This is a genomic window from Microbaculum marinum (genome assembly GCF_037855135.1).
In the GTDB taxonomy this organism is placed as follows: domain Bacteria; phylum Pseudomonadota; class Alphaproteobacteria; order Rhizobiales; family Tepidamorphaceae; genus Microbaculum; species Microbaculum marinum.
Map to the genome: position 1 here is coordinate 56,071 of NZ_JAZHOF010000009.1, position 193,507 is coordinate 249,577.

174 protein-coding genes and 2 tRNA genes (1 of these 176 cut by a window edge) are annotated in these 193,507 nt (G+C 66.9%); 69 read left to right on the forward strand and 107 right to left on the reverse strand.

Features of this window, described 5'->3' with window-relative positions; all coding sequences use genetic code 11:
• On the reverse strand, positions 1–291 hold the 5' end (the start) of the coding sequence (gene galE / locus V3328_RS20345; protein ID WP_340331718.1) for a UDP-glucose 4-epimerase GalE. The gene continues 702 nt to the left of window position 1, outside the view; the window shows 291 of its 993 coding nt (coding positions 1–291); it begins with the start codon at positions 289–291; its stop codon lies beyond the left edge, outside the window.
• A 242-nt stretch (positions 292–533) separates the two neighbouring features.
• Between galE and galU the strand changes: the two genes are divergently transcribed.
• The gene (galU, locus tag V3328_RS20350) at positions 534–1,409 is read left to right on the forward strand and encodes a UTP--glucose-1-phosphate uridylyltransferase GalU (protein WP_340331550.1); all 876 of its coding nucleotides are present in this window, start codon (positions 534–536) and stop codon (positions 1,407–1,409) included.
• 18 nt (positions 1,410–1,427) lie between these two features.
• On the opposite strand, the gene V3328_RS20355 is transcribed toward galU, so the two are convergent.
• Positions 1,428–2,807, reverse strand: coding sequence for an outer membrane beta-barrel protein (locus tag V3328_RS20355; RefSeq protein WP_340331551.1), 1,380 nt, complete (start codon positions 2,805–2,807; stop codon positions 1,428–1,430).
• A 294-nt stretch (positions 2,808–3,101) separates the two neighbouring features.
• On the opposite strand from V3328_RS20355, the gene V3328_RS20360 reads away from it, so the two are divergent.
• A complete protein-coding gene (locus V3328_RS20360) occupies positions 3,102–4,109 on the forward strand; it encodes a KpsF/GutQ family sugar-phosphate isomerase (RefSeq protein ID WP_340331552.1) in 1,008 nt (335 codons plus the stop codon).
• Between the two features lie 35 nt (positions 4,110–4,144).
• Here V3328_RS20360 and V3328_RS20365 read toward each other — a convergent pair whose 3' ends face one another.
• From V3328_RS20365 to hemH, 4 genes are all read right to left on the reverse strand, one after another.
• Positions 4,145–4,804, reverse strand: a complete 660-nt coding sequence (locus tag V3328_RS20365; RefSeq protein WP_340331553.1) for a GAP family protein — start codon at positions 4,802–4,804, stop codon at positions 4,145–4,147.
• Between the two features lie 52 nt (positions 4,805–4,856).
• Positions 4,857–5,306: an NfeD family protein gene (locus V3328_RS20370; protein WP_340331554.1), complete on the reverse strand. Its 450-nt coding sequence runs from the start codon at positions 5,304–5,306 to the stop codon at positions 4,857–4,859.
• A gap of 12 nt (positions 5,307–5,318) precedes the next feature.
• On the reverse strand, positions 5,319–6,398 hold the full coding sequence (locus V3328_RS20375; RefSeq protein WP_340331555.1) for an SPFH domain-containing protein: 1,080 nt from the start codon (positions 6,396–6,398) through the stop codon (positions 5,319–5,321).
• Positions 6,399–6,472: 74 nt separating this feature from the next.
• Entirely contained in the window at positions 6,473–7,537 is a 1,065-nt protein-coding gene (gene hemH, locus V3328_RS20380; RefSeq protein WP_340331556.1) for a ferrochelatase, read from the reverse strand.
• Between the two features lie 166 nt (positions 7,538–7,703).
• On the opposite strand from hemH, the gene V3328_RS20385 reads away from it, so the two are divergent.
• Positions 7,704–9,218 carry a bifunctional metallophosphatase/5'-nucleotidase gene (locus V3328_RS20385; RefSeq protein ID WP_340331557.1) on the forward strand — a complete coding sequence of 505 codons (1,515 nt, stop codon included), beginning with the start codon at positions 7,704–7,706 and terminating at the stop codon, positions 9,216–9,218.
• Here the strand turns inward: V3328_RS20385 and V3328_RS20390 are convergent.
• The 12 genes from V3328_RS20390 to V3328_RS20445 all read right to left on the reverse strand — a co-directional run bounded on the left by V3328_RS20390 (position 9,205) and on the right by V3328_RS20445 (position 23,021).
• Positions 9,205–10,530 (reverse strand): hypothetical protein, encoded by a 1,326-nt coding sequence (locus V3328_RS20390; RefSeq protein ID WP_340331558.1) that lies wholly within the window; start codon positions 10,528–10,530, stop codon positions 9,205–9,207. The two genes, V3328_RS20385 and V3328_RS20390, sit on opposite strands and share 14 nt — an antisense overlap.
• A 287-nt stretch (positions 10,531–10,817) precedes the next feature.
• Entirely contained in the window at positions 10,818–11,105 is a 288-nt protein-coding gene (locus V3328_RS20395; protein WP_340331719.1) for a GIY-YIG nuclease family protein, read from the reverse strand.
• A 225-nt stretch (positions 11,106–11,330) separates the two neighbouring features.
• Positions 11,331–12,563 (reverse strand): phenylacetate--CoA ligase family protein, encoded by a 1,233-nt coding sequence (locus V3328_RS20400; protein ID WP_340331559.1) that lies wholly within the window; start codon positions 12,561–12,563, stop codon positions 11,331–11,333.
• Positions 12,564–12,568: 5 nt separating this feature from the next.
• The gene (locus V3328_RS20405; RefSeq protein ID WP_340331560.1) at positions 12,569–12,931 is read right to left on the reverse strand and encodes a cupin domain-containing protein; all 363 of its coding nucleotides are present in this window, start codon (positions 12,929–12,931) and stop codon (positions 12,569–12,571) included.
• Positions 12,932–12,988: 57 nt separating this feature from the next.
• Positions 12,989–13,840, reverse strand: a complete 852-nt coding sequence (locus V3328_RS20410; protein ID WP_340331561.1) for an ABC transporter ATP-binding protein — start codon at positions 13,838–13,840, stop codon at positions 12,989–12,991.
• A 71-nt stretch (positions 13,841–13,911) separates the two neighbouring features.
• Entirely contained in the window at positions 13,912–15,234 is a 1,323-nt protein-coding gene (locus V3328_RS20415; protein WP_340331562.1) for an ABC transporter substrate-binding protein, read from the reverse strand.
• Between the two features lie 126 nt (positions 15,235–15,360).
• On the reverse strand, positions 15,361–16,440 hold the full coding sequence (locus V3328_RS20420; RefSeq protein ID WP_340331563.1) for a branched-chain amino acid ABC transporter permease: 1,080 nt from the start codon (positions 16,438–16,440) through the stop codon (positions 15,361–15,363).
• Between the two features lie 13 nt (positions 16,441–16,453).
• Entirely contained in the window at positions 16,454–17,410 is a 957-nt protein-coding gene (locus V3328_RS20425) for a branched-chain amino acid ABC transporter permease (RefSeq protein ID WP_340331564.1), read from the reverse strand.
• Positions 17,411–17,733: 323 nt separating this feature from the next.
• Positions 17,734–18,531, reverse strand: a complete 798-nt coding sequence (locus tag V3328_RS20430; protein ID WP_340331565.1) for an ABC transporter ATP-binding protein — start codon at positions 18,529–18,531, stop codon at positions 17,734–17,736.
• Complete coding sequence (locus V3328_RS20435) at positions 18,528–20,501, reverse strand: AMP-dependent synthetase/ligase (RefSeq protein ID WP_340331566.1); 1,974 nt, start codon at positions 20,499–20,501, stop codon at positions 18,528–18,530. Before V3328_RS20435 ends, V3328_RS20430 begins: the two co-directional genes overlap by 4 nt.
• 281 nt (positions 20,502–20,782) lie before the next feature.
• Positions 20,783–22,204: a porin gene (locus tag V3328_RS20440; protein WP_340331567.1), complete on the reverse strand. Its 1,422-nt coding sequence runs from the start codon at positions 22,202–22,204 to the stop codon at positions 20,783–20,785.
• A gap of 142 nt (positions 22,205–22,346) precedes the next feature.
• Positions 22,347–23,021: a Crp/Fnr family transcriptional regulator gene (locus tag V3328_RS20445; protein WP_340331568.1), complete on the reverse strand. Its 675-nt coding sequence runs from the start codon at positions 23,019–23,021 to the stop codon at positions 22,347–22,349.
• A gap of 204 nt (positions 23,022–23,225) precedes the next feature.
• Between V3328_RS20445 and V3328_RS20450 the strand changes: the two genes are divergently transcribed.
• Positions 23,226–23,930: an SDR family oxidoreductase gene (locus V3328_RS20450; RefSeq protein WP_340331569.1), complete on the forward strand. Its 705-nt coding sequence runs from the start codon at positions 23,226–23,228 to the stop codon at positions 23,928–23,930.
• A gap of 490 nt (positions 23,931–24,420) precedes the next feature.
• On the opposite strand, the gene V3328_RS20455 is transcribed toward V3328_RS20450, so the two are convergent.
• The 10 genes from V3328_RS20455 to V3328_RS20500 form a co-directional block, all read right to left on the reverse strand.
• Positions 24,421–27,897: an indolepyruvate ferredoxin oxidoreductase family protein gene (locus tag V3328_RS20455; RefSeq protein WP_340331570.1), complete on the reverse strand. Its 3,477-nt coding sequence runs from the start codon at positions 27,895–27,897 to the stop codon at positions 24,421–24,423.
• 782 nt (positions 27,898–28,679) lie between these two features.
• Positions 28,680–29,552 carry an N-carbamoylputrescine amidase gene (aguB, locus tag V3328_RS20460; RefSeq protein ID WP_340331571.1) on the reverse strand — a complete coding sequence of 291 codons (873 nt, stop codon included), beginning with the start codon at positions 29,550–29,552 and terminating at the stop codon, positions 28,680–28,682.
• 34 nt (positions 29,553–29,586) lie between these two features.
• The gene (locus V3328_RS20465; RefSeq protein WP_340331572.1) at positions 29,587–30,762 is read right to left on the reverse strand and encodes a YbfB/YjiJ family MFS transporter; all 1,176 of its coding nucleotides are present in this window, start codon (positions 30,760–30,762) and stop codon (positions 29,587–29,589) included.
• Positions 30,759–31,802, reverse strand: a complete 1,044-nt coding sequence (locus tag V3328_RS20470; protein ID WP_340331573.1) for an agmatine deiminase family protein — start codon at positions 31,800–31,802, stop codon at positions 30,759–30,761. Before V3328_RS20470 ends, V3328_RS20465 begins: the two co-directional genes overlap by 4 nt.
• 40 nt (positions 31,803–31,842) lie before the next feature.
• Positions 31,843–33,051: an acyl-CoA dehydrogenase family protein gene (locus V3328_RS20475; RefSeq protein ID WP_340331574.1), complete on the reverse strand. Its 1,209-nt coding sequence runs from the start codon at positions 33,049–33,051 to the stop codon at positions 31,843–31,845.
• Between the two features lie 112 nt (positions 33,052–33,163).
• Positions 33,164–33,355 carry a DUF3008 family protein gene (locus tag V3328_RS20480; protein WP_340331575.1) on the reverse strand — a complete coding sequence of 64 codons (192 nt, stop codon included), beginning with the start codon at positions 33,353–33,355 and terminating at the stop codon, positions 33,164–33,166.
• 80 nt (positions 33,356–33,435) lie between these two features.
• Positions 33,436–34,206, reverse strand: a complete 771-nt coding sequence (locus V3328_RS20485; protein ID WP_340331576.1) for a glucose 1-dehydrogenase — start codon at positions 34,204–34,206, stop codon at positions 33,436–33,438.
• On the reverse strand, positions 34,203–35,792 hold the full coding sequence (locus V3328_RS20490; protein ID WP_340331577.1) for a TRAP transporter large permease: 1,590 nt from the start codon (positions 35,790–35,792) through the stop codon (positions 34,203–34,205). Before V3328_RS20490 ends, V3328_RS20485 begins: the two co-directional genes overlap by 4 nt.
• Positions 35,792–36,325, reverse strand: coding sequence for a TRAP transporter small permease subunit (locus V3328_RS20495; protein ID WP_340331578.1), 534 nt, complete (start codon positions 36,323–36,325; stop codon positions 35,792–35,794). Before V3328_RS20495 ends, V3328_RS20490 begins: the two co-directional genes overlap by 1 nt.
• A gap of 70 nt (positions 36,326–36,395) precedes the next feature.
• A complete protein-coding gene (locus V3328_RS20500) occupies positions 36,396–37,487 on the reverse strand; it encodes a TRAP transporter substrate-binding protein (RefSeq protein WP_340331579.1) in 1,092 nt (363 codons plus the stop codon).
• Positions 37,488–37,776: 289 nt separating this feature from the next.
• Between V3328_RS20500 and V3328_RS20505 the strand changes: the two genes are divergently transcribed.
• The gene (locus tag V3328_RS20505) at positions 37,777–38,568 is read left to right on the forward strand and encodes a gamma-glutamyl-gamma-aminobutyrate hydrolase family protein (RefSeq protein ID WP_340331580.1); all 792 of its coding nucleotides are present in this window, start codon (positions 37,777–37,779) and stop codon (positions 38,566–38,568) included.
• Between the two features lie 270 nt (positions 38,569–38,838).
• On the opposite strand, the gene V3328_RS20510 is transcribed toward V3328_RS20505, so the two are convergent.
• Positions 38,839–39,513 carry a haloacid dehalogenase type II gene (locus V3328_RS20510; protein WP_340331581.1) on the reverse strand — a complete coding sequence of 225 codons (675 nt, stop codon included), beginning with the start codon at positions 39,511–39,513 and terminating at the stop codon, positions 38,839–38,841.
• Between the two features lie 88 nt (positions 39,514–39,601).
• Here V3328_RS20510 and nthA point away from each other — a divergent pair, with 88 nt between their 5' ends.
• The 3 genes from nthA to V3328_RS20525 are packed head-to-tail and all read left to right on the forward strand — an operon-like array spanning position 39,602 to position 41,287.
• Positions 39,602–40,276 carry a nitrile hydratase subunit alpha gene (gene nthA, locus V3328_RS20515; protein WP_340331582.1) on the forward strand — a complete coding sequence of 225 codons (675 nt, stop codon included), beginning with the start codon at positions 39,602–39,604 and terminating at the stop codon, positions 40,274–40,276.
• Complete coding sequence (gene nthB, locus V3328_RS20520; RefSeq protein ID WP_340331583.1) at positions 40,273–40,932, forward strand: nitrile hydratase subunit beta; 660 nt, start codon at positions 40,273–40,275, stop codon at positions 40,930–40,932. The genes nthA and nthB overlap by 4 nt, the downstream gene beginning before the upstream one ends.
• Positions 40,919–41,287: a nitrile hydratase accessory protein gene (locus tag V3328_RS20525; protein ID WP_340331584.1), complete on the forward strand. Its 369-nt coding sequence runs from the start codon at positions 40,919–40,921 to the stop codon at positions 41,285–41,287. The genes nthB and V3328_RS20525 overlap by 14 nt, the downstream gene beginning before the upstream one ends.
• A 34-nt stretch (positions 41,288–41,321) precedes the next feature.
• On the opposite strand, the gene V3328_RS20530 is transcribed toward V3328_RS20525, so the two are convergent.
• From V3328_RS20530 to V3328_RS20545, 4 genes are all read right to left on the reverse strand, one after another.
• Positions 41,322–42,380 carry a nickel/cobalt transporter gene (locus V3328_RS20530; protein WP_340331585.1) on the reverse strand — a complete coding sequence of 353 codons (1,059 nt, stop codon included), beginning with the start codon at positions 42,378–42,380 and terminating at the stop codon, positions 41,322–41,324.
• Positions 42,377–43,051, reverse strand: coding sequence for a DUF1007 family protein (locus V3328_RS20535; RefSeq protein WP_340331586.1), 675 nt, complete (start codon positions 43,049–43,051; stop codon positions 42,377–42,379). Before V3328_RS20535 ends, V3328_RS20530 begins: the two co-directional genes overlap by 4 nt.
• Positions 43,042–43,698 (reverse strand): DUF1007 family protein, encoded by a 657-nt coding sequence (locus V3328_RS20540; protein ID WP_340331587.1) that lies wholly within the window; start codon positions 43,696–43,698, stop codon positions 43,042–43,044. The genes V3328_RS20535 and V3328_RS20540 overlap by 10 nt, the downstream gene beginning before the upstream one ends.
• 139 nt (positions 43,699–43,837) lie before the next feature.
• A complete protein-coding gene (locus tag V3328_RS20545; protein WP_340331588.1) occupies positions 43,838–44,365 on the reverse strand; it encodes a L,D-transpeptidase in 528 nt (175 codons plus the stop codon).
• 316 nt (positions 44,366–44,681) lie between these two features.
• On the opposite strand from V3328_RS20545, the gene V3328_RS20550 reads away from it, so the two are divergent.
• Positions 44,682–45,848, forward strand: a complete 1,167-nt coding sequence (locus tag V3328_RS20550; RefSeq protein WP_340331589.1) for a glycosyltransferase family 2 protein — start codon at positions 44,682–44,684, stop codon at positions 45,846–45,848.
• A 259-nt stretch (positions 45,849–46,107) separates the two neighbouring features.
• A complete protein-coding gene (locus tag V3328_RS20555; RefSeq protein ID WP_340331590.1) occupies positions 46,108–47,199 on the forward strand; it encodes a Glu/Leu/Phe/Val family dehydrogenase in 1,092 nt (363 codons plus the stop codon).
• 3 nt (positions 47,200–47,202) lie between these two features.
• Here the strand turns inward: V3328_RS20555 and V3328_RS20560 are convergent, their stop codons facing one another.
• Positions 47,203–47,859 (reverse strand): YoaK family protein, encoded by a 657-nt coding sequence (locus tag V3328_RS20560; RefSeq protein WP_340331591.1) that lies wholly within the window; start codon positions 47,857–47,859, stop codon positions 47,203–47,205.
• 38 nt (positions 47,860–47,897) lie between these two features.
• Positions 47,898–49,250, reverse strand: coding sequence for an aspartate aminotransferase family protein (locus tag V3328_RS20565; RefSeq protein ID WP_340331592.1), 1,353 nt, complete (start codon positions 49,248–49,250; stop codon positions 47,898–47,900).
• A 101-nt stretch (positions 49,251–49,351) separates the two neighbouring features.
• On the opposite strand from V3328_RS20565, the gene ggt reads away from it, so the two are divergent.
• Positions 49,352–51,100 carry a gamma-glutamyltransferase gene (gene ggt / locus V3328_RS20570; protein ID WP_340331593.1) on the forward strand — a complete coding sequence of 583 codons (1,749 nt, stop codon included), beginning with the start codon at positions 49,352–49,354 and terminating at the stop codon, positions 51,098–51,100.
• Between the two features lies 1 nt (position 51,101).
• Here the strand turns inward: ggt and V3328_RS20575 are convergent, their stop codons facing one another.
• Both V3328_RS20575 and V3328_RS20580 read right to left on the reverse strand, forming a co-directional pair.
• Entirely contained in the window at positions 51,102–52,307 is a 1,206-nt protein-coding gene (locus tag V3328_RS20575) for an amidase (protein ID WP_340331594.1), read from the reverse strand.
• Positions 52,308–52,381: 74 nt separating this feature from the next.
• Positions 52,382–53,947, reverse strand: coding sequence for an OpgD/OpgG family glucan biosynthesis protein (locus V3328_RS20580; RefSeq protein WP_340331595.1), 1,566 nt, complete (start codon positions 53,945–53,947; stop codon positions 52,382–52,384).
• A gap of 128 nt (positions 53,948–54,075) precedes the next feature.
• Between V3328_RS20580 and V3328_RS20585 the strand changes: the two genes are divergently transcribed.
• Entirely contained in the window at positions 54,076–54,771 is a 696-nt protein-coding gene (locus V3328_RS20585; protein WP_340331596.1) for a gamma-glutamylcyclotransferase, read from the forward strand.
• Positions 54,772–54,802: 31 nt separating this feature from the next.
• On the opposite strand, the gene V3328_RS20590 is transcribed toward V3328_RS20585, so the two are convergent.
• A complete protein-coding gene (locus V3328_RS20590; RefSeq protein WP_340331597.1) occupies positions 54,803–57,148 on the reverse strand; it encodes a heavy metal translocating P-type ATPase in 2,346 nt (781 codons plus the stop codon).
• A 91-nt stretch (positions 57,149–57,239) separates the two neighbouring features.
• Here V3328_RS20590 and V3328_RS20595 point away from each other — a divergent pair, with 91 nt between their 5' ends.
• The 4 genes from V3328_RS20595 to sigJ all read left to right on the forward strand — a co-directional run bounded on the left by V3328_RS20595 (position 57,240) and on the right by sigJ (position 60,205).
• Positions 57,240–57,515 (forward strand): metal-sensitive transcriptional regulator, encoded by a 276-nt coding sequence (locus tag V3328_RS20595; RefSeq protein WP_340331720.1) that lies wholly within the window; start codon positions 57,240–57,242, stop codon positions 57,513–57,515.
• A 127-nt stretch (positions 57,516–57,642) separates the two neighbouring features.
• Entirely contained in the window at positions 57,643–58,761 is a 1,119-nt protein-coding gene (locus V3328_RS20600) for a sensor histidine kinase (RefSeq protein ID WP_340331598.1), read from the forward strand.
• 125 nt (positions 58,762–58,886) lie between these two features.
• Entirely contained in the window at positions 58,887–59,318 is a 432-nt protein-coding gene (locus tag V3328_RS20605) for a carboxymuconolactone decarboxylase family protein (RefSeq protein ID WP_340331599.1), read from the forward strand.
• Positions 59,319–59,320: 2 nt separating this feature from the next.
• Positions 59,321–60,205, forward strand: coding sequence for an RNA polymerase sigma factor SigJ (gene sigJ / locus V3328_RS20610; protein WP_340331600.1), 885 nt, complete (start codon positions 59,321–59,323; stop codon positions 60,203–60,205).
• Between the two features lie 91 nt (positions 60,206–60,296).
• On the opposite strand, the gene V3328_RS20615 is transcribed toward sigJ, so the two are convergent.
• The 6 genes from V3328_RS20615 to V3328_RS20640 all read right to left on the reverse strand — a co-directional run bounded on the left by V3328_RS20615 (position 60,297) and on the right by V3328_RS20640 (position 68,204).
• Positions 60,297–61,481, reverse strand: coding sequence for a M20 aminoacylase family protein (locus V3328_RS20615; protein ID WP_340331601.1), 1,185 nt, complete (start codon positions 61,479–61,481; stop codon positions 60,297–60,299).
• A gap of 77 nt (positions 61,482–61,558) precedes the next feature.
• Positions 61,559–62,758 carry a M20 aminoacylase family protein gene (locus V3328_RS20620; protein WP_340331602.1) on the reverse strand — a complete coding sequence of 400 codons (1,200 nt, stop codon included), beginning with the start codon at positions 62,756–62,758 and terminating at the stop codon, positions 61,559–61,561.
• Positions 62,759–62,802: 44 nt separating this feature from the next.
• Positions 62,803–64,560 (reverse strand): dipeptide ABC transporter ATP-binding protein, encoded by a 1,758-nt coding sequence (locus V3328_RS20625; protein ID WP_340331721.1) that lies wholly within the window; start codon positions 64,558–64,560, stop codon positions 62,803–62,805.
• A gap of 5 nt (positions 64,561–64,565) precedes the next feature.
• On the reverse strand, positions 64,566–65,549 hold the full coding sequence (locus V3328_RS20630) for an ABC transporter permease (protein ID WP_340331603.1): 984 nt from the start codon (positions 65,547–65,549) through the stop codon (positions 64,566–64,568).
• 10 nt (positions 65,550–65,559) lie between these two features.
• A complete protein-coding gene (locus V3328_RS20635; protein ID WP_340331604.1) occupies positions 65,560–66,537 on the reverse strand; it encodes an ABC transporter permease in 978 nt (325 codons plus the stop codon).
• 80 nt (positions 66,538–66,617) lie between these two features.
• Positions 66,618–68,204, reverse strand: a complete 1,587-nt coding sequence (locus V3328_RS20640; protein WP_340331605.1) for an ABC transporter substrate-binding protein — start codon at positions 68,202–68,204, stop codon at positions 66,618–66,620.
• A 176-nt stretch (positions 68,205–68,380) separates the two neighbouring features.
• Between V3328_RS20640 and V3328_RS20645 the strand changes: the two genes are divergently transcribed.
• From V3328_RS20645 to V3328_RS20660, 4 genes are all read left to right on the forward strand, one after another.
• Positions 68,381–68,833, forward strand: a complete 453-nt coding sequence (locus tag V3328_RS20645; RefSeq protein WP_340331606.1) for a GNAT family N-acetyltransferase — start codon at positions 68,381–68,383, stop codon at positions 68,831–68,833.
• 164 nt (positions 68,834–68,997) lie between these two features.
• Positions 68,998–70,473: a RimK family protein gene (locus V3328_RS20650; protein ID WP_340331607.1), complete on the forward strand. Its 1,476-nt coding sequence runs from the start codon at positions 68,998–69,000 to the stop codon at positions 70,471–70,473.
• An 87-nt stretch (positions 70,474–70,560) separates the two neighbouring features.
• Entirely contained in the window at positions 70,561–70,941 is a 381-nt protein-coding gene (locus V3328_RS20655) for an antitoxin Xre/MbcA/ParS toxin-binding domain-containing protein (RefSeq protein WP_340331608.1), read from the forward strand.
• Positions 70,901–71,668, forward strand: a complete 768-nt coding sequence (locus V3328_RS20660; RefSeq protein WP_340331609.1) for an RES family NAD+ phosphorylase — start codon at positions 70,901–70,903, stop codon at positions 71,666–71,668. The genes V3328_RS20655 and V3328_RS20660 overlap by 41 nt, the downstream gene beginning before the upstream one ends.
• A 28-nt stretch (positions 71,669–71,696) precedes the next feature.
• On the opposite strand, the gene V3328_RS20665 is transcribed toward V3328_RS20660, so the two are convergent.
• From V3328_RS20665 to V3328_RS20710, 10 genes are all read right to left on the reverse strand, one after another.
• On the reverse strand, positions 71,697–73,001 hold the full coding sequence (locus tag V3328_RS20665; RefSeq protein ID WP_340331610.1) for a TRAP transporter large permease: 1,305 nt from the start codon (positions 72,999–73,001) through the stop codon (positions 71,697–71,699).
• Positions 72,998–73,552, reverse strand: a complete 555-nt coding sequence (locus V3328_RS20670) for a TRAP transporter small permease subunit (RefSeq protein ID WP_340331611.1) — start codon at positions 73,550–73,552, stop codon at positions 72,998–73,000. Before V3328_RS20670 ends, V3328_RS20665 begins: the two co-directional genes overlap by 4 nt.
• Before the next feature lie 246 nt (positions 73,553–73,798).
• Positions 73,799–74,788, reverse strand: coding sequence for a TRAP transporter substrate-binding protein (locus tag V3328_RS20675; RefSeq protein ID WP_340331612.1), 990 nt, complete (start codon positions 74,786–74,788; stop codon positions 73,799–73,801).
• 79 nt (positions 74,789–74,867) lie between these two features.
• Positions 74,868–75,554, reverse strand: a complete 687-nt coding sequence (locus V3328_RS20680; RefSeq protein WP_340331613.1) for an aspartate/glutamate racemase family protein — start codon at positions 75,552–75,554, stop codon at positions 74,868–74,870.
• Positions 75,555–75,983 carry a universal stress protein gene (locus V3328_RS20685; RefSeq protein ID WP_340331614.1) on the reverse strand — a complete coding sequence of 143 codons (429 nt, stop codon included), beginning with the start codon at positions 75,981–75,983 and terminating at the stop codon, positions 75,555–75,557. It lies immediately after the preceding gene.
• A 26-nt stretch (positions 75,984–76,009) separates the two neighbouring features.
• Positions 76,010–78,628, reverse strand: coding sequence for a TRAP transporter permease (locus V3328_RS20690; protein WP_340331615.1), 2,619 nt, complete (start codon positions 78,626–78,628; stop codon positions 76,010–76,012).
• A 136-nt stretch (positions 78,629–78,764) separates the two neighbouring features.
• The gene (locus V3328_RS20695; RefSeq protein WP_340331616.1) at positions 78,765–79,724 is read right to left on the reverse strand and encodes a TAXI family TRAP transporter solute-binding subunit; all 960 of its coding nucleotides are present in this window, start codon (positions 79,722–79,724) and stop codon (positions 78,765–78,767) included.
• A 194-nt stretch (positions 79,725–79,918) separates the two neighbouring features.
• Positions 79,919–80,731: a creatininase family protein gene (locus V3328_RS20700; RefSeq protein WP_340331617.1), complete on the reverse strand. Its 813-nt coding sequence runs from the start codon at positions 80,729–80,731 to the stop codon at positions 79,919–79,921.
• A gap of 9 nt (positions 80,732–80,740) precedes the next feature.
• A complete protein-coding gene (locus tag V3328_RS20705) occupies positions 80,741–81,349 on the reverse strand; it encodes a LysE family transporter (protein ID WP_340331618.1) in 609 nt (202 codons plus the stop codon).
• A gap of 1 nt (position 81,350) precedes the next feature.
• Positions 81,351–81,740 carry a RidA family protein gene (locus tag V3328_RS20710; RefSeq protein ID WP_340331619.1) on the reverse strand — a complete coding sequence of 130 codons (390 nt, stop codon included), beginning with the start codon at positions 81,738–81,740 and terminating at the stop codon, positions 81,351–81,353.
• A 55-nt stretch (positions 81,741–81,795) separates the two neighbouring features.
• On the opposite strand from V3328_RS20710, the gene V3328_RS20715 reads away from it, so the two are divergent.
• Both V3328_RS20715 and V3328_RS20720 read left to right on the forward strand, forming a co-directional pair.
• Positions 81,796–82,602 carry a creatininase family protein gene (locus V3328_RS20715; RefSeq protein WP_340331620.1) on the forward strand — a complete coding sequence of 269 codons (807 nt, stop codon included), beginning with the start codon at positions 81,796–81,798 and terminating at the stop codon, positions 82,600–82,602.
• Between the two features lie 75 nt (positions 82,603–82,677).
• Complete coding sequence (locus V3328_RS20720) at positions 82,678–83,616, forward strand: glycoside hydrolase 64/thaumatin family protein (RefSeq protein ID WP_340331621.1); 939 nt, start codon at positions 82,678–82,680, stop codon at positions 83,614–83,616.
• A 12-nt stretch (positions 83,617–83,628) separates the two neighbouring features.
• Here V3328_RS20720 and V3328_RS20725 read toward each other — a convergent pair whose 3' ends face one another.
• Positions 83,629–85,719 carry an ATP-dependent helicase gene (locus V3328_RS20725; protein WP_340331622.1) on the reverse strand — a complete coding sequence of 697 codons (2,091 nt, stop codon included), beginning with the start codon at positions 85,717–85,719 and terminating at the stop codon, positions 83,629–83,631.
• A 351-nt stretch (positions 85,720–86,070) separates the two neighbouring features.
• On the opposite strand from V3328_RS20725, the gene V3328_RS20730 reads away from it, so the two are divergent.
• From V3328_RS20730 to modC, 12 genes are all read left to right on the forward strand, one after another.
• Positions 86,071–87,084, forward strand: coding sequence for an ABC transporter substrate-binding protein (locus V3328_RS20730; RefSeq protein WP_340331623.1), 1,014 nt, complete (start codon positions 86,071–86,073; stop codon positions 87,082–87,084).
• Positions 87,085–87,214: 130 nt separating this feature from the next.
• Positions 87,215–88,048 carry an ABC transporter ATP-binding protein gene (locus V3328_RS20735; protein ID WP_378759101.1) on the forward strand — a complete coding sequence of 278 codons (834 nt, stop codon included), beginning with the start codon at positions 87,215–87,217 and terminating at the stop codon, positions 88,046–88,048.
• Positions 88,049–88,058: 10 nt separating this feature from the next.
• Positions 88,059–88,922, forward strand: coding sequence for an ABC transporter permease (locus V3328_RS20740; RefSeq protein ID WP_340331624.1), 864 nt, complete (start codon positions 88,059–88,061; stop codon positions 88,920–88,922).
• 41 nt (positions 88,923–88,963) lie between these two features.
• Positions 88,964–90,304 (forward strand): cytosine deaminase, encoded by a 1,341-nt coding sequence (locus tag V3328_RS20745; RefSeq protein WP_340331625.1) that lies wholly within the window; start codon positions 88,964–88,966, stop codon positions 90,302–90,304.
• Positions 90,304–91,701 (forward strand): FAD-binding oxidoreductase, encoded by a 1,398-nt coding sequence (locus V3328_RS20750; RefSeq protein WP_340331723.1) that lies wholly within the window; start codon positions 90,304–90,306, stop codon positions 91,699–91,701. The genes V3328_RS20745 and V3328_RS20750 overlap by 1 nt, the downstream gene beginning before the upstream one ends.
• A gap of 16 nt (positions 91,702–91,717) precedes the next feature.
• Complete coding sequence (locus V3328_RS20755) at positions 91,718–92,296, forward strand: NAD(P)H-dependent oxidoreductase (protein WP_340331626.1); 579 nt, start codon at positions 91,718–91,720, stop codon at positions 92,294–92,296.
• On the forward strand, positions 92,296–92,886 hold the full coding sequence (locus V3328_RS20760; RefSeq protein ID WP_340331627.1) for an NAD(P)H-dependent oxidoreductase: 591 nt from the start codon (positions 92,296–92,298) through the stop codon (positions 92,884–92,886). Before V3328_RS20755 ends, V3328_RS20760 begins: the two co-directional genes overlap by 1 nt.
• Before the next feature lie 160 nt (positions 92,887–93,046).
• Complete coding sequence (locus V3328_RS20765) at positions 93,047–93,463, forward strand: MarR family winged helix-turn-helix transcriptional regulator (RefSeq protein ID WP_340331628.1); 417 nt, start codon at positions 93,047–93,049, stop codon at positions 93,461–93,463.
• 90 nt (positions 93,464–93,553) lie between these two features.
• Positions 93,554–94,732, forward strand: coding sequence for a pyridoxal phosphate-dependent aminotransferase (locus V3328_RS20770; RefSeq protein ID WP_340331629.1), 1,179 nt, complete (start codon positions 93,554–93,556; stop codon positions 94,730–94,732).
• 125 nt (positions 94,733–94,857) lie between these two features.
• Positions 94,858–95,622 carry a molybdate ABC transporter substrate-binding protein gene (gene modA, locus V3328_RS20775; RefSeq protein ID WP_340331630.1) on the forward strand — a complete coding sequence of 255 codons (765 nt, stop codon included), beginning with the start codon at positions 94,858–94,860 and terminating at the stop codon, positions 95,620–95,622.
• Between the two features lie 19 nt (positions 95,623–95,641).
• Positions 95,642–96,334, forward strand: a complete 693-nt coding sequence (gene modB, locus V3328_RS20780) for a molybdate ABC transporter permease subunit (RefSeq protein ID WP_340331631.1) — start codon at positions 95,642–95,644, stop codon at positions 96,332–96,334.
• Positions 96,331–97,428 (forward strand): molybdenum ABC transporter ATP-binding protein, encoded by a 1,098-nt coding sequence (gene modC / locus V3328_RS20785; protein WP_340331632.1) that lies wholly within the window; start codon positions 96,331–96,333, stop codon positions 97,426–97,428. Before modB ends, modC begins: the two co-directional genes overlap by 4 nt.
• A gap of 15 nt (positions 97,429–97,443) precedes the next feature.
• Here the strand turns inward: modC and V3328_RS20790 are convergent, their stop codons facing one another.
• From V3328_RS20790 to ureC, 9 genes are all read right to left on the reverse strand, one after another.
• A complete protein-coding gene (locus V3328_RS20790; protein WP_340331633.1) occupies positions 97,444–97,806 on the reverse strand; it encodes a winged helix-turn-helix domain-containing protein in 363 nt (120 codons plus the stop codon).
• Positions 97,803–100,580, reverse strand: a complete 2,778-nt coding sequence (locus V3328_RS20795; protein ID WP_340331634.1) for an HAD-IC family P-type ATPase — start codon at positions 100,578–100,580, stop codon at positions 97,803–97,805. Before V3328_RS20795 ends, V3328_RS20790 begins: the two co-directional genes overlap by 4 nt.
• 60 nt (positions 100,581–100,640) lie before the next feature.
• Positions 100,641–101,549 (reverse strand): fatty acid desaturase, encoded by a 909-nt coding sequence (locus V3328_RS20800; RefSeq protein WP_340331635.1) that lies wholly within the window; start codon positions 101,547–101,549, stop codon positions 100,641–100,643.
• A gap of 78 nt (positions 101,550–101,627) precedes the next feature.
• Entirely contained in the window at positions 101,628–102,212 is a 585-nt protein-coding gene (locus V3328_RS20805) for a HupE/UreJ family protein (protein ID WP_340331636.1), read from the reverse strand.
• A gap of 23 nt (positions 102,213–102,235) precedes the next feature.
• Positions 102,236–102,892 carry an urease accessory protein UreG gene (gene ureG, locus V3328_RS20810; protein WP_340331637.1) on the reverse strand — a complete coding sequence of 219 codons (657 nt, stop codon included), beginning with the start codon at positions 102,890–102,892 and terminating at the stop codon, positions 102,236–102,238.
• A 55-nt stretch (positions 102,893–102,947) separates the two neighbouring features.
• Positions 102,948–103,721 (reverse strand): urease accessory protein UreF, encoded by a 774-nt coding sequence (locus V3328_RS20815; RefSeq protein WP_340331638.1) that lies wholly within the window; start codon positions 103,719–103,721, stop codon positions 102,948–102,950.
• Positions 103,627–104,139 (reverse strand): urease accessory protein UreE, encoded by a 513-nt coding sequence (locus tag V3328_RS20820; protein ID WP_340331639.1) that lies wholly within the window; start codon positions 104,137–104,139, stop codon positions 103,627–103,629. Before V3328_RS20820 ends, V3328_RS20815 begins: the two co-directional genes overlap by 95 nt.
• Positions 104,136–104,768, reverse strand: a complete 633-nt coding sequence (locus V3328_RS20825; RefSeq protein WP_340331640.1) for a hypothetical protein — start codon at positions 104,766–104,768, stop codon at positions 104,136–104,138. Before V3328_RS20825 ends, V3328_RS20820 begins: the two co-directional genes overlap by 4 nt.
• A gap of 55 nt (positions 104,769–104,823) precedes the next feature.
• Positions 104,824–106,530, reverse strand: a complete 1,707-nt coding sequence (ureC, locus tag V3328_RS20830; protein WP_340331641.1) for an urease subunit alpha — start codon at positions 106,528–106,530, stop codon at positions 104,824–104,826.
• Between the two features lie 226 nt (positions 106,531–106,756).
• On the opposite strand from ureC, the gene V3328_RS20835 reads away from it, so the two are divergent.
• Positions 106,757–107,611, forward strand: a complete 855-nt coding sequence (locus tag V3328_RS20835; protein ID WP_340331642.1) for a cytochrome C — start codon at positions 106,757–106,759, stop codon at positions 107,609–107,611.
• Positions 107,612–107,666: 55 nt separating this feature from the next.
• Here V3328_RS20835 and V3328_RS20840 read toward each other — a convergent pair whose 3' ends face one another.
• From V3328_RS20840 to urtA, 8 genes are all read right to left on the reverse strand, one after another.
• Positions 107,667–108,059, reverse strand: coding sequence for a lysozyme inhibitor LprI family protein (locus V3328_RS20840; protein ID WP_340331643.1), 393 nt, complete (start codon positions 108,057–108,059; stop codon positions 107,667–107,669).
• 40 nt (positions 108,060–108,099) lie between these two features.
• Positions 108,100–108,723 (reverse strand): urease subunit beta, encoded by a 624-nt coding sequence (locus tag V3328_RS20845; protein ID WP_340331644.1) that lies wholly within the window; start codon positions 108,721–108,723, stop codon positions 108,100–108,102.
• Between the two features lie 18 nt (positions 108,724–108,741).
• Entirely contained in the window at positions 108,742–109,569 is an 828-nt protein-coding gene (locus tag V3328_RS20850; protein ID WP_340331645.1) for an urease accessory protein UreD, read from the reverse strand.
• A gap of 16 nt (positions 109,570–109,585) precedes the next feature.
• Positions 109,586–110,284: an urea ABC transporter ATP-binding subunit UrtE gene (gene urtE, locus V3328_RS20855; protein ID WP_340331646.1), complete on the reverse strand. Its 699-nt coding sequence runs from the start codon at positions 110,282–110,284 to the stop codon at positions 109,586–109,588.
• A 197-nt stretch (positions 110,285–110,481) separates the two neighbouring features.
• Positions 110,482–111,234: an urea ABC transporter ATP-binding protein UrtD gene (gene urtD / locus V3328_RS20860; protein WP_340331647.1), complete on the reverse strand. Its 753-nt coding sequence runs from the start codon at positions 111,232–111,234 to the stop codon at positions 110,482–110,484.
• A 25-nt stretch (positions 111,235–111,259) separates the two neighbouring features.
• The gene (gene urtC / locus V3328_RS20865; RefSeq protein ID WP_340331724.1) at positions 111,260–112,450 is read right to left on the reverse strand and encodes an urea ABC transporter permease subunit UrtC; all 1,191 of its coding nucleotides are present in this window, start codon (positions 112,448–112,450) and stop codon (positions 111,260–111,262) included.
• Positions 112,451–112,619: 169 nt separating this feature from the next.
• Positions 112,620–114,248, reverse strand: a complete 1,629-nt coding sequence (urtB, locus tag V3328_RS20870; protein WP_340331648.1) for an urea ABC transporter permease subunit UrtB — start codon at positions 114,246–114,248, stop codon at positions 112,620–112,622.
• 142 nt (positions 114,249–114,390) lie between these two features.
• The gene (urtA, locus tag V3328_RS20875; protein ID WP_378759112.1) at positions 114,391–115,689 is read right to left on the reverse strand and encodes an urea ABC transporter substrate-binding protein; all 1,299 of its coding nucleotides are present in this window, start codon (positions 115,687–115,689) and stop codon (positions 114,391–114,393) included.
• 391 nt (positions 115,690–116,080) lie between these two features.
• Between urtA and V3328_RS20880 the strand changes: the two genes are divergently transcribed.
• Positions 116,081–119,464: a hybrid sensor histidine kinase/response regulator gene (locus V3328_RS20880; RefSeq protein ID WP_340331649.1), complete on the forward strand. Its 3,384-nt coding sequence runs from the start codon at positions 116,081–116,083 to the stop codon at positions 119,462–119,464.
• Entirely contained in the window at positions 119,454–120,374 is a 921-nt protein-coding gene (locus tag V3328_RS20885; RefSeq protein WP_340331650.1) for a response regulator, read from the forward strand. The genes V3328_RS20880 and V3328_RS20885 overlap by 11 nt, the downstream gene beginning before the upstream one ends.
• 16 nt (positions 120,375–120,390) lie before the next feature.
• Here the strand turns inward: V3328_RS20885 and V3328_RS20890 are convergent, their stop codons facing one another.
• The 7 genes from V3328_RS20890 to V3328_RS20920 form a co-directional block, all read right to left on the reverse strand.
• Complete coding sequence (locus V3328_RS20890) at positions 120,391–120,804, reverse strand: GFA family protein (protein WP_340331651.1); 414 nt, start codon at positions 120,802–120,804, stop codon at positions 120,391–120,393.
• A 43-nt stretch (positions 120,805–120,847) separates the two neighbouring features.
• Positions 120,848–121,312, reverse strand: a complete 465-nt coding sequence (locus V3328_RS20895; protein ID WP_340331652.1) for an SRPBCC family protein — start codon at positions 121,310–121,312, stop codon at positions 120,848–120,850.
• Entirely contained in the window at positions 121,309–121,629 is a 321-nt protein-coding gene (locus tag V3328_RS20900; protein WP_340331653.1) for an ArsR/SmtB family transcription factor, read from the reverse strand. Before V3328_RS20900 ends, V3328_RS20895 begins: the two co-directional genes overlap by 4 nt.
• A 125-nt stretch (positions 121,630–121,754) precedes the next feature.
• Positions 121,755–124,868 (reverse strand): efflux RND transporter permease subunit, encoded by a 3,114-nt coding sequence (locus V3328_RS20905; protein WP_340331654.1) that lies wholly within the window; start codon positions 124,866–124,868, stop codon positions 121,755–121,757.
• 18 nt (positions 124,869–124,886) lie between these two features.
• Positions 124,887–126,005, reverse strand: a complete 1,119-nt coding sequence (locus V3328_RS20910) for an efflux RND transporter periplasmic adaptor subunit (RefSeq protein WP_340331655.1) — start codon at positions 126,003–126,005, stop codon at positions 124,887–124,889.
• A 57-nt stretch (positions 126,006–126,062) separates the two neighbouring features.
• Positions 126,063–126,668: a TetR/AcrR family transcriptional regulator gene (locus V3328_RS20915; protein ID WP_340331656.1), complete on the reverse strand. Its 606-nt coding sequence runs from the start codon at positions 126,666–126,668 to the stop codon at positions 126,063–126,065.
• A gap of 95 nt (positions 126,669–126,763) precedes the next feature.
• The gene (locus V3328_RS20920) at positions 126,764–128,125 is read right to left on the reverse strand and encodes a malonyl-CoA decarboxylase (RefSeq protein ID WP_340331657.1); all 1,362 of its coding nucleotides are present in this window, start codon (positions 128,123–128,125) and stop codon (positions 126,764–126,766) included.
• 322 nt (positions 128,126–128,447) lie between these two features.
• Between V3328_RS20920 and V3328_RS20925 the strand changes: the two genes are divergently transcribed.
• Positions 128,448–129,284: an isocitrate lyase/PEP mutase family protein gene (locus V3328_RS20925; protein WP_340331658.1), complete on the forward strand. Its 837-nt coding sequence runs from the start codon at positions 128,448–128,450 to the stop codon at positions 129,282–129,284.
• 258 nt (positions 129,285–129,542) lie between these two features.
• Entirely contained in the window at positions 129,543–130,325 is a 783-nt protein-coding gene (locus V3328_RS20930; RefSeq protein WP_340331659.1) for a cyclase family protein, read from the forward strand.
• Between the two features lie 15 nt (positions 130,326–130,340).
• Here the strand turns inward: V3328_RS20930 and V3328_RS20935 are convergent, their stop codons facing one another.
• The gene (locus V3328_RS20935; RefSeq protein ID WP_340331660.1) at positions 130,341–130,661 is read right to left on the reverse strand and encodes a hypothetical protein; all 321 of its coding nucleotides are present in this window, start codon (positions 130,659–130,661) and stop codon (positions 130,341–130,343) included.
• A gap of 197 nt (positions 130,662–130,858) precedes the next feature.
• Between V3328_RS20935 and nanR the strand changes: the two genes are divergently transcribed.
• The 8 genes from nanR to V3328_RS20975 all read left to right on the forward strand — a co-directional run bounded on the left by nanR (position 130,859) and on the right by V3328_RS20975 (position 140,646).
• Positions 130,859–131,602 (forward strand): transcriptional regulator NanR, encoded by a 744-nt coding sequence (nanR, locus tag V3328_RS20940; protein WP_340331661.1) that lies wholly within the window; start codon positions 130,859–130,861, stop codon positions 131,600–131,602.
• A gap of 171 nt (positions 131,603–131,773) precedes the next feature.
• Positions 131,774–132,745: an HpcH/HpaI aldolase family protein gene (locus tag V3328_RS20945; RefSeq protein WP_340331662.1), complete on the forward strand. Its 972-nt coding sequence runs from the start codon at positions 131,774–131,776 to the stop codon at positions 132,743–132,745.
• A 10-nt stretch (positions 132,746–132,755) separates the two neighbouring features.
• Positions 132,756–133,802, forward strand: coding sequence for an NAD(P)-dependent oxidoreductase (locus V3328_RS20950; protein ID WP_340331663.1), 1,047 nt, complete (start codon positions 132,756–132,758; stop codon positions 133,800–133,802).
• A gap of 87 nt (positions 133,803–133,889) precedes the next feature.
• Positions 133,890–135,548, forward strand: a complete 1,659-nt coding sequence (locus V3328_RS20955; protein ID WP_340331664.1) for an extracellular solute-binding protein — start codon at positions 133,890–133,892, stop codon at positions 135,546–135,548.
• Between the two features lie 85 nt (positions 135,549–135,633).
• On the forward strand, positions 135,634–136,569 hold the full coding sequence (locus V3328_RS20960; protein WP_340331665.1) for a carbohydrate ABC transporter permease: 936 nt from the start codon (positions 135,634–135,636) through the stop codon (positions 136,567–136,569).
• The gene (locus V3328_RS20965; RefSeq protein ID WP_340331666.1) at positions 136,566–137,429 is read left to right on the forward strand and encodes a carbohydrate ABC transporter permease; all 864 of its coding nucleotides are present in this window, start codon (positions 136,566–136,568) and stop codon (positions 137,427–137,429) included. Before V3328_RS20960 ends, V3328_RS20965 begins: the two co-directional genes overlap by 4 nt.
• A 37-nt stretch (positions 137,430–137,466) precedes the next feature.
• Positions 137,467–138,579 (forward strand): ABC transporter ATP-binding protein, encoded by a 1,113-nt coding sequence (locus V3328_RS20970; RefSeq protein ID WP_340331667.1) that lies wholly within the window; start codon positions 137,467–137,469, stop codon positions 138,577–138,579.
• A gap of 99 nt (positions 138,580–138,678) precedes the next feature.
• Entirely contained in the window at positions 138,679–140,646 is a 1,968-nt protein-coding gene (locus tag V3328_RS20975) for a D-apionate lactonase family protein (RefSeq protein WP_340331668.1), read from the forward strand.
• 19 nt (positions 140,647–140,665) lie between these two features.
• On the opposite strand, the gene V3328_RS20980 is transcribed toward V3328_RS20975, so the two are convergent.
• Complete coding sequence (locus V3328_RS20980) at positions 140,666–141,424, reverse strand: DUF1194 domain-containing protein (protein ID WP_340331669.1); 759 nt, start codon at positions 141,422–141,424, stop codon at positions 140,666–140,668.
• Between the two features lie 129 nt (positions 141,425–141,553).
• Here V3328_RS20980 and V3328_RS20985 point away from each other — a divergent pair, with 129 nt between their 5' ends.
• The gene (locus V3328_RS20985) at positions 141,554–142,702 is read left to right on the forward strand and encodes a trans-sulfuration enzyme family protein (RefSeq protein ID WP_340331670.1); all 1,149 of its coding nucleotides are present in this window, start codon (positions 141,554–141,556) and stop codon (positions 142,700–142,702) included.
• Positions 142,703–142,735: 33 nt separating this feature from the next.
• Positions 142,736–143,077 (forward strand): TraR/DksA family transcriptional regulator, encoded by a 342-nt coding sequence (locus V3328_RS20990; RefSeq protein WP_340331671.1) that lies wholly within the window; start codon positions 142,736–142,738, stop codon positions 143,075–143,077.
• 58 nt (positions 143,078–143,135) lie between these two features.
• Here the strand turns inward: V3328_RS20990 and V3328_RS20995 are convergent, their stop codons facing one another.
• Together V3328_RS20995 and V3328_RS21000 are read right to left on the reverse strand one after the other, a co-directional pair.
• Entirely contained in the window at positions 143,136–143,795 is a 660-nt protein-coding gene (locus V3328_RS20995) for a peroxiredoxin (protein WP_340331672.1), read from the reverse strand.
• Positions 143,796–143,975: 180 nt separating this feature from the next.
• Positions 143,976–144,902: a dihydrodipicolinate synthase family protein gene (locus V3328_RS21000; protein ID WP_340331673.1), complete on the reverse strand. Its 927-nt coding sequence runs from the start codon at positions 144,900–144,902 to the stop codon at positions 143,976–143,978.
• Positions 144,903–145,108: 206 nt separating this feature from the next.
• Here V3328_RS21000 and V3328_RS21005 point away from each other — a divergent pair, with 206 nt between their 5' ends.
• Positions 145,109–145,720, forward strand: coding sequence for a pyridoxamine 5'-phosphate oxidase family protein (locus V3328_RS21005; protein WP_340331674.1), 612 nt, complete (start codon positions 145,109–145,111; stop codon positions 145,718–145,720).
• Positions 145,721–145,927: 207 nt separating this feature from the next.
• Here V3328_RS21005 and V3328_RS21010 read toward each other — a convergent pair whose 3' ends face one another.
• Complete coding sequence (locus tag V3328_RS21010) at positions 145,928–147,151, reverse strand: type III PLP-dependent enzyme domain-containing protein (protein WP_340331675.1); 1,224 nt, start codon at positions 147,149–147,151, stop codon at positions 145,928–145,930.
• A gap of 470 nt (positions 147,152–147,621) precedes the next feature.
• Between V3328_RS21010 and V3328_RS21015 the strand changes: the two genes are divergently transcribed.
• Entirely contained in the window at positions 147,622–148,299 is a 678-nt protein-coding gene (locus tag V3328_RS21015; RefSeq protein WP_340331676.1) for a TerC family protein, read from the forward strand.
• A gap of 535 nt (positions 148,300–148,834) precedes the next feature.
• Here the strand turns inward: V3328_RS21015 and V3328_RS21020 are convergent.
• Both V3328_RS21020 and V3328_RS21025 read right to left on the reverse strand, forming a co-directional pair.
• Entirely contained in the window at positions 148,835–149,614 is a 780-nt protein-coding gene (locus V3328_RS21020; RefSeq protein WP_340331677.1) for a glucose 1-dehydrogenase, read from the reverse strand.
• 184 nt (positions 149,615–149,798) lie between these two features.
• Positions 149,799–151,673, reverse strand: coding sequence for a hypothetical protein (locus V3328_RS21025; protein WP_340331678.1), 1,875 nt, complete (start codon positions 151,671–151,673; stop codon positions 149,799–149,801).
• Positions 151,674–151,957: 284 nt separating this feature from the next.
• On the opposite strand from V3328_RS21025, the gene V3328_RS21030 reads away from it, so the two are divergent.
• A complete protein-coding gene (locus tag V3328_RS21030; protein WP_340331679.1) occupies positions 151,958–153,892 on the forward strand; it encodes a multicopper oxidase family protein in 1,935 nt (644 codons plus the stop codon).
• Between the two features lie 31 nt (positions 153,893–153,923).
• Here the strand turns inward: V3328_RS21030 and V3328_RS21035 are convergent, their stop codons facing one another.
• Positions 153,924–154,457 (reverse strand): hypothetical protein, encoded by a 534-nt coding sequence (locus V3328_RS21035; RefSeq protein WP_340331680.1) that lies wholly within the window; start codon positions 154,455–154,457, stop codon positions 153,924–153,926.
• A complete protein-coding gene (locus tag V3328_RS21040; protein WP_340331681.1) occupies positions 154,454–155,212 on the reverse strand; it encodes an HAD family hydrolase in 759 nt (252 codons plus the stop codon). The genes V3328_RS21035 and V3328_RS21040 overlap by 4 nt, the downstream gene beginning before the upstream one ends.
• 251 nt (positions 155,213–155,463) lie before the next feature.
• Between V3328_RS21040 and V3328_RS21045 the strand changes: the two genes are divergently transcribed.
• From V3328_RS21045 to V3328_RS21105, 13 genes are all read left to right on the forward strand, one after another.
• The gene (locus tag V3328_RS21045; RefSeq protein WP_340331682.1) at positions 155,464–156,840 is read left to right on the forward strand and encodes a carbohydrate porin; all 1,377 of its coding nucleotides are present in this window, start codon (positions 155,464–155,466) and stop codon (positions 156,838–156,840) included.
• Between the two features lie 148 nt (positions 156,841–156,988).
• Entirely contained in the window at positions 156,989–157,681 is a 693-nt protein-coding gene (locus V3328_RS21050) for a cysteine hydrolase family protein (protein ID WP_340331683.1), read from the forward strand.
• Positions 157,682–157,754: 73 nt separating this feature from the next.
• Entirely contained in the window at positions 157,755–158,747 is a 993-nt protein-coding gene (locus V3328_RS21055) for an urea transporter (protein ID WP_340331684.1), read from the forward strand.
• A 3-nt stretch (positions 158,748–158,750) separates the two neighbouring features.
• Positions 158,751–159,122 (forward strand): cupin domain-containing protein, encoded by a 372-nt coding sequence (locus V3328_RS21060; protein ID WP_340331685.1) that lies wholly within the window; start codon positions 158,751–158,753, stop codon positions 159,120–159,122.
• Positions 159,123–159,260: 138 nt separating this feature from the next.
• Complete coding sequence (locus V3328_RS21065; RefSeq protein WP_340331686.1) at positions 159,261–161,981, forward strand: xanthine dehydrogenase family protein molybdopterin-binding subunit; 2,721 nt, start codon at positions 159,261–159,263, stop codon at positions 161,979–161,981.
• A complete protein-coding gene (locus V3328_RS21070; protein ID WP_340331687.1) occupies positions 161,981–162,502 on the forward strand; it encodes a (2Fe-2S)-binding protein in 522 nt (173 codons plus the stop codon). The genes V3328_RS21065 and V3328_RS21070 overlap by 1 nt, the downstream gene beginning before the upstream one ends.
• Positions 162,502–163,626, forward strand: coding sequence for a hypothetical protein (locus V3328_RS21075; RefSeq protein ID WP_340331688.1), 1,125 nt, complete (start codon positions 162,502–162,504; stop codon positions 163,624–163,626). The genes V3328_RS21070 and V3328_RS21075 overlap by 1 nt, the downstream gene beginning before the upstream one ends.
• A gap of 183 nt (positions 163,627–163,809) precedes the next feature.
• A complete protein-coding gene (locus V3328_RS21080; RefSeq protein WP_340331689.1) occupies positions 163,810–164,562 on the forward strand; it encodes an SDR family oxidoreductase in 753 nt (250 codons plus the stop codon).
• 230 nt (positions 164,563–164,792) lie between these two features.
• The gene (locus tag V3328_RS21085; RefSeq protein WP_340331690.1) at positions 164,793–165,791 is read left to right on the forward strand and encodes a Bug family tripartite tricarboxylate transporter substrate binding protein; all 999 of its coding nucleotides are present in this window, start codon (positions 164,793–164,795) and stop codon (positions 165,789–165,791) included.
• Positions 165,792–165,924: 133 nt separating this feature from the next.
• Positions 165,925–166,572 (forward strand): tripartite tricarboxylate transporter TctB family protein, encoded by a 648-nt coding sequence (locus V3328_RS21090; protein WP_340331691.1) that lies wholly within the window; start codon positions 165,925–165,927, stop codon positions 166,570–166,572.
• Positions 166,565–168,070 (forward strand): tripartite tricarboxylate transporter permease, encoded by a 1,506-nt coding sequence (locus tag V3328_RS21095; protein WP_340331692.1) that lies wholly within the window; start codon positions 166,565–166,567, stop codon positions 168,068–168,070. The genes V3328_RS21090 and V3328_RS21095 overlap by 8 nt, the downstream gene beginning before the upstream one ends.
• A 40-nt stretch (positions 168,071–168,110) precedes the next feature.
• A complete protein-coding gene (locus V3328_RS21100; RefSeq protein ID WP_340331693.1) occupies positions 168,111–169,265 on the forward strand; it encodes a sialidase family protein in 1,155 nt (384 codons plus the stop codon).
• A 270-nt stretch (positions 169,266–169,535) separates the two neighbouring features.
• A complete protein-coding gene (locus V3328_RS21105) occupies positions 169,536–172,028 on the forward strand; it encodes a mechanosensitive ion channel domain-containing protein (protein ID WP_340331694.1) in 2,493 nt (830 codons plus the stop codon).
• Between the two features lie 6 nt (positions 172,029–172,034).
• Here V3328_RS21105 and V3328_RS21110 read toward each other — a convergent pair whose 3' ends face one another.
• From V3328_RS21110 to V3328_RS21130, 5 genes are all read right to left on the reverse strand, one after another.
• Entirely contained in the window at positions 172,035–173,321 is a 1,287-nt protein-coding gene (locus V3328_RS21110; RefSeq protein WP_340331695.1) for a TRAP transporter large permease, read from the reverse strand.
• The gene (locus tag V3328_RS21115; protein ID WP_340331696.1) at positions 173,318–173,812 is read right to left on the reverse strand and encodes a TRAP transporter small permease; all 495 of its coding nucleotides are present in this window, start codon (positions 173,810–173,812) and stop codon (positions 173,318–173,320) included. The genes V3328_RS21110 and V3328_RS21115 overlap by 4 nt, the downstream gene beginning before the upstream one ends.
• A 93-nt stretch (positions 173,813–173,905) precedes the next feature.
• Entirely contained in the window at positions 173,906–174,874 is a 969-nt protein-coding gene (locus tag V3328_RS21120) for a TRAP transporter substrate-binding protein (protein WP_340331697.1), read from the reverse strand.
• A gap of 190 nt (positions 174,875–175,064) precedes the next feature.
• The gene (locus V3328_RS21125; protein WP_340331698.1) at positions 175,065–175,736 is read right to left on the reverse strand and encodes a TetR/AcrR family transcriptional regulator; all 672 of its coding nucleotides are present in this window, start codon (positions 175,734–175,736) and stop codon (positions 175,065–175,067) included.
• Positions 175,737–175,775: 39 nt separating this feature from the next.
• Entirely contained in the window at positions 175,776–176,648 is an 873-nt protein-coding gene (locus V3328_RS21130) for an amidohydrolase family protein (protein WP_340331699.1), read from the reverse strand.
• A gap of 241 nt (positions 176,649–176,889) precedes the next feature.
• On the opposite strand from V3328_RS21130, the gene V3328_RS21135 reads away from it, so the two are divergent.
• The gene (locus V3328_RS21135; RefSeq protein ID WP_340331700.1) at positions 176,890–177,540 is read left to right on the forward strand and encodes a hypothetical protein; all 651 of its coding nucleotides are present in this window, start codon (positions 176,890–176,892) and stop codon (positions 177,538–177,540) included.
• Between the two features lie 102 nt (positions 177,541–177,642).
• Here the strand turns inward: V3328_RS21135 and V3328_RS21140 are convergent, their stop codons facing one another.
• The 14 genes from V3328_RS21140 to V3328_RS21200 form a co-directional block, all read right to left on the reverse strand.
• Entirely contained in the window at positions 177,643–178,575 is a 933-nt protein-coding gene (locus tag V3328_RS21140) for an SMP-30/gluconolactonase/LRE family protein (RefSeq protein WP_340331701.1), read from the reverse strand.
• 176 nt (positions 178,576–178,751) lie between these two features.
• Positions 178,752–179,447: a response regulator gene (locus V3328_RS21145; RefSeq protein WP_340331702.1), complete on the reverse strand. Its 696-nt coding sequence runs from the start codon at positions 179,445–179,447 to the stop codon at positions 178,752–178,754.
• On the reverse strand, positions 179,444–182,143 hold the full coding sequence (locus V3328_RS21150; protein WP_340331703.1) for an ATP-binding protein: 2,700 nt from the start codon (positions 182,141–182,143) through the stop codon (positions 179,444–179,446). The genes V3328_RS21145 and V3328_RS21150 overlap by 4 nt, the downstream gene beginning before the upstream one ends.
• Positions 182,121–182,726: a potassium-transporting ATPase subunit KdpC gene (gene kdpC / locus V3328_RS21155; RefSeq protein WP_340331704.1), complete on the reverse strand. Its 606-nt coding sequence runs from the start codon at positions 182,724–182,726 to the stop codon at positions 182,121–182,123. Before kdpC ends, V3328_RS21150 begins: the two co-directional genes overlap by 23 nt.
• Positions 182,727–182,739: 13 nt before the next feature.
• Positions 182,740–184,791 carry a potassium-transporting ATPase subunit KdpB gene (gene kdpB / locus V3328_RS21160; RefSeq protein WP_340331705.1) on the reverse strand — a complete coding sequence of 684 codons (2,052 nt, stop codon included), beginning with the start codon at positions 184,789–184,791 and terminating at the stop codon, positions 182,740–182,742.
• Between the two features lie 9 nt (positions 184,792–184,800).
• Positions 184,801–186,507 (reverse strand): potassium-transporting ATPase subunit KdpA, encoded by a 1,707-nt coding sequence (kdpA, locus tag V3328_RS21165; RefSeq protein WP_340331706.1) that lies wholly within the window; start codon positions 186,505–186,507, stop codon positions 184,801–184,803.
• 11 nt (positions 186,508–186,518) lie between these two features.
• Positions 186,519–186,605, reverse strand: coding sequence for a K(+)-transporting ATPase subunit F (gene kdpF / locus V3328_RS26595; protein WP_378759152.1), 87 nt, complete (start codon positions 186,603–186,605; stop codon positions 186,519–186,521).
• A gap of 336 nt (positions 186,606–186,941) precedes the next feature.
• A tRNA-Phe gene (locus V3328_RS21170) sits at positions 186,942–187,017 on the reverse strand.
• A gap of 148 nt (positions 187,018–187,165) precedes the next feature.
• Positions 187,166–187,390 carry a DNA gyrase inhibitor YacG gene (gene yacG / locus V3328_RS21175; protein ID WP_340331707.1) on the reverse strand — a complete coding sequence of 75 codons (225 nt, stop codon included), beginning with the start codon at positions 187,388–187,390 and terminating at the stop codon, positions 187,166–187,168.
• A gap of 127 nt (positions 187,391–187,517) precedes the next feature.
• Positions 187,518–189,032, reverse strand: coding sequence for a class I adenylate-forming enzyme family protein (locus V3328_RS21180; RefSeq protein WP_340331708.1), 1,515 nt, complete (start codon positions 189,030–189,032; stop codon positions 187,518–187,520).
• A gap of 28 nt (positions 189,033–189,060) precedes the next feature.
• The gene (locus V3328_RS21185; RefSeq protein WP_340331709.1) at positions 189,061–189,687 is read right to left on the reverse strand and encodes a Maf-like protein; all 627 of its coding nucleotides are present in this window, start codon (positions 189,685–189,687) and stop codon (positions 189,061–189,063) included.
• A gap of 215 nt (positions 189,688–189,902) precedes the next feature.
• Positions 189,903–190,376, reverse strand: coding sequence for an arsenate-mycothiol transferase ArsC (locus V3328_RS21190; RefSeq protein ID WP_378759141.1), 474 nt, complete (start codon positions 190,374–190,376; stop codon positions 189,903–189,905).
• 3 nt (positions 190,377–190,379) lie between these two features.
• Complete coding sequence (locus tag V3328_RS21195) at positions 190,380–190,856, reverse strand: UPF0262 family protein (RefSeq protein WP_340331710.1); 477 nt, start codon at positions 190,854–190,856, stop codon at positions 190,380–190,382.
• A gap of 45 nt (positions 190,857–190,901) precedes the next feature.
• A complete protein-coding gene (locus tag V3328_RS21200) occupies positions 190,902–191,384 on the reverse strand; it encodes a DUF2948 family protein (protein WP_340331711.1) in 483 nt (160 codons plus the stop codon).
• A 728-nt stretch (positions 191,385–192,112) separates the two neighbouring features.
• Here V3328_RS21200 and V3328_RS21205 point away from each other — a divergent pair.
• The 3 genes from V3328_RS21205 to V3328_RS21215 form a co-directional block, all read left to right on the forward strand.
• The gene (locus V3328_RS21205) at positions 192,113–192,799 is read left to right on the forward strand and encodes a hypothetical protein (RefSeq protein ID WP_340331712.1); all 687 of its coding nucleotides are present in this window, start codon (positions 192,113–192,115) and stop codon (positions 192,797–192,799) included.
• A gap of 119 nt (positions 192,800–192,918) precedes the next feature.
• Positions 192,919–192,993 (forward strand) — tRNA-Thr (locus V3328_RS21210).
• Positions 192,994–193,168: 175 nt separating this feature from the next.
• Positions 193,169–193,507, forward strand: a 339-nt coding sequence (locus V3328_RS21215; RefSeq protein ID WP_340331713.1) for a hypothetical protein, incomplete at its 3' end; no start/stop codon positions are given.

Sequence of the window (193,507 nt, forward strand, 5' to 3'; positions counted from 1 at the left end):
GGATTTCACGGTGTTGTTGAGATAGTATCCGAGCGGGTCGGAAACCGAGTCCGGCACGACGATCGACCCTGCGAAGTGGATGATCGAATCGATCCGCTCCTCGGCGATGATGCTGCCCACCTTCTCGATGTCGCCGACATCACCTTCGATCAGCTTCGCCGACGGCGCGATCGCCCAGCGGAACCCGGTCGAGAGATTGTCGAGCACGACCACGTCCTCGCCCCGGTCGACCAGGGCCAGCACCATGTGGCTGCCGATGTAACCCGCTCCGCCTGTAACCAGGACCGCCATAATCATGTGCCTCGCATGTGAATTGGAACCGACGCTAGCGAACAGTGCTTTATGTCTGGTAACTAAGACTTCCGACAGGCAAGCTCCCATTCCGGGCCGCATCTCGCTCCTGGAGCCCGATCGGCGACGCGGACGGCGCTGCGCATGCGCGTTTTTTGCCTTTGTCGGTGCGTCTGGAGATGTAGGAACCTGATACGAAGTTTCGACTTATCGTTTCACGCAAGGCGAACTGACTGAGGACGATGCCAAAAATCCGCAAAGCCGTCTTTCCCGTGGCCGGTCTCGGCACACGGTTTCTTCCCGCCACCAAGGCGATGCCCAAGGAGATGCTGACTGTCGTCGACCGGCCGCTGATCCAGCACGTCGTAGACGAGGCCCGTGAAGCGGGAATCGAACACTTCGTTTTCGTCACGGGGCGCAACAAGGGCGTCATCGAGGACCATTTCGACAAGCAGATCGAACTCGAGGACACGCTTCAGGCGCGCGGCAAGACCCGCCAGCTCGCCGAACTTGAAAGGGCGCTGCCCGGCCCCGGCCGCACCAGTTTCACCCGTCAGCAGGCTCCGCTGGGTCTCGGCCACGCGGTCTGGTGTGCACGCGACCTGATCGGCGACGAACCCTTCGCCCTGCTGCTGCCGGACGTCCTGGTGCAGGCGCAACCCGGATGCATGAAGCAGATGGTGGAGGCCTGGGAAGAAGTCGGCGGCGGCAACCTGGTGGCGGTCGAGGAAATCGATCCGCAGAAGGTCAGCGACTACGGCGTCGTCGGCGTCGGCGCCGAGCACGGCCGGTCCTTCGAGATCACCGGCATGGTCGAAAAGCCGAAGGTGGAGGACGCCCCGTCCAACAGGATCATTACCGGGCGATACATTCTGGAGCCTCAGATCTTCGGCATCCTGGACAATCCCGAACGGGGTGCCGGAGGCGAGATCCAGATCACCGACGCAATGATCCGGCTGATGCAGAGCCGCCCCTTCTACGGCTTCAAGTTCGAAGGCAGGACCTTCGACTGCGGCTCGAAGGTCGGCTTCCTGGCAGCCAACATCGCATTCGCGCTCGAGCGTCCGGACATCGCCCCAGAGTTCCGCGAGACCATCCGCGACCTTCTCGACCGCTGAAACCCTCGGATCCGCCGGTCAGCGCTGCAGCCTGATGCCGGCCTCGACCCGCGCCTCGTCGTAATCCTCTCCGACGATGTTGGACTCGAACTTCGCGTAGGACGCGTCGATCTGGAACGAGAGCCGCCGGTTGACCAGGTACTCGAGCCCGGCGACGACGAGGTAGTCGCGCTCGACGCGTGGCGAGCCGACATAGTCGGACAGTTCGTAAAGGAAGCTCGCCGATCCGATCAGGTTGCGCCGGAAGGAATGCTCCACCCCGATCCCGGCCGAATAGACCAGCGCGCCGGACGCGTTCGGATCCAGCGTCGATTCCTCCGGGAATATCGAGCCGTCCAGGGTGAACGTCGTCAGCCCCGTCGGTTGCCAGACCAGCGAGCCCCGGAACGCGACGCTTTCGATGTCGGGGAGGTTCGGATCGTCGGGGTTCTGGGTCTGGTAGCCGACCGCGACCTCGCCCGACAGCGGCTCACCGCGGTCGAACGTCATGCCGACCAGCACGTCGTAGCCTTGCGACCCCCGCTCTACGCCGTTGTCGTCGAACCTGCGGCGGTACTTGCGGCGGTTGGCCCCCGCCTCCACGAATATCGAGCGGCGGTCGTCGTCGATGCCGATGCCGGCGCGGATGCCGCCGTTCAGTTCGCGATAGTCTCGATCCGAGTTGTCGACCACGGTGCCGTCGCTGAGCAGCGCATCGTCATAGGTGAAGTCCTCCGCCGCGCCACGCACCGAGACGGCGAAGCGCCCGAACCGGCGCGCATAGGTCGCTTCGGCGACGGCGACCTCGGAATCCGGCGGATTGACCACCGACTGCGGCACGTTCGGGTCCCCCCGGCTCTCCGGAATGATCGAATAGGCCAGGCGCAGGCCGGCGACATCGCGCGCCGAGATGTCGAGGCGCCCTTCCAGTTCCGCATCGAATGCCGTCGTCGTTTCGCCGGAATGGTCGAAGAACGACTCGTGATCCGCCGACACGAATCCGCGCAGCTCGTGACGGCTCCAGTCGGACAGCAGTTCGGCTTCCGGCTCTACGCGATAGTATCCGCCGCCTTCGGGATTCGTCGTGCTGTCGAAGACATTGTTCGAGTAGCCCAGGAACGCCTCGATCGCCGGGTAGAGGAGGAAGCTGCCGAGCCGGATGCCGAGCGGTTCATAGGGATCCTCCACCTCGACGGGCGGTCCTGCATCGTCGACGGGAAGTTCCGTCAGCTCGTCCGCCGCCTCGTCGACCGCGAAGTCCACGGCCGCCTCGTCTTCCGCCTGGGTCCCGTCGTCGGCGGCGCCGCGCAGGAGCGGCACCTCGAAACCCGGCGCGACCTGCGCCGTGGCGGGCGCCGTCCAGCAGGCGGCGATCGCCACGGTCACCGCGAGCAGAACCGTGGGCCGTCTCCCGGACACGGCCGCAGGTCCGCAATAGTGGGGCATAGTCGTCACAGACCGCGAACCCGTGTCCTGGTGTCGGGAAGGCGCGGCAGCTGGGGCCGTCGGCTCCGGACCACGTTAGGAAATTCATGGTTAATTTCACCTTAAGCCCCGTTGCGGCGGGGCGGCCGGCGCCCTAACTGGGGTGCCGTGTCAGCTGTGTCCGCGACGCCCTGCGCGGCGGGACGGAAATGTGCTATCTGATGCGCATGAAGACCATCCGCCTCCGTGTCCGCTGGCGGACAGGAAGCCAACAGGTACGCTAAGGCAATGGTAGCCTTGAAGAAACCGGGCGGCGATCAGGCATTCGATCCCAGCCTGATCGAATCGGCGCTCCGCACGATCACTCTGGAGTCGAACGGCCTCGACGCCCTGCGCGAGGCCCTGTCGGACGGTCTTGGCCACAGTTTTGCCGCCGCTGCGCGGCTGGTGCGCTCTGCGCGCGGGCGCGTGATCGTCACCGGGATGGGCAAGAGCGGCCATGTCGGGCAGAAACTCGCCGCCACCCTCGCATCGACGGGGACGCCTGCATTCTTCGTTCATCCCAGCGAGGCGAGCCATGGCGACCTCGGAATGATCACGGCCGACGACGTCGTCCTCGCCCTGTCCTGGTCCGGCGAGACAGCCGAGCTCAAGGCCGTCGTCGAACACACGAGCCGGTTCCGGGTTCCGCTGATCGCCCTGACCGCCAACGGCGAATCCTCGCTGGCCGCGGCCTCCGACATCGTGCTGATCCTGCCGAAGAGCCCGGAAGCCTGTCCGCACGGGCTCGCGCCGACGACATCGACGGTCATGCAGCTCGCCCTAGGCGACGCGCTCGCCATCGCCCTTCTCGAGAGCAAGGGCTTCACCGCCCGCGACTTCAAGGTCCTGCATCCCGGCGGACAGCTCGGCGCCCAGCTCGGGCTGGTCAGCGATCTGATGCATTCCGGCGACCGCCTGCCGCTGGCGGGGCCGGACACGACGATGGCCGAAGCCATCGTGATCATGACCGAGAAGAGCCTCGGCTGCCTGGGCATCGTGCGTGACGAGCGCCTCGTCGGGATCATCACCGACGGCGATCTGCGTCGCAACATGAGCGCCGACCTGCTCGGCCGCACCGCAGGCGACATCATGACGCCGTCGCCGAAGACGATCGAGCCGGACACGCTGGCCTCCGAGGCCCTCGCCATCATGAACCTGCGGGAACGTCCGTTCACCGCTCTGTTCGTCGTCGAGGACGAGCGTCCCGTGGGCGTCGTCCACGTCCACGATCTGCTGCGCGCCGGGGTCGCCTGAACCGCCGCGCCTGAATCTGAGCGGCCGTCCCGGGCTCAGGCGCCGGCCAGATGGATGATGCCGCTGATCGACAGCTTCAGCCCGAAGACCAGCATGAGCACCGTGAGGACGGCCCAGCTGTGGGTGCCGAGCCAGCCGTCGAGCCGGCGCAGCAGCGGGTCGACCCGCTGGCCGAGCAGCAGGTAGAGAAGGACCGGGCCTGCGATCGTCACGCTGCCGATTGCGATGAACAGGAGATACCCGCCGATTTCCTGGGCGGTCGTCGATGATTTCGCCAGCTCTGATGCCGCGGCGGCGGTGAGGATCAGGTTCTTCGGATAGACGGCGGCAAAGAACGCCCCGGCCGCCGCCGACTTCGCCACGCCGAACGTGTCCACCGACGACATCCAGCCGGGCCCACCGTTTGCCCCCTGTTCGCGACGCCAGACCCGCCACGCGAACCCCAGCAGCAACAGGCCGAAGCCGAGCTTCACCAGCCCTTCGAAAGGATGCGCGGCGCCACCCGCCGCGAACCCGCCTAACGCGAATATGACGGCGCCGAGCGCCGCCAGGCCGACGAGCCATCCGGTCAGGAACGCAAGTCCGTTTGGCCGCGCCCTGGACGACAGCAGGATCAGCACCAGCACGATGATGACGAGCGGGCTGATCGCGACGCCGAGCCCATGCGTTACCGCGTCCAGAAGTCCGGAAGTCATGTCATTGGGCGCCTGTTCCCCCGTCTTCAAGGCCCCTGCCGATCGGCAACGGTCAGCGCTCGGTTGCCTCGACCACCAGCCGCGTCCCCTCGGACCGGACCACCCTGACATTCGATCCCGCCGGCAGGTCGGGACCGGCGATGCGCCACACCGTGTCGTCGATCGACAGGCGGCCGCGGCCGTTCAGGATCGGCTCGCCGAGGAGAAAGACCCGCCCGACCAGCGCATCGGCCCGCCGGTTGAGAAACGGCGCGTCGCCTTCGGAAGGCTTCCGTCGCAACAGGACCCGCGACAGCGCCACGGCAACCATTGCGACAACGCCGAACGTGACGGCCTGCGCCTGCCAGCCCCACTCGAGGAACAGCGACAGGATGCCGACGGTCAGCGCCGCGACGCCGAACCACAGCATGAAGGTTCCTGGCGCGACCAACTCGATGCACAGCAGCAGGATGCCGGCGATCCACCAGTTCCAGGTGCCGAGCGATGCGAGGAAATCGACCACCGGCGGGCGCCCTCAGCCCGTGCCCCATGGTCCGCTGGGCGGACCCGGCCGCGCCGCGGCACCGGCGGACGGGGCGACCGGACCGGAGGCCGTCGAGGACGGCGACTGACCGGCCGGGGAAGACGGCTGCGCGGGCCGCGGGCCGTCCGCCGCGGCGCCACCGCCTCCATCGTCCCTGGGGCCGAAGGACTCCCGCGCGATCTCGCCAATGCCGCCGAGGGCGCCAAGCAGCGCGGTCGCCTCCATCGGCAACAGCATGACCTTCTGGTTGGGTGCCGCGGCAAGCTCCTTCAGGGCGCCGATATACTTGTCGGCGACGAAATAGTTGACGGCCTGGATGCTCCCCGCCTTCACGGCCTCGGACACCAGCTGGGTGGCCTTCGCCTCCGCTTCCGCCAGACGTTCGCGCGCCTCCGCGTCTCTAAACGCCGCCTCCCGCCGCCCTTCTGCGGCGAGCACCAGCGCCTGCTTCTCGCCTTCCGCCTGCAGGATTTCGGATTGCCGTTCGCCCTCGGCCTCCAGGATCGAGGCGCGCTTGTCCCGCTCGGCCTTCATCTGGCGCGCCATCGCATCCACGAGGTCGCGCGGCGGATTGATGTCCTTGATCTCGATGCGGGTGATCTTGACGCCCCAGGGCTCGGTCGCCGCATCGACGACCTTGAGCAGCCGGGTGTTGATCTCGTCGCGCTGCGACAGCAGTTGGTCGAGATCCATCGAGCCCATCACCGTGCGGATGTTGGTCATGGTGATGTTGAGGATGGCATTGTCGAGGTCGAAGATCTCGTAGCTCGCCCGCGGCGCGTCCAGCACCTGGTAGAAGGCGACGCCGTCGACGGTCACCGTGGCGTTGTCGCGGGTAATCACCTCCTGGCTCGGCACGTCGACGAACTGCTCCATCATGTTCATCCGGCGGCCGATCCGGTCGATCAGCGGCACGATGAAGGCGAGGCCGGGAGTGATGGTCTTCGAGTACCGGCCGAACCGCTCGACGGTGTGGTTGTAGCCCTGCGGCACCTGCTTGACCCCCAGGATGACGAGCAGGATCAGGAGCACGACGAACACGACGATGACGATATCGGCCCCGAACGTCATTTGCGTCTCCTTGGTCGCTGAGGGGCGCACATCTTCCTACGAGTGGGCGCCGCCCACAAGCAGCGGCGGTCGGTCTATATCCAGCCGCCCAGTTCGCGTCTGACCACGGCTTCGATCACCGCCATGCCCTCGGCGCTGTCGTTGAGACAGGGAATCGCGGCGAACTGCTCGCCCCCGTGTTCCAGGAAGATCTCCCGGTTCTGCTCGGCGATCTCTTCGAGCGTCTCGACGCAGTCGGCGACGAAGCCCGGCGTTACGACCGCCAGCCGCCGCACGCCTTCCCGGGCCAGTCGCTCCACCGTCTTGTCGGTGTAGGGCTGCAGCCATTCCGCCCGTCCGAACCGCGACTGGAAGGTCAGCAGCAGCCGGTCCTTGTCCCACCCGAGCGCATCGCGCAGCAGCCGCGCGGTCTTCGAGGCATGGCAATGATAGGGATCGCCCTTGTCCAGGTATTCCTTCGGCAGCCCGTGGAAGGAGGCGATCACGACCTCCGGTTCGAACGGCAGTTCGGCGACGTGCTTCTCCAGCGAACGGGCGAGCGCTTCGATATAGGCCGGGTCGTCGTGGTAGGCCGGGACAGTGCGCACGGCCGGCTGCCAGCGCATCTTCATCAGCGCCTCGAAGGCCTTGTCGTTGACGGTCGCCGTCGTCGCGGCGGCATACTGCGGATAGAGCGGGAACACCAGGATCCGCTCGCATCCTGCCGTCTGCAGTGCCTCGAGGCGCGAGGGAATAGACGGATTGCCGTAGCGCATCGCCCAGTCGACGAGGAGGTTCGGAGCGGCGGAGGCGAGACGCTCGCCCAATATCTCGGCCTGGCTCCGGGTGATGGTCCGCAGCGGCGATTCGTCCAGTTCCCGGTTCCAGATCAGGTCGTAGGCCTTGCCGCTTGATGTCGGTCGCCTGGTCAGCACGATCAGGTTGAGTATAGGCCACCAGATCAGTCGGGAGGTCTCGATCACGCGCCGGTCGGACAGGAACTCCTTCAGGTAGCGCCGCATCGACCAGTAGTCGGTGCCGTCGGGCGTTCCGAGGTTGACCAGCAGGACGCCGATCTTGCCGGAAGCGACGCTCGGGTGACCCGACGGCAGCTTCGTCGGGGTGCCCGCAAAGGTTCGTGAGGTATCTGGTTCCAGCATTGCCTTCATCCGGTTGGTCGGTCGAACATAAGGGCCTGCGTAGGGAAATCCAGCAGTCCCTGGCCCGGCGCGCACGCGGATGCCGCCTTCGGGAAGCATCACGCACCTGTTGTAAATGCGTCACAATGTTGTGTTGCGGTGCCCGGACATCGTAAAAGGAAAGATCATGACGTCGATGTTGTTCCGCCAGGTTTCGGGCGCGATTCTCGCGATCGCCGTCGGTCTCGGCGTGCCCCTTGCGGTCGCTGCCGAGCAGGTGAGCGTCACCTTTCTGCTGGCCAACGACCTCGACACCATCGACTCTGACGAGGAACGTGGCGGCTTCGCCAGGCTGGCGGCCCTCGTCGCGCACGAACGCGAAACCAGCGAAAACGTCATTCTCGTCAACGCCGGCGATGCGATCTCCCCCTCGCTGCTGTCGTCGTTCGACCGCGGCAGCCACATCATCGAACTGCTCAACGAGACGCCGCCGGACGTCTTCGTGCCCGGCAACCACGAATTCGATTTCGGACCCGAGGTCTTCCTGCAGCGCATGGGCGAGGCCAGGTTCCCGGTGCTCGCCGCCAACCTGCGGCAATCGGACGGTAAGCGGGTTCCGGGCATCGGATCGTCCAGGATGTTCGAGTTCGACGGCGTCAGGATCGGCATCGTCGGCATCACCGACGAGGACGTCTACGCAAAATCGAGCCCGGGGGATCTCGTGATCGGCGCACATGTCGACGCACTGAAGGGGGAAGCCGCGGCTTTGCGCGAGAAGGGCGCCGACGTCGTCGTCGCGGTCGCCCACGCCAAGCGCTCGGCGGACATGGAGATCGTGCGCAGCCGCGCCGCCGACCTCGTGCTGTCCGGCGACGATCACGACATGACCGTCTTCTTCGACGGAATCACCGCGCTCGCCGAATCCCACTCCCAGGCCGCACTGGTCGCGGTCGTCGATCTGCTGATCGACGTCGACGAGGGAGAGGGCGGCCGCAAGGTCAGCTGGTGGCCGCGGTTTCGTATCGTTGACACCGCCGATTTCGAGCCCGACCCGGATATCCAGCGGCGCCTGGACCGCTACAACCGCGAGCTGTCCGACATGCTCGACCTGGAGCTCGGCGTTACCGACATCGAGTTGGACAGCCGCCGCGCCACGGTGCGCAATGGCGAGGCGGCGATCGGCAATCTCATCGCCGACGCGCTACGCGTCGGCACCGGCGCCGATGTGGCGATCGTCAACGGCGGCGGCATCCGGGGCGACAGGGTCTATCCCGCCGGCACCCGGCTTGCCCGGCGCGACATCCTGACGGAACTGCCGTTCGGCAACCGGACCGTGGTCGTCGAACTCACCGGGGCGCAGTTGAGGCAGGCGCTCGAGAACGGCGTCTCCGACATCGAGAACGCCGCCGGACGGTTTCCGCAGGTCTCGGGAATGCGTTTCGAGGCCGACATCTCCCGGCCGCCCGGCCAGCGCATCGCCGCGGTAACCGTCGGCTCCCAACCGCTGAACGACGCGGAAGTCTACGTCGTGGCGGCCAACGACTACATGTTGAACGGCGGCGACGGCTATGACGTGCTCGCGGAGGGCCGCGTCATCGTGCCGCCGAACGAGGGCAAGCTGATGACCAGTGAAGTGATCGCCTACTTCCAGGCGCACGGCACGGGTCCCTCTAAGCCCGAGGGCCGTATCACGATCCGCTGACGAGGGCGGCGCGGCTGTCGTCGAACCAGCGGTCGATGGCGCCGTGGACGCTGTTTTCCAGACTGCCCTTCCAGGTCTCGATCGTCGAATCGACGGCCTCCTGGTTGGCGGCGACGAAATCGTCGCGGCCGACCGCCTCGCCCGCCTCGTTGATCAGATAGTCGGCCGCCAGCCCGAGCGCGCCGCCTGCCACCGCACCGATGACGGTGCCGCCGATCGGCTGCACGGCCGTGCCTGCGACTGCACCGGCTTCGGCAACGGCGGCCCGTCCGGCGAGCGAGGCTGCATATCGCCGCCCGAAGCCGGAAAAGGCCCGGACAAGAACGCGGTCCAGGACGGGACCGAGCGCCAGGGCTCCGATCGTGCCGCCCGCCCCGACGGCCGCAAACGACACCAGACCGTCATAGGACCGGTCGTCGGTCAGGTGGAGAGGCGCTCTGAACCGCTGGCTGTCCCAGTCCAGCGCCACGTCGGTCAGCGGCTGATCGGCCGGCAGGTCGTCCATCTCCCGGGTCTGCTCGGCGAGGAACAGCTGCAGCCGCAGGTCCTCCGCGACCACGGCTTGCCGCCAGCGTTCGTGGGCACGTCTGGCGACGTCCTCGAATCCGGCGGAAATCAGCGGATCGCGCTGGCCGGGCTTCAGCACGTGCTCGGCGTAGTGATCCATGAAGTAGGTCTGCAGGTCCCGCTCGATCGCAGTGGCGAGCGGCTCGTACTCGCCGGTTTCGGCGATATGGGCGAGCGTCGAGACGACAGCCTCCTTCAGCACCACGTAGGGGCGCCGCCACGCGAAGAACCAGTCGGCGTAGTCGTCGATCGCTCTCTGACGATCGACGAACGCCATCTTGAACACCTGGTCGATCTCTTCGCTGGCCAGGGCCTTTGCCCGGGCGCGCTCGCCATCGAGCCGCGCCAGCGCCTCGTTGACGTGCCGGTCGGCGGCGCTGCGCTCTGCGACGCGTCGCGTCAGTTCCCCGTCCGGCCCTCGTACCAGGATCGTCACGTCGTCGGTCAACCCCGCGCCGCCGGCGATGCGGGCGATCGATCCGTCGGGTTTCACCATTTGCGAGAACACGCCGTCGCGCTGGAAGCTCGTCCACCAGGTGGTGCCCAGCGACGCGGCGGCGATGGCCAGGATGGTGATGGCAAGCGCGCCCCCGATGGGAGCCACGAACGATGCGACCAGGCCACGCCTGACCTGCCGGATCCTCACCGGAGGCAGGCTCGGATCGATCGGAGCCTTGCGCCGCCGAAACAGGGCAAGCGACCTGCCCGCCCCGCCGCCGCGGTGGGAAACCGTATTGTCCGTCATTTCGAAGTCTCTCGGATGGCGGCCGCCCGGCTTCCGGACCGCTCTGATCATCTTGTTGGATCCGGAGGAACCGCCGGACCGCCCGGATATAGTGTGGGCCGCGGTTCACTTCATCCCGGACGGAAGCTCTGATCCGTAACGGACGATTGCGGCAGGATTGGCGCCGGCGTCCGCCGCCCCGCCTGGCCGCAAAGCGCCGCAGGCCGGAGAGCGGACTGCCGGCCCCAAGACGCGGATGGCCGGGAAAAGCCCGGCCATCCGCGTCTTCGGCCGAACGCTTTGCGAACCTACACAATGGTTTCGTAGAGGTCGTCCCAGTGGGGGTTCATCGCCAGTATTTTCCGGACCTTCCAGGTGCGCGACCAGTGCTTCATGGTGTGCTCGCGCTGGATTGCAGTCCGGATGTCCTCGTAGCGCTCGAACCAGACCAGCCGTCCGATGCCGTAGCGTTTCGTGAACCCTTGCGCGACGCCTTCCCGGTGTTCCCACACTCGGCGGACCAGATCGTTCGTGACGCCCAGGTAGAGCGTTCCATCGGGCCGGTTCGTGAGAATGTAGACGTATCCACCATGCATCACGGAAAGATTGCATCCGTGGGTGGCCGGGACAAGCCCGGCCATGACGTGGTGGATGGCTTGAGGCAATGTTCCGCGGACCGCTCCCGAGGACCGTGGATTCGGCAGTCGATGGTCGCCCTCCACACACTCCGCGTCATGGCCGGGCTTGTCCCGGCCATCCACGTCTGGGCGTCAGATATTCATGACGATGGAAGCCAGCGTGCCGAGCCGCCGGCCGGTCGCCTAATCCACCGGACGGGTGTCCTCGATGACCTTGCCGTCGTTGGGCAGGCTGTCCGGCTCGACCAGTTCCACCTCGCCCTTCATCTTGGTCACCGACTGCAGCGTCGCCTTCAGCGCCTCGGCCAGGCCCTCGCGGTCGCCGGCTTCCGCCCGCAGGGTCATGGCATCCTGCTCGCCGTCGCGGCTGACCACCAGGCGCAGCCGGCCGGCGTCCGGGTGGCGCCGGCCGATCTCGGCGATCTGCTCGGGATCGACGAACATGCCCTTGACCTTGGTGCGCTGGTCGGCACGGCCCATCCAGCCCTTGATGCGCACGTTGGTGCGTCCGCACGGCGAGATGCCAGGCAGGATGGCGGACAGGTCGCCGGTGCCGAAGCGGATCAGCGGATAGGCCGGGTTGAAGCTCGTGACGACGACTTCGCCGACCTCGCCGTCGGTGACCGGCTCGCCGGAGCCCGGCCGGACGATCTCGACGATCAGTTCCTCCGAGACGATCATGCCCTCGCAGGCGTCGCTCTCGTAGGCGATCAGGCCGAGATCGGCCGTCCCGTAGGCCTGCAGCACCTCGACGCCCCGCGACCTCAGCTCCTGGCGCAGCGAACCGGGCAGCGCCGCACCGGAGACCAGGCCCTTCGTCAGGCTCGAGACGTCCCTGCCCAGCTCGTCCGCCTTGTCGAGCAGCACCTTGAGAAAGTCCGGCGTGCCGCAATAGCCCTTCGGGTGGAGCTGCGCGATCGCCTCGACCTGCAGCTCGGTGTTGCCGACACCGCCGGGGATGACGGCGCAGCCCAGCGCCCGCGCGCCGGACTCGAACATGTGGCCGGCCGGCGTCATGTGATAGGCGAAGGCGTTGTGGACGATGTCGCCCGGCCTGAGACCGGCCGCGAACAGGGCGCGAGCGGCGCGCCAGTAGTCCTTGCCGGCGCCTTCCGGCTCGAAGATCGGGCCCGGCGACATGAACAGCCGCGCGAAGGCGCCCGGCGCCTTGGTCACCAGGCCGCCGAATGGCGGGCGTTCGCGCTGCAGGTCCATCAGCTGCGGCTTGCGCAGCACCGGCAGCTTCGCCAGCGCCTGCCGGTCGCTCACCTCCCGGACGTCGATCCCCTCGAGCCAGCGCGCCCAGCCGGGTGCCGCACGCACGGCCTCGCCGATGAAGCCCGGCAGGGCCGCAAACAGCGCGTCTTCCCTCTCCGTGGGATCGCGGCGTTCAAGTGAGTCGAAACTGTCCGTCATGTACTTCAGATCCTCTGCCCGTCGGGAGCCGTGAACCGCTCGTCGACCACGTTGCCGGTGTTGCGGGTGGCGGCAGACTCGAACAGGACGACCTCGGCCTCGCCGTCCGCCGCCGTGCGATGCTCGACGCCGCGCGGCACCAGCAGCCCGTCGCCGGGTCCCATTTCGACGATCCGGTCCCGGAATTCCACCCGGAAGCGACCCTTCCAGACGAGGAAGAACTCGTCCTCGTCGTCATGGTGGTGCCAGGGAAATGTCCCCTGCACCTTCACGACCTTGATTTCCTGCCCGTTCAAGGCGGCCACGACCTTCGGCCGCCAGTGCTCGCCGATCCGGCCGAACTTGTCGTCGAGGTTGATCGGTTCCATCGGCCGTCTCCCGCATCGTCTGGTGCCGGCTTTGCCGGCGCGCCGCCCGGCGACGCCTCAGGACAGCCAGCGCTTGCGCCGGCGATAGCTCTTCACGTCGCGGAAGCTGCGCCGGTCGCCGCTGCCGACACCCAGATAGAATTCCTTGACGTCCTCGTTCTCGCGCAGGCCGGCGGCTTCCCCGTCTAGCACGACCCGGCCGCTTTCGAGAATGTAGCCGTAGCTGGCATATTTCAGAGCCATGTTTGTGTTCTGCTCGGCCAGCAGGAAGCTCACGCCTTCGTTGACGTTCAGCTGCTTGACGATCTCGAATATTTCTTCGACCAGCTGCGGCGCCAGGCCCATCGACGGCTCGTCGAGCAGGATCATCTGCGGCTTCGACATCAGCGCCCGGCCGATCGCGCACATCTGCTGCTCGCCGCCGGAGGTGTAGCCGGCCTGGCTCTGGCGCCGCTCCTTCAGCCTGGGGAAATAGGTGTAGACAAGCTCGAGGTCCCTGCGGATCGCCGCGCCACCGTCGCGCCGGGTGAAGGCCCCGGTCAGCAGGTTCTCCTCGATGGTGAGATGGCCGAAGCAGTGCCGGCCTTCCATCACCTGGATGCAGCCGCGCCGCACCAGCTCGTTGGGCGAGCGTGATTCGACGCGCTCGCCCTTGAAAAGGATCGTCCCCTTGGTGACGTCTCCGCGCTCGGCCCCGAGCAGATTGGAGACCGCCTTCAGCGTCGTCGTCTTGCCGGCCCCGTTGGCGCCCAGCAGCGCCACGATGCCGCCCTCCGGGACATGCAGCGAGACGCCCTTCAGGACCAGGATCACGTGGTCGTAGATCACTTCGATGTTGTTGACCGAGAGGATCGGCGCCTTCGCGGCAACCGCTTCCTCGCCTGCCGGCGCGAACTCAACGGCGGTCATCGATGTTCCTTCCGGTGACGGCTGGTGTGACGGGACCGCGGCGATGCCGCGGCCCCGGTTGGTCTCTGCGCTCAGTTGCCGGCGCAGGGTTCGGTACGCTCCGGCCAGGGAGCGTTCTTCTCGACATACTCCTTGGCGGCCGCCTCGAGCAGCGGCGACACGACGTCCGTCATCGGCTCGAACCAGTCGGACTCCTGCGTCCACTTCTCGCCGTCCCACTGGGCCATGTAGACCCGGCTCTGGCCGCTGTGGTTGTCGCAGCTGATCGTCACCGGCGGTGCGAAGTTGCCGAGTCCGATCTCGTTCCAGCGCTCCTCGGAAATCTCCAGTGCCTCGAGGCCGGCGCGCATGTCGGCCGCGTCGATGACCTTCTTGCCGGTCAGTTCCTGCGCCTTGCGGATCGCCTCGGCCATGATCACGGAGTTGTAGACGCCGCGATTGTACAGATTCTCCCCGAGCTGGCTTTCCGGGGTCTGGCCCATCCCGGCGTCGATGACATGCGTCTTGATGTCCTGCAACGCGGGATAGTCTGCGCCGACGCCCTGCAGGTTGAGGGTCTTGTAGCCCTTGGCGCCCGCGCCGCCGGCGCGCGCGTCGTCGTCACCGCCGGACCACCAGATGCCGATGAACTTGTCCATCGGGAAGCGGATCTTGACGGCCTCCTTGACCGCCGTCGGGTTCATCGCGCCCCAGCCCCACATGACCATGTAGTCGGGCTGGTCGCGACGCACGTTCAGCCACTGCGAGGACTGGTTCTGCATCTCCTTGCCGGCGACCGGGTACTGCAGGAGTTCGAACCCGTACTTCTCGGCCAGGTCCTCGAGCAGCGGGATCGGCTCGCGGCCGTAGCCCGCGTCGAGGAAGATGTAGCCGATCTTCTTGCCCTTCAGGTTGTCCAGGCCGCCTTCCTGCTCGGAAATGTACTTGATGATCGCCGAGGCGCCGTCCCAGTAGGTGTCCGGCGGATTGAACACCCACGGGAACACGTCGCCCTCGGCCGCCGCCGACAGGCCGTAGGCCATCGACAGGACCGGGATCTTGTCGACCGACGCCTTCGGGATCAGCTGCAGGGTGATGCCCGTCGAGTACGGGTTGTAGACCAGCGGGTTCTTGCCCTTGGTGCCTTCGTAGCACTCGACGCCCTTCTGCGTGTCGTAACCGGTCTCGCATTCCTCGATGACGATCTTGACGCCGCCGATGCCGCCGTCGCGCGCGTTCAGCATGTCGAAGTAGTCGTGCATGCCGTTGGCGATCGGGATGCCGGAGCCGGCGTAGGGTCCGGTCCGGTAGGACAGGAGCGGAATGTACATGGTGTCCTGGGCGAACGCCTCGGCGGCGAATCCGCCGGCGAGCGCGAGCGTCGCGACACCGAGAGCGCATTTCTTGAAGATCATTGCGTACCTCCCGTTTAGCAGCCGTGGTCGGCCATTCTTGGACCGTGGACTTGCGGAAACCCCGGGCGCGGTCCGATGCCCGATGGTACCGACTTCGATCCGTCCCTCAAGGGACGGCCGTGTGCCTCACGCGTATGGAAACGGCCAGACACGAAGCTTTTCCTTCCCGATCTGCCACAACCGGGCGAGGCCGTGCGGCTCGACGACGAGGAAGAAGATGATCAGGGCGCCGATGATCATGCGGCTGACGTGCTCGACCGTCTCCGCACCGATCTCGATGCCGACCGAGGGCAGCAGCGTGCGCAGCAGCACCGGCAGCACCCAGATGAACGCCGATCCGAAGAAGCACCCCATCAGGCTGCCGAGCCCGCCGAGGATCGCCATGAACAGGATCTGGAACGACAGCGTGATCGAGAAGGACGACGGCTCCGCGGCGCCCAGCCAGAAGAACACCATCATCGCCCCGGCGACCCCGCAGATGTAGGAGGAGACCGCGAACGCCGACAGCTTGGCCTGCAGCGGCCGCACCCCGATCAGCTCGGCGGCAATGTCCATGTCGCGGATCATCATCCAGGTCCGTCCGATGTGGCCGCGGATGACGTTCTTCACCAGGAACGTCATCAGCACGACGATCGCCAGCACGACGTAGTACCGGGTGATCGGCGGCGAGGCGGGCCCGGCAAGCACCAGCCCGCCGAAGCCGCTGCGTTCCGGCACCTCGATGGCTGCGGAATTGTTGTAGTTGTAGAGCCACGGAATGCGGATGAAGCACCATTCCAGGAAGAACTGCGCGGCAAGCGTCGTCACCGCCAGGTACAGTCCCTTGATCCTCAGCGACGGCAGCCCGAAGACGATGCCGATCGCCGCCGAGAAGATGCCCGAGACCAGCACCAGGATGACGATGTTCACGTCCGGGAAATAGGTCGTCAGCTTGTAGCAGGCATAGGCGCCGACCCCCATGAAGGCGCCGGTGCCCAGCGACAGCTGGCCCGCGTACCCCGTCAGCACGTTGAGCCCGATCGTCGCCAGCGCGAAGATCAGGAACGGGATCATGATCGAGGCCAGCACGAAATCGCTGGCGATCAGCGGCACCAGCAGCGCGATCGCCATGATCGCGGCGATGCCGATCCGGTCCTGCAGGATCGGGAACATCGCCTGGTCGGCTTCGTAGGTCGTCTTGAACTGGCCGGCTTCGCGGTAAAGCATCGTCGTTGCGTCCTCAGATCCGCTCGATGATCCGCTCGCCGAACAGGCCCTGCGGCCGGAACAGCAGGAAGACCAGCGCGATGACGTAGGCAAGCCAGCTCTCGATGCCGCCGCCGACCAGCGGGCCCCAGTAGATCTCGCCGATCTTCTCGCCGATGCCGATGATCAGACCGCCGACGATGGCGCCGGGTATCGAGGTGAAGCCGCCGAGGATCAGCACCGGCAGCGCCTTGAAGGCGATGATCTCGAGCGCGAACGACACGTCCGACCGCGCCCCCCACATGATGCCGGTGGCCAGCGCCACGATGCCGGCGGCGAACCAGACGATGACCCAGATCTGGTCGAGCGATATGCCGACCGACAGCGCCGCCTGGTGGTCGTCTGCGACAGCCCTGAGCGCCCGTCCGATGCGGGTCTTGGAGAAGAAGACGCCGAGGATCGCGACCATGAGGATGGCGATGACCGCTGCGGCGATGTCGATGTGCTGCAGGATGACGAGCCCGCCGAGCACGTCGAAGGCCGTCGAGCCGGTCGGCAGGCCGAGCTCCTCGGTGATCATCACCTTGGGGTCGCCGCCGAACACGAACTCGCCGAAGCCGATGAGGAAATAGGTCAGCCCGATCGTCGCCATCAGGAGAATGATGTCCGGCTGGTTGACGAGATGGTGGAAGATCACCCGCTCCACCGCGAACGCCAGGATGCCCATGATGACGATGGTCGCGAACAGGGCGACGTAGGCCGGCAGTCCGAGCGCGTAGAGCCCCACCAGCGACAGGGCGGCGAACACCACCATGATGCCCTGCGCGAAGTTGAACACGCCCGAGGCCTTGAAGATCAGCACGAAGCCGAGCGCGATCAGCGCGTACAGCACGCCCGAAACGAAGCCCTCCCACAGCACCTGCAGGAAGAAGTCGGGCAGATCGACCATCTGCACGAAGGGATCGACGAAGACCTGGTAGAGGATGTCCATTCCGATCCTCCTAGATCCCGACAGTCGGGATTGCGGAGAGGCCGCGCCACACGCCGGCGCCGAAGCCCCTCACCCGGATCGCCGGGGCGATCCGACCTCTCCCAACGGGAGAGGTGGACCCCGACGCCTGCCGCCACCTCTCCCCGCCCGGGAGCGCTGGGCCATTCACAGGACCTGGGTTCCGACCTTCACCGTCGGACAAAGTCGCACTCCGCGCCCGCCGCCACCTCTCCCCGGCGGGGAGAGGTCGGCTGCGCAGCAGCCGGGTGAGGGGGTTCCCTGCTCGCATTCCTTCAGGACCCATGGCGACCATCCCCCTCCCCCTAGTGCGACACGCCGAGATAGGCGTCGATGACGTCCTGGTTCGCCTGCACCTCGGCGGGCACGCCGTCGGCGATCTTCTCGCCGTCATCGAGCACCACCACACGGTCGGAGAGATCCATGACGACGCCCATGTCGTGCTCGATCAGCGCGATCGTCGTGCCGAGCTGCTGGTTGACGTCGAGGATGAAGCGGCTCATGTCCTCCTTCTCCTCCAGGTTCATGCCGGCCATCGGCTCGTCGAGGAGCAGCAGGTCCGGCTCCATGGCGAGCGCCCGGGCAAGCTCGACGCGCTTCTGCAGCCCGTAGGGCAGCCGCCCGACCGGCGTCTTGCGGATCGCCTGGATCTCCAGGAAGTCGATGATCTCCTCGACCTTGCGGCGGTTCTCCACCTCCTCCCTCAGCGCCGGTCCCCAGTGCAGGCACTGCCAGAAGAAGCCGCGGCGCATGTTCAGCGTCCGTCCGGCCATGATGTTGTCGAGCGTCGTCATGCCGCGGAACAGGGCGACGTTCTGGAAGGTGCGGGCGATCCCCTGGTTTGCCGCCTCGTACGGCTTCATCCGGCGGCGCTCGCGGCCCAGGAAGGTGATCAGCCCCTCCTGCGGGTGGTAGAAGCCGTTGATGACGTTGAGCATCGACGTCTTGCCGGCGCCGTTCGGACCGATGATCGCCCGGATCTCGCCTCTCCGGATGTCGAACGAGACGTTGCGGATCGCCCGGACGCCGCCGAACGACAGGGTGATGCTGTCGACCGCCAGCAGCACCTCGCCGGCCTGCGCGCGATCGGCCGGGGCCCTCATTCGGCCGCCTCCCGATGTTCCTGCGTGCCGAACACCTGTACGTCGCGGATTTCGACGCGAGCGCGAATCCTGCCCTTGCGGCCGTCCTCGAACGTCACTTCGGTCTCGATGTCCTGTGCCTTGGACCCGTCGTAGAGCGCGTCGATCAGCGGCTGGTACTTGTCGGCGATGTAGCCGCGGCGGACCTTCTGGGTGCGGGTCAGCTCGCCGTCGTCGGCATCGAGTTCCTTGTGCAGGATCAGGAAGCGGTGGATCTGCGAGCCGGCCATGCGCGGCTCCTGCGACAGGTCCCGGTTCACCTCGACGACGTGCGCCTCGAGCATGTCGTAGATCTGCTCCATGCCGGCCAGTTCCTGGTAGCTGGCATAGGCGACGTTGTTGCGCTCCGCCCAGCTGCCGACCGCGCCGAGATCGATGTTCAGCATGGCCGTCACGAACTCGCGCTCGTGGCCGAGCGCCACGGCTTCCTTGATGTTGGGGAAGAATTTCAGCTTGTTCTCGACGTATTTCGGCGCAAACAGCGTGCCGTCCTTGAGGTGGCCGACATCCTTGGCCCGGTCGATGATCCGGAGATGGCCCTCGTTGTCGAAGAAGCCGGCGTCGCCGGTGTGCACCCAGCCGTCCGCCGTCTTGGTCGCCCGGGTCGCTTCCTCGTTCTTGTAGTAGCCGACGAAGACGCCGGGCGAGCGGTAGAGGACTTCGCCGGTGTCGTCGATGCGGATCTCCACCTGCGGCGCCGGCTTGCCGACCGTGTCGGCACGGATCTCGCCGTCCGGCTGGACGGTGACGTAGACGCTTGCCTCCGTCTGCCCGTACAACTGCTTCAGGTTCAGGCCGAGCGAGCGGTAGAAGCGGAAGATCTCCGGACCGATCGCCTCGCCGGCGGTGTATCCGACCCGCATGCGCGACATGCCGAGGACGTTCTTCAGCGGCTCGTAGACCAGGAACTTGCCGATCCCGTACAGGATCCGGTCTGAGACCGGGACGGGCTCGCCGTTGAGGATCTTCTCGCCGGCCCGCCGCGCCACGCCGAGGAAGTAGTGGAACATCCGCTTCTTCAGCGGACTGGCGTCCTCCATCCGGATCATCACGGTGGTCAGCAGGTTCTCGAAGATGCGCGGCGGCGAGAAGAAATAGGTCGGTCCGATCTCGCGCAGGTCCTGCAGCATCGTTTCCGGCGATTCCGGGCAGGCGACGCAGAAGCCGCTCCAGTAGGATTCCGCATAGGAAAAGATATGGTCGCCGACCCACGCCATCGGCAGGTAGGCCAGCACCTCGTCCTCCTTCGTCAGGTGGTCGAACTCGCAGGCGAGCTTCGCGCTGATCACCGTGTTGTCGTAGGACAGCATCACGCCCTTCGGCTGGCCCGTCGTCCCTGACGTGTAGAGGATGACGGCGATGTCGGAGCCCTTGCCCTGCTGGATCGAGGCATCGAGCCTCGCCGCCGCCCCCGCCGCCAGCTGCGCGCGGCCGCTCTCCTGGATGCTCGCAAAGGAATGCAGCCGGGTGTGGTCGTAGTCCTTTAGGCCGCGCTCCTCGTCGTAGATGACGTGCCGGAGATCGGGCAGGTCCTCGGACAGCGACAGCAGCTTGTCGACCTGTTCCTGGTCCTGGACGACGGCAAGCCGTGCCTCGGCATGCTGCAGCACGAACACCATCTCGGCGGCCACCGCGTCCTGATAGACCGGCACGGGTATGCCTCCGAGGCTCTGCACCGCGCAGATGGTCCAGTAGAGCCGCGGCCGGTTCGAGCCGACGATGGCGACCTTGTCGCCGCGCTCCAGGCCGAGTTCGGAGAGGCCGGCGGCAAGTGCCTGGACCTCCTCGCGCACCTCGGCCCAGGTCCAGGTCTGCCAGATCCCGAGGTCCTTCTCCCGGATGGCCGGACGATCCCCCCAGATCCGGGCATTGCGGATCAGCAGTTTCGGAAAGGTGTCTTCGCCACCCGCGGACGTCACGGACTGCGCCATCTGTTTCCCCACCAAGATCACGCCTTTGCGGCGCTTGTTGTGTGTCGACGTTAAGTCCGACCGCTGTCGGCGATCAAGCGCGGCAACGCCTTGCGGCTGCTTCGCGCTTCCCGGTCACGGTGGCTGCAGTTTGCAGATCGATACGCCGGGCGCCACTTCCCAGTTGACAGACAGACGGGTCTGTCTTCATCTATCATAGGGCCATTGCGGTTGATATGGATATCGACCACACGCAATCCGACGGTCCGCTTCCGCGGCCGCCTCGCGAGAGGGCTCGAGTGCTAGAATTCCCGGGTGAACTGTAGAATGGCGGTCCAGGCGCCTTGCGAGTCCTGGATGCCCGGTTGGACCGGATTCACGTCGAAGCCGTTGTAGTCGACATGGCCGTAGTGCACGTCGAGCAGCAACGTCGTGTTCGTCACCGGCTCCCACTGGATGTTCGCCACGCCCTCGAAGCTCGAGACGTTGAGCACGCCCGGCGCGCCGAGGACGCCGGCCGTGGCCGTTCCCGTCGCGCCATAGCCGGTCTTGCCGTAGCCCGCGCCGATCGTCGTCGACACGGTCTTCGTCCAGTAGTGCGTGTAGGACGAGTTGACCGACGCCTTCGTCACGTTGTCGACGATGCAGTTGACCGCTCCGCAGCGGCCCCACACGACGTCGGTGTTGGTTCCGAACAGGTCCTGCTGGTAGTTGCTGGCGCCGTCTGCGTACATGGCGATGAAGGTGAACTTGTCCTTCGCGCCCGTCGGCACGTTCAGCGCCAGGCCGAAAAGCGCCGCGAATCCGAATTGGTCGTCGCTGAAGCTCTGCACCGGCACGCCGCCGATCGTCTGCTGCTCGGCGAACTTGTTCTGATGCACCGCACCGGAGATCTGGGCGGAGCCGACGCCCTCCCTTTCCCATTTCAGCGCGGCGACGAAATCGGGCATGCCGCTGGAATCGTTGACCACCGACAGCGCCGTTGCCGCAGGGATGGCGATCGGCGCGTAGGGGCCCAGACCGACGATCGCGGCATCAGGCGAGTTGTACTCCTGGTCCTCGGCGGCAAGGGCGAGCGAGATGCCGCCGCCGAAATCCTGGGTGAAGCGGACCTGGCTGCGACGCATCGATCCGGAGGGGTCGCCGACAACCTTGTAGGGGTCGGCGCGCCGGATCCGCGCATCGCGGTCGACAAACGTCGACCACGTCTTGCCGAACGTCCAGTTGCCGAACTGCACGAAGGCGTGACGCAGATCCAGGCCGCCTCCGGTCCTGGATTCGTCGTCGTCCGCCTGGGCCTCGACGAACGCCCTGACCGTCCCGTACTCCGTCCGGGTCCGGGCATCGAAGTTCACGCGCCCCTGGCCGTAGGTCTGGAACGTCTGGGTCTGGAAGCCCGCGATCAGGTTCGGCAGCGTTCCGCTCGATCCGGCGCGATAGCCGTCGACTGCGATGTTGTAGATGTAATAGTTGTCGTCGCCCGTCCAGTTCTTGTCGATGGCGCCGCTGACGAGGCGCGCGTGACCGCCGATCTTGAAGCAGATGTCGGTAGACGGAAGCTCGATGAACCCGTCGAGATCGCAGCGATGGACGGGCGCGCCTCCGGCCGTTGATCCGAACGCCATGTCGGCGGCGTGTCCGGGCGCCGCAAAGGACATCGCGATCGCCACCGAACAGCCGGCCAGGCCGCCGCTGCGCCCCCCCCTGCTCACGACCGCATGCACGTCCCTGCTCCCACCCGTCTCCGCTGACGGCGGACCATACCGGCGTCGATCGGACGCCTGTGAGACAGAGATGTTAGGGTTTTGTGGCAATACACATCCACCCGTCGGGGCGCGGCCCCGGGACGCCGGCGAGCCCATCCGTCTACTCGCCGAAATGCTTCAGCCCGGGCAGGTCCAGCACCCGGATCCCGTCGGGTTCCATCCGCAGCAGCCCGTTTTCCTCCAGCGTCTTCAGGCACTTGTTGGTCATCTGTCGCGACAGCCCGGAGATCAGGCCGAGTTCCTCCTGGCTGATGTCGAGGTGTCCGCCGACGCCCGGCGACAGGATCGGGTTGAACAGCCAGGCGATGCACCGCGCCACCCGCGGCGTCGCCTCGAACGCGCGGTCGTGGCCGAGCATCGCGATGAACTGTCCCAGCCGTTCGTTGAGCTGGGTGACGAGGAAGCGGTTGAAGCCGGTGGAATTCTCGAACAGCCAGCGGAAGGTCGCGCCGCTCATGCAGGCGACCTGGGTGCGGCGCAGCGCCACGATATCGTACTGGCGCGGTTCGTCCTTGATGATGGAGCCCTCGCCGAACCAGCCGCCGACGGTGATGCCCGTATAGCTCACCGCCTTGCCGCCTGAGGTGACGGTGCTCATCTTGACGATGCCGGAGATGATCCCGGCCCAGTTGTCGAAGCGGTCGCCGCGGTGAAACAGGTAGGTGCCGGTATCGAGCGTCCTTTCGGTGATTCCGCGCGCGGCCCGTTCGGCCTCTTCCGGCGTCAGTTCCGCCGACCATGCAGCGATCGACTTCAGGTGAGCGATATCGATCAAACCGTCCTCGCGTTCGCCAAACGACTTCGGGCCCGGTCGGAAATGCGCGTCCGGCCGGCCGGTTTCTCCGAACATATGCACCGGTGGCGGGCCGTGCGATAGGATGGGTGCAGTATCGCCCGCCCCGGCGGCGGGCTCAAGCAGTACGGGACCGCCGGATGCAGTTTGCGGCCGCCGGCGGGCAGGCGACCAAGGAGACGGATGATGACGGACGAACGTGTGGCAATCGTGGTTGGAGGCGGCAGCGGCATGGGCGCTGCCGCCGCCCGCAGGCTGGCGGCGGACGGCTTCAGGGTGGCGATCCTGTCCTCCTCCGGCAAGGGCCTCGAGGTTGCCGCGGAACTCGGCGGCTTCGCCGTCACCGGATCGAATCAGTCGAACGAGGACCTGGCCGCGATCGTCGAGCAGACGGTCGCCAGATGGGGGCGCCTCGACGCCGTCGTGTCCAGCGCCGGGCACGGTCCGAAGGGCGCCGTTCTCGAGATCTCCGACGAGGACTGGCACAGGGGCATGGACTTCTACCTGATGAACGTCGTCCGGATCGCCCGCATCGCCACCCCAGTCATGCAGGAGCGGGGCGGCGGCGCCTTCGTCAACATCTCCACCTACGCGACCTTCGAGCCGGAGGCGACGTTCCCGACCTCGGGCGTCTTCCGCGCCGGCCTGGCCGCCTTCACCAAGCTGTTCGCCGACCGGTACGCCCCCGACAACATCCGCATGAACAACGTCCTGCCCGGCTTCATCGACAGCCTGCCGGAATCCGAGGATCGCCGCGCCCGCATCCCCATGGGCCGCTACGGCCACGCCGACGAGGTCGCCGACCTGATCGCCTTCCTCGCCTCCGAGCGCGCCAGCTACATCACCGGCCAGAACATCCGCATCGACGGCGGGATCACTCGATCGGTGTGAGGAATGGGGGTCTCGGGGGGACTCGCAACTCTTCTGTCGCGCGCCGCCGCGCGCGACCCCCCTCTCCAACTCTCCCCCACAAGGGGGGAGAGAGGCGCAAGGCGGACCTCCCGCGAAATTGGATCCGCTCCGGTCGTGCGGCTGCCTTGGACCTGGCGATTTACGACGGGCGGCGGCCACAATGAGCTCTCTCCCCCCTTGTGGGGGAGAGTTGGAGAGGGGGGTGAGCCCCGGTGCCGCGCAGCGGCAGCGAAAGCAACGCTTTCGCAGGGGCGAACGCCCGAGGCGCGAAGCCGAGGGCCGGGGCGGGCGGTCCGCCCCGGCGGACGAAGCGCATCTCCTCTCAAGCGACGAACGCAAAAGTTGGAGCCCCGTGCCGACTACGCCGGCAGTCAAGGCAGACCGTTCACAGGGCGGAGAAGCCGGGGTCCGGGCGGCGCCGCCAAACCGCCTGATGCCGCCCGATATTCCTGTCCCGAACTCGCGCCCCCTACTCCGCCGCCTGCTGCGCCGGCGCGCCGCCCGACCGGAACGCCTCGATCAGCGCCGCCTCCTCGGCCTTGGCGACTGCGATGTTGCGCTCCTTGACCGGGCCGTAGCCGCGGATCTTCTCCGGGATCGACGCCAGCGCCACCGCCGTCGCATGCGTCTCCGCGCTCAGCCCGGCCAGGATCTCGTCGAGCCGCGCCTCGTACTCGGCAATCAGCCTGCGCTCGGTGCGGCGCTCCGAGGAATAGCCGAACACGTCGAGCGCCGTGCCGCGCAGGCCCTTGAGGCACGCCAGCAGCGGGAACAGCTTCATCATCCACGGCCCGTAGGTCGACTTGGCTGGCCGGCCCGTGGCCGGATCCGGCTTGTTGAGGATCGGCGGGGCGAGGTGGAACTTCAGCTTGTAGTCGCCCTCGAAGGTCTGCGCGACCGCCTTGGCGAAGGTCCCGTCCGTGTAGAGCCGCGCCACCTCGTACTCGTCCTTGTAGGCCATCAGCTTGAACAGGTAGCGGGCGACCGCCTCCGACAGCGCCGTGGTGCCCGGCACGGCCGCCTCCTCGGCGGCGATGACCGCGGCCACCCGGTCGCGGTAGCGTCCGGCGTAGGCCGCATTCTGGTAGGCGGTGAGGAACGTCACCCGCCGCTCGATCATCTCGTCCAGGCTGGTGGCGATGTGGTGCACCGAGTCGGTGTCGCGGCCCGGCTCGGCGATGTTCTCGACCGCCTGCGGATCGACAGCGGCGCGACGGCCCCAGTTGAATGCCGCCAGGTTTTCGCGCACCGCGACGCCGTTCAGCTCGATCGCCTTTTCCAGCGCCTCGCCCGACAGCGGCAGCCGGCCGAGCTGGTAGGCGTAGCCGAGCATGAAGATGTTGCCGAGGATCGCGTCGCCGACCAGCGAGGTGGCAAGCCCGGTGGCGTCCACCGTGTGCACGTGGCCCTGCCCCGCCTGCCCGCGGATCGCCCGCTTCAGGCGCTCGATCGGCAGGGTGAAGTCGGCGTTCTTGGTCAGGTCGCCCGGATAGGCCGCATGCGTGTTGACGACCACCTCCGTCACCCCCGGCTTGACCGAGGCGAGCACCTTCTTGGTGCCGGCGACGACGATGTCGCATCCCAGCACCAGTTCGGCGGCGCCCGCCGAGACGCGGATCGCGGAGATGTCCTCGGGCTTCTCGGCGAGCTTCAGGTGGGTCAGCACCGAGCCGCCCTTCTGGGCGAGGCCGGCCATGTCGATGATGCCGCAGGCCTTGCCTTCCAGGTGCGCGGCCATGCCGATCAGCGCGCCGATGGTGACGACGCCGGTGCCGCCGACGCCGGTGACGACGACGTCGTAGGTCCCGTCGATCGCCGGCAGCTGCGGGTCCTGAAGCGGCGGCAGGCCCTTGTCGTCGACGCTCTCGCGCTGGCCGCGCCGAAGCTGCCCGCCTTCCACCGTGACGAAGCTCGGGCAGAAGCCCTTCAGGCAGGAATAGTCCTTGTTGCAGCTCGACTGGTCGATCTGCCGCTTGCGTCCGAACTCGGTTTCCACCGGCTGGATCGCCACGCAGTTCGACTGCACGCCGCAGTCGCCGCAGCCCTCGCAGACCAGTTCGTTGATGAAGATCCTCTTGGCCGGATCGGGGAACTGGCCGCGCTTGCGGCGCCGCCGCTTCTCCGCCGCGCAGGTCTGGTCGTAGATCAGCACGGTCAGGCCGGGGATCTCGCGCAGGGTCTTCTGGACCGCGTCCAGTTCCGAGCGATCATGGATCGTCGTGCCCGCCGGGAACACCGTGCCGCTTGGATACTTGTAGGGCTCGTCGGTGACGATGACGACCTTCCTGGCGCCTTCCGCCGCGACCTGGGCGGCGATCTGCGGCACCGTCAGCCCGCCTTCGTGGCGCTGCCCGCCGGTCATTGCGACCGCGTCGTTGAACAGGATCTTGTAGGTCATGTTGACGCCGGAGGCCGCCGCCGCCCGGATCGCCAGATAGCCGGAATGGTTGTAGGTGCCGTCGCCGAGGTTCTGGAACACGTGCTTGCGCCTGGAGAACGGCGCCTCGCCCATCCAGTTGGCACCCTCGCCGCCCATCTGGGTGTAGCCTTCGGTCTGGCGGTCCATCCACTGCGACATGAAATGGCAGCCGATGCCGGCATAGGCGTGGCTGCCCTCCGGCACCACCGTGGACGTATTGTGCGGACAGCCGGCGCAGAAATACGGCGTGCGGATGCCTACGTCCTGCGTGTCGGCCAGCACCTGCTGGAACTTGCGCACCTCGGCGAGCCGCGCCGCCACGCCCTCGTCCGGCGTCGTCCGCAGCACCCGCTCGCCGATGGCGATCGCGATGTCGTTGGAATCGAGCGCCGCCTTCGACTGCATCAGCACGTTGCCGGCCTCGTCCTTCTTGCCGACGATGACCGGCGCGTTCGCCATGCCGTAGAGCTGCTCCTTGAGCTGGGTCTCGATCAGCGAGCGCTTCTCCTCGACCACGATGATCATGTCGAGGCCCTCGGCGAACTGCCTGGCGCCCTCGGGCTCCAGCGGCCACGGGCAGGCGATCTTGTAGAGCCGGATCCCGAGATCGGCCGCCTTCACTTCGTCGATGCCGAGCACCTCCAGCGCCTGACGCACGTCGAGATAGCTCTTGCCGACGGTGGCGATGCCGATCTTCGGCGCCCTGCCGCCCTGCAGGACGGTCTGGTCGAGCCTGTTGGCGCGCAGGTAGGCGAGGATCGCGCCGCGCTTGAAATCGTGCAGGCGCGCCTCCTGCATCAGCGGATGGTCGCCGACGCGGATGTTGAGGCCGCCCGGCGGCATCGCGAAGTCGGTCGGCGTGACGATCTGCACCCGGTCGACCCGGCCGTCGACGATCGCCGTCGATTCGATCGTGTCCTTGACGCACTTGATGCCGCACCAGGTGCCGGCATAGCGCGACAGCGCCCAGCCGTGGATGCCGTAGTCGAGGATCTCCTGGACGCCGGCCGGGCTCAGGATCGGGATCATCGCGTCGACGAAGGCGAATTCCGACTGGTGCGCCGTGGTCGAGGATTCGCAGGTATGGTCGTCCCCCATCAGCGCGATGACGCCGCCGCGCGGCGAGGAGCCGGCAAAATTGGCGTGCCGGAACACGTCGCCCGACCGGTCGACGCCGGGTCCCTTGCCGTACCAGATGCCGAACACCCCGTCATAGGCGCCCTGCCCGCGCAGCTCGGCCTGCTGCGCGCCCCACAGCGCGGTTGCGGCAAGGTCCTCGTTGAGCCCGGGCTGGAAGACGATGTCGTACTTGTCCAGAAGCTTCTTCGACCGGCCGAACGTCTGGTCCAGCCCGCCGAGCGGCGAGCCGCGGTAGCCGGTCACATAGCCCGCCGTGTCGAACCCCTCGCGCCGGTCGCGCTCCTTCTGCATCAGGCAGACCCGCAGCACGGCCTGGGTGCCGGAGACGAACACCTGCTCCTTGGTGAGATCGTACTTGTCGTCGAGGGTGACGGATTTCAGCGCCATCTGGCATTTCCCCTTGCCGGCCGGAACCCGGCCCCGCGGGCCCGACTTGGGCGGGCCGTCATTGGTATCGTATACGCAGAATAATAGGTCAGCACTATTGTCTTACAAGCTGTTCGGTGCGTGAACGTCCCCGGACCATAGCACGCGAGAGGCACGCCCATAAGCGGTGGCCTGTAGCCTGGATGGAGCAAAGCGCAATCCGGGGAAGCCTCCTCACGCACACCAGCAAGTAGCCCGAGGCCTGCAGCGGCGGCATACGGAAGGTCCAATCCCCTCACCCGGGCCTTCGGCCCGACCTCTCCCCATGGGAGAGGTAGGAGCTCGCCGCAAATCCATGAGCTTCCGATCTTCCCAATCCCCCGCGGCAGTCACCCACCTCTCCCCGGCGGGGAGAGGTCGGATCGCACCGGCGATCCGGGTGAGGGGGTGCCAACGCAGGAGCCGCTACGGCTCCGTTGCGTGCTGCCGGCCCGTAGCCTGGATGGAGCGAAGCGTAATCCGGGGAATCCTCCCCGCGCGCATCCGCCGTTCCCGGATTGCGCTTCGCTGCATCCGGGCTACCTCCTTGTGCGCCCGGGGTTTCCAGCGGTGGCAAACGGTTGGCCCCATCTCCTCACCCGAGCCTGCGGCCCGTCCTCTCCCCACGGGAGAAGTTGGATCTCGCCGCAAACATATGCTTTTCCGATTCCCCCACCGTCGCAGCCCGCGCCCACCTCTCCCCGGCGGGGAGAGGTCGGATCGCCCTGGCGATGCGGGTGAGGGGGGCGGCGGCGCAGCCGCCGCTACCGTTGCCCGTCGAGCGTCATCAGCGTCCCGTACATCTCCGGGCGCCGGTCGCGGAACACGCCCCAGCCCGCCCGGTAGCCCCTGATCTCGTCGAGATCGAAGGTCGCCGTCAGGACGGTCTCGGTTTCGCGGTCGGCCTCGGCAACCTTCTGGCCCATCCAGTCGGCAATGAAGGAGGAGCCGTAGAACGTCATCGAGGTGCCGCGCTTGCCGGCCTCCGCGCCGATCCGGTTGGAGGCGACGAGCGGCATCAGGTTGGCGCCGGCGTGGCCGCACATCACCGTCTGCCAGTGGCGCATCGAATCCCAGTCCGGGTCGGCCGGCTCCGACCCGATCGCGGTCGGATAGAGCAGGATCTCCGCGCCCATCAGCGCCATCGACCGGGCGCATTCGGGAAACCACTGGTCCCAGCAGATGCCCGCGCCGACCTTGCCGTATTTCGTGTCCCAGACCCGGAACCCGGTGTCGCCGGGGTTGAAGTAGAACTTCTCCTCGTAGCCCGGCCCCTGGGGAATGTGGGTCTTGCGGTAGAGCCCCAGGACGCTGCCGTCCGCGTCGACCATGGCCAGCGAATTGTAGTGGGCGGTGTTGGCCTGCTCAAAGAAGGAGACCGGCAGCACGACGCCGAGCTCCCGCGCCAGCTCCTGGAAGCGCCGGATCGTCGGATGGCCGTCGGCCGGCCGGGCGCGCGAGAAGTGCTCGGGCAGTTCGTCCTGGCAGAAGTACAGGCCCTCGAACAGCTCCTGGATCAGGATGATGTTGGCGCCGAGCGCCGCCGCCTCGCGGATCAGGGCCTCGGCCCGCGCGACGTTCCGGTCGACGTCGTCGCTGCAGGCCATCTGGGTGGCGGCGACGGTGACTTCTCTCATCTGGCGACCTTTCCGTTCTCGGCTCTGCACCGTTTCATGCTGCGGATCTCCCGTCCGATGCGACACCCGGCCCGCGGAACGCCATCGCCGCCAGCAGCACGACGAGGCCGAAGCCCAGCACCGCGGCCGAGGCGACCAGTGCCATATGGTAGTCGTATCCCGCCGTGACCATGTAGCCCGTGACCAGCGGCCCGATCATCTGCCCGGCGCCCCAGCCGGCCGTCAGGATGGCGAAGCCGCGGCCGCCGGCGCCGTGCCGGCCGAGCGGCAGGGTCAGCATGGTGATCGACATGAAGGTGGCGCCGAACAGGGCGGCCGCGAGCAGCGCCACGCCGCCGGAATCGCTGAAGGCCGGCAGCAGCACGCCGACGATCTGCACCGCGAACGCGACCGCCAGCGCGACGGCATAGCCGATCCGCTCCGCCGCCGCCGCCCACAGCAGCATGCTGGGCACCCCCGTCAGCCCGACGATCACCCACGACCAGTCGCCGATATGGGCCAGTTCGGGCCGCGACTTGATGATCGCGACGATGAAGGTGGCGAAGACCGAATAGCCGAGCCCCTCGCAGGTGTAGTTGATGAGCAGCGGCACCAGCGGCAGCGGCCGCGGCTCGCGGCGTCGGCGGTGCGGCCGCTTCGGCGAGGCCTGCAGCGTCCTGTCGCCCATTTCGGCGAGCACGAATGGCAATGCAAGCACGCACAGACCGCCGGCGATGTACCACATCGTCGAGGAACTAACCTGCGACCCGAAGAACTCCGTAAGCAGCCCCGACAGGGCGATGCCGAAGCCGACGCCGGAGAACATCCAGGCGATGCGGCCGGTCTCACTCACCGGCGCCAGCGCCTCGGCGACGAAGGCGGCGACCGCGATCATCACGAAGGCGCTGGCGATGCCGCCGATCGCCCGCAGCACCAGCCACGCCGTCACGTCGTCGGTCATCCCCATGGCCAGCGTCGACAGCGCGCTGATCACCAGTCCGATCCGGAACGCCTGCAGCCGCACCGGCCCCGGTCGCAGCAGCGAGCCCGCCAGCGAGCCGGCCAGGTATCCGGCGAAGTTCGCCGACGCGATCAGCCCGGCGACCGCCGGATCGAAGCCGTATTCCTGCTGCATCAGCGGCAGCATCGGCGTGTAGAAGAACCGCCCGATGCCGAGCCCGATGCCCAGCGCCAGCGCGCCGGCGACGACGAGGCGCCAGGCGGGGGTCATGGCGCCTCGACCGCCGGCTCCTGCTGGGTGATGCAGTGGATGCCGCCGCCGCCCTCGAAGATCGGCGTCGCCGGCACCTGGACGATGCGCCGGTCGGGGAACAGCCGCTCGAAGATCGCCACCGTCTCCGCGTCCTTCGGGTCGTCGAAGCCGCACAGCACGACACCGCCGTTGACGAACGAGAAGTTGACGTAGGAGCACGACAGCGGCTCGCCGTCGAGATAGCGCTCGGCCGGCGCGTCGAGGACGATGACCTCGAGCCGCCGACCTTTCGCGTCGGTCGAGCCTTTCAGGATCTCGATGTTCTCGCGCGACGTCTCGTGGTCGGGATGCCCCGGGTCGGGCTGGCCGTGGGCGACCACCACGCCCGGCCGGACGAAGCAGGCCAGCGTGTCGATGTGACCGTCGGTGCCGAACGCGGAGGTGTCTGCGACCAGTCCGCGCGGCAGCCAGATCGCCGTCTCGGTGCCGAGCCGGCGATGCAGCTCCGCCTCGATCTCCTCGCGCGTCCAGCTCGGATTGCGGTTGCGGTTGAGCTGCACGCTCTCGGTCAGCAGCAGCGTCCCCTCGCCGTCGACGTGGATGCCGCCGCCCTCGTTGACGAGCTTCGAGGGTAGCCGCTCTGCCCCGGCCTGCCGGCAGACGAATGCCGCCACCTCGGCATCGGCGGAGGCCTCCGGGAAGGTGCGCCCGCCCCAGCCGTTGAACGTCCAGTCGACGCCCGCCAGGGTGCCGTCGTCGGCGATGACGAAGGTCGGCCCGAAGTCGCGCATCCAGGAATCGCCGAGCGGCTGCTCGACGGTCTCCACCGCCGCCGACAGGTATCGACGCGCCTCTTCGGTCCGGCCCGGCGGCACCACCATGACCACCGGCTCGAAATCGGCGATCGCGTTGGCGACGGACGCCCAGGCGGCAAAGGCCTTCTGCGGCCCGATCCCCTCGAGCAGGGTGGGATTGCACGGCCAGGCCATCCAGGTGCGGCGATGCCGGGTCCACTCCGCGGGCATGCGGTAGGCCTGGCCGGAAGGCGTGTCGCTCATCTGGGCTCCTTCAACTCGCAGCCGGTGTCGCGGCGGGATGCTAGCCGCCCCAGTTCCAGAAGTCCTGCCCTTCCTTCCCGTAGAACCGGGCCAGCACCATGTTGTGGACCTCCGAGGCGCCGTCGACGATGCGGGCGCAGCGCGCATAGCGGTAGATCCATTCGAGCACCGTGTCCTTGGAATAGCCCCGCGCGCCGTTGAGCTGGATGGCGACGTCGGACGCCTTGTGCAGCGTGTCGGCGACGTGGACCTTCGCCATCGACACCTCCTTGCGGGCGAAATCGCCCTGGTCGAGCTTCCAGGCGGCGTGCATGACCAGCAGCCGGCCGATCTGGATGGCGTGCGCCAGTTCGCCCATCTTCAGCTGCACCGATTCGCGGTCCGCCAGCCGGATACCGAAGCCCTCGCGGCGGGATGTATATTCGGCGGCGATCTCCATGCAGCGCTTCGACAGGCCGAGCCAGCGCATGCAGTGGGTCAGCCGCGCCGGGCCGAGGCGGATCTGCGTCGCCTTGAGCCCGTCGCCGACCTCCATCAGCCGGTTCTCGTCGGGGATCTCGAGCCCGTTGAACTCGAGCTCGCAGACGCCGCCGTGCTCGTCCGGCCCCATGTTGTCTATGCGCCGGACGATCCGCCAGCCGGGCTGGTCGGCGTGGAACAGGAAGGCGGTCAGGTGCCGGCGCGTCTCGTCCGGATTAGGGTCGGTGCGGGCGACCAGGATGAAGTGCTTCGCCACCGCCGCGCCTGAGATGAACCACTTGCGGCCGTGCACGATCCACTTGTCGCCCGACCTTTCGGCGCTGGTCTGGATCATGCCGGGGTCGGAGCCGCCGCCGGGATGGGGCTCGGTCATCACGAAGGAGGAGTTCACCTGACCGTCGATGATCGGCTGCAGCCACCGGTCCTTCTGGTCGTCGCGGGCGACCATCGACAGGAGCCGCATGTTGCCGTCGTCGGGTGCGGCGCAGTTGAGGCAGGAGGGGCCGAAGATCGATCGGTTGGCCTCCTCGTAGAAGGCCGCCTGCCCGACCATCGGCAGGCCCAGCCCGCCGCGCTGCCTCGGCATCTGCGGGGCGTAGATCCCGGCGTCCCTCGCCTTGCCGCGCATCCGGTCGCGCAGATCGAGGCGGATGTTCTCGAATTCGTTGTAGTTGGCGCGATCGTCCTCGAGCGGAACGATATGGTCGGCGACGAACCTGCGCACCATCAGGCGCAGGTCGTCGAAGGCAGGGTCAAGCGTGAAGTCCATTCGCGTTCCCGTCGATGTCCCGTTCGTTTCCCCGATATCGGGGCGGGACAATCGCCGCTCCGGCCGTTCCCGGCAAGACCCGGCCTCTGCGGCTGAGCGGCGGGAACGTCGCTCAGTCGGACTTTGACTTGTGCTCGGGCTTGCCCTTGCGCTTGGTCTCGGCGAAATCCTCGAGCTGGCTCTCGCTCATCGAATCGTACATTTCCTTCGATGCGCCCTGCAGGCTGGAGACCTTGGTATCGCCGCGTTTTGCAGACAGCGCCGCTCCCGCGGCCTTCTGCTGGGCTTTCGATTTGGCGGGCATCCGTCCGGCTCCCTTGGCTGATTGAACAAGGGGATAAACGCCGACGCCGCCCGGCCGGTTCCGCCCGGCGGCTGGCCGAGCTAGAGAACCAGTCCTCCGTCGACAACCAGGGAGGCGCCGGTGGTGAAGGCGCCGGCGCCGGAGGCAAACAGCAGCAGAGCGCCGTCGAGGTCGCCCGGATCGCCGAGCCGCTTCATCGGCACCATCCGCTGGATCATCTGCTGGCCGCGCTCGGTGGCGAAGAAGGCGCTGTTGATCTCGGTCTCGATATAGCCCGGGCAGATCGCGTTGACGCGGATGTTCGCGCCGGCAAGCTCGAGCGCCATCGCCTTGGTGAGTTGCACGACGCCGGCCTTGGCGGCGGCGTAGGCGCCGAGCGTCTTGCCGACCTTGAACGCGATCGCCGAGGCGATGTTGACGATCGAGCCGCCGGTGCCGCGGTCCTGCATCCTGCGGGCCGCCTCCTGGCCGACGTAGAAGACGCCGTCGAGATCGGTGCCGAGAACCTTTCGCCACTGCTCCGCCGTCATGTCGACGAGCATTTCCTCGATCGCCATCCCGGCATTGTTGACGACGATGTCGATCGGGCCGATCGCCTGCTCGGCGAGGTCGAAGGCCGCGGTGATCGTGGCCTGGTCGGTCACGTCCATGGCCACCGCGACCGCCTTGCCGCCGCCCTCCTCGATCCGCCCCTTCAGCGTTTCCAGCCGGTCGGTGCGGCGCGCCGCCAGCGCCACGCTGGCGCCGTTCTCGGCGAGCACCTCGGCGAACCGCCAGCCAAGCCCGCTCGAGGCTCCGGTCACCAGAGCCGTCTTGCCGGAAAGATCGAAAAGGTCAGTCGCTGTCGTCATCCGCCGTACACCACCTTCGGTAGCCATGTTGCAAGGGAGGGCACATACCACAGCACGATCAGCGCGATCAGCTGGATCAGCACGAACGGGATGATGCCCCGGTAGATATCCATGGTGCGTATGCTCGCCGGCGCGACCCCGCGCAGGTAGAACAGGGCAAAGCCGAACGGCGGCGTCAGGAACGATGTCTGCAGGTTCATCGCCATCATGATGCCGAGCCAGACCGGGCTCATGTTCGAGCCGTCGGGCATCTCCAGCATCAGCAGGATCGGCGCCACCAGCGGCACCACCACGAACACGATCTCCAGGAAGTCGAGGAAGAAGCCGAGCACGAACATCAGCAGCATGACCGAGATCATCGCGCCCAGCGCGCCGCCCGGCATGCCGGTCAGCACCTCGTGCACCAGTTCCTCGCCGCCCAGTCCCCGGAACACCAGGCTGAACAGCGCCGCGCCGATGAGGATGACGAAGACCATCGAGGTGATCTGCGTCGTCGTCCGCATCACCGGCACGAGCACGTTGCCGCGGAACACCCGCACCAGCGAGATCGCCAGCCCGCAGGCGACGCCGATGCAGAGGGCTGCCGCCACCCAGATGCCGACCATGTCGGCGTCGGGGATCTCCGTGCGCGCCACGCGAAGATCCATGTATCCGGTGAGCAGCAGCACGCCGATCAGCGACAGGGCGGCGATGTAGATCGGCCACGGCCGGGTCTCGTCGATCCGGTAGCCGGCCAGCAGGATGGCGCCGATCGCGCCGACCGCTGCGGCTTCCGTCGGCGTCGCGATGCCCGCCAGGATCGATCCGAGCACCGCGATGATCAGCAGGATCGGCGGCAGCAGCGCGTGCAGGATCTTGCCGAGCCCGACGTCGCCGGCGTCCGCCGCCGGCATCGCGGGCGAGGTTTCCGGCCGGAACACCGCCATCAGTATCTGGTAGATCATGTACATGCCGACCAGCACCAGGCCCGGTATCAGTGCGCCGGCGAACAGGTCGCCGACAGACACCGTCTCGGGCGAGAAGATGCCCATGTCGAGCTGGGCCTTCTGGTAGGCGTTGGAGAGCTGGTCGCCGAGAATGACGAGGACGATCGACGGCGGGATGATCTGGCCGAGCGTGCCCGAGGCAGCGATCGCGCCGGTGGCGAGCCGCGGCGAATAGCCGTAGCGCAGCATGGTCGGCAGCGACAGGAGCCCCATCGTCACCACTGTGGCCCCGACGATGCCGGTGGAGGCGGCCAGCAGCATGCCGACGATGGTCACCGAGATGCCGAGACCGCCGCGCATCTTGCCGAACAGGCGGCCCATCGTCTCCAGCAGTTCCTCGGCGACCTTCGACCGCTCGAGCATCACCCCCATGAACACGAACAGCGGCACCGCGATCAGCACCTCGTTCGTCATGGTGCCGAAGATGCGCTGCGGGAACGCCAGGAAGAACGACAGGTCGAAGACGCCCGCCAGGTAGCCGACCACCCCGAAGAACAGCGCGACCCCACTGAGCGTGAAGGCAACCGGGAAGCCGGCCATCAGCACGAAGCAGACGACCACGAACATCAGGATGTCGAGGGATTGCGCGAGCGGCCCCATCAGTCCGACCCGCCCGACAGGGTGTCGAGTTCCCGCTGATCGCCGCGGAGGGCAAGGATCGACCGGAACGCCATCGACAGCCCCTGCAGCGCCATCAGGACGGCAAACGCGAGAATGGCCGTCTTCTGCAGATAGCGCGCGGGGATGCCGCTTGCCTCCGTGGACCCTTCCCAGACTGCCCAGGATTGCATGACGTAGGGCCAGGCGATCCAGAGTATCAGCAGGCAGATCGGGATCAGGAAGACCAGCGACCCGACCAGGTTGATGATCGCCTTGGTGCGCGCCGGCGCCTCCCGGTAGAAGATGTCGACCCGCACGTGACCGTCATGCTTCAGCGTGTAGGCGGCGCCGAGCATGAATATGAAGCCGAACATGTAGGTGATCAGCTCCTGGAGCCATATCGAGCCGATGCCGAACACGTAGCGGCCGATCACGATCAGGAACTGCACGAGCACGATCAGCAGGGCCAACCACGCCACCGTGCGCCCGATGCGTTCGTTGAACCAGTCGATGGAGTTCGCGATAGCGCGCATTGGGCACCGTACGAGGCGGCGCGAACCCCTTTGGTCCGCGCCGCCCGCCGAATCTGGCGATTGAGTGCGACTAGCCCAGGACCCGTGCCCTGTCCTGGATGTAGACCGGCTCGGCGATCTGGCTCCATTCCCGGATATCGTCCCGGGTCTTGGTGTAGTCGGCGAGAATCCGCTTGCCCAGGTCATCGGTCGCCGCCGACTCCAGCACGCCGGGAGCTGCTTCGCCCAAGGCATCGATGATGTCGTCCGGGAAGTGGCCGAGGGTGACGCCGTGTTCGTCTACGAGCGTGTTCAGCGAGCGCGAATTGTTCGCATTGAAGTCCGCATAGGTCAGGCTGTTCTCGGCTGCGGCCGCCGCCTTGAACACCTCCTGATCGGTGGCGGACAGTTTGTCCCAGACGCCCTTGTTGATGCCGAGGCCGAGTGCCGCCCCGCCTTCCGACATGTTCGGATAGTAATAATACTTGGCGACCTTGTAGAAGCCGAAAGCCAGGTCGTTCCAGGGCCCCACCCAGTCGGCACCGTCGATTGCGCCCGACTGAAGCGCCGGGAAAATTTCGCCGCCGGGAAGATTCACGACGTTGACGCCAATCTGCCGCATCAGTTCGCCGCCGAGGCCGGGAATCCGGAACTTGAGCCCCTTGATGTCCTCCAGGTTGGTGATTTCCTTCTTGAACCACCCCGCCATCTGGGTACCGGTATTGCCGCACAGAAGCGACTTGATGTTGAAGCCGCTGCCCAGTTCGTCCCACAGGTCCTGGCCGTTGCCGTAGCCCACCCAGGCGCTCTGCTCGGCATAGGTCATCCCCGTGGGGACCGCGCAGAAGAACGCATATGCCGGATGCTTGCCGATCCAGTAGTAGTCCGCCGCGTGATACATGTCGGCGGTGCCCTGCGACACGGCGTCGAACGCTTCGAATGCCGGCACCAGCTCGCCGGCGGCGAACAGCTTGACCGTGATCCGACCATCGGTCAGCGCGGTGATGCGGTCTGCGACGCGCTGCGCGCCGGTTCCCAGACCGGGGAAATTCTTCGGCCAGGTGGTGACCATTTTCAGTTCCACGTTGCCCTGCGAGATCGCGGGCGCCGGGAACGCGGCGGCGGCCGTTGCGGCGGCGGCGCCGCCGATGCCGGCCCTGGTCAGAAATGAACGACGATCCATGAATGATACCTCCCAAACAGTGACTTGTGGTTGTTGCCGACCGGATCAGGCCCCCCATTTGTCGGTCGCCCACCCGGCAGCGCCGTCCGAATGGTCTGTCGGCGCGACGATGAGCCGATTTAAAGCGCAGCCTGTTCTACAAAACAAGTGCGACCATCGGGGCAACCAAAATGAGGTCTTTACCGTTGCGGTAGTGTAAAGCCGGCGCGAGAATGAGTATATTTTGTGCAAATCGGCAAATTGTCGTGGCCGTTCGCGGCCGGCGATCGATCATGAGGAAAACCGGAAAATGACATCAGGCGCCTGGGACATGTCGGGAGATCGGCCGCTCGTCGCGGTGCCGGCGGACCTCAAGACCTTCGAGGGCTATCGCTGGCACGCCTGCGCCGCGCAGTATCTCGAGGCGGTCGCCCGCGTGTCGGGTGCCATGCCGGTCGTCATCCCGGCGCTCGGCGGCGAGCTCGACTATTCCGCCATCCTCGAGCGCGCCGACGGCCTGCTCCTGACCGGCAGCCGGTCAAACGTTCATCCGGGCAACTACGGCGAGGCTCCGACACCCGCCTACGAGCCCTTCGACGAGGCCCGCGACGCCACCACCCTGCCGCTGATCCGCGCGGCGCTCGAGCGCGGCGTGCCGATGTTCGCCATCTGCCGCGGCTATCAGGAGCTGAACGTCGCGCTCGGCGGCTCGATCGTCACCGAGATCCAGGATCTGCCAGACCGCATGGACCACCGCGCGCCCGATTCGACGATCCAGGACGAGCGCTTCGCGATTCGCCAGCGCATCGACATCCGGCCCGGCGGCCGGCTTTCGGAAATTCTCGGCGCCGGTCCCGTCCAGGTCAATTCGCTGCACCGCCAGGCGATCGGCCGGCTCGCCGACGGACTGGAGGTCGAGGCGACCGCCGAGGACGGCACCATCGAGGCGGTTTCGGTACGCGATGCGACGGGCTTCGCCCTCGGTGTCCAGTGGCACCCCGAATACTGGGCCGGCAGCGACTCGACCTCGCGCAAGCTGTTCGAGGCCTTCGGCGCAGCCATCCGCGGCAACCGCACCGCCTACGGCGCCGCCGCGGAGTAGGAGGCGGCGCCTGAGACGGGTGCCCCCAACCGGGACCGCACCCCTCACCCGCCGCTACGCGGCGACCTCTCCCCCCGGGAGAGGTGACCGTCAGCGCCGGGTTGCGCCATTTGGCCTAAGGCGAAACGGGTGTGTGAATGCCATTTGGCAGGAGCCGGGTCCACTCGCGCAGACCTCCACCTCTCCCGTGGGGAGAGGTCGGCCCGGAGGGCCGGGTGAGGGGCTGCGGCGCCGGCTTGTGTCGCCCCGGATCGGGCGACCGTCCCCCGCTCACGCAACCAGCGGCGGCACCTCGTCGAGGGTCCTGATCTCGGCGGCGAGCGTCCCCGGCAGGTTGTCGGGCGGCACGCCGAGGCGGTTCAGCCGGGCGACCTGGAAGCCGAAATAGGCGGCGCCGCTGGCGTCCCACGGGTTCATCGACACGAAGCAGATCGCGGCCGGCTCGACGCCCAGCGCGTCGACGGCGAGCTGGTAGACGCGGCGGTCCGGCTTGTAGATGCCGACGCTTTCGACCGACAGCACATGGTCGAGATGATCCCTCAGCCCGGCCGAGGCAGTGGCCGCATCCAGCATCTCGGGCGACCCGTTCGACAGGATCGCGGTGGATTTTCCGGCAGCCTTCAGCGCCTCCAGGCAGCGCCGCGCGTCCGGATAGGCGTCGAGCCGCATGTAGAGGTCGAGCAGTTGGTCGCGCAGGTCCCGGTTCGAAATCCCGTTCGCCGCCAGCGCGTAGTCGAGCGCCTCTTCGGTGACGGTCCTGAAATCGGCATGGGCGCCCATCAGGCTGCGCAGCCAGGTGTATTGCAGCTGCTTGTCGCGCCACATCTTCGAGACCGCGTCCGCGCCGTCGCCGAGCGAGGCGGCCACCCGGCCGACCGGCGCGTGCACGTCGAACAGCGTGCCGTAGGCATCGAACACGCAAGCCGTTATTCCCCGAAGCGTCATGGCGGTGCCCTCCTGACTGCCGAAACACTGGCCCGCGGGCCGCCGCCTGTCTAGGATCGTCGCAGACAAGCTGTTGTGAGGATTTGCCGTGTCCGCCGATCATCATCACCACGATCACGACCACCTCCATGGCCATGCCCATGGCCACGAGGGCTCGGAGCTGTCGCCGACCGCGCTTCGGGTCCGGGCGCTGGAATCGCTGCTGGTCGAGAAGGGCTATGTCGATCCCGCCGCGCTCGACGCGCTGGTCGACACCTACGAGCACAAGGTCGGTCCCAGGAACGGCGCCCGCGTCGTCGCCAGGGCCTGGTCCGACCCGGGCTACCTGGAGCGCCTGCGTACCGATGCGACCGCGGCGATCGCCGAGCTCGGCTTCGCCGGGCGGCAGGGCGAGCACATGGTGGCCGTCGAGAACACGCCGGCGACCCACAACATGGTCGTCTGCACCCTGTGCTCCTGCTATCCGTGGCCGGTGCTCGGCCTGCCGCCGGTCTGGTACAAGTCGCCGCCCTACCGCTCGCGCGCGGTGATCGACCCGCGCGGCGTCCTCTCCGAATTCGGCGTGACGCTGTCGGAGGAGGTGAGCATTTCGGTCTGGGATTCGACGGCGGAGGTCCGCTACCTGGTGATACCGATGCGCCCCGACGGCACCGAGGGCATGACGGAGGAGGCGCTGGCCGCCCTCGTCACCCGCGATTCGATGATCGGCACCGGCCTTGCCCTGTCCCCCGACGAGGCCCGCAAGGAGGGACTGCTCCAGTGAACGGCGTCCACGACATGGGCGGCATGCAGGACTTCGGTCCCGTCGCGCCGGAGCCCGACGAACCGGTCTTCCATGCCGACTGGGAGCGCCGCGCCTTCGCGCTGACGCTTGCCGTCTCCGCCCCCGGCGGCTGGAATCTCGACATGTCCCGGCATGCCCGCGAGAGCCTGCCGCCGGCCCTGTACCTGTCGTCGAGCTACTACCAGATCTGGCTGGCCGGCATCGAGAGGCTGCTCGGCGAAGCCGGGCTGGTGACGGCCGACGAGATCGAGGCCGGCAGGCCCTCCGGTCCGGCACGGCCGGTGGCGCGCATCCTCAGGGCCGAGGACGTTCCCGCGACCATGGCGAAGGGCGGCCCGGTCGACCGCCCGCCGCAGGCCGCCGCGCTGTTTTCGCCCGGCGACGCCGTCCGCGCCCGCAACATCAATCCGCAGGGCCATACCCGCCTGCCCCGCTACGTGCGCGGCCATCCCGGCACCATCGCCCGCGTGCACGGCTGCCACATCTTCCCCGATGCCCATGCGCACGGGCTCGGCGAACGGCCGCAATGGGTCTACTCGGTGCGCTTCTCCGCCCGCGACCTGTGGGGCGAGGACGCAGCCCCCGGCGACAGCGTCCATGTCGACCTGTGGGAACCCTACCTTGACCCGGCCTGAGGTCGACGAGGCTCTGGCGGCGCTTCCCGGGCTGCCGCGCGACGCCGACGGTCCGGTCTTCGCCGAGCCCTGGCATGCCCAGGCCTTCGCGCTCGCCGTCGCGCTCAACTCCCGCGGCATATTCACCTGGAGCGAATGGGCCGAGACGCTCGGCGCCGAGATCGCCGCCATGGGCCCCGGCGCCTCGGGGGACGAGGACTACTACTCGGCCTGGCTGAAGGCGCTGGAGACGATCCTCGACCGCAAGGGCGTCGTTCCCGAGCCCGAGCGCGCCGACCGCCAGGCCGCCTGGGACCGCGCCGCCCGCGCCACCCCGCACGGCCAGCCGATCGAGCTGGGAGCGGAACGCAAATAGCGCCGACTGGCCCCTGAGCGCCGCCGGCCTCCGCTCAGATGCCGCCCTGCAAGGCGCCGCCGAGCAGCAGCAGGCCGAAGCCGAACACGGCCAGCGCGGCGAGGAACTCGGCCGCCTGCAGGCCCGCCGCCGCCCAGCCGTTGCCGCTGTCGGCCATCCGTGCGGCGAACCCGTGCGCGCCGACCGCGATGCCGGCCAGCAGGCCGACCGCCATGCCGGTCCCGGCCGCCATCGCCAGCGCCGCCGCGATGCCGATCCCGTAGACGCCCTGGGCGAACGCGAACACCAGCACGATGATCGCTCCGCTGCACGGCCTGAGCCCCACCGCCAGCACCGCCGTCCAGGCCCGGCTGAGCGAGAACGGCCCGGTCAGGTCGGCGGGATCGGGCCCGTGCGAATGGCCGCAGTCGGGACCGTGAACGTGCCCGCGCGCGACCGCATGATCGTGGTGATGGTGCCCATGCGCCTGGCCGACGTGGACGTGGCCGTGAGCAGGTCCTCCGGCCGCCGCGGTCTGCGGGCCGAAGACCGGCACCCGCGCCAGCAGCGCCGCGCCCTTCCTGTAGACCAGCGCCGCCCCGATCAGGGCGATCAGCGCGTAGCTGGCGATCTCGACCAGCCCTGTCGCCCGGGTCATGGCGAAGCTGGTCGCGCTGAGCAGCACCGTCATCACCGTGACCAGCGCGATCGCCGTCATCGCCTGGGCGAAGGCCGACATGAAGGCCAGCACGACGCCGCGCCGCAGCGTCTCGCCCGTGGCGACCAGGTAGGAGGTGATCACGACCTTGCCGTGCCCCGGTCCGGCGGCGTGGAACAGTCCGTAGAGGAACGACAGGCCGATCAGCGCCCAGGCGGCGGTGCCGTCGGTCTTGAACGCGGTCACCAGCCCCGAAAGGCCCTGGTAGAAGGCCGACTGCTTCGCCGCGATCCACGCGAACATGCCGGCCAGCGGACCGGACTGGACGGCGACCGAGGCCTCCGGCCGCGCGACGCCGAACGGACTGGCCGCCGAGGCGATCTCCGGCGCAAGGGCCATCGCGACCGCCGTCAGAACGATCGCGACAATCAGGCGCCGGTGGTCGGTGCGGGTCATCCGCAGATGACGCGGATGGTGTTGGCGTTGATCTCGGTCAGGCCGAGGATCTCGGGCGGAAGGTCCGTCACGTCGGGCGGAATCTGCGCGAGCATCGCGGCGGTCGCCGGATCGAAGCCTTCGGCGCGCTCGAACTGCGGCGCGCATCCCCGCGGTGCGTTGACGAGCATGACGGTATCGGTTTCGGCAAGCTGGAAGTCGATGAAATAGGTCGGATCGTAGACCTCGATCGCGGTCTCGCCCTGCTTCGGGTCGAACGGCTCGGTCAGCGGAAGCGTGAAGTTGAGGGTCAGCCGGACGCCGTCGTAGTCGAGCCAGTAGTCGACCGGATCCTGGAACACCCCGTAGATCTCGTCGACGCCGATCACCCCGAGAAAGGTGAAGTAGTCGTATTCGTAGAGGGACTCCACGTTGACCTGCGCCAGCGGCTGCAGTTCCTCGCGCGACAGCTTGCCGTCGTTGTCCTCGTCCAGCCCCTGGATCGCGTAGGCCGAGAACATCTCGTCGAAGGTCCAGGCGTGGCGGATGCCGGAGATCGAACCGGCGTCGTTGAACAGGATGTCGGAGCGGCTGTCGACCCACACGTGCGGATGCGCGATCCCCACCGTCGGCGCAAGCAGCAGCGAGATGACGAGGACGGTCGCCGGGGCGGAGGGCAGGCCTAGTTGCATATGACGCGGATGGTGTTGGCGTTGGTGACGGTGAGATCGAGGAGATCGGGTGGCAGTTCCCCCGTTGCGGGGATCTGCGCGAGCTTGCCGGCGATCGCCTCGTCGAAGCCCCTGGCCCGTCCGGTCCTCGACCGGCAGGCCTCCGGCGCGTCGACCAGACGGACCGGATTGTCGTCTGCGAACGTGAAGCCGACGAAATAGGCCGGGTCGAACACGTCGATGCCGGTCTTGAATCGGGCCGGGTCTATCGGCTCCTCGAGCGGCAGCGTGAACTGGAAGGACAGCACCGAGCCATCGAATTCGGTCCAGGAGTCGGTGGGCGCGGAAAAACTCGCTTGGACCGGATCGTCCGAAACGACCCTGAGGAAGGTGAAGTACTCGTATTCGGCAAGCGACTCCACGTTGGCCTCGTTGACCGGTTCCAGTTCCCGTCGCGACAGCATGCCGTCGCCGTCCGAATCGAGCCCCTGGATGGCATACGCACTGTACATTTCGTCAAAGGTCCAGGTGTGGCGCACTGCCGTGATTGCACCCTCGGCGTCGAACAGGACGTCGGACCGGCTTTCGATCCACAGGTGGGGATGCGCTTCCGCCGGGCCGCCCGTCACCGCCGATGCGAATGCGATCAGCCAGAGCGCCAACGACACTCCCTCTCGTCTATGCCTGCCGTTCACGTCGCGTTTCCCGTACCTGCTAACTGCACGATATCGGCGAAAGAGTGGCGGAACGATCCCGGCGGCGAAACCGTGCCGGCAACTCCGGGCTTGGCGAAGCGCCGGAACTGCCTCAGCGGAGGACCATCACCGGCGCGCCGATATGGACGCGCTCGAACAGGTCGACCACGTCCTCGTTCAACATCCTTATGCAGCCGTTCGATACCGCCTGTCCGATCGATCCCGGCGCGTTGGTGCCGTGGATGCGGTAGGCCGTCCAGCCGAGATAGAGCGCGCGCACCCCGAGCGGGTTGTTCGGCCCCGGCGCGACGTATTTCGGCAGGCGCGGGTTGCGCGAGCGCATGCTCGGCGTCGGCGTCCAGCCGGGATGTTCCTTCTTTTCGCTGACCCAGGTGCTTCCGAACCACTGGTTGCGCGGACTTCCCACAGCGACCGAGTACCGGATCGCCTTGCCGTCGCCGAGCGAGTAGTAGAGCCGCTTCTCGGACGTCTTGATGACGATCGTGCCGTAGCCGTAGTCGTCTCCGGTCTCCACGATCTCCCGCGCCGCGGCGACGTCCGTGGGGCCGATGGCGAGCCCCGCAGTAACCGCAAGCCCGATTATGAAAATCGATAACGTCCTGATTGCGAAACCGCGCATGGATCGATCCCAGCCTGATCGTCGTTTATGTCCGCCCCGGGGACCGGAATACCCCGACCGATGATCCCCTACTCAACACACCCGGGAGTTAATATTCGACAATCGCGCCGCGCCGTCAAAAGCAGTGTCGCCGATACCTCTGTGCCGCACCTGGAACTGTGTGGCAGGGGCTGCCGATTCTGGCGAACGAGCCACCCTCCGGCTGATCGGGCTTGGGCCTGCCGGATTGACCTGATAGATGTCCTGCAACCTCGACTTGAACTGCGTCCCGGGTTGAACAGCCGCCGCACGCCGAAGGGCAGGACGAGCGGCGACTGTGCCGACCGCGGGCCGCCCGAACCAGTACCGCCCGCCCGAGAACCATTGCGAGAATTCCCGCGAGATGGGTCCCACCTTCGCGATCTGTGCGACCCTCAGGGAGTCGCGCAACAACACGCTCGCCTTCGTGCGGTATCATGCGCGGCTCGGAGCCGATCGCCTGTTCCTGTTCTTCGACGATCCGGGCGATCCGGCGATCGCGGAGTTGGCGCACCTCCCCTTCGTGACGTGCATCGGCTGCGACGAGACGCACTGGTCCGCCCTGACCGGCAACGCAACGACCGGCGAGGCAACGACCGGCAACGCAACGACCGGCGAGGCAACGACTGGCTACGCAACGACTGGCGACGCGGGGACGCGCACCGCAAAGACCGTCGATCCACGGGCCGGCGACATCCGCACCGACTTCCTTCTCAGGCAGAAACTCAACACGAAGCTTGCGCTTGAATCCTGCAGGGCGGCAAAGATCGACTGGCTCATCCCGATCGACGGCGACGAGTTGCTCTACGGGGACATGGAGGTACGCGCGTATCTCGCATCCCTCCCCGACACCGTCGACGTTGTCAGGGTGATGCCGCTCGAAGCGGTACACGTGCGGGGTGACGTGCGCCGTGGGCCATTCGCGGCCACGCTCTACAAGGTTCTGCCGACAAGCGCGACGGAACAGATCGCGCGACGCATCTACGCACCCATCGCGGCGTACAGTTGCGACGGCTTTCTCGCCCACAGGGTCGGAAAGTCGTTTCTCCGTGCCCGGACCGGATTCGAGGGGATCGGCGTGCACAGGCCGCTGCGTGACGGCTCCTGGCGCGAGGAGCAGACGGCGGCGGAGCTGTTCATCCTGCACCACGACGCCATGCAGTTCGGCGCCTGGAAGCTCAAGTGGCAGGGGCGCACCCGGGACGGGCTGTATTTCGGAATGGGGCCGGAGCGGGAAGCGCAGGCCGCGGAGTTCGCTCGTCGGCAGGAGCAGGACAGGCAAGGCCTGCTGCACCGGTTCTTCACGCTGACGAAGACCCTGCCCAGGGGAAAAATCCGCATGCTGAAGGAGCACGGCCTCCTGCGGGATATCCTGATCGACCGCGCCGTGTTCCAGTCCCCGTTGCCGGGCGAGGCGGGGAATAGGAACGAGGCCGAAGCCCTGCATGTATCGATCACGGCCTGAGCGTGGTGCGATTCCGGTAGGCAGGCGGGGCAAGTGATCTCGCCGCGATTGACCGGAAGGTGATGACTGCCGTCATCCGCCCGGTCAGCGCACGCAACGCCGAAGGAACGATCCACTCCAGGATCTCCCATTTCAGAAGATATTTTCTGCACTCAGAGCCTTTCCCGCAATATTCGAAACGAAATTTCGGTGTGACACTCCTATATTTTCTGTCGAAGCTCGCGGCCCCGAACAGGCTTCTTGCCAGGACTGCCAAGCCATGAGGATTGATATGTCGACCTTCAGTTCCGAAACCGATCGAGCGGTCCGGACTCATCCCAGTTTTGACGATCACGAGCACGTTTCGATCTATCGCGATCCGAAGACCGGTGTCGAAGCGATCGTTGCCATCCATGACACCACGCTCGGCCCCGCCCTCGGCGGCTGCCGGATGTGGTCCTATCCCTCGCGTCACGAGGCGCTCGACGACGTCCTGCGCCTGTCGCGCGGCATGACCTACAAGAACGCGCTGGCAGGATTGCCGCATGGCGGCGGCAAGGCGGTGATCGTCGCCGACCCGAGGACCGACAAGTCCGAGGCCCTGTTCGAGGCCTTCGGCGATCACGTCGAGACGCTCGGCGGACGCTACATCACGGCGGAAGACGTGGGCATTTCCGATGCCGACATGGAAATCGTCGCCCGGCGCACCGGTCATGTCCGGGGCATCCGCGCCACCGGTCTTGGCGATCCGTCCCCCTATACCGCCTGGGGCGTGTTCTGTGGCATCCGCGCGGCTGTCCGGCACCGGTTCCGGCGCGCTTCGCTGGAAGGTCTCACCGTCGCGGTCCAGGGCCTCGGCCATGTCGGCGGCCGGCTCGCCGCCCTGCTGCACGCCGACGGCGCCCGCCTGATCGTCGCCGACATCGATACCGACCGCGTCGCCGAGGTCGCCGCGCGCTGCGGCGCAGACGTTGCCCCCGTGGACCGAATTCACGCCGCGGACGCCGACCTGTTCGCACCCTGCGCGCTCGGCGGCGGCCTCAACGCGGCGACGATCCCCGAGATCCGGGCGAAGGTCGTCTGCGGCGCCGCCAACAACCAGCTTCGCACCCCCGGGGACGCCGCCGCGCTGGTCGCCCGCGACATTCTCTACGCGCCCGACTACCTGGTGAACGCCGGCGGCGTCATCTCGATCGCCCCGGAGCGGCCGGGCATGACCGCGGACGAGATGAAGGAGCGCATCGCCCGCATCGATTCCACGCTCTCCTTCGTGCTGAAACGCGCCGACGCGGAGGGCGTCTCGCCGGCCGTCATCGCCGACCGCGTCGCCGAGGAGCGCATCTTCGAGGCCGCTCGCCGCAAGAGCGCCTGAGCGTCAGGAGCCTTCCGTATTGAAGCTCCGGAGAAGCGGCGCGGCCGTGCAGGCGGCGAGGGCCGTTGCCGCTGCGGCCGGCCCGAGCAGTGACCAGAGCCCCGCCTGGGTGTGGGCGACGGCACCGGCGGCGACCCCGACCAGCAGGGCGAGCCAGAGCGACATGTGCTCGGCGAAGATGCGGCCGGAACCACCGCCCCCGGCGATCCTGCCAAGCTCCTGGCCGGCGCTGACCAGCGTGCCCGTCACGTAGGTTGCTCCGGACTTGACCGGGCCGACTGCCCCCGCCGCGGCGTTCTGGATGCCCATGGCGAGCGCCAGGATCACCGCTCCGGCCAAGGTCGATCCGGTGGCGGACAGTGCGATCGCGACCGCCAGGACCGCCGCCACCGAGGCCAGCACCGCGGGCATGGCCCAGCGTCCGGCCAGCCCGGACACGAAGGCCCCCGCGAAGCCGCCCCCGAGAAACAGCACGATGACCAGCGCGATCTGGCCTGCCTGGGAGGCGTTACCCGGCGTCACCGCCAGGCCGAGCAGCGTCGTGTTGCCACTCATGAACGAGACGAACACGCCCTGCAGGGCGAGGAAGCCCTGCGCGTCGACCCACCCGGCAATCCCGGTCAGTGCATATCCCATCGCCAGGATCTGCCGGTTGTGCATTGCCTGCCCCCGTCCAATGCCCGCGGCCCGCGCCGCGGTCAGCCGCGAACCTCGTCCAGCGACCGGCGGATCGCCGCGTCGAGCCGGTCGACGACAATGCCGAGTTCGTCGTCGTCGATGATGAACGGCGGCGCCAGCAGCACGTGGTCGCCGTCGATGCCGTCCGCCGTGCCGTTGCCCGGATAGCAGACGAGACCCGCTGCCATCGCGTGCGTCCGGATGCGGTTGGCAAGGCCCTTCGCCCGCGGGAACGGGGTCTTGTCGTCCCTGTCAGCCACCAGTTCGATTGCCCGGAACAGCCCGCGGCCGCGGATGTCGCCGACATGCGGGTTCTGGCCGAACCGGGCCGACAGCATCGCGTTGAACGTCTCGCCGGCCGTCCGGACCCGCTCCAGCAGCCCCTCCTCCTCGATCACCTTCTGGGTCTCCAGCGCCGCCGCGCAGGCGATCGGGTGGCCGATGTACGTGTGGCCGTGCCGGAACACGCCGTCGTGGCCCTCGATCACCCGGGCCAGGTCTTCGCGCACCAGCGTCGCCCCGATCGGCTGGTGGCCGGCGCCGAGCCCCTTGGCGGTGGTGATCATGTCCGGCACCGCGCCCTCCTGCTCGCAGGCAAACAGCGTTCCCGTGCGGCCCATGCCGCTCATCACCTCGTCCAGCACCATCAGCACGCCGTACCGGTCGCAGATCCGCCGGATCTCGCGGAAATAGCCCGGCGCCGGCGGCACCGCGCCGGCCGTTGCGCCGACCACGGTTTCGGCAAAGAACACCGACACGGTCTCCGGGCCGACCCTCAGGATCTCGTCTTCGAGCGCCTTCGCCGCGCGCAACCCGTAGGCCTCCTCGCCCTCCCCCTCGCGCTGGTGGCGGTAGGCATAGCAGGGCGCGATGTGGCTGACCGGCAGGCCGAGGATCGGGCCGTACAGTTCCTTGCGCGCCGGATTGCCGCCCAGCGCCAGCACGCCGAGGGTGTTGCCGTGATAGGACTGCTCGCGGGCGATAGCGCGGGCGCGCTGCGGCTCGCCCCGCTCGACATGGATCTGGCGGGCCAGCTTCAGCGCCGTTTCGTTGGCCTCCGAGCCGCCGGAGACGAAATAGACCCGGCCGAATCCCGCCGGCGCCCGGGCCGTCAGGTAGTCGGCAAGGTCCTCAGCCGGCCCGGTGGTGAAGAACGAGGTGTGCGCGAATTCGAGCTTGCCCGCCTGCTCCCGAATCGCCGCGACGACGCGCGGGTGCAGGTGGCCCAGGCACGAAACGGCGGCGCCGCCGGAGGCGTCGAGATAGCGCTTGCCGTTGCTGTCGATCAGCCAGCATCCTTCGCCCGAAGCGGCGACGGGATAGCTTGCCCTCAGGTCGCGATGGAATATGTGGCTGTGTCCGGTACCGCTCATCCCGCGAAGCCCCGCGCGTTGACTTGATCGCCTATCTGACGCGTGTTCGCCTGGCCTGACAACCGCGACGATGATGCGGTTGCGACGATAAGGAGTTCGCAATGCCGATGCGCCCGATTTGCGCCGTCCTGCTCGCGCTTGCCCTGCCTCTCCTCGGGCTGTCTCCCGCCCCCGCCGACACTCTCAGCCGGGCCGCGCCGGAGCCTGCGACCGTCGGCGGCGAACGCGCTCCGGTCACCGCGGACAGACAGATGGTGGTGACCGCCCATCCGCTCGCCAGCGCGGCCGGCCTCAAGGCGCTGCGCGACGGCGGCAGCGCCGTCGACGCGGCCATCGCCGCGATCATGGTGCTCGGTCTCGTCGAGCCGCAGTCGGCCGGCCTCGGCGGCGGCGCCTTCCTCGTGAGCTGGGATGCCGCCTCGGGGCGCCTGACTACCTGGGACGGCCGCGAGACCGCACCGGCCGCCGCCACCCCCGACCTCTTCCTGAACGCAGAGGGCAAGCCCAATCCCTGGCCGGAAATGGTGCCGGGCGGCCTCTCCGTAGGAGTTCCGGGCCTGCTGGCGATGCTGCATGCCGCCCACGCCCAGGGCGGCAAGCTGCCCTGGGCCCGGCTGTTCGACGATGCGATCGCGCTCGCCCGCGACGGCTTCGGCGTTTCGCCGCGGCTGAGCGGCCTGGTCGCCGGCATGGGCGCCGATGCGTTCTCGCCGCAGGCACAGGAATACTTCCTTACCCCCCACGGCGGTCCGCCGCTGCTCGGGCAGGTCATCGAGAACGGCGCCTACGCCGACACGCTCGAGCGGATCGCCGACGACGGTCCGGCGGCCTTCTACACTGGCGAGATCGCGGCGGACATTGACGCAGCGGTGGCACACTCCTGGCACAATCCTGGCACACTGACGGCAGACGACCTTGCCAACTACCGGGCAGTCGAAAGGCCGGCCGTCTGCGGCACCTACCGCGGCTACCGGGTCTGCGGCATGGGGCCGCCGTCATCGGGCGGCCTGGCAGTTGCCATGTCGCTGGAATATCTCGATAAATTCGACCTCGGCCAGGTCCCGACCGCCGCCGCACTGAACCTCGTCGGCAACGCGGAGAACCTCGCCTTCGCCGATCGCGACCGCTATGTCGCCGACCCGGACTTCGTCGATGTTCCCGCCGGCCTCATGAACCCCGACTACATCGCCGGGCGCGTCGCGCTGATCGATCCGAAGCGGTCCGGCGGCGTCCGCGAGCCCGGCAATCCGCCTGCCGCCGACGGGTCCTTCGGCAAGGATGGAACGAAGGAAGCCCCTGGAACGACCCAGGTTTCCGTTGTCGACGCGGCCGGCAACGCGGTCTCCATGACCGCCTCGATCGAGTCGGCCTTCGGCTCCCGCCTGTTCGTCGACGGCTTCCTCCTCAACAACGAACTGACGGATTTCTCCTTCGCGCCGGAAGACGAGAACGGCTATCCGATCGCGAACCGGGTCGAAGGCGGCAAGCGGCCGCGGTCGTCGATGGCGCCCACCATCGTCTTCGACCCCGACGGTAAGCTCGCCATGGTGCTCGGATCGCCCGGAGGGAGCCGCATAATCCCCTATGTCATCAAGGCGATAGTCGCCCATGTCGACTGGGGGCTCGATCCGCAGGCCGCCGCGTCGCTGTTCAATTTCGGCAGCCGCAACGGCCCCTTCGAGGTGGAGAACGTACCCGGCGCCGACCTCTGGATTTCCGCGCTGGAGGATCTCGGCTGGACCGCAAGACAGGCGGAAATGACCAGCGGGATCAACATGATAACGATCCGGGACGGCAAGCTCCAAGGCGGTTCGGATCCGCGACGCGAAGGCGTGGCGATGGGCGACTGAGTCAATCCGTCGCTGAAATTCGCCCGGCCAGGTCCACGAGCGCCCGGTCGCTGCCGGCCGGACCTATGATCGACAGGCCGAGCGGGGCGCCGTCGAGGCTGGCCAGGGGGATCGTCACCTGCGGCAGGCCTGCGATGCCGGCGATGCACAGGATTGAGAGCGCCCGGTCGCGGAAGATCTCCAGCTCCGCAACCGGCGTCGCAGCCAGCGGGGCAATGGCTGGAACCGTAGGCAGGACAAGCACTTGCGATTGCACGAGGGCGCGGACGTGCTCGCGGATCTTCGCGTGCAGGTCCCAGGCGCGGGCCTTCGCCGCCTGGTCGCGGTCGACACGGCGCGCCCACTCGAATCGGTCCCGCACGCCCGGCCCGAATTCGGGGTTGCGGCTTTCGATCCACTTTCCGTGGACCTCCCAGATTTCCGCCGCCTGCGTGGTCCGGAACACCAGCAGCCAGTCGGCAAGGCCCTGCGGGGTGTCGGCGGTCGCGGCGATTAATTCCGATCGCATCGGACCAAGCACGCTTCCGGCCCGCTCTGCTGCTGCGGCGAAAGCGGAGCGTGTCCGGTCATCGATCACCAGTTCGAGCGCGTCCGATATTACTGCGGGCGAGCCCTGCGGCAGACCCGCCGTGTCCGCGCCCAGCAGGACGTCGCCGACGCGGGCGAACGTCCTGGCATCTCGTGCGAACCAGCCGACCGTGTCGTAGCTCGGGGCAAGCGGCATGCATCCGGAAATGTCGATGCGGCCGATCGTCGGGCGGATTCCGAAAAGGCCGCAATAGCTTGCCGGCGCCCGCACCGAACCGCCGGTATCCGTACCGAGGGCGAAATCGACGAGACCTCCGGCCGTGGCCGATGCCGAACCCGACGACGAGCCGCCCGGAATCCGCTCCGGCGCAGCGAAATTGACCGGAGTCCCGTAATGCGCGTTCTGTCCCTGCAGCGAGAACGCCAGTTCGTCGGTAATCGTCTTGCCGACGAATTCCGCGCCTGCGTCGAGCAGTTTCTGCACCGCGGGCGCATTCGCGGAGGCCGGTTCGGCCTCGGCGAGCCTGGTCGGGTTGCCGCAGCCGGTCGGATACCCGGCCACGTCGAACAGATCCTTGACGCCCAGCCTCAGGCCGGCCAAGGGGCCGGTTCGCGCATGCGCCACGGGCACCTCGGGGTAGCGCATGAAAGCGCCGAGCGGATCATCGGATATCGGCAAGCACCTGCTCCCCAGCCTAATGCCGGGCGACCATAATGTCCGACGCTGCCGCTGTCATGCCAGTGAGGCGCGGCTCACACGACCGCCGCCGGAAAGTACTGGTAGATCCAGGTTTCGCTGAGTGCGTCCCCGCCCTGGCGCAGATACATGCGCAGGGTGACCGGTTCGTGGCCCTGCGCTTCGATATCGAACAGCACCCGCCAGCGATCCGTGCCGACAACGGGATAGGCGTCGGTGTTATCGATCTTGCCGCGGCTCGATTCCACCGCCGCGGTCACGCCGCTCTGCCGATCGAGCCCGGCCAACGTGGGGCCTTCCAGGTCGATGGCAAACTTGCGCGCACCCGGCGGGCGCGGCTGGCCGGGAATGCCACCCATGCCGATCCGCGTTGCCACCACCTGCGCAATCGGCGCCGGATGGGGCTCGGCGGCGAGCCAGTGCAGCCGATAGGAGAAATCCAGGGCCTGGCCGCCCGCCACCGGCTCGCGCGGCACCCAGAATGCGACGATGTTGTCGTGGATTTCGTCGTCGGTCGGGATCTCGACCAGTTGAACGGACCCCGCCCCCCAGTCGTTGTTCGGCTCTACCCAGACACTTGCGCGTTTTTCGTAGAAGACCCCGTCGTCCTGGTAGTTCTCGAAGTCGCGGTCGCGCTGCAGCAGGCCGAAGCCGCGGGGGTTCTCGTCCACGAAGGCGTTGGTCGTCACGATCGGCGGATTGGTGATCGGCCGCCAGATGCGCTCGCCTGCGCCCGTCCAGATCGCCAGACCGTCGGAATCGTGGATTTCCGGCCGCCAGTCCTTCGCGTCCTCCCGGTTCGTCTCGGAATACCAGAACATGCTGGTCAGCGGTGCGATGCCGAGCTTCTCGATGGGCGTGCGGGTGAACAACGCCGCCTCGACGTCCTGCACGATGCCCTTGTCGGGCGGGCCGCCCGCGATGCGGTAGGCGCCGCTGAGGCTGGGGCCGTCGAGCAGCGCGTAGAGGATCAGGCCACCGTCCCCGGTGCGCTCCAGCCAGAACTCGCTGAAGCGCGGGAATTCCTCCGCCTTCGACGACGCCGTGTCGACGGCGATGCCGCGCGCCGACAGTCCGTACTGGCCGAACGGGCCGGAGGTACGGAAGTAGGACGCACCGAGAACCGCAAGCCAGTCGCTCTTCCCCGACTCGTCCATGACCCGGAATCCGGCGAAGCCGATATCCTCGGGCAGGTTGCGGGCCACGTGACCTTCGGGCATTTCGAAATGGTCCGGCGAATAGAGCAGTTCCCGCGCCTCGCCCCCCTCCACGGCGTATATGCGCACCGGCGCCTTGAAATAGCGGCCGAGGTGGAAGAAGCCGATGCCGGGACCGCCACCGTCTCCGCCCCACAGCTGCGCCTCGTCGCGGAAGCGGATCTGCTGGTGAGCGTCGAAGTCGATCTGCTCGAGCACCTCGGGCGCCCGAATGACCGGCGCCGCATAGGGTTTGCCGGCCAGTTCCCGGGCACGGCGCTTGAGGAGGTCGAACGAGAACGGCTCGGCGGGGCCGAACCGCGACTCCGCGGAGGCGGTCGCCAAGGCGAGCCGAGGCAGGAGGCCGGCCGCGCCGACGCATACTCCGCCGATCAGGAGTTCGCGGCGGGTCAGGGTGTAAACCATGGGTCTCCTGCTCTATTTCGATATCCGAAGCAGTCTGATCCACTGTCATGGTGGAATTTCTGTGGCAAGCGTGCAATCGAAGTGCGGAAGGCGGTCGGGATTCAGGTATGTCGGGACGAAAACGCAGGATGGAATTGACCACGGATCACGTCGCCCAGGTTCACCGGGTAATAGAGGATCCCGGTCTCGATCCTGACCTGACCTACCGGACCGACGAGGACTACGCCGAACTCACCCGCGAACTGCTGGAGGTGCGTCCGGCCGGCGAGGAGCTTTGGCTGTTTGCCTCCGGCTCGCTGATCTGGAGGCCCGAGGTCGAGCATCTCGAGGGCCGGGTCGGCACCATCCATGGCTATCATCGCTCGTTCTGCCTGAGGATGACCCAGTGGCGCGGCTCCAAGGAGCAGCCGGGGCTGATGATGGCGCTCGATCGGGGCGGCCAGTGCACCGGCATCGTCTACCGGTTGAACCACGAGGCGATGGAGGAGCAGATCGACAAGCTCCTGCGCCGCGAAATGCGGACGCGGCCCTCCAACAATGCGGCCCGCTGGATGACGGTGAAGACTTCCGAAGGCCCGGTCACGGCCCTGGTCTTCGTCATGAACCGCAACGGCCCGGCCTATGTCGGCCGCCAGTCTCTGGCTGACACCGTCGAGATGCTGGCGCGCGCCTGCGGCCACGGCGGCTCCTGTGCGGAATACCTTTACAACACCGTGCACCACCTCGAGGAAATGGGCATACACGACCGCCAGCTGTGGAACCTGCAGGAACTGGTCGCCCGCCGGATCGCCGAGGACCACGGGCTCGACGGCGAAGGCATCTGAGCGCCCGCGACGGCTCCGCTCCCGGCCGCGATCACAGTTTCGCCTTCCGCAACCGAAGCGAATTGCCGATCACGCTGACCGACGACAGCGACATCGCCGCGGCCGCCAGCATCGGCGACAGCAACAGCCCGAGGAACGGGTACAGGACGCCGGCGGCGATCGGCACGCCGGCGGCGTTGTAAACGAACGCGAAGAACAGGTTCTGGCGGATATTGCGCATCGTCGCCTGACTGAGCCGGCGCGCCTTCACGATACCGTTCAGGTCCCCCTTCAGGAGGGTCACGCCGGCGCTCTCGATGGCGACGTCCGTGCCGGAGCCCATGGCGATGCCGATATCGGCTGCGGCGAGCGCCGGCGCGTCGTTGACGCCGTCGCCGGCCATGGCGACCACGCGACCCTCGTTCTGGAGTCGCCTTACGACGTCGCTCTTCTGGTCGGGCAGGACGTCGGCCTCGACCTCGTCGATTCCCAGCCTGCGCGCCACCGCCTCCGCCGTCGTGCGGTTGTCGCCGGTTAGCATGACGATGCGAATGCCGTCTTCATGCAGTGCCTGAATCGCCTGGGGCGTCGTTTCCTTGACCGGGTCGGCGATCGCCAGCACGCCGGCGGCCCTGCCGTCGACACCGGCGAAGATCGCCGTGGCGCCCTCCTTGCGCAGCGCGTCGGCCGTGCCGGAGAGCGCACCGGTGTCGATCCCGTGCTCGTTCAGGAAGGCGGCGGAGCCGAGCAGGACGGCCCGGCCGTCCACGACCCCCATCGCTCCCTTGCCGGTCGGGGACTCGAAATCAGAGGCGTCCGCGAGAGTCAGTCCGCGTGCCTGCGCAGCGGCGACGACGGCTGCCGCCAGCGGATGCTCGCTGGCCCGTTCGACGCTGGCGCAAAGCTGCAGCAGTTCGTCTTCGGAGATCCCCTCGGCGACGATCTCGGTTACCGAGGGCCTGCCCTCGGTCAGCGTTCCCGTCTTGTCGCAGACGAGCGTATCGACCTTTTCCATCCGCTCGAGCGCCTCGGCGCTCCTGATCAGCACACCGGCGCTCGCGCCGCGTCCCACGCCGACCATGATCGCCATCGGCGTGGCGAGGCCGAGCGCGCACGGGCAGGCGATGATCAGCACGCTGACGGCAGCGACGAGGGCAAAGGCGAAGCGGGGATCCGGCCCGAACATCGACCAGACGACGAAGGCGACAAGCGCGGCGGCCAGCACCAGCGGCACGAACCATCCGGAGACCTGGTCCGCCAGCCGCTGGATCGGCGCCCGGCTGCGCTGCGCGTCGGCAACCATCTGCACGATTCGCGACAGCATGGTGTCGCGGCCGACCTTCTCGGCCCGCATCACCAGCCCGCCGGACTGGTTCATCGTACCGCCGATCACAGCGTCGCCGACGCTCTTGGTCACGGGCATCGACTCGCCGGTGACCATCGATTCGTCCACCGACGAGCGTCCGTCGGCCACTTCGCCGTCGACCGGCACCTTTTCGCCGGGGCGTACCCTCAGGCGGTCGCCGATGACGATATCCTCAAGCAGCACCTCCTCGTCGCTGCCGTCCGCGACGATGCGGCGGGCGGTCTTCGGCGCAAGGTTGAGGAGCGCCTTGATCGCTCCGCTCGTCCGCTCCCGGGCCCGCAGTTCCAGTAGCTGGCCGAGGAGCACGAGGACGGTGATCACCGCGGCAGCCTCGAAATACACCGCCACGGTTCCATCCGGCCCCCGGAAATCGGCGGGAAATACGCCCGGCGCAACGGTCGCCACCACCGAGTAGAGCCAGGCAACGCCGGTTCCCATTGCAATCAGCGTGAACATGTTGAGATTGCGGGTTACGATCGACTGCCAGCCACGCTCGAAGAAGGGCCAGCCGCACCACAGGACGACGGGCGTGGCCAGCACGAGTTGCACCCAGTTCGAGGTGCCCGACTCGAGGATGTGGAGACCGAGCACGTGGCCGCCCATCTCGAGCAGGAAGACGGGGACCGTCAGCGCCAGGCTGATCCAGAAGCGGCGGGTGAAGTCGACCAGTTCCGGATTCGGGCCGGAGTCCGCCGACACCATCATCGGCTCCAGGGCCATGCCGCAAATCGGGCAGGTGCCGGGTCCTTCCTGCTGGATCTCCGGATGCATCGGGCACGTGTAGATCGCGCCTTCGACGACCGGCTCTTCCCGCCGCTCGCCGGCGAGATAGCTCTCCGGCTCCGCAACGAACCTCTCGCGGCACTTCCCGCTGCAGAAATAATAGGTCGTGCCGTGGTGCTCGTGGGCATACCTGGCGGTCTGCGGATCGACGCTCATGCCGCATACCGGGTCCGTCACCGCCGCCTGTTCGGGCGAACCGGGGTGATGCTCGTGGGCGCAGCGGGCGGAATGCTGATGGTCGGCGGACATGGCAGGCCTGGCTCCGGGGAAGTGGGGCTATACCCTATAGGGGTATATCATACCGCTTGACATGTATACCCCCTATGGGTATCTGGCAAGAATGCAGGACGAGGTGAAGTCAGCGGTCGCCAGGCGACTCGGCCGGATAGAGGGCCAGGTCCGCGGAATCGCGCGGATGGTGGCCGACGACCGCTACTGTATCGATGTCGTCAATCAGGTTTCCGCCGTACGCGCCGCGCTCAAGCGCGTCGAGGAGGAGGTCCTGCGCGATCATGTCGCCCATTGCGTAGAGCACGCGATCGCAAGCGGCGATCAGGAAGAGCAGCGCCAGAAGATCGCCGAACTGATGCAGGTCCTGGAGCGGTCAGGACGCTGAGTCCGGCCAACATCTTCCGTTCGGTCGGCTTGACACCATAACCGGAACAAAGTCCGGTCTTCCTGCTTTAACATTTCCGAGCACCTAGATACCTCAACGAGCCCGGACTGCAGGGTAGCGATCCCACATGGAAAAACTCGACCAGACCCATTTCCTTGACGGTGGCGGAGAAATGGCGGAAGCCATCCGCCGCTTCGATTGGGCACAAACGCCGCTTGGCCCGCTGCCTGAGTGGCCGCCGGCGCTGGCAATAGCCGTCGGGATGATGCTGAACTCCCGATTCCCCAAATGCATCGTCTGGGGTCCGGAGAAAACCGCCATCTACAACGACGCGTTCCGACCGATCCTGGGCAACAAGCCGGAGCCGCTGGGCAAGTCGTTCAAGGAGATCTGGGCGGAAGCATGGGACACGATCGGTCCGATCGCCGACAAGGCTTTCGCCGGCGAGGCGACATTCATCGAGGATTTCCCGCTCGTCATCGACCGCTTCGGGCATCCCGAGCAGGCTTACTTCACCTTCTGCTACAGTCCCATCCGCGACGAGAAGGGCAACATCTCGGGAATGATGGATACGGTCATCGAGACGACCGGCAAGGTCCAGGCGCAAAAGCACGCCAGACTTCTCAATCGCGAGCTGGCGCACCGCATCAACAATACGCTGGCCATGGTGTCGGCGATCGCCAGCCAGACCTTCCGCACGGCGAAGTCCAAGGACGAGGCGAAGACGCGGCTCGACCTGCGCATTCTCGCGCTGGGCGAGGCCCACAAGATCCTGACAAAATCACAGGAGGGGACGGCGCCGATCCGCGCCGTCGTCGACAACGCTCTTGCGCCCCATCTCACGGGAGCCAACGAAATCACCATCGAGGGCCCGCCGCTCGACTTGTCCGCGAGGCATTCGCTGGCACTGGCCCTGGCCACCAACGAACTCGCCACCAATGCGGTCAAGTACGGTGCCCTGTCGACCGATGAGGGTAAGGTCAATATCTCCTGGAAGGTCGGTGCGCCGCGATCCTCCGAGCGCTTCGTGTTCTGTTGGGTCGAAGAGGGCGGGCCGCCCGTCCGCAAGCCGAGGCGACGCGGCTTCGGGTCCGTCCTCGTCGAGAAGGCACTGGCGCAGGACTTCCAGGGCGACGTCAAGCTCGTCTACGACCGTGTCGGCCTGAAGTGCGAACTGACCACGGAGATGCGCAACCTGCATTTCGAACCGGACGATGACCTGTTCGTGAACGGAAATCCGGCTTAGGCACCTTCCCGGGAACACCCCCCTACGGCGCGGCGGGATCAAAAACGTGCCCGGCATGTCACAAGTCGCCGCCCTGTTCCGTCGTTCCAGTGCAGACCCACTGCCTGTAACGACGGAGATTGACGATGAGTGAACTGAAACCGGTTGCCTACGAACGCTCGATTCTCGACCTGCTGCAGTATCTCGGCAACGCCATGCCCCTGCTCGAGGCTCACGGCCTCGACGAGACTGTCCGGAACCTGGTGCTGTTGCGGGCCTCGCAGACGAACGGCTGTGCATGGTGCCTCGACATGCATCTGAAGGAGGCCCGCGCGGCGGGCGAAACGGCCGAACGGCTCGACCGCATCGTGGTCTGGCAGCATTCGGGCCACTTCGACCAGAGGGAAAAGGCAGCGCTGGCCTGGACCGACGCGCTGACCGTACTCGATCCGAAAACGGATTACGGTATCCTGCGGGCGAAGCTGCGCGAGCATTTCTCCGAGGAGCAGATCGGCGCCCTCACGGTGGCCGTCGGGATGATCAACATGTGGAACCGGATCAACGTTTCCAAGCACTGACCATGGCGACCCGGGATACCGACGTCTTCGAAGCGGCGCGCCCCGGATTGCTGGGGCTCGCCTACCGCATCCTCGGATCGCGCGCCGATGCCGAGGATGCGATCCAGGACACCTACCTGAAATGGTCGGCCGCCGACCGAGAGGACATCGTCAATCCAGCGGCATGGCTGACGACGGTCTGCACGCGCAAGTGTCTCGACATGCGGCGGGCCGCAGACCGCAGGCGCGTCGACTACGTGGGCGCCTGGCTTCCGGAGCCGATCCATACCATCGCGGAAGGGGGCGCCGAAGCCGAACACATGCTCGCCTCCTCCCTGTCCACGGCGTTCCTGCTGATGCTGGAGCGGCTAACGCCAAAGGAACGCGCCGCATATCTCCTGCACGAAATTTTCGAGATGTCCTACCCTGATATCGCCGAGGCGCTGGAGCTGAACGAGACCAACTGCAGGAAGCTCGTGTCGCGCGCCCGCGACCATGTCGAACGGTCGCGTGTCCGCCATGTCACGCCGCCCGAACGGCAGGATCAGCTGCTGGACGCATTCCAGGACGCCATCATGTCGGGATCGGCAGCCAGACTGACCTCACTACTTTCCGAGGACATCCGGGTGGTGGCCGACAGCGGCGGCAAGGCCGTCGCGATCAGGCGCGCGCTGCATGGCGTCGAAGAGGTGGCGGCGTTCCTCTCACAGGGCCTGCACCGGCACTGGAGCGGACTGGAATGGGAGCGAACGGACCTGAACGGCGGCCGTGGCCTCCTGATCCGGATGGACGGAACGACGGTCGCCGCCGTGTCCTTCGGCTACGATCAGGCCGGTCGGCTGCACGATATCTTCATTGTCCGCAATCCGGACAAGCTGGCGCGAACCGCAGCCGTTGCCGTCCAATGACTGCGACCGGAGGAGAAGACGTGCGGCGGAGAAGACGTGCGGCGGAGTCGAATTTGTTCTCCGCCGCACTCTGGCCTCGGCGTTCCGGCCTTCAGGCCGCCTTGGGCAGGACCGTCTCGACCAGTGAGGCCCAGAAGCCGACACCATAGGGGATGGCGTCATCGTTGAAGTCGTATTGCGGCGTGTGGACGTTGGCACCGCCCTTTTCCCCGGGCATGCCGTTGCCGAGCCAGATGTAGCAACCCGGCCGCTCCTCGAGCATGTAGGAGAAATCCTCCGCCCCCATCTTCGGGGCACCGGTGGTCGAAACCTGAGCGTCGCCTACCACCTGCCGGGCCGCGGCGGCCGCAAGTTCGGTCTCGTCGGCGGTGTTGATCGTCGGCGGGTAGTTGCGCATGAAGCTGACTTCCGCCGTTGCATCGAAAGCGAGCGCGACATTGGTGGCGATGCGCTTGAGTTCGCTCTCGATCAGATCCCGGACCTCCGGCAGGAAGCTCCGGCAGGTGCCGCTCAGTTCCGCTTCCTCGGGAATGACGTTGAAGGCGTCACCGGCGTGGAACTGGGTGACGGACACCACGGCCTCCTTGATCGGGTCCACTCGCCGGCTGGCGATGGACTGCAGCGCGGTCACGATATGCGAGCCGATGACGACAGGGTCCCGCGCGACGTTCGGCATGGCGCCGTGACCGCCCTTGCCCCTGACGATGATCTTGAACTCGTCGGCGGCTGCCATGCAGGGCCCGTTGCGCATGGAGATCGAGCCGAGCGGCAGGCCGGGCATGTTGTGCATGCCGTATACGGTCTCGCAGTTGAAACGTTCGAACAGACCCTCGTCGATCATCACCTTGCCGCCGCCGCGGCCTTCCTCGGCGGGCTGGAAGATCAGGTAGACGGTGCCGTCGAAATTGCGGTGATCGGCAAGGTAGCGGGCCGCGCCGAGCAGCATTGTGGTGTGGCCGTCGTGGCCGCAGGCATGCATCTTCCCGTCCGTCCTGGAGGCGTGCGCGAGATTGGTCTTCTCGAAGATCGGCAGAGCATCCATGTCGGCGCGCAGGCCGATCGCCCGGTTCGAACCGCCCTTCCCCCGCACGACGCCGACGACGCCGGTCTTCGCGATACCGGTGTGGACCTCGTCGACACCGAACTCCCTGAGCTTCTGCGCGACGATCTCCGCTGTACGCGTTTCCTCGAAGCCAAGCTCGGGATTGGCATGAATGTCGCGGCGGATCGCCACGAGATCGTCCATGTATGGTTTCACGCGGTCGGTAAACGACATTTCCGGACTCTCCGTTGTATTGTTCGTAACTCTAGATTGCCTTTCGGCAGCAGCAAGGCAAGCGATCCCTTCATCGATCAGGCCGCCTTGGGGAGCACCGTTTCAACGAGTGCCGCCCAGTAGGCGACGCCATGCGGAATTGCCGAATCGTTGAAGTCGTAGGAGGGCGAATGCAGCGAGTTTCCGCCAGCTTCGCCGTCGACGCCGTTGCCCAGCCAGATGTAGCAGCCGGGCCGCTTTTCCAGCATGTAGGCGAAATCCTCCGCTCCCATCTGGGCCGGCCAGTCGCTCGACAGGTTCGAGTCGCCGACGGCAAGCCCGGCAGCCCGCGCGGCAACCCGGGTTTCCTCATCGCTGTTTATGGTCGCGGGATAGCCGCGCATGAAAGCGACCTCGGCACGCGCGTCGAAGGCCGTGGCCACTTGCGCGGCGATCCGCCGGGCCTCGCCTTCGATCAGCGTCCGCGTGTCAGGATCGAAACTGCGGGCGGTGCCGATCAGCGTCGCCTCGTCGGGAATGACGTTGAATGCGGTGCCGGTCTCGAACTTCGCCACCGACAGGACGGCGGGCTCGAGAGGATCGACCAGGCGCGAGACAATCGCCTGTAGCGCCGTGACTATATGGGCGCCGACCACAACCGGATCGCGCGCCAGATGCGGCCAGGCCCCGTGCCCGCCCTGCCCGGTCACGCGGATGCGGAAGGCGTCCGACGATGCCATGCAGGGACCGGCGCGCATCGCGATCCTGCCGACTTCCACCCCCGGCAGATTGTGCATGCCGTAGACCGACTGGCAGTCGAAGCGCTCGAACAGACCGGCTTCGATCATCCTGCGCCCGCCACCGCCGCGTTCCTCGCCGGGCTGGAAGATCAGGTAGACCGTGCCGTCGAAATCCCGCTTGTCGGCGAGATAGCGGGCCGCCCCGAGCAGCATCGTCGTGTGGCCGTCGTGGCCGCAGGCATGCATCCTGCCGTCCGTGCCGGATCGATGGGCGAAGTCGTTCCTTTCCGTGATCGGCAGCGCATCCATGTCGGCGCGTAGGCCGATCGCGCGGTTCGATCGGCCGCTGCCGCCGGGCCCGCCGCCGCGCACGACCCCGACGACGCCGGTGCCGGCGATACCGGTGTGAACCTCGTCGACGCCGTATGCCCTGAGCGTGTCTGCGACCAGCCGCGCCGTGCGCCGCTCCTCGAATGCGAGTTCGGGATGTGCGTGCAGGTCCCGGCGGATCGCAACGAGGTCGTCGACATAGCGTCCAACGTCGTCCCTGATGGCCATGCGCCTTCCTGTTCTTGCTGCGGTTGGGGTGCGGGCGGCGACCGTCAGACGCGACCCGTCCGTGCCGCTTCGGCCCGGTCGATCGCCAGCCCCTCGGTCGAGAGATAGTCGAGCCGCGGCATGAGACGGATCAGGTCCCGCGTGTGCGGGTGCTCGGGATTCTCGAACAGGTCCTCCGTTTCCTTCACCTCGCAGAGCTGGCCGTTCTGCATGACGCCGATGCGGTGGCACATCTGGCGCATGACGGGCAGGTCGTGGCTGATGAACAGCAGGGTGAGCTTCAGTTCCTCCTGCAGGTCCTTCAGCAGGTTCAGGATCTGCGCCTGGATCGAGACGTCGAGAGCGGAGGTCGGCTCGTCGCAGATCAGGAAGCGAGGCCGGGTGGCGAGCGCCCGGGCAATCGAGATGCGCTGGCGCTGGCCGCCCGAGAACTCGTGGGGATACTTGCGCGCCGCCTCCCGGCCGAGGCCGACATGCTCCAGGAGATCCTCGACGATGCGCTGCCGCTCGGCTCCCGACGACGCCAGTTCGTGGTGCCGGATCGGTTCGGCGACGATATCCGCGACGCGCATCCTCGGATTGAGCGATGAATACGGGTCCTGGAAGATCATCTGCATCTGCCGCTGGAACGGCCGCCGCTGCCGTCCGGGACCGAGCCTGGCGATGTTGGTGCCGTCGAACAGGATCTCGCCGGCGGTCGGCGTGTAGAGGCCGGCGATGAGGCGGGCGATGGTCGACTTGCCGGAACCGGATTCGCCGACCAGGCCGAAGATCTCGCCTTCGCGGATCGGCAGGGACACGTTGTCGACGGCCGGAAAGTAGATGCGGTTCCTGGGCAGCAGCGAGCGGCGCATCAGGAACTCCATCCGCAGGCCCTTCAGCTCCACCAGGTTCTCGTGCCGGTCCCTGGTGCGATCGCGGCGGCCCTGTCCGAGCCAGTGGCTGGAAAGATCGATCGCCTCGAAGTCGCGGCCCGGGCCCTCGATGTAGCTGACCATCGGAAAGCGCAGGAGCTTGATATCGGGCCGCGGCACCGCCGCCACGAGGCTCTTTGTGTACTCGTGATCGGGGTTGCCGAGCACCTTCCTGGTCGGCCCGCGCTCGACGATGCGGCCGCGGTACATGACGGCGACACGATCGGTGGTCTCGGCGATGACGCCCATGTCGTGCGTGACGAGGATGACGCCGACGTTGCGGTCGGTGCACAGGCGGCGGATGAGGTTCAGGATCTGCGCCTGGATCGAGACGTCGAGCGCCGTGGTCGGTTCGTCGGCGATCACCAGGTCGGGATTCGAGCACAGCGCCAGGGCGATCACGACCCGCTGGCGCATGCCGCCCGAGAACTGGTGGGGATATTGCGAGATCCGCTCGGCGGGCTTCGGGATTCCGACCTGGTCCAGGAGGTCGATCGCGAATTTCTTCGCTTCGCGTTCGCTCAGCGCGTTGTGCTCGCGGATGGTCTCGACGAGCTGCTGCTCGATCGAATACAGCGGGTTGAGCGACGAGAGCGGGTCCTGGAAGATCATCGAGACCTTCTTGCCGCGGACCTTGCGCATTTCCTCGGGCGGCAGGGCCTCGACGCGCCGCCCGTCGATCTCGATCGTGCCGGCGGCGATCCTGCCGGGCGGCTCCAGCAGACCCATCACCGCGTTGCCGATCGTCGACTTGCCGGCCCCGGACTCGCCGACCAGCCCGTGGATCTCGCCGCGCTGCACGTCGAGGTCCACGTCCATGACCGCGGTGAAGGTCTCTCGCCGGGTCGGGAACTCGACCGTCAGGCCCTTGATCTCGAGCAGGCTCAACGCGCTCACCTCAGCTTCGGGTTGAGCGCGTCGCGAAGCCAGTCCCCGACCAGGTTCACGGCGAGCACCAGGGCGGCCAGCGCGACGCCGGGGAAGATCGTGATCCACCATTCGCCCGAGAACAGGAAGTCCTGTCCGATGCGGATCAGCGTGCCGAGCGAAGGCTGGGTCGACGGAATCCCGACGCCGAGAAACGACAGCGTCGCCTCCGTGATGATGGCGAGCGCCAGATTGATGGTGGCGATGACCAGTACAGGTCCCATCACGTTCGGCAGGATGTGGCGGGTCATGATCACGATCGGATGCACGCCGATAACGCGGGCCGCCTGAACGTACTCCTTGTTGCGCTCGACCAGCGTCGAGCCGCGAACGGTGCGGGCGTACTGGACCCAGAACGACAGGCCGATCGACAGGACCAGCACCCAGAAGGCGGAGTCGTTGCGCGTCACGTTCGGATAGAGCCCGTGCACCACACCGTCGATCAGGAGCGCTATCAGGATCGCCGGGAACGTCAGCTGGACGTCTGCGATGCGCATGATCACGGAGTCGAACGTCCCGCCGACATAGCCGGCGATCAGGCCCAGGGTGATGCCGATCCCGGCAGCCAGGATGACGCTGGCGAAGCCGACCGCCAGCGAGATCCGTGCGCCGTACAGAATGCCGGACAGCAGGTCGCGCCCCTGGTCGTCGGTGCCGAGCAGGTAGCTCGGGTTCGACCCCTCGACCCAGGCCGGCGGATTGAGCGAATCGAGCAGGCTGAGCGTTGCGAGATCGAACGGATCGTGCGGGGCGATCCACGGCGCGAATGCCGCCGCGACGATGAACAGCAGGCTGACCAGCGCCGCCAGCATCACGACCTTGGAGGACTTGAAGGAGTGATAGATGTCGCTGTCCAGGGCGCGCGAGACGAAGCGCCGGTCATCGAGCGTCTGCGGGCGTCCTCCGGCGGCGGCGACCGCCCGCCCCTCTTCGCCGGTCACCTGGGGCATCGGGCCGCCCTCATGTCGCACTGCCGCCGATCCGCACCCGCGGATCGACGACCGTGTAGAGGATGTCGACGGTGAGGTTGATCACCACGAACAGGAAGGCGATCAGCATCAGGTAGGCGGCCATGATCGGGATGTCGACGTTCTGCACCGCCTGCAGGAACAGCAGGCCCATTCCCGGCCACTGGAACACGGTCTCGGTGATGATCGCGAAAGCGATGATCGCGCCGAGTTGCAGGCCGGTCACCGTGATCACCGGGATCAGGGTGTTCTTGAGGGCGTGGCCGAAATTGATCGCGCGCTCCGAAAGCCCCCGGGCGCGGGCGAACTTGATGTAGTCGGTACGCAGCACCTCGAGCATTTCGGAACGCACCAGCCGCATGATCAGCGTCATCTGGAACAGGCCGAGGGTGATCGCCGGGAGGATCAGCGCCTTCAGGCCGGAAGCGGTCAGCAGGCCCGTCCTCCAGAATCCGAGATCGATCACGTCTCCGCGTCCGAAGCTGGGCAGCAGTCGCAGGTTCACCGCAAAGATGAAGATCAGCAGGATGCCGATCAGGAACGTCGGAAGAGAAATGCCGACCAGCGAGACCGTCAGGAACAGCTTCGACAGCCACGCGTCCCGGTTGATGCCGGTGTAGACGCCCATCGGGATGCCGATGACCAGCGCAAAGATGGCCGAGGCAATGGACAGTTCGAGCGTCGCCGGCAGCCGGGAGAGGATCAGTTCACCCACGGGCTGCTTGAACTGATAGGAAATGCCGAAGTCGAAATGCAGGGCATTCCAGACGAACCGTACGAACTGAACGTAGACCGAGTCGTTTAGCCCGAGGGCCTCCCTCAGCGCCGCCCGCTGCTCCGGCGTCGTGTCGACGCCGACCATCTGGTTCACCGGATCGCCGATGTAGCGGAACATCGCAAACGCGATCAGCGAAACCGTCAGCATGACCAGGACGGACTGCGCGAGGCGGCGGAGGATAAAGACTGCCATCGGTGGCGGTGTCTCGATTCTCGTTTGACTTCAAAGGGGAGCCGGCACCGCTGCCGGCTCCCGCGACACGTCGCGTCCGATCAGTCGTTCAGTGTCATCCACTTGAACAGCACCTGGTTGTCGGCGCGCTGGACGAGATCGAGTTTCTTCGACTTGCCCCAGGCCAGCGACTGCTGGTGGAGGGGAATGTGCGAGACCTGCTCGTGCATGATCGTATAGGCGTCGGCGATCAGCTGGTCGCGCTTTGCCGGATCGTTCTCGACGAGGATCTGCTTGGCCAGTTCATCAACCTCGGGACTGCACCATCCGCCGAGATTGAAGGGACCGCCCTTGCCCGTCTCGTCACGGCAGCCGGCCAGATTGACGAGAATGTTGTAGGAGTCGAACGAACCCGGCGTCCAGCCCAGCAGGTAGAAGTCGGTGTCGTATCCGCCGGTGGCCAGCACCTTGCCGAAATACTTGGACTTGGTCTGCGCATTCAGATCGACCTTGACGCCGATCCGGGCGAGCATCGCGGCGACCGCCTGGCAGATCGCCTCATCGTTGACATAGCGGTCGTTGGGGCAGTCCATGCCCACCGTGAACCCGTCCGGATAACCGGCGTCCGCAAGCAGCTTCTTCGCCGCTTCCGGATCATAGGGATGACGCTCGAACTCGCCCGACCCCTCAAAAAGCAGCGGAGAGATCAGCAGCGCCGACGGCGTGGCGAGGCCGCGCATCACTTTCGACTTGATCGCCTCGATATCGATCGCCTGATAGAAGGCCTTGCGGACATTGGCGTCCTGGAAGGGGTTCTTTCCCTTGACGTCCGAGGTCGGCAATTCGTCGCGGATCGAATTGAAGCCGAGGAAGACGGTCCGGAGTTCCGGCCCGGTCATCGCGTCGGCGTTGTCGCTGGCGTTGACGCGTTCGATGTCCTGAACAGGCACCGGGTCGACCAGATCGACTTCGCCGGACAGCAGCGCCGCCACGCGCGTTGCATCCTGGGAGATCGGCGTGAACACGACCTCGTCGATATTGCCCTCGATCTCGTCCCACCAGTCCGGATTGGGCTTGTAGACGGTCTTGACGCCCGGCTCGTGGCTCTCGATCACGTAGGGGCCCGTGCCGTTCGACATGAACGCCGCCTTGCTGGACGCGGTGTCCGAAGCCGAGACGACGTTCGTCAGGCCCACTTCTTCGGACCACTCCTTGTCCATGATGTACCAGGTATCCCATTCGTAGTGCAGAATGGGATTGGGCGAGGAAAGGACGAAATCGACGGTGTAATCGTCGACTTTCTCCACTTTCACATCTGCCGGCAGGCGGGTCTTGAGGTCGGAATTCTCCGACAGGACGCGCTCGGCGGAGAAGACGACGTCGTCGGCATTGAAGTCGTTGCCGTTGGCAAACTTCACGCCTTCGCGCAGCTTGAAGCGCCAGCGTGTCGGTTCGACGATCTCCCAACTCTCCGCGAGCGCCGGTTCGATTGCCAGATCCTTGCCGCGCCGGGTCAGGCCTTCGTAGACATTCCCGAGCTGGCCGAGAGTAAAGGTCTCGTTGAGTGTATACGGGTCGAGCGCGCCGAGTTGGCCCTGGAAAGCCCAGCGCAAAGTTTTCGCGTCCGCCGGACCGAACCCGAGGACGCACGCGATCGCAGCCGCGACCGTTACGTTTCTGAGGGTCATCTGTTACCTCCGTTGGTTATTCTTTATCCGTCGCGTGACGGATTTCGTGCAGCATATATTCGGCTTCGCTACCGTGTCACCCTGTCGCGTGAGCGAATTGGCCGGAATTGTTCTTTTGCATCTTCATGTATCGACAAGCGCGGCTTCCAGGTCGCGCCGGGAGATCAGACAACACCATGACCGATACCGTGCGCCCTGCGGTTGCAGCCGACGTGGAACGCCTGGTGGACATCGAGACGGCGGTGTTCGTACCGCCCGACTACGAGCCGATGTCGCGGCGACAGTTCGCGTATCATGTGGATAACCCGCGCGCGGTGCTGCTCGTCTACGACAGCGACGGATCGGTGCACGGCTATGCGCTGGGACTGATGCGAACGACTTCACGCTACCTGCGCTTCTATTCGCTCGCGGTTGCTCCGGGTCTGCAGGGCGGCTCCGTCGGCCGCCGCCTCTTCGAGGCCATCGAACAGGCCGCCCGCGAGCGTGGCCTCGGCGTCATCACCGAGGTCCGCGCCGACAACGAAAGGCTCCACCGGCGCTACCTTGCGCTGGGCTATTCGGAGTTCCAGCGCAAGCCCGAATACTATCCCGACGGCTGCACGGCGATCCGCATGCGAAAATCGCGCTGAGGGACCGGGTAACTGCCTTCAATAAACCGCAATTCACCCCTCATTGCGTTTTCTGCAACGGTCGAGTCCGCGCGGTGCGCGGAACGCTTTCAGCGGCCAGTCCGTTACGTCCGGTACGCGACGTTATCCGACGCCCCTGAAAGGAGGGGCCGACCACACAGAGCATGAAGAAACCGCTCTATTCCGGCTGGGTGATCCTCGTCGACAGCCTCAAGGATTTCCCGAACGCCGAGACCCCGCACAAGGTCATCACCACACGCGAGTATCTGGCCAGACCGCAATTGTTCGACGCCGGCCGGCCGAAGGTCATCAACCTCTCCCGGTCGTACGCCTACCAGAGCCGGGGGTATTTCTGCTCGCTGCTCGCCGAAGCGCGCGGACACCGGGTGTTGCCGACCGTCGAGGCGATGCTGGATCTTGCCGGTCGCGATCTGTACGGCCACGCGATCCCGGAACTCGAGGAGCAGCTCAATCGCTGCGCCCGCGCCGCCCGGCACGAGCCCGAGGAGGAACTGCGGCTCTTCATCTGCATGGGCGTCGTCGAGGACAGCCGCTACGAGAAGTTCGCCCGGCTGCTGTTCGACTGGTTCCGGTGCCCGATCATCGAGGTGACCGCAGCGCCCGGCGAGTGGTTGTCCATCAAGCGCATGCGCCCGCGTCCGCTGAACAAGCTCGACGCGTCCCAGGGCGCGGCCTTCCGGGATGCGCTGCACAACCACACGACGCGCGACTGGCGCTCACCGAAGGCCCGGCCGAGCCTGAAGTACAGCCTTGCCGTCCTGCACGACCCGAAGGAGGCGCTTGCGCCCTCCATGCTGTCGTCGATCAAGCATTTTGCCCGGATCGCGGAAAAGCACGACATCGAGGTGGAGCCGATCACGAAGAAGCACTTCCACCAGCTTGCCGAATACGACGCGCTGTTCATCCGGGAAACAACATCGATCGACAACCACACCTATCGCTTCGCGCGACGGGCGATGCAGGAGGGCATGCCGGTCATCGACGATCCGGTGTCGATGATCCGCTGCACCAACAAGGTCTATCTGAAGGAACTTCTGACGGCCAACGACATCCCGGTTCCGCCGACCGTCGTGGTGGCGAACCTCGAGGAACTGGCTGGCGCCGAGGAGCAACTCGGCTACCCGCTCGTGGTCAAGATTCCGGACGGTTCCTTCAGCCGCGGCGTCCACAAGGTCGACACCCCGAAAGCCTTCCGCGACCTCGCCAAGGCGCTGTTCAAGGAGACCGACCTGCTGATCGCCCAGAAGTTCATGCGCACGGACTACGATTGGCGCATCGGCGTTCTCGGCGGGGAGCCGTTGTTCGCCTGCCACTACCTGATGGCCCGCAGCCATTGGCAGATCGTCAAGCACAAGCCGGACGGATCCGCCATCCAGGGCTCGGCAAAGGCCTTCGGGTTCGACGAAGTGCCCGCCGAGGTGCTCGACATCGGCGTGCGCGCCGCGGGCCTGATCGGTGATGGTCTCTACGGCGTCGACATCAAGCAGAATGCCGACGGCGTGTTCGTCATCGAGATCAACGACAACCCAAACGTCGACCACGGCTACGAGGACGCCGCCCAGAAGGACGAGGTCTGGTCGAAGCTGGCGCGGTGGTTCTACGACCGACTCGAGATGTGAGCGGATTTCGTCGGGTTCCCGGCAACACCGTTCCGGCTTGAATTTCTCCTGAATTTTTTATATAAGATTGTTTCAGGAGAAACGTTTATGGCACGTGCAGCTTTCCATTCGGCTCCTGCCGGGGAAGGAATGGTGGTCACCAAGGCGGTGGCCAATGCTGCCGTCCGGCTGCAAATTCCCAACAAGGTGCTTGCCCGGATCGTAGGTCTGTCGGAGGCGACGGTCTCGCGCATGGTCAACGGCAGATATCTGCTGACCCCATCCGACAAGCCGTTCGAACTCGGTCTCCTCTTCGTCCGACTGTTCCGCTCGCTGGACGCCATCGTCGACGGCGACGAAACCGTCGCCCGCGCCTGGCTCCGCAACGAGAACAAGGTTTTGGGCGCCTCGCCGCTGCAGAGAATTCAGACGGTTTCCGGTCTGGTAGATGTCATCGCCTATCTGGACGCCCGCCGCGCTCTCCTCTGAGACGCGTGTCCTGGAGGGGGAGTGCTGGCGCCTGGTCGAGGCCCAGCATCATGTCTCGACCCTGAAGCTTGTCGATACGCTGGAAGAGCAGGCCCTGCTCGAGGACCTGATCGAGGAGAGCAAGCCGCGCATACCGCCGGAATGCCGGCACCTCGACTATCTGCTGGCGACGCCGTTCCGTTACGGGGCGCCCTATCCGACCGGCTCCCGGTTCCGGTGGGCCGGATATACACCCGGTGTCTTCTATGCATCCGAGGTGGCAGAGACGGCGGTCGCCGAAACGGCGTTCTACCGCCTGTTGTTCTATGCCGAATCGCCGGGCACGCCCTGGCCAGCAACGCTCGGGGAGTTCACCGCCTTCAGCGCCGCGTATGCAACCAGCCGCGCGATCGATCTGACCGGGGGGGCCCTGGCCGAGCAGCGCGCGGCCTGGACGCATCCGACCGAGTATGAGGCCTGCCAAGCGCTTGCCGAGGCGGCTCGGGCCGCCATGATCGAGGTGATCCGGTACCAATCCGTCCGGGATCCGGAAGCGCGGGCGAACCTCGCGATCCTGGCCTGTTCGGCCTTTGCGGCGCCGGCGCCGCTGGAACGGCGCACCTGGCGAATGCGGCTTGGTCGCTCGGGCGTCCAGGCGATCTGCGAATATCCGCGCGCCGAGATCGAATTCGACAGACGCTGCTTCGCAGCCGACCCCCGCATCGCCTCCCTGGAGTGGGAGCGTTGACCGGCGGTCTCCGCGCGCCCGCGTCACGCTAACGCCCCACCATCTGGCGCGGCAGGAACGTCGCCACGTCGGGAAACGCCACCAGCAGCGCGACGGCCAGGATCATGATCGCGAACATCGGCAGCGCGGCCCTGGCGATGAACGCCATGTTGCGTCCCGTCATCCCCTGCAGGACGAACAGGTTGAAGCCGACGGGCGGCGTTATCTGCGCCATCTCCACGACGATGACCAGATAGATGCCGAACCAGACCATGTCGAAGCCGTAGGATCGTACCAGCGGCTCGATCACCGCCATGGTCAGCACGACAGCCGAGATCCCGTCGAGGAAACAGCCGAGGATGATGTAGAAAACCGTCAGCGCGGCGATCAGCGCGATCGGCGAGAGCTGCCACCCGGCGATCGTCTCGGCCAGCGCCCGCGGCAGGCCGGTGAACCCCATGGAGAGCGACAGGAAGGCCGAGCCGGCCAGGATCAGCGCGATCATCGACGAGGTGCGCGTCGCCCCCATCAACGCGTCCATGAAGGTCTGACGGGTCAGGGACCCTTGCGCGAGCGAAAGCAAGAGCGCCCCCACCACGCCGAAGACGGCTGCCTCGGTGGCGGTGGCGATGCCGGCATAGATCGAGCCGATCACCACGGTGATGAGCAGCACGACCGGGATCAGCAGTCGCGTCGCCTTCAGCTTCTGCCGCCAGTCGGAGGCCGCTTCCGCCAGTGCCCCGGCATTGCCGGTCAGGGCGCCCCAGATCGCCACGTAGCCCATGAACAGGATCGCCAGGCCGATCCCCGGCAGGACGCCGGCGATGAACAGCTGGGCGATCGATTCGTTCACGGTGACGCCGTAGATGATCAGGATGATCGAGGGCGGGATCAGCAGGCCGAGGGTTCCGGCGCCTGCCAGCGTGCCGACGATCATGCGTTCGGGATACCGGCGGGTCCTGAGTTCCGGAATGGACATCTTGCCGACGGTGGCGACGGTGGCGGCGGACGATCCGGAAATCGCCGCGAAGATCGCACAGCCGACGATGTTGACGTGCAGCAGGCCGCCGGGGAACCGGCTCATCAGCGGCGCCATACCCCGAAACAGGTTCTCCGACAGTTTCGTGCGGAACAGGATCTCGCCCATCCAGATGAACAGCGGCAGCGCGGTCAGGGTCCACGACGACGACATCCCCCAGACCGTGATCGACATCGCGTCGCCCACCGACCGCGGCGTGAACAGCATCATGCCCACCGCCGACACGCCCAGCAGGCTGATGCCGATCCAGACCCCCGTCCCGAGGAAGAAGAACAGCAGCGCCAGGAAGATGCCGGTGAACCAGATCTCGGTCATCCGATGGCCTCTTCGATCGCCGCGGTCTCCGCCCCCTGTTCTTCCGGTTCCTGGATGCCGCTTTTGCCCAGGAAGGCGGCCTCGGCGAGCGAGTGGACGAAGGCGATGGCCAGGATCGTCGCGCCGACCGACACGGCCGTCTGCGGGATCCACAGCAGGGTCGCGTCGGCGCTCTCGCTGCGCTCCTCGAACCGGTAGGAGATCCAGCTCATCCGCACCAGGTACCAGGAGAACCACACGCCGATGCCGCTGGCGGCGGCAAGGCACCACAGGACGGCGATCCGTCGCGCCCGCCCCTTGAGCTGCGCGATCAGCATGCCGACGCGGATGTGCTCGCCCTGGCGAAGCGTGTAGGCCATCGCCAGGAAGCTTGACGCCGCCATGCAGTAGCCCGAATAGGCCGTCAGGCCGGCGACATAGACCGACATCAGCCGGGTGACGATGCTGGCGAGGACGAGGCAGCCGAGCGCCACGAGGAAGGCGGCCGCGAGGTAGCCGGCGGCCATGTAGAGGCGGTCGAGAGCCCGTCCAAGACGGGCAAGGTATGCCATCACTCACGTCCCCCGAGATGGCTGCACCGGTCGACAATGGGCCTTCCGGCCACTGAACGTCGAAGGCTGGCTTGAATTCGAGCGCCGCCGCTGCTCCGGGTCCCGGGTCAAGCCCGGGACATGGTCGGTGCGTTTGGCAGCGTTCCTGCCAAACGCGAGGCCGACGTCCCGGACGTGGTCCGGGGTCCAGAACGGCGGCTCAACACGTCGACGCGACGGCGATATCGCCTCGCCGGCGTCTTGTGTTCACATCTTCTTGTAGGCCTCGATGACTTCCGTGCCGTTCGGGCCGGCCTCTGCAAGCCATTCCTCGGTCATCGTCCCGCCGATCTCCTTGAACCCGGCGGCGAGTTCTTCGCTGGGCGGCTCGATCGTCATGCCCTCCTTGGCCAGTTCCTGCTTGTACCAGTCGGACAGTTCCCGTGCCTTCGCCCAGCCCGCTTCCTCGGCCTTGCCGGCCTCCTCCATGATGATCGTCCGGGTTTCCTCGTCGAGCCCGTTCCAGGTCTCCAGGTTGATGATCACCATGTTTTTCGGCAGCCAGGCCTGGGTGTCGTACCAGTACTTCACGTACTCCCAGATCTTCATATCGTAGCCGGTCGAGCCCGACGAGATCATGCTTTCGGCGACGCCGGTGGCGAAGGCCTGGCCGAGTTCCGCCGCCTCGATCTTGGTCGGCACCGCGCCCATCAGCTCGGCGAGACGCGTCGTGGCCGCGTTGTAGGCGCGGAACTTGACGCCATCCATGTCGGAAACCTTCGTGACGGGCTTTGTCGTGTAAAGCCCCTGCGGCGGCCACGCCACCGCGTAGAGCAGCTTCACGCCCTTGTCCTCGAGGACCTTCTCCATCGTCGGCTTGGAGGCCTGGTAGAGATCCCACGCCTCGTCGAACGAGGTTGCCAGGAACGGCAGCGCGTCGACGCCGAAGACCGGGTCCTCGTTCGACAGGGCCGAAATCAGCCGTTCGCCGACCGGCGCCTGGCCGGTGCGAACCGCCCGGAAGATCTCGTCGCCCTTGAACAGCGAGCCGCCCGGATGCGTGACGATCTCGATCTCGCCGCCGGTCGCCTCGGTAACGCCCTTGGCGAAACCGGCCGCGGTTTCGGAATGATAGTTGGTCGCCGGATAGGCCAGCGGCATGTCCCACTTCTCGGCCGCCGCGCCGGTCGCGAGGCCGGCACCCAGCGCAATCGCCGTCGCCCCGGTCAGCGCGCGTAACGTCACCATCTTCGTCATTCTTGTCTCCCTCTGGTGAACAGGACGCCGTCTGCGGCGCCTGCAACGAGAATACCCGAACTTACACCATCGAAAACCGTCACCAATCCTTCGATGTGACTAGAATATCCCTGACTAGATCGACCGCGTCGACGACCGGCACTCCGACGGCAGCCTCGATGGTGGCGCGATAGGGCGGCAGGTTGGTGCATTCCAGGACGACGGCGGACAGGTCCGGCGCCCGCGCCGCGAGGCGCTCCGCCGCGGCCCGGACATCCGCTTCCGCCGCAACGCGATCCAGCGTCGGCAGGTCGCGTGCAATGACGCGGTGAAGCTCGCGTCCCGTCTCTATTCCTTCCACGATCAGCGGCCCCGGATCGAGCAGGTCCAGCGGGCTCTCGAGGAGGACGCGGCTGTCGTATGTCAGGATACCGATCGGCCGGTCCCGACCGGCGGCGGCGCGCAGTCGCGGCATCGCCTGCAGCGCAGACGTCACGACGGGGATCGACACGGCTGCGGAAATCCGGGCGGCAGCCGGCCACAGAAAGCCGCAACTCGTGACGAGCACCGATGCTCCCGCGGCTTCCAGCCGCCGCGCGGCCTGGAGGAACGGCGCGATGACCGCCTCCTCTAGGGACGGCCGCACGATGCGCGGCACCGTGGCGCCGCTCACCCGTTCGATCAGGCAGTTGCCGCCCCAGGTCTCCGGCGCGCCGATGTCGCCCGGCGGACGCGGAAACCGGGTGTCGAGTTGCAGGACGCCGACGAGCGCGGCCGCGTCGGGCACCTAGTCCCGGACGACCAGAACGGACTGCGTGGCATGCCGCACGACGCGCGCCGCGTTCGGCCCGATCAGGTAGTCGCGCATCGCCGGGCGGTGCGAGGCCATGACGATCACGTCGGCGCCGACCTCCTTGGCGACCCGCAGGATCTCCTCGTAGATCGACCCGTGCGCGACGTGGCCCTTGACGTCGACATTGTCGGGGACAGCCCCCTCGAGATACTCGTCGAGGCGCTGCCGCGTCCCGTCGAGCGCCTTCTGCTCGAAGCCCTCGGGAAAATATCCGCCGACGATCGACATGCCGAAATCGGGCACGACCGTCATCACGTGCACATCCGAATTGTATTCGTGGGCCATGTGGAACGCGGCATCCAGCGCCCGGTGCGAGCTTTCGGGCTCGGCCAGATCGATGGGAACGAGAATGGTCGAGAACATCTTTCCTCTTCTCCCGGGTTGAGCCGTCAGAACGCCGGTACGGTCTGGCGCCGCCGCTGCAGCACGATAACCAGTGCCAAAAGCACCAGCGCGGGAATATAGAACACTTCCTTGGCCATGCGCTCCTTCGGCAGCTGGACCTGCGAAATCACCACCGGCTCGTCGGCATAGAAATCGAAATCCTGGAACGCCTCCGCGAACGGGGTCTGCGGGAACGGTTCCTCGAGCAGTGCCTGGCCATCCTCCACCATCACCAGCAGGCCCGCCTCCTCGAGCCGCGCCTCGCCGTCGCCTTGCGGGCCGAGCGGCACCAGCACGGTGAGCGTGTCGATCTCGTCGGGATTGTCGAAGTCCGGTCCCCGGATTTCCATGCGCAGCCCGGCGTCCGCCGGCTGCCGCCCGACGATCTCCACCACCTCTGAGCCCGGCCGCATCTCGTAGGGTGGATCGACGAGATCGAGCCAGAAGCCCGGCCGGAACAGGGTCAGGGCGATCAGCAGCAATGCGGCGGTCTCCCAGATGCGATTGCGCGTCAGGAAATACCCCTGCGTCGCCGCGGCGAACAGCAGCATCGCGACCGTCGCCACGACGAACACGAAGATCGCCTTCCAGAGGGTGACGTCGATGAGCAGGAGTTCCGTGTTGAAGATGAACAGGAACGGCAGCAGCGCGGTGCGGATGTCGTATCCGAAGCCCTGGAAGCCCGTCTTGATGGGATCGCCGCCCGATATCGCCGCCGCCGCGAAGGCGGCAAGCCCGACAGGCGGCGTGTCGTCGGCAAGGATGCCGAAATAGAATACGAACATGTGCACCGCGATCAGCGGTACCAGCAGGCCGCTCGCCGCGCCGACCGAGACGATGACCGGCGCCATCAGCGAGGACACGACGATGTAGTTCGCCGTCGTCGGCAGGCCCATGCCGAGGATCAGGCTCATCACGGCCACCAGCAGGAGCATCGCCATCAGGTTACCGCCGGACAGGAACTCGACGAACTCGCCGACCACCTGATGCGCGCCGGTCAGCGAGATGGTTCCGACGATGATGCCGGCCGCGCCGGTCGCCACACCGATGCCGATCATGTTCCGGGCGCCGGCGATCATTCCCGCCACGAAGTCGTGGATCCCGGTGAGGAAGGCCGGCCACAGCGCGCCGGCGCCGCGGAACAGGTTCTTCAGCGGATGCTGGGTAATGACGATGAAGATCATCGACAGCGTCGCGTAGTAGGCAGACAGCGACGGCGAGAACCGCTCGATCAGGATGCACCAGATGAGGATGACGATCGGCAGGATGAAGTGCAGGCCGGTGACGGCGACCGCGCCCGGCCGCGGCAGCTCCTGCAGCGGCGCGTTGGGATCGTCCATCTCCAGATCCGGGTTGCGCGCGGCGAGCCAGACCAGAAGCAGATAGGCGACAAGGAACAGCAGGATCACCGTGTAGAAGGTGATGCCGGGAAACGCGACCTTGATCCAGCCGAGCCCGTAGTAGACCGCGGCCGCCAGGACGCACATCAGGATGAAGCCCGTCAGCACGCCGATCAGCCTGCGTGCCACGCCGACCAGGGCCGGCGGCTTCGGCAGACCCTTCAGGTCCAGCTTCAGCGCCTCCAGGTGCACGATGTAGACGAGCGCGATGTAGGACACGACCGCCGGCAGGAAGGCGTGCCTGATGATGTCGGTATAGGCGACCCCAGTGAACTCGGCGATCAGGAAGGCGGCTGCCCCCATCACCGGCGGCGTCAGCTGCCCGTTGGTCGACGAGGCGACCTCGACTGCGCCGGCCTTCTCGGCCGGAAAGCCGGTCCGCTTCATCAGCGGGATGGTGAAGGTGCCGGTCGTCACCACGTTGGCGATCGACGATCCGGAATACAGGCCCGACAGCGCCGACGCGACGACGGCCGCCTTGGCCGGGCCGCCGCGCAGGTGGCCGAGCAGCGAGAAGGCGAGCTTGATGAAGTAGTTGCCGGCGCCGGCCTTCTCCAGCAGCGATCCGAACAGCACGAACAGGAAGATCATCGAGGCGGACACGCCGAGGGCGACGCCGAATACGCCCTCGGTCTGCATCCAGTAGTGCCACATGGCCTTGCCGTAGGAGGCGCCCCGCCATTGGATCGCATCGGGCAGCCAGGGCGAATCCCCGAAGAAGACATAGGCGACGAACACGGCAGCGACGATCACCAGCGGCAGGCCCAGCGCCCGGTAGACCGAGATCGCCAGCACCACCATGCCGATGGTCGCGGCCACCAGGTCGCTGGTCGTCGGCAGGCCCGCACGCGCCGAGATCGCGTCGTCGAAGACGATCAGGTAGAGACAGGCGTAGACGCCCAGGATCGCCAGGATCCAGTCGTACCAGGGAACGTGATGTCGCGCGCTGCCCCTGAACAGCGGATAGGCGAGCGCCGACAATGCCAGCGCGAAGGCCAGGTGGACGACGCGCGAGTCGAAGTTGTTGAAGACGACGTTGACGCCGAGATGCTCGGTTATCCAGAAGGGGACGTTCGAGGCGATGTAGAGCTGGAACGTCGACCACAGGAAGGTCAGGACCGCGATGAAGATGCCGACCGGGCCCGCGACGCTGCGTGCGCCGGTATCGACCTGCGCGACAAGCTCGTCGACATCGATCTTGCGCTTGTGGACTTCTTCCGCCATGCCGCCCTCCAGTCCCCGGATACAAGGCTTCCGGCGACAGTCCAAACACAGGAAAAAGCAATAGTCCCGACCGGACCGCGCGGACCGGCAAGGCAGGAGGATAAGGGGACGGCCCCGCTGGACCGCCCCCGAACGCTTACATCCAGCCGCGTTCCTTGTAGTACTTCTCAGCACCCGGATGCAGGGGAGCCGACAGCGAGTCCTTGATCATCTCCTCTTCCTTCAGGTTCGCGAAGGCGGGGTGAAGGGCCTTGAAGTCGTCGAAGTTGTCGAACACCGCCTTGACCACGACATAGACGACCTCGTCGGGGACGTCGGCGGAGGTGACGAAGGTCGCGCCGACGCCGAAGGTGTTCACGTCCGCGTCCTGCCCGGGATACATCCCGGCCGGGATGGTGGCCTTGCGGTAATAGGAGTTGTCGGACACCAGCGTGTCGATCTCCGGGCCGGTGACGTTGACGAGGTTGGAATCGCAGGTCGACAGCGTCTCCTGGGTCAGCGCGGAGGGATGGCCGACGAGCCACGCATAGGCGTCGATCTTGTCGTCGCAGAGTGCCTGGCCGGTCTCAGCCGACTTCAGCTCGGTGGCGAGCTTGAGGTCGTCTGAGGTCCAGCCCAGCGCGTTCGCCATCACATCCCAGGTGGCGCGGCTTCCCGAACCCGGGTTTCCGACGTTCACCCGCTTGCCCTTCAGATCGGTGACGTTGTTGATGCCGGCATCCTTGCGGGCGAGGATGGTCACCGGCTCCGGATGGACCGAGAACACCGAGCGCAGGCCCTCGAAGGGCTTGCCGTCCCACTGCTCCTTGCCCTCGTACGCGTTGTACTGGACGTCGGACTGGGCGACGCCGAATTCGAGTTCGCCCGCCTGGATGGTGTTGACGTTGTAAACCGACCCGCCGGTCGACTCCGCCGAGCAGCGAATGCCGTGCTCCTTGCGGTCCTTGTTGACCAGCCGGCAGATGGCGCCGCCGGTCGGATAGTAGACTCCGGTGATGCCCCCGGTGCCGATCGACACGAACTGCTGCTGCGCGTAGGCGCCGCCGGCGCCAACCGTGATCGCTGCGGCGAACGCGCCTATGGCCAGATACTTCATGAGATCTCCTTCCGTCTCCGGTTGTGTCTCCGCCGGTCGAGCGCCGGCGTGATCCGTACATGCTCATACCGGGCACGGCATGAAGCTCACCCCGCGCCCTCCTGTCGCGTATGTCATCGCCAAACGCCGGCTAACACAACCCTTTCGCGTCGACATGTGTATGTGCAGCGCAGCATCGCGAGGGAAACGGGCATTCAACCGGCGAGGCGGGCCGGGTCGAATCGATGCAAATCGTTGAGCAGGGCGAGGAATCGCGCGACCGCATGGTCTGCGGCAGACCGGCCCTTTTCGGCACTCGCGGAAGCTGCATCGCCGCAGGCGCCGGATTCGCTGAGGTCCCTGGTCATCCAGGCGAATGCCGTTCGCCCGGTGCCGCGCAGGACGTCGAACTCGGTTTCCATCGCCACCGAGGCCGGGACGAAGTCGGCGCGCGCGCTGTCGCGCACGTTGTCCGGATCGAGGTGCATCATCAGCGACGTCTCGACGTCGCCGGCGTGAATCCCGTGGGCGAGTTCGGCAGCGTCGAACAGCCCGTCGGGGTACCCCAGACGCGCCCAGCTCGTCGCCACCACGAGCATCGCGTGCCGGATCCTGAGGTCGCGCGCGGCAAGGCCCGTCACTTCGCTGTTGCCCCCGTGCGAGTTCATGATCAGCAGCTTGCGGCACCCCGCACGGGCAACCGAATCGCCGATTTCCCGCAGCACGTTCAGCAGCGTCGCGGCGCTTAGGGTGAGCGTTCCCGCGAAGCCGAGATGCTCGTCGCTCTTGCCGACCCCAAGCGTCGGCAGGATCACCGCCGGCAGGTGGTCCGGCATCGCCGCGACGCCGGCCGCGAGCAGGCCGTCGGCTATGAACGCGTCGACCCCGGCCGGCAGGTGCGGGCCGTGCTGCTCGGTCGCCGCGACCGGCAGCACCGCGATCCAGCCCGATGTGTCCGCCTCGAAGTCGGCGGTCGTCATCTCCCGCCAGTAGCGACGGCGCGGCAGCGACTGTCGGTCCGCCTCCATGCGCGGCGGCTACCGTTCAATGGCCAGCTTGACGCCGAACCCGACGAACACCGCTCCGGCGACGCGCATCAGCCACGTCTGGAACCGGTTGTAAAGCCGCATGACGGCGCCGCGCGACCCGACGACCCCGCAAAACCCGTACCAGAGTGTCGACATCGCCACGATGGTGAAGAAGGCCGCTGCGAACAGCCCCGGCGAGGCATGCGGCGGCAGCGCCACGGCAAACAGGGAGGCCGCGAACGCCGCTGTCTTGGCGTTCGCGAGATTGGTGAGCAGGCCGAGCCGGAAGGCGCTTGTCGGCGAGATGCCGCCGGGAACGGCGACCGCCCCCGCCGACCGCCACATCCTGATGCCCATCCAGATCAGATAGGCGGCCCCGGCAAGCTTGACGGCGAGCGCGGCCAGGGGAACCGTCGCGAACAGCACCTTGATGCCGAGCAGGCCTGCCAGTGCCCAGAATGACAGGCCGACGGCAATGCCGGCGACCGTCGTCAGCGCCGCCGCGCGGCCATGGCGCGCGGCCATGTGCATGGTGACGAAGAAATTCGGCCCCGGCGTCAGCACCCCGATGAGCCAGACCGCGGCGAGCGGTCCCAGGACGCCTGCATACTCGCCCATCCTAATCCTCCCTTGCCGCAATCACCTCGATCTCGACCTTGAACTCGGGCCGCGCGAAGCCCGATACGATCATCAGCGTCGACGCCGGCGGCGGATCCGGCGTGAACTCGTCCCGCGCCGCCATGTAGCCCTTCAGATATTCCCGCCCGGTCACGTAGGCGTTGATGCGCACGATATCGGCCAGCGCCATACCGGCGGAAGCGAGAATCGCACGAATGTTCTCGAAGCACAGCCGGGTCTGGTCGCCGACGTCCTCGGGGATCGTCTCGTCGATGCCGATGCCAAGCTGGCCGGAGCAGAACACGATCCGCGCCCCGGCTGCGACCTCGACCCCGTGGCTGTACCTCGCGAACGGCGGACGGATGCCCGCCGGCGTGTGATGCGTTACCATTGCCTGCCTCGCCTTCGCCCGCGACCGATACCTGCAACCCGACCCGGAGACGCTAATGACCCTCGCGCATCGCTGGCAAGACCTGACCACGGTCGAATTCGAGACGCTCGATCCCGACACCACGGTCGCGGTCCTTCCCGTCGGCGCGATCGAGCAGCACGGGCCGCATCTGCCGCTGGCAACCGACGCGCTGGTCGCCGAACGTGTTGCGGCGGCGGCCGTGGAGACCGCGACGGCCGGCGATCCGGACCTGCCGGTCCTGCTGCTGCCGACGATGCCGGTCGGCAAGTCGAACGAGCATATCGACTTTCCCGGCACGCTGACGCTGACCGCCGAATCCCTGATCGCGCTGTGGCGGGAGATCGGCGAGAGCGTCGCGCGCTCGGGCATCCGCAAGCTGCTGATGGTCAACGCCCACGGCGGCCAGCCGCAGGTGATGGAGATCGTCGCACGCGAACTGCGGGTACGCTGCGAGATGCTGTGCGTGTCCTCGAGCTGGTGGCATATGGGGCTGCCCGAAGGGCTGGTGCCCGCAGAGGAACAACGCCACGGCATCCACGGCGGGATGGTCGAGACATCGCTCGTCCTGCATCTCGCTCCCGATCTCGTGCGAATGGAGCATGCCGCCGATTTCCGCCCGGTGATGGCGGAGATTGCCGCCGACAACGAGAAGCTGACCTATGTCGGCGGTGTCGGCATCGGCTGGCAGGCCCAGGACATCCACCCGGCCGGTGTGGCTGGCAATGCCGCCGCCGCGACAGCCGAGCTGGGCAAAGCCATTTTCGACCACGTCGTGTCCGGCTATGTCAGGCTGCTTGCCGAGATTTCTGCCTATCCGCTGTCGCGCATCCAGCGTCGATAGGGCATGATTGGCCCGGGCGGGAACGAAACCCGGGACAATTCAGGACCGGGGCGTATCACAATGGGGGATTTCGACATGACAATCCGAGCGATTTTTCGCATCGCCGCAGAGTGTCTCGCGGCGGTGGCATTCATTGTTCTTGCGAGCCAGGTTCCGTCTGCCGCGACCGGTGGCATGACGCCGGTGCCCGAGGCAGCCAAGAGCACGCTGAAAGTCGTCAACCAGTGCAACTTCAAGGTCTGGCTGCAGCAGGAGAACATCGACGGCGCGCCGGAGCTGGTGAAGGTCGGCAAGGGCAAGAGCTATACCTACAAGATCGTGCCGCAGGGCGACCCCTCCACCATGGTCTGGGCCAAGAAGGGCTGCGACAAGAACGGCAACAACTGCAAGATCGGCCAGACCCGCGATCCCTGCCCGGCGAGCGGCTGCATGCCCGACTTCAACTCGCGCGTCGAGGCGACCTGGGGCTGCACCGGCCCCGGCTGCGACAACTCGGTGACCTACTACGACACGAGCCAGGTCGACGGCTACACGTTTCCGTTCCTGCTGCGGGCGAAGGGGTCGGTCGACAACGATGCCTGCGTCAACGTGAACTGCAACCGGTTCTCCAACTCGGCCTGCCCGCGCAAGGAGGATCTCAGCTCGAACGGCAAGTATCCCAAGTACAATAAGGTCGACCTGCGCGCACGCGATCCGCAGAGCGGCAAGGTCCTCGGCTGCTTCTCGCCCTGCGAGAAGATGACGGCGGGCAAGTCGGCCGGCGGCTACGGCTTCGCGGCCGACGATCCTCAGGCCATCCTCTATTGCTGCCCGAGCTTCGCCAATAATCCGCAGAAGACGGAAAAGGTGAAGCAGCGCTGCCTCGCCGGACCGGTGCCCGACAGCGACTATGTCAGTTTCGTCCACAAGGCCTGCCGCAAGCGGGCCTACGGTTGGGCCTACGACGACGTCAACGGCCTGCACGTCTGCGGCGGCACGACCCGGCTGGTCATGAAGGTCTGTCCGGACAACTGACCGGGCCGGCGGCTACCGCCACATCGCGCGCATGCGGGACCTGATGTCGACGCTCGCGCCGGACGGCGCGCGTCCGGCGGCTTCCTCGGAAACGGCCGGCCAGGCGCGCCGGTCGAAGTGGCCGAGCAGGGTGTCGGGAATGAACCGGGTGCGCGCCGCATAGACGTGGCGGTCGCCGCGGGCGGACTGGCCATGGACGTAGAAGCGCTGCGGCACGACCAGGTCGAGCCGGTCGCGGGCGCGCGTCATGGCGACGTAGAGCAGGCGCCGCTCCTCCTCGATCTCGTCGGTGCTTCCCATCGCCAGGTCCGAGGGAATGCAGCCGTCCACCGCGTTCAGCACGAAGACCGATTTCCACTCCTGGCCCTTCGCCGAATGGATGGTCGACAGGATCAGGTAGTCCTCGTCGAGCAGCGGCGCACCGGGGTCGTCGCTGGTTGCCGACGGCGGATCGAGCGTGAGCTCGGTGAGGAACCGCTCGCGCGACGGGTAGCCCGTGGCGATCTGGCAGAGCTGCACCAGATCTGCCATGCGGATCGAGCCGTCCTCGTAGAGCCTGTCGAGATGCGGCTCGTACCAGCGACGCACCGTGTCGAGCTCCGCCGGCCAGGTCGCCAGACCGGTTCGCAACCCGCGCATCAGGTCGACGAAGGCCTGCCAGTCCGCGGGCGCGACCCGTGCCGGCGCGGAGTCCTGCAGGACGCCGAGCATGTCCGCCGCCGCCGACAGCCCGTCCAGGACCCGGGCTGCGATCGCCGGGCCGATGCCCTGCATGAGTTGCATCACGCGAAAGCCGGAGACCCGGTCGCGCGGGTTCTCGGCGAAGCGCAGCGTCGCCAGCACGTCCTTGACGTGGGCGGCTTCCAGGAACTTCAGCCCGCCGAACTTGACGAAGGGGATGTTGCGCCGAGTGAGCTCGACCTCAAGCGGCCCGCTGTGATGGGAAGCCCGGAACAGGACGGCCTGGGCCTTCAGGTCGATCCCCGCCTCGCGAGTCTCCAGAACCTGGTCGGCAACGTAGCGGGCCTGGTCGTTCTCGTCGCGGACGCTCACCAGCGACGGCTGCTCGAAGCCCGCCCGGTCCGTCCACAGGTTCTTCGTGAAGCGCCGCTCGGCAAGCGAGATCACCGCGTTCGCCGCCGTCAGGATCGGCTGCGTCGAACGGTAGTTCCGCTCCAGCGTCACCATGGCGGCCGGCGGCGAGAAACGGTTCGGGAAATCGAGTATGTTCTTCACCTCCGCGGCCCGGAACGAATAGATCGACTGGGCGTCGTCGCCGACGACCGTCAGTCCCCGCCCTTCCGGCTTCAACCCGAGCAGGATCCCGGCCTGCAGGCTGTTGGTATCCTGGTACTCGTCGACCAGCACGTGATCGAAGCGGCCGCCGATCTCCGCGGCGAGCTCCGGCACCGCCATCATCTGCGCCCACCACAGCAGCAGGTCGTCATAGTCGAAGACGTTCTGAGACTGCTTGGCCTCGACATAACCGGCAAACAGCGCCCGCAGCTCATCGCCCCACATCGCGCACCAGGGAAACACCCCGGCCAGCACCTCCTCGAGGTCCGCCTGGGCGTTGACCACGCGCGAGTAGATGGCCAGGCACGTCCCCTTCGCCGGAAACCGGCGTTCGGTCTTCGACAGGCCCATCTCGTGGCGGACGAGATTCATCAGGTCGGCTGAATCGCTGCGGTCGTGAATGGTGAAGGACGGGTCCAGGCCGATCGGATGGGCATACTCCCGCAACAGCCGCGCCCCGATCCCGTGAAAGGTTCCCGCCCATTCCAGCCCGCCCATCAATGTGGCGGCATCGGGCCCCAGTGCCTTGCCGGCGATGTTCTCGGCCCGCCGGGTCATCTCGGCGGCGGCGCGACGGGTGAATGTCAGCAGCATGATGCGCCGGGGATCGGCACCGCGGACGATCAGGTGGGCGGCGCGATGTGCAAGCGTATTGGTCTTTCCGGAGCCGGCGCCGGCGATGACGAGCAGCGGACCGGCCGAGACACCCTGGCCCAGGCCGTGTTCCACCGCCCGGCGCTGCTCGGGATTGAGCGCTCCCAGATAGTCCGCCGGCGCGGCGACGGCCGAATCATTCGCAAGTGCCATGGAATCAGGAAGCACGTACACGGTCTGTTCCGCAATCGGCTTGGCACCCGGGATGCGACGCCGGCCCACGTGACGGCACCGATTGGACACCGACCGGGCACTGCCTCTTTGTTGTGCGCGTATGGACTCTTTTGGGCATTCCGGTCAGTTATCTTGCACCGGGCACGGTGGGATTCGCCCGGCACGACAGCAGGCGCAACGCTGACCGTCGTATGGCACGACGCTTGCTCGCCTGAGGGGGTTTGACGTGTGTGGCCGAGGGGAGTCCATCGCGACCCCCAGTCGTTCCGTCCGGAAGCGGATGGTCGCATGCGAATGTCGGGAATTCTCTAGCACGGGAGGACGTTTGTCATGACTTCACACCTGAAAGGCGCCGCGGCCGCCGCCGCGCTCTTGGTCGGGGTCGGCCTGGCCGGCCCGGCCGCCGCGCTCGACGAGGTCACCTTCGGCACCAACTGGCTCGCCCAGGCGGAACACGGCGGCTTCTACCAGGCCGTCGCCGACGGCACCTACGAGAAGTACGGCCTCGACGTGACGATCCGCCAGGGCGGACCGCAGGCCGGCAACCAGGCCCTGCTGATCGCCGGCAAGATCCAGTTCTACATGCAGGGCAACATGCTTTCGCCGTTCGACGCGGCAACTCAGGACATCCCGGTGATCGAAGTGGCGGCGATCTTCCAGAAGGAGCCGCAGGTCCTGCTCGCGCATCCCGACGCCGGCGTCGAAGAGTTCGAGGATCTCGCAAAGCTGCCGACGCTGTTCCTCTCGAAGGACGGGTTCACGTCCTATTTCCAGTGGATGAAATCGGCCTATCCGGGCTTCAGCGACGAGCAGTACAAGCCCTACACCTTCAATCCGGCGCCGTTCATCGCCGACAAGAACTCGGCTCAGCAGGGCTACGTCACCTCGGAGCCCTATGCGATCGAGAAGGAAGCCGGCTGGTCGCCCAAGGTCTTCCTGCTCGCCGACTACGGCTTCGACACCTACTCGACGCTGATCGAGGGCATGAAGGAATACGTCGAGGCCAACCCCGATATCACCAAGCGATTCGTCGAGGCCTCGATCATCGGCTGGTACAACTACCTGTACGGCGACAACAGCGCCGCCAACGACCTGATCAAGACCGACAACCCCGAAATGACCGACGAGCAGATCGCCTATTCGATCGCCAAGATGAAGGAGCACGGCATCGTCGATTCCGGGGACACCGAGACGATGGGCATCGGCTGCATGACCGACGAGCGCCAGAAGAGCTTCTACGACAAGATGGTCGCCGCCGGCGTCGTCGAGGCAGACATCGACTACAAGACGACCTACACGACGGAATACGTGTGCAAGGGACTGGGCCTTGACCTGAAGAAATAGCGCTCCGCCGCGGCGGGGCCTGCCGAAACGCACCGATGGCGGAACTGGTCCCGCCATCGGATCCGGAAAATTCCTGAGGCGAGCGTGCTCGCCGACGCCGGCTTCCTGGCGTTAAACGGAGGCGAAAATCTTGAATACCGCGATCGAACCCCTCGACCGGACGCCGCCCTCGCAGACATCGGCGGCGCAGCCGCTGGTCTCGCTTCGCGACATTTCGAAGGTCTTTTCCAACGGCACCGTCGCGCTGAAGGACATGTCGCTGGACATCGGTGCCGGCGAGTTCGTCAGCCTGCTGGGCCCGTCGGGCTGCGGCAAGTCCACCGTGCTTCGCATTATATCCGGGCTCGGCGAGCCGTCCTCGGGCGAGATCAGATGGGGCCACGCCACTCGCGACCGGCACGGCCACGAGGAGCACGGCATCGGCTTCGTCTTTCAGGAGCCGACCCTGATGCCTTGGGCGACGGTCTTCAAGAACGTTTGGCTTCCGCTGCGCCTCAAGGGCAAATCCAGACGCGCGGCGCGCCAGGAAGTCATGGAGGCGCTGGCGACGGTGGGGCTCGACGGCTTCGCCGACGCCTATCCCCGCGAGCTGTCGGGGGGCATGAAGATGCGGGTGTCGATCGCCCGCGCACTGGTGACGCGACCGAAGCTGTTGCTGATGGACGAACCCTTCGCCGCGCTCGACGAGATCACGCGCTTCAAGCTTAACAACGACCTGCTGCACCTGTGGGAGACCTTCGGCTGGACGGTGATCTTCGTCACCCACTCGGTTTTCGAATCCGTCTACCTGTCGAACCGGATCGTGGTAATGGCGTCGCGTCCGGGACGCGTCGTCGAGGACATCGCCATCGACGCGCCGTATCCCCGCGACGACGCATTCCGCACCTCCGTCGTCTACAACGAGCATTGCCGCCGGGCGTCCGAATCCCTGCACGCCGCGATGAACGCGCCCGCCGCGACGTGAAGGCCAGCCGATGACGACGATGGACCAGACATCGACGGATCCCGCCGAACTCGACGAAGAGGCCCGCCCGACCGCCGAGCCCGGCCGGTTCGGCGGGCGCATGCTGCGCGCGGTGGTACCGGCGATCATGCTGCTGCTGCTGGTTCTGGCCTGGGCCTGGTACGTCACGGCCTACGACGTGCCCCACTACATCCTGCCCAGTCCGCTGCGGGTCGCCGAGGCGATGGTGGAGGACTGGGGTATCCTGTTCCCGGCGCTGCTGGTGACTCTGGAAATCACCTTCAAGGCACTCGGACTGGCGCTCGTCGGCGGCGTCCTGCTGGCGATCCTGTTCACGCAGTCGAAGTGGATCGAGCTGGCCTTCTATCCCTATGCGGTGATCATGCAGGTCACGCCGATCGTGGCGATCGCGCCGCTGATCCTGATCTACACCGACACCACCCAGCAGGCGCTGCTGATCTGCGCGTGGATCGTCGCTTTCTTTCCGATCCTGTCGAATACCGCGCAGGGCCTGAAGAGCGTCGACCACAACCTGATCAACCTGTTCGAGTTGTACGGCGCCAACCGGTGGCAGTCGCTGATACTGCTGCGGCTTCCGGCCTCCCTGCCCTATCTGCTGGCGGGGTTGCGGATCGGCGGCGGGCTGGCCCTGATCGCCGCCGTCGTCGCCGAATTCGCCGCCGGCTCCGCCGGCGCCGGTTCGGGCCTGGCTTTCCGGCTGCTGGAATCCCAGTTTCGGCTTAACATCCCGCGCCTCTTCGCCGCGCTGATCCTGTTGTCGGTGACCGGCATCCTGATATTCTTCGCCACCAGCTACCTGTCCCACCTGCTTCTTCACAAGTGGCATGAAAGTGCCCTGAAGCGGGAGAACTAGACCAACAGACCCGCCAAACGCGACGAACGGAGTATCCGACCGTGCCCACCGGTTTTGCTCAGGTGCCTTCGGCCGGCCGCTACCGGATCGCCAATGCGGTCGTTCCAGCCGTACTGGTGGAGACGACGGCGCCGCTGCCGGCGGCGGGCGAGGGACTGGTCCTGATGGACATCGAGGTGGACGGGCCAGGTATCGCCGCCATCCGTGCGCCGGGCGCGGGCGATCCCGACCGCCCGTGTCTCGACATGAACCGCGGGATGGTCTGGCCGTGCTTCGTCGACATGCACACCCACATCGACAAGGGCCACATATGGCCGCGGCGATCGAATCCGGACGGCACCTTCATGGGTGCGCTGGAGTCCGTCCGCACCGACCGGGAGGCCAACTGGTCGGCAATCGACGTGACGCGCCGCATGGACTTCTCCCTGCGCTGCGCCTTCGCACACGGCACCGCGCTGCTGCGCACGCATCTCGATTCCATTGCCCCGCAGCACCGGATCTCATGGCCTGTCTTCGCCGAGATGCGCGAACGCTGGGCGGGCAGGATCGACCTGCAGGCGGTCTCGCTGTTCACCCTTGAGGAAGCCGCAGACACCGCCTTTCTCAGCGAGATCGCCGATGTCGTGCAGCACAACCGCGGGGTCCTCGGCTGCGTCACCTACATGGATCCGGAGCTCGACCGGATCCTCGACGCGCTCATGCGCGCCGCCGCCGACCGGGGCCTCGATCTCGACTTCCATACCGACGAGACGCAGGACCCGGAGGCCCGCTCGCTCGAACACATCGCCGAGGCGGCGCTGCGCAACGGTTTCCGGGGCCGCATCGTATGCGGGCACTGCTGTTCGCTGTCGCGCCAGGCCGACGACACCGCCCGCCGCATTGTCGACAAGGTCGCAAGGGCCGGACTGTCGATCGTCTCGCTGCCGCTCTGCAACATGTACCTGCAGGACCGGCACTACGGCCGCACCCCGCGCTCGCGCGGCATCACTATGCTGCACGAGTTGCGTGCCTCCGGCGTCGAGGTGGCCGTCGCCAGCGACAACACCCGCGATCCCTTCTACGCCTATGGCGATCTCGACATGATGGAGGTGTTCCGGGAATCGGTGCGGATCGGCCAGCTCGACCACCCGATCGACGCCGCCCCGGACCTGGTCGCGGCGGCCCCCGCCCGCATCCTCGGGCGTCCGGATCGCGGCGTCCTGCGCGCCGGCTCCCCGGCCGACCTTGTCCTGTTCAGGGGACGAAGCTGGACCGAACTGCTGGCCCGGCCGCAGAGCGACCGTACCGTGTTGCGCAACGGCCGCCCCATCGATACGACCGCACCCGACTACCGGGAACTCGACGACCTGTTCCCGCCGCCTGACGGATGGAGACCGGAATGATCGACGTCGCTGCGCTCAAGCAGGCCTTCGAAGGGCTCAAGGTCGAGGACAATCCGGCCTTGGTAAAGCAGAAGAGCCGCGACTTCTTCTGGTACAGCCCGATCCTGAAGCGACAGCTCGACGGCGTCACCGGTGACCTCGTGGTGACGGCGAAGAGCCAGGACGACGTCATCCGCGTGCTGAAGACCTGTTACGCGATGGATGTTCCCGTGACCGTGCGCGGCAGCGGCACGGGCAACTACGGCCAGGCGATGCCGCTATCGGGCGGCGTTATCCTCAATCTTGCGGAAATGAACCGCATCGTCGACATCGCGGCCGGCCGTCTGGTCTGCGAACCCGGCGCCATCCTGCACGACATCGACGTCGCCGCACGCGCGGACTCCGGGCAGGAGCTGCGCATGCATCCCTCCACCTACAAGACCGCCTCGATCGGCGGCTTCATCGGCGGCGGGTCCGGCGGCGTCGGATCGATCCGCTGGGGCGGTCTGCGCGACCTCGGCAACGTGCTCGGGCTGAAGGTCGTCACCATGGAGGAGACGCCGCGGGTCCTGGAACTCGACGGCTGGGACCTGCAGAAGGTCAGCCATGCCTACGGCACCAACGGCATCATCACCGAGGTCGAAGTGCCGCTGACGACGGCCTGCGACTGGGTCGACATGATCGTCGGCTTCGACGATTTCATGGATGCCGCGCGCTACGGCAACGACCTCGGCACCCATGACGGCCTGCTGCTGAAGCTGGTCACGCCGATCGCCGCGCCGATCCCGCACGACTATTTCCTGCGCCATCGCAAGTTCATTCCGGAAGGCAAGAGCGTCTGTCTCGTCATGGCGGCACCGCAGGCCGTCGATTCGCTGATCGCGTTCACGGAGCGCGGAAGGGGCGAGATTATTTTCCGGTCGGACACGGCCGAGGACCTGAAGGGGCTGCCGCCGGTCTACGAACTGGCATGGAACCATACGACGCTGCGCGCCCTTCGCGTCGACCCGCAGGTCACCTATCTGCAGGTGCTCTACCCGTTCCCCGACCAGCTCGAACTCGTCGAGGAGGTCCACGCCCGTTTCGGCGACGAGGTGATGGCCCACCTCGAATTCGTCCGGTTCGACGGGAACGTGACATGCTTCGGTCTGCCGATCGTCCGCTTCACCACCGAGGAACGGCTTGAGGAGATCATGCGCATCCACGAGGAGATGGGCTGTCCGATCTTCAATCCGCACCGCTACACGCTCGAGGAAGGCGGCATGAAGCAGACCGACGAGGTCCAGCTGGCGTTCAAGCGGGAGGCCGATCCGAAGGGCCTTCTCAACCCGGGCAAGATGATCGCCTGGGAGCATCCGGAATTCGACTACGCCGGGAGCAAGACCTACCTGTTCCCCGGGCTCCAGCGGGCCGGCTGAGCCGAGTCGTAGTCAGATGCGCGCCCACGTTCTGTACGCCCACCCCGTCGAGACCAGCTACTGCGCCGCCCTGCATTCCAGGGTGGTGGACCAGCTTGCGGCGGCCGGCCACGAGGTCGACGACTTCGATCTCTACGCCGCCGGTTTCGAGCCGCTTCTGTCGCGTGCCGAACGGCTCGCCTACCACGACATTCCTGACAACCGGCAGACGGTTTCCGACTGCGTCGACCGGTTGCTCGCGGCCGAAGCGCTCATCCTTGTGTTTCCCGTCTGGAACTTCGGCTTTCCCGCGATCCTGAAGGGCTATTTCGACCGAGTCTTCCTGCCCGGCGTCTCGTTCAGGATGGAAGACGGGGTGGTCCAGCCCAATCTCGACAACCTGCGGCGGATCGTCGCCGTCACCACCTATGGCGGCACCCGGCTTCGGGCCTGGATGATGGGCGATCCGCCACGGCGCCTCGTCAAGCGCTTGCTCAACGTCACGGCCCCGAATGCGAGGGTCAGCTACCACGCGCTGTATGACATGAACCGTGCCGACGACCGGAGGCGGTCGGCCTTTCTGGACCGGGCCGGTCACGCCATGAGAACGATCTGATGCGTGTACTGCTGGTCTACTGCCATCCGTGCGAGGAAAGTTTCAACCGCGCGGTCCGCGATACCGCGCTCGCCGCTCTCGACGACAACGGCCACGAGGTCCGGCTGCTCGACCTCTACGCCATCGGGTTCGACCCCACCATGAGCCCGGAGGAGCGCCGAGGCTATCACACGCCAAAGGCCAACGAACTGCCGGTTTCCGAGCATCTTGCTCTGGTGAGATGGGCGGAGGCCCTGGTCTTCGTCTATCCGACGTGGTGGTTCGGACTGCCCGCGATGCTGAAGGGCTGGTGCGACCGTGTCTTCGTGCCCCATGCGACGTTCGTCATGCCGGACAGTTCCCACCCGATGGGGCCGCAGCTGACCAATATCCGGCAGATCGCGGTGATCACCACCTGCGGTGCAACCTGGTGGATGTCCAAGTTCGTCGGCGAACCTGGCCGCAGGACAATTTTGAGGGGTATCAGGTGGTTATGCCACCCCAAGTGCAAAACCCACTACTTGGCCCACTACAAGATGGACACTTCGACGCCTGCCTCACGCGCGCGTTTTCTGAGCAAGGTTGAAGGCTTACCGCGACTTATCGCTTGAATTGTCCTGTTTTGGAAGTAGTGTTGGCCCCTTCACTGCCCAATTGGCAATTGTCAACTCAGGGAGTTGGGGGACTCTCTATATGAAAAAATGGTACGAAGATTCAGTCGGACTGCATCTTACGCGTGCAGCTCGGCTACACAGGGCTCGCGCCCATTCGATGCTTGGCGAGATCGGGATCCATCCCGGTCAGGAAAACGTCCTGCAGGTTCTGCTTGAAGACGACGGCCAGCCGATGACCCGGCTCGCCACGGCCCTGAAGGTCAAGCCGCCCACCGTCACCAAGATGGTGTCGCGGATGGCTGCCCAGGGTCTCGTCAGGCGCATCGCGTCGGAAACCGACGCCCGCAGCGCCCGCGTGTTTCTGACCGACGATGGCCGCGCCCGCGGCATCGAGCTCAAGAAGCGCTGGAAGCGGCTCGAGCAGATGACGATGAGCCGGATACCCGAAAAGGACCGGCGCAAGCTCGTGAAGCTCCTGATGTCGGTGGAAGCCTCGCTCGCCAATGAGAGCGAAGACGATCTGCCGGTCAATGGCTCCGAGATCGAGCTGTTCGACGAGGAAAACGCGGCTTAGCCGACGCCCTCGCCTTCGGTAACCGGATCGATTGCCAGCCATGACGAATGGCGGTAGATCGATCCCGGTTGCTTGGAGGGAGGTTTCATCGTGCTGAAAACGGTCCCGTCGTTCGGGCGGATCGGAGAGGAAAATGCGTTCGCGGTGCTGGCCCGGGCGACGGAGTTGGCCCAGTCCGGCCGCGACGTCATCAATCTCGGCATAGGCCAGCCGGATTTTCGCACGCCGGACCATATCGTGGCGGCGGCCGAGAAGGCGTTGCGCGACGGCCATCACGGCTATACGCCGGCGAACGGCATCCTGCCGCTGCGCGAAGCGGTCTGTTCCGATCTCGCGCGGCGCCTCGGGGTCGAGGTCGACCCGGGGTCGGTCCTGATCGTGCCGGGCGGCAAGGTCACCATGTTCATGGCGATCCTGATGTTCGGCGAGCCGGGAGCTGACATCCTCTATCCCGACCCGGGCTTCCCGATCTATCGCTCGATGATCGAGTTCACCGGCGCCCGCCCTGTCCCGGTGCCGATCCGAGAGGTCAACGATTTCGCCTTCTCGGCGGAAGAGACCCTGTCCCTGATCACTCCGCAGACCCGGCTGCTGATCCTCAACAGTCCCGCCAACCCGACCGGCGGCGTGACGCCGAGAGAGGAAATCGACAAGCTGGTTGCGGGCCTCGCGAACCATCCCGACGTGGCGGTCATGTCCGACGAGATCTACGGGCAGATGACCTATGACGGCCTCGAGCACCGCAGCCTGCTCGCCTATCCCGAGATCCGCGACCGGCTCATCCTTCTCGATGGCTGGTCGAAGACCTATGCCATGACCGGCTGGCGGATGGGCTATTCGGTCTGGCCGAAGCCGCTCTACGATCTCGCCCGCAAGCTCGCGGTCAATTCCTATTCCTGCGTCAATGCCGCGGCCCAGTACGCCGGTATCGCCGCCCTGGAGGGGCCGCAGGACGCGGTCCGCGAGATGGTCGAGGAGTTTGATCGCCGCAGGGCCGTGGTCGTCGAAGGCCTGAACGGCCTGCCCGGCATCAGTTGCCGAACCCCCAAGGGGGCCTTCTACGCCTTCCCGAACGTGACCGAGACCGGCTGGCCCGCCAAGAAGCTGGCGTCGACCCTTCTGGAGGATGCAGGGGTGGCCGTCATCGGCGGTCCCGATTTCGGCATCCTCGGCGAGGGCTACATCCGGCTGTCATACGCCAATTCGACGGAGAACATCCGCCGCGCCATCGACCGGATGGGTGAGTTCCTGAGCGCCAAAGCCGCCTGAACCTGCGGGAGCCGACGGACCGATCCGCGATCGGCCTGGTGGACCGCGCCACCCGCACCGCCCCTTGACAGCACCGTTATTTCCAAATGAACATAACGCCGCGATCCTGATCCAGGGGAAGGGCCATGCGCAAGACCTACAGCCTGCTCGTTGCCGGGCTCGCCCTGTTGGCAGGCGCCGGCATCGCGGCGGCGGAGCCTGTAACCGTCTTCGGCGCGGCAAGCGTAACGGATGCCCTCGAGGAGATCGGCGACATCTATGCCGAGCGGGGCGGCGAGGTGCAGTTCTCGTTTGCATCCTCCTCCACGCTGGCGCGACAGATCGAGGCCGGGGCGCCGGCCGCCGTCTTCATCTCCGCAAGCGAGAGCTGGATGGACTACCTCGCCGAGCGCGATCTCATCAACGCTGCCTCGCGCACCAGCCCGATCGGCAACCGCCTCGTTCTGATCGCCCCGTCGGACAGCGCGCTGACGAGTGTCGAAATCGGCGAAGACACAGACATTGCGGCTCTGCTGGGCGCCGACCAGCGTCTTGCCGTGGGCGATCCGGAGCACGTGCCCGCAGGCATCTATGCGCGGCAGGCCCTCGAGACGCTCGGTCAGTGGGACGCGACCGAGGCCCGCCTCGCCCGCGCCGACAACGTCCGCGCCGCGCTGGCGCTGGTCGAGACCGGCGAGGCGCCGCTGGGCATCGTCTACGCCACCGATGCCGCGGCAACCGACAAGGTGAAGGTGGTCGGAACCTTCCCCCGCACCAGCCACGAGCCGATCACCTACGCCTTCGCCCTGATCAAGGGTGCCGAAAGCCCGGAAGTCCAGGCACTCTACGCATTCCTCACCGGCCCGCAGGCCATTGCGGTGTTCGCCAGATACGGGTTTGCCGCCGACTAGGCGGCCCGGCCTTCCCGACATGTGGACCCTGAGCGAGGCGGAACTCACGGCGCTCCTGCTGAGCCTCAGGATCTCCGCCGTTGCCGTCCTCGCGGCACTGCCCTTTGCGGTCGCCGCCGCATTCGTCCTCGCGCGATACCGGTTCCCCGGCCGGGCGCTGCTCGACGTCCTCGTTCACATGCCGCTGGTGCTGCCGCCGGTGGTGATGGGCTATCTGCTGCTGATCACGCTCGGCACCCGTGCGCCGCTCGGAGCCTTCCTCCACGAGACCTTCGGCATCCGCTTCGTGTTCTCCTGGACCGGCGCCGCGCTGGCCGCGGCGATCGTCACCTTTCCGTTCCAGGTCCGCGCCATCCGGCTGTCTCTCGAGGTCATCGATTCCGGCATCGAGACGGCGTCGGAAACACTGGGAGCCGGCCCGATCGACCGGTTCTTCACGATAACGCTGCCGCTCGCCCTGCCCGGCCTGGTCGCCGGCGCGATCACCGCCTTTGCGGCAAGCCTCGGCGAGTTCGGGGCCATCATCACCTTCGTCTCCAACATTCCCGGCGAAACACGTACCCTGCCGCTGGCGATCTACACGGCAATCCAGACGCCGGGCGGCGAGACCGCCGCGGCACGCCTCGTGGTGCTGTCGATCTGCCTGGCGCTGGCCGGGCTGCTCCTGTCGGAGATCGCGGCGCGCCGCATCCGGGCAATGGCGGAAGGATGAGCATCACGGTTTCCTTCCGGCACCGGTTCGCCGGGTTCGATCTGGACGTCGAGTTCGAGCCGTCGTCCCGTGGCATCGTCGCCCTGTTCGGGCCGTCCGGCGCCGGGAAGTCGACCACCGTCAACGCCATCGCCGGGCTGCTGCGCCCCGCCCAGGGCCGTATCGTCTTCGGCGACAGGGTGCTGCTCGACACCGACAGGGGAATCTTCGTGCCGCCGAGGAAGCGGCGCATCGGCTATGTCTTCCAGGACGCCCGCCTGTTCCCGCACATGAGCGTGCGCGACAACCTGCTCTACGGCTGGCGCCGCTCGGCCAACCGGCCGCCGAAGCAGGAGATCGACCGGGTGATCGGTCTTCTGGGCCTGGACACTCTGCTTCAGCGACGGCCGCGATTCCTGTCGGGCGGCGAGAAGAGCCGGGTGGCGCTCGGCCGGGCACTGCTGTGCGGCCCCGACCTGCTGCTGCTCGACGAGCCGCTCGCCAATCTCGACCAGGCGCGACGCAACGAGATCCTGCCCTACCTGGAACGCCTGCGCGAAGAGATGACCGTGCCGATGGTCTATGTCAGCCATTCCATCGACGAGGTGACCCGGCTGTCCGACACGATCGTCGTGCTGAACGGGGGCAAGGTCGTTGCCGCCGGCGAGGTCGGCGACATCATGACCCGCCTCGACCTGTTTCCCATCACCGGCCGCTTCGAGGCCGGCGCGGTCATTGACGCGACGGTCGCCGGACACGACGGGGAATTCGGCCTCACCACGCTGGCCGTCGACGGAGCACGGCTCGTGGTGCCCGAACTCTCGGCGCGGGAGGGAAGCCAGGTGCGTGTGCGCATTCGCGCACGCGACGTCATCATCGCCCTGAGCGCACCCGTCGATACCAGCGCCAACAACATACTGCCGGCGACGATCACCGACATTCGCTTCGATCCCGGGCCCTACGCGGACGTGCTTCTGCACGCCGCGGGGACGCCGCTGCTCGCACGCGTCACCCGGTCCTCGATAGCGCGCCTCGGCCTCGCCTCCGGGACGGCGGTCTTTGCCGTGATCAAGGCGATCAACGTCGAGCCGCGCGGGAGATCCGGGCAGAGATAGCGGTCGGCCGTTCCCTCAGGCCGGCGGACCGAGCTTGTTGCTCAGGGCGTCGAGATCTTCCGCGACGGCCGTCCCCGCGCTGTCCTCCATGCGCCGGTAGGCTTCGAGCACCGTCTCGCCGAGCGCCGTCAGGTGCGCTCCGCCGCCTTTCCTGCCGCCGGTCTCGGCGGTCACCAGCGGATCGGCGAACCAGCGGTTCATTTCGTCGACCAGCGACCAGGCCCGCTTGTAGCTCATCTGCATGGCGCGGCCGGCCGCCGAGATCGAGCCGGTTTCGCGGATGCCGTCGAGCAGGTCCGCCTTGCCGGGGCCGAGCGCCACGCCCGGCGCCAGCACCACGCGCAGCCTCACGCCCGTCGTCTTGTTGCCTGCCTTCATCGCCGGGGATCATCGGCCCGCGCCGGCGCTTTGCCAAGCGACGGAGGCGATCGGCGTTCCAGAATTGCCCGCGTTGCGATCTTCTCTACCTCGACGACCAGGAACAGGCCCGCCCCGGCAGCCGCCACGAGGCTCCAGTCGGACCACGTCAGGGCCTGCACCGCAAACAGCATCTGCAAGGGCGGCAGGTAGGTCAGGGCGAGTTGCAGGACCACCACCGCGGCGATCGCGATCAGCACGGCGCGGCTGGCGAGCAGCGCGCGCCGCGACAGGACGGAGCCGAGTATGCTCCGGCTGTTGAGGACGTATGCCGCCTCGCAGGCGACGATCACGTTCACCGCCACGCTGCGGGCGTGGTCGAGCCCGCTGGCTGCCTGCACGTGGAGAAACAGCGTGAAGACCAGGACCGTCATCTGGGCCGAGACGTAGAGCGTCCGCCAGATCAGGTAGATGCCGATGATCGGCTCACGGGGAGAGCGTGGGGGCCGCCGCATGATGTCCGGTTCGGCCGGCTCGAAGGCCAGCGCCAGCGCCAGCGTCACCGTGGTCACCATGTTGATCCAGAGGATCTGGATCGGGGTGATCGGCAGCGCCAGCCCCGCCAGGATCGCCCCGATCACGATCATCGCCTCGCCGCCGTTGGTCGGCAGGATGAAAGCGATGGACTTGCGGATGTTCTCGTAGACGGTCCGCCCCTCCTCAACCGCCCGGGCGATCGAGGCGAAGTTGTCGTCGGCGAGGACGATCTGGGCGGCCTCCTTTGCGGCTTCCGACCCCTTGATGCCCATGGCGATGCCGATATCGGCGCGCTTCAGCGCCGGCGCGTCGTTCACCCCGTCCCCGGTCATGGCGACGATCTCGCCGCGGTGCTGCAGCGCCTCCACGAGTCGCAGCTTGTGTTCGGGGCTGGTGCGCGCGAAGACGTCGATCCGGGCGGCGCGGTCCGCCAGTTCGGCCGGGTCCAGGATCTCGAAATCGCGGCCCGTCATGACGTCTTCCGTCGACAGGCCGAAGCTGGCGGCGATCGAACGGGCGGTTTCCGGATGATCGCCGGTGATCATCTTGATGCGGATGCCGGCGGCGCGGCAGTCGGCGACGGCCGCCATCGCCTCCGGTCGCGGCGGATCGGTCAGGCCCACCAGGCCGATGAGGGTCAGCCCCTCCTCCAGGTCGGCAGGCTCTATCCGGGCGATATCCTGGTGCACGGCCCGCGTCGCCACCGCGATCACGCGTTCGCCGGCGGCCGTCATGTCCTCGAGCCGCCGGTGCCACAGCGCGAGATCGATCCGCTCGTCGCGAACCGCCCCGGCATCGGCCACCGACTGCCGGTCGCACAGGGCGATCAGGCTCTCCGGGGCGCCCTTCACATAGATCACGCCACCCGTCGGCCCGCGATGCAGCGTCGCCATCAGCCGGCTCTCGGAGTCGAACGGGATGACATCGAGCCGCGGCAGCGCCGGGCAATCGCGTTCGGGCTCGATCCCCGCCTTCGCGGCCAACGCAAGCAACGCGCCTTCCATCGGGTCGCCCTCGACGTGCCAGGTGTCGTGGTCACACCGCAGCCGCGCCTCCGAGCACAGGCAGGCCGCCCGCGCGAGTTCGACAAGGACCGGCTCGCCGGAGGAATCGACCGGTTCGCCGTCCAGCACCACGGCTCCGTGCGGAGCATAGCCGGTTCCGGTGATTCCGAAGCGGGTGTCTGCGGTCGCCACCTCCTCGACCACCATCTCGTTGCGGGTCAGGGTGCCGGTCTTGTCGGAGCAGATCACGGTGACGGATCCGAGCGCCTCCACCGCCGGCAGCCGCCTGACGATCGCGTTGCGCCGCGCCATCTGCTCGACGCCGAGCGCCATCGCGATCGTCAGGATCGCAGGCAGCCCCTCCGGCACCGCCGCAACGACGAGACCGACGGTTGCCAGGAACATCTCGCCCGCCGAGTAGTCGCGGGCCAACACGCCGAACAGGAAGACGGCCGCACCCGTGGCCAGGATCAGGACGGTCAGCATGCGGCCGAACCGGTCCATCCGCGCAATCAGCGGCGTCACCATCGGCGCGACGGCCTCGATGAGCTTGCCGATGCGGCCCACCTCGGTGCGGGTTCCCGTTCCCACCACGACGCCGGAGGCCGTGCCGCGGGTCACCAGGGTCCCCGAATAGGCCATGTCGAGGCGGTCGGCGATTTCCGCGCCCGCCGCGACCGTCGCCGACTGCTTGGCGACCGGAAGCGACTCTCCCGTCAGCACCGCCTCGTCCACCTGCAACCCCTTGACGTGGATCAGGCGCAGGTCGGCGGGCACCCGGTCTCCAGACTCGAGCAGGACGATGTCGCCCGGGACGAGTTCGGCCGCGTCGACAGTCCGGCGCTTGCCCTCGCGCAGCACCGAGGCGTGCGGCGACAGCATCGCGCGGATCGCCTCCAGCGCCGATTCGGCCCGACCCTCCTGAACGAACCCGACGAGCGCGTTGACGGTCACCACGGCCAGGATCACCATCGAATCGGTCAGGTGACCGATTGCGGCGGTGATGGCGGCCGCCCCGATCAGCACGTAGATCAGCGTGTTGTGAAACTGGGCCAGCAGACGGCCGAGCGGGTGCCGGGCCCCCGCCGGCGGCAGGCGGTTGGGACCGAACCGCCCGATCCGCCGCTCAGCCTCCGCGCCTCCCAGGCCGTCGTGACCGGACGACAGGTCGCGCAGGACATCCTCGGCGGCCATCGCATGCCATGCCGGTGCCGCATCGGGCCGCATGTCGCCCGGCATCGAGGCGTCGCTCATCGGTTCCACAATGGCCGTTACGCAACTGAGGAAATTGGGTGCGATCCCGCGGCTGCGAACCTAGCCGCGAGGCGCCACCGCCTCTTTGACATAGCGCACGTTGAACGCCGAATAGCCGTTCTCGACCTCCTTGAGCCGCGACGCGAACCGCTCGTGAACCTGCGGCAGGGCGTGGAAGGGAACCCCCATGAACGCGTGATGCTCGGTGTGATAGGGCATGTTCCAGGCGAGGAACCGCACCGCGCGCGTGGTGATCGTCGTGCGGGTATTGGCGAAGGGGTCGCCGATGAACGGGCACAATCCGTGTTCCGCAAGCAGGTAGAGCCGCAACACCGGCTGGGAGAGAACCATCGGCACCACCCAGTATCGCAGCAGGACGTCCGTGCCGAGCAGCAGCGAGCCGGCCGCCAGGACGGCGTAGCCGGCGAGGAACCATCGGGCTTCGGCGACCACCCGCGGTTTCAGCCCCTGCGTCACGTAGCGATCCGGAACGCGCCCGAGGGCATGCATGACGAGGGCACGGATGGCGCTGGTCCAGTACTTCAGCCCGCTGACATGCCAGGCGTAACGCGGCCAGCTGTCGACGCGCTTGTCGTCGAGCTCCGGGTCCTCGCCGGGAATCTGCGTGTGCCGGTGATGGGCGAGGTGGAAGGCCCGGAACCAGGCCGGCGGCAACAGCACCGCGAATCCCGCGAAATGCGCCACCGCCGCGTTCATCCAGAGCGACGCGAAGGCGGTGCGATGGACGGTTTCGTGCAGCGCGCAGAACAGGAAGACCAGGCCGACGCCTTCCATGAACATCGCCGGCCAGACGAGCCAGGTGCCCGAGGCGAGCCAGACCAGGACAGCCCCGGCGGCGATCGCCCCCAGATGTCCGGCAAGCCGCTCCAGCCCCCTGGCGTCGGACCGCGCCGACAGGCCCTTGAGGAACCGCTTTTCGTCCTTGTCGAGTACCGCTTCGGTGCTCATGGCCAGGCCAGTCTACAGCAAAACCGCCCGGCCGTGATCAGGGCCGGGCGGGACAATCTGTCGCCAGACGCGCGTCGCTCAGCCCAGCGCCAGGACGGTACCGCCGACCGCCACGGCGGCGCCCAGCGCCCGAGCGACCATCGACGAGACGCCGAAGCGACCGGCGGCCGTGACCGCGGCGATTCCGATGCCGTGCAGCAGCGCGGTGGCGACCGCGAAGCCGGCGAGATACTCGATGCCGGTGGCAGCGGCCGGAATCTCGGTTCCGTGGGCATGGCCGTGGAACAGTGCGAATGCGCCGGCCAGGATCCCACCGAGCCAGACGGGCGCCTTGAAGGCGAAGGCGGCGAACACCCCGAGAACGATCACCGAGGCGAGGATCGCCGGCTCGACGAGGGGCAGCGCGACGCCGCTCATCCCCAGTATGCCGCCGACGACCATGGTGCCGACGAAGACCGCAGGCCAGACCCAGAGGGCCGCGCCGCCGACGAGGCCGGCCCACAGGCCGACGGCCACCATCGCGAGCAGGTGGTCGGGGCCGAGCAGCGGGTGCGTGAAACCGGAGGCAAATCCCGACGCGGATCCGGCACCCACGTGGGCAAGTGCCGGTGTCGCGGCCAGCGCCGCCGCGAGGAACGTCAATTTCGCGAATGTCTTCGTCATGTCTGGATCACCCCTTCGTCGCCTCATGTCGCCACGGCGTCAGCGCCGCGCTGTTCCGCCGCCGGCGTCAGCCCGCCGGCCTGTTCGAGAAAAGCAATTATCGTGCCGAGCCCCTCGCCTGTCTTCAGGTTCGTGAATACATAGGGTCTGTTTTCGCGCATCCGCTTCGTGTCGGCCTCCATCACCTCGAGCGAGGCGCCGACCAGCGGGGCCAGGTCGATCTTGTTGATGATCAGGAGGTCCGACCGCGTGATGCCGGGCCCGCCCTTGCGCGGGATCTTCTCGCCCGCGGCGACGTCGATCACGTAGATCGTCAGGTCCGCCAGCTCCGGCGAGAAGGTCGCCGCCAGGTTGTCGCCGCCGGACTCGATGAGCACCACGTCGAGGCCGGGAAATCGGCCGCGCATCTCGGCCACCGCCGCGAGATTGATCGAGGCGTCTTCGCGGATCGCCGTGTGCGGGCAGCCCCCGGTCTCGACGCCGAGGATCCGCTCGACCGGCAGCGCGCCGGCGCGCGTCAGGATCAGCGCGTCCTCCTTGGTGTAGATGTCGTTGGTGATGGCGGCGATGTCGTAGGTGTCGCGCATCGCCTTGCACAGTGCCTCCATCAGCGCCGTCTTGCCCGATCCGACTGGCCCGCCGATGCCGACGCGCAGGGGTCCGTTGGGGGAACTGCTCATCTCGATTCTCCGTCCTGGGGCCGCAACGCCGACCGTCGCCCGCCGGTGTCGCGGCTCATGTCCTGAAAAGCCTCGTGTACTGGGTCTCGTGGCGCATGGAGGCGATGTCGGCGAGCAGCACGCAGCCGCCGAGATCGTCGGGCCCGGCAACCAGCGCCTCCCGCGCCACATCCGCGACGTCCGCCTCGAGCCGCGCGATCACCCGCTGGCCATCGGTCTGGCCGAGCGGGATCAGCCGCACTCCCGCCGACACGAGATTGGCGGCGAAGGCGTGCAGGTATCCGGTAAGCACCGGCCCGAGCGGCACGTCGTGGCGGGCCGCGGCGAGTGCGACGGCGACCGGATAGGTCATCTCGGCGACCTCCGGGAACCCGTCTTTCCCCGTCGGCCATGCCGCATCCGTCGCCAGCACGAAGGCGCGGCCCTGCGCCACAGTCTCGACCTGGCGCTCTCTCGAGGGGGCAAGCGCCGCGGCGAGCTCCGCGACGGCGGCAAGCCGCCCGTCGTCGCCTGCCACTGCCGCTCGCCAGGTTTCCGCCAGCAGGATCGCGTCCTGTCGGCCCGAACCGTACCGCACGATCTGCGCGACCCAGTCTCCCAGCCCCGCCGCCTCCCTCACCTCGCCGGCCTCGACCGCCCATTCCAGCCCGTGACTGTGCGAATAGGCGCCGACCGGGTAGGACGGCGACAGCCAGGCCAACAGCCGGTAGAGCACGCCCTGATCGGAGCCGGCATCAGCCATCTCCGTCCCCGTCGTGATGTCCGCCATGATGATGATCGCCATGGCCGTGGTGGTGATCGGCATGTTCGTGGCGGTGCGAGGTCGCATATGCGCCGCCTTCCGGCACGAAGGGGGCACGAATCGGGCGCACGGTGCCGCCGAGACCCTCCAGCATTTCCGCTATGACGTGGTCCGGCCGGATCAGGATCCGGTTTGCTTCGATTGCCGCCGGCAGGTGCCGGTTTCCGATATGCCACGCAAGCCGCATGAGGTGGCGGGCGTCGCTCGCGGTCACTTCGATCAGGTCCTCGTCCGCGGCCCTGACCAGCACGACCCGTCCGTCCTCGAGTTCCAGCCCGTCGCCGTCGCCGAGCGCAACCGCTTCCGGCAGATCGAGCAGGAACGCCGTGCCCTTCTCGCCGGTCAGCGCGATGCGCCGGCGGAAGCGGCTGTCGTGGTCGAGGACCACCATGTCGACGGCCTGCTGGAACCGGCCCTTCGGCCGAACGGTGTGGGCGCGCATCATCTCTGACTGACGTCTTCTGTATTGGATTGCATGCCTCCCAATTGAATGTATCCCTGCCCTTCATGCTGTTCGCACCTAACAGCTTTCTTAAGATCACCGCCCCTCGCGTTAAATCTAGGAATAAATCCCTCGATAACGATAGCTTCAAATGAAGAAAGTAATTCGTTGAGGTTTACATTTGACAATTTGACCTCTTCCCAATTTGGGAACAATCTTTCCTCCGGATTTGCTTTTCTCATATTTGGCATTCTACAATCCATAAATCCAAACCAGGAAAAGAATTGCCACCCATTACGATATTTACCTGTAGAATGTGCATTTATTCGATCACCAATACTTCCTCTTTCTACAGTATTCTTCCTTTCCACCCCAGATTGCCCCGCATATACAGGGTATAAATTTTCGTCGTAAAGAATATATACTCCCCTCTGAGCCCAAAAATTCATACAATTCCAAGTATTTTTAATATTATTTGCAGTTTTTCCTTGCCCTGTTCGACCCACGGGAATCGCAAGCATTTGTTTACGCTCCCAATTAACATACTTCCTATCCCAATAAAACCCATAAAAACGTATAAATCCACCATCGAAAGCATGGTCTGCATCTTCTTTTGTGACGCTATCGGACATTTTATATTCCGCTTTTATTTTTCATAATACTAAATCCAGCATAAATGCAGCAGTCTCAGTACATGAAGTAGAGCTGGGCCATCGGCAGCCGGTCGGCCGGCTTGCTGGTCAGGATCTCGCCATCGGCGCGCACCTCGTAGGTCTCCGGATCCACCTCCATCCGCGGCGTCAGCGAATTGTGGATCATGCTCGCCTTGGTGATGTTGCGGGTATTGCTGACCGCCAGCAGCTCCTTGGCGACGCCGAGCCTGTTCTTCAGGCCGCTGTCGATCGCGGCCTGCGAGACGAAGGTGACGGAACTCGTCGTGAGAGCCTTTCCGTATGCCGCGAACATCGGCCGGTAGTGCACCGGTTCCGGCGTCGGGATGGAGGCGTTCGGATCTCCCATGGGCGCGGCGATGATCGATCCGCCGAGCAGCACCAGGTCGGGCTTGGCACCGAAGAAGGCGGGCGACCACATCACCAGGTCGGCGCGCTTGCCGACTTCGACGGAGCCGATGTCCCGCGACATGCCGTGGGCGATCGCCGGATTGATCGTGTACTTGGCGACGTAGCGCTTCACGCGGAAATTGTCGTTGTCGCCGGTTTCCTCGGACAGCCGGCCGCGCTGCACCTTCATCCGGTGGGCGGTCTGCCAGGTGCGGATCAGCACTTCGCCGATCCGGCCCATCGCCTGGCTGTCGGAGGCGACGATCGACAGCGCCCCCATGTCGTGCAGCACGTCTTCGGCCGCCATCGTCTCCTTGCGGATGCGGCTCTCGGCGAACGCCACGTCCTCGGCGATGTCGGGGTCGAGGTGGTGGCAGACCATCAGCATGTCGAGGTGCTCGTCGATCGTGTTGACGGTGTAGGGCAGGCTCGGATTGGTCGACGAGGGCAGCACGTTGGGAAGCCCGCACACCTTGATGATGTCCGGCGCGTGGCCACCGCCGGCGCCTTCGGTGTGGAAGGCGTGGATCGTGCGACCCTTGAAGGCCCTGATGGTGTTCTCGACGAAGCCCGACTCGTTTAGCGTATCCGTGTGGATCATCACCTGGACGTCATGGTCCTCGGCGACACCGAGGCAGCAGTCGATGGCCCCGGGTGTCGTCCCCCAGTCCTCGTGCAGCTTCAGCGCGCAGGCCCCGCCGACAATCTGCTCGACCAGCCCGCCTGGCAGCGAGGCGTTGCCCTTGCCGGACAGGCCGATGTTCATCGGCAACCCGTCGAAGGCCTCGATCATCCGGCCGATGTGCCAGGCGCCGGGGGTGCAGGTGGTCGCAAGCGTGCCGTGCGCCGGGCCGGTGCCGCCGCCCAGCAGCGTCGTCACGCCGGAATAGAGCGCCTCTTCGACGAGTTGCGGACAGATGAAGTGGATGTGGGCATCGAATCCACCGGCGGTGACGATCTTGCCCTCCGCCGCGATCGCCTCCGTGGACGGGCCGACGACGATGTCGACATTCGGCTGGATATCAGGATTGCCGGCCTTGCCGATTGCGGCGATGCGTCCGTCCTTCAGGCCGATATCGGCCTTGTAGATTCCGGTGTGGTCGACGACCAGCGCGTTGGTCAGGACCGTGTCGACGGCACCGGCTTCGCGGGTGGTCTGGGACTGGCCCATGCCGTCGCGAATCACCTTGCCGCCGCCGAACTTCACCTCTTCGCCATACGTGGTGAAATCCTTCTCGACCTCGATCCACAGGTCGGTGTCCGCGAGCCGCAGCCTGTCGCCGACGGTCGGACCGAACATGTGGGCGTACGACGCCCGCGACATCCTAGCCATCGAGAGGCGCTCCTTCTTTCCGTAGGCGGGAAACCGGCCGTTTTTCTGCTTGCGAAAATTCCGTAAGGTCGGCGCGGGCTGAAATGATCCTGAAGCAATCGACGACTATCCGTCTTGGCCGTTTGCGGCCCTCGCCCCGTGGCGGGCGGCCGGGAACCATGCGGGCCGCGTCGTCTCGATTGTCTTCGACAAAGCACCCGGCCCGTGCACTGGAGGAGGAGTCAACTTGAAATCGCTTCACATTCTGCTCGCGGGCGCGGTCGCCTGCCTTGCAGGCCCCGCCTCGGCGGAAACCCTGCTCGAACGCGGCACCTATCTCGCCAACGGCCCTGCCGCATGCGGCAACTGTCACACGCCGATCACCCCCGACGGTCGGCCGATCCAGGGTCAGGAACTCGCCGGCCGGCTCATCGAAGACAATCCCGCGTTCACCGCCTACGCCGGAAACATCACGCCGGACGAAGAGACCGGTATCGGGAGTTGGACGGACGAGCAGATCATCACCGCTATCCGCGAGGGCAAGCGTCCCGACGGATCGATCATCGGCCCGCCGATGCCGATCGGCCTGTATCGCGGCATTTCCGACACCGACGCCAAGGCCCTTGTCGCCTACCTGCGGTCGATCCCGCCGGTCCGCAACGAAGTGCCGGAATCGACCTACCGCATCCCGCTGCCGCCGAGCTACGGGCCGCCGGTCGGCAACGTGCCGGATGTCGCGGAGGGCGTGACGGTCGAGTACGGCGGCTACCTGGCCGGGCCCATCGCCCACTGCCTGGAATGCCACACGCCGATGGGGGACAAGGGCCATCCCGACTTCGAGAACCAGCTCGGCGCCGGCGGCTTCCAGTTCCACGGCCCGTGGGGCACCTCGGTCAGTTCCAACCTGACGCCGCACGAGGACGGCATCGCCGAGTACACGGACGAGGAGATGGTCGCGATGATTACGACCGGCACCCGGCCTGACGGCACGCCGATGTATCCGCCGATGGGCTACGGCTACTACGCCAACATGAAGCCCGGGGACGTCCAGGCGATCGTCAAGTACCTGCGGACCCTGCCCCCGAAGCCCGACCCGCAATAGGGCGCGCTCTGCACCACGGAAACGAATTGGCGGGGCGTGCCTCATCTGCGTCCCGTCAGTTGCCCATGCCCTGGGCGAGATCCTCCAGGGCCGCGGTCCGTTCCCGGGTGATCCGGGTCATGCACTCGGCATAGATCATCGGCTCCATCGAGCCGCCCTTGACGAGAAAGGTTTCGGACTCGCAGGCCCTGTCGCGATATTCGATCCAGGCGCGCTGGGCAGCGAGCAGCGCCTTGGCCGCGCCCTTCTCGCCCTCCGGCAGGTAGGAGTCGGTCTCCTTCATCGACGCCATCGCCTTCTTGTAGGCCGCGTTGAGCTCAGAATCCGCCGCCTTGTAGTCCTCGTTGGAACAGATGGTCATATCCAGCTGCGTCTGCGGGTTGGCGCAGTCCGGCTTCTCGTCGGCCAGCGCGACGCCTGGGGCGAGCAGCAGGGCAAATACCGTCATCGTAACTCTCACTTGAACGCTCCTTCCCGGGTCCGGGCCGCTACAGCGACCCCATGATTTTCTGGTTGAATCCGTACACCCTGCCGTCGCCGGCGAGCCTGACCAGCGTCACCTCCCGGCTCTGGCCGGGCTCGAAACGCACCGCCGTTCCGGCGGGAATGTCGAGCCGGAAGCCGCGCGCCGCCTCGCGGTCGAAATCGAGTGCCTCGTTGGTCTCGTAGAAATGGTAGTGGCTGCCCACCTGCACCGGCCGGTCGCCGGTGTTGGCGACGGTCAGGCTCACCGTCTCGCGGCCTGCGTTGATCTCGATATCTCCCGGCAGCGCGGCGAGTTCTCCCGGGGATACCCCGGCCTCGGCGGCTCCACGGATCGGCGCGTGCACGGTGACGAGCTTGGTGCCGTCGGGAAAGGTCGCCTCGACCTGCACCTCATGGATCATGTCGGCGACCCCGGGCATGACCTGATCGGCCGACACGACGTGCGCGCCGGCCTCCATCAGGTCGGCGACCGACCGGCCGTCCCGCGCGCCCTCGACGACAAAGTCGCTGATCAGCGCGATCGCCTCCGGATAGTTGAGCTTGACGCCCCGCTGAAGCCGGCTGCGCGCCACCATCGCGGCGACCGAGACGAGCAGCTTGTCCTTTTCTCTCGGCGTGAGCTTCACGCGGCCTCTCCTCTTCCTTCAGATCGACCAGGCGCGCGGCACGCGCACGCCGATAGCCCGACACAGGCGGATGATCGCGGGCTTCAGCGCATTGCCGTCTGCGGCCACCATGCGCACTGCCAGCATGCCGTTCCAGGCGCTCGCCCCCGCTGACGCAGGCGCGTCCTTCAGCCCCTGTCGGGCCGCCTCGACGGCGTCCTCGGCATCGGGGCCGACCATGAGCAGGTTGGCGAAGGCCCGGCCGCCTCCCAGCGTCGCGGGTCCCGCGGCCGAAGCAAGTTCGGCACCGCCGATTTTCAGGTTGTCGGCGTAGACAAGCCTTCCGCCCCGCCGGATGCGCCACCGGTCTGCAAGATACCCGTCGCGCACGGTTTCGCCATGGGCGGCACGGCCGAGGATCGCCATTTCACACAGCAACAGATGCGAGTCCTCGGCCAGGTCGACGTCGAGGCCGCGCTCCAGTCGGCCGCGATCGAACAGAATGGTTTCCTGCGGAAGCCACAGCAGATGTGCGCCGGTGCCGACCGCCAGTCCGACCTCGATGCGTCCCTCGCCTGCTGCCGATCGGTAGATCTTCTCCGCGGCCTGCGACGTGATGGTCAGCGAAGCGCCGTCGGACACCTTAACGTCGACCCTGAACCGGTCGCCGCCGGTGATCCCGCCGGCCGTGTTGATCAGCACCGCCTCGGGAACGTCGGTATCGAACTGTCGCGGGAACCGCACCTTCAGCGAGCCGCGCTGGTATGCTTCCTGCAGATGGCTTCGCCCGCCGGCGCCGGCGATGCCGATCCGCACCGCGCCTTCCGCCCGCTCGAGCGCCGGGGGCGTCGCGTCGACGGAGGCCAACGGCGCGATCGGGCGATCATACTGTGAGACGGCGGCGTACATCCTCGTCGACCAGTTCCTCCCGCGTGCCCGCCAGCACGATTTCCCCGCGGTCCATCACCGCAAAGCGGTCGGCGAGTTCGCGCGCGAAGTCGAAATACTGTTCGACCAGCAGGATCGCCATGTCGCCCCGGTCGCGAAGATAGGCGATCGCGCGACCGATGTCCTTGATGATCGAAGGCTGGATCCCCTCGGTCGGTTCGTCAAGCACCAGCAGGCGCGGCCGGGTCACCAGCGCGCGCCCGATGGCGAGCTGCTGCTGCTGGCCGCCCGACAGGTCGCCGCCGCGCCGGCCCTGCATCGATTTCAGCACCGGGAACAGCTCGAACACCTCGTCCGGCACCGCCTTCTTCACGCCGCGTCCGAGCGCCGCGAACCCGGTTTCCAGGTTTTCGCGCACGCTCAGCAGCGGAAAGATCTCGCGGCCCTGCGGCACGTAGGCGATGCCGCGCTTGGCCCGCTCGTAGGGTTTGAGATTTCCGAGATCGGCGTCTTCCCAGACGATCTTTCCGCCGCTGACGTGATGCTGCCCGACGATCGCCTTGAGCAGCGAGGTCTTGCCGACGCCGTTGCGCCCCATCAGGCAGGTCACCTTGCCCGTTTCGGCCGACAGCGAAACGTCCCACAGCGCCTGGGCTGCGCCGTAGTGCAGGTCGACGTCCTGTACGCTCAGCATGGAACCTGCTCCGTCGTGCACTCCGGGGCCTGCATGGTTCGAGACAGCCGCTGAGGCGGCTTCCTCACCATGAGGCGCAACTTCGGAACGTGCCGGTTCGATGTCCGGCCACCCCCTCGCGCCTCATCCTGAGGAGCAGCGGAGCTGCGTCTCGAAGGATCGAGGCCCGAACCTCGCATCTTGCCCGGAGTCATCCCTTACCGCCCCAGATAGACTTCGACCACGCGCGGGTCGGCCGAGACGTGGTCGAGCGAACCCTCGGCCAGCACCGAACCCTCGTGCAGGACGGTCACCTTCACGCCGAGATCGCGGACGAAATCCATGTCGTGCTCGACCACGACCACCGACTGGGTCCTGGCGATCTCCTTGAGCAGGATCGCCGTCTGCTCGGTCTCCGAATCCGTCATGCCGGCGGCGGGCTCGTCGACCAGCAGCAGTTTCGGCGCCTGGGCCAGCAGCATGCCGATCTCCAGCCACTGCTTCTGGCCGTGACTGAGATTGGCGGCCAGTTCCTCGCGCTTCTCCGACAGCCGGATCGTCCGCAGCAGGTCGTCGATGCGCTCGCGTTCCTCGCCCGAGGTGCGGTGCAGCAGTGTCGCGAACGGGCCGCGCGGCGCCTTCAGGGCGAGTTCGAGATTGTCCCATACCGTATGGCTCTCGAACACCGTCGGCCGCTGGAACTTCCGCCCGATGCCCAGTTCGGCGATGTCGGTCTCGTCGAGGCGGGTCAGATCGTCCTGGCCGCGGAACAGCACGGTGCCCTCGTCCGGCCGCGTCTTGCCGGTCACCACGTCCATCATGGTCGTCTTGCCGGCGCCGTTCGGTCCGATGATGGCGCGCATCTCGCCCGGCGCGATGACGAGCGACAGGGAATTCAGCGCCTTGAATCCGTCGAAGGAGACGGAGACGCCGTCGAGATAGAGCAGCGAACTGGTGACGGCTTCGTTCATCGGCCTTGATCCGGCGTGGTCTGGATCATTCTGCCGCCTGCGGACTGCGCGACGAGGCCGAGAGCCCGCCCGGCTCGACGCCCGCCTCCGCCTGCTCCGATGCCTCGCGCCTGTCGGCGGCGCCCGGGCCGGCGGCGCGGCGACCCTTGGCGAAATGGGCGATGGTGCCGACGATGCCCTTGGGCAGGAATAGTGTGACGGCGACGAACAGGCCGCCCAGCGCATACAGCCAGAAGTCCGGCAGCGCCCCCGTGAAATAGGTCTTGGCGTAGTTGACCAGCACCGCGCCGATCACCGGCCCGACCAGCGTGCCACGCCCGCCGACGGCGACCCAGATGACGATCTCGATGGAGTTGGCCGGCGCGAACTCGCTCGGATTGATGATGCCGACCTGCGGCACGTAGAGCGCGCCGGCCACGCCTGCGAGGATCGCCGACAGCGTCCAGACGAACAGCTTGTAGTGCTCGACCCGGTAGCCGAGGAACCGGGTCCGGCTTTCCGCATCGCGCACCCCGACCAGCACCTTGCCGAGCTTCGAGGCGACGACCGCCCGGCAGATCACGAATCCCAGCGCCAGCGCCAGCGCCGTGGCGGCGAACAGGCCGGCCCGCGTCTCGCTGGACTGGATGTTGAAACCGAGGATGTCCTTGAAGTCGGTCAGCCCGTTGTTGCCGCCGAAGCCCATGTCGTTGCGGAAGAACGCCAGCAGCAGGGCGTAGGTCATCGCCTGGGTGATGATCGATAGGTAGACGCCGGTCACGCGCGAGCGGAAGGCGAACCAGCCGAACACGAAGGCCAGCACGCCGGGAACCAGCGCCACCATCAGCATGGCGAACCAGAAATTGTCGAAACCGTACCAGTACCACGGCAGTTCCTGCCAGTTCAGGAACACCATGAAGTCGGGCAGGTCCGGATTGCCGTAGACGCCCCGGCTGCCGATCTGGCGCATCAGGTACATGCCCATCGCATAGCCGCCGAGCGCGAAGAACGCCCCGTGGCCAAGCGACAGGATCCCGGCGAAGCCCCAGATCAGGTCGACCGACAGGGCAAGCAGCGCGAAGGCCAGATACTTGCCGAGCAGCGTCACGACATAGGTCGGCACGTGGAACGGGTGCGAGGGCGGCAGCATCAGGTTGAGTGCCGGCACGATCACCGCGATGGCGAGGATGACGACCAGGAACGTCGTCGCGTACCTGTCGAGGCCGCGTAGGATCATGACGACACCCGCAGGCAGGCGAAGGGCGCACATGCTTTGCCTTCGTCAATCCGGACGGCCATGGTGCCGATCCGGGATCGGAGGGCCACAGGAAGGTCAGTGGCTCTCCGATCCCGGCTCTCCACTACGTTTCGGCCGGGATGACGATGGAGAGGTTGGAACACGACGCTCACGCCTCCACCGCCCGGCCCTTCAGCGCGAACAGGCCGCGCGGGCGCTTCTGGATGAACAGGATGATGAAGACCAGCACCAGGATCTTGGCGAGAACCGCGCCGGCATAGGGCTCCAGGAACTTGTTGACGACGCCGAGCGTCATCGCGCCGACCAGCGTCCCCCACAGGTTGCCGACGCCGCCGAACACCACGACCATGAAGGAGTCGATGATGTAGCCCTGGCCGAGGTTCGGGCTGACATTGTCGATCTGGCTCAGCGCCACGCCGGCGATCCCGGCGATGCCGGAGCCGACGCCGAAGGTCAGGGCGTCGACCCACGGCGTGCGGATGCCCATCGAGCCGGCCATCGGCCGGTTCTGCGTCACCGCACGCATCCTCAGCCCGAACGACGTGCGCTTCAGCGCTATCACCAGCAGCGCGAAGACGGCAAGCGCGAACAGGACGATGACGAGGCGGTTCCAGGTGATCGACAGGCCGCCGAGCTCAAAGGCTCCGGACATCCACGACGGCGCCCCGACCTGCCGGTTGGTCGGACCGAAGATCGTGCGGACGGCCTGCTGCAGGATCAGCGACAGTCCCCAGGTCGCCAGCAGCGTCTCCAGCGGCCGGCCGTAGAGGAACCGGATAATGCCCCGCTCGATCGCCACGCCGATCGCGCCGGCGACCAGGAAGGCCAGCGGCAGCGCGATCACCACCGAGGCGTCGAACAGCCCCGGCACGTGATTGCGGATCAGGTCCTGCACGACGAAGGTCACGTAGGCGCCGATCATCACCATCTCGCCGTGCGCCATGTTGATGACGCCCATCACGCCGAAGGTGATGGCGAGCCCGATCGCCGCCAGCAGCAGCACCGAGCCGAGCGAGATGCCGTACCAGACATTCTGTATCGCGGCCCACATCGAGAGCACCTGCTCGACATGGCCGATGGCCTTCTCCGCGGCGGCCTCGACCTCGCCGTCACTGTTGGCGGCGACCGCGCGCAGCAGTCCCAGCGTTTCCTGGTCGGCGCGCGTCGAAATCGTCCCGATCGCCGCGATCCTGTCGTCGGGAGCCGCGTCCGGCGCCGACAGGACGATCGCGGCGCGGGCCTGCCCCATCGCAGCCCTGACGCCGTCGTCCGTCTCCGCGGCGATCGCCTCGTCCAGGACCGGCAGCATTTCGGGATCGGGAGAGTCGAACATCGTCCCCGCCGCCTGCAGCCGGACCGCCGGGTCCGGCGCGCGCAGTGTGAGGCCGGCGAGCGCGCCGCGGATGACGCGGCGGAGATTGTTGTTGACGCGGATCTTGTCGACGGCGGTGCGCGACTGGATGCCGGCGTCTTCACCGGTCAGCGGATCGGTCAGCCGGTAGTCGCTGCCCTCGCGCTCGGCGATGAACACCTGGCCGTCCGACTTGCGGACGTAGAGATCGCCCTCGCCGAGGATCTCCAGGATCGGCGCCACGGCCGGATCCCCCGTCGCGCCCAGCGCACCGACCGCCACCTCGGTGTCGTCGTAGCTGCCGGCGCCGAGCGCGTTCACCAGTTCCTTCAGGTTCCCCTGGTCCTGGGCCGAGGCGATACCGGCGGCCGTCGTGAGGGCCAGCAGCAAGGCGATCGACAACCGGGACAGGAGGCGGGTGAACATGGACGACATCGGCCTTGGTTCTGGAGGTCCGGTTTGGTGGTCCGAATTCGATCGGGTCTTGGGGAGGAGAAGGTCCGCCGGCCGGCCATCCCGGATCGAAGCCCGGAGCCGGCCGGCGGTTCCCCTCTGGCAGTTCAGGCGGTCACGATCCCTGGCCGCCGCACTTGCCGGTTGCGGTGTTGAAGTTTCCGCAGCTCAGCGGTGAGCGCCAGTCGGAAATCAGGTCCTTGGACCCTTCCAGGTAGTCGGACCAGGCGTCGCCCGGCACCAGGCCGGAGGTTTCCCAGACGGTCTCGAACTGGCCGTCGTCCTGGATCTCGCCGATCAGCACCGGCTTGGTGATGTGGTGGTTCGGCATCATCGCGGAGTAGCCGCCGGTCAGGTTCGGCACGGCGACGCCGATCATCGCGTCGATCACCGCGTCCGGATCGGTGGTCCCCGCCTTCTCGACCGCCTTCACCCACATGTTGAAGCCGATGTAGTGGGCTTCCATCGGATCGTTGGTGACGCGCTTGTCGTCCTTGATGAACTCCTGCCACGCGGCGATGAAGTCCTCGTTCTCGGCCGTGTCGGCGCTCATGAAGTAGTTCCAGGCCGCCAGGTGGCCGACCAGCGGAGCGGTGTCGAGACCGGCAAGCTCCTCCTCGCCGACCGAGAATGCGACGACCGGGATGTCCTCGGCCTTGACGCCCTGGTTGCCGAGTTCCTTGTAGAACGGCACGTTGGCGTCGCCATTGATGGTCGACACGACGGCCGTCTTCTTGCCGCCCGAGCCGAACGTCTTGATCTCCGACACGATCGACTGCCAATCCGAATGGCCGAATGGCGTGTAGTTGATCATGATGTCTTCCTCGGCGACGCCCTTCGACTTCAGGTACGCCTCGAGGATCTTGTTGGTGGTGCGCGGATAGACGTAGTCGGTTCCCGCCAGCACCCAGCGCTCGACGCCTTCCGTCTCCATCAGGTAGTCGACGGCCGGTATCGCCTGCTGGTTCGGCGCCGCGCCGGTGTAGAAGACGTTCTTCGACGACTCCTCGCCCTCGTACTGGACGGGATAGAACAGCAGGCCGTTCAGTTCCTCGAACACCGGCAGCACCGACTTGCGGCTCACCGAGGTCCAGCAGCCGAACACCGCGGCCACCTTGTCCTGGGTGATCAGTTCGCGGGCCTTCTCGGCGAACAGCGGCCAGTCGGAGGCGGGATCGACGACGACCGCTTCGAGCTGCTTGCCGAGCAGGCCGCCCTTCTTGTTCTGCTCGTCGATGAGCATCAGCATGACGTCTTTCAGCGTCGTCTCCGAGATCGCCATGGTCCCGGACAACGAGTGCAGGATGCCGACCTTGATGGTGTCTTCCTGTGCACTGGCGGGCGCAGCCAGGCCACCGGCCAGCATCGCGGCGCCGGCGAGGGCGCCAAGCCAGTATTTCGTCTTGCCTTGCATGGATACTTCCCCGTCTGTAAGGCGGCCGCGGAAGGATTTCCGGGCCTCTTGTTGCGATCGGGAGGCATCTGGATTTCGGCAGCGGCCCCCCGAGCGTGCCTGCGCGATCGCAAGGATCGCCCATGCCCGGAACTATCAGCCGCAGGATGCAGCGCAGCATATACGTTGATTGACGTAGTTCTGTGAAAAACAAGCGTTTTCGGGAACCAACCGTCTGTTTTTGCTGCAATTGCACAGGGCTTTTGCACAAAAAACGAGCAGCTAAATTCCGTGCACGCAAACGACCTTCCAATAATATTGCGGGACCGGCGCCGGCTCGTTCGGCCGCGACCGGTGCCCCGGGCCGACAGGAGGGCCGGGCCGCTCAGAAGGGAAGGCCGGGACAAGGCACATGGCGGGGCTGCAGCGCATTCTTCCGGTCCGGCGCCGCTACAACCAGTGGGTCGCCAACCAGACGCTCGAGGACTATGCGCTGCGCTTCACCGCCAAGAGCGCGCGCCGCTGGTCGGCGGGACGGGTGGCCCAGACCGCCATCGGCGCGATCTCCTTCCTGGCGCTGGAGGCGATCGGCGGCGCCATCACCCTGTCCTACGGCTTCACCAACGCGGTGGCGGCGATCGGCGTCGTCTGCGTGGTGCTGCTGATCACCGGCCTGCCGATCTCCAGCTACGCGGCACGATACGGTGTCGACATCGACCTGCTCACGCGCGGCAGCGGCTTCGGCTACATCGGTTCGACGATCACCTCGCTGATCTACGCGACCTTCACCTTCATCCTGTTCGCGATCGAAGCCTCGATCATGTCCTCCGCGCTCGAGCTGTGCCTCGGGATACCGCTGTGGATCGGCTACATCGTCAGCACCGTGGTCGTGATCCCGCTTGTCACCCACGGCATCACGTGGATCAGCCGTTTCCAGATCGCCACCCAGCCGCTGTGGATCGTGCTCAACATCCTGCCGCTTGCCTTCATCCTGACGCTCGACTGGCCGTCGATCGGCGATTGGATGCGCTTCGGCGGCACCAGCGGCATCGCAGCGGGAACCGACGGCACGGCCTTCGATATCCTGCGCTTCGGCGCGGCGGCGTCGGTCATCCTGGCGCTGATGCCGCAGATCGGCGAGCAGGTGGACATCCTGCGGTTCCTGCCGGCCCGGCGCGACAGGCCGGAGCCGGCGTGGCGCGGGGCGCTGCTGGCGGGCGGCGCCGGCTGGATCATCTGGGGCGCGCCGAAGCTCCTGTTCGGCTCCTTCCTCGCCGTCCTGGCCACCGGTCACGGCGTGCCCTTCAGCCACGCGGCCGAGCCCGCCTACATGTACAACGTCGCCTTCGGCTACGTATTCGGTTCGCCCCACCTCGTGCTGGCGACGACGGCCGTCCTCGTCGTGGTATCGCAGCTCAAGATCAACGTGATGAACGCCTATGCCGGCTCGCTGGCGTGGTCGAACTTCTTCGCCCGGCTGACCCACAGCCATCCCGGCCGCGTCGTCTGGCTGATCTTCAACGTCGCCATCGCGCTCTTGCTGATGGAGCTCGGCATCTACCGGGCCCTGGAGCAGACGCTCGGCCTGTTCGCGATCGTCGCCGTCGCCTGGCTCGGCGCGATCGTCGCCGATCTCGGCATCAACAAGCCGCTCGGCCTGAGCCCGCCGGGCATCGAGTTCAAGCGCGCCCATCTCTACGACGTCAATCCTGTCGGGGTCGGCGCCATGGCGATCGCCATCGTCGCGGCGCTGGTCGCACGGATCGGACTGTTCGGACCTGCCGCCGAGGCGCTGGCGCCGTTCGTCGCGCTGGCCACCGCACTGGTCGCCGCGCCGGCCATCGCCTACGTCACGCGCGGCCGCTTCGCGCTTGCGCGCAAGCCGCGCCGGCACTGGAAGGACGAGGCCGCGATCAGCTGCGGCATCTGCGAGAACGCCTTCGAGCCGGAGGACATGGCGTTCTGCCCGGCCTACGGCTCGCCGATCTGCTCGCTGTGCTGCTCGCTCGACGCACGCTGCCACGACCTGTGCAAGCCGAAGGCACGGTTCAATGCCCAAGCGCTCGGCGCGCTCCGCACACTGCTGCCCGAACCGCTGGCGGTGCGGGCGACGCCGCGGGTCATCCAGTACATGTCCGGCATGGTGCTGTCGGTCGGCGTCATCGGCCTCGTGCTGTCGCTGATCTGGTACCAGCTCTCCTCCGTTAACCCGGCCTATGACGAGGTGATCTCCCGGGCGCTGTGGGCGGCCTTCTTCATCCTGCTGATCATCGCCGGCATCGCCACCTGGTTCGTCGTCCTGACCAACGAGAGCCGGCGCGTCGCCGAGGAGGAGTCAGGCCGCCAGAACAGGCTGCTGCTGCGCGAGATCGAGGCCCACAAGCGAACCGACGCCGCGCTGCAGAAGGCCAAGGAGGTGGCCGAGGCCGCCAACCTGGCCAAGAGCCGCTATGTCGTCGGCATGAGCCACGAACTCAGGACGCCGCTCAACGCCGTGCTCGGCTATGCCCAGCTGCTCGAGCACGACGAGAATGGATCCGCCGCAAAGCGCCAGAACGGCGTGCGGGTGATCCGCCGCAGCGCCGAACACCTGTCGGGTCTGATCGACGGCCTGCTGGACATTTCCAAGATCGAGGCCGGCCGCCTGCAAATCCAGCGCGACCAGGTGCGGATTGCCGACTTCCTCGACCAGCTCGTCGACATGTTCCGTCTGCAGGCGGAGGCAAGGTCGTTGACGTTCCGCTTCGAGTGCTCCCCGGCCCTGCCGGAGGTGGTTCGCACCGACGAGAAGCGGCTGCGCCAGATCCTGATCAATCTGCTGTCGAACGCGATCAAGTTCACCGACAGCGGCGACGTCGCGCTGAAGGTCGCCTACAAGAACCAGATCGCGACCTTCACGGTCTCCGACACCGGCATCGGCATTGCCGAGGGCGACCGCGAGACGATCTTCGAGCCGTTCCAGCGCATCAGCCGGCCGGCGGGGGCGGGAAAGGCGCCGGGGCTGGGTCTCGGCCTGACGATCACCAGGATGCTGGTCGAGCTGATGGGCGGCGAACTGACGCTGGAGAGCGAGCCGGGCCGCGGCAGCAGCTTTTCCGCCCGCCTGATGCTGACCGCCATCGACTCGCCGCAGGCCGTCGTCCGCAAGGTCGGCCGGCCGCGCGGCTATGAAGGCCCAAGGCGGACCGTCATGGTGGTCGACGACGATCCGACCCATCGCGACCTGGTCTGCGAGATCCTGCGCCCGCTCGACTTCGCCGTGCTCACCGCGGAGGACGGCGCCGGCTGCCTGTCCATGCTGGAGACCGCCGTGCCGGATCTCTTCATCCTCGACATCTCGATGCCGGGGCTGGACGGATGGGAGCTCGCGCGCCGGATACGGGCCGGAGGACATGCCCGGGCACGGATCCTGATGCTGTCGGCCAACATCGGCGACCGCCTGCCCGCCCCGACCGAGGATGCGCCGCACGACGACACGATGGCAAAGCCGTTCAACCTCCAGCAGCTGCTCGACCGGATCCAGGCCCTGCTCGGCATCGTCTGGATCGAGACCGAACCGGTCCCGCAGCCTGCGCCGCCGTCGCTCGACGAAATCAGGAGCCCGGGCGCCGAGCATGTCGCCGAACTGCACCGGCTGGGCTCGATCGGCTACGTCCGGGGCATCGAGGCCAAGCTCGAGGCGCTGGAGTCCGTCGACGCGAACCGTCCCTTCGTCGCCGAGATGCGCCGCCTGGTCCGCAATTTCGACTTCCGCCGCTACATGGCAGTCCTCGAGGCGATCGGCCATGACGACTGATCCGTCGAGGGAGCGCGACATCGTTCTGGTGGTGGACGATTCCCCGGACACCCTCAGCCTGCTCACCGACGCGCTCGAACGCTCCGGGGCGACCGTGCTGGTGGCGATCGACGGGCAGTCGACCCTCTCTCTCGTCCAGCGGATCACGCCGGACATCATCCTGCTCGACGCCGTCATGCCGGAAATGGACGGCTTCGAGGTGTGCCGCCGCCTCAAGACGATCGCTTCGGTGTCCCACGTCCCCGTCATCTTCATGACCGGCCTGACGGAGACCGAGCACATCGTCCAGGGGCTCGAGGCCGGCGGCGTCGACTACGTCACCAAGCCGATCGTCCCCGACGAGATCCTCGCCCGCATCCGCGTCCATCTTGCCAATGCCCGTGCCGCCCAGGCCGCCCGCACCGCCCTCGACACCGCCGGCAGGTATCTCCTTGCCGTGTCGCGGGCCGGCGACATTCGCTGGAGCACGCCGCAGGCCGTGCGGCTCCTGCAGTCGATCGACCCGGAGGGCGGCGGGCATGTGCTGCCGGAACCGGTCCGCACCTGGCTGGCCGCCAACGCCGACGCCGCCGACGGCAGGCAGGCGCCGGGCCTCGTTGCGGAGGATGGAACGCAGCTGCTGCTCACCTTCCTCGGCAGGACCGGCGACGACGAATACCTGTTCCGGCTGACCGGCGACGCCGGTCCGGATGCCGCCGGGCTGCTGCGCGCCCACTACGGGCTGACGGTGCGCGAGGCCGAGGTGCTGCTGTGGATCGGCCGCGGCAAGTCGAACCGCGACATCGGCGAGATCCTCGGCCTCAGCCCGCGCACGGTGAACAAGCACCTGGAGCAGATCTACACCAAGCTCGGGGTGGAGAACCGCGCCTCGGCCGCCGTCTTGGCGATCCGGGTCGTCGACGGGCTGTAGACGGCTCGCAGAAGCCTCAGGCCGGCATCCGTTCGAACGCCGGCAGCGCCGGATCGAGGCTGTCCCAGTCGTGGCCCCGCACGGCATAGGTGACTGCCTGCGGCGCGAACTGTGCGGGATCGTCGAGACTCGTCGCGGCGACCGCGATCAAGTCCGGCATCGCCGCGAAGGTCAGGTAGACCGGCACCCCGCAGGTCGGGCAGAAGGCGTGGATCTTGTCGTTGCCGCTGTCGGCCGCGACCCGCCAGGTCTTCGCCTCCCCCGTGATTTTCATCTCCGCGCGCTGCGGAAAGGTCAGGTACGACCCGTGCCCCGTGCCGCTGCGTCTCTGGCAGTCGCGGCACTGGCAGTGGTTCTGGAAGATCGGTTCGCTGGTCGTCTCGTAGCGGATGGCGCCGCAGGCGCAGCCGCCGGAATAGGTCACGGTCATCGCAGGTCTCCCCTTGGGGGTGTCACAATTGAGGATCCAGGACTCAGGCCGCCTTGGGCTTGGCGAAGACGTCGAGCGCGTCTCCGGTTTCCAGGAACGATTTCAGGCTGGAGAGGACGGCCGGCCAGCCCTTGCTGATGCCGTTCGCCATTCCGCTGCCGGCTTCGAGTTCGTCATGGGTGACGGTCAGCCGGACCATGTCCTCGTATTCGACGACCTCGAACGTCACGCGGCTGTAGGCGTCCCGGTCCTCGGCCTGCGAGGCGTTCGCCCAGGTGATGACCAGCCGGTCCGGCGGCGACACCTCGACCACCTCTCCGACCAGTTCGACGGTGCGCTGGTCGTTGGCGCGGACATGCTGCCACTTCGAGCCCTGCCGCCAGTCCGAAACGTTCTCGTGGCCCCAGTAGCGTCGGGCGATCTCCGGCCTGGTGATCGCCTCGTAGACCTTCTCCGGCGTCGAGCGGATATAGGTCACGTAGACGAAGCTGGTCTTTTCCTTGCTCATTCCCGATCTCCTTCGAGTTCCGTCTTGAGGTCGTGCAGCAGGCTCAGCCGCTGACGTTCGAATTTCCGCACCCACCGCTCGTAGACCTCGTGGAGCGGCACGGGATTGATGAAATGCAGCTTCTCCCGGCCGCGCCGGACCGTGCTGACCAGGTTCGCCTCTTCCAGTATCCCCAGGTGCTGCGTGGCCGACTGCCGGGCCATCTCGAGATTCTCGCAGAGCTGGCCGAGCGTTTGCCCGTTCTTCTCGCAGAGGCGGTCCAGCAGCTTCCTCCGGGTCGGATCGGCAAGGGCCTTGAAAACCTTGTCGGCATGCATCGCTGTCATTCCATTTGCAGATCTAATATGCAGGTAAATACCTGCATGTCAAGGCGCGGCATGCCGTGCGGCGGAGCGCGGCGCCGCCGCCGCTCCGCCGTCCCCCCTCGGCCCGTTGCCGAAGGTCAGCCTGCGCTTGGATGTGGATCGCTGTCGGGATCGCCCTCGATGGCCGCCAGCGCTTCTTCTTCCCTGGCCAGCCGTTCCTGGGTGCCTGACCGGTCGGTCGCCAGGAAGGTGTAGATCACCGGCAGAACGAACAGGGTGAACAGCGTGCCGATGAGCAGGCCGGCGACGATCACCACGGCAATCGAGAAGCGGCTCGCCGCGCCGGCCCCCGAGGCGAACAGCAGCGGCAGCAGGCCGGCCACCATCGCCGCCGTCGTCATCAGGATCGGCCGCAGCCTGAGTTCGGCCGCATGCAGAACCGCTTCCGCCCGCGACACGTTGAACTTTTCCTGCTGTTCGCGGGCGACCTCGCAGATCAGGATGCCGTGCTTGGTGATCAGGCCGATCAGCGTCACCAGCCCTATCTGGCTGTAGATGTTCATCGACGAGAGTCCGAGCGACAGCGGGATCAGCGCCCCGACGATCGACAGCGGCACCGAAACGAGGATCACCAGCGGATCGCGCAGGCTCTCGTACTGGGCGGCGAGCACCAGATAGATGACCACCAGCGCGAACACGAACACCAGGTACAGCGCGCTGCCTTCCTGGATGAACTGTCGGGACGTTCCCGCATAGTCGACCGAGAATCCCGCCGGCAGCACGCGCGCCGCCTCTTCCTGGAGGAAGGTCAGGGCTTCGCCGGCGGTCAGCCCGATCATCGGCACCGCGTTGATGGTGATGGCGTTGAGCTGGTTGAAGCGGTTGAGGCTGATCGGCATCACCGCCTGCTCGATCTCGACCAGGCTCGACAGCGGGATCATGTCGCCGCTCGCGGCCTTCACGTAGTAGGTCCCCAGCTGCTCCGGCACGAGCCGGTCGGACCGGGGCACCTGCGGGATGACCTGGTAGGAACGTCCGCCCAGGTTGATCAGGTTGACGTAGTTGCCGCCGGTCATCACCGCCAGCGTCGCCCCGATGTCGCGCATGGTGACGCCGATCGAACCCGCCTTGTCGCGATCGACCCGGATGATGGTCTGCGGCGTGTCGAACTTGAGATCGGTGTCCATGTACAGGAACTTGCCGCTGTTCTGCGCGGCCTCGACGATCTGGTCGGTCACCTGGACGAGTTGCTCGTAATCGGCGGTCGTCTGGACGACGAAGGAGATCGGAAAGCCGCCGCCGGATGTTGGCAGCGGTGGCGGCGAGAATACCGACCCCTTGATGCCGGGAATCTTGTCCAGGTTCGCCTGGATGAGCGGCTGCAGTGCCCCGGCGGACCGCTCGCGCTGGCTCCAGGGCACGAAGGTGCCGATGCCGATGGCCGAACTCGCCGTGAAGCCGTCGAACCCGGTGATCGTGAAGGCGAGCTCCGTCTCCGGCAGGTCGGAAAACGCCTGGGCGACGTCGTCGGCGAACAGGTTCATGTAGTCGATATTGGCGTAGCTCGGACCGTTGTAGATCGTGAACAGCACCCCCTGGTCCTCGTCCGGCGCGAGCGCGTTCTGGATCGAGGGATAGAGAAGGCCGATCATCCCGAACACGATGAGCGCGAAGACGACCGTCGTCGGACGGTCCTTAAGCGACGCCCCGAGCGCCCGGCCATAGCCCCTCTGCAGGCGGCCGAAGACCCGGTCGACCCGGGCCGCGAAGCCGCTCTGGGCGCTGTGCTTCAGCACCTTGGAGCACATCATCGGCGACAGCGTGAGCGCGACCACGCCCGACACCACCACGGCACCGGCAAGCGTCAGCGCGAACTCCCGGAACAGCGTCCCCGTCAGGCCTCCCGTCAACGCGATGGGGGCGTAGACCGCGGCCAGCGTGATCGTCATCGAGATCACCGGCGTCGCGATCTCGCGGGTCCCCTTGATCGCCGCCTGGAAGGGCGTCAGGCCCTCCTCGATGTGTCGATGGATGTTTTCCAGTACGACGATCGCGTCGTCGACGACGAGGCCGATTGCCAGCACCATCGCCAGCAGCGTCAGCAGGTTGATCGAGAAACCCAGCGCATAGAGCGCCGTCATGACGCCGATCAGCGACAGCGGGATCGTCACCATCGGGATCAGCGTCGCCCGCACCGACCCGAGGAACAGGAATATGACCACGATGACGATCAGCGCGGCCTCGCCGACCGTCTTCACCACCTCGATGATCGACTCCTGGATGAACTCCGTCGCGTCGTAGACGATTTCCAGGTCGAGGCCTTCCGGCAGATTGTTCTGCAGGCGCGGCAGCGCTTCGCGCACGGCATTGATGACCGTGATCTCGTTGGCGTCGGACGCCACCTTGATGCCGAGGAAGACGGCCGACTTGCCGCCGACGACGACGGCGGAGTCGGTGCTCTGCGAGCCGAGTTCGATCTTCGCCACGTCGCCGAGCCGGACGATGTCGGTGCCGGTGTTGCGCACCACCAGTGACTGGAACTCCTCGACCGACGTCGCATCCGTTTCCGCACGGTTGGTGACGATGTTGTAGTAGCCCTTCGTTGCTCCGGCGGCGGACGAATAGTTGTTCGCCTGAAGGGCCGCGACGACCTCGGCGGCAGAGAGACCGAACTGCGCGAGCTTCGTCGGGTCCAGCCAGACGCGCATCGCGAACGTACGGTTGCCGAGGATCTCCGGATTGGCGACGCCGGGCACGACGGACAGTTCGGGCTGAACGACCTGCGTCAGGTACTCGGTGATCTGCTCCTCGTTCAGGACCTCGGAGGTGAAGGCGACGTACATCGAGGCGAAGGTACTGCCGGTCGCCTTCACGAGAACCGGGTCGTTGATGTCGGAGGGCAGCTGCGCGCGGACCTGGTTCACCTTCGCGGTGACGTCCGTCATCGCCGCGTTGGCGTCGTAGTTCAGGCGCACGAACACCTGGATGATGCTGACGCCCTGCGTGCTCTTGGACGTCAGGTAGTCGATGCCGTCCGCCGTCGCCACGGCCTTCTCGATCGGCTGCGTGACGAAGCCCTGCATGAGGTCCGAATCGGCGCCCGGATAGGTCGTGGTGATGGTGATGACGGTATTCTGCATTTCCGGGTACTGGCGCACCTGGAGGCTGAACACCGACTGCAGCCCCATGACGAAGAGCAGCAGGCTGACGACGACCGCGAGAACGGGCCGTCGGATAAAGATGTCGAACATCGTCTGTCTCCGCCGGCCTCAGTAGTTCTGGTCCGTCACGGCCGGCTTGTCGAGTTCGCCCGCCGATGCGTCGATCTGCATTCCCGGGGACAGCTTGAGCTGGCCGGAAGTGACCACCGTCTCGCCGGCGGAAACGCCGGACAGGATGACCACGTTGCCGTCGCGCCGATCGCCAGCCTCGACGACGACCCGCTTGACGGTCGGGTATTCGGCGTCTTCCGCCTTGGGCTCGACCACGTAGACGAAGTCGCCGTACAGGTTGAAGCTGATCGCCGATTCCGGGATCACCACCACGTCGCGCTTGTCGGCGAGGTTGACCTCCACCGACACGAACATGCCCGGCCGCAATACGCCGTCGGGGTTGGGCAGGCTGCCCTCGACGCGGATCAGCCCGGTGGCGGGATCGGCCCGTGGCTCCAGCGAGGTGATTTCGCCGGTGAACTCGGTGCCCGGGACCGCGTCGCTGGTGACCCGGATCTGCCGGCCGGGCACCACCTCGCGCACGTCCCGCTGGCCCACCGAGAATTCGACCCGCATGGTCTTCAGATCCTGCAGGTTCACGATCGGCGAGCCGGGCTGCAGGTATTCGCCGAGGTCCACCTGCCGGATGCCGACCCGCCCCTCGAACGGGGCCGTGATCGTCTTCTTGGCGATTTCCGCGTCGAGCGAGGCGACCCGCGCCTTCGCCGCCTGCATGGCGAACAGGTTCTCGTCGATCCGCGCCTGGGAGACGACCGAGCCCTCCTTCAGCGAACTGACGCGCTTGTAGTTGGCTTCGGCAAGCTGTTCTTCCGCGGCGATCGCGTCGCGGTTCGCCTGCTGTATCTCGGAGTCGAGGACGACCAGGGTCTGGCCGGCCTTCACCTCCTGACCGGACTCGAACATGATCTTCTGCACCTGCCCGGCGATCGCCGTCGTCACGTCGACGCCGTTGATCGCGCGCAGCGTGCCGACCGCGGGAACCGTCGTGTCCCACGTCTCCGATGTCGCCTCGGAGGTCGTGACCGAGATCACCGGCTTCGGCATGTTGGCGAAGTACTCGGCGATCTTCATGTTCTTGAACTGGATGAAGCCGTACACGCCGCCGAACACGACGCCTGCGCCGACCAGCATCACCAGCATTCTTTTCCAACGCATGGAAGGTCCTCTGTGCCCGCTCTTCGCGGATCGTCGTCTTGATCTGGAAGGAAGGAGTTACTGCGCCAGGGGGAAATCCGGATCGGCCGGGCGCTCGCACCTGCCGGAACCGGCGGACCGGATCAACCCTGCCATGTGCGATTCGAGCTCCCTGCGCTCGGTCTCGGGAAAGGGAGAAATATCCAGCAGTTCGAAGAAGTCCAGACCGCCCAGAGCCAGCCACAGCAACGTGGCGAGCATCGGATCGGTGGAATTGGCGCGGATCGCCTCCAGCGCCTCGCGGGTCTCCTCGCGCAGCGGCGACAGCAGCGCCGGATTCTCCGCGAGCCCCGCCATCAGCGCCAGGCCGACGCTGCGCTCGGGGCATGCCGCCCTGCGGGCCTCGATCAGCGCGGCGATGGCCGTGTTCGGCGCACCGGCGCTCTCAGCCTGGACTTCGTCGAACCGGCGCCGATGCCGGTCAACCGTGTTGAGGATCATGCCCTCGATGAGCGACTGCTTGGTGGGAAAGTTGTAGAGCAGGCCGCCCTTGCTCAGGCCGGCTTCCTGCGCCACGGAGTCGAGTGTCAGCCGCGCCGGTCCGTCGCGCACGACGACCCTTTCGGCCGCCTCGAGGATCAGCTCCTTCGAGGCGGCATTGCGAATCCGCTTGCGACCTGCCATCTGCGCACCACTGCAATACCGTCCGGACGGTACAAATAACGGCGGTGCTGCACTGCGTCAATGGCATTGCAGCGCATCATTGCAGTTTGGCTATATCAGGCGGACAAGGCGATCGCCTGAGTCACTTCCGGCGCCCCGCGCAGCTGCCGCTTGACCGCCGTGCTGGCCACGACCTCGCCCTTGTTCGCGAACGCCTCGTGGTTGCGCTCGATCGTCTTGGGGTCGTACAGGTAGTTGACCATCAGCCCGTACGATTCGCCGAGCCCCTTCGGCGAGGGATCGCCGAGGAAGTCGAGCTGTTCGAGGCGGGCGCCGTTGCCGAGATGGAACCGCGCCACCGGATCCGGCGGGGTACCGCGATCCGTCCTGGCCTGCAGGTAATACTGCGCCGCCAGCCGCAGCAGCACCGGGCGGGCCCGCTCGGCGGTGGCGGGATCGCCGGCCCAGGCGGCGTCCTCCAGCGTGGCCAGCACCTCGCGGTCGCCCGCACGAAGCGTTCCCGCGGCCTCGTCGGCGACCTGCCTTTCCACCCATTTGCGGAAGGTCGGCGCCGGCGACAGCGTCACGAACGTCTTCAGCGAGGGGAATGCCCGCGCCAGTTCCTCGACGACCTGCTTGATCAGGAAATTGCCGAAGGAGATGCCCCTCAGGCCCTTCTGGCAGTTGGAGATCGAGTAGAACACCGCAGTCGTCGCCTGGGCCGGGTCGATCGGGTGGTGATCCTCGGCGAGGATCGGTCCGATCGCCTCGGGAATCGCGGCCGTCAGCGCGACCTCGACGAAGATCAGCGGCTCGTCGACCAGGGCGGGATGGAAGAAGGCGAAGAGCCGGCGGTCCGGCGGATCGATGCGCCGGCGCAGGTCGTCCCAGCCGTTGATCTCGTGCACCGCCTCGTAGCGGATGATCTTCTCCAGCGTCGATGCCGGCATCGACCAGTCGATCCGCCGCAGCACCAGGAAGCCCCGGTTGAACCACGACGACAGCAGGTGCGAGAAGTCGGCGTCGACGGGCCGGAAGTCGGGATGGTCGGGAAGCCGGTCGAGCAGGTCCTCGCGCATCGCCACCAGCGCCGCGGTGCCGCCGGGCGCCCGGTTCAGCCGCCGGATCAGCTCCTGCCGCCGCGGCTCGGAGGCCTGGTGCAGCCGCAGCGCCGTCGCCTCGCCCGGCTCCTTCAGATAGGCCTCCGCGGCGGCGGCGAGCGCCTCGGGATCGGGCCCGAACTCGCTCGCCAGCGCCCGGAAGAACGCCGTGCGCCCGGCCGAATCGAGCGTCGCGTAGTTGTCGAACAGGTCGCGCGCCAGCGCGATCCCCGTCGCCTCGCCACGTCCCGACAGCAGGTCGTTGGCGAGCCCCGCCAGGTTCTGGCCGGAGGGACGCCGATCGCGGCCGCGCTCGACGATGCCGCGGCCGCGGTCGACGATGGTGGAAAGCAGGTCGTTGAAGAAATAGGAGGTCATCGAGGCCCTTCTGGAGACAATCGGTGCGACACGCTCGTCGGCATCACAGGATGCAGAAACGGCGCCCGACGGCAACTCCCTGATGATCGCCGATGCCGTGGTCATATTGTCAGGATCCCCGCGAAGTCGACCGGTCCGCCCGTGCGGTCCGGCACGCTGCCGTGGCCGGCAGTGTCACAGAGAACTGTGAAGCCTCGATATCGGTTCCGGCCGGCAACGGGGCGACAATAGAATCCGCTTCACACAATCGCGGGAAAATGAAATCACGCCGGAAGGATGCGGGCGTGATGATCCGGCAGCCCGCGCACGACAGGAGAGAACGATGAAGACCGCAGCGGAAAAGGGAGCCGCGTTCCGCGACCTGCATGGCGGGTCGCAACCCTTCGTCATGGCCAACGTCTGGGACGTCGGCACGGCGCGGCTGTTTGCCGGCCTCGGCTACAAGGCCCTCGCCACCACGTCGGCCGGCTTCGCCTACCTGACCGGCCGGCGCGACGGCGAGGGCGACATCGGCGCGGAAGAGGCGATCGGGCACGCGCGCCTCGTCGCCGAGGCGACCGACCTGCCCGTCAACGGCGATCTGGAGAACGGCTATTCGGATGCGCCCGAGGGCGTCGCCGAGACCGTCGGCATGGCGGCCGAGGCGGGGCTCGCCGGCTGCTCCATCGAGGACACCCATCCGGGCGGCGACGGTTATTATCCCTTCGATCTCGCCGTCGCACGCATCGAGGCCGCCGCCGAGGCCGCCCGCAACGCGGCGCACCCGTTCACCCTGACGGCGCGGGCCGACGGCCTGATCGCCGGCCACTACGACCTCGACGAGGCGATACGCCGCCTGCAGGCCTTCGAGGCGGCCGGCGCCGACGTGCTGTACGCGCCGTTCCTGAAGAGCCTCGACGACATCGCCCGCGTCTGCAGGTCGGTCGGCAAGCCCGTCAACCATCTCGGCGGCCTCGGCGTGCCGGGCGAGACGGTGGCGTCGCTGGGCGAAGCCGGCGTCAGCCGCATCAGCCTCGGCGGCTCGACGACGAGGGTCGCGCTCGGCGCGCTCTACCGGGCGGCCAGGGCCCTCGCCGACGACGGCAGCTTCGAGGGCCTCACCTCGGCCTCGAGCTGGAAGCCGATACTCGAGGCCATCGATTCGGGGACCCCGCGCTGACGGTCGATCTACCCGCCAGGAAAGGACAGCGGCCGTCAACCGGGTCGCAATCGGCCGGCCCCCTCCGACAGGGCGATCCGCCGGCGCTTCAACATCCTGCTGGCGGAGGGCTCCGCCGCGGCCCGAGCCCTCCTGCGAACCGCGGCACGCCATGGATACCGCGCGGCCTCCGCACACGGCGGTCGACAGGGCCCGCCACTCCCGCTTCAATGCCGCCGGTGAACGGCCCCGCCACGGGGCTGCCGACAGGAGCCTGCCATGCCCCGCCGCATCGTCGACCTTTCGGTCGCGCTTGAAGCCGACATCGCCTCCGACCCGCCCGCCATGCTGCCGAGGATCGACTACCTAGACCACAGGCAGACGGCGCCGCAGGTCGCGGCCTTCTTCCCCGGCCTGAGCGTCGACCAGCTTCCCAACGGCGAGGGCTGGGCGATCGAGCAGCTCACCATCGCCACCCACAACGGCACCCACCTCGACGCGCCGTATCATTTCGCCTCGACCATGGACGGCGGCAGTCGGGCGATCACCATCGACGAAGTGCCGCTGGAGTGGTGCTTCAACCCCGGCGTCAAGCTCGATTTCCGGCACTTCGAGGACGGCTACGTCGCGACCGCGGCCGACGTCGAGGCGGAGCTCGCCCGCATCGGCCACGACCTTCAGCCGCTCGACATCGTGCTGGTCAACACCTCCGCCGGCGCGGCCTACGGTTCGCCGGATTACCTGTCCAAAGGCTGCGGCATGGGCCGCGAGGCGACGCTTTATCTGCTCGAGAGGAGGGTGCGGGTCACCGGCACCGACGCCTGGAGCTGGGACGCGCCGTTCGTCCACACGGCCCGCCGCTTCGCCGAGACCGGCGACCCCTCGATCATCTGGGAAGGCCACCGGGCCGGCATCGACATCGGCTATTGCCACATCGAGAAGCTCGCCAACCTGGAGAGCCTGCCGGCCAGCGGCTTCACCGTTTCCTGCTTCCCCTTCAAGATCAGGGCGGCCTCGGCCGGCTTCACCCGCGCCGTGGCGATCTTCGAGGAGGACGGCTGACCGGGGTCGATCCGGTCAGTTCATTGCGCACAGCGTTTCGCCGCCGGTTGATTCGCAGCAGGTCCACTTGCTGTAGACGCCCGAGCAGTCGTCGGGCGGCTCCGAGATCCGGTAGCACAGCTTGTCGGTCGTGAAGGTCCGGCGCCAGTTGAACTGCAGGTCGCCGAAGTTCTCCGTCGGGCCCTCCGGGGCGTACGGCCCGATCGCCACCTGGACCTCGCAGACGTTCGGTCCGGCGTTGTTCTCGAGGATTATCGTTGCTGCGACGGCAGGTACCGATACGGCGGCCATGACCCCCGTCAGCGCGGCAACGGCAATTTGCGACCCCAAACGCATCGTAGCTTTCTCCCACACGACTGTTTCGTCCGTTCGGTAGCAGTCTTGCGCCGATCGGACGGCTAATCCAGCAAAGATTTTACTCCGCTGCTGAATGCCGGTACCTGAGCGCGGTCCGGCGTCGATTCCGGCGCCCGCCACGCCTCTCCCGCCGCCGCGCGCTTGCGGCCCACCCAGCCTTGGAGCATGCTACTGGTATGATGACTAAACGTGCGCCCTCACGGCGGCTGAAACTCGCGGATCAGGTCCAGGAGCAGTTGCTCGCGCTGATCCGCAGCGGCGAGTTCGCCCCCGGCGACCCGCTGCCGTCGGAGCGCGAACTGATGCAGGCTTTCGGCGTCGGACGGCCGGCGGTACGCGAGGGGATGCAGGCCCTGCAGGGGATGGGACTGCTGGAGATCCGGCACGGCGGCAGGGCGCGCGTCGCAGAACCCTCCATCGGCCGCATGGTCGACCAGATGGGCGAGACCATGCGCCACCTGCTCACCCATTCGCCGGCGAGCATGGAGCACCTGAAGGAGGCGCGCGCCACCTTCGAGATGGAAATGGCCCGCAACGCCGCGCGAAAGCGTTCCGACAGCGATCTGGCTAGGCTTGTCCGGGTGGTCGAGATCCAGGAGGAGGCGCGCACCGACGCCCAGAGGTTCCTCGAGTTCGACGGGCAGTTCCATCGCGAGGTGGCGGCGATCAGCGGCAATCCGATCTTCGCCGCCCTGTCGGACGCGATCTTCGGCTGGCTGGCGCATTTCCACATCGATCTCGTCCGGGTGCCCGGCCGCGAGCAGCTCACTCTCGACGAGCACCGGCAGATCATCGCCGCGATCGAGGCCCGCGATGCCGAACAGGCGGCGCGTGCGATGCTCGACCACCTCAATCGCGCCAACGGCCTCTACCACCGCTCGCACTCCGCCGACCGCGGGGCGCTGGAGGCCGGGACCTGAGGCGACGGCGACGGCCGCACCGGCAGTGCCGCACGACCGCGACGGGGTTGCAGACTGCGCGCCGCGCTGTGCTTCCGCCGTTCCCTTGCGACACCCCCGCAAGTGGTATAATCTGATCAAATTATAGCGGCGCCGGACCTTAATGTGCGCCGAAGAGGGAGAACGTCGGGGATGTCGAATCAGACGATGCGGGCGATGGCCCGCACGCGGTCGCTCAAGGTCGGCCACTTCATCGTGGAATTCGCCACGCCGGGCATCGGCTACATTCTCAGGAACGCCGGCTGCGACTTCGTCCTGTTCGACACCGAACATTCAGGCTTTCACAACGAAACCATCAAGTCCGCGCTGCGCTACTTCGAGGCCGCCTCGCTGCCGGCCATCGTCCGCGTCCCCTCCAAGGAATACCACCACATCGCCCGGGCGCTCGACATGGGCGCGGAAGGCCTGATGGTGCCGATGGTCAACGACGCGGCCGAGGCGCGCGCCATCCTCGACTGCATGAAATACACGCCGGCCGGCAAGCGCGGCGTCGCCCTCGGCGTCGCCCACGACAAGTACGCGACCGGCGCCGTCCTCGACAAGCTCGCCGCGGCGAACGAGCGCTCGACGCTGTTTGCCCAGATCGAGACGGCCGAAGGCGTCGAGAACGTCGAGGAAATAGCCGCGACCGACGGTGTCGACTGCCTCTGGGTCGGACATTTCGATCTGTCCGCCTCGCTCGGCATCCCCGGCCAGTTCGAGCACCGGAAATTCAAGGACGCGATCGCGCGGACCATCGCCGCCGGCCGCAGCCACGGCAAGGCGGTGGGCCGCCTGGTGCCGGACACGAAGTCCGGCATCGACCTGTTCAGTGAAGGCTTCGACTTCATCTGCTACTCCGGCGACGTCTGGGTGCTGCAGACGGCGCTGACCGCTGCTGTCGGGGAGATCCGCGCCGGCTGCGGGCGCGGATCGGCGGGATCGAAGCGCGCCGCGCGAGGGAAGGCTGTCCGAGGGAAGGCAAGCCCGAAGAAGGCGGGCCCGAAGCAGGTGGCTGCGAGGACGGGGGCTGCGAAGACGGCTGCGACCTCCGCGAAATCGGCGAAGCCGAAGAAGCCCGCGGCGAAGCGAGCCCGGTCCGGCGGCGGGAAGAAGGCCGGGTAGGAGGCGGGTCATGGACAGGTTCCGCATCGCCCTGTCGGGAGACTTTCGCAAGAGCGACGGCAGCCCGACCTATCCGAGTTTCGATCTGACTCCGCTCACCTCCGACCCGGCCATCGAGGTCGTCTGGGTCGACGCCGTCGACGGCACGATCCCCGCCTCGGGCCTGGAAGGCTGTCACGCGCTGATCCTGCTGGTGCCGAAGTTCACCCGCGACTCCATCCCGGCCGGCAACACGCTAGCCGCCGTCGCACGCTTCGGGGTCGGCTACGACAATGTCGATGTCGCCGCGTGCACCGACAACGGCATCGCCGTCATCATCACGCCCGACGGCGTGCGCCGTCCCGTAGCCGTCTCGGTGATCACCTACATCCTGGCGCTGTCGCAGAAGCTGCTGATCAAGGACAGGCTGTGCCGCGAGGGCCCGCCGGGCTGGGGCCGGCGGGCCGACCACATGGGCGTCGGACTGGTCGGCAAGACCCTCGGCCAGCTCGGCATGGGCAACATCGGCGCCGAGGTGTTCCGGATGGCGGCGCCGTTCGGCATGACGCCGATCGCCCACGATCCCTATGCCGACGCCGCGCTGGCGCGCGAACTCGGCGTCGAGCTGGTCTCCGAGGAGGAGATCTTCCGGCGCTCCGACTTCCTCTCCGTTTCGATCCCGCTGTCGGAGGCGACGCATCACTTCGTCAACGCGGAACGGCTGAAGTGGATGAAGCCGACGGCCTACCTGATCAACACCGCGCGCGGACCCGTCGTCGACCAGCGCGCCCTGTATTCGGCGCTCGTCGAGGGGACGATCGCCGGCGCCGGCCTCGACGTGTTCGAGGTCGAGCCCTGCCCGGCCGACGAACCGCTGCTCGGGCTCGACAACGTCATCGTCACCCCGCACTCGCTGTGCTGGACCGACGAATGCTTCGCCGGCAACGGCGCTGCCGACGTCGCGGCGGTAAAGGCCCTGATGAAGGGCCAGGTGCCGCGCGGCATCGTCAACCGGACCGTCACCGACGATCCCGGCTGGACGGCGAAGCTGGAGGATTTCGGGAGGCGCTACGGCTAGCGGAAGACGCCGGGCGCCGGGAGGTGGCGCGACCAGGTTCAAGTCCGATCAGAACAGAACATTCGGGCAATCCAAGGGAGGTAATACATGAACGATCGAGAAAGACGGGATTTCGAGGCCGGTCTCGCCCGGGAGGTCGATTCCTGGCTGAGAGGAGAGCCGACGCGCCGCGACTTCATCAAGCGGTTCGGACAGGCAACCGGCATGCTGGCGCTGTCGGGAGCGGTGCTTCCACCGTTCGCCAGGTCGGCCCTGGCACAGTCGAAGATGCAGCTGGAGGATCCGAACACGCCGCTCGGCAAGGCCCAGGCCGCCGCGCTGAAGGCCTCCACCGAGGGCCCGACCGACGGGTCGGCCTACCGTGCCGTTGAGGCTGCCAAGCAGTACAGCGGCGTCAACCTGAACATGACCTATGAAGCCGGCCTGCAGGCCCTCGACCCGCGCAACTTCTCGGGGCCCCTGTGGCAGGACCTGACCGGCATCAAGTCGACGGTGGTCGAACTGCCGCCGCCGGACATGTACTCCAAGCCGATCTCCGAGCATATCGCCGGATCGAGCGCCTACGACGTCCTCGACCTGCAGCCGCAGTGGACGCCGGCGCTCGCCGACGGCGGGGTGATAGCGCCCCTCGACGACTATATCGCCAAGTACATGAACATGGCGGATCTCGAGGACTACCACCCGCTCTACAAGGCGCTGCCCACCTACAAGGGCAAGATCTGGGGCTTCTTCGACGACGGCGACATGTTCGCCCTCTACTACCGCAAGGACATCTTCGAGGACCCGAAGCTCAACGAGGCCTACCAGGCCAAGTTCAACAAGAAGCTCGAGGTGCCGAAGACCTGGGAGGACTACGCCCAGGTCGCCCAGTTCATCACCGACCAGATGGCGCCGAATGTCTACGGGGCCGGGCATTTCCGCAAGGCCGCCTCGCCCGGCAACCAGTTCGACTTCATGCAGCAGTTCCGCGCCAACGGCGGCCGGTTCTTCGACGAGAACATGAAGGCCGATCTCGCCAACGAGATCGGCGTCAGGACGCTGGAGAACATGAAGGCCGCCAACGCCGCCTCGATTCCCGGCAACAACGAACTCGACGCGGTGTCGCTGTGGGCCGCGTGGCTGCAGGGCAAGATCGCCATGATGTACTCGTGGCCGCCCACCGGGCGCATGAGTGCCGGCTACTCGCAGTCGGACAAGGCGATCAGCTTCATTCCGCAGTCCTCGATCGCCGGAAAGGTCGGCTACGCGATCGTCCCTGGCGGCCATCCGGAGCACGCGTTCGGGTTCAACAAGGCGCTCGCCGCCGATTCCGAGAATCCGGAAGCCGCCTACCTGTTCATGCAGTGGGCCTGCTCGCCCCCGGTGTCGCTGGCGCGCTGCATGCTTCCCTACGCGCTGCGCGACCCGTACCGGATCTCGCACTTCAAGTCCGAACTGTACGGTGAGCTCTTCCCGAGCGCGCCGGAGTACCTGGCGAACCTCAACAACTCCGCCAATGTCGGCCTGCTCGATCCGATCATGCCCGGCGCCCAGGACTATCAGCTCTCGCTCGACCGCATGGCCACTTCGGTGTGGGCGGGCGCCGACCCGATGGAGGCGCTGAAGACCGCGGAAGCGGAGTGGAACGCCACCACCGAGAACCTCGGGGTCGACTCGCAGAAGGCGTTCTACGAGGAATTCCTCAAGCTGCCGGGCGCGACCCCGGACAACACGGTCGAGAAGCTCGGCATGGCCGTCCAGCTGTAGAACCGGTCTTGAGGCCCCCGCCCCGTCGGGCGGGGGCCCGCCGATCCTCCCTCACCCAGACCGCTCACGGGGAAGCCGCGCCGACATGGGCGACGCCGCCTTCGCAGACAATCCGACTCCCGTCTCCCGGCGCCGGCTGCCGTCGGCGGCGCGCAGCGACCGGCGTTTCAAGTGGCTGCTCGTCACGCCGGCGATTCTCGTCATCCTGGCCATATCGATCTACCCGCTCGTGTTCTCGATCTGGGTCCTGTTCGTCAACTACGACTTCCAGATTCCCGGCCACGCCTACGTCGGCCTGAAGAACTTCAGGCAGGTCATCTTCGACCCCGTCGCACGCTACTCGCTGCTGGTCACCGTCTGCCTCACGGCGACCAACGTCCTGATAGAATTCCTGCTCGGGCTCGCCATCGCCCTGGCGATGACGAAGACGTTCCGCGGGCGCGGGATCATCATATCGATCATCATCGTGCCCCTGTTCATCAGCCCGGTGATCGTCGGCCAGGCCTGGGCGCTGCTGCTGCAACGGCCGTTCGGACCGACCAACTACCTGCTTGGCCAGCTTCTCGGCCAGGAGGTGACGATCAGCTGGCTGACCCAGTGGCCGTGGAATTTCGTGGCGCTGGTGCTTGCCGACGTCTGGCAGTGGACGCCCTTCATGTTCGTCATCCTGCTGGCGGGTCTGACCGCCATTCCGCCGCACGTCTACGAGGCAGCCGAACTCGACGGCGTCGGAACCTGGCAGACGTTCTGGCACATCACGATGCCCTATCTCGCGCCGATGATCGCGCTTGCCGTCACCTTCCGGCTGCTCGATTCCATCCGGCTCTTCGACACCATCTTCATCATGACCGGGGGCGGTCCGGGGACGCAGACCTATACGGTCTCCTACTACCTCTACACGATCGGATTCACGCAGTTCCATCTGTCGCGGGCAACGGCCGGCGCATGGATATTCCTGATCCTGACGCTGATCGTGGTGGTGTTCCTGGTGCGGCGCCTGCTGAAACAGGAAGAGTCATGACGGCCACGGTTTCCGCAGGTCCCGCGCCGCGCCGCCGACGTCGGGGACGTCGCCTGCCGATCGGGCGCATTCTGCTGCTGGGCATCTACCTGATGTTCATCCTGGCGCCGCTCTACTGGGTGCTCATCACGTCGATCAAGCCGAGCGACGACTATCTCGCGGTGCCGCCGGTCTGGTTCCCGGACGCGCCGACGATCGTGCACTACACGGCGGCGCTGTTCGCCTATCGCGGTCTGCAGGGACTGATCAACAGCCTCATCATCTCCATATCCGCCACCGCACTGTCGTGCCTGATCGGCACCCTGATGGCCTACAGCCTGGCACGGTTCCGGACGGGGGGAATGCACCTGTCGTTCTGGGTGCTGTCGCAGCGCTTCCTGCCGCCGATCGCCATCATCCTGCCGCTGTTCCTGAACTACCGGCTGGTCGGCCTTCAGGACACCCATGTCGGCATGATCCTCGCCTACACGATGTTCACGCTGCCGGTCACGGTGTGGATGATGTACGCCTATTTCCGGCAGATGCCGCGGTCGCTGGAGGACGCCGCCCTGGTCGACGGCTGCACGCGCTGGCAGGCGTTGTGGACGGTCGCCATTCCGCTCGCCGTGCCGGGCATCGTCGCGGCCGCCATCTTCACCTTCATCGCCTGCTGGACCGAGTTCTTCTTCGCGCTGGTGCTGACCAGCCGCGACGCCTTCACGCTGCCGACCGTCTTCCGCGCCTTCCTCAGCTTCCAGGGCGCCCAGTACGGGGAGGCGAGCGCGCTGGCGATCGTCTCGCTGGGGCCCTCGATCATCCTCGGCGTGCTTGTGCAGAAGCATCTCGTGCGCGGGCTGACGCTCGGCGCCATACGCGGATGAGGGAGGACGGAGTGTCGGACATCGGAAGGGGCCCGCAATGGCGGATGTGAAGATCACCGGGTTGCACAAGCGCTATTCGGGCGGAGTCCATGCGGTGCGCGGCGTCGACCTGGCGATCCCGGACGGCCAGTTCACCGTCCTGGTCGGCCCCTCGGGCTGTGGCAAGAGCACCTTGCTGCGCACGATCGCGGGGCTCGAGGAAGCCGACGAGGGAACCATCGAGATCGGTGGCGAGGTCGTCAACGACTACCGGCCGCGCGACCGCGACGTGGCGATGGTGTTCCAGGACTACGCGCTCTATCCGCACATGGTGGTCGCCAAGAACATCGGTTTCGGCTTGCGGGCCAGGAAGCTGCCGCCCGAACAGATCAAGGCGCGGGTGGCCGAGGCCGCCGAGATGCTCGGCATCACCGGCCTGCTCGACCGCTACCCGCGCCAGCTCTCCGGCGGCCAGCGCCAGCGCGTCGCCATCGGCCGGGCGATCGTGCGCGATCCCAAGCTGTTCCTGTTCGACGAGCCGCTGTCCAATCTCGACGCCCAGCTGCGCGACGAGATGCGCACCGAGATCAAGCGGCTGCATCAGGAGATCGGCACCACGATGATCTACGTCACCCACGACCAGATCGAGGCGATGACGCTCGCCGACCGGATCGTGCTGATGCGCGACGGCGTGATCGAGCAGCAGGGCGCGCCGCTCGAGCTCTTCGAGCGGCCGGCGACGCGGTTCGTCGCGGGCTTCCTCGGCTCGCCGCAGATGAACTTCGTCGAGAGCAGGATCGAGCGGGCAGACGGCAGGCTGGCGCTCGTCTTCGACGAAGGCCGCAGCCTGCCGCTCGACCCGGCGCGCGCCTCGGCCTTCGAGCCCTGGGCCGGGCGTCCGGTGACGCTCGGCGTCAGGCCGGAGCACATCAGCCGTCCGGCCGACGGCACCGCCCGCAAGCCCTCCGACCAGCCGATCGACGTGCTGATCGATCTCGTTCAGCCGACCGGCACGCGGACCTATGCCGAGTTCAAGCTCAACGGCACCGAGGTCACGGTCGAGCTGCCCTCGCACACCGTCGAGAAGCCCGGCACGACGATCGAGCTGGTGGTCGACATGAGCCGGGTGATCCTGATCGATCCCGAGACTCGGGACGTCATACCGGGATGAAGACTGGAACCGGCCGCCGAGCGGCACGCCGCCGGCCCGCGGCCCGGACGCAGCGCGGCGAATTCCGGGGCCGGTTCTGACGGACACAAGGAGGCGACCATGAGCCCGTCACGCGCCATCAGGCTGTTCGGCACCGAGGAGCCGGTCGTGCAGCCGACCGTCCTCACCGCCGGCCCGCTGCAGGCGAGCCTCGACGCGGGCAACCTGCGCTACATCCGGGTCGGCGGCGCCGAGGCGCTGCGGGCGATCGCCTTCCTGTCGCGCGACCGCAACTGGGCGACCTACAATCCCGAGATCTCCAACCTCCGGATCGATCAGCGCGAGGACGGCTTCACCGTCACCTACGACGCCGTCTGCAAGGACAGCGCCCAGGCCTTCCGCTACGCCGCCCGGATCGAGGGCAGCGCCGACGGAAGCCTGTCCTTCGAGGCCGAGGGCGAGGCGCTGACCGACTTCGTCACCAACCGCACCGGCTTCGTGGTGCTGCACGCGCTCGACGGCGTCGTCGGCAATCCGGTCACGGTGGAGCACACCAACGGCAGGGTCGAGGAGAGCGCTTTCCCCGAGCGGATCGACCCGGCCTGCCCGTTCCAGGACATCCGCTCGCTGACCCACGAGTTCGCGCCCGGCCTGAGGGTCACCTGCCGGATGGAGGGCGACGCCTTCGAGATGGAGGACCATCGCAACTGGATGGACGCCTCCTACAAGACCTATGTCCGCCCGCTGGCGCTGCCCTGGCCCTACACGATCGCGAAGGGCGAGAGATCGCCCCAGCGGGTGACGATGACGCTCCAGGGCACGCCGCCGTCGACGCAGGGCGGCGCCGACGATGCCGTGACGGTATCGGTCGGAGGCCCCGCCGGCCATGCGATGCCGCGCCTCGGACTTGCCGTGCCGGCCGAGCATGTCGAGGCCGCGCTGGAAAATGCCGGCCTGCTGAAGGCGGCGGGCCCCTCCTTCCTCGTCTGCCACTTCGACCAGCGCGCGGGCCACGGCGCGGCGACCATGCAGGCCTATGGCAGGCTCGGCGAGGCGGTCGGCACCGAACTGGTGCTCGAAGCCGTCGTCCCCTGCGTCGATGGCGACGGCAATCCGACGGCCGACCACGCTGTCCTGAAGCGCGACATCGCCTTCATCCGCGAGGCGGCGTCCGGTGTCGACTTCGCCCGCGTCGCGGTCTCGCCGGCGAGCGACCTGAAGAGCACCTTGCCCGGCTCCGTCTTCCCGCCCGCGCCGGACTGGGCGGAGCTGTTCGCGGCCGCCCGCGCGGCCTTTCCCGACGCTGAGATCGGCGGCGGCATGTTCAGCTACTTCACCGAACTGAACCGCAAGCGTCCGCCGGCCGACGTGCTCGATTTTATCTGCCACACCGGCTGCCCGATCGTCCACGCCGGCGACGATGTCTCCGTCACCGAGACGCTGCAGGCGCTGCCCTCGATCTTCGGGTCGGTGCGCGCCTTCGGCGGCGGCAAGCCCTACTGGATCTTCCCGACCGCGATCTCGATGCGGGCCAATCCCTATGGCGCCGCACCCGTCGAGAACCCGGACAACCTGCGCCAGGCGATGAGCCGGGTCGACCCGCGCGAGCGCGGCCTGCTGGGCGCCGCCTGGTATGCCGGGTATCTGGCGCACGCGGCGCGCGCCGGCGTCGACGCCGTGACGCTCGGCGCTGTCGCCGGCCCCTCCGGGATCGTCCGCACCAGGCAGGATCACGCCCAGCCCTGGTTCGACGATGCCGCGCCGCAGGTCATGCCGCCCTATGCCGTGCTGGCCGGCCACATGGCCCTGCACGGCGCCGATGTCCTCGTCACCGGGATCGGCGGCAGCGGCGTCCAGTCGCTCGCGGTGCGGAGGGACGGCGAGACGACCCTCTGGCTGACCAATCTCACCGGCGAGGAGCAGACGGTCCGCGTCGAGGGCATCTCCGGCGACGCGACTGCGCGCATCCTCGACGAGACCGGCTTCGAGGCGGCCTGCCGCGATCCCGCCGGGATCCCCGCCACCCGCGTCGATCTGAGCAATCTCAGGCTGAGGCCCTATTCGGTTGCCCAGGTAGCGATCGCCTGAAAGGCGCCCCGGTCGGCCCTCAGCAGGAGCCGCAAGGCGGATCGGCCAGCGCGGTGTCGACCCGGCCGGCGCCCGGCCGGCGGGACACCGGCGGCCGGTCCTCGATCTCGCGCAGCAGCTTGCGGCGGAAGGCATCCGCGAAATCGTCGTAGTCCGACGCCGCCATGACGAACGCCCCCTGCCCGACCAGCACCTCGCGGCGGTAGTAGTCGTCCAGATCCGGCACATCGTTCAGGATGGCGAGGCCGTTGACGGTGATGCCGCGGCCGATCGCCATGCCCCGCGCGTCCGGCAGGGTCAGCACGTTCTCGCGCGGCGGCGTCTCGATGCCGTCGCCGGAGACGTCGACGACCCGGCGGATTCCGTCGATGCCGTTGCGCTCCATCAGCCGGATCGCCTCGGCGATGCCGGAGCCGAGGCCGGTTCCGCCGCTGATGCGCCGGTAGAAGCTCTCGATGTGGACCGCGAAGGCCTCGGCGCTTGCCGCGTCGTCGACCACGAACCACGGGCCCGGCTGCTTGCGCAGGGTGGCGTCCGCCCAGACGATGGCCGCGACCGCGATCCGGCCGACCGGCCCGGCGGCGATCGCCGACTGCACCTCCGGGTCGCGCACGGCGCTGGCGATGCCGCCGACCTGCAGCGCGAACTCGTTCGGATCGACGCTGGCCGAGGCGTCGATGGCGAGCACCAGTTCCAGGTCGACCCTCGTTTCGGCGCCCGCCGGCAGGGCGCCGATCGCCAGCGCCGCAACCCACACTCCGATGCCCTTGGTCCTCATTGCCGGCCAAATCTCGCACGGCCCGCCGCAAGTGACCACCGCGCAGCGGCGATTGCCCGGCGCTGACCTCTTGACCGGCGCACCGAGTTGCGGTCGGTTCCACCACTCATTGGAAAGGGCGGACGCGCCATGTCGGCAGGAAAGAACACTCTCGATCCCGAAACCCTCGTCGCGCAGGCGCTCGGGCGGGTCGACGGGGAAACCGGTGCCGTGGTGCCGCCGATGCACAGCGCCACCACGTTTGCCCGCGGCGACGACTACGCGCTGATCGGCAGCCATATCTACAGCCGCGACAGCGCGCCAACCGTCGCCCACGCCGAGGAGATCGTCGCCGCGCTCGACGGCGGCGGCGGGGCGCGGCTGTTCGGCTCCGGACTTGCCGCCATCGCCGCGCTGCTGGAAACGCTTGAGCCGGATGCCCACGTCCTGGCGCCGCAGGTGATGTACTACGCCGCTCAGGACTGGATGCGCAGGCTGGCCGCCCGCGGCCGGATTTCGCTGGACCTCTACGACCAGACCCGGCCGGAGACCCTGGAACCGCTCCTGCAGCCGGGCCGCACGAAGCTGGTGTGGATCGAAACGCCGGCCAACCCGACCTGGGACGTCGTCGACATCGCCGCCACGGCAGCCCTGGCGCGATCGGCCGGCGCGCTGCTCGGCGTCGACTCGACCTGCGCGCCGCCACCGACCACCCGGCCGCTCGAACTCGGCGCCGACATCGTCTTCCACTCGGCGACGAAGTACCTGAACGGCCATTCCGACCTGACCGCCGGCGTGCTGGTTGCCTCCGGCGACGCCCGCCTCAGCGATATCCATGCCGTCCGCAACCTGACCGGCGGCGTGCTCGGCGGCTTCGAGGCGTGGCTGCTGATCCGCGGCATGCGCACCCTGTTCGTGCGCTTCGCCCGACAGTCGGAGACCGCGCTTTCGATCGCGCGCCACTTCGAGGCCCACCCGCGCGTCAGCCGGGTGCTCTATCCGGGCCTCGAGAGCCATCCGGGCCATGCCGTGGCACGGTCCCAGATGACCGGCGGCTTCGGCGGCATGCTGTCGATCCTCGTCGACGGCAGCCTCGAGGACGCCAGGAGGGTCGCCACCGCCACCAGGGTATTCGTGCCGGCGACGTCGCTCGGCGGCGTCGAAAGCCTGATCGAACACCGCCGCTCCGTCGAGAGCCCGACAAGCACGGTGCCCGACACGCTGCTGCGCCTGTCGGTCGGCCTGGAATCCGCGGACGACCTCATCGCCGACCTGGAGCAGGCGCTGTCGGCGGCATGAGGGACCGCTGACATTACGTGTTAAGGTTGTCCGATGACGACGTTGGACATCGAGGAGATCCGCCGGCGGCTGCAGGCCGAACTCGCCGAAATCGAAGCCCTGAGCGAGGCGAGCGCGGGGTCGCGCGGCACCGTCACGCTCGACCAGCAGAGCGTCGGCCGGCTGTCGCGGATGGACGCCTTGCAGGGCCAGGCGATGGCGAAAGCCTCGGAGCAGCGGCGCCGCGGCCGGATCTCGCTGATCAAGGCCGCACTGCAGAGGATCGACGAAGGCGGCTACGGCGTCTGCGAGGACTGCGGCGACGACATTCCCCCCGGCCGACTCGACATCGACCCGACGGTCCGGCTCTGCGTCGGCTGCGCGGCCGGCCGCTGAAACGCAAGGCGCCGCCGCCGATCCCGGCAGCGGCGCTTCGATCGTTGGCGTCCGCGCCTCAGTTCGGGCTCGGAACGATGCGGATGTAGGGCTTGGGTTCCTTCCAGCCGTCCGGGTACTTCTTCTTGGCGTCCTCGTTGGAGACCGAACCGGCGATGATCACGTCCTCGCCCTGCTTCCAGTTCGCCGGCGTCGCCACCTTGTGGTTTGCCGTCAGTTGCAGGGAATCGACGAGACGCAGCACCTCGTCGAAGTTGCGGCCGGTGGTCATCGGATAGGCGATCATCGCCTTGATCACCTTGTCCGGCCCGATGATCATCACGTTGCGCACGGTCTGGTTGTCGGCCGGCGTGCGGCCCTGCGAGGTGTCGCCGGCGCTGGCGGGCAGCATGCCGTAGAGCTTGGCGACCTTGAGGTCCGGGTCGCCGACCATCGGATAGGTCACGGCGTGACCGGTCACGTCGCGGATGTCGTCGAGCCAGCGCCTGTGATCGTCGACGGGATCGATCGACAGGCCGATGATCTTCACGTCGCGCGAGTCGAACTGCGGCTTCAGGCCCGCCATCGTGCCCAGTTCCGTCGTGCACACCGGGGTGAAGTCCTTGGGATGCGAGAACAGCACGCACCAGGAATTGCCGATCCACTCGTGAAAGCTGATCGGCCCTTCGGTGGTGTCGGCCTCGAAGTCAGGGGCCACGTCGCCAATTTTCAGTGTCATGTCGCTCTCCTCGTTCGTTGGAAGCACTCAGTCGCTTCGGCGGCAGTGAACACGGCAATTGGTTCACCTCGACGCCGGTAGCGTTTCAGTCGGATTTCACCCCCCGCCCCCCGGTCCCGGGCGGCTGCATCATAACGCAAGTCGGGGATCTGGTGGGAGACTCCCGATTGCCGGGCCCGCTCAGGAGCGTCCCCAGCGCAGCGCGATGACGTCGAGGCCGCGGGCGAGTTCGAGGAGCCCCCGCTTCGTCTCCGGGTGCAACGGCTCGAGCGGATGGCGCACCGCATCGCTGCGGATCACGCCGCCTTCCTTCATCACGGTCTTGGCCGCCCGCAGCCCGCACTGCCGGTTCTCGAAGTTGATCAGCGGCAGGATGCGCGCGTATTGCGCGGCGGCCTCCTCGCGCCGTCCGGCGGCATGGCTTTCTATCACCGGCCTGATCAGTTCGGGCAGCAGCGCGCTCGACATCGAGCCGGTCGCCCCCGCGTCGAGGTCCGCCATCAGGGTGATCGCCTCCTCGCCGTCGAACGGTCCCTCGACCTCCGGTATGCCCGCCTCGACCAGCTTGCGCAGCTTGCCCGCGGCTCCCGGCGTCTCGATCTTGAAGTAGCGCACCGCCGGGATCTCCCGGGCCATGCGCAGCAGGAACGGCACCGACAGGCTGACGCCGCTCAACGGCGCGTCCTGGATCATGATCGGGATGCCGATCTTTTCCGAGATCCCGGCGAAGTGCTCGTAGGTGCCGGTCTCGTCGGCGCGCAGCAGGGCGCCGTGATAGGGCGGCATCATCATGATCATGCTGGCGCCGGCGGCTTCCGCCGCGGCCGCCCGCTCGGCGGCGATGCGGGTCGAGTAGTGGCTGCAGGTGACGATCACCGGGACGCGGCCGGCGACGTGGTCGAGGCACACCGTCTGCAGCGTCGCGCGCTCCTCGTCCGACAGCAGGAACTGCTCGGAGAAGTTGGCCAGGATGCAGATCCCGTCGACCCCCTGGTCGACCATGCAGTCCATCACCCGCCGCTGGCCGTCGAGATCCAGGTCGCCATTGTCCTGGAACACGGTCGGGGCGACGGGCCAGACGCCCTTGTAGGGACGGGTCGCGGGCATTGTGTCCTCCTTTGGCGCTGCGGTTCTTCTGGACCGGACGGTCGGACGACGCAGCTTCGACGTCGATTTCTATTGTCGGCGGCAGGGCGAGACAAGCAGCCGGCCCGGCAAAGCAGCTTCGACGTGCCGATCCGTCTTGCCGATCGGGGCCCGACCTGCCATCACGCGGCAGTCACGGACGCCACCGCCGCAACACGGGAACCGCCATGTCCACGATCACCACCGTTCAGGAGCTCGAAGCCGTCTACGGCACGCCCGGCGAGACCTCGCTGGTCAAGGAGGTCGACCGCATCACGCCGCAGTACCGCGCCTTCATCGAGGCCTCGCCCTTCGTTGCGCTGGCGACGAGCGGCCCGGAGGGCCTCGACTGCTCGCCGCGCGGCGACCTGCCCGGCTTCGTGCGCATCGAGGACGACAGGACGCTTGCGATGCCCGACCGGCGCGGCAACAACCGCATCGATTCGCTGCGCAACATCGTCCGCGACCCGCGCGCCGCCCTGCTCTTCCTGATTCCGGGCTCGGGCAACACCTTGCGGGTCAACGGGCAGGCCCGCGTCTCGCTCGACCCCGCCCTGCTCGCCTCCTTCGCCGTAGACGGCAAGCCGCCGCGCAGCGTCATCGTCTTCGAGGTGGCCTCCGTCTACTTCCAGTGCGCCCGCGCGATCGTCCGCTCCGACCTCTGGAACCCGGCCCGTCACGTCGACCCGAAATCGCTGCCCTCGGCCGGCGAGATCCTCGCGACCCTCAGCCAGGACCGCGTCGGCGGCCCCGACTACGACCGCGAATGGCCCGAACGCGCCCGCGCGTCGCTGTGGTAGGCCTCGCCGGTCTTTCAGGGAACTGAAGACGTTGCAGCCGCCGCCCCGGGCCCCGGCTCAAGGCCGGGGCGTCGGCTGCGGTGCAGGCGGCCGTAGTGCCCCACGTCTGCCCCAAGCACGGTCTACATCCCGGGCCTGACCCGGGATCCAGAAGCGGCAGGGCAAGGCCGCCCCGGATCCGCCCCTGAACCCTCCACACCCTCCGCCTCATGCGGACGCGTACAGCCCCGGCGGCGCGGCGTCCGGGCCGTCGAGCGCCACCCAGTGCCGCGGCGCAAAGCCGTTGAAGCGGGTGCTCATGGCGTTGGTGTAGGCGCCGGCCATGCCGAACTCGATCCAGTCGCCCTCGCGCAAATCCGCCGGCAGCTCGACGCGGAACGGCAGGATGTCGAGCGTGTCGCAGGTCGGGCCGGAGATCAGGTAGCGGCGCGTCTCCCGGTGTGCGGCACCCCCGGCCGCCCCCTCCCCCGGGAACACCCGCCACGGATAGACGACCGACTGGTCGGAGATGTGCAGTTCCTTAAGGCCGCCGTAGATGCCGTCGTTGAGGAACACCAGGTCGTCCTTGATCAGGATCGCCTGGACGATAAGCGACTGCCCCGTGGCGACCAGCGCCCGGCCCGGCTCGCACATCAGCTCGCAGCCGGCCGGCAGGCCGATATCGGCCGCCGCCTCGCCGATCGCCTCGAAGAACGCCGTCATCGGCGGCAGCTCCAGCCCCGGATAGGCGGCCGGGAAGCCGCCGCCGACGTCGAGGAACTCGATCGCCGCCTTCGAGCTTTCCAGCACCCTGCCGACCGCCGCGATCGCCCGCCGGTAGGCGTCCGGATGCCGGCACAGCGAGCCGACGTTGAAGGCGAGCCCCGCCCGGCAGCCGCTCGCGGCCACCTCCGCCAGCATGTCGGCCGCCTGCGCCTCGTCGGCGCCGAACTTGCTCGACAGCTCGTAGACCGCCTCCGGACCGACCGCCTTCATGCGGACGATGATCGCCGTGTCGCGGTCGGCGATCGCCAAGAGCCGGCGCAGTTCGCTGGGATGGTCGGCGACGAAATGGCGCACCCCGTACCTGTCGAACGCCGTCTGCGCCGCCCCGGCAAGCTTGCCCGGCGCCATGAAGTAGCAGGTCGCGTCCGGGAAGAGGCCCTTGACCAGCGCGATCTCGTCCAGCGAGGCGGTATCGAAATGCCGGATCCCGGCGGCGTGCAGGAACCGCAGGACATGCGGATTCGGATTTGCCTTGACGGCATAGAGGGTGCGGCCGGGAAAGCCCTGCAGGAATGCCTGCGCCGCCTCGCCGAGCAGGCGGGGATAGAGGCAGTAGACCGGTTCCGCCGGGGCGAGCGCGGCGACGGCATCGGCGCTCGTGGCAAACCGCGGCAGGCCGCCGTCGGACGCAGCGCCCCGGCCGCCGCTCATGTCGAACTCGCTCATGCGCCTCCCCCGGTTGTCCGGCCGATTCAACGCAACCCGTCTTCCGCCAAACGGCCGCGCGGGCGGAGTTGACCGGGCAAATCGGCTCCCCCATATCAGGATCCCCAGCCCTTCGGCGAGACCCCGCATGAGCCAGCACCCGGATGGATCCGGACCGGACCAACCCCTCCAGATGGGGTGTCGGAACGCGCTTTCCCAGATCCGCCGGGATCGTCGCCGGCGTGTTTCCCCGCCCCCTTTCGGAGGACGAAATACGCCGCGCCGGCAGCTTACCGGCCGCCCCGGCCGCTGCTAGGTCGGTGGCGTCGATCCGACGGATGGCGGAACGGGAGTTCCACCCGGCCGGGAGACCCGGCTCCGGCCCGTCCGGCGCACGAGGACGAACACGAATGAGGATTGCGTCTGTATGAGTATCCCGGCGGACTGCCCCGCTGCCCTGCGGCCGATGCACCCTGGTGACGACCGCCATGATGGCTGAGCTCGTCACCGGGCCGGCGCTGACGGCACTTTTCCAGGTCATCCTGATCGACCTGGTGCTGGCCGGGGACAACGCCATCGTCATCGGCCTCGCCGCCGCCGGTCTGCCGCGCGAACAGCGCGCCCGGGCGATCCTCGTCGGCATCGTCGCCGCGACCATCCTGAGAATCTTCTTCGCAAGCGTCACCACCCAGCTGCTCGAGATCGTCGGGCTGCTGCTTGCCGGCGGCATCCTGCTGCTGTGGGTGTGCTGGAAGATGTGGCGCGAGCTGCGCACCACCGCGAAGGAAGAACACGATCTGCAGGAGACGCTCGCCGACCAGGACCTCGACGCCGACGGCACGGTCGGCGCCGCCGGCGCGCCCACCAAGACATTCGCCCAGGCCGCCGTGCAGATCGTGCTGGCGGACGTCTCCATGTCGCTCGACAACGTGCTGGCCGTCGCCGGCGCGGCTCACGAGCATCCCGTTGTGCTGGTGTTCGGCCTTGCGCTGTCGGTCGCGCTGATGGGCGTCGCCGCCTCCTTCATCGCCCGCCTGCTCAACCGCCACCGCTGGATCGCCTATGTCGGACTGCTGATCATCCTCTACGTGTCGCTGGAGATGATCTGGCGCGGCAGCGTCGAGGTCTGGCCTCTCGTCGAACCGGCCGCCGCCGCGCTGATGGACTGACGCGCGGCGCCACCGGCCTCGTCCGTAGCGGGCCCGTAGCCCGGATGGAGCGCCGCAGCCTTTGACCTTCGCAACGATGCCGCATCCGGGCACGCCCCTGTTACCCGCACCGCGCCCCGTAGCCCGGATGGAGCGAAGCGCCATCCGGGGGCGCAATCCGGGAAGGCCGCTCCCGGATTTCGCTCCGCCCCACTCTCCCCACGTCATCCCGGAAATCGCGACCGCGATTGTCCGGGATCGCCCCACGCCGCAGCCTATGGCTTTCGCAACGATGCCGCACCCCGGCACGCTCCCCTCGCCCGTAGCGGGGCCCGTAGCCCGGATGGAGCGAAGCGCAATCCGGGGAGGCCGCTCCGGATTTCGCTGATGCTCCATCCGGGCTACGTTACAGGCCGGGTCGGCCCAACGCGCCTCGCCACGACCATGCCCGTGTCCCGGAGCGTCGCGGCCATCTCCTGGCCTCGTCCAGAGGCGGTCGCGCCGCGCCCGTCACGAAGGAAACGGCCACGCGGTATGGGCCGGCGCCCGTCCCGTCTCACGCCTTGGTCGAATAGCCCCCGTCGACGACGATGCCGGCGCCGTTGACGTAGTCCGACGCCGGGCTTGCCAGGAACACGGCGACGCCGGCGAAGTCGCCCGGATCGCCCCAGCGGCCCGCCGGCGTACGGGCCAGCACCGACTCCTCGAGCCCCGGCAGGTCGGCGCGCGCCTTCACCGACAGCGGCGTGTCGATCCAGCCGGGCAGCACGGCGTTCGCCTGGATGTTGTCCTTGGCCCAGGCGCAGGTCAGCGCCTTGGTGAGCTGCAGGATGCCGCCCTTGCTCGGCCCGTAGGCGACGGCCACGGGACCGCCCATGAACGACATCAGCGAGCCGACGTTGATGATCTTGCCGCCCCCGGCCTTCAGGAAGTGCGGGTAGACCGCCTGGCACAGCACGAACGCCGCCGTCAGGTTGGTGTCGATGACGTCGTACCATTCCTCCAGGGTGAAATCCTGCGGCTGCTTGCGGTAGTTGATGCCGGAATTGTTGACGAGGATGTCGATGCGGCCGAACCGGCCGGCCGTCTCCTCGACCAGCGCCTTGCACGCCTCCGGCTTGCGGATGTCGGTGGCGATCGCAACCGCCCCGGAACCGCCGCTGCTCGGGCCGGTCTGATTGATCTCCTCGAGCGCGGCTGCGTTCTTCTCCGCGTTGCGGGCGGCGACCACGACGGTGGCGCCGGCTTCGGCCAGCCCGCGCGCCATGCCGAGGCCGATGCCGCCGTTGCCGCCCGTGACGATCGCCACCCTGCCTGTCAGGTCGAACATTCTCATTGCTTCCTCCTTGGGTGGCGACACGGTGCGGCCTGCGGGCCGTCCGCGGAAGATCGCCGAATATGTTGCGGAAGCCATTGGGGCTTCAGCATTGATCGCCGACGTTTCGCAGGCTGAAAATTTTTCCGCGCTGTCCACGGCGCAGCCCGGGGATCGCCGCCGCACCCGGCGCTCCGTGCACGCATCAGGCGAAGACGGAAAGCTCTTCGTTCCGGAGCCAGATCACGCAATCGCACAGCGCCTGCAGGAAGGGCTCGACCGGATGGCGCTTCAGCGCCTCGGCCGGCGCCGACAGCAGCGCGTCTACCTCGCCCCAGTCGAGCAGCGTCTCCAGGTCCCCCGCGCCGCGTGTCTCGGGCAGGTATGTCGCCAGGAAGGCCTGGCGCCGGTAGACGTCGCGTAGCGGTGCGGCGACCGTCGTCATGTCGTACTTCCGCAGGTTCGGGTCGAGGCGCGGCCGGAACGACGTGTCCCGCTCCGAGGTGCTCGGCGGAATCTGCCGCTTCACCGGATCGGTTTGGAAGGATTTCGGCGTCTTCGCCGTGATCGGCGGTTTGCGGATCGCGGCGCGCTGCTCCTCCTTCGCGAAAAGCGCGGCGTCCCACTCCTCGTTCGCCAGCGGCAGTCCGGCCACCGCGTCGCCGCCGACGCGCCGGATGAGGTCGAGGTTGACCTTGCCCTTCATCCGCGCCATCGGCGCCGCCTTCAGCGCGCAGGACTGCAGGTGGATGTCGTACAAAAGGTCGATGTAGTTGCGGGTCTGCCCGCGAAGCCTGGACAGCATCCCGAAATGGGAGCGCAGCCGGCCGAGATTGTAGAAGTGCAGCGGCGCGTCGGTCGCCGCAGCCCCGGCGGCCTCGTAGGTTCCCAGCCGCGCTTCGAGAAGGCTGCGCAGCCACGCGATGCCGCGCGGCGTGAAGTATCGCAACAGGCCGATCGACGCCAGCCTTGCCAGGTAGTTCTCGGAAAGGTCCGGATAGGTCGGCGGGTGCGTCCCGCTCCAGAACCGCAGCGAGTTTCGCGTCCCGCCGGCGATCTCGCCGTAGCCGCCGTGGATGTGCGCCGTGTCCGTGTAGGGCACGGAGATCGTCGTCCCGGTCTTGGCGCCGGCCCCCATCGACACGAACGTCTCGAACCGCATCTGCTGGATTGCCGACAGGCCCCGGCGCTCGAACCAGGGGATGCCCTGTACCCGCCCCAGCCCGAACGTCTCGCCGATGAGCGCCGCGCAGTGGCCGTCGGGATGGGGATAGTCGTACATCGTTCGATAGTCCCAGCCGAGCCGGGGCGCGCGCGCCACCACCGCGGCCAGCACCATCCTGCTGTCCATGCCCCCGGTCAGGTCGAAGAACACGTTCTGCCCGTCGAACGCCGCCGCCAGGGCCTCGATGCGCTGGCGAAGCCTCTGTGCGGCGTGGTCGAGGGCCTCTTCGTAGGATGCGCCCTCAGTGGCGTCCTGCATGTGGATGCCCCGGCGCACGACCTGCAGGTCCGGCCCTCCCCGGAGCGCTTCGCCGGGGCCGACGATGTCGATCTCCTCGTAGGGGCTGCCGGCATCGTAGCCGGAGCCGAGGGCGAAATCGGCCAGGTAGGGAAGCACGCTGCGCGTCAGCCTTCCACCCGTCGCCGGAACGAGGGCGCCGATGAAGTGGATGTTGTTGGACACCGCGAACCGGTCGCCGCTGCGCCAGAGGAAGCACGGATAGGCATTGAGTGGGTCGAACTGGATCAGGAAGCCGCCCGTGTCCCGGTCGATCGACACCAGACAGAAGCATCCGGCCGTGTCGCCTGGCCGCGACGAGGCCATGTCCTCGAGGTCCCGCAACGAGGGCCCGTCCAGGTTGCGGAAGTTCGAGATCAGCTTGTCGTGGACGAACACCGACCCGTCGAACACCAGGTCATGACTGCCCTCCGCGAGCGCCGCCGCGCTCAGATACGTCTGAAAGGGGCCATAGTCCGAGACGGTGGTCAGCGGCGCCTCCGTGATCCGGACCCTGTTCAGCCGTTCCAGTATCGCCTGCGCATCGTCGACTGGAAGGTTGGAAAGCAGAAACTCCACGCAACGGCCCCGCGCATTGTCGACCCACCAGAAGCGGCTTGCGGCGGGAGGGACGAATCCGGCCGCCCGGATTGGCGGGAGGCTACGGTTTGGCTCTTTGACATGGCAATCGATTTCTGCCTGCTTCGGCATCGTCGGCGCCTGTCCGGAGGTCTGCCGACCCGGGCGGCCGACGCCCTCGGGATGACATGCCCGCCAGCGGACAGTAGGATCGCACTACTGGGATTTGGGGGGATGCAATGGAACCGACGAATTTGCCGGCACTGTCGCGCCGGACTCGATTCTTGGCCGATCTGGCCCGTTCGACCGCTCTCAGCCGACGGGGATTCCTGGCGTCCGTGGCCCTGCTCGCCGCCCCGGGCCTCTTGCGGTCGCAGGAAGCCTCGGCTCCGACCACCGACTCGCAGGCGCTCGAGGGCATGGCGGTCGAGCCGAAGCCCGACTACACGCTCGTCGCAAAATTCGCCACCTACGACGTCGACCTCCTCTATGGCGTCGACGCGGACGGCAATCCGGAGCCGGGAAGCGACCGGCTGAAGGTCGGCAAGTTCCAGTTCATGACCCGTAGCTGGGCGATGGACGGCGTCCTCGACGACAACTATCTCGGCCCGCTGATCGAGATCAGGCCGGGCGACAAGTTCACGGTTCTGGTCAGGAACGAGCTGTTCGAGGAGGGCGACTACGCCGATTACGGGCCCGAGCCGCCGAGGCCCGAGGACTGGATGACGGTGATCAATCAGAAGGTCGGCCCGTCCGTCTTCCTGCACGAGGACCAGCCGCTCGGCTACCCCTTCTTCAACACCTGCACCCCGGATACGCCGATCGGCGACTTCGTCATCGACGAGGAGAACGTTCCCAAGAACTTCAACTGGACGAACCTGCACCTGCACGGGCTGGAGATCGACCCGCACCTGTTCGAGCCGCAGGGCACCTCGAACCCGGCCGCCGACTACATCACGATCAAGCCGGGCGGCGACTACCTCTACCGCTTCGAACTGCCCGAGGATCACCCGCAGGGCACCTTCTGGTACCACCCGCACCGCCACAACTCGGTCGCCATCCAGGCCTGGGGCGGGCTCGCCGGCCTGCTGATCATCCGCGGCCTCTATGACGACGAGCTGAAGGACTACGGCGTCACCACGGAGATCCCCTTCGTGGTCCACGACCCGCACTACGAGATCGTCGAATATCCCGACGGCGACGAGCCGGGGATCGCCAAGGTCGGCCGCTTCCTGCAGAACCAGAATGGCCTCACCGACTACACCTACATGGTCTCCGGCCGCTTCCAGCCGACCTACACCGTGAAGCGCAACGAGATCGTCCAGTTCCGCCACCTGACCGCCACGGTCGAGAACCTCGCCTGCTTCCGCATCGTCGCCGCGCCCGGCACGCTGTCGCAGGCGGCCAGCGAGGGCGTCGAGGGCGAGAACCACCCCTTCTACATGACCGCCTCGGACGGCATCGCCTTCGGCGGCGCGCCGGTGAAGAAGAACATGATGGTGACCGGCGGCGGCGAGCGCCACGACCTGCTGATGTGCTTCGAGGAGCCCGGCGAGTACCTGATCAAGTCCGACCACCTCGGCACCATCCAGTTCTTCGGCACCGGACCGCGCGACCAGATCCTCGCGAAGATCGTCGTGACGGAGGAAGACGCCGGCCAGTCGATGGCAGACATCGAGGCGATGCGCTTCACCCCCGGCATCCCTGCCGAGGGCCCGCCCGGCGTCGCCGACATCCAGCCCTCGGAGATCACCCGCCGCCGCCACTTCGTCTTCGACATGGACGGCGACACCTGCCGGCTGCCGAACCCGCAGTTCCGCATCAACGACACCGTCTACGCGACCGACAAGGTCGATTTCGAGATCGAGCAGGGCACCGTCGAGGAATGGGTTCTCGTCAATCCGACCGGCGGCACCCATCCCTTCCACGTCCACGTCAACGCCTTCCAGGTGAAGGAGAGCTACTCGGCCCAGGTCCCCGACCCGAAGCTGGTCGGCGCCGATGCGCCGGTCGTGCAGTCGCGCATCGACGCGCTGAAGACCATCGATCACCCCAACCAGTGGCGCGACACGATGATCATCCCGCCGAAGGGCTATCTCAGGGTCTGGACGCGGATGTACTCCAAGCGGGTCGGCAAGACGGTGCTCCACTGCCACTTCCTCGCCCACGAGGAGACGGCGATGATCCAGAACTTCCTGATCAGGCCGGCGGGCGGCTGACGGGCCTCTGCGGCGCCGGCACGGGCGGACGTCAGTCCGTCTTCAGCGCCTCCTGGCGCGCCAGCAGGTCCGCCTCGATGTCGTCGGCCTCCTCGCAGCCGATGCGCACCAGCGGACGCACCGACATCGCCGACTTGGTGCTCGACTTGGTGTGCACGTAGAGCAGGCTGTCGGCGTCCGGCTGCGTCACGTGGTCGAGCCCGCCTTCCGGAAAGCCGAACGTCAGGAAATCGGCGGCCGGATTGTAGGCGCCGTTCTGGTAGGTCGGGCCGAGCACGTAGCTCTTCGGCTCGTCCCATTCGAAGATCCGGCCGAAGGCGAGATGCTCGGTCCCCTCGATCCGGTCGAAGCGCAGCAGCATCTTCTCGTGCACCAGTTCGGCGCTGCCGGCATCGCTGCTGTCGCTCAGGAGCGACGTCGCGTCGAAGGCCCGGCTGATCCAGCAGCCGGTCATCTCGTCGAGACCGCCCGCCATGGTGCCGCCGGCGAAGCAGGCGGCCAGCACCGCCCCTGCCGCGAGCGACCTCGCCGCCGCCTTTGCCCCTACCGCCGCGGCCGGGATCATTTCAGCTCCGGCACGCGCGGGATGACGAAGTCGCGGACGTGGGCGCCGTAGCCGGGGTTCGACTCCGGACCGACGATCGGCGTCGACCCCTTGTAGCCCAGCCGCAGCATGCCCTTGTTGCCGATCGAGAAGATCTGCGCCGCCGGCACGCCGACGGCGAGGAAGGCGTCGGTGACGACGCTGGAATCGACGTAGCCGTATCGCGGCTCGATGGCGTAGTGGTCCTTGACCGCTCCCACCATCGATTCAAACAGCGCCGTTCCGTTGCCGCCCATCCACTCGGCCATCGCCGAGCCGGGATCAGGCGCGTCGACCACCGACGGCACGCCGTCGCGCAGCAGCACCAGCGTGTCGCCGGCCTCGGTTGGAAAGCCGTTCGCCTCGAGCCAGCCGAGGGTCGCGTCGCACATGCTGTCGCCCAGCACCTCCATCTGGCGCGGCCGCCCGGCCATGTAGACGATCGCATAGCCGCGCCGGTGGTAGACGTTCAGCATCAGCGCCGCATCGGCGCGGGCGTAGGCGATGCCCTTGTCGAGGAACGCCCCGTTGGTCGGCCCGTAGTCGAGCAGGATGTACTGGCTGAGCACGCCGTCGATATCGGTGACGACCGCCGGGCGGCCCTGCAGCCGCGCCGCATCCGCCTCCGACACGGTGCGGCAGGCGTCGGCATGATCGGCGCGGGCCGCGTCGGACTCCGCGCCGAGGAACGCGGCGACCAGCGCCAGCGCCGCAGTGCATGCGCGAGCCATCTTCATCGACCTTCCCCCCACTGTGTCCCCAATCTCCCTACAGTGCATGTCCGGGGCGAGACCGGCAAGCCGGGCCGGGCCGCCGGGCGCCTGCCCGCAGCCTCCCGCCTGTCGCCGGTGCGCGCCGGTCGTCTTGTATACGCCGCGGATTCCGCTACGCTCGATGCCTGTCGGGAGAGGCGGCAGACCGGGCCGATCGCATCGGTCGCCCCGGATCCGCCGACAGGCCGCATCCGTCGATGGGGGGAATCGGGGGAATGGCAGGATCGAGATACCGGTCCCTGGCGGGCCTGGTCGGCGCCGCGGGCCTGCTGGCGGCGGCGACGCCGGCGCTGTCCGACATCAATCCGTGGATCCAGTCGGATCTCTACAACCCGGGCAAGTGGGACACCGCCGGCCCCGACACCGACACCCGCTGGCTGCATCCGGGCACATGGACGCCGGGGCAGGACTGGGGCTGGCTGTCCGGCGACGCGCAGGCGGAGAACATCCTGGGCAGCTGGGGCGGCCTCCGCGACGAGCTCGAACTGAAGGGCATCTCCTTTGCCACCGCCTGGTCCGGCCAGCTCGCAGCCAATCCGGTCGGCGGCCAGATCCCCGACGGGGCAAGCTGGATCGACTCCTGGAGCTTCGCGACCTTCGTCGATTTCCAGCGCCTGCTCGGCACCGCGCACAGGACCTACTTCACCGCCTCCTTCAGCCTGGAGACCGGCAATGTCGGGCTGACGCCGGACTATGTCGGCAACTACTTCCCGGTCCAGCTGTCGAACTCCGGCGACCCGTTCCCGCAGACGCGGCTCGTCCACTTCGCGTTCGGCACGCAGCTCCTGGACAACACCGCCGAACTGGTCGGCGGCCGCATCGTCACCGGCGAGGACTTCGCGACGATCGCGCGCGCCTGCACCTCGCTCAACCAGTCGATCTGCGGCAATCCGATCGCCGGCGCCAGCACCATCAACTTCCCGACCTACCCGAACGCCGTGTGGGGCGGGCGGTTCAAGGTCAAGCCCGGCCAGGAATGGTACGCCATGGCCGGCGCCTACCTGGTCTATCCCGACCTCGGCGACCCCGACCTGCACGGCGTCGAGTTCGGCGCGCCGGAGGGCTCCGGCATACTGGCGATCGGCGAGGCCGGCTTCAACGTCGGCAGGCGCGCCGGCCGGTCCGGCCTGCCCGGTACCTACAAGGGCGGCTACTACTACGACACCGAGGAGCTCACCAACCTGGTCACCGGCGCCTCCGACCGCAACACCTGGGGCATCTACGCGATGGGCGAGCAGATGCTCTACGCCGAGGACGACACCTACTCGAACGGGCTGTGGGCCTGGGCCTCGTTCAGCTACGCGCCGCCGCGGATGAACGACATCACCTTCATGGCGGCAGGCGGCCTCAGCTATGTCGGTCTCTTGCCCGACCGGCCCGACGACGCGCTGTCCTTCGTTGCCGCTGTGGGCGTGTTCAGCGACTACCTCGCCGGCCAGGAGACCGAGACGGTGCTGGAACTGAACTACCGCGCCCAGATCCTGCCCGCCGTCTACGTCCAGCCGGACGTCCAGTACGTCATCGATCCCGACGGCAAGTCCGGCATCGACGACGCCCTCGTGATCGGCTTCGCGATCGGCGCGACGTTCTGAGGGTTCGGCCGGGGAGCGCCGCGCACGCCCCGGCGCGGCTGCAGGTCCCAGAAATCTGGACTTTTCGGTTGAGCGAAGGGCAACATGACGTAAAGTAACTCCCGCTGGGTCATCTTGAACTTCCAGGGCACGGGGGAGACATCGTCAAATGCCGTTCATCGACGCGAAGCCATTTCCTTTTCAGTTCGATTTCGACCACGTCGCGCTCATCTGCATCGACATGCAGCGCGACTTCTGCGAGCCGGGCGGATTCGCCGAGTCGCTGGGCAACGACATCGCCAACATTCAGCCCTGCATCCCGGTGATCGCCCGGCTGCAGGCGGCCTTCCGCAAGGCCCGGCTGCCGATCATCCACACCAAGGAATGCCACAGGCCCGACCTGTCCGACCTGCCCACCGCCAAGCTCAACCGCGGTAACCCGAAGATCAAGATCGGCGAGTTCGGCCCGATGGGTCGCATCCTCATCGACGGGGAGCCGGGGGTCGATTTCATCTCCGAGAACGAGCCGCGCGAGAACGAGCTGGTCATCGCCAAGCCCGGCAAGGATTCCTTCTACCGGACGGAGCTCGACGAATACCTCATGCGCCGCAAGATCTCCGGGCTGGTGATCACCGGCGTCACCACCGAGGTCTGCGTCCAGACGACCATGCGCTGCGCCAACGACCGCGGCTACGACTGCCTGCTCGTCGAGGACGGCACCGACAGCTTCTTCCCGGAGTTCAAGGACGCGACGCTCCGGGCCGTCGTCGCCCAGGGCGGGATCGTCGGCTGGACGTGCAGGTCGGACGCGATCCTGGATATGCTGGCCAGGGAGGTGCCGGGCCAGGTCAGCCCGGCGTGACGGCCGTCCCGCCGCACCCGCGCGAGCGGCGGACGCCCGCGGTCCCCTCGCGGCAACGCCACGGAGGCAGCCCGTGAAGCCGCCGGTCGATTACCTCTTTCCGCCGATGACGTCCGGCACGGTCCCCTACTGGCGGCTGACGCTGCGCGGCTGCTCGCAGCTCTGTTTCCAGACCAACGAGTTGACCGGCATCTTCTTCCTGGTCGCCGTGCTGGTGACGTCGCCGCTCGCGGCAGCCTACATGCTGGTGGCCGCGCTCATGGCGCCCGGCGGGCGGATGCTGCTGGGACAGCGCGGCGCCGTGCTGGAGACGGGGCTTCCAGGCCTCAATCCCTGCCTGGTGGCGCTCTCCCTGCCGGCCTTCTTCGAAACCGGCTGGACCGACTGGGGCATGTGGGCGGTGCTCGTCGTCTGCGTCGCCGTCGCCATCGTCCTCGTCCGGGTCCTGCTGCTGGTCCTGCCCTTCCCGATCCTGGTGCTGCCCTTCCTGATCATCTTCTGGATCCTGTGGGCGCTCGAGCCGCATGTCGGCTTCCTCGAACCGGCCGCCGGCGGACCGGCCGCGGCCGCGACCTTCCAGCCCGTCGCCGCGGTGCTGCGCGGTCTCGGCGAAACGCTGTTTTCCCCCGCCATCGTGTCGGGCCTGCTGTTCCTGTGCGGCGTCCTGCTCGGCAACTGGCGGCACGGCGTGATTGCGCTCGTCGGCGCAACGACCGGGACCGTGGTCGCCTACTATTACCGGCAGGTCGATCCCGGCAGCGCCGACCTCGGGCTCTACGGCTTCAACGGTGTTCTGGCGGCGGTATCGGCCTACGTGGTGTGCGGCGGCAGGCTGAGGCTGGCGGTTCTCGGCGCCGTGCTGGCGACCATCCTGACGCCGGCGATCTCCGCCGTCGGCGTCCAGGCGCTGTCGGCGCCCTTCGTGCTCACCACCTGGTTCCTGCTTCTGCTTGGCTGGATCGAGGACCGCTGGTTCGGTGCGCCCCCGCAGCCGCAGCTCGCCGGGAGTGCGGCAACGCCGGCCGCGGACACGCAGACGCCCCTGCCGGCCCGCAACGGAGACTGATCGATGCCCAACCCGACCGCGCCGATCGTGCTGTCCGACTTCCTCGACTATGCGCGCAACCTGCGCGACGGCGAAGACTGGGTGGCCTTCCGCCCGGGCGTCACGGCGCACTGGTTCTACAACGAGGGCGGTGGCGGTCCCGCTGCCGTGCTGCTGCGCTACGAGGCCGGCGCTCGCGTTGCCCTGCACGAACATGTCGGCTACGAGCAGCTTTATGTGATCGAGGGCGACCAGTATGATGAGTACGGCGCCTATCCGGCCGGCAGCTTCATCGTCAACCCGCCGGGCACCCGGCATTCGCCCGGCAGCAGGAGCGGCTGCATCGCCCTGCTGATCTACGAGAAGGCGGTCCGGTTCGTGGAAGCCGGCGAATAGCGCCGCCGGCGCCGCATCGCATGGCGAACTCCCCCTGCGGGACATGGCAAGCAGACGCTATGCTTTTGAATGAATCCAATGTACGGTTCCCCGGTGAAAGGCCGTCCTGGAAACGGCTGCAGGTTTGAGGGGAACCTGGTGAAGACGACGCGCCGTGAGTTTCTCGCGACGACCGTGGCGGGGCTCGCCATTTCGGTGAGCCCGATTCATCTTCTCAGACCGGTTGCAGGATCGAACGAGGCGAAAGCCGCGACGGTCGCACCGCCGCCCGACTGGCAGGCGGGGCCGGGCAAGGCCAGGTTCCGCATCGACGGCCTGCGCAAGGTCACCGGCCGGAAGACCTATGCCCGCGACTTCCACGCCCGCGACCTGGAGGGTTGGCCGGACGAGCAGGACGTCGTGCTCGTCATGCGGACGCCGGTCGCCAACCGCACCTTCCACGGCCTCGACCTGGGGCGGTTGCCGCAGGCGCTGCAGCCGAAATCGACCATCACGGCCGAGGACCTGGCCCGCGATCATATCGGCATCGCCGAGGACGACTACCCGGAGGGCGACTATCTGCTGCCTGCCGGCAAGGTGCCCGACTATCTGGGCCAGGAGGTCGCCCTCCTCTACTACGACGATTTCTTCACCATGGATAAGGCCCGTCGCGCCATCCGGTCGGACGTGCTGCAGGGACTGAGCTTCGGCGAGGAGATGCCGATCCGGCCCGAAACATACTACCAGCCGGAAACCAGCATCATTCACGCCGAACCTGAAAATGGCGACGAGCAGACCTTTTCGCAGGTTGGCGGCGGTCCCGTGCGGCCGGAAGAGGCCAGGACGCCGCGCGACATCGAGGCGATGGGCTGGGTCGACAGGATCCGGGAGATGATCGCGAGTTCCGAGGAGCGCGGCTGGACGACGCTGCACCGGACCTACGAGACCCAGGTCATCGATCCGATGTTCATGGAGCCGGAATCGGGTCTTGCCTGGCTCGACCGCGAGACCGCCACGCTGCACATGCTGATCGGCACCCAATCGCCCAGCTATGACGTGACGGCGGCGGCAGAGATTTTCGCCGGCCCGTTGTGCAGGATCGGCGTCAGGAAGGTCAACTTCCTCGCCGCGTATCCCGGCGGCGGATTCGGCGGTCGCGATACCTCGATCCTGTGTCTCTTCCTGGCTCTGGCCGCGGCCTATTCCGACCGGCCCGTCCAGATCATCAACGACCGCTTCGAGCAGTTCCAGGCGGGCATGAAGCGGCACGCGTCGCGCTGCGATCTGTCCATGGCGGTCGACAAGGACCGCAAGTTCAGGGCGCTTCGCAACTACATCTACCTGAACGGCGGCGGCCGGCGGAACGTCAGCACCTTCGTGGCGCAGGTCTCCGGCATCAACGGCACCGGTCCCTACGGGGTCCCCTACGTCGACATCTGGTCGCGCGCCCTGAAGACCAGGGCGATCACCGCCGGCTCGATACGCGCCTTCGGCGCGGTGCAGAGCCAGTTCGCCATCGAGACGATGGTGGACGAGCTTGCCGCCGAGATCGGCGTCGACCCGATCGCGCTGCGGCGGGCAAACGTCCTTCTGGAAGGCGAGGCCGTCGACACCGGCGCGCCCAACGCGCCCCCCGGCCTTCCGGAAATGTGCGACCGGGCCGCGGCGCATCGGCTCTGGCGGGAGCGCGACGCCCGTCACGCGGCGGCGGCCGGCAGCGACGTCGCCTACGGCGTCGGCTTCGCGATCACCATGAAGAACTACGGAACCGGCGCCGACGCGGCGCTCGACGAGGTCGCCATCGATCCGGACGGCAGGATCACCGTGACGACCAACGTGATCGACATGGGCAACGGTTCGGCGACCACGCTGGCCATTGCGACGGCCACGCACCTCGGCGCCAACGCCACCGAGGTGAAGACCGGCTACCTCGACCCCTTCGAGGCCCTGCAGCTCGAGCAGAGCTTCGAGATGCAGCCGGACAATCCGCGCTGGACGCCGCTGATCCACGAATCGACCAAGGCCTCCTCGACCTCGTCGAAATGGGTGCATGGCGTCGAGCAGGCCTGCTCTGTGCTGCTGGCGAGCGGCCTCCTGCCCGCGGCCCGCGAACTGTGGGGAGCCGGCGCGGAAGGGGTGAGCGTCGCCGACATCCGCTGGGAGGACGGTGCGCTTGCCGCCGACGGCCGCCAGGCCATTCCGCTGCCGGCGCTGGCGCGTCAGGCCCACGAAAAGGGTCATGTCGTATCGGCGATGATCCACGCCTTCTACAGCGGCCGCTGGATCGAGGCCGACTACACCATCGGCGCCGAGACCCACCGATGGCAGATCGACGCCCTGTCGGTCCGCCGCGGCGGACAGACGGGCCGCGACCTGATCGACCGCAAGAACGCGAAGCTCTTCACCGTCGAGAGCACCTATGAGGGCAACGGCCAGAGCTTCGGCGCCTGCGCCTGCCTGGCCTCGGTCACCGTCAACCGCCGGACCGGGGAGGTCAGGCTCGACGAGGCGGTGCACTATCTCGGGCCGGGCAAGGTGCGGCAGCAGGATCTCCTGGAGGGCCAGCTCGACGGCTGTTTCGCCATGGGTCTCGGGCAGGCCCTGCTGGAGGACATTCCCGCCTACGAGGATGGCGGCGGCGACGGCTTGTGGAACCTGCATCGCTACAACGTGCCGCTGGCCCGGGATGTCGGCCTCGGCCGGGTCGAGAAGGTGATACTCCCGCCGGAATCCGACGATGCGCCCGCCCGCGGCATCGCCGAGGTCGGCATGATCCCGATCCCTCCGGCGATCGCCAACGCGGTCGCCCATGCGACGGGCGTACGGTTCCGGCAGCTGCCGATCACTCCGGAACGCGTCCGGGCGGCCTGGAGGGGATGATGGATACGATCGACCTGGACTTCACCCTGAACGGCGAGCGCGTCAGCCGGTCGGGCATCGATGCCGACATGATGCTGGTCGATTTCCTGCGCGAGGACCTCGGCCTGACCGGCACCAAGTTCTGCTGCGGCATCGCGGTCTGCCGCGTCTGCACCGTCTCGCTCGCCCGCGTGCCCGGCGCGCACGAGGTCGCGATCCGCGCCTGCACCACCCCGCTTTCCGACATCAACGGGCAGGTGGTCACCACCGTCGAGGGGCTCGAGGACGACAACGGCCTGCATCCGCTGCAGCAGGCGTTCCTCGACAACTTCTCGTTCCAGTGCGGCTATTGCTGCCCGGGCTTTCTTATGGGCGCGTACGCGCTGCTGGACCGCCTGAAGCGCCAGCCGATTCCGGCCGAGGCGGTCGACGCCGCCATCGCCGACGCGGTCGGCGAGCACATCTGCCGCTGCACCGGCTACGTGCGCTACTACCGCGCGATCCGGCAGGTCGTGCTGGATACGCCGGGACTGGTGACGTGATGCGTGGTCGGGGCGGGACCGTGAAGGGGATCGTCGCCGTCCTGCTCGCCGGGGCCCTGGCGGCACTCGCCGGCGGCGCCGCTGCCCAGGACGATGCCTACACCATTCACGAATACGGCGCCGACTGCGCCGAGCTGATCGCCGAGGCGCCGGTGTTCTCCTGCCTCGACCTCGACCTCATTCCGGTGACCGTGAACGGCAGGACGCCGGACAACTACACGCCGCACATGCAGTGCGACCGCCCGGCCTACCTGCCCTATCCCGACAAGACCGACGGCCAGTGCGCACCCTACAGCCGCATCAAGGTCCACCGCGACGACGACATCCAGATGGTTCTGCTGTGCCGGCGCATGTACATCCGCCCGGTCGACGACCCGCAGTTCGACTCCATCGAAATCATCATGCACAACGTCAGGACGGGCAGCACCTGCTTCTTTATCTCGAAGGACTTCGGCGAGGATCCAAACGGTGAGGACGGCAGCCGCGTCCCGCCGCCGACCGAGTTGACGCCGCCGCCGGGCGAGGTCTCGGCGGAGGAGCTGTGGGCGACCCCGCAGGAGATTGCCGGCGACGGCTGCATCTACTGCCACGACAGCGATCCGTGGATGCGCACCCCCTGGGTCTCGCAGACCGGCCAGTTGCCGGCCGATCCGTGGGGCTTCCACTCCGTCGATGTCGGCGGCCCGTTCGCGAAGTGGCCGAAGCCGCACGCCATCTCGACGCGCGGCAACACCTGCACCGGCTGCCACCGCATCGGCTCGCTCAACACCTGCGGCGACCAGCTGATCCCGACCTTCGGCGAGCAGCCGGCAAAGATGCTCCAGTCGATCGGCCAGGCCCCGCACGGCCGCTTCGGCGCCCGGCCGGGAACGATCTACGAGTCGCCGCCCGACCCGTTCGACGCCTGGGCGTCGACCTATCCCCATTCCGCCTGGATGCCGCTCGGCAACGAGCTGCCCTACACCGAGTGGCGCCGCATCTACGAAAAGGACGTCGCCGACCTGCAGCGCTGCTGCGAGACTCCCGAGGCGCCCGAGTGCATCGTCACGCCGATCCAGGGCCTGCGCGCCTGGCTCGCGCAGCAGGACGCGGCAACCGCAATAGGCACACCGACGACAGACTGACGGAACGCTGACGACGCACTGTCGGCACTGCGACGGCACCGCATCGGTGTCGTTTCGGCGGCCGAAATAGCGCCGGGAAGCGGGTGCGGCCGCCTGCGGATTTTCCCTACTCTGGCACCGCCTTTCCGCCCGCGAGCGGAAGTTCGCTGCCATCCATCCGCACCGTCACCACGGAGAAATCCCGTGCAGGAAGTCGTAATCGTCACCGGCGCAAGCACCGGCATCGGGGCCGCCACCGCCCGCATCCTCGGCGCCGCCGGCGCCAGCGTCGTCGTAAACTACAAGAGTTCCAGGGACTTGGCCGAAGGCGTCGCCGCCGAGGTGGAGGCCCTGGGCGGCAAGGCGATCGCGGTCGGCGCCGACATGGGCGTCGAGGCCGACATCGTCCGCATGTTCGAGGAGACCGACAAGGCCTTCGGACCGTTGACCGGCCTCGTCAACAATGCCGGCATCAACAGCCCGAAGCACCGTGCCGTTGAGGACTATACCTTTGAGGAAACAATGGGAATCCTCGCCGTCAACACCGCCGGCGTGCTGATTTGCTGCCGCGAAGCGGTGAAGCGGATGTCGACCAAGCACGGCGGCAAGGGCGGTGCGATCGTCAACGTCTCGTCGATCGGCGCTCTCACAGGCTCCCCCGGCCGGTTCATCCACTACGCCGGCTCGAAGGCCGCGGTAGACACGATGACCATGGGCATCGCCGCCGAGGTCGTGCGCGACGGCATCCGCGTCAACGCGATCCGGCCGGGCATGGTCGACACGCCGATCCACGCCAAGACCGGCCAGGCGGACAGGCTGACCCAGGCGGCCACGCTGACGCCGCTCGGCCGGGCCGGCAGACCCGAAGAGGTCGCGGAGGCGATCGTCTGGATGCTGTCCGACAAGGCCTCGCTCGTCACGGGGGCGATTCTCAACGTCATGGGCGCCCAGCGCTGAGCCTGCACGTCCGGACGGGAGCTGCATGTTCCGGCGGTTTCATCGTGCGAAAATCACACGCACGGGCACCGGGTCGCGCACCGAGTTGTTATAGCGTCGACCCATTGACGCCGCGCCGCGCGGCCGGGAACCGGTGACCGCCGGGCTTTGATCGCGCAGGGATTTCGGCGATCCGAACCGAGCATCGCCGGCGGCGACAACACGACGTCTACAGTTGGGAGGACACGGAAATGACCACATCGACCTTGGCTCTCCGCCGCGGTGCATTGACCCTCGCCGCGGCCTCGGCGCTCGTCACCGCGACACTCGCCCTCGCCCCCGCCAGCGCATCGGCGAACGACTATCCGAACAAGCCGATCACCGCAGTCGTGCCGTTCGGCGCCGGCGGCGGCACCGACACCCAGACCCGCCTGTGGGGCGAGGCGATGGCGCCGCTCATCGGCGAGCGCATCATCGTCGAGAACGTCGCGGGCGCGGCCGGCGTGATCGGGACGAAGCAGGGGATCGCTGCCGAGCCGGACGGCTACACGGTGGTGATGGGGGTTGCCTCGACGATCACCATCAATCCGTTCACCAATCCCGCCGCCGACTACAGTCCGATGGACGACCTCCAGCCCGTCGCCCAGATCGGGTATACGCCCTACGTGATGGTCGTGGCCAACGATCTCGGCATCAAGACGCTGCCGGAACTGATCGAATACGGACAGGAGCACGAGGGCGAGCTGACCTACGCCGGCTGGACCGGCGTCGGCGAAATGGCGCGCAAGGGCCTGGAGGTGAAGACGGGCCTCAAGATGACGCCGGTCCCCTACAAGGGCATGGTCGAGGCGATGACCGACATCATTGCCGGGCGTGCCTCGGGAACCATCGTCGATCTTGCCTCGGCGCTGCCGTTCATCCGCTCGGGCGACGTGACCCCGATCGTCATGACCGGTCCCGACAAGTCCCCCGCGCTACCTGACGTGCAGACGATCGACGAGGCCGGCGTGAAGGACTACTTCATCGACTCGTGGGTGACGCTCTTCGTCCCGAAGGGCACGCCGATGGAGATCGTCGAATACCTGAACGCCAAGACCCGCGAAGCGCTGCAGACGAAGGCCGTCCAGGATCGCTACGAGGAACTCGCGATCGAGTTCCGGGACTACGATGTCGCGCAAACCGAGGACTTCATCCAGCGGCAGATCAACGGCTGGAAGACCCTGATCGACGAGACCGGTTCGGGCAAGTAGCGGACCGGATCTCAAGTCGGTTCGACTGTCGTGCGGCAGGCCGAGGACCTCCGGCCTGCCGGACATCCCCTCAAGGGCAGCGCCTCGAGGCGTCTGCCAATCGTCCGGACTGATCCCGATCCAGGAACCAACGATGGAACTTGAACCGACGGGCCCGCACGGATCGCGCACGGTGCCGCGCTATGCCCGGGTCGACGTGATCGGCGGGGCCGTGATGGTCTTCATTGCCGGCCTGATCTGGTACGGCGCGATCGGCCTTGCCGTCGGCAACATCACCAACTTCGGACCGGGGGCGATGCCGAGAGTGCTCGCCGGCATTCTGCTGTTGGCCGGCGGCGCGGTACTCGTGCACGGGCTGTTCCAGCGCCCCGGGGAAGCGGAGCCGCTGACGCTCGCGCTGCGCCCGCCGCTGATACTGACCATTGCGATCTTCCTGTTCGCCCTGTTCATCCGGGGCGGCGACTTCTGGTTTCTCACCACTCCTCGGTTCGGCATCATGGTGGTGGGGCCTTCGACCGTCCTCATAGCCGGATTGGCCACGCCGGAGGCGAACCTGAAGGAGCTCCTGGTGCTGGCCTTCGGGCTGACCGCGGCGGCCCTCCTCGTCTTCTCCGATCTCCTCGGCGTGCCGATCCCGGTGTTTCCGAGGGGTCTGGAGAACATGATCCCGCCCTCCTTCGGGCTCGATGCGGCTGTGAGGGTCCTTTACCTGGTCTACGGCTCCGTCGCGGCAGCCTTCTACGTCATCTTCTTCGGCGTTCCGGAGGCGCTGCGTGGCTGAACTCTTCAACCATCTCATCCTCGGGTTCTCCGTCGTCCTGTCGGTCCAGAACGTGCTGCTGTGCCTCGTCGGCTGCCTCGTCGGGACGATGATCGGCGTGTTGCCGGGCATCGGCCCGCTGGCGACCATCGCGATCCTGCTTCCCATCACCTACAATGCCGAGCCGATCGGCTCGCTGATCATGCTCGCCGGGATCTACTACGGCTCGCAGTACGGCGGTTCGACCACGGCGATCCTGGTCAACATGCCGGGCGAGTCATCGTCCGTGGTGACGACGCTGGACGGCCATGCGATGGCGCGCCAGGGGCGGGCGGGCAAGGCGTTGGGGATTGCGGCAATCGGCTCCTTCATCGCCGGAACCTTCGCCACCCTCGTCGTCGCCGGAATTGCCGTCCCCCTGTCGCGTCTGGCGCTCGGCTTCACGGCAGGCAACTATTTCGCGGTGATGGTGCTGGGCCTGAGCCTGGCGATCGTGCTCGCCGGGGGGTCGCTGCTCAAGGCGTTCTGCATGCTGCTGATCGGAGTGACGATGGCGATGGTCGGCGCGGACCAGATCACCGCGGAGCCGCGCCTGACGTTCGGCAGCCAGGATCTCTACGACGGATTCGGAATAGCCATCCTCGCCATGGGACTGTTCGGGATCGCCGAGATCCTGCGCAATCTGGAGAACCCCGAACGTCGTCCCTTCGCGGGAGACGTGGTCGGCGGCCTGCTCCCGGACCGCAAGGACATGCGCGAGTCCGCGGGCGCCATAGCCCGCGGCTCGCTGCTCGGGGCGATCGTCGGCATCATCCCCGGTAACGGGGCGACGCTCTCCTCCTTTGCCTCATATGTCCTTGAAAAGCGGGTCTCATCGCACCCCGAACGTTTCGGAAAGGGCGCGATCCAGGGAGTCGCGGGCCCGGAGTCCGCCAACAACGCGGCAGCGCAAACGACGTTCGTCCCGCTTCTCACCCTCGGTCTTCCCTCGACCGCGACCATGGCGCTGGTGGGCGGCGCGATGACCCTGCACGGGGTCGTTCCCGGCCCGCAGGTGATAGACCTCCACCCGGACCTGTTCTGGGGCGTCGTCACATCGATGTGGATCGGCAATCTGATGCTCGTCATCATCAACCTGCCGCTGATCGGCATCTGGGTGAAGTTCCTCAAGGTGCCCTATCGCCTGCTGTTCCCGATGATCGTGCTGATCTGCTGCATCGGCATCTACTCGGTGAACTCGCGACCCTCGGACGTCATCCAGGTCGCGCTGTTCGGGGTCATCGGCTATGTGCTGCACAAGCTGAAGTTCGAACCGGCGCCGCTGTTGCTGGGACTGGTGCTCGGCGGAATGCTGGAAGACAATCTTCGCCGCGGCCTCATCCTGAGCCACGGCAACGTCCTGGTGTTCCTCAGCGACCCGCTGACGCTGGCGCTCCTTCTGGTGACGCTGGTCGTGCTCGGCTCGGCGCTGCTGCCGGCTCTCGGGAAGCGACGGGAGCTTCTCGCGGAAGAAGACTGACAGCCGACGCGAACGTGGCCACCGGAGACCACAAGCCCACATGCCGTTCAGACTGCCCGCCCCCAGACCGGCGCGCGACGCCGACCACAAAATCGTCATTCGGCGCGAGGACGCCTTCTGCGGCTGGCCGTTCTACTGCGGACTGTGGCGGGTCGCCAACGGCGACCTCGTGGCCGGCTTCAAGATGGTCGCCGCAAGCTATCGCGACGAGGCCGAGATCGCCCACGACCGGCTGACCTATCGCCGCGGCGACCTCGTCCTGATCCGCTCCGGCGACAACGGCGCCAGCTGGAACGATGACGATCTGGTCCACGTCCACCGGCTCGACATCAATGCCACCGAGATCCTGTCTCAAGGTCCGCGCGACTACCGCACCGAAGGGCCCCTGGATTTCTCAAGCCCCGACACGCTGATCATGTCCGGAGCCGTTCCGGCGTTTCTAAAGCCCGACAGCCAGGCCTGGCTGCGGGCCTCCACCGACGGCGGCCGCACCTGGCGGCGCCATATCCTGCTGCCGATGGGAGGCTTTCCCGCTCTTTCCGGCAGCGGCTCGTCGATGGTCCGAAGCGACGGCATGAACCTGATCGGGCTGGCGATGACGACCGACGACGGCTGGGTCAACCGACCGCTCGTCTATGGCAGCCGCGACGGGACGGAGTGGCACTTCGTCTCCTTCATCACCCCGCGGCCGGACGACTCGCAGTCGCTCAGCCGCCGCGAGGGGAACTTCATCTTCGGCGCGATCGGGCAGTTCTACCCGCGCCTGATCGCGATGCAGGACGGACGGATACTGGCGTCCGTCCGCTTCCAGCGGGATGCGCGCAACGTGATCTGGACCGACATCTACCGGTCGGAGGATGGCGGGCTTACCTGGCACTACCTGTCGCGCGTCAGCGAATGGGGTGCGCCTGGCGACCTGGTCCAGCTTCGCGACGGCCGCGTGGTCTGCGTCTACGGCTACAGGGTCAATCCCCCCGGCATCCGGGCAAGGGTCTCGGAGGATTTCGGAGCCACATGGGGAGGCGAGATCATCCTGCGCGACGATGGCGGAAGCTGGGATCTCGGCTATCCGCGGATCATCGAGCATGAGCCCGGACGTGTCCTGGCGATCTACTACATGAACCGCGCCGACGACCCCATCCAGATGAACGGGGGCGTACGCCACATCGCCCAGACCACGTTCATGCCCGACTGAGCTGCCGCCGCCGGCCGGAAGACCGCCAGTACAACGATCGACGGCCAGGACTTTCGGAGTATCGAAAAAGACGGGACGCCCCGTCCGTTCGAATACGCCAGTCCATTTCACGGCGTGACGGGCTTCACCTTCACGGCCCGCACAAGGAACCCGTTGAATTCTTCGCTGCAGGGTTCGACAGACCAATATCGTCGGCTACGCTCGCGGCAACGGGGCTTCCGTTTCGTCACATACCCCAACCGGTTTCATGTCTGTCGCCCGGATATTTGCTTGCGTGAAGCGAATCCGCCAGAGTCGCGGCAACAAGCTGGCGTCGACCGCTGCGGCATGCTGTCGGCGTCGCAATGCCCTTACGTGTCGAGTGCGCTGGCGCTCGCGTCAGCCAATACCGCCCCCTACGGATACGATCGACCCATGCGCTGCATCCTTACTGCCTTCCTCCTTACGTGTGCCCTCCTGATCGGCAGCGTGTCGGCGCAGGAGGGAGCGCCGCCCGAGGCGCCGGGCGGCGCCGCGGCAGGCGCTCCATCGGACGGCTCCGGCGTCGAAGCCCCGGCGGGATCGGTTCAGTCGCTCATCCAGATCCTGGAGAACGACCAGGCGCGCGCCGAACTCATCGCCAAGCTGAAGGAGACGGCGGCGGCGGATCCTGCACCCGAAGCGGCGCCTGCCGAAAGCGAGGATCTCGGCCCTGCGCGGATCGCGGCCGAATACACCCGCTCGATCGCCAATCATACCGCAGAGCTCGTGACCACCTTGGGACGCGTCGGTGCCGATCTGGGCGACGCGCTGTCCGACACCAGCGAGATCGATACGATGCGGCTGGGCCGTACGGTGCTCAATCTCTGCCTTTCGGTGGCCGTCGTGTTCGGCGCATTCGTGCTGCTGCGCCTGCTCTCCCGGGCTCCCTTGCAGATGTTCGCGCGGCGCGCGGAAGGCAGGCGCTGGGTCGCACGCGTCATGTATCTCGTGCCGACGCTGCTCGTGGAAGCGGCAACCATCGTGCTCGCATGGCTGGCCGGCTACGTGTTCTCGCTCTTCTTCGGCAGCCGCGGCGAGATGAGCATCTATCAGACGCTCTTTCTCAATGCCTTCATCGCGATAGAAGCCGTGAAGCTGGTCTGCCGACTCCTGTTGATGCCGGCGTACCCGGCGCTGCGCCTGATCCCGCTCGGCGATACCGGAGCAGCCTACTGGTACTTCTGGCTCAGCCGCGTCGTCAGCCTTGTCGGTTACGGCCTCCTGTTCGTGGTGCCGGTCGCGGCCGCCGAGATATCACCCCGATTCTCCGGTGCGGTGAAGGTGCTCGTCGTGCTGACGGCGGTCGTCATGACCATCCTGATCATCCTGCAGAACAAGGGCCGGGTCCGGGCCTTCCTGCACCGGCGGATGGAGGCCGGCAAGACCGACGCGCTCGGCCGGTTCTTCGCCTTCCTTGGAAACCACTGGCACCAGATCGCGATCCTCTACCTGATCGCCTTCTTCGTGGTGTGGAGCGTCAATCCGGAGGAAGCCCTGCCGTTCATGCTGCGTGCGACGGCCGAGTCGCTGGCGGCGATCGTGGTGGGCGTCCTGGTCACGGGTTTCGTGTCCCGGGCGATCTCCCTGGGACTGCGGCTGCCGGACGACGTGAAGCAGCGGCTGCCGCTGCTGGAATCCCGTCTCAACGCCTTCGTGCCGACTGTCCTCAAGGCCGTTCGTCTCGTCGTGCTGGTTGCGGTGCTGCTGACGATCGCCGACGCCTGGAACCTCCTGCAGGTACTCGAATGGATCGGCTCGGAGGAAGGACAGGGCTTCCTCGGCAAGATCCTTTCGGTGCTGATCGTTCTGGGTATCGGCGGGGCGATCTACCTGACCGTCACGTCCTGGGTCGAGTATCGCCTCAATCCCAGTGCCGGGCGGCCGCCGACGGCACGCGAGATCACCCTCCTGTCGCTGCTGAGGAACGCCTTCACGATCGTCCTGTGCGTGATCGTCTTCATGCTGGTCCTGTCCGAGATCGGGGTGAACATCGGACCGCTGCTCGCCTCGGTCGGCGTGCTGTCGCTCGCCTTCTCGTTCGGCGCCCAGAAGATGGTCCAGGACGTGGTGACCGGCGTCTTCATCCAGTTCGAGAACGCCATGAATACCGGCGACGTGGTCACCGCCGGCGGGATCACCGGCGTCGTGGAGGCGCTGTCCATCCGCTCCGTGTCGCTGCGCTCGCTCGACGGGACGCTGCACCTGATCCCGTTCTCGTCGGTCGATGCGGTCTCCAACTTCATGAAGGGATACAGCTTCCACGTCGCCGAGATCGGCGTCGCCTACCGGGAAAGCATTCCGGAGGTGAAGCAGGCGATGCTCGACGCGTTCGAGAAGCTGAAGGAGACCGAGCACGGCGCCTCGATCATCGGCGACCTGGAGATGCACGGCATAACGGCGTTCGCCGATTCCTCGGTCGTCGTGCGCGCCCGCATCAAGACACCACCGGGCAGCCAGTGGGGCGTCGGCCGGGCCTACAACGAGATCATCAAGGAGGTGTTCGACGAGCGCAACATCGAGATCCCGTTCCCGCACGTCACCCTGTACATGGGCGAGGACAAGCAAGGCAACGCGCCGCCGATGCGCGTGATCAACGAAGACGGCGACAAGGCGAGGATCGCGCCGGAAGAGGCCCGCGACCGGACCGCCACGACGGGAGCGACCGACCTGGCCGAGCCGCGCCGGGGTCCGGTGACGCCGGTCAACCAGGATGGCCCCGACACCGACGAGGGCAAGGAGTGAAGGCGCTCAGCCGTAGACCAGATTGGGCAGCCAGAGGCTGAGTTCGGGCACCAGGGCGATCAGCACGACCACCGCGATCTCCGCAGCGATGAGCGGCCAGAGCATCCGGTTGATCCGGCCGAGGGGCACATCGCTGATCGCGGCCGCGGTGAAAAGCGTGTAGCCGAAAGGCGGGGTCGCCAGGCCGATGCCGAGATTGACGACGATCATCGCTCCCAGGTGGACGGGGTCGAGACCGAGCTGCGTGCCGATGGAGATCAGGAAGCCCGAGAACACGATCATGATGGCGATGGTGTCCATCAGTGCGCCGACGAGCAGCAGCACGACGTTCAGGACCAGCAGCACGATCACCTTTTCGTCGGAGAACTGGGCGATTGCCGCGCCCAGCCGATCTGCCACCTTCTCCAGCGCGATCAGCCAGCCATATGCCGTCGATAGCGCGACGATGAAGATGATCGCCGCGGTGGTGCGCATCGAGCGCAGCAGGATCGCCGGGATATCCGCCAGCTTCAGCTCCCGGTGGATGAACAGGCCGACGATGAGGCCGTAGAGGACACCGATGACGCCGGCCTCGGTCGGCGTGAATATGCCGCCGTAGATGCCGCCGAGGATAATGACCGGCGCCAGCAGGGCCCACTTGCTGTCCCACAATGCCCTGCCCAACTCGTTCCAGCTGAACCGCCGCGAGTCGCGCGGCAGGTCGATCCGGCGCGCGTAGACATTGCACATGGTCATGAGAGCCAGGCACAGGAGGAGGCCCGGCACGATGCCCGCCAGGAACAGGCGCGGAACCGAGACATTGGCGATGATGCCCCAGATCACCATCGGTATCGACGGCGGGATCATGATGCCTATCGGGCCGTACGCCGCCGCCAGCGCCGCCGCGAAGGACTTGGAGTAGCCGCGCTTCTCCATCTCGGGGATCGTCAGTTTGCCTATGGCAGCAGTCGTCGCCGGAGCCGAGCCCGAAATTGCCCCGAAGAAGGTCGCCGACAGGACCGCGACCATGCCGAGCCCGCCGCGCAGGTAGCGCGCCGTGACCATGGCGAGCTCGACCAGGCGGCCGGACAGGCCGCCCGTATGCATGATGTCGCCCGCAAGGATGAAGCAGGGCACGGCAAGCAGTGCGTAGACCTCGATTCCGGACACGGAATACTGGATTGCGACAATCGTATCGATACCGGAGACCAGCAGCGCCAGGACCACGCCGATGCCGATTGCGAAGGCGAAGGGAACGCCCAGCACCAACAGGACGGTGATGCCGGCGGTGAGGATCCAATCGGCACCGGTCATGTCGTTTCCCTTCCCGCGAGGCGGTTGAGAAGACGCGCGACCGCATGCAATACGATCAGCGCCCCGCAGACCGGAGCGACGCTGTAGAGATACTGGACGGGGTATCCCGTGGCGGCCGACGTGTTGTCCCAGGTCAGGTCGACCAGGCGGAGCCCGGCCTCGACGACGAAGATCCCGAAACCGGCGATCGTCAACTCGATCATCCCCTCCATTGCGGAGCGCCAGCGGTCGCTGGGGAGGCTGTCGATGAAGAAGGACAGGCGGATGTGGAAGCCCTCTCGCACCCCGACGCTCGACAGCAGCAGCACCGCCCAGACGAACAGGAACATCGCGATCTCTTCCGACCACGACAGCGGGTCGTTCAGGGCGTAGCGGAAGAAGACCTGCGCGAGCAGAGAAAGCAGGAACCCGGCAGTCAGGATAACGGCGACGGCCGCGGACACCTTCGACACGCCCTTGCTGACCAAGTCGACATATTTGACGACCGACATCGAGACCGACATTTCGTGGCCCGGGAGATTCGCGGATCTACAGGATACTGCCGGCGGGCGTGGAATCGCCCGCCGGCAGTTCCCGCGGAACCATTATCCCTTGGCTGCTGCGAGCCACTGGTCGAGCAGGTCCGACCCGACGCGATCGCGGTATTCTTCGTAGAGCGGCGCCATCTTCTCGCGGAAGGCACCGATATCCTGGACCTCATTGACCTGCATTTTGCCGCTAGCCTTGAGACCCTCGATGATGTCGCGCTCATGCTGGGCGCTGATCACCCGCTGCCGCTCGCAGGCAAGCATGCCGGCCTTGTGAATGGCCTCCTGCTGTTCGCTGCTGAGCCGGCTGTAAAAGCTCTTCGACATCATCAGCGGGGCCACGGTGTAGATATGATTGGTCAGCGAGAGATATTTGGTGATTTCGTCCAGGCTGAAGGCCGGAATGGTCCAGGCCGCGTTCTCCAGGCCGTCGACGGTTCCCTGCTGCAGCGCCGTTACCGTGTCGCCCCAGGCCATCGGCACTGCCGCGCCGCCGAGGTTGCGGAACATGTCGATGAAAAGCGGGCTCTGCATGACCCGGAACTTCACGCCGACCACATCTTCCGGCGTCTCGATCGGCTTTGCGTTGTTGATCATCTGGCGATAGCCGGATTCGCAGAAGGACAGACCGATGATGTTCTTCTGTTCCAGCGCATCAAACAGCTTCTCGCCAAGCGGGCCGTCCAGAATCTCCGCCGCCTGCTCCTGACTCGAATACAGGAAGGGCAGATCGTTGACCGCCAGCTGCGGCGCGACATTCGCGGCGGTCGAATTGGTGACGATCGCCATGTCGACGGTGCCGAGCTGCAAGCCCTGCATCAGTTCCTTTTCGTCGCCGAGCTGGCGGTTCGGATAGTAGGTGACCTCGAACTGTCCGGGCGCCACCTCTTCCAGAGCTTCCGTGAACTTGTTCGCCGCGATGGTGTAGACGTCGTCGTCCGTGCCGGAGCTGTTCGTTGCGAGCTTTATGGCGATCGGATCGGCCGCTGCCGCCATCAACGGAAGGGATATGACGGCTGCGACCACGCAACCGGCCAATCCCAGCTTCTTCTGAATTCCCATGGGTGTTTCCTCCTGGATTCTTTCAAGCGGCGGAACCAGCGGGACCGCGAGCGCTCCGTCTCCTTAATTATTGTTCTATCATTTAAAACGCAAGCGGTATTTTAGCAACTATTAAATTAGTCGGGCTGAATCGCTTGCGTCGTCGCCCGGCCCGCTACGGCATCGAGACCTTCAGGGCCCACCTCAGGGCGGAGTCGGCGCCATCCAGGCACAGATCGATCTTCGTGGCGATCAACGCGTCCAGATCGTCGCTCAACTGCTCGCCGTGCACCCATCGGCGATAGGCGGTGTGGAAGATAGCCGCGTGAATCGACTGCACCACTTCCAGTTCCAGAGGACTGAACTCCGAACCGTCGTCCCGTCCCCCGATGTCGCGCCGGATCGCCCTGCCGATCCTCGTAAAGATTCGCCTGGTCAGCACGTCGTAGTGGCGAGCGTTGTAGATGTTGTTGGCCAGTCCGCTGTACAGGAACAGCCGGACATGCTCGTAGGTCAGGACCTGATGGAAATACTCGCCATAGAAGGTCCTGAGGCGGGTGCGCAGCGGGATGGAATCGTCGTCCAGCAACCGCTCCCACGCCGGATACCTACTTGCCGGCAGAAGCTCCTCGTAGACCCGGTCGATGAGGGCCCCCTTCGTCGAGAAGTAGCGGTACAGGAGGGGTTGCGTGATGCCGATCCGCCGCGCGAGTTCGGCCGTTCCGGCGCTGAGACCCTGCTCGGCGAAATAGGCGGTCGCTTCTTCGATAATGACCCGCTCGCGCTCCTCCCACGACATTCGCCGACGGCGGCGCGGTGCCTCACTGCTGGGTGTCGTTGCAACCATGTCGTTGTGTCCGGCCCCGGATATCTCGCTCTTTCCCCGTCAAAGTGGGGCGAAGTCGTACAGTTCGGCCGGATTGTCCACCAGTATCCGTTTGCGAACCGACGGATCCGGCGCCCAGTCGGCGAGGAGGTCGAAAAGCTGACCGTCATCGACCATCCGGCCTTCGACGGCGGTGTGCGGCCAGTCCGACCCCCATACGCAGCGATGCGCCGCCCGGTCCACGAATGTGCGCGCCAGACCGGCGACGTCCGCATAGGGGAAACCGGCGGAAGAGTTGCGGTAGCCGGTCAGCTTGATCCAGGCCTTGTCCTTGTCCACCAGGTCCAGGATTCCCTTGACCACGGGATCATCCGCACCCGCGTCGGCGGGAACCCCGCCAAGATGATCGAAGACCATCGGGACCGGAATCCCGGCCAGGACCGGCAGCAGATCCACCCACTCTCTCGACGGCATGTAGGCTTCCAGATGCCAGCCGAAGGGGGCGACCCTGGCTGCGATTTCGGGCAGCTGATCGACCCGCGGGCCGCCGCGCGCCGTCGTGATGAAGCGCGCGGCCCGGATCCCCGCGTCGTGCAGGCCCTGAATGTGTTGCTCGCTCGCCGTCGCCTCGATCATCGCCACGCCGCGGACCCGATCCGCACCCATTTCGGCAATGGCGTCCGTCAGGCGGCTGTTGTCTGATCCGTACACGCTTGCCTGAACGATGACCGCCCGGTCGCACCCCAGGGCCTTCAGTATCGCGTCGTAGCTCTCGCAAGAGGCATCCGGCGGGGTGAAGCTGCGATCCTTCACGAACGGATATTTCTCCGCCGGACCAAATATATGGCTGTGACAGTCGCACGCCCCTGCCGGCGCCCTGAACTTCGGGGGAGTCGCCGTTGTTCGCGGCGGTTGGCACAGCACCTCATTCATTCGCTCACGTCCTTGCAAGTACCCGATTCGGCACGACGGCCTTTGTTTAGCACTTAATAAACTAACCCGCTTCCGTGTCAAAGCCGACGGCCCGCCGCCGCTCTTATTGACAGATCTATAATCAGTCTGTCATCTAGCGATCCGTGTCGGGCGCCCGCCCGGATCCCAGAAGCACGACGCGCCGGCCCTCCCGGGAGTGGGATGGAGGCGGAGTCCGTCATTCAGCCGGAGCCTCTAGAAGATGAGTGTAGCAGCCACCGACAACAGGGGTTTGATGCTTGCGATGATGGAGCCGCCCGCCAGTCTGGAGGACGAGTTTCAGCAATGGTACGACTCCGAGCACTTCCCCGAGCGCCGGTCGATCGAAGGCTTCCTGACGGCCAACCGCATCGTCTGCATCGACGGCTGGCCCCGCTACGCCGCGATGTACGACCTGTCCGACCTGGAAGTCATGCGGGGCACCGGCTACGCCAACATTTCAGGTGACAACTATTCCCGCTGGACGGACCGGATCATGGGCCATGTCTGGGGGCAGTATCGCGCGGAAGCAACGCAGATCTACCCCGGAAAGGCTCTCTTCGGAGACAATGGCGCCTGCTCCCGCGTCGCCCTTTGGCGCTTCCGGGCAGTCACCGAGACGCTGATGACGGAGATCGTGGACGGTCTGCGGACGCTCTATGAAGAGCGGCCGGAGACCGCTCAGGTTCGCGTCTTCCGCTCCCAGCAGCAGGACGCAATCGACTGCCTCGGGATCGTGGAACTGCACAGTCCCTGGAAGCCCGCCGAGGGCCAGACCGCCGTCTTCGGGGCGGCATTGAAGCATCTGGACCTCGTCAACATCTATACCCGATACCAGCGCGTATGGGGCGGCACGTATCCACAGCAGAAGTAGTCCGGCCGCAGGAACGAACAGCGACAGCCGGTGCGTTTGCTCCGGCCTCGGCGGCGACGGGTGGGTTCTCTCGGGCTGGCCGGCCAGGCGGGCCCCGACCCGTCAGCCGGGCCTGGAACCGTTGGTCGTCAGATAGATCGAGTAGAGCGACGTCGTCCCGCATATGAACATGCGGTTCCGCTTGACCCCGCCGAACGTGACGTTCGCGACGATCTCCGGAATCAGGATCTTGCCGATCAGAGTGCCGTCGGCATCGTAGCAGTGGACGCCCTCCGCCGTGCTGGTCCAGATACGGCCCTGCCAGTCGACCCGGAACCCGTCGAAGAGGCCGGAACCCGATTCGGCAAAGATCTCGCCGCCTTTAAGGCTCTTGCCGTTGGCACCCACGGTGAAGCGCCGGATATGGCGCGGACCGTCGGCGAGATGCGTGGCGCCGGTGTCGGCGACGTACAGGTATTTCTCGTCGGGCGAGAAGGCGAGGCCGTTCGGACGAACCATGTCGCCTACCACGCGAGCCACCGAACCGCTCCTGGGATCGATGCGAAAGACGAAGCAGCCGTCGATTTCCTGTTCCTGGCGATCGCCTTCGTAGTCGGTGTCGATGCCGTAGGAGGGGTCGGTGAACCAGATCGAGTCGTCCGACTTGACGACGACGTCGTTGGGCGAATTCAGGCGCCGGCCCTGCCATTTGTCGGCCAGGACCGTGATCGATCCGTCGACCTCGGTTCGGGTGACCCGACGGCTCAGGTGCTCGCAGGTGACGAGCCGGCCCTGGTTGTCGACCGTGTTGCCGTTCGAGTTGTTCGAGGACTCGCGAAAGACGGAGACCTGGTCACCTGGATCGGTGAGCCGCATCATCCGGTTGTTGGGAATATCCGACCAGACCAGATAGCGCCCGGCCGCAAACCAGGCCGGGCCTTCGCACCAGCGCGCGCCCGTCCATAGCCGCTCGACGCGGACATGACCGGCAAAGCAGTCAGCGAACCGCGGATCGAGGGTTACGATTTCCGTTCCCTCGACTTGTCCGTACCACATGTGTTTCCCCCCTGTTGCCGTTACGACGCGAGCCTATCGCCATTGCGCGAAGGCGTCGATGCAGGGGGCCTCGCCGAGGGACGGCTTCCGCCGGATCGGGACCTGTCGTCGCTTCCAGTGCGGGGTTGTGGGATCCCTGGCCGTCCTGCCTGTGGCCGGGGTTGCATCCGCTTCGCTTAGGGTTCGAGCAGCCGGTACCCGACGCCTGGTTCGTTCATGATGTAGCGGGGACTGGCCGGGTCGTCGTCCAGCTTCCGGCGGAGCTGGCGAATGAACACCCGCAGATACTGCGTATCGTGCTCGTGCGCCTTGCCCCAGACCTCGCGCAGCAGCGCCTTGTGCGTAACGATGCGCCCTGCATGCCGGGCGAGGGTCCACAGCACGTCGAACTCCTTTCGGGTGAGTTTCAGCGGTTTGCCGTCCTTGCGAACCTCGTGCGCGGCGACATCGATATGCAGGTTGCCGATCGCCACGGCAGCATGGACACCGGCATCCTCCGACGCCGACCGGTCACGCAGCAGGCTGCGGATGCGTGCCAGCAACTCCTTGATGCCGAAGGGCTTGACCACGTAGTCCTGCGCGCCCGCGTCGAGCGCCTCGACCTTCTCGGCCTCGGCCTGACGGACGGACAGCACCAGTATCGGCGTCTGGGACCACTCCCGGACCTTTGCGATGACGGCCTTGCCGTCGATGTCGGGAAGCCCGAGATCGAGCACGATGAGGTGCGGATCTTCGGTCGCCGCCTTCTGCACGGCCTCCAGGCCGGTCGCCGCCTCGAACACCGCGTAGGCGTGGGCCTCCAGGGCCACCCGCAGGAAACGCCTGATCTGGGCTTCATCGTCGACAACGAGGATGCGGGCGAGCGCGCTCATGCGGAGCGCTTCGTGCCGGCTGCGAGCGGCAGTCTGATCTCGATGCGTGTACCGGTACCGTCGGCAACCGCCGGCCCGGCGCGGATGCCGCCGCCGTGCGCATCGACTATGCCCTTGCAGATCGCAAGTCCCAGCCCCGTGCCGGCGCGCTGTCCGTCGGCTGCGCGCACGCGGTAGAACATGTCGAAGACGCGCTCCCGATCCGCCGGCGGGATGCCGGGTCCCTGATCGCTCACTGCGATCACGAGGGCGTCACCGCCCGTTGCTCCCGTGACGGTAACGTTGGAGCCGATCGGCGCATACCTGGCGGCATTGTCGAGCACGTTGGCAAAGACCTGCTGCATCAGTATCGGGTCGACATCCACAGGCGGCAGATCGTCGGCGACGTCAAGGATAAGCGTGTGCCTCTTCAGTTCCGGCCCGAGCTGCCGCACGGCCGCGCCGACAAGCTCGCGGACATCGCTCGGCTGGCGGTTGAGCTTCAACGCTCCATATCCCAGCCGCGTCATGTCGAGGAGATTCTGGACGTAGCGATTGAGGCGGTCGCCCTCTTCCCTGATCGTCTCGGCAAGTTGCCGGCGGCCATCGCTGCACAGCACTTCGTCTGCCTCGATCAGCGAACTGGCCGCCCCGATGATGGACACCAGCGGTGTCCGCAGGTCATGGCTGACCGAGGACAGCAGCGCCGAGCGCAGCCGTTCCGTTTCCGACAGGATGCGCGAGTCCTGAAGGTCCGAGACGAGCCGCGTGCGCTCGACGGCGATGGCCACCTGGTCGCCCAGGGCATCGAGGATGCGCAGGTCGTTCGGGCTCAGCGATCGCCGGTCCTCGGGTTTGATGCCCAGGACACCCTGGGTCCCCTGCGCCGTCCTGAGCGGCAGGAAAAGCCAGTTTGACGACGGGAGCGTGGCCGTCGTCCGGCCGGCGGGTTCCCCATGATCCCAGGCCCAGAGCGCTGCGCCATGGTCGCGGGCGTCGAGCTCGTCCAGGGGCGGAAAGGCTCCGCTGATCTCCAGCCTGTCACCGGCGCCCGGCATGAGCGCGACCGTCTGGCATCGCAGGATCGCTCCGACATTGCTGACGGCGGTCCAGACGACATCGTCGAAGGACGCGGCGCTGGCGAGCTTGCGGCTGAACTCGTAGAGGCTGGCGGTACGCCTGGCGATCGCCCGCTGGGCAATTGCCTGATTGCGCAGCCGGGCGGCCAGATTGCCGGCCAGAATCGACGCCACGTAGAAGAGTACCAACGTCAGGATGTCGTCCCGCCGGTGCATGATGAAGGTGCGGTAGGGCTCCGTGAAGAAGAAGTTGTAGGTGAAGAAGCTCACCGTCGCGGCGTAGAGCGAAGGCCAGAGGCCGAAGCGGGTCGCGGTGACGAGGACACCTGTCAGGAAGACGAGCGACAGGCTGGCAACCGGAAAAACACGTTCGATCACGAAAGCCGTCGCGGCGGCGAAGGCGACGATACCGGTGGCCGCGAGATACGCCCTGGGATCGCGCTCGACCTCAACCCGCCCGGCCCGGATTGCAGCCTTTCTTGCCTCGTCCTGGTCGGCGGCGATCAGGGTGATCTCGAAGTCCTCGCCCTTGCGGACCAGCGTCTCGGCCACCGTCTCGCGGGTAAAGCTTGCGAACATCCGGCGCGGACGGGGCCGGCCGATCAGGATCCTCGTGACGTTGCGAGACCGGGCGAACTCAAGGATCTCGCCGGCGATGTCGGACCCGGCGTTCACGCTCGCGATCTCGGCGCCGAGCGCCTCGGCGAGCCGCAACGCTTCGGCGATCCGATCCTTGGACGCCTCGGACAGGCTTTCCCTGGATGACGTGACCACGTTGAGGGCGAGCCAGGGCGCGCGCGCCCTGTCAGCCATGCGCTTTGCGGCCCGCACCAAAGGCTTCGCCACGGGCGCCTCGTTGATGCAGACCATGACGCGATCCTGCGTCGGCCACGGTCCGCTGATCGCGTGCGACTTCATATGCGCGATCATCTGCGCGTCCACACGGTCGGCGGCCACGCGCATGGCCAGTTCCCTGAGCGCTGTGAGATTGCCCTTTGAAAAGAAGTTCTCGATGGCACGGGCGATCTGGTCGTGCAGATAGACCTTGCCCTGGCGCAGGCGCTCGATCAGCTCCTCCGGCGGAAGGTCGATCAGTTCGATCTCGTCGGCGAGTTCCAGAACGTTGTCGGGTACGGTTTCGCGCACGCGTACCCCCGATATGCGCGCGACGATGTCGTTGAGGCTCTCCAGATGCTGGATGTTGAGGGTCGTGTAGACGTCGATGCCGGCAGCCAGCACGTCTTCGACATCCTGCCAGCGCTTCTCGTGCCGGCTTTCGGGTGCGTTGGTGTGAGCCAGTTCGTCGATCAGAGCGATTTGCGGCCCGCGTTCGATCAGCGCTTCGAGATCCATCTCGTGGAGAATGCGCCCGCGGTAGAAATGGGAGCGGCGCGGCAGCACGCTCAGGTTCCGCAGCAATCGTTCCGTTTCCTGACGGCCATGGGTCTCGACGATGGCGACGACCACGTCGGTGCCTTCGGCCGCGCGTGTCCGCGCGGCCTGAAGCATCGCATAGGTCTTGCCGACCCCCGGTGCGGAGCCGAGAAAGATCTTCAGCCTTCCGCGGCCTTCCTTTCCCGCCTCCGCGAGCAGAGCATCGGGCTCGGGCCGACTCTCACTTGACGGTGCTGGCCCCATCCGTTGGTCCCGTTTCATCTCCCGGAGCGGTGCGCTGGTCGAGCGCCAGGTTCAGCTTCAATACATTGACACCCGGTTCGCCGAATACGCCGAAGAGCGGCGCTTCGACATGCATGTCGACCAACCGGCGAAGCTCGCTCGCCGGCAGATCTCTCGCCCCGGCGACACGCACGATCTGAAGATAGGCACTTTCCGGGGAAATGTGCGGATCGAGCCCGCTGCCGGATGACGTGACGAGGTCGATCGGCACGCGGTGCACCCCGGTCTCCGCGGCGAGTTGCCGCGCTCGCCCTGCAACGGCTTCGATCAGCTCGATGTTCGTGGGCGCAAGGTTCGTGCCGCCGGAGGCGGCTGCGTCGTAACCGACGGCCGAGGGGCGACCGTGGAAGTATTCCGGCCGCGTGAACGCCTGTCCGACCAGTTCGGACCCGACCACCACTCCATTCCGGGAGATCAGACTTGAGCCTGCCCGGTGAGGAAACAGCGCCTGCCCGGCGGCCGTTATCGCGAGCGGATAGGCTCCGCCGGTCACCAAAGTCATGATCGCAAGCAGCACGATCGCGGGTCGCAACTGCGAGAGCATTGCCGGCTCCTTCCTACGCCAGACCGAGCGCGGAGACCGCCAGGTCGATGATCTTGATGCCGACGAATGGCACCACCAGTCCGCCAAGTCCGTAGATCAGCAGATTGCGCCGAAGCATCTCGCCCGCCGTCGCCGGTGAATAGCGCACGCCGCGCAGGGCGAGCGGGATCAGCGCGACGATGACCAGCGCATTGAAGATCACGGCTGACAGGATGGCACTGGCCGGACTCGACAGATCCATGATGTTGAGCGCCTGAAGCCCGGGATAGGCGGCGATGAACAGGGCCGGCAGGATGGCGAAGTACTTCGCCACATCGTTGGCGATCGAGAACGTCGTCAGCGCGCCGCGGCTGATCAGTAGCTGCTTGCCGACCAGCACGACCTCGATGAGCTTGGTGGGATCGCTGTCGAGGTCGATCAGGTTGCCGGCCTCCCGGGCAGCCGGCGTGCCGGAGTTCATGGCGACGCCGATGTCTGCCTGAGCAAGCGCAGGCGCATCGTTGGAACCGTCGCCGCACATGGCGACGAGTTTGCCCTGCGCCTGCTCGGCGCGGATCAGCTCCAGCTTCCTTTCCGGTGTCGCCTCTGCGAGAAAATCATCGACGCCGGCCTCGGCGGCGATGGCCGCGGCCGTCATCGGATTGTCGCCGGTGATCATCACGGTCCGGATCCCCAGCCGCCGCAGTTCGGTGAAGCGCTCGCGAATGCCCGGCTTGACGATGTCCTTGAGGTGGATGACGCCGAGAATCCGCCTTTCGCGCGCTACCACAAGGGGCGTTCCCCCAGATTTGGCGATGCTCTCGACGATGCGCGCCAGATTCGCGCTGGGCCCGGTCTCGACGTGGCGGAGGATGGCATCGCTCGCGCCCTTGCGCATTTCGGAACCATCCATCAGGTCCGCGCCCGAAATGCGCGTCTGCGCACTGAACGGCACGAAGACCCGAACCCGCTCCCGAAGCGCATCGATCTCCCCGCCGAGCACCTTGCGAGCCAGGTCGACGATCGACTTTCCCTCCGGTGTCTCGTCGGAAAAGGAGGCGAGCAGGGCCGTTTCGATCAGTTCGCGCTCGCCGACACCTGGCAAGGGCACGAAGGCATCCGCCATGCGGTTGCCGAAGGTGATGGTGCCGGTCTTGTCGAGCAGCAGCGTGTCGACATCGCCGGCCGCCTCCACGGCGCGGCCGGACTTCGCGATGACATTGGCTTTCACCAGCCGGTCCATCCCGGCGATGCCGATCGCCGACAGGAGCCCGCCGATGGTCGTGGGAATGAGGGTGACGAGCAATGCGGCAAGGAACGCGACCGGAATCGTCGTGCCCGAGAAGAGGGCGAAGGGCTCCAACGTTGCCACAACCAGCAGAAAGATGATGGTCATGCCGACGAGCAGGATGTTGAGCGCGACCTCGTTCGGCGTCTTCTGGCGCTCGGCTCCCTCGACCATCGCGATCATCCGGTCGAGAAAGCTCTTGCCGGGTTCGGCGGTGACGCGGACCACCAGCCAATCCGAGACGAGCCGGGTGCTGCCCGTGACCGCTGACCGGTCGCCCCCGGATTCGCGTATCACAGGCGCGGACTCGCCGGTGATCGCCGATTCATCGACAGAGGCGATGCCCTCGATCACCTCCCCGTCGGCCGGGATCAGCCCGCCAGCCTCGACCAGAACCACATCGTCCCTGCGGAGCGACGTGCTCGACACGATCTCGAAGTCGTCGCGTGCGGCTGCGTTTCCGACAAGACGCTTGCACAGGGTCTCGGACTGCGTGGCGCGGAGGCTGTCCGCCCGCGCCTTGCCACGGCCCTCGGCGATGGCTTCGGCGAAGTTGGCGAACAGCACCGTCACCCAGAGCCAGAAGGCGATCTGGCCGACGGTGCCGGCCGTTGCCGCGCCTGTAACGAGATCGCGGACGAAGACGAATGTCGTCAGCAGCGCGACCACGGCCGTGACGAAAATTACCGGGTTGCGGGACAGCAGACGCGGATCGAGCTTGCCAAACGCGCCGCGTGACGCCTGTGCGACGAGCGCGCGGTCGAACAACGAAATGTCCTTTTGTGTGTGCTTTGCCATCGAGACGCCTCAGAACGTCCGGCCGGCCTGCACCGCAACCTGCTCGGCAATGGGACCGAGGGCGAGTGCCGGGAAGAAGGTGAGTCCCCCGAGGGTCACGACGACGATCACCAGCAGGATGACGAAGATCGGTCCGTGGGTCGGGAAGGTGCCGGTAGACCCCGGCGTTGGCGTTTTGACTGCCAGGGAGCCTGCGATCGCCAGCATCGGCACGATGAAGGCGTAGCGGCCGAGCAGCATGGCAATGCCCTGCAGAGTCGTGTGAAACGGCTGGTTGGCGCCGAAGCCGGCGAAGGCCGAGCCGTTGTTGCCGGTGGCAGACGAATAGGCATAGAGGATCTGCGAGAGCCCATGCGGCCCCGGATTGCTGACGGCTGCGAGGGCGCTCGGAATGGTCGCGGCCAATGCCGCGAACACCAGAATGCCGACCGGCATCGAGAGGAACGCCAGCACGGCGAGCTTGACCTCCCTGGCCTGGATCTTCTTGCCGAGATATTCAGGTGTGCGCCCGACCATCAGCCCGGCGAGGAACACGGTCAGCACGACAAAAAGCAGCATGCCGTAGAAGCCGGCGCCGACGCCGCCGAAGACGACTTCGCCGACCTGCATGTTGAGCAGAAGCGCAAGGCCGGCCAGCGGTGTGTAGCTGTCGTGCATGGAGTTGACCGAGCCGTTCGAGGCGGCCGTCGTGGCCTCGGCCCACAGCGCCGAGAGGCCGGTGCCGAAGCGGACTTCCTTTCCCTCCATGTTGCCCGCCGCCTGATCGACGGGCAGCGTGGCGAGGAGAGGGTTGCCTTGAAACTCCGCGCCATAGACGACGGCAAGGCCGACGACGAACAGGATGCCCATCGCGGCGAAGATCGCGACGCCCTGCCGCCGATCCTTCGCCATGTGGCCGAACAGGAAGCAGAAGGCTGCAGGAATCAGCAGGATGTAGACCAGTTCCAGGAGATTGGAGATCTGGGTCGGGTTCTCGAGCGGGTGCGAGGAATTGACGTTGAAGAAGCCGCCGCCATTGGTGCCGAGTTGCTTGATGGCGATCTGCGAGGCGGCAGGACCCTGGGCGATGATCTGTTCCTGCCCCTCGAGCGTGGTCGCCTGCGCATATGCGTCAAGGCTCTGGGGCACGCCCTGCCAGACGAGGACGAGCGCGCCGACGATCGATAGCGGTAGCAGGACGTAGAGAACGGAGCGGGTCAGGTCGACCCAGAAATTGCCGATCGATCTGGCGCCGTGGGCGGCGAATCCGCGGATCACGGCGACGCCGACAGCAATGCCCGTGGCCGCCGAGAGGAAGTTCTGCACGGTCAGCCCAACCATCTGGCTGAAATAGGAGAGCGTCGTCTCGCCCCCGTAGGCCTGCCAGTTTGTGTTGGTGACGAAGCTCACCGCCGTATTGAAGGCAAGGTCCGGCGACATCGGTGCCAGGCCTTCAGGGTTCCACGGCAGCAGGTGCTGCAGCCTCAGGATGGCGTAGAGGACAAGCCAGCCGGCCAGGTTGAACACGAGCACCGACAGCGCGTATCGCGTCCAGTGTTGCTCCTGCATCGCGCCCCGTCCCGCGATCGCGCAGATCCCGCGTTCGACCGGTGCGAGCACCGGGGAAAGCAGCGTGCGGCGGCCCTGGAAGACCCGGGCCATGTAGGCGCCGAGCGGCCAGGCCAGCGCGACAAGGAGGGCCGAATAGAGCAGGAACTGAAGAATGTCGGTGGCCATTTCGACCTTCCTCAGAACCGCTCCGGACGCAGCAGCGCGGCCGTGAGGTAGGCGAGAAGCGCCAATGCCACGACGGCGGCGATGAGATACTCGATCATCCCCGTGGCCTCACAGCAGCTCGCAGGCCGGAATAGCGGCAATGAAGGCGAGGAAACCGCAAACCGCCAGTCCGACGTAGATCAGGTCCAGCATGGGCCGACTCCATGGCATGAGCGCCGGCCGGATAGATGCAGCTTGGGGGAGTAAGCGCGCTATGGCGAAAAGCCCGCCCGCCTGTAAGGAATCCGTAAAGCCCGCCTTGATGAATGACCAGAGCAGCCGCGACCCCCCAGGCGTGCCGTGGACCCAGGCATCGCCAGCAGCGGTGAAGTGCCTCGAGACCGTTGAATTTCAACGATCTATGGCGTGCCGTGTTCAGCTATGAGAGGGGGAAATGGTGCCCAGGGGCGGAATCGAACCACCGACACCGTGATTTTCAGTCACGTGCTCTACCAACTGAGCTACCTGGGCATTCCACACGTGCCGGTATTGCGGCCGAAAGCCGTGATGCGGCGCGGGAAGCCGGCGGGTTATAGGAAATCCGCCTGCGCATGTCCAGCGGGTCGGACGACTTGGCCGACGTTGAATTCAGGGACCAGCGACATCGAGGAGGCCGGCCTCACGCGGCGCCGTCCGGGCCTTCGGAATCGCGCGGACCGCCGTCCTCGTCTTCGTCCTCGACCACGGGAATCGCATAGTGGCCGGTCAGCCAGCGGTTGAGGTCGATATTGGCGCAGCGCGACGAGCAGAACGGCCGGTTGCGATGGACCGTCGGCTGCCCGCAGATCGGACATCTCTCGCCGGCGCGGGGCGCCGCCTTGCCGCCCGGATCATGGTCGTTCATCTGCCGTCTCCTCAACCTTGCATCCGGCAAGCCGGCCAGTTCTCCCGGGCCTCACCTCGGCGCCACACAATTCACCGTCGCCTGCCGGTGGGCGAGCGGCTCGCGGGCGATCGAACCGATCGCCCTGTCATGCCTCCTGCCGTCGCGCCTTGTCGGATTCACGCAGTTCCGTCTTGAGAATCTTGCCGTAATTGTTCTTCGGCAGCGCCTCGACGAAGACGTAGTCCTTCGGACGCTTGAACCGGGCGATGTTGTCCAGACAGAGACGATCGAGCTCCGTCGCCGCGGCGTCGCCGACGACATAGGCGACGACGACCTCGCCCCACTCCGCGTCCGGCCGCCCGATGACCGAGACCTCCCGGATCCCCGGATGGGTGAGCAGCACCTCCTCGACCTCGCGCGGATAGATGTTCGTGCCGCCCGAGATGATCATGTCCTTCGACCGGTCCTTGAGCGTGACGAATCCGTCCTCGTCCATCACCCCGACGTCGCCGGTGTGCAGCCAGCCGTTCCTCAGCGCCGCCGCGCTGGCGTCCGGATTGTTCCAGTAGCCGGGAATGACGCAATCGCCGCGCAGCAGCAGTTCGCCCGTCTCCCCGGCCGGCAAGGGTTCGTCCTCGGCATCCGCGATCCGGACCTCGCAGGCGGAGTTGGCGATGCCGGCCGAGCCGATCCGCTCGAGCCAGCGCGGATGATCGCGATCGGCGATCACGTCCTTAGCCAGCACCGTCCCGGTCATCGGCGATTCGCCCTGGCCGTAGATCTCCGCAAGCCGCGGCCCGAACCGGTCGAGCGCCTTCTTGACGTCCTCGACATACATCGGCGCTCCACCCCACACGAGGGTGCGCAGGGCGCCCGGGTCGAGGTCGCCAGGATGCTCCACCATCCGCTTGATCATGGTCGGCGCCGCGAACATCGAGGTCCCCGGCCGGGCGTTGATCAGGCGGAAGATCTCCTCCGGTTCGAAACCGCCGGATTCCGGCACCACGTTCAGGGCCGCCCGGCAGACATGCGGCAGGATATAGAGGCCCGAGCCGTGGCTCATCGGCGCCGAATGCAGCACCGCATCGCCCGGGCCGGTCGGGTCGACATCGGCGAGATAGCCGAAGGTCATGGAGACGATGTTGCGATGGGTGATCATCGCGCCCTTCGGCCGTCCGGTCGTCCCGCTCGTATAGAACAGCCAGGCGAGCGCATCGGGTGCGGCGCCGGCGGGCGCCGCGGCGTCGCCTGCAAACAGCGCCTCGTAGCCGGGCAAGCCGATCTCGACGAGCGCCTTCAGTCCGCCGGCCGGATGGCCGGAGATCGCCGCCGCCTCCTTGGGAGTCGCAAGACACACCCGCGCCCCGGCATCCTCGATCATCCAGGCGAGTTCGGCGCCATGCAGCTTGGCGTTCGCCGGCACCGCCGCGAAGCCCCCCCACCAGATCCCGAACAGGCACTCGAGATATTCCGGGCAGTTCTTCGCGGCGATCGCCACCCGGTCGCCGGGGGCAAGGCCGAGGCGGGCGAGACCGGCGGCAAGACGGCCGGCGCGCAGGGCCAGGGCCCCGTATGACTGGTGCACGCCTGCGCCGTATCCGACCGCGGGATGTTCAGGAAAGGTACGGCCGGCCCGAGCCAGCCAGGTCGCGACGTTCATCGGCCCTCCATGATATGCGGGACGCCGGTCAAGCAGGCCCGCTCAGCCAGTTGAAGTAGACCGGATACCCCTCGCCGTGCAGCATCGAGACGGTCTCGTAGAGCGGCAGTCCGACAACGGCCGTATACGACCCCACCAGCCGGACGACGAAGCTCCCGGCGATTCCCTGGATTGCGTAGCCGCCCGCCTTGCCGCGCCACTCGCCGGAGGCGAGATAGCTTTCGATCTCCTCGCGCGACAGACGCTTGAAGCGGACCCGGGTCTCGACCAGCTTCTGGCGGATCGCCCGCGACGGCGTCACCAGGCAGACGCTGGTGTAGACCTTGTGGTTGCGTCCCGAAAGCAGCCTCAGGCAGTTCGCCGCCTCGTCGACCATTTCCGCCTTTGGCAGGATGCGCCGTCCCACGGCAACCACGGTATCGGCCGTCACGATGTACGCGCCCTTGAGCGCCTCCTCACGGTCGACCTGTCGTATCGATACTTCGGCCTTGGTTCGCGCCAGCCGTTTGGCAAGGGTGCGCGGGGTCTCGCCCTTGCCCGGCGCCTCGTCGATATCGGCCGGCTGCAACGAATCCGGTTCGATCCCCGCCTGCTGCAGCAGGCCGAGCCGGCGCGGCGAACCGCTGGCAAGCACGAGTGTCGGGCGTCCCGTCATGTATCGTGGTCCGTCTGAGACGTCCGAATCCGGCCGCGGCCGTTCAGATCCCTGAGCGAGTCGATGGAGGCCGTTCCGCGGCGCGGAGCCGGACCGGCGCGGAAACTAGCGAATTGCTGCTGAAATGTGAACCGGGGAAACAGGTCGCGCCGCCGCCCCGCCTCCCGCAGCCGCAACGGAACGGGCAAACCATGTCGGTCAGCGGCCGGACGCAGTCAACCGGTCAGCGGCGGCTTCCAGCCGAACCGCTCCTTGATGCGCTGCAGAAGCGTGTCGCGCACCCGGCGATAGGCGTCCAGGCGCTGCTCGCGGGTTCCGCCGACGACGGTGGGATCCTCGGTCGGCCAGTATTCCGCGTCGAAGGCCATGGTCCGCGTCAGTTCCAGCGCGCGGTGATGCGCCTCGGGCGCCAGCGAGATGACGACGTCGAAAGACGTGTCGGCGAGGTCCTCGAAGGTGTGCGGCTGGTGCCGAGAGACGTCGATCCCGATTTCCTCCATCACCGCCGTGACGAAGCCGTCCGGTTCGCCCTCCCGCACGCCGGCGGAGGCGACATAGATCGCGTTCGGGAAGAGATGACGGGTGATCGCCGCCGCCATGGGGGAGCGCACGGCATTCATCCCGCAGGCAAACAATACCGCCGAGGGGGAGCCGTTCACGGCGCCAGTGGGTTCGCCCCCCGCCGCCACGTCTCAGCCTTTCCAGTGCAGGACGCAGATCAGTGTGAAGAGCCGCCGCGCGGTATCGAAATCGACCTCGATCTTGCCTTCAAGACGCTCCGCCAGGATCCGCGAGCCCTCGTTGTGGATGCCGCGTCGGCCCATGTCGACCGCCTCGATCCGGCTCGGGCTCGCCGTCCTGATCATCTGGTAGTAGCTCTCGCACACCAGGAAGTAGTCGCGGACGATGCGGCGAAACGGGGTGAGCGACAGGATATGTGTCACCACGGGCGCCTCGCCTTCGTTGCGGATGTCGAAAACCAGCCGCTTTTCCCGGATCGACAGGGTCAGGCGGTAGGGACCGCTGTCGTGGCCTGCCAGCGCGAAGCTGTTCTCCTCAAGCAGGTCGTATATCGCCACGGCGCGCTCGTGCTCGATGTCCGGCGAGCCGCGCCCGATCGAGGACTCGTCGAGATCGACGGAGACGAGCCTGTCGGACCTGCGCGTCACGCCGCCACCCGGGTCATGACGGCCGGGTCATGATGACCGGCCCGCTCACGCGCCTTCGCGGGCCGCGGGGCCGGTCTCCCCGGCCGCGGCTGCGGCCGCGCCGGTCTCGTGGTCTGGGACGGACGACGTCGACCACACCGGGCCCAGATCGGACAGCCTGGCCTCCAGGCACTCGACGTCCAGCCGGATCACGCCACCGGCCGAGAAGATCAGTTCAACGGTCCCGGCGGGCGCGTCGGTTTCCTCAAACCTGACGGCCAGCAGGTTGAGGACGGCATCGGCCCGGTCCTGCCGGATCGCGCGGCGCCGGACCGACTGGACGCGCTCGAAATGCAGGGCGGTGCGGGCGCGGCGATAGGTGCCGGCCTTGCCCGGTTCGCTCCGGTCGAAGCGGTTGACGACAATGACGAAACGCTGCTCGTCGGGAAGCCAGCGCAAGTCGGCGATCCGCACGACGGCATCCTGCAGGTGCGCGGAGATGACCTCCAGGTCCTCCGCGTCGAGCGCAAAAAGCTTGAGCTTGCTCATGTTCGGTTCTGTCGCCCGGCTACCGGCGGCCCCGGAGCCGGGGCCGACCTTCCTGTTAACGGCTTCGCTTTCGCGGCGCAACGCTGCGGCCGCGGTCGCCTATATCGGGAAAGGGGGGCAGGCCTTCAAGCGCTGCCGGGCGGCTCAATCCGCCGCGTCCGGCTCCGCCTCGCCAGGCTCGTCGACCCTGGCACGGCGTGCCCTTCCCTGTGCCTTCCGTCTGCCAAGATTGCGTCGTAGCTGTGCCGCCAGCCTGTCACGGCGCTCTTCCGCCGTCTCGGACTTCCTGCTCCCGCTGCCGGGCGTCGCTTCGTCTGCCATGGCGCCAAATTACGACAGCCCGCAGCAGCAATCAAAGACCAAAGGATCGCCTCGGCACCGGTGGGCCAATTTTCACGAATTCGGCGCAAAACCGGCCAGATCCGAGCGAGATCCCGTGCTACATACCCGCATCTGTGACCATATTCGCACATTCCGGGGAAAATCGAGCGATCGATCCCCCGACGGGCTTCGCAATTCGGCATCGGCCTGATAGGAACGGCTTCGATCCCGGAGAGCATGGCGGCCGCCGGGTGCGCCGGCCCTGGCGGCGACCGGCCGGATCGCCCCGGCTTTGCGGTGCGATGCGCGGATGTGACCGAAGATCGATGCGGGGACTCATGATTGAGCGGGCAGGAAGGCTGCGGGCCGGCCGCGGCGCGGGACATCTCCCGTTCCGGACGGTCGCGATGACCGCAATCGCGCTCGGCCTCTCCCCGCTGGCGGCGGCGGCCGGGGACCTGACCCGCGACCGGCTGCCGATCAGGAGCGAGATCACCGGCGACAACTCCTACGTCGTGAAGCTGGAGGCCGAGCTGCCGACCGGCTGGAACGCGGTGATGGGGATGGACGTGTCGGTTTCCGGCGTCGAGGCGACCAGCCAGGCCAGGGCGCTCGCCGACGAGGTCGATCCGTGGTCGAAGCCGGCGGCGCCCGGCACCGTCGCCTGGGCGAGCGTATCGATGCCGGCGCCGGGGTGGATCGGCGGCCAGGCGCGCCTGCGCGTGCAGCTCAATCCCTATGCCGACAGCGCCGCCGTCTCCGGCAGCCTGACCCGCAGCCGGTCGCTCGGCGACCACCTCCGGGCGAGCCTTTCGAGCGACCTCATCGTGCGGGAAACCGGCCTCGGCACAGTCGCCGCAGCGCAGAGCTGGGAGGCGAACCGTTCGCTGCGCATCGACCTGACGGAGACCGGCACGGCGCTGATCGCCCGGGGCCAGGTGCTGGGGTCGGGACTGGAGCAGCCCGAGGTCAACACCACCCTGACGGCCGAGCGGCCGCTCGGCGGCGGCCTCGGCATGTCGACCTCGCTCGGAGAGCTGGAGACCGGCGAGCCGGTGCTGACGGTGGGCGCCCGCTTCAACCGCACCTGGTGACGTGAACGGGGGGTGCCCTGACGGGTGAGCGGAGGCGGCGGGACGGCCGCCGCGTCTATTCCGCGCGAACGGCTTGCGCTCGCCACCCCCCTATGGCAGTTATGCGCCGCTTCGCCGGCGCCCATGTAGCTCAGTGGTAGAGCACTCCCTTGGTAAGGGAGAGGTCGCGTGTTCAATCCACGCCATGGGCACCATTTCCTTTTCCCCAATCTGCCGGAATTTCCGAGTGCCCGCTGGTCCTCAGCCGGTACTCCCATCCCCGTGCCCGATCCGCATTGACCGGCTCGGAGCGGCCCCGACAGCCTCGGCGTGGCGGGTTGATCCGCGAGGATGGAATGTGATGCAGTTCGGGCCAAAAGGGAACTGTCTATGAAACTGGCCTACGATGCGCTTCCTGCGATCTACGATGTATCCTTTTCGGACGAAAAATGGATTTCGACCCTCGATGCGGTGAGTGCAGCCGCCGGGGCCAATGGCGCCATGCTCTTCGGCATCAACGAGACGGAGTTCGTCTACCAACTGGACTTTGCCAGCTCGTTCTACGCCGACAAGCTGCCCTTGCTGCCGGTATTCATGGAAAATTTCGGCCACTACGACCGGTTCGGCCGCGAGTTCCTGCTGAGCGTGGAATCCAACAGGCCCATTTCGGATCTCGATATCTGGCCCGGCGAAGATCTCTGGAATCGCCCGGACATGATCTTCATGCGC

Excerpts from the sequence above, each read along its gene's own strand:
- V3328_RS20500 (WP_340331579.1), bottom strand. The coding sequence starts at position 37,487 with ATGGATCGTCGTTCATTTCTGACCAGGGCCGGCATCGGCGGCGCCGCC.
- V3328_RS20800 (WP_340331635.1), bottom strand. The coding sequence starts at position 101,549 with ATGAGCACCGAAGCGGTACTCGACAAGGACGAAAAGCGGTTCCTCAAG.
- V3328_RS20415 (WP_340331562.1), bottom strand. The coding sequence starts at position 15,234 with ATGATCTTCAAGAAATGCGCTCTCGGTGTCGCGACGCTCGCGCTCGCC.
- modB (WP_340331631.1), top strand. The coding sequence starts at position 95,642 with ATGTGGACCCTGAGCGAGGCGGAACTCACGGCGCTCCTGCTGAGCCTC.
- V3328_RS21130 (WP_340331699.1), bottom strand. The coding sequence starts at position 176,648 with ATGAATGAGGTGCTGTGCCAACCGCCGCGAACAACGGCGACTCCCCCG.
- V3328_RS20400 (WP_340331559.1), bottom strand. The coding sequence starts at position 12,563 with ATGACGGACAGTTTCGACTCACTTGAACGCCGCGATCCCACGGAGAGG.
- V3328_RS20790 (WP_340331633.1), bottom strand. The coding sequence starts at position 97,806 with ATGAAGGCAGGCAACAAGACGACGGGCGTGAGGCTGCGCGTGGTGCTG.
- V3328_RS20360 (WP_340331552.1), top strand. The coding sequence starts at position 3,102 with ATGGTAGCCTTGAAGAAACCGGGCGGCGATCAGGCATTCGATCCCAGC.
- V3328_RS20420 (WP_340331563.1), bottom strand. The coding sequence starts at position 16,440 with ATGCTTTACCGCGAAGCCGGCCAGTTCAAGACGACCTACGAAGCCGAC.
- V3328_RS20430 (WP_340331565.1), bottom strand. The coding sequence starts at position 18,531 with ATGAGGGCCCCGGCCGATCGCGCGCAGGCCGGCGAGGTGCTGCTGGCG.
- V3328_RS21115 (WP_340331696.1), bottom strand. The coding sequence starts at position 173,812 with ATGTCGGTCGTCAAATATGTCGACTTGGTCAGCAAGGGCGTGTCGAAG.
- V3328_RS20755 (WP_340331626.1), top strand. The coding sequence starts at position 91,718 with ATGCGCGCCCACGTTCTGTACGCCCACCCCGTCGAGACCAGCTACTGC.
- kdpB (WP_340331705.1), bottom strand. The coding sequence starts at position 184,791 with ATGGCAAAGCACACACAAAAGGACATTTCGTTGTTCGACCGCGCGCTC.
- V3328_RS20530 (WP_340331585.1), bottom strand. The coding sequence starts at position 42,380 with ATGACCCGCACCGACCACCGGCGCCTGATTGTCGCGATCGTTCTGACG.
- V3328_RS20890 (WP_340331651.1), bottom strand. The coding sequence starts at position 120,804 with ATGACCGTGACCTATTCCGGCGGCTGCGCCTGCGGCGCCATCCGCTAC.
- V3328_RS20395 (WP_340331719.1), bottom strand. The coding sequence starts at position 11,105 with ATGCATGGTGGATACGTCTACATTCTCACGAACCGGCCCGATGGAACG.
- kdpF (WP_378759152.1), bottom strand. The coding sequence starts at position 186,605 with ATGATCGAGTATCTCATCGCCGCCGTCGTGGCATTGGCGCTTCTCGCC.
- V3328_RS20665 (WP_340331610.1), bottom strand. The coding sequence starts at position 73,001 with ATGACCGAGATCTGGTTCACCGGCATCTTCCTGGCGCTGCTGTTCTTC.
- V3328_RS21145 (WP_340331702.1), bottom strand. The coding sequence starts at position 179,447 with ATGAGCGCGCTCGCCCGCATCCTCGTTGTCGACGATGAAGCCCAGATC.
- V3328_RS20485 (WP_340331576.1), bottom strand. The coding sequence starts at position 34,206 with ATGACGACAGCGACTGACCTTTTCGATCTTTCCGGCAAGACGGCTCTG.
- V3328_RS20765 (WP_340331628.1), top strand. The coding sequence starts at position 93,047 with ATGCTTGGCGAGATCGGGATCCATCCCGGTCAGGAAAACGTCCTGCAG.
- modC (WP_340331632.1), top strand. The coding sequence starts at position 96,331 with ATGAGCATCACGGTTTCCTTCCGGCACCGGTTCGCCGGGTTCGATCTG.
- V3328_RS21185 (WP_340331709.1), bottom strand. The coding sequence starts at position 189,687 with ATGACGGGACGCCCGACACTCGTGCTTGCCAGCGGTTCGCCGCGCCGG.
- V3328_RS20650 (WP_340331607.1), top strand. The coding sequence starts at position 68,998 with ATGAAGAAACCGCTCTATTCCGGCTGGGTGATCCTCGTCGACAGCCTC.
- V3328_RS20435 (WP_340331566.1), bottom strand. The coding sequence starts at position 20,501 with ATGGCGCAGTCCGTGACGTCCGCGGGTGGCGAAGACACCTTTCCGAAA.
- V3328_RS21200 (WP_340331711.1), bottom strand. The coding sequence starts at position 191,384 with ATGAGCAAGCTCAAGCTTTTTGCGCTCGACGCGGAGGACCTGGAGGTC.
- V3328_RS20690 (WP_340331615.1), bottom strand. The coding sequence starts at position 78,628 with ATGGCGGAAGAAGTCCACAAGCGCAAGATCGATGTCGACGAGCTTGTC.
- V3328_RS20985 (WP_340331670.1), top strand. The coding sequence starts at position 141,554 with ATGTCGGCAGGAAAGAACACTCTCGATCCCGAAACCCTCGTCGCGCAG.
- V3328_RS20455 (WP_340331570.1), bottom strand. The coding sequence starts at position 27,897 with ATGGCGCTGAAATCCGTCACCCTCGACGACAAGTACGATCTCACCAAG.
- V3328_RS20760 (WP_340331627.1), top strand. The coding sequence starts at position 92,296 with ATGCGTGTACTGCTGGTCTACTGCCATCCGTGCGAGGAAAGTTTCAAC.
- V3328_RS20920 (WP_340331657.1), bottom strand. The coding sequence starts at position 128,125 with ATGACCTCCTATTTCTTCAACGACCTGCTTTCCACCATCGTCGACCGC.
- V3328_RS21070 (WP_340331687.1), top strand. The coding sequence starts at position 161,981 with ATGGATACGATCGACCTGGACTTCACCCTGAACGGCGAGCGCGTCAGC.
- V3328_RS20795 (WP_340331634.1), bottom strand. The coding sequence starts at position 100,580 with ATGAGCGACGCCTCGATGCCGGGCGACATGCGGCCCGATGCGGCACCG.
- V3328_RS20375 (WP_340331555.1), bottom strand. The coding sequence starts at position 6,398 with ATGACGTTCGGGGCCGATATCGTCATCGTCGTGTTCGTCGTGCTCCTG.
- urtE (WP_340331646.1), bottom strand. The coding sequence starts at position 110,284 with ATGCTGAGCGTACAGGACGTCGACCTGCACTACGGCGCAGCCCAGGCG.
- V3328_RS20915 (WP_340331656.1), bottom strand. The coding sequence starts at position 126,668 with ATGGCAGGTCGCAAGCGGATTCGCAATGCCGCCTCGAAGGAGCTGATC.
- V3328_RS20645 (WP_340331606.1), top strand. The coding sequence starts at position 68,381 with ATGACCGATACCGTGCGCCCTGCGGTTGCAGCCGACGTGGAACGCCTG.
- V3328_RS20815 (WP_340331638.1), bottom strand. The coding sequence starts at position 103,721 with ATGCGACCTCGCACCGCCACGAACATGCCGATCACCACCACGGCCATG.
- V3328_RS20995 (WP_340331672.1), bottom strand. The coding sequence starts at position 143,795 with ATGACACTGAAAATTGGCGACGTGGCCCCTGACTTCGAGGCCGACACC.
- V3328_RS21140 (WP_340331701.1), bottom strand. The coding sequence starts at position 178,575 with ATGTGGTACGGACAAGTCGAGGGAACGGAAATCGTAACCCTCGATCCG.
- V3328_RS21015 (WP_340331676.1), top strand. The coding sequence starts at position 147,622 with ATGGCTGAGCTCGTCACCGGGCCGGCGCTGACGGCACTTTTCCAGGTC.
- V3328_RS20730 (WP_340331623.1), top strand. The coding sequence starts at position 86,071 with ATGACTTCACACCTGAAAGGCGCCGCGGCCGCCGCCGCGCTCTTGGTC.
- V3328_RS20685 (WP_340331614.1), bottom strand. The coding sequence starts at position 75,983 with ATGTTCTCGACCATTCTCGTTCCCATCGATCTGGCCGAGCCCGAAAGC.
- V3328_RS20935 (WP_340331660.1), bottom strand. The coding sequence starts at position 130,661 with ATGCGTTTGGGGTCGCAAATTGCCGTTGCCGCGCTGACGGGGGTCATG.
- galU (WP_340331550.1), top strand. The coding sequence starts at position 534 with ATGCCAAAAATCCGCAAAGCCGTCTTTCCCGTGGCCGGTCTCGGCACA.
- V3328_RS20620 (WP_340331602.1), bottom strand. The coding sequence starts at position 62,758 with ATGGCCATCAGGGACGACGTTGGACGCTATGTCGACGACCTCGTTGCG.
- V3328_RS20450 (WP_340331569.1), top strand. The coding sequence starts at position 23,226 with ATGACGGACGAACGTGTGGCAATCGTGGTTGGAGGCGGCAGCGGCATG.
- V3328_RS20510 (WP_340331581.1), bottom strand. The coding sequence starts at position 39,513 with ATGACGCTTCGGGGAATAACGGCTTGCGTGTTCGATGCCTACGGCACG.
- V3328_RS20825 (WP_340331640.1), bottom strand. The coding sequence starts at position 104,768 with ATGTCCGATAGCGTCACAAAAGAAGATGCAGACCATGCTTTCGATGGT.
- V3328_RS20905 (WP_340331654.1), bottom strand. The coding sequence starts at position 124,868 with ATGTTCGACATCTTTATCCGACGGCCCGTTCTCGCGGTCGTCGTCAGC.
- V3328_RS20590 (WP_340331597.1), bottom strand. The coding sequence starts at position 57,148 with ATGTCCGCCGACCATCAGCATTCCGCCCGCTGCGCCCACGAGCATCAC.
- V3328_RS21045 (WP_340331682.1), top strand. The coding sequence starts at position 155,464 with ATGGCAGGATCGAGATACCGGTCCCTGGCGGGCCTGGTCGGCGCCGCG.
- V3328_RS20975 (WP_340331668.1), top strand. The coding sequence starts at position 138,679 with ATGAGCCCGTCACGCGCCATCAGGCTGTTCGGCACCGAGGAGCCGGTC.
- V3328_RS20990 (WP_340331671.1), top strand. The coding sequence starts at position 142,736 with ATGACGACGTTGGACATCGAGGAGATCCGCCGGCGGCTGCAGGCCGAA.
- V3328_RS20495 (WP_340331578.1), bottom strand. The coding sequence starts at position 36,325 with ATGCGCGCTATCGCGAACTCCATCGACTGGTTCAACGAACGCATCGGG.
- V3328_RS20505 (WP_340331580.1), top strand. The coding sequence starts at position 37,777 with ATGACATCAGGCGCCTGGGACATGTCGGGAGATCGGCCGCTCGTCGCG.
- V3328_RS20480 (WP_340331575.1), bottom strand. The coding sequence starts at position 33,355 with ATGCCCGCCAAATCGAAAGCCCAGCAGAAGGCCGCGGGAGCGGCGCTG.
- V3328_RS21180 (WP_340331708.1), bottom strand. The coding sequence starts at position 189,032 with ATGAACGTCGCGACCTGGCTGGCTCGGGCCGGCCGTACCTTTCCTGAA.
- V3328_RS21050 (WP_340331683.1), top strand. The coding sequence starts at position 156,989 with ATGCCGTTCATCGACGCGAAGCCATTTCCTTTTCAGTTCGATTTCGAC.
- ureG (WP_340331637.1), bottom strand. The coding sequence starts at position 102,892 with ATGAGCAGTTCCCCCAACGGACCCCTGCGCGTCGGCATCGGCGGGCCA.
- V3328_RS20980 (WP_340331669.1), bottom strand. The coding sequence starts at position 141,424 with ATGAGGACCAAGGGCATCGGAGTGTGGGTTGCGGCGCTGGCGATCGGC.
- yacG (WP_340331707.1), bottom strand. The coding sequence starts at position 187,390 with ATGAACGACCATGATCCGGGCGGCAAGGCGGCGCCCCGCGCCGGCGAG.
- V3328_RS20470 (WP_340331573.1), bottom strand. The coding sequence starts at position 31,802 with ATGAGCGACACGCCTTCCGGCCAGGCCTACCGCATGCCCGCGGAGTGG.
- V3328_RS20705 (WP_340331618.1), bottom strand. The coding sequence starts at position 81,349 with ATGGGCGAGTATGCAGGCGTCCTGGGACCGCTCGCCGCGGTCTGGCTC.
- hemH (WP_340331556.1), bottom strand. The coding sequence starts at position 7,537 with ATGCTGGAACCAGATACCTCACGAACCTTTGCGGGCACCCCGACGAAG.
- V3328_RS21205 (WP_340331712.1), top strand. The coding sequence starts at position 192,113 with ATGACCGCAATCGCGCTCGGCCTCTCCCCGCTGGCGGCGGCGGCCGGG.
- V3328_RS21110 (WP_340331695.1), bottom strand. The coding sequence starts at position 173,321 with ATGACCGGTGCCGATTGGATCCTCACCGCCGGCATCACCGTCCTGTTG.
- V3328_RS20555 (WP_340331590.1), top strand. The coding sequence starts at position 46,108 with ATGAGGATTGATATGTCGACCTTCAGTTCCGAAACCGATCGAGCGGTC.
- V3328_RS21020 (WP_340331677.1), bottom strand. The coding sequence starts at position 149,614 with ATGAGAATGTTCGACCTGACAGGCAGGGTGGCGATCGTCACGGGCGGC.
- V3328_RS20970 (WP_340331667.1), top strand. The coding sequence starts at position 137,467 with ATGGCGGATGTGAAGATCACCGGGTTGCACAAGCGCTATTCGGGCGGA.
- V3328_RS20365 (WP_340331553.1), bottom strand. The coding sequence starts at position 4,804 with ATGACTTCCGGACTTCTGGACGCGGTAACGCATGGGCTCGGCGTCGCG.
- V3328_RS20960 (WP_340331665.1), top strand. The coding sequence starts at position 135,634 with ATGGGCGACGCCGCCTTCGCAGACAATCCGACTCCCGTCTCCCGGCGC.
- V3328_RS20545 (WP_340331588.1), bottom strand. The coding sequence starts at position 44,365 with ATGCGCGGTTTCGCAATCAGGACGTTATCGATTTTCATAATCGGGCTT.
- V3328_RS20585 (WP_340331596.1), top strand. The coding sequence starts at position 54,076 with ATGGAATTGACCACGGATCACGTCGCCCAGGTTCACCGGGTAATAGAG.
- V3328_RS20955 (WP_340331664.1), top strand. The coding sequence starts at position 133,890 with ATGAACGATCGAGAAAGACGGGATTTCGAGGCCGGTCTCGCCCGGGAG.
- kdpA (WP_340331706.1), bottom strand. The coding sequence starts at position 186,507 with ATGGCCACCGACATTCTTCAGTTCCTGCTCTATTCGGCCCTCCTTGTC.
- V3328_RS21035 (WP_340331680.1), bottom strand. The coding sequence starts at position 154,457 with ATGATCCCGGCCGCGGCGGTAGGGGCAAAGGCGGCGGCGAGGTCGCTC.
- V3328_RS21150 (WP_340331703.1), bottom strand. The coding sequence starts at position 182,143 with ATGGGGCCAGCACCGTCAAGTGAGAGTCGGCCCGAGCCCGATGCTCTG.
- V3328_RS20660 (WP_340331609.1), top strand. The coding sequence starts at position 70,901 with ATGTCATCGCCTATCTGGACGCCCGCCGCGCTCTCCTCTGAGACGCGT.
- V3328_RS20965 (WP_340331666.1), top strand. The coding sequence starts at position 136,566 with ATGACGGCCACGGTTTCCGCAGGTCCCGCGCCGCGCCGCCGACGTCGG.
- V3328_RS20615 (WP_340331601.1), bottom strand. The coding sequence starts at position 61,481 with ATGTCGTTTACCGACCGCGTGAAACCATACATGGACGATCTCGTGGCG.
- V3328_RS21060 (WP_340331685.1), top strand. The coding sequence starts at position 158,751 with ATGCCCAACCCGACCGCGCCGATCGTGCTGTCCGACTTCCTCGACTAT.
- V3328_RS20475 (WP_340331574.1), bottom strand. The coding sequence starts at position 33,051 with ATGGACTTCACGCTTGACCCTGCCTTCGACGACCTGCGCCTGATGGTG.
- V3328_RS21100 (WP_340331693.1), top strand. The coding sequence starts at position 168,111 with ATGCCGTTCAGACTGCCCGCCCCCAGACCGGCGCGCGACGCCGACCAC.
- V3328_RS20715 (WP_340331620.1), top strand. The coding sequence starts at position 81,796 with ATGACCCTCGCGCATCGCTGGCAAGACCTGACCACGGTCGAATTCGAG.
- V3328_RS21135 (WP_340331700.1), top strand. The coding sequence starts at position 176,890 with ATGAGTGTAGCAGCCACCGACAACAGGGGTTTGATGCTTGCGATGATG.
- V3328_RS20900 (WP_340331653.1), bottom strand. The coding sequence starts at position 121,629 with ATGCATGCCGACAAGGTTTTCAAGGCCCTTGCCGATCCGACCCGGAGG.
- V3328_RS20580 (WP_340331595.1), bottom strand. The coding sequence starts at position 53,947 with ATGGTTTACACCCTGACCCGCCGCGAACTCCTGATCGGCGGAGTATGC.
- V3328_RS21000 (WP_340331673.1), bottom strand. The coding sequence starts at position 144,902 with ATGCCCGCGACCCGTCCCTACAAGGGCGTCTGGCCCGTCGCCCCGACC.
- V3328_RS20565 (WP_340331592.1), bottom strand. The coding sequence starts at position 49,250 with ATGAGCGGTACCGGACACAGCCACATATTCCATCGCGACCTGAGGGCA.
- V3328_RS20725 (WP_340331622.1), bottom strand. The coding sequence starts at position 85,719 with ATGGCACTTGCGAATGATTCGGCCGTCGCCGCGCCGGCGGACTATCTG.
- V3328_RS20640 (WP_340331605.1), bottom strand. The coding sequence starts at position 68,204 with ATGACCCTCAGAAACGTAACGGTCGCGGCTGCGATCGCGTGCGTCCTC.
- V3328_RS20720 (WP_340331621.1), top strand. The coding sequence starts at position 82,678 with ATGACAATCCGAGCGATTTTTCGCATCGCCGCAGAGTGTCTCGCGGCG.
- modA (WP_340331630.1), top strand. The coding sequence starts at position 94,858 with ATGCGCAAGACCTACAGCCTGCTCGTTGCCGGGCTCGCCCTGTTGGCA.
- V3328_RS20560 (WP_340331591.1), bottom strand. The coding sequence starts at position 47,859 with ATGCACAACCGGCAGATCCTGGCGATGGGATATGCACTGACCGGGATT.
- V3328_RS20925 (WP_340331658.1), top strand. The coding sequence starts at position 128,448 with ATGAAGACCGCAGCGGAAAAGGGAGCCGCGTTCCGCGACCTGCATGGC.
- V3328_RS21085 (WP_340331690.1), top strand. The coding sequence starts at position 164,793 with ATGACCACATCGACCTTGGCTCTCCGCCGCGGTGCATTGACCCTCGCC.
- V3328_RS20670 (WP_340331611.1), bottom strand. The coding sequence starts at position 73,552 with ATGGCATACCTTGCCCGTCTTGGACGGGCTCTCGACCGCCTCTACATG.
- V3328_RS20930 (WP_340331659.1), top strand. The coding sequence starts at position 129,543 with ATGCCCCGCCGCATCGTCGACCTTTCGGTCGCGCTTGAAGCCGACATC.
- V3328_RS20675 (WP_340331612.1), bottom strand. The coding sequence starts at position 74,788 with ATGACGAAGATGGTGACGTTACGCGCGCTGACCGGGGCGACGGCGATT.
- V3328_RS20600 (WP_340331598.1), top strand. The coding sequence starts at position 57,643 with ATGGAAAAACTCGACCAGACCCATTTCCTTGACGGTGGCGGAGAAATG.
- V3328_RS20880 (WP_340331649.1), top strand. The coding sequence starts at position 116,081 with ATGGCGGGGCTGCAGCGCATTCTTCCGGTCCGGCGCCGCTACAACCAG.
- V3328_RS20385 (WP_340331557.1), top strand. The coding sequence starts at position 7,704 with ATGACGTCGATGTTGTTCCGCCAGGTTTCGGGCGCGATTCTCGCGATC.
- V3328_RS21075 (WP_340331688.1), top strand. The coding sequence starts at position 162,502 with ATGCGTGGTCGGGGCGGGACCGTGAAGGGGATCGTCGCCGTCCTGCTC.
- V3328_RS20410 (WP_340331561.1), bottom strand. The coding sequence starts at position 13,840 with ATGACCGCCGTTGAGTTCGCGCCGGCAGGCGAGGAAGCGGTTGCCGCG.
- V3328_RS20910 (WP_340331655.1), bottom strand. The coding sequence starts at position 126,005 with ATGCGTTGGAAAAGAATGCTGGTGATGCTGGTCGGCGCAGGCGTCGTG.
- V3328_RS20465 (WP_340331572.1), bottom strand. The coding sequence starts at position 30,762 with ATGACCCCCGCCTGGCGCCTCGTCGTCGCCGGCGCGCTGGCGCTGGGC.
- V3328_RS20895 (WP_340331652.1), bottom strand. The coding sequence starts at position 121,312 with ATGAGCAAGGAAAAGACCAGCTTCGTCTACGTGACCTATATCCGCTCG.
- urtD (WP_340331647.1), bottom strand. The coding sequence starts at position 111,234 with ATGAACGAAGCCGTCACCAGTTCGCTGCTCTATCTCGACGGCGTCTCC.
- V3328_RS20655 (WP_340331608.1), top strand. The coding sequence starts at position 70,561 with ATGGCACGTGCAGCTTTCCATTCGGCTCCTGCCGGGGAAGGAATGGTG.
- V3328_RS20740 (WP_340331624.1), top strand. The coding sequence starts at position 88,059 with ATGACGACGATGGACCAGACATCGACGGATCCCGCCGAACTCGACGAA.
- urtA (WP_378759112.1), bottom strand. The coding sequence starts at position 115,689 with ATGCAAGGCAAGACGAAATACTGGCTTGGCGCCCTCGCCGGCGCCGCG.
- V3328_RS21010 (WP_340331675.1), bottom strand. The coding sequence starts at position 147,151 with ATGAGCGAGTTCGACATGAGCGGCGGCCGGGGCGCTGCGTCCGACGGC.
- V3328_RS20405 (WP_340331560.1), bottom strand. The coding sequence starts at position 12,931 with ATGGAACCGATCAACCTCGACGACAAGTTCGGCCGGATCGGCGAGCAC.
- V3328_RS20635 (WP_340331604.1), bottom strand. The coding sequence starts at position 66,537 with ATGGCAGTCTTTATCCTCCGCCGCCTCGCGCAGTCCGTCCTGGTCATG.
- V3328_RS21005 (WP_340331674.1), top strand. The coding sequence starts at position 145,109 with ATGTCCACGATCACCACCGTTCAGGAGCTCGAAGCCGTCTACGGCACG.
- ggt (WP_340331593.1), top strand. The coding sequence starts at position 49,352 with ATGCCGATGCGCCCGATTTGCGCCGTCCTGCTCGCGCTTGCCCTGCCT.
- V3328_RS20695 (WP_340331616.1), bottom strand. The coding sequence starts at position 79,724 with ATGAAGTATCTGGCCATAGGCGCGTTCGCCGCAGCGATCACGGTTGGC.
- nanR (WP_340331661.1), top strand. The coding sequence starts at position 130,859 with ATGATGACTAAACGTGCGCCCTCACGGCGGCTGAAACTCGCGGATCAG.
- urtB (WP_340331648.1), bottom strand. The coding sequence starts at position 114,248 with ATGTTCACCCGCCTCCTGTCCCGGTTGTCGATCGCCTTGCTGCTGGCC.
- V3328_RS20490 (WP_340331577.1), bottom strand. The coding sequence starts at position 35,792 with ATGGGGCCGCTCGCGCAATCCCTCGACATCCTGATGTTCGTGGTCGTC.
- V3328_RS20840 (WP_340331643.1), bottom strand. The coding sequence starts at position 108,059 with ATGACGGTATTTGCCCTGCTGCTCGCCCCAGGCGTCGCGCTGGCCGAC.
- V3328_RS20950 (WP_340331663.1), top strand. The coding sequence starts at position 132,756 with ATGGACAGGTTCCGCATCGCCCTGTCGGGAGACTTTCGCAAGAGCGAC.
- V3328_RS20945 (WP_340331662.1), top strand. The coding sequence starts at position 131,774 with ATGTCGAATCAGACGATGCGGGCGATGGCCCGCACGCGGTCGCTCAAG.
- V3328_RS20805 (WP_340331636.1), bottom strand. The coding sequence starts at position 102,212 with ATGACGAAGACATTCGCGAAATTGACGTTCCTCGCGGCGGCGCTGGCC.
- urtC (WP_340331724.1), bottom strand. The coding sequence starts at position 112,450 with ATGATCCTACGCGGCCTCGACAGGTACGCGACGACGTTCCTGGTCGTC.
- V3328_RS20390 (WP_340331558.1), bottom strand. The coding sequence starts at position 10,530 with ATGACGGACAATACGGTTTCCCACCGCGGCGGCGGGGCGGGCAGGTCG.
- V3328_RS20630 (WP_340331603.1), bottom strand. The coding sequence starts at position 65,549 with ATGCCCCAGGTGACCGGCGAAGAGGGGCGGGCGGTCGCCGCCGCCGGA.
- V3328_RS21040 (WP_340331681.1), bottom strand. The coding sequence starts at position 155,212 with ATGAAGATGGCTCGCGCATGCACTGCGGCGCTGGCGCTGGTCGCCGCG.
- aguB (WP_340331571.1), bottom strand. The coding sequence starts at position 29,552 with ATGAGAGAAGTCACCGTCGCCGCCACCCAGATGGCCTGCAGCGACGAC.
- kdpC (WP_340331704.1), bottom strand. The coding sequence starts at position 182,726 with ATGCTCTCGCAGTTGCGACCCGCGATCGTGCTGCTTGCGATCATGACT.
- V3328_RS20535 (WP_340331586.1), bottom strand. The coding sequence starts at position 43,051 with ATGCAACTAGGCCTGCCCTCCGCCCCGGCGACCGTCCTCGTCATCTCG.
- V3328_RS21090 (WP_340331691.1), top strand. The coding sequence starts at position 165,925 with ATGGAACTTGAACCGACGGGCCCGCACGGATCGCGCACGGTGCCGCGC.
- V3328_RS20885 (WP_340331650.1), top strand. The coding sequence starts at position 119,454 with ATGACGACTGATCCGTCGAGGGAGCGCGACATCGTTCTGGTGGTGGAC.
- V3328_RS20425 (WP_340331564.1), bottom strand. The coding sequence starts at position 17,410 with ATGGACATCCTCTACCAGGTCTTCGTCGATCCCTTCGTGCAGATGGTC.
- V3328_RS20700 (WP_340331617.1), bottom strand. The coding sequence starts at position 80,731 with ATGGAGGCGGACCGACAGTCGCTGCCGCGCCGTCGCTACTGGCGGGAG.
- V3328_RS20710 (WP_340331619.1), bottom strand. The coding sequence starts at position 81,740 with ATGGTAACGCATCACACGCCGGCGGGCATCCGTCCGCCGTTCGCGAGG.
- V3328_RS20605 (WP_340331599.1), top strand. The coding sequence starts at position 58,887 with ATGAGTGAACTGAAACCGGTTGCCTACGAACGCTCGATTCTCGACCTG.
- V3328_RS20820 (WP_340331639.1), bottom strand. The coding sequence starts at position 104,139 with ATGATGCGCGCCCACACCGTTCGGCCGAAGGGCCGGTTCCAGCAGGCC.
- V3328_RS21125 (WP_340331698.1), bottom strand. The coding sequence starts at position 175,736 with ATGGTTGCAACGACACCCAGCAGTGAGGCACCGCGCCGCCGTCGGCGA.
- ureC (WP_340331641.1), bottom strand. The coding sequence starts at position 106,530 with ATGGCTAGGATGTCGCGGGCGTCGTACGCCCACATGTTCGGTCCGACC.
- sigJ (WP_340331600.1), top strand. The coding sequence starts at position 59,321 with ATGGCGACCCGGGATACCGACGTCTTCGAAGCGGCGCGCCCCGGATTG.
- V3328_RS20595 (WP_340331720.1), top strand. The coding sequence starts at position 57,240 with ATGCAGGACGAGGTGAAGTCAGCGGTCGCCAGGCGACTCGGCCGGATA.